General features: G+C 51.8%; 242 protein-coding genes, 8 tRNA genes, 2 rRNA genes, 5 pseudogenes and 1 riboswitch (1 of these 258 cut by a window edge). Of the genes and pseudogenes, 218 read left to right on the forward strand and 39 right to left on the reverse strand.

Annotated elements, in window-relative coordinates:
• Positions 1–584, forward strand: partial view of a deoxyguanosinetriphosphate triphosphohydrolase family protein gene (locus DKB62_RS09675; protein WP_107196182.1) — the 3' end only. Its footprint begins 661 nt before the window's first position; the window shows 584 of its 1245 coding nt (coding positions 662–1245); its start codon lies beyond the left edge, outside the window; its stop codon occupies positions 582–584.
• A 95-nt stretch (positions 585–679) separates the two neighbouring features.
• Complete coding sequence (locus DKB62_RS09680) at positions 680–910, forward strand: DUF1653 domain-containing protein (protein ID WP_087476836.1); 231 nt, start codon at positions 680–682, stop codon at positions 908–910.
• Between the two features lie 100 nt (positions 911–1010).
• Here DKB62_RS09680 and DKB62_RS09685 read toward each other — a convergent pair whose 3' ends face one another.
• A complete protein-coding gene (locus DKB62_RS09685; protein ID WP_087476837.1) occupies positions 1011–1217 on the reverse strand; it encodes a DUF1858 domain-containing protein in 207 nt (68 codons plus the stop codon).
• A gap of 565 nt (positions 1218–1782) precedes the next feature.
• Between DKB62_RS09685 and DKB62_RS09690 the strand changes: the two genes are divergently transcribed.
• Positions 1783–3378, forward strand: coding sequence for an L-lactate permease (locus DKB62_RS09690; protein WP_414467294.1), 1596 nt, complete (start codon positions 1783–1785; stop codon positions 3376–3378).
• 484 nt (positions 3379–3862) lie between these two features.
• Here the strand turns inward: DKB62_RS09690 and DKB62_RS09695 are convergent, their stop codons facing one another.
• Complete coding sequence (locus tag DKB62_RS09695; protein WP_087476839.1) at positions 3863–4798, reverse strand: YitT family protein; 936 nt, start codon at positions 4796–4798, stop codon at positions 3863–3865.
• Positions 4799–4999: 201 nt separating this feature from the next.
• On the opposite strand from DKB62_RS09695, the gene ispE reads away from it, so the two are divergent.
• The 10 genes and pseudogenes from ispE (at position 5000) to DKB62_RS09740 (ending at position 15671) form a co-directional block, all read left to right on the forward strand.
• On the forward strand, positions 5000–5890 hold the full coding sequence (gene ispE, locus DKB62_RS09700) for a 4-(cytidine 5'-diphospho)-2-C-methyl-D-erythritol kinase (RefSeq protein ID WP_107196180.1): 891 nt from the start codon (positions 5000–5002) through the stop codon (positions 5888–5890).
• Entirely contained in the window at positions 5868–6596 is a 729-nt protein-coding gene (locus tag DKB62_RS09705; RefSeq protein WP_087476841.1) for a GntR family transcriptional regulator, read from the forward strand. Before ispE ends, DKB62_RS09705 begins: the two co-directional genes overlap by 23 nt.
• Positions 6597–6837: 241 nt before the next feature.
• Positions 6838–8139, forward strand: a complete 1302-nt coding sequence (gene larAH10 / locus DKB62_RS09710; RefSeq protein WP_198643505.1) for an NPN-dependent 2-hydroxyacid racemase, LarAH10 family — start codon at positions 6838–6840, stop codon at positions 8137–8139.
• A 221-nt stretch (positions 8140–8360) separates the two neighbouring features.
• Entirely contained in the window at positions 8361–9761 is a 1401-nt protein-coding gene (locus tag DKB62_RS09715; RefSeq protein ID WP_107196178.1) for an FAD-binding oxidoreductase, read from the forward strand.
• Positions 9762–9983: 222 nt separating this feature from the next.
• Positions 9984–12029 carry a sigma-54 interaction domain-containing protein gene (locus DKB62_RS09720; RefSeq protein ID WP_115759901.1) on the forward strand — a complete coding sequence of 682 codons (2046 nt, stop codon included), beginning with the start codon at positions 9984–9986 and terminating at the stop codon, positions 12027–12029.
• A gap of 206 nt (positions 12030–12235) precedes the next feature.
• Positions 12236–12967, forward strand: a complete 732-nt coding sequence (locus DKB62_RS09725) for a 3-hydroxyacyl-CoA dehydrogenase family protein (protein ID WP_198643504.1) — start codon at positions 12236–12238, stop codon at positions 12965–12967.
• Positions 12862–13173, forward strand: coding sequence for a 3-hydroxyacyl-CoA dehydrogenase family protein (locus DKB62_RS12710; RefSeq protein WP_232818804.1), 312 nt, complete (start codon positions 12862–12864; stop codon positions 13171–13173). Before DKB62_RS09725 ends, DKB62_RS12710 begins: the two co-directional genes overlap by 106 nt.
• Positions 13174–13200: 27 nt before the next feature.
• A pseudogene (locus DKB62_RS12820) lies at positions 13201–14048 on the forward strand (beta-keto acid cleavage family enzyme).
• 37 nt (positions 14049–14085) lie between these two features.
• A complete protein-coding gene (locus DKB62_RS09735; RefSeq protein ID WP_204967436.1) occupies positions 14086–14253 on the forward strand; it encodes a transcription initiation factor IIE subunit alpha family protein in 168 nt (55 codons plus the stop codon).
• A 38-nt stretch (positions 14254–14291) separates the two neighbouring features.
• Positions 14292–15671, forward strand: coding sequence for a short-chain fatty acid transporter (locus DKB62_RS09740; RefSeq protein ID WP_107196175.1), 1380 nt, complete (start codon positions 14292–14294; stop codon positions 15669–15671).
• Positions 15672–16015: 344 nt separating this feature from the next.
• Here the strand turns inward: DKB62_RS09740 and DKB62_RS12920 are convergent, their stop codons facing one another.
• Positions 16016–16315 (reverse strand): tyrosine-type recombinase/integrase, encoded by a 300-nt coding sequence (locus DKB62_RS12920; protein ID WP_107196174.1) that lies wholly within the window; start codon positions 16313–16315, stop codon positions 16016–16018.
• 43 nt (positions 16316–16358) lie between these two features.
• On the opposite strand from DKB62_RS12920, the pseudogene DKB62_RS09750 reads away from it, so the two are divergent.
• Positions 16359–17347 (forward strand): annotated as a pseudogene (locus DKB62_RS09750) (IS30 family transposase).
• Here the strand turns inward: DKB62_RS09750 and DKB62_RS09755 are convergent.
• The 6 genes and pseudogenes from DKB62_RS09755 to DKB62_RS12840 all read right to left on the reverse strand — a co-directional run.
• Positions 17325–18215, reverse strand: coding sequence for an Arm DNA-binding domain-containing protein (locus tag DKB62_RS09755; protein WP_107196849.1), 891 nt, complete (start codon positions 18213–18215; stop codon positions 17325–17327). The pseudogene DKB62_RS09750 and the gene DKB62_RS09755 overlap by 23 nt on opposite strands.
• Positions 18216–18333: 118 nt before the next feature.
• Entirely contained in the window at positions 18334–19323 is a 990-nt protein-coding gene (locus DKB62_RS09760; protein WP_107196804.1) for an IS30 family transposase, read from the reverse strand.
• Positions 19324–19697: 374 nt separating this feature from the next.
• Entirely contained in the window at positions 19698–20387 is a 690-nt protein-coding gene (locus DKB62_RS09765) for a hypothetical protein (protein WP_107196362.1), read from the reverse strand.
• Between the two features lie 10 nt (positions 20388–20397).
• Positions 20398–20841, reverse strand: coding sequence for an ImmA/IrrE family metallo-endopeptidase (locus DKB62_RS09770; RefSeq protein ID WP_107196361.1), 444 nt, complete (start codon positions 20839–20841; stop codon positions 20398–20400).
• Between the two features lie 13 nt (positions 20842–20854).
• On the reverse strand, positions 20855–20998 hold the full coding sequence (locus DKB62_RS12835) for a hypothetical protein (RefSeq protein ID WP_232818819.1): 144 nt from the start codon (positions 20996–20998) through the stop codon (positions 20855–20857).
• A 63-nt stretch (positions 20999–21061) separates the two neighbouring features.
• Positions 21062–21226, reverse strand: a pseudogene (locus DKB62_RS12840) (helix-turn-helix domain-containing protein); the annotation flags it as partial.
• A 156-nt stretch (positions 21227–21382) separates the two neighbouring features.
• Between DKB62_RS12840 and DKB62_RS09780 the strand changes: the two are divergent.
• The 56 genes and pseudogenes from DKB62_RS09780 to DKB62_RS10040 all read left to right on the forward strand — a co-directional run bounded on the left by DKB62_RS09780 (position 21383) and on the right by DKB62_RS10040 (position 55241).
• Positions 21383–21586 (forward strand): helix-turn-helix transcriptional regulator, encoded by a 204-nt coding sequence (locus DKB62_RS09780; protein WP_107196359.1) that lies wholly within the window; start codon positions 21383–21385, stop codon positions 21584–21586.
• 34 nt (positions 21587–21620) lie between these two features.
• Positions 21621–21878: a hypothetical protein gene (locus DKB62_RS09785; protein ID WP_107196358.1), complete on the forward strand. Its 258-nt coding sequence runs from the start codon at positions 21621–21623 to the stop codon at positions 21876–21878.
• A complete protein-coding gene (locus tag DKB62_RS09790) occupies positions 21875–22135 on the forward strand; it encodes a hypothetical protein (protein WP_107196357.1) in 261 nt (86 codons plus the stop codon). The genes DKB62_RS09785 and DKB62_RS09790 overlap by 4 nt, the downstream gene beginning before the upstream one ends.
• Positions 22136–22144: 9 nt before the next feature.
• Positions 22145–22471 (forward strand): hypothetical protein, encoded by a 327-nt coding sequence (locus DKB62_RS12725; protein ID WP_198643521.1) that lies wholly within the window; start codon positions 22145–22147, stop codon positions 22469–22471.
• Entirely contained in the window at positions 22468–22809 is a 342-nt protein-coding gene (locus tag DKB62_RS09795; RefSeq protein ID WP_198643520.1) for a LysM peptidoglycan-binding domain-containing protein, read from the forward strand. Before DKB62_RS12725 ends, DKB62_RS09795 begins: the two co-directional genes overlap by 4 nt.
• A gap of 47 nt (positions 22810–22856) precedes the next feature.
• Entirely contained in the window at positions 22857–23348 is a 492-nt protein-coding gene (locus DKB62_RS09800; RefSeq protein ID WP_107196355.1) for a helix-turn-helix domain-containing protein, read from the forward strand.
• Positions 23349–23409: 61 nt separating this feature from the next.
• Positions 23410–23739 (forward strand): hypothetical protein, encoded by a 330-nt coding sequence (locus DKB62_RS09805; RefSeq protein ID WP_107196354.1) that lies wholly within the window; start codon positions 23410–23412, stop codon positions 23737–23739.
• A gap of 2 nt (positions 23740–23741) precedes the next feature.
• Complete coding sequence (locus tag DKB62_RS09810) at positions 23742–24680, forward strand: YqaJ viral recombinase family nuclease (RefSeq protein WP_198643519.1); 939 nt, start codon at positions 23742–23744, stop codon at positions 24678–24680.
• Between the two features lie 9 nt (positions 24681–24689).
• The gene (locus DKB62_RS09815; protein ID WP_107196353.1) at positions 24690–24890 is read left to right on the forward strand and encodes a hypothetical protein; all 201 of its coding nucleotides are present in this window, start codon (positions 24690–24692) and stop codon (positions 24888–24890) included.
• 62 nt (positions 24891–24952) lie between these two features.
• Positions 24953–25873, forward strand: coding sequence for a recombinase RecT (locus DKB62_RS09820; RefSeq protein ID WP_107196352.1), 921 nt, complete (start codon positions 24953–24955; stop codon positions 25871–25873).
• A gap of 12 nt (positions 25874–25885) precedes the next feature.
• The gene (locus DKB62_RS09825) at positions 25886–26182 is read left to right on the forward strand and encodes a hypothetical protein (RefSeq protein WP_107196351.1); all 297 of its coding nucleotides are present in this window, start codon (positions 25886–25888) and stop codon (positions 26180–26182) included.
• Between the two features lie 67 nt (positions 26183–26249).
• The gene (locus tag DKB62_RS09830) at positions 26250–26858 is read left to right on the forward strand and encodes a hydrolase (RefSeq protein ID WP_107196350.1); all 609 of its coding nucleotides are present in this window, start codon (positions 26250–26252) and stop codon (positions 26856–26858) included.
• Between the two features lie 3 nt (positions 26859–26861).
• Positions 26862–27467 (forward strand): hypothetical protein, encoded by a 606-nt coding sequence (locus DKB62_RS09835; RefSeq protein WP_107196349.1) that lies wholly within the window; start codon positions 26862–26864, stop codon positions 27465–27467.
• A gap of 47 nt (positions 27468–27514) precedes the next feature.
• A complete protein-coding gene (locus DKB62_RS09840; protein WP_107196348.1) occupies positions 27515–28432 on the forward strand; it encodes a Lin1244/Lin1753 domain-containing protein in 918 nt (305 codons plus the stop codon).
• The gene (locus DKB62_RS09845; RefSeq protein WP_107196347.1) at positions 28410–29009 is read left to right on the forward strand and encodes a replicative helicase loader/inhibitor; all 600 of its coding nucleotides are present in this window, start codon (positions 28410–28412) and stop codon (positions 29007–29009) included. The genes DKB62_RS09840 and DKB62_RS09845 overlap by 23 nt, the downstream gene beginning before the upstream one ends.
• Positions 29006–29209, forward strand: a complete 204-nt coding sequence (locus tag DKB62_RS09850) for a hypothetical protein (RefSeq protein ID WP_107196346.1) — start codon at positions 29006–29008, stop codon at positions 29207–29209. Before DKB62_RS09845 ends, DKB62_RS09850 begins: the two co-directional genes overlap by 4 nt.
• A gap of 2 nt (positions 29210–29211) precedes the next feature.
• A complete protein-coding gene (locus DKB62_RS09855) occupies positions 29212–29592 on the forward strand; it encodes a hypothetical protein (protein WP_107196345.1) in 381 nt (126 codons plus the stop codon).
• A 41-nt stretch (positions 29593–29633) separates the two neighbouring features.
• Positions 29634–30077, forward strand: coding sequence for a hypothetical protein (locus DKB62_RS09860; RefSeq protein ID WP_107196344.1), 444 nt, complete (start codon positions 29634–29636; stop codon positions 30075–30077).
• The gene (locus DKB62_RS09865; RefSeq protein ID WP_107196343.1) at positions 30074–30622 is read left to right on the forward strand and encodes a hypothetical protein; all 549 of its coding nucleotides are present in this window, start codon (positions 30074–30076) and stop codon (positions 30620–30622) included. The genes DKB62_RS09860 and DKB62_RS09865 overlap by 4 nt, the downstream gene beginning before the upstream one ends.
• A 21-nt stretch (positions 30623–30643) precedes the next feature.
• Positions 30644–31099: a RusA family crossover junction endodeoxyribonuclease gene (locus tag DKB62_RS09870; protein ID WP_107196342.1), complete on the forward strand. Its 456-nt coding sequence runs from the start codon at positions 30644–30646 to the stop codon at positions 31097–31099.
• A complete protein-coding gene (locus DKB62_RS09875; RefSeq protein ID WP_107196341.1) occupies positions 31096–31524 on the forward strand; it encodes a hypothetical protein in 429 nt (142 codons plus the stop codon). The genes DKB62_RS09870 and DKB62_RS09875 overlap by 4 nt, the downstream gene beginning before the upstream one ends.
• 1 nt (position 31525) lies before the next feature.
• Positions 31526–31717 (forward strand): hypothetical protein, encoded by a 192-nt coding sequence (locus tag DKB62_RS09880; protein WP_107196340.1) that lies wholly within the window; start codon positions 31526–31528, stop codon positions 31715–31717.
• Between the two features lies 1 nt (position 31718).
• A complete protein-coding gene (locus tag DKB62_RS09885) occupies positions 31719–31988 on the forward strand; it encodes a hypothetical protein (protein ID WP_107196339.1) in 270 nt (89 codons plus the stop codon).
• A 317-nt stretch (positions 31989–32305) separates the two neighbouring features.
• The gene (locus DKB62_RS09890; protein WP_162860307.1) at positions 32306–33220 is read left to right on the forward strand and encodes a radical SAM protein; all 915 of its coding nucleotides are present in this window, start codon (positions 32306–32308) and stop codon (positions 33218–33220) included.
• A gap of 110 nt (positions 33221–33330) precedes the next feature.
• On the forward strand, positions 33331–33837 hold the full coding sequence (locus DKB62_RS09895; protein WP_107196338.1) for an RNA polymerase subunit sigma-70: 507 nt from the start codon (positions 33331–33333) through the stop codon (positions 33835–33837).
• A gap of 194 nt (positions 33838–34031) precedes the next feature.
• Positions 34032–34127: transfer RNA gene (locus DKB62_RS09900), tRNA-Ser, on the forward strand.
• A 3-nt stretch (positions 34128–34130) separates the two neighbouring features.
• Positions 34131–34204, forward strand: a tRNA-Trp gene (locus DKB62_RS09905).
• Positions 34205–34279: 75 nt separating this feature from the next.
• On the forward strand, positions 34280–34681 hold the full coding sequence (locus DKB62_RS09910; RefSeq protein WP_107196337.1) for a helix-turn-helix domain-containing protein: 402 nt from the start codon (positions 34280–34282) through the stop codon (positions 34679–34681).
• A gap of 71 nt (positions 34682–34752) precedes the next feature.
• Positions 34753–35295, forward strand: coding sequence for an NUMOD4 domain-containing protein (locus DKB62_RS09915; RefSeq protein WP_162860308.1), 543 nt, complete (start codon positions 34753–34755; stop codon positions 35293–35295).
• A gap of 100 nt (positions 35296–35395) precedes the next feature.
• Positions 35396–36106, forward strand: a pseudogene (locus DKB62_RS12890) (terminase large subunit domain-containing protein); the annotation flags it as partial.
• A complete protein-coding gene (gene terL / locus DKB62_RS12895; RefSeq protein ID WP_269148075.1) occupies positions 36092–36661 on the forward strand; it encodes a phage terminase large subunit in 570 nt (189 codons plus the stop codon). The pseudogene DKB62_RS12890 and the gene terL, both read left to right, overlap by 15 nt.
• Positions 36662–36678: 17 nt before the next feature.
• The gene (locus tag DKB62_RS09925; RefSeq protein WP_107196335.1) at positions 36679–38043 is read left to right on the forward strand and encodes a phage portal protein; all 1365 of its coding nucleotides are present in this window, start codon (positions 36679–36681) and stop codon (positions 38041–38043) included.
• Entirely contained in the window at positions 38043–39785 is a 1743-nt protein-coding gene (locus DKB62_RS09930; RefSeq protein ID WP_107196334.1) for a minor capsid protein, read from the forward strand. The genes DKB62_RS09925 and DKB62_RS09930 overlap by 1 nt, the downstream gene beginning before the upstream one ends.
• Before the next feature lie 3 nt (positions 39786–39788).
• Positions 39789–39983, forward strand: coding sequence for a hypothetical protein (locus tag DKB62_RS09935; RefSeq protein ID WP_107196333.1), 195 nt, complete (start codon positions 39789–39791; stop codon positions 39981–39983).
• A 101-nt stretch (positions 39984–40084) separates the two neighbouring features.
• The gene (locus DKB62_RS09940) at positions 40085–41176 is read left to right on the forward strand and encodes a DUF2213 domain-containing protein (protein ID WP_107196332.1); all 1092 of its coding nucleotides are present in this window, start codon (positions 40085–40087) and stop codon (positions 41174–41176) included.
• Positions 41177–41199: 23 nt separating this feature from the next.
• Positions 41200–41679: a structural cement protein Gp24 gene (locus tag DKB62_RS09945; protein ID WP_107196331.1), complete on the forward strand. Its 480-nt coding sequence runs from the start codon at positions 41200–41202 to the stop codon at positions 41677–41679.
• 76 nt (positions 41680–41755) lie between these two features.
• A complete protein-coding gene (locus DKB62_RS09950; RefSeq protein WP_107196330.1) occupies positions 41756–42061 on the forward strand; it encodes a collagen-like protein in 306 nt (101 codons plus the stop codon).
• A 23-nt stretch (positions 42062–42084) separates the two neighbouring features.
• A complete protein-coding gene (locus tag DKB62_RS09955; protein ID WP_107196329.1) occupies positions 42085–43056 on the forward strand; it encodes a DUF2184 domain-containing protein in 972 nt (323 codons plus the stop codon).
• 18 nt (positions 43057–43074) lie between these two features.
• Positions 43075–43389: a Rho termination factor N-terminal domain-containing protein gene (locus DKB62_RS09960; RefSeq protein ID WP_107196328.1), complete on the forward strand. Its 315-nt coding sequence runs from the start codon at positions 43075–43077 to the stop codon at positions 43387–43389.
• 2 nt (positions 43390–43391) lie between these two features.
• On the forward strand, positions 43392–43784 hold the full coding sequence (locus DKB62_RS09965) for a DUF4054 domain-containing protein (RefSeq protein ID WP_107196327.1): 393 nt from the start codon (positions 43392–43394) through the stop codon (positions 43782–43784).
• Between the two features lie 6 nt (positions 43785–43790).
• Entirely contained in the window at positions 43791–44318 is a 528-nt protein-coding gene (locus DKB62_RS09970) for a hypothetical protein (protein ID WP_107196326.1), read from the forward strand.
• Between the two features lie 7 nt (positions 44319–44325).
• Positions 44326–44700, forward strand: coding sequence for a hypothetical protein (locus DKB62_RS09975; RefSeq protein ID WP_107196325.1), 375 nt, complete (start codon positions 44326–44328; stop codon positions 44698–44700).
• On the forward strand, positions 44690–45247 hold the full coding sequence (locus tag DKB62_RS09980) for a phage neck terminator protein (RefSeq protein WP_107196324.1): 558 nt from the start codon (positions 44690–44692) through the stop codon (positions 45245–45247). Before DKB62_RS09975 ends, DKB62_RS09980 begins: the two co-directional genes overlap by 11 nt.
• Positions 45240–46628: a DUF3383 family protein gene (locus DKB62_RS09985; RefSeq protein WP_107196323.1), complete on the forward strand. Its 1389-nt coding sequence runs from the start codon at positions 45240–45242 to the stop codon at positions 46626–46628. Before DKB62_RS09980 ends, DKB62_RS09985 begins: the two co-directional genes overlap by 8 nt.
• 19 nt (positions 46629–46647) lie before the next feature.
• The gene (locus tag DKB62_RS09990; RefSeq protein WP_107196322.1) at positions 46648–47076 is read left to right on the forward strand and encodes a phage structural protein; all 429 of its coding nucleotides are present in this window, start codon (positions 46648–46650) and stop codon (positions 47074–47076) included.
• Positions 47076–47627 carry a phage tail assembly chaperone gene (locus DKB62_RS09995; protein ID WP_107196321.1) on the forward strand — a complete coding sequence of 184 codons (552 nt, stop codon included), beginning with the start codon at positions 47076–47078 and terminating at the stop codon, positions 47625–47627. Before DKB62_RS09990 ends, DKB62_RS09995 begins: the two co-directional genes overlap by 1 nt.
• The gene (locus DKB62_RS12630; protein ID WP_162860309.1) at positions 47624–47779 is read left to right on the forward strand and encodes a hypothetical protein; all 156 of its coding nucleotides are present in this window, start codon (positions 47624–47626) and stop codon (positions 47777–47779) included. Before DKB62_RS09995 ends, DKB62_RS12630 begins: the two co-directional genes overlap by 4 nt.
• A complete protein-coding gene (locus DKB62_RS10000) occupies positions 47761–49419 on the forward strand; it encodes a tape measure protein (RefSeq protein WP_107196320.1) in 1659 nt (552 codons plus the stop codon). The genes DKB62_RS12630 and DKB62_RS10000 overlap by 19 nt, the downstream gene beginning before the upstream one ends.
• A 21-nt stretch (positions 49420–49440) precedes the next feature.
• Positions 49441–50187: a phage baseplate protein gene (locus DKB62_RS10005; protein ID WP_107196319.1), complete on the forward strand. Its 747-nt coding sequence runs from the start codon at positions 49441–49443 to the stop codon at positions 50185–50187.
• Entirely contained in the window at positions 50187–50540 is a 354-nt protein-coding gene (locus tag DKB62_RS10010) for a phage baseplate plug family protein (RefSeq protein ID WP_107196318.1), read from the forward strand. Before DKB62_RS10005 ends, DKB62_RS10010 begins: the two co-directional genes overlap by 1 nt.
• Positions 50515–51417, forward strand: a complete 903-nt coding sequence (locus DKB62_RS10015) for a phage protein (protein WP_107196317.1) — start codon at positions 50515–50517, stop codon at positions 51415–51417. The genes DKB62_RS10010 and DKB62_RS10015 overlap by 26 nt, the downstream gene beginning before the upstream one ends.
• Positions 51404–52009: a Gp138 family membrane-puncturing spike protein gene (locus DKB62_RS10020; protein WP_107196316.1), complete on the forward strand. Its 606-nt coding sequence runs from the start codon at positions 51404–51406 to the stop codon at positions 52007–52009. Before DKB62_RS10015 ends, DKB62_RS10020 begins: the two co-directional genes overlap by 14 nt.
• Before the next feature lie 16 nt (positions 52010–52025).
• The gene (locus DKB62_RS10025; RefSeq protein ID WP_107196315.1) at positions 52026–52400 is read left to right on the forward strand and encodes a contractile injection system sheath initiator; all 375 of its coding nucleotides are present in this window, start codon (positions 52026–52028) and stop codon (positions 52398–52400) included.
• A complete protein-coding gene (locus tag DKB62_RS10030; RefSeq protein ID WP_107196314.1) occupies positions 52387–53835 on the forward strand; it encodes a baseplate J/gp47 family protein in 1449 nt (482 codons plus the stop codon). Before DKB62_RS10025 ends, DKB62_RS10030 begins: the two co-directional genes overlap by 14 nt.
• Positions 53828–54490: a baseplate wedge 1 family protein gene (locus tag DKB62_RS10035; protein WP_107196313.1), complete on the forward strand. Its 663-nt coding sequence runs from the start codon at positions 53828–53830 to the stop codon at positions 54488–54490. Before DKB62_RS10030 ends, DKB62_RS10035 begins: the two co-directional genes overlap by 8 nt.
• A 10-nt stretch (positions 54491–54500) precedes the next feature.
• Entirely contained in the window at positions 54501–55241 is a 741-nt protein-coding gene (locus tag DKB62_RS10040; RefSeq protein WP_115759902.1) for a hypothetical protein, read from the forward strand.
• A gap of 209 nt (positions 55242–55450) precedes the next feature.
• On the opposite strand, the pseudogene DKB62_RS12965 reads toward DKB62_RS10040, so the two are convergent.
• Both DKB62_RS12965 and DKB62_RS10045 read right to left on the reverse strand, forming a co-directional pair.
• Positions 55451–55657 (reverse strand): annotated as a pseudogene (locus DKB62_RS12965) (gp53-like domain-containing protein); the annotation flags it as partial.
• An 878-nt stretch (positions 55658–56535) separates the two neighbouring features.
• Complete coding sequence (locus DKB62_RS10045) at positions 56536–57561, reverse strand: tyrosine-type recombinase/integrase (protein WP_107196553.1); 1026 nt, start codon at positions 57559–57561, stop codon at positions 56536–56538.
• Between the two features lie 45 nt (positions 57562–57606).
• Between DKB62_RS10045 and DKB62_RS10050 the strand changes: the two genes are divergently transcribed.
• From DKB62_RS10050 to DKB62_RS10075, 6 genes are all read left to right on the forward strand, one after another.
• Entirely contained in the window at positions 57607–58020 is a 414-nt protein-coding gene (locus DKB62_RS10050; RefSeq protein ID WP_107196554.1) for a hypothetical protein, read from the forward strand.
• Between the two features lie 160 nt (positions 58021–58180).
• Positions 58181–58639: a phage holin family protein gene (locus DKB62_RS10055; protein WP_232818831.1), complete on the forward strand. Its 459-nt coding sequence runs from the start codon at positions 58181–58183 to the stop codon at positions 58637–58639.
• Positions 58636–58959, forward strand: coding sequence for a DUF2829 domain-containing protein (locus DKB62_RS10060; protein WP_198643542.1), 324 nt, complete (start codon positions 58636–58638; stop codon positions 58957–58959). Before DKB62_RS10055 ends, DKB62_RS10060 begins: the two co-directional genes overlap by 4 nt.
• A gap of 37 nt (positions 58960–58996) precedes the next feature.
• On the forward strand, positions 58997–59542 hold the full coding sequence (locus tag DKB62_RS10065) for an N-acetylmuramoyl-L-alanine amidase (RefSeq protein ID WP_232818832.1): 546 nt from the start codon (positions 58997–58999) through the stop codon (positions 59540–59542).
• Positions 59543–59601: 59 nt separating this feature from the next.
• Positions 59602–59808, forward strand: coding sequence for a hypothetical protein (locus DKB62_RS10070; protein ID WP_107196556.1), 207 nt, complete (start codon positions 59602–59604; stop codon positions 59806–59808).
• A complete protein-coding gene (locus DKB62_RS10075) occupies positions 59805–60110 on the forward strand; it encodes a hypothetical protein (RefSeq protein ID WP_107196557.1) in 306 nt (101 codons plus the stop codon). The genes DKB62_RS10070 and DKB62_RS10075 overlap by 4 nt, the downstream gene beginning before the upstream one ends.
• A 124-nt stretch (positions 60111–60234) precedes the next feature.
• Here DKB62_RS10075 and cas7c read toward each other — a convergent pair whose 3' ends face one another.
• From cas7c to rpsD, 4 genes are all read right to left on the reverse strand, one after another.
• Positions 60235–61086 (reverse strand): type I-C CRISPR-associated protein Cas7/Csd2, encoded by an 852-nt coding sequence (gene cas7c / locus DKB62_RS10080; protein ID WP_107196558.1) that lies wholly within the window; start codon positions 61084–61086, stop codon positions 60235–60237.
• The gene (locus DKB62_RS10085; protein ID WP_107196559.1) at positions 61083–61505 is read right to left on the reverse strand and encodes a hypothetical protein; all 423 of its coding nucleotides are present in this window, start codon (positions 61503–61505) and stop codon (positions 61083–61085) included. The genes cas7c and DKB62_RS10085 overlap by 4 nt, the downstream gene beginning before the upstream one ends.
• A gap of 58 nt (positions 61506–61563) precedes the next feature.
• The gene (locus DKB62_RS10090; RefSeq protein WP_107196560.1) at positions 61564–61821 is read right to left on the reverse strand and encodes a hypothetical protein; all 258 of its coding nucleotides are present in this window, start codon (positions 61819–61821) and stop codon (positions 61564–61566) included.
• 451 nt (positions 61822–62272) lie between these two features.
• Positions 62273–62860 (reverse strand): 30S ribosomal protein S4, encoded by a 588-nt coding sequence (gene rpsD / locus DKB62_RS10095; RefSeq protein ID WP_087476848.1) that lies wholly within the window; start codon positions 62858–62860, stop codon positions 62273–62275.
• A gap of 402 nt (positions 62861–63262) precedes the next feature.
• Here rpsD and DKB62_RS10100 point away from each other — a divergent pair, with 402 nt between their 5' ends.
• The 4 genes from DKB62_RS10100 to araA are packed head-to-tail and all read left to right on the forward strand — an operon-like array spanning position 63263 to position 68484.
• Positions 63263–64654: a sugar porter family MFS transporter gene (locus tag DKB62_RS10100; RefSeq protein WP_087476849.1), complete on the forward strand. Its 1392-nt coding sequence runs from the start codon at positions 63263–63265 to the stop codon at positions 64652–64654.
• Positions 64655–64690: 36 nt separating this feature from the next.
• Entirely contained in the window at positions 64691–66295 is a 1605-nt protein-coding gene (locus DKB62_RS10105) for a xylulokinase (RefSeq protein WP_107196561.1), read from the forward strand.
• Positions 66296–66316: 21 nt separating this feature from the next.
• Positions 66317–67015, forward strand: coding sequence for an L-ribulose-5-phosphate 4-epimerase (locus DKB62_RS10110; protein WP_095629212.1), 699 nt, complete (start codon positions 66317–66319; stop codon positions 67013–67015).
• Between the two features lie 44 nt (positions 67016–67059).
• Positions 67060–68484 (forward strand): L-arabinose isomerase, encoded by a 1425-nt coding sequence (gene araA, locus DKB62_RS10115; protein ID WP_107196562.1) that lies wholly within the window; start codon positions 67060–67062, stop codon positions 68482–68484.
• Between the two features lie 66 nt (positions 68485–68550).
• On the opposite strand, the gene DKB62_RS10120 is transcribed toward araA, so the two are convergent.
• Positions 68551–69570, reverse strand: a complete 1020-nt coding sequence (locus DKB62_RS10120) for a LacI family DNA-binding transcriptional regulator (RefSeq protein ID WP_087476853.1) — start codon at positions 69568–69570, stop codon at positions 68551–68553.
• A gap of 125 nt (positions 69571–69695) precedes the next feature.
• Between DKB62_RS10120 and DKB62_RS10125 the strand changes: the two genes are divergently transcribed.
• Complete coding sequence (locus tag DKB62_RS10125; protein WP_107196563.1) at positions 69696–70772, forward strand: aldose epimerase family protein; 1077 nt, start codon at positions 69696–69698, stop codon at positions 70770–70772.
• A 79-nt stretch (positions 70773–70851) separates the two neighbouring features.
• Here DKB62_RS10125 and DKB62_RS10130 read toward each other — a convergent pair whose 3' ends face one another.
• Positions 70852–71814 (reverse strand): exonuclease domain-containing protein, encoded by a 963-nt coding sequence (locus tag DKB62_RS10130; protein ID WP_107196564.1) that lies wholly within the window; start codon positions 71812–71814, stop codon positions 70852–70854.
• Positions 71815–71816: 2 nt separating this feature from the next.
• Entirely contained in the window at positions 71817–72296 is a 480-nt protein-coding gene (locus tag DKB62_RS10135; RefSeq protein ID WP_232818833.1) for a hypothetical protein, read from the reverse strand.
• Positions 72297–72522: 226 nt separating this feature from the next.
• Here DKB62_RS10135 and DKB62_RS10140 point away from each other — a divergent pair, with 226 nt between their 5' ends.
• The 31 genes from DKB62_RS10140 to DKB62_RS10290 all read left to right on the forward strand — a co-directional run bounded on the left by DKB62_RS10140 (position 72523) and on the right by DKB62_RS10290 (position 97375).
• On the forward strand, positions 72523–73011 hold the full coding sequence (locus DKB62_RS10140; RefSeq protein WP_107196565.1) for a MogA/MoaB family molybdenum cofactor biosynthesis protein: 489 nt from the start codon (positions 72523–72525) through the stop codon (positions 73009–73011).
• A 60-nt stretch (positions 73012–73071) separates the two neighbouring features.
• Positions 73072–73650, forward strand: coding sequence for a bifunctional adenosylcobinamide kinase/adenosylcobinamide-phosphate guanylyltransferase (gene cobU, locus DKB62_RS10145; protein ID WP_107196566.1), 579 nt, complete (start codon positions 73072–73074; stop codon positions 73648–73650).
• A complete protein-coding gene (gene cobS, locus DKB62_RS10150) occupies positions 73647–74408 on the forward strand; it encodes an adenosylcobinamide-GDP ribazoletransferase (protein WP_107196567.1) in 762 nt (253 codons plus the stop codon). Before cobU ends, cobS begins: the two co-directional genes overlap by 4 nt.
• 56 nt (positions 74409–74464) lie before the next feature.
• Positions 74465–75118 (forward strand): histidine phosphatase family protein, encoded by a 654-nt coding sequence (locus DKB62_RS10155; RefSeq protein WP_107196568.1) that lies wholly within the window; start codon positions 74465–74467, stop codon positions 75116–75118.
• Positions 75119–75134: 16 nt separating this feature from the next.
• Entirely contained in the window at positions 75135–75851 is a 717-nt protein-coding gene (locus tag DKB62_RS10160; RefSeq protein WP_107196569.1) for a pseudouridine synthase, read from the forward strand.
• Between the two features lie 63 nt (positions 75852–75914).
• Positions 75915–76985 carry a M24 family metallopeptidase gene (locus tag DKB62_RS10165; protein ID WP_107196570.1) on the forward strand — a complete coding sequence of 357 codons (1071 nt, stop codon included), beginning with the start codon at positions 75915–75917 and terminating at the stop codon, positions 76983–76985.
• Between the two features lie 12 nt (positions 76986–76997).
• Positions 76998–77555 carry an elongation factor P gene (gene efp / locus DKB62_RS10170; protein ID WP_087476862.1) on the forward strand — a complete coding sequence of 186 codons (558 nt, stop codon included), beginning with the start codon at positions 76998–77000 and terminating at the stop codon, positions 77553–77555.
• Between the two features lie 68 nt (positions 77556–77623).
• On the forward strand, positions 77624–78022 hold the full coding sequence (locus tag DKB62_RS10175) for an Asp23/Gls24 family envelope stress response protein (RefSeq protein ID WP_095629253.1): 399 nt from the start codon (positions 77624–77626) through the stop codon (positions 78020–78022).
• The gene (locus tag DKB62_RS10180) at positions 78009–78335 is read left to right on the forward strand and encodes an Asp23/Gls24 family envelope stress response protein (protein ID WP_157949735.1); all 327 of its coding nucleotides are present in this window, start codon (positions 78009–78011) and stop codon (positions 78333–78335) included. Before DKB62_RS10175 ends, DKB62_RS10180 begins: the two co-directional genes overlap by 14 nt.
• A gap of 1 nt (position 78336) precedes the next feature.
• A complete protein-coding gene (nusB, locus tag DKB62_RS10185; RefSeq protein WP_087476864.1) occupies positions 78337–78786 on the forward strand; it encodes a transcription antitermination factor NusB in 450 nt (149 codons plus the stop codon).
• Complete coding sequence (locus DKB62_RS10190) at positions 78786–79733, forward strand: tRNA (adenosine(37)-N6)-threonylcarbamoyltransferase complex transferase subunit TsaD (protein ID WP_107196571.1); 948 nt, start codon at positions 78786–78788, stop codon at positions 79731–79733. Before nusB ends, DKB62_RS10190 begins: the two co-directional genes overlap by 1 nt.
• Positions 79730–80941 carry an exodeoxyribonuclease VII large subunit gene (gene xseA, locus DKB62_RS10195; RefSeq protein ID WP_107196572.1) on the forward strand — a complete coding sequence of 404 codons (1212 nt, stop codon included), beginning with the start codon at positions 79730–79732 and terminating at the stop codon, positions 80939–80941. Before DKB62_RS10190 ends, xseA begins: the two co-directional genes overlap by 4 nt.
• Positions 80922–81185: an exodeoxyribonuclease VII small subunit gene (gene xseB / locus DKB62_RS10200; RefSeq protein WP_107196573.1), complete on the forward strand. Its 264-nt coding sequence runs from the start codon at positions 80922–80924 to the stop codon at positions 81183–81185. Before xseA ends, xseB begins: the two co-directional genes overlap by 20 nt.
• Positions 81182–82066: a polyprenyl synthetase family protein gene (locus DKB62_RS10205; protein WP_107196574.1), complete on the forward strand. Its 885-nt coding sequence runs from the start codon at positions 81182–81184 to the stop codon at positions 82064–82066. The genes xseB and DKB62_RS10205 overlap by 4 nt, the downstream gene beginning before the upstream one ends.
• Before the next feature lie 12 nt (positions 82067–82078).
• Positions 82079–82882 (forward strand): TlyA family RNA methyltransferase, encoded by an 804-nt coding sequence (locus DKB62_RS10210; protein ID WP_107196575.1) that lies wholly within the window; start codon positions 82079–82081, stop codon positions 82880–82882.
• Positions 82883–82892: 10 nt separating this feature from the next.
• Complete coding sequence (locus DKB62_RS10215; RefSeq protein ID WP_087476870.1) at positions 82893–83765, forward strand: NAD(+)/NADH kinase; 873 nt, start codon at positions 82893–82895, stop codon at positions 83763–83765.
• Positions 83766–84341, forward strand: coding sequence for a tRNA 5-(aminomethyl)-2-thiouridylate-methyltransferase MnmM (gene mnmM / locus DKB62_RS10220; RefSeq protein WP_107196576.1), 576 nt, complete (start codon positions 83766–83768; stop codon positions 84339–84341).
• Positions 84342–84347: 6 nt separating this feature from the next.
• On the forward strand, positions 84348–84803 hold the full coding sequence (argR, locus tag DKB62_RS10225) for an arginine repressor (RefSeq protein ID WP_087476872.1): 456 nt from the start codon (positions 84348–84350) through the stop codon (positions 84801–84803).
• Between the two features lie 7 nt (positions 84804–84810).
• On the forward strand, positions 84811–86496 hold the full coding sequence (gene recN, locus DKB62_RS10230) for a DNA repair protein RecN (protein WP_107196577.1): 1686 nt from the start codon (positions 84811–84813) through the stop codon (positions 86494–86496).
• Between the two features lie 82 nt (positions 86497–86578).
• Positions 86579–87376 (forward strand): 4-hydroxy-tetrahydrodipicolinate reductase, encoded by a 798-nt coding sequence (dapB, locus tag DKB62_RS10235; RefSeq protein WP_107196578.1) that lies wholly within the window; start codon positions 86579–86581, stop codon positions 87374–87376.
• 28 nt (positions 87377–87404) lie between these two features.
• On the forward strand, positions 87405–88442 hold the full coding sequence (locus DKB62_RS10240; protein ID WP_107196579.1) for an aspartate-semialdehyde dehydrogenase: 1038 nt from the start codon (positions 87405–87407) through the stop codon (positions 88440–88442).
• A gap of 16 nt (positions 88443–88458) precedes the next feature.
• Positions 88459–89343 carry a 4-hydroxy-tetrahydrodipicolinate synthase gene (gene dapA, locus DKB62_RS10245; RefSeq protein WP_107196580.1) on the forward strand — a complete coding sequence of 295 codons (885 nt, stop codon included), beginning with the start codon at positions 88459–88461 and terminating at the stop codon, positions 89341–89343.
• 183 nt (positions 89344–89526) lie between these two features.
• Entirely contained in the window at positions 89527–90603 is a 1077-nt protein-coding gene (locus DKB62_RS10250; RefSeq protein WP_115759886.1) for an IS30 family transposase, read from the forward strand.
• Positions 90604–90696: 93 nt separating this feature from the next.
• Positions 90697–90773: transfer RNA gene (locus DKB62_RS10255), tRNA-Arg, on the forward strand.
• Between the two features lie 184 nt (positions 90774–90957).
• Positions 90958–91671, forward strand: a complete 714-nt coding sequence (locus DKB62_RS10260; protein ID WP_107196364.1) for a class I SAM-dependent methyltransferase — start codon at positions 90958–90960, stop codon at positions 91669–91671.
• A gap of 12 nt (positions 91672–91683) precedes the next feature.
• A complete protein-coding gene (locus DKB62_RS10265; protein WP_107196365.1) occupies positions 91684–92466 on the forward strand; it encodes a class I SAM-dependent methyltransferase in 783 nt (260 codons plus the stop codon).
• A gap of 2 nt (positions 92467–92468) precedes the next feature.
• A complete protein-coding gene (locus DKB62_RS10270; RefSeq protein ID WP_205410342.1) occupies positions 92469–93410 on the forward strand; it encodes an ABC transporter permease in 942 nt (313 codons plus the stop codon).
• Positions 93407–94246: a nickel transporter permease gene (nikC, locus tag DKB62_RS10275; protein WP_107196367.1), complete on the forward strand. Its 840-nt coding sequence runs from the start codon at positions 93407–93409 to the stop codon at positions 94244–94246. Before DKB62_RS10270 ends, nikC begins: the two co-directional genes overlap by 4 nt.
• A gap of 17 nt (positions 94247–94263) precedes the next feature.
• Entirely contained in the window at positions 94264–95817 is a 1554-nt protein-coding gene (locus DKB62_RS10280) for an ABC transporter substrate-binding protein (protein ID WP_107196368.1), read from the forward strand.
• Between the two features lie 5 nt (positions 95818–95822).
• A complete protein-coding gene (locus DKB62_RS10285) occupies positions 95823–96620 on the forward strand; it encodes an ABC transporter ATP-binding protein (RefSeq protein WP_198643523.1) in 798 nt (265 codons plus the stop codon).
• The gene (locus tag DKB62_RS10290; protein WP_107196370.1) at positions 96617–97375 is read left to right on the forward strand and encodes an ABC transporter ATP-binding protein; all 759 of its coding nucleotides are present in this window, start codon (positions 96617–96619) and stop codon (positions 97373–97375) included. Before DKB62_RS10285 ends, DKB62_RS10290 begins: the two co-directional genes overlap by 4 nt.
• 63 nt (positions 97376–97438) lie before the next feature.
• On the opposite strand, the gene DKB62_RS10295 is transcribed toward DKB62_RS10290, so the two are convergent.
• Positions 97439–97969, reverse strand: coding sequence for an LptM family lipoprotein (locus DKB62_RS10295; RefSeq protein WP_107196371.1), 531 nt, complete (start codon positions 97967–97969; stop codon positions 97439–97441).
• 23 nt (positions 97970–97992) lie between these two features.
• Positions 97993–99252 carry a DEAD/DEAH box helicase gene (locus DKB62_RS10300; RefSeq protein ID WP_107196372.1) on the reverse strand — a complete coding sequence of 420 codons (1260 nt, stop codon included), beginning with the start codon at positions 99250–99252 and terminating at the stop codon, positions 97993–97995.
• Positions 99253–99473: 221 nt separating this feature from the next.
• On the opposite strand from DKB62_RS10300, the gene DKB62_RS10305 reads away from it, so the two are divergent.
• Both DKB62_RS10305 and DKB62_RS10310 read left to right on the forward strand, forming a co-directional pair.
• A complete protein-coding gene (locus DKB62_RS10305) occupies positions 99474–99866 on the forward strand; it encodes a hypothetical protein (protein ID WP_233127978.1) in 393 nt (130 codons plus the stop codon).
• Complete coding sequence (locus DKB62_RS10310) at positions 99863–100723, forward strand: hypothetical protein (RefSeq protein ID WP_107196373.1); 861 nt, start codon at positions 99863–99865, stop codon at positions 100721–100723. The genes DKB62_RS10305 and DKB62_RS10310 overlap by 4 nt, the downstream gene beginning before the upstream one ends.
• Before the next feature lie 54 nt (positions 100724–100777).
• Here the strand turns inward: DKB62_RS10310 and potE are convergent, their stop codons facing one another.
• Together potE and DKB62_RS10320 are read right to left on the reverse strand one after the other, a co-directional pair.
• Positions 100778–102106, reverse strand: coding sequence for a putrescine-ornithine antiporter (gene potE, locus DKB62_RS10315; RefSeq protein WP_087476888.1), 1329 nt, complete (start codon positions 102104–102106; stop codon positions 100778–100780).
• 250 nt (positions 102107–102356) lie between these two features.
• Entirely contained in the window at positions 102357–103538 is a 1182-nt protein-coding gene (locus DKB62_RS10320) for an acetyl-CoA C-acetyltransferase (RefSeq protein ID WP_087476889.1), read from the reverse strand.
• Between the two features lie 631 nt (positions 103539–104169).
• Here DKB62_RS10320 and DKB62_RS10325 point away from each other — a divergent pair.
• The 8 genes from DKB62_RS10325 (at position 104170) to DKB62_RS10360 (ending at position 112150) form a co-directional block, all read left to right on the forward strand.
• Entirely contained in the window at positions 104170–104754 is a 585-nt protein-coding gene (locus tag DKB62_RS10325) for a MaoC family dehydratase (RefSeq protein ID WP_107196374.1), read from the forward strand.
• Positions 104732–105280 carry a biotin transporter BioY gene (locus tag DKB62_RS10330; RefSeq protein WP_232818820.1) on the forward strand — a complete coding sequence of 183 codons (549 nt, stop codon included), beginning with the start codon at positions 104732–104734 and terminating at the stop codon, positions 105278–105280. The genes DKB62_RS10325 and DKB62_RS10330 overlap by 23 nt, the downstream gene beginning before the upstream one ends.
• Positions 105277–106413, forward strand: a complete 1137-nt coding sequence (locus tag DKB62_RS10335) for a thiolase family protein (RefSeq protein WP_107196375.1) — start codon at positions 105277–105279, stop codon at positions 106411–106413. The genes DKB62_RS10330 and DKB62_RS10335 overlap by 4 nt, the downstream gene beginning before the upstream one ends.
• Before the next feature lie 3 nt (positions 106414–106416).
• Positions 106417–107661 carry an AMP-binding protein gene (locus DKB62_RS10340; RefSeq protein ID WP_107196376.1) on the forward strand — a complete coding sequence of 415 codons (1245 nt, stop codon included), beginning with the start codon at positions 106417–106419 and terminating at the stop codon, positions 107659–107661.
• 71 nt (positions 107662–107732) lie between these two features.
• The gene (gene deoD / locus DKB62_RS10345; RefSeq protein ID WP_087476894.1) at positions 107733–108440 is read left to right on the forward strand and encodes a purine-nucleoside phosphorylase; all 708 of its coding nucleotides are present in this window, start codon (positions 107733–107735) and stop codon (positions 108438–108440) included.
• Between the two features lie 12 nt (positions 108441–108452).
• Positions 108453–109283, forward strand: a complete 831-nt coding sequence (locus DKB62_RS10350) for an amidohydrolase family protein (protein WP_087476895.1) — start codon at positions 108453–108455, stop codon at positions 109281–109283.
• A 106-nt stretch (positions 109284–109389) separates the two neighbouring features.
• Positions 109390–110748: an MATE family efflux transporter gene (locus DKB62_RS10355; RefSeq protein ID WP_107196377.1), complete on the forward strand. Its 1359-nt coding sequence runs from the start codon at positions 109390–109392 to the stop codon at positions 110746–110748.
• Positions 110749–110800: 52 nt separating this feature from the next.
• Positions 110801–112150, forward strand: a complete 1350-nt coding sequence (locus DKB62_RS10360; protein WP_107196378.1) for an MATE family efflux transporter — start codon at positions 110801–110803, stop codon at positions 112148–112150.
• 85 nt (positions 112151–112235) lie between these two features.
• Here the strand turns inward: DKB62_RS10360 and DKB62_RS10365 are convergent, their stop codons facing one another.
• Positions 112236–113417 carry an MFS transporter gene (locus DKB62_RS10365; RefSeq protein WP_087476898.1) on the reverse strand — a complete coding sequence of 394 codons (1182 nt, stop codon included), beginning with the start codon at positions 113415–113417 and terminating at the stop codon, positions 112236–112238.
• A 210-nt stretch (positions 113418–113627) separates the two neighbouring features.
• On the opposite strand from DKB62_RS10365, the gene DKB62_RS10370 reads away from it, so the two are divergent.
• From DKB62_RS10370 to guaA, 8 genes are all read left to right on the forward strand, one after another.
• Positions 113628–114815 (forward strand): pyridoxal phosphate-dependent aminotransferase, encoded by a 1188-nt coding sequence (locus DKB62_RS10370; RefSeq protein ID WP_107196379.1) that lies wholly within the window; start codon positions 113628–113630, stop codon positions 114813–114815.
• 147 nt (positions 114816–114962) lie between these two features.
• Positions 114963–115039: transfer RNA gene (locus DKB62_RS10375), tRNA-Ile, on the forward strand.
• A gap of 44 nt (positions 115040–115083) precedes the next feature.
• Positions 115084–115160, forward strand: a tRNA-Ile gene (locus tag DKB62_RS10380).
• A gap of 99 nt (positions 115161–115259) precedes the next feature.
• Complete coding sequence (locus DKB62_RS10385) at positions 115260–116189, forward strand: MBL fold metallo-hydrolase (RefSeq protein WP_107196380.1); 930 nt, start codon at positions 115260–115262, stop codon at positions 116187–116189.
• Positions 116186–117298: a S1C family serine protease gene (locus DKB62_RS10390; protein ID WP_107196381.1), complete on the forward strand. Its 1113-nt coding sequence runs from the start codon at positions 116186–116188 to the stop codon at positions 117296–117298. Before DKB62_RS10385 ends, DKB62_RS10390 begins: the two co-directional genes overlap by 4 nt.
• Positions 117298–117777, forward strand: coding sequence for a 23S rRNA (pseudouridine(1915)-N(3))-methyltransferase RlmH (gene rlmH / locus DKB62_RS10395; RefSeq protein WP_107196382.1), 480 nt, complete (start codon positions 117298–117300; stop codon positions 117775–117777). The genes DKB62_RS10390 and rlmH overlap by 1 nt, the downstream gene beginning before the upstream one ends.
• A 149-nt stretch (positions 117778–117926) precedes the next feature.
• Positions 117927–118409: a CBS domain-containing protein gene (locus tag DKB62_RS10400; RefSeq protein WP_095630207.1), complete on the forward strand. Its 483-nt coding sequence runs from the start codon at positions 117927–117929 to the stop codon at positions 118407–118409.
• Between the two features lie 183 nt (positions 118410–118592).
• The gene (gene guaA / locus DKB62_RS10405; RefSeq protein ID WP_087476904.1) at positions 118593–120128 is read left to right on the forward strand and encodes a glutamine-hydrolyzing GMP synthase; all 1536 of its coding nucleotides are present in this window, start codon (positions 118593–118595) and stop codon (positions 120126–120128) included.
• 278 nt (positions 120129–120406) lie between these two features.
• Here the strand turns inward: guaA and DKB62_RS10415 are convergent, their stop codons facing one another.
• The gene (locus tag DKB62_RS10415; protein WP_107196384.1) at positions 120407–121249 is read right to left on the reverse strand and encodes a tyrosine-type recombinase/integrase; all 843 of its coding nucleotides are present in this window, start codon (positions 121247–121249) and stop codon (positions 120407–120409) included.
• 77 nt (positions 121250–121326) lie between these two features.
• Complete coding sequence (locus DKB62_RS10420; RefSeq protein ID WP_107196385.1) at positions 121327–121818, reverse strand: hypothetical protein; 492 nt, start codon at positions 121816–121818, stop codon at positions 121327–121329.
• 76 nt (positions 121819–121894) lie between these two features.
• On the opposite strand from DKB62_RS10420, the gene DKB62_RS10425 reads away from it, so the two are divergent.
• The 9 genes from DKB62_RS10425 (at position 121895) to DKB62_RS10460 (ending at position 138137) form a co-directional block, all read left to right on the forward strand.
• Complete coding sequence (locus tag DKB62_RS10425) at positions 121895–125140, forward strand: ATP-binding protein (RefSeq protein WP_107196386.1); 3246 nt, start codon at positions 121895–121897, stop codon at positions 125138–125140.
• Positions 125141–125150: 10 nt separating this feature from the next.
• Entirely contained in the window at positions 125151–125726 is a 576-nt protein-coding gene (locus tag DKB62_RS10430) for a DUF7680 family protein (RefSeq protein ID WP_107196387.1), read from the forward strand.
• Positions 125727–125736: 10 nt separating this feature from the next.
• Complete coding sequence (locus DKB62_RS10435; protein WP_107196388.1) at positions 125737–128823, forward strand: DUF1156 domain-containing protein; 3087 nt, start codon at positions 125737–125739, stop codon at positions 128821–128823.
• 26 nt (positions 128824–128849) lie between these two features.
• Entirely contained in the window at positions 128850–132683 is a 3834-nt protein-coding gene (locus DKB62_RS10440) for a helicase-related protein (protein ID WP_157949728.1), read from the forward strand.
• Between the two features lie 651 nt (positions 132684–133334).
• A complete protein-coding gene (locus tag DKB62_RS12730) occupies positions 133335–133814 on the forward strand; it encodes an AlbA family DNA-binding domain-containing protein (RefSeq protein ID WP_198643526.1) in 480 nt (159 codons plus the stop codon).
• On the forward strand, positions 133811–134746 hold the full coding sequence (locus tag DKB62_RS12735) for an ATP-binding protein (RefSeq protein ID WP_198643527.1): 936 nt from the start codon (positions 133811–133813) through the stop codon (positions 134744–134746). The genes DKB62_RS12730 and DKB62_RS12735 overlap by 4 nt, the downstream gene beginning before the upstream one ends.
• Before the next feature lie 537 nt (positions 134747–135283).
• Positions 135284–136474, forward strand: a complete 1191-nt coding sequence (locus tag DKB62_RS10450; RefSeq protein WP_115759899.1) for an IS256 family transposase — start codon at positions 135284–135286, stop codon at positions 136472–136474.
• A gap of 156 nt (positions 136475–136630) precedes the next feature.
• Positions 136631–137554 carry a Fic family protein gene (locus DKB62_RS10455; protein ID WP_107195569.1) on the forward strand — a complete coding sequence of 308 codons (924 nt, stop codon included), beginning with the start codon at positions 136631–136633 and terminating at the stop codon, positions 137552–137554.
• A gap of 31 nt (positions 137555–137585) precedes the next feature.
• Positions 137586–138137, forward strand: a complete 552-nt coding sequence (locus DKB62_RS10460) for an RNA 2'-phosphotransferase (RefSeq protein ID WP_107195570.1) — start codon at positions 137586–137588, stop codon at positions 138135–138137.
• Between the two features lie 71 nt (positions 138138–138208).
• On the opposite strand, the gene DKB62_RS10465 is transcribed toward DKB62_RS10460, so the two are convergent.
• From DKB62_RS10465 to DKB62_RS10475, 3 genes are all read right to left on the reverse strand, one after another.
• Complete coding sequence (locus DKB62_RS10465) at positions 138209–138778, reverse strand: NAD(P)H-dependent oxidoreductase (RefSeq protein ID WP_107195571.1); 570 nt, start codon at positions 138776–138778, stop codon at positions 138209–138211.
• A gap of 87 nt (positions 138779–138865) precedes the next feature.
• Positions 138866–139408: a hypothetical protein gene (locus DKB62_RS10470; protein ID WP_107195572.1), complete on the reverse strand. Its 543-nt coding sequence runs from the start codon at positions 139406–139408 to the stop codon at positions 138866–138868.
• A gap of 162 nt (positions 139409–139570) precedes the next feature.
• Positions 139571–140356 carry a basic amino acid ABC transporter substrate-binding protein gene (locus tag DKB62_RS10475; protein ID WP_414467279.1) on the reverse strand — a complete coding sequence of 262 codons (786 nt, stop codon included), beginning with the start codon at positions 140354–140356 and terminating at the stop codon, positions 139571–139573.
• A gap of 664 nt (positions 140357–141020) precedes the next feature.
• Between DKB62_RS10475 and ilvA the strand changes: the two genes are divergently transcribed.
• The 12 genes from ilvA (at position 141021) to DKB62_RS10540 (ending at position 152227) form a co-directional block, all read left to right on the forward strand.
• Entirely contained in the window at positions 141021–142241 is a 1221-nt protein-coding gene (gene ilvA, locus DKB62_RS10480; RefSeq protein ID WP_087476909.1) for a threonine ammonia-lyase, read from the forward strand.
• 22 nt (positions 142242–142263) lie between these two features.
• Entirely contained in the window at positions 142264–143658 is a 1395-nt protein-coding gene (locus DKB62_RS10485; protein ID WP_087476910.1) for an amino acid permease, read from the forward strand.
• Positions 143659–143829: 171 nt separating this feature from the next.
• On the forward strand, positions 143830–144216 hold the full coding sequence (locus DKB62_RS10490; RefSeq protein ID WP_087476911.1) for a RidA family protein: 387 nt from the start codon (positions 143830–143832) through the stop codon (positions 144214–144216).
• A 173-nt stretch (positions 144217–144389) separates the two neighbouring features.
• Positions 144390–144465: transfer RNA gene (locus tag DKB62_RS10495), tRNA-Lys, on the forward strand.
• A gap of 161 nt (positions 144466–144626) precedes the next feature.
• On the forward strand, positions 144627–146078 hold the full coding sequence (locus DKB62_RS10500; protein WP_087476912.1) for a leucyl aminopeptidase family protein: 1452 nt from the start codon (positions 144627–144629) through the stop codon (positions 146076–146078).
• Positions 146075–146881, forward strand: a complete 807-nt coding sequence (locus DKB62_RS10505; RefSeq protein ID WP_107195573.1) for a PHP domain-containing protein — start codon at positions 146075–146077, stop codon at positions 146879–146881. Before DKB62_RS10500 ends, DKB62_RS10505 begins: the two co-directional genes overlap by 4 nt.
• Positions 146882–146890: 9 nt before the next feature.
• A complete protein-coding gene (locus DKB62_RS10510) occupies positions 146891–147715 on the forward strand; it encodes an Asp23/Gls24 family envelope stress response protein (RefSeq protein WP_107195579.1) in 825 nt (274 codons plus the stop codon).
• 13 nt (positions 147716–147728) lie between these two features.
• Complete coding sequence (locus DKB62_RS10515; protein ID WP_198643458.1) at positions 147729–148547, forward strand: MBL fold metallo-hydrolase; 819 nt, start codon at positions 147729–147731, stop codon at positions 148545–148547.
• Between the two features lie 37 nt (positions 148548–148584).
• Positions 148585–148932, forward strand: a complete 348-nt coding sequence (locus DKB62_RS10520; protein ID WP_107195575.1) for a hypothetical protein — start codon at positions 148585–148587, stop codon at positions 148930–148932.
• Between the two features lie 28 nt (positions 148933–148960).
• The gene (locus tag DKB62_RS10525; protein WP_107195576.1) at positions 148961–149584 is read left to right on the forward strand and encodes a DUF1847 domain-containing protein; all 624 of its coding nucleotides are present in this window, start codon (positions 148961–148963) and stop codon (positions 149582–149584) included.
• Positions 149585–149664: 80 nt separating this feature from the next.
• Positions 149665–149742: riboswitch (ZMP/ZTP riboswitch) on the forward strand.
• Positions 149743–149803: 61 nt separating this feature from the next.
• A complete protein-coding gene (locus tag DKB62_RS10535; RefSeq protein WP_107195577.1) occupies positions 149804–150979 on the forward strand; it encodes a phosphoribosylaminoimidazolecarboxamide formyltransferase in 1176 nt (391 codons plus the stop codon).
• Between the two features lie 123 nt (positions 150980–151102).
• A complete protein-coding gene (locus tag DKB62_RS10540) occupies positions 151103–152227 on the forward strand; it encodes a DUF362 domain-containing protein (protein WP_095630373.1) in 1125 nt (374 codons plus the stop codon).
• 71 nt (positions 152228–152298) lie between these two features.
• Here the strand turns inward: DKB62_RS10540 and DKB62_RS10545 are convergent, their stop codons facing one another.
• Complete coding sequence (locus tag DKB62_RS10545) at positions 152299–153288, reverse strand: IS30 family transposase (RefSeq protein ID WP_107196804.1); 990 nt, start codon at positions 153286–153288, stop codon at positions 152299–152301.
• 304 nt (positions 153289–153592) lie between these two features.
• Here DKB62_RS10545 and DKB62_RS10550 point away from each other — a divergent pair, with 304 nt between their 5' ends.
• Positions 153593–154054: a hypothetical protein gene (locus DKB62_RS10550; RefSeq protein ID WP_087476919.1), complete on the forward strand. Its 462-nt coding sequence runs from the start codon at positions 153593–153595 to the stop codon at positions 154052–154054.
• 57 nt (positions 154055–154111) lie between these two features.
• Here the strand turns inward: DKB62_RS10550 and DKB62_RS10555 are convergent, their stop codons facing one another.
• Entirely contained in the window at positions 154112–155557 is a 1446-nt protein-coding gene (locus tag DKB62_RS10555) for an amino acid permease (RefSeq protein WP_087476920.1), read from the reverse strand.
• Between the two features lie 142 nt (positions 155558–155699).
• Positions 155700–156470 carry an IclR family transcriptional regulator gene (locus DKB62_RS10560; protein WP_087476921.1) on the reverse strand — a complete coding sequence of 257 codons (771 nt, stop codon included), beginning with the start codon at positions 156468–156470 and terminating at the stop codon, positions 155700–155702.
• 242 nt (positions 156471–156712) lie between these two features.
• On the opposite strand from DKB62_RS10560, the gene DKB62_RS10565 reads away from it, so the two are divergent.
• The 7 genes from DKB62_RS10565 to DKB62_RS10595 all read left to right on the forward strand — a co-directional run bounded on the left by DKB62_RS10565 (position 156713) and on the right by DKB62_RS10595 (position 162849).
• On the forward strand, positions 156713–157249 hold the full coding sequence (locus tag DKB62_RS10565) for a 2-oxoacid:acceptor oxidoreductase family protein (RefSeq protein WP_157949742.1): 537 nt from the start codon (positions 156713–156715) through the stop codon (positions 157247–157249).
• A gap of 12 nt (positions 157250–157261) precedes the next feature.
• On the forward strand, positions 157262–157528 hold the full coding sequence (locus DKB62_RS10570; protein WP_107196626.1) for a 4Fe-4S binding protein: 267 nt from the start codon (positions 157262–157264) through the stop codon (positions 157526–157528).
• A 3-nt stretch (positions 157529–157531) separates the two neighbouring features.
• Positions 157532–158713 carry a phenylglyoxylate dehydrogenase gene (locus DKB62_RS10575; RefSeq protein ID WP_107196627.1) on the forward strand — a complete coding sequence of 394 codons (1182 nt, stop codon included), beginning with the start codon at positions 157532–157534 and terminating at the stop codon, positions 158711–158713.
• A 13-nt stretch (positions 158714–158726) separates the two neighbouring features.
• A complete protein-coding gene (locus DKB62_RS10580; RefSeq protein WP_107196628.1) occupies positions 158727–159635 on the forward strand; it encodes a thiamine pyrophosphate-dependent enzyme in 909 nt (302 codons plus the stop codon).
• 144 nt (positions 159636–159779) lie between these two features.
• Positions 159780–160049, forward strand: coding sequence for a chorismate mutase (locus tag DKB62_RS10585; protein ID WP_107196629.1), 270 nt, complete (start codon positions 159780–159782; stop codon positions 160047–160049).
• A gap of 2 nt (positions 160050–160051) precedes the next feature.
• On the forward strand, positions 160052–162214 hold the full coding sequence (gene recD2 / locus DKB62_RS10590) for an SF1B family DNA helicase RecD2 (protein WP_107196630.1): 2163 nt from the start codon (positions 160052–160054) through the stop codon (positions 162212–162214).
• Positions 162208–162849, forward strand: a complete 642-nt coding sequence (locus DKB62_RS10595; protein ID WP_107196631.1) for a ComF family protein — start codon at positions 162208–162210, stop codon at positions 162847–162849. Before recD2 ends, DKB62_RS10595 begins: the two co-directional genes overlap by 7 nt.
• Here DKB62_RS10595 and DKB62_RS10600 read toward each other — a convergent pair.
• Complete coding sequence (locus DKB62_RS10600) at positions 162844–163452, reverse strand: HD-GYP domain-containing protein (protein WP_107196632.1); 609 nt, start codon at positions 163450–163452, stop codon at positions 162844–162846. The two genes, DKB62_RS10595 and DKB62_RS10600, sit on opposite strands and share 6 nt — an antisense overlap.
• A gap of 29 nt (positions 163453–163481) precedes the next feature.
• Positions 163482–163988 (reverse strand): S-adenosylmethionine decarboxylase family protein, encoded by a 507-nt coding sequence (locus DKB62_RS10605; RefSeq protein ID WP_107196633.1) that lies wholly within the window; start codon positions 163986–163988, stop codon positions 163482–163484.
• A 309-nt stretch (positions 163989–164297) separates the two neighbouring features.
• Here DKB62_RS10605 and nadA point away from each other — a divergent pair, with 309 nt between their 5' ends.
• Genes nadA through nadC form a run of 3 tightly spaced genes read left to right on the forward strand, consistent with a single transcriptional unit; the run spans position 164298 to position 167400 of the window.
• Entirely contained in the window at positions 164298–165206 is a 909-nt protein-coding gene (gene nadA, locus DKB62_RS10610) for a quinolinate synthase NadA (protein WP_095629934.1), read from the forward strand.
• 26 nt (positions 165207–165232) lie between these two features.
• Positions 165233–166543: an L-aspartate oxidase gene (locus tag DKB62_RS10615; RefSeq protein ID WP_087476932.1), complete on the forward strand. Its 1311-nt coding sequence runs from the start codon at positions 165233–165235 to the stop codon at positions 166541–166543.
• Positions 166540–167400, forward strand: a complete 861-nt coding sequence (gene nadC / locus DKB62_RS10620) for a carboxylating nicotinate-nucleotide diphosphorylase (protein ID WP_232818838.1) — start codon at positions 166540–166542, stop codon at positions 167398–167400. The genes DKB62_RS10615 and nadC overlap by 4 nt, the downstream gene beginning before the upstream one ends.
• A gap of 65 nt (positions 167401–167465) precedes the next feature.
• On the opposite strand, the gene DKB62_RS10625 is transcribed toward nadC, so the two are convergent.
• Positions 167466–168044, reverse strand: coding sequence for a PepSY domain-containing protein (locus DKB62_RS10625; RefSeq protein ID WP_162860310.1), 579 nt, complete (start codon positions 168042–168044; stop codon positions 167466–167468).
• 123 nt (positions 168045–168167) lie between these two features.
• Positions 168168–170759: an ATP-dependent chaperone ClpB gene (clpB, locus tag DKB62_RS10630; protein ID WP_087476934.1), complete on the reverse strand. Its 2592-nt coding sequence runs from the start codon at positions 170757–170759 to the stop codon at positions 168168–168170.
• A 194-nt stretch (positions 170760–170953) separates the two neighbouring features.
• Here clpB and DKB62_RS10635 point away from each other — a divergent pair, with 194 nt between their 5' ends.
• Positions 170954–171760 (forward strand): tetratricopeptide repeat protein, encoded by an 807-nt coding sequence (locus DKB62_RS10635; RefSeq protein WP_107196635.1) that lies wholly within the window; start codon positions 170954–170956, stop codon positions 171758–171760.
• Positions 171761–171905: 145 nt separating this feature from the next.
• On the opposite strand, the gene gltS is transcribed toward DKB62_RS10635, so the two are convergent.
• Both gltS and DKB62_RS10645 read right to left on the reverse strand, forming a co-directional pair.
• Positions 171906–173174 carry a sodium/glutamate symporter gene (gltS, locus tag DKB62_RS10640; RefSeq protein WP_232818839.1) on the reverse strand — a complete coding sequence of 423 codons (1269 nt, stop codon included), beginning with the start codon at positions 173172–173174 and terminating at the stop codon, positions 171906–171908.
• 137 nt (positions 173175–173311) lie between these two features.
• Entirely contained in the window at positions 173312–174529 is a 1218-nt protein-coding gene (locus DKB62_RS10645) for a tRNA(Met) cytidine acetate ligase (RefSeq protein WP_087476936.1), read from the reverse strand.
• A gap of 222 nt (positions 174530–174751) precedes the next feature.
• Between DKB62_RS10645 and DKB62_RS10650 the strand changes: the two genes are divergently transcribed.
• From DKB62_RS10650 to DKB62_RS10745, 20 genes are all read left to right on the forward strand, one after another.
• Positions 174752–175291 (forward strand): hypothetical protein, encoded by a 540-nt coding sequence (locus DKB62_RS10650; protein WP_232818840.1) that lies wholly within the window; start codon positions 174752–174754, stop codon positions 175289–175291.
• A gap of 28 nt (positions 175292–175319) precedes the next feature.
• Positions 175320–176516: an acetate/propionate family kinase gene (locus tag DKB62_RS10655; protein ID WP_087476938.1), complete on the forward strand. Its 1197-nt coding sequence runs from the start codon at positions 175320–175322 to the stop codon at positions 176514–176516.
• Positions 176517–176657: 141 nt separating this feature from the next.
• On the forward strand, positions 176658–177347 hold the full coding sequence (locus DKB62_RS10660; RefSeq protein ID WP_107196636.1) for an HAD family hydrolase: 690 nt from the start codon (positions 176658–176660) through the stop codon (positions 177345–177347).
• Between the two features lie 10 nt (positions 177348–177357).
• Positions 177358–178734: a DNA repair protein RadA gene (radA, locus tag DKB62_RS10665; protein WP_107196637.1), complete on the forward strand. Its 1377-nt coding sequence runs from the start codon at positions 177358–177360 to the stop codon at positions 178732–178734.
• A gap of 172 nt (positions 178735–178906) precedes the next feature.
• A complete protein-coding gene (locus DKB62_RS10670; RefSeq protein ID WP_087476941.1) occupies positions 178907–180100 on the forward strand; it encodes a PIN/TRAM domain-containing protein in 1194 nt (397 codons plus the stop codon).
• Positions 180101–181291, forward strand: coding sequence for a 2-C-methyl-D-erythritol 4-phosphate cytidylyltransferase (gene ispD / locus DKB62_RS10675; RefSeq protein ID WP_232818841.1), 1191 nt, complete (start codon positions 180101–180103; stop codon positions 181289–181291).
• Positions 181292–181313: 22 nt separating this feature from the next.
• Positions 181314–182777 (forward strand): glutamate--tRNA ligase, encoded by a 1464-nt coding sequence (gene gltX, locus DKB62_RS10680; RefSeq protein ID WP_107196638.1) that lies wholly within the window; start codon positions 181314–181316, stop codon positions 182775–182777.
• A 314-nt stretch (positions 182778–183091) separates the two neighbouring features.
• Positions 183092–184537, forward strand: coding sequence for a cysteine--tRNA ligase (cysS, locus tag DKB62_RS10685; protein ID WP_087476943.1), 1446 nt, complete (start codon positions 183092–183094; stop codon positions 184535–184537).
• Positions 184534–185019, forward strand: a complete 486-nt coding sequence (locus tag DKB62_RS10690) for a Mini-ribonuclease 3 (protein WP_107196662.1) — start codon at positions 184534–184536, stop codon at positions 185017–185019. Before cysS ends, DKB62_RS10690 begins: the two co-directional genes overlap by 4 nt.
• 2 nt (positions 185020–185021) lie before the next feature.
• Positions 185022–185771 (forward strand): 23S rRNA (guanosine(2251)-2'-O)-methyltransferase RlmB, encoded by a 750-nt coding sequence (rlmB, locus tag DKB62_RS10695; RefSeq protein ID WP_107196639.1) that lies wholly within the window; start codon positions 185022–185024, stop codon positions 185769–185771.
• A complete protein-coding gene (locus DKB62_RS10700) occupies positions 185768–186295 on the forward strand; it encodes an NYN domain-containing protein (protein WP_107196640.1) in 528 nt (175 codons plus the stop codon). Before rlmB ends, DKB62_RS10700 begins: the two co-directional genes overlap by 4 nt.
• A 12-nt stretch (positions 186296–186307) precedes the next feature.
• Positions 186308–186997, forward strand: coding sequence for an RNA polymerase sporulation sigma factor SigH (sigH, locus tag DKB62_RS10705; RefSeq protein WP_087476946.1), 690 nt, complete (start codon positions 186308–186310; stop codon positions 186995–186997).
• 44 nt (positions 186998–187041) lie between these two features.
• Positions 187042–187278 (forward strand): preprotein translocase subunit SecG, encoded by a 237-nt coding sequence (gene secG / locus DKB62_RS10710; protein ID WP_087476947.1) that lies wholly within the window; start codon positions 187042–187044, stop codon positions 187276–187278.
• Between the two features lie 80 nt (positions 187279–187358).
• The gene (gene rnr / locus DKB62_RS10715) at positions 187359–189683 is read left to right on the forward strand and encodes a ribonuclease R (protein WP_107196663.1); all 2325 of its coding nucleotides are present in this window, start codon (positions 187359–187361) and stop codon (positions 189681–189683) included.
• A gap of 12 nt (positions 189684–189695) precedes the next feature.
• Positions 189696–190163 (forward strand): SsrA-binding protein SmpB, encoded by a 468-nt coding sequence (gene smpB / locus DKB62_RS10720; protein WP_095629929.1) that lies wholly within the window; start codon positions 189696–189698, stop codon positions 190161–190163.
• A gap of 244 nt (positions 190164–190407) precedes the next feature.
• Positions 190408–191334: a phosphate/phosphite/phosphonate ABC transporter substrate-binding protein gene (locus DKB62_RS10725; protein WP_198643548.1), complete on the forward strand. Its 927-nt coding sequence runs from the start codon at positions 190408–190410 to the stop codon at positions 191332–191334.
• Between the two features lie 14 nt (positions 191335–191348).
• Positions 191349–192140, forward strand: coding sequence for a phosphonate ABC transporter ATP-binding protein (phnC, locus tag DKB62_RS10730; protein WP_107196641.1), 792 nt, complete (start codon positions 191349–191351; stop codon positions 192138–192140).
• The gene (locus DKB62_RS10735) at positions 192137–192910 is read left to right on the forward strand and encodes a PhnE/PtxC family ABC transporter permease (protein WP_198643549.1); all 774 of its coding nucleotides are present in this window, start codon (positions 192137–192139) and stop codon (positions 192908–192910) included. Before phnC ends, DKB62_RS10735 begins: the two co-directional genes overlap by 4 nt.
• A complete protein-coding gene (locus tag DKB62_RS10740; protein ID WP_157949743.1) occupies positions 192907–193746 on the forward strand; it encodes a PhnE/PtxC family ABC transporter permease in 840 nt (279 codons plus the stop codon). Before DKB62_RS10735 ends, DKB62_RS10740 begins: the two co-directional genes overlap by 4 nt.
• Before the next feature lie 14 nt (positions 193747–193760).
• On the forward strand, positions 193761–194891 hold the full coding sequence (locus DKB62_RS10745; protein WP_157949744.1) for a phosphonoacetaldehyde reductase: 1131 nt from the start codon (positions 193761–193763) through the stop codon (positions 194889–194891).
• A gap of 75 nt (positions 194892–194966) precedes the next feature.
• Here the strand turns inward: DKB62_RS10745 and DKB62_RS10750 are convergent, their stop codons facing one another.
• The gene (locus DKB62_RS10750) at positions 194967–195428 is read right to left on the reverse strand and encodes a nucleoside deaminase (protein ID WP_198643550.1); all 462 of its coding nucleotides are present in this window, start codon (positions 195426–195428) and stop codon (positions 194967–194969) included.
• Between the two features lie 193 nt (positions 195429–195621).
• Here DKB62_RS10750 and DKB62_RS10755 point away from each other — a divergent pair, with 193 nt between their 5' ends.
• The 19 genes from DKB62_RS10755 (at position 195622) to DKB62_RS10845 (ending at position 212793) form a co-directional block, all read left to right on the forward strand.
• Complete coding sequence (locus tag DKB62_RS10755) at positions 195622–196026, forward strand: signal peptidase complex subunit 2 (protein ID WP_232818842.1); 405 nt, start codon at positions 195622–195624, stop codon at positions 196024–196026.
• A 12-nt stretch (positions 196027–196038) separates the two neighbouring features.
• Positions 196039–198615, forward strand: a complete 2577-nt coding sequence (gene polA / locus DKB62_RS10760) for a DNA polymerase I (RefSeq protein WP_107196643.1) — start codon at positions 196039–196041, stop codon at positions 198613–198615.
• A gap of 10 nt (positions 198616–198625) precedes the next feature.
• Positions 198626–199444 carry a bifunctional DNA-formamidopyrimidine glycosylase/DNA-(apurinic or apyrimidinic site) lyase gene (gene mutM, locus DKB62_RS10765; protein WP_107196644.1) on the forward strand — a complete coding sequence of 273 codons (819 nt, stop codon included), beginning with the start codon at positions 198626–198628 and terminating at the stop codon, positions 199442–199444.
• Between the two features lie 13 nt (positions 199445–199457).
• A complete protein-coding gene (coaE, locus tag DKB62_RS10770) occupies positions 199458–200069 on the forward strand; it encodes a dephospho-CoA kinase (RefSeq protein WP_087476954.1) in 612 nt (203 codons plus the stop codon).
• A 9-nt stretch (positions 200070–200078) separates the two neighbouring features.
• Positions 200079–200654: a lytic transglycosylase domain-containing protein gene (locus DKB62_RS10775; protein ID WP_087476955.1), complete on the forward strand. Its 576-nt coding sequence runs from the start codon at positions 200079–200081 to the stop codon at positions 200652–200654.
• An 8-nt stretch (positions 200655–200662) separates the two neighbouring features.
• A tRNA-Leu gene (locus tag DKB62_RS10780) sits at positions 200663–200748 on the forward strand.
• A 93-nt stretch (positions 200749–200841) separates the two neighbouring features.
• Positions 200842–201441: a hypothetical protein gene (locus tag DKB62_RS10785; protein ID WP_107196645.1), complete on the forward strand. Its 600-nt coding sequence runs from the start codon at positions 200842–200844 to the stop codon at positions 201439–201441.
• A 138-nt stretch (positions 201442–201579) separates the two neighbouring features.
• Positions 201580–202041: a ribosome maturation factor RimP gene (locus tag DKB62_RS10790; protein WP_087476998.1), complete on the forward strand. Its 462-nt coding sequence runs from the start codon at positions 201580–201582 to the stop codon at positions 202039–202041.
• 14 nt (positions 202042–202055) lie between these two features.
• On the forward strand, positions 202056–203195 hold the full coding sequence (gene nusA / locus DKB62_RS10795; protein WP_107196646.1) for a transcription termination factor NusA: 1140 nt from the start codon (positions 202056–202058) through the stop codon (positions 203193–203195).
• A 10-nt stretch (positions 203196–203205) separates the two neighbouring features.
• On the forward strand, positions 203206–203466 hold the full coding sequence (gene rnpM, locus DKB62_RS10800; protein ID WP_087476958.1) for an RNase P modulator RnpM: 261 nt from the start codon (positions 203206–203208) through the stop codon (positions 203464–203466).
• Positions 203463–203792: a L7Ae/L30e/S12e/Gadd45 family ribosomal protein gene (locus DKB62_RS10805; protein ID WP_107196647.1), complete on the forward strand. Its 330-nt coding sequence runs from the start codon at positions 203463–203465 to the stop codon at positions 203790–203792. Before rnpM ends, DKB62_RS10805 begins: the two co-directional genes overlap by 4 nt.
• Positions 203789–206281, forward strand: a complete 2493-nt coding sequence (gene infB, locus DKB62_RS10810; RefSeq protein WP_107196648.1) for a translation initiation factor IF-2 — start codon at positions 203789–203791, stop codon at positions 206279–206281. Before DKB62_RS10805 ends, infB begins: the two co-directional genes overlap by 4 nt.
• A gap of 18 nt (positions 206282–206299) precedes the next feature.
• Complete coding sequence (rbfA, locus tag DKB62_RS10815; RefSeq protein ID WP_087476961.1) at positions 206300–206647, forward strand: 30S ribosome-binding factor RbfA; 348 nt, start codon at positions 206300–206302, stop codon at positions 206645–206647.
• Between the two features lie 5 nt (positions 206648–206652).
• Positions 206653–207597 (forward strand): DHH family phosphoesterase, encoded by a 945-nt coding sequence (locus tag DKB62_RS10820; RefSeq protein ID WP_107196649.1) that lies wholly within the window; start codon positions 206653–206655, stop codon positions 207595–207597.
• The gene (gene truB, locus DKB62_RS10825) at positions 207594–208475 is read left to right on the forward strand and encodes a tRNA pseudouridine(55) synthase TruB (RefSeq protein ID WP_087476963.1); all 882 of its coding nucleotides are present in this window, start codon (positions 207594–207596) and stop codon (positions 208473–208475) included. The genes DKB62_RS10820 and truB overlap by 4 nt, the downstream gene beginning before the upstream one ends.
• A gap of 12 nt (positions 208476–208487) precedes the next feature.
• Entirely contained in the window at positions 208488–209423 is a 936-nt protein-coding gene (locus DKB62_RS10830) for a bifunctional riboflavin kinase/FAD synthetase (protein ID WP_107196650.1), read from the forward strand.
• A gap of 74 nt (positions 209424–209497) precedes the next feature.
• On the forward strand, positions 209498–210685 hold the full coding sequence (locus tag DKB62_RS10835; RefSeq protein ID WP_087476965.1) for an aminotransferase-like domain-containing protein: 1188 nt from the start codon (positions 209498–209500) through the stop codon (positions 210683–210685).
• 354 nt (positions 210686–211039) lie between these two features.
• On the forward strand, positions 211040–211858 hold the full coding sequence (locus tag DKB62_RS10840) for a transketolase (RefSeq protein ID WP_107196651.1): 819 nt from the start codon (positions 211040–211042) through the stop codon (positions 211856–211858).
• Complete coding sequence (locus DKB62_RS10845; protein WP_107196652.1) at positions 211858–212793, forward strand: transketolase family protein; 936 nt, start codon at positions 211858–211860, stop codon at positions 212791–212793. The genes DKB62_RS10840 and DKB62_RS10845 overlap by 1 nt, the downstream gene beginning before the upstream one ends.
• Before the next feature lie 47 nt (positions 212794–212840).
• On the opposite strand, the gene DKB62_RS10850 is transcribed toward DKB62_RS10845, so the two are convergent.
• Positions 212841–213743 carry a DMT family transporter gene (locus DKB62_RS10850; protein WP_107196667.1) on the reverse strand — a complete coding sequence of 301 codons (903 nt, stop codon included), beginning with the start codon at positions 213741–213743 and terminating at the stop codon, positions 212841–212843.
• A 184-nt stretch (positions 213744–213927) separates the two neighbouring features.
• On the opposite strand from DKB62_RS10850, the gene DKB62_RS10855 reads away from it, so the two are divergent.
• From DKB62_RS10855 to DKB62_RS10930, 16 genes are all read left to right on the forward strand, one after another.
• Positions 213928–215379, forward strand: a complete 1452-nt coding sequence (locus tag DKB62_RS10855; RefSeq protein WP_107196653.1) for a nicotinate phosphoribosyltransferase — start codon at positions 213928–213930, stop codon at positions 215377–215379.
• Positions 215380–215515: 136 nt separating this feature from the next.
• The gene (locus tag DKB62_RS10860) at positions 215516–216310 is read left to right on the forward strand and encodes an ADP-ribosylglycohydrolase family protein (protein ID WP_107196654.1); all 795 of its coding nucleotides are present in this window, start codon (positions 215516–215518) and stop codon (positions 216308–216310) included.
• A gap of 11 nt (positions 216311–216321) precedes the next feature.
• Positions 216322–217152 carry an ATP-dependent sacrificial sulfur transferase LarE gene (gene larE, locus DKB62_RS10865; RefSeq protein ID WP_107196655.1) on the forward strand — a complete coding sequence of 277 codons (831 nt, stop codon included), beginning with the start codon at positions 216322–216324 and terminating at the stop codon, positions 217150–217152.
• Complete coding sequence (gene nth / locus DKB62_RS10870; protein WP_087476971.1) at positions 217153–217806, forward strand: endonuclease III; 654 nt, start codon at positions 217153–217155, stop codon at positions 217804–217806.
• A gap of 55 nt (positions 217807–217861) precedes the next feature.
• The gene (locus DKB62_RS10875) at positions 217862–218257 is read left to right on the forward strand and encodes a hypothetical protein (RefSeq protein ID WP_107196656.1); all 396 of its coding nucleotides are present in this window, start codon (positions 217862–217864) and stop codon (positions 218255–218257) included.
• Positions 218258–218321: 64 nt separating this feature from the next.
• Entirely contained in the window at positions 218322–218462 is a 141-nt protein-coding gene (scfA, locus tag DKB62_RS10880) for a six-cysteine ranthipeptide SCIFF (protein WP_087476973.1), read from the forward strand.
• A gap of 66 nt (positions 218463–218528) precedes the next feature.
• A complete protein-coding gene (scfB, locus tag DKB62_RS10885; protein ID WP_107196657.1) occupies positions 218529–219962 on the forward strand; it encodes a thioether cross-link-forming SCIFF peptide maturase in 1434 nt (477 codons plus the stop codon).
• A complete protein-coding gene (locus DKB62_RS10890) occupies positions 219955–220146 on the forward strand; it encodes a hypothetical protein (RefSeq protein ID WP_107196658.1) in 192 nt (63 codons plus the stop codon). Before scfB ends, DKB62_RS10890 begins: the two co-directional genes overlap by 8 nt.
• A gap of 242 nt (positions 220147–220388) precedes the next feature.
• Positions 220389–221123 carry a Fe-S cluster assembly ATPase SufC gene (gene sufC, locus DKB62_RS10895; RefSeq protein WP_087476976.1) on the forward strand — a complete coding sequence of 245 codons (735 nt, stop codon included), beginning with the start codon at positions 220389–220391 and terminating at the stop codon, positions 221121–221123.
• A 31-nt stretch (positions 221124–221154) separates the two neighbouring features.
• The gene (gene sufB, locus DKB62_RS10900) at positions 221155–222591 is read left to right on the forward strand and encodes a Fe-S cluster assembly protein SufB (RefSeq protein WP_107196668.1); all 1437 of its coding nucleotides are present in this window, start codon (positions 221155–221157) and stop codon (positions 222589–222591) included.
• A 15-nt stretch (positions 222592–222606) separates the two neighbouring features.
• Positions 222607–223698: a SufB/SufD family protein gene (locus DKB62_RS10905; protein WP_107196659.1), complete on the forward strand. Its 1092-nt coding sequence runs from the start codon at positions 222607–222609 to the stop codon at positions 223696–223698.
• Positions 223699–223711: 13 nt separating this feature from the next.
• Positions 223712–224932: a SufS family cysteine desulfurase gene (locus DKB62_RS10910; RefSeq protein WP_087476979.1), complete on the forward strand. Its 1221-nt coding sequence runs from the start codon at positions 223712–223714 to the stop codon at positions 224930–224932.
• Between the two features lie 13 nt (positions 224933–224945).
• Positions 224946–225386 (forward strand): Fe-S cluster assembly sulfur transfer protein SufU, encoded by a 441-nt coding sequence (gene sufU / locus DKB62_RS10915; protein ID WP_095630381.1) that lies wholly within the window; start codon positions 224946–224948, stop codon positions 225384–225386.
• A 369-nt stretch (positions 225387–225755) separates the two neighbouring features.
• Positions 225756–227321, forward strand: a 16S ribosomal RNA gene (locus tag DKB62_RS10920).
• A 117-nt stretch (positions 227322–227438) separates the two neighbouring features.
• Positions 227439–227514 (forward strand) — tRNA-Ala (locus tag DKB62_RS10925).
• 124 nt (positions 227515–227638) lie between these two features.
• Positions 227639–230550, forward strand: a 23S ribosomal RNA gene (locus DKB62_RS10930).
• The 16S and 23S rRNA genes sit together here with 1 tRNA gene alongside, the layout of an rRNA operon.
• Positions 230551–230686: the final 136 nt, after the last annotated feature.

Raw genomic sequence — 230686 nt, forward strand, 5'->3', positions numbered from 1 at the left:
AAGACGCCGTGCGCCTGCGCATCCTGACGGAAGACGGCAAGCCCCTGGCCGAGTTGAAGCAGCGGCTGAACGAGCAGCTTCACGCCCATCTCCAGTCCCTGACCAATACGTCGATCATGTATCCCCTGATTACAGATATCTGCCGGGAAAGCACGCCGGAGAAGGGGCTGGTACTTTCAGAGTCCCATCTGAAGCTCATGGACGACGTCATGAAGTTCAACTACGAGTACATTTACCGTAGCAAGCGTCTGGAAGTATACCATGCCTACGCCAGGCTGATTCTGGAATCGATTTACGGCATTTTGAAGGCCTGCTATGCCGGTAGCAATACGCTGCGGGAACTGGAACGGCTGCGCCAGGACTATCCCACCTTAGGAAAACATTTTTTGGAGCGCATGAAGAAGTATTCCGATATTGGCCGGGCCGTAGCCAGCCGGGATAAATTCGGCAACGCCTTCGGAAACGCTGTGATGTACCGCATCGCCGACGATGAAAAAGACTACCGGCTGGCCTGCATCGATTATATCGCCGGCATGACCGATACCTACGCAGAAAAAATTTTCGACGAGCTTACGACATTTTAATGGAAATATGGTATAATGATACGGCAGATTTAGAAAATATGCCGGACATGAGATTCGGCAGGAACATCAGATATGCGCAGGAGGGGTTCAGACTCATGAGAGATTTACCGCAGGCCCATGAAATATGGCGTCATTTTAAAAATAATATGTACGAAATCATTACGATTGCAGAGCATACGGAAACAGGTGAAAAGTTCGTCATCTATAAAGCGCTGCAGGATACGATGAAGACCTACGCCCGCCCGCTGAAGGATTTCATGAGCGAAGTGGATAAGGCGAAGTATCCGAAGGCAGATCAGGATTTTCGCTTTGTCAAAGTAAAATAAAACGGCGTCTATACCGCCGTTCCGCATGAAATAAGCCGCAGGACAACGCTTTGATGCGCTGCCTGCGGCCTATTTTTTACTGTGTATGATGTGAAAGATATTAGCCCTTCGCTGCGATGCATTCGTTGAGATCGGCGATGAGAGCGTCTACGTCGATGCCGTGGGCGCCGGCGCCTTGGCCGATCGTTTCAAAGTGGGCGGCCATGCAGCCGACGCAGCCCAGACCGTATTGCTGGAATACTTCGAGAATCTGGGGATATTTCTGAACCGCTTCGATGATGCCCGTATCTTTTGTAATTTCTGCCATGATACATCCTCCTTGGTATAGTCTTTTCCGTATGTTTTGAAAGAACTTCCGGATTGCATCCTATTATACCATACTTTTTCAGTTTTGTATTGTCTGTTTGCAGGATTTTCTGGGATAGAGAGAAATTGGCCGAAGTGACAAAGAGCATTAGTCAAGGACATATGTAAAAAAAGCATAATTAAAATGATACTGCTAAATAATAACAAATAGAAAAGTGGAATAAATTAGTATGCTTATATCGAATTAGAGATAACTAAAAGAGGAAGAAATAGTTCGCTTTGCGAAAAGATTGAGAAAATAATAAGATATGAAATAAAAAAGTTAAAAATATTAAGATGATATGGATAAATAGATGAGTGAAAGGAATAGTAAATTTTTTTGCTTGCAATAATTAAATAGTATGTTGCATTATTCAATACATGCATTATAATAATAACAAAGGTTATTCTTTAAAATACTAAAAGGAAAGGAGCGAAGAGTAATATTGTATGCTGAATGCTGTTGGAGTATGCGGCATTCGTAATGTTTTCTGTTTTTATGTATGAAAGGGTGAATTTGGATTATGATGGTATTTTTGGCAGTACTGCCGCTGTTATGGCTTATCGTTGCCTTATCCATTTTAAAAGTACCGGCATGGAAAGCCTGTGGGGTTGCAGCAATTATTTCATTCATCGTCGCCGTCGTGCCCTTCGGTAAGGAAGCCGGCATCATGGCAACAGGCGCGTTGGAAGGCGTTGCCTTGGCTATTTGGCCTATCTTGTTAGTTATCACGTCAGCTATTTTTACCTATAACCTCGTCGTTCGCACCGGGGCTATGGAAACGATTAAGACGATGCTGACGTCCGTAAGCTCGGATATGCGTATCCTGTCCCTCCTCTTGGCCTGGGGCTTCGGCGCCTTCATGGAAGGCATGGCTGGTTTCGGTACGGCTGTTGCTATTCCTGCCGCTATGATGGTTGGCCTTGGCTTCCATCCTTTGAAATCTATTTTGGCCTGCTTAGTTGCTAACTCCGTTCCGACGACGTTCGGGTCTATCGCTATTCCGACGACGACGTTGGCAACGTTGACCCACCTTGATTCCGTTGGCTTGGGCCAGTTCATTGCAATTCAGCTCTTTATTCTTAATACGTTAAGCCCGTTCTTCGTAGTTATGATCATGGGCGGCGGCCCGAAAGCCCTGAAAGGCGTATTCCTGCCGACCCTGATTTCCGGCTTGGCCCTGTCCGTTCCGGAATTGCTCATCAACATGGCTATGGGTCCTGAACTGTCCGTTATCGTTCCGTCGGCTATTATCATGGGCTCCATCGTCGTCTGCGCGAAGATCTTCAAGACCGACGATCCGGAATACCGCGTCGAAGCTGAAGTTCGTCAGATTTCTTCCAGCGAAGGTATCAGCGCAACGATGCCTTTCATTTTGATCTTTGTCTTGTTGATCATTACGTCTAAGTTCTTCCCGTTCATCAACGGCCCGCTCAGCGCATTTAAGACGTCTGTTCAGATTTATGCTGGTCCCGGCGCTTCTCCGTATACCTTTGTATGGGTTGCTACGCCTGGCATCATGATCTTCCTTTCGGCATTCCTCGGCGGTGCTTATCAGAAAGCAAGCTTTGGCAAAATGCTCGGCGTTTTGGGCGATACGTTCAAAGGCCTGAAATTTACGTACGTTACGATTATCTGCGTCGTTATGACGGCTAAATTGATGACGTACAGCGGCATGACCGCTGAAATCGCCGGCGCTCTCGTCGCTGCGACGGGTTCCATGTATCCGGCCTTTGCTCCTCTCGTAGGCGCTCTCGGCGCATTCATCACCGGTTCCGGCACGAACGCCAACGTCCTCTTCGGGCCCCTGCAGACGGCGGCTGCCGCGCAGATGGTTCCCGGCGACACGGGCTTGGCTATGTGGCTCGCAGCTACGAACTCCGCAGGCGCAGGCATCGGCAAGATGTTCTCCCCGCAGAGTATCGCTATCGGCATCGGCGCTGTTGCTCCGGCACTGGAAGCTTACATTTCTGAAAAGAAAGTGGAAAGCGGCGAAGCGGACAGCCTGCGTCAGAGCATTCAGGCCAACGTCATCATGCAGAGCATCGCGAAATACTTCGTTATCTACATCGTAGTAGCTGGTATCTGCGCGTATTTCGGCTTGAGCATGTTCGTTCACTAAGCACATACTTGCATAAGCAAAAACAGGAATCTGCTTCGGCAGGTTCCTGTTTTTTTGATATCTGCTCGATATCCGCCGCCTATGTCTCGCTGCCTGATGAAGGTATCCCTTTGCATTGAGATATAGCGCGGCATAAAGATATAGGGAATAGGTACATCTTTGCTTGGCATAGCTCGTCCTGACAGCTTATATACGGCTTATATTATGTTATGTATTGCCGCCGGAGCGGTGGCGAGGGCCTAGGCTGTGCGCTGTGCAGTGCGAGGCTGCGGCAAGACCAGGGCTTCGGACAATACGGGCAGTTTGTCGTCTCTATGATGGTTTGCCGAATGCTTGGGCAGATACAGGGATTGTGTTTTTCCTCCTGTATAAATCGTTCTTACTCTGTTTCGATAAACTTTTGCTGCCTGACCGAAAATAGCTGAGCGGAATAAAAAAATCGCTGCCTGCCGTACGGTGCGGCAGACAGCGCAGGGAACCGGAATTAATATTCCGGCGGCATATTTTTCTTGGTTCGCGGCATTTTCAGAGCGTCGCCCGGCGAATCGTGGTATTTTACGGACGGCCCTGTAAAGCCGCGGCCGACGACTTCCGAGGCGTCGCTGATGATCATGAAGGCTCCAGGGTCGATTTTGTTGACCAGTTCCTTGATCTTGGCGATTTCCGTCAGCTTGATGACGGCGTAGATAATGCGTTTATCCTGCATGGTATAAGCTCCCTGGCCGTACAGGTACGTCGCGCCGTGGCCGATGTAGCGCATGAGCAGGTTGGCGATTTCTTCCGCATGGTTGGAAATGATAAAGACCGATTTCCGCTGCTTCAGGCCGATGACGACCTTGTTGGTAATGAAGGCCGTAATATAGGTGCTGACGAAGGTGAGAACGGCCATTTCCAGGGAAAACATGTAGGCGGCGGCGACGAGGATGAGGGAGTTGATGACCATGACGACGTTGCCCATTTCCAGGGAATAGTATTTCTTTACGATGGCTCCGACGACGTCCAGGCCGCCGCTGTTGCCGTTGTATTTGTATAAAATGCCGAATCCCAGTCCTGATACCAGGCCGCCGGTGATGCTGGAAATCATCGGATCCTTGACGATATCCCACGTCGAAAGGAAGGCCGTTGCGTCGGCCAGTACGGAGAAGATGGCCGTGCCGACGATACTGAGGATAGTATACTGCCGCCCCATGAATTTGTAGCAGGCGATCATAATCGGTATGTTGAGGGCGAAAATACCTACGCCGACAGGCAGGCCTACGGCGAAGTAAAACATGATGGCTACGCCGCCGATGCCGCTGCTGAGCAGGTGATGGGGGATGAAAAATGCATTCATACCGACGGTTACGATGAGACAGCCGATGAAGGAGGCAATGTAGGGAATTGCCAATTGTTTCAGCGATGTGTCCTGTGTTGTTTTCATGCTCTTTGCTCCTGTAAAAATGCGGAAAGAATTGTAAAATAAAGAAAAAAACGGTATAATTAAAAGTAACGCCGCTGCATCAGTATGTACAGTGGCAATGGATAACAAGGGCTGTTTGCCGTTGTTGTCTCACATTATAACATAGGAATTTTTTTATTCAATACGGATTGCAGATTTTTCATTCGAAATGGAGAGCTGGGAATGATAGAAGAGATAGGCTGCGGAAAAATTAATTTGGCCCTGGCGATTACAGGCCGGCGGGACGATGGATACCACGATATCGATACGATATTTCAATCTATCGGCCTGCATGACGTAATCCGCTTGGAAGAGGCAGATGAATTTTTGCTGACCTGTTCGAATTCAGCGCTGGCCTGCGACGAGACGAATTTAGCGTATAAAGCTTATAAAGCGCTGCTTCCGTACCGCCGCGGCCCGAAAGGCGTTCGCATTCATATCGAAAAGAACATTCCCGTCGCGGCAGGGCTGGCCGGCGGCAGCACGGACTGCGCAGCTGTGCTGCGGGGGCTCAATCGCCTGTGGCGGCTGGGCCTGACGACGGAGGAGCTGTGCCGCATCGGCGCGTCTATCGGCGCCGATGTTCCCTTTTGCATCTGCGGCGGGACGATGCGAGGCAGGGGCATCGGCGAGATATTGACGCCGCTGCCGCCTCTGCCGCCGCGGCCTGTCCTCATCGCGCATCCGCCTGTGCCGGTCTACACGGGGAAAGCCTATTCCTTATTCGACACGACGCCCCGTTTGCAGGGCATAGCTGTGGATGAGGCGGCGAAGGCTGTAGAAGCCGCCGATTTTGAAGGGCTGGAAGCCCATATGGGCAACACCTTTGAAGAACTGGTCATTCCCGACGTGCCGATGATAGAATCGTGCCGGGCCATGCTGCGCCGTCAGGGCCTGCGGCCTCTCATGGCCGGCAGCGGGCCCACCGTATTTGCCCTGGTGCCGCCGTCGGCATCGGCTGACGACATATACAGGGCCGTTGCGGCAGAGGCGAAAGACCGGGGAATTGATGTATATATAAGTTCGTTAGTGGAAGGAAATGGCGAGCCATATGAAGAAAACGACGGGATATAAATTAGAGCCCATTCAGTTAGACGTATATAGACCGTTGCGCGATGTCGTCAGCGACGTGCTGCGCCAGGCGATTAAGGACGGCGTGCTGAAGCCTGGCGAGCGGTTGATGGAAATTCGCCTGGCCGAGGAGCTGGGCGTGAGCAGGACGCCGATCCGCGAAGCCATCCGCAAATTGGAGCAGGAAGGGTTTGTCGTCATGGTGCCCCGGCGCGGTACCTATGTGGCCGATATTTCGCTGAAGGATATTTCCCAGGTTTTTGAAATCCGCGGCGCTTTGGAAGAGCTGGCCGCCGGCCTGGCCGCCGAGCGCATTACGCCGGATGAGCTGGAGCGGCTGGAGCGGATATTGGTGGAAATCAACGAATACATGGCTCACGACGACTTTGATAAGATCGTCGACGCTGACGTCCGCTTTCATGACGTCCTGTATCAGGCCAGCCGGAATCAGCGCCTCGTCGACATCCTGCATAATCTGAGAGAGCAGATGCTCCGCTTCCGCTCCATATCCATGCATTATCCGGGCCGCCTGGCGGCTACGTGGGAAGAACACCGGCAGATGGTGGAAAACATTGCCAACCATAACAGCGCCATGGCCCGCAAGGTAGCAAAGAAGCATATGGAAAATTCGGAAAAGACCCTGCTCAAGGGCATCAGTCAGGACGAAGAGTCGGCTCGTCAGATTCATGAATTGTTTCCTCATTCGTAACGGCCGAGGCCGGTAAAGAGGGCGATAGTATGTTGCATTCGTTTGTGCATTTTGTCAGCTTGGTCAGAAATAAAGAGAAAAATATGGACGAGTACGAACATTTTTTGTGCGTGCTGACCATCGTCTTATTCATACTGCTTCTGGTGCGCTCCTTAGTCGCGTTATACATGGGACGATGGAATTTATTTACAGATATATGAGGAAAGCTAGTTAATTATTGTTATATAAGGGGGATATGTGCATGAAAACTTTTTCGCTTCCCTGCGGCAAAGGGACACAAACCGTTTCGTTGGAAGAAAGCCATATGTTATACGACCTGCACGGCAACGACGTAACCGTCGCCGCCGATGAACAGGCCGCAGTACGTCAGGCTCTGCGCCAGCCTGTAGGCAGCGCGCCCCTGCGCGACATCATCCAGGCCGGCGATACCGTGGCCATCATCGTCAGCGATATTACCCGCCTGGTCCATACGGATGTCATGCTGCCAGTTATCGTGGAGGAATTGAACTCCATCGGCGTAAAGGATGAGCAGATCACCGTCATTACAGCCCAGGGTACCCATCGGGCTCATACGCCGGAAGAAGACGCCATCGTCTGCGGCCAGGAGATGGCGAAACGCCTGCGCATCGTCAACCACGACTGCCGCAACGACGAGGCCTTGACCTGCATCGGCACGACGACCTATGGAAACGACGTATATATCAACGCCGAAGCAGTTAAGGCCGATAAGGTTATTTTGACCGGCTCCGTGTCCTTCCATCCCATGGCTGGATTCGGCGGCGGCCGAAAGGCCGTGCTGCCCGGTATTGCCGGATACGACACGATCATGCGCAATCACGCCATGGCCTTGACGGAAGACGTTGGCGGCGGCTGCAACCCGTTGTGCGAAACGAGCCTGCTGGAACACAACCCCCTCCATGACGACATGCGTCAGGCGGCGGAAATGCTGAACCCGGCCTATCTGGTCAATACGGTGTTTACGGCTGACGGAGAGTTATACGAAGTCGTAGGCGGCCATTGGCATGAAGCGTGGAAAAAGGGCTGTGAAGACTTACTGCGCATTGCCAGCGTGCCGATTCAGGAGTTGTCGGACGTCACGATCGGTTCGGCCGGCGGATATCCTAAGGATATGAACCTGTATCAGAGCATGAAGGCCCATATGAACTCCGTCTTTGCGACGAAGCCCGGCGGCATTATGATTTTCACCTTAGATTGCCCGGACATTAAGGAACCGGCTATTTTTACGAATTGGTTTTTCCGCAGCAACATGGAAGAATTTGAACGGGATTTGCGCGCCGATTTTTCGATTCCCGCTTTCGTAGCCTTTAAATCGCGGTGCATCATCAATTCCATGAAGCAGGTATATGTCGTTACCCGGCCGGAAAACTTTGATATCATCCGCCAGAGCGGCCAGATTCCGGCGGCGACGCTGGAAGAAGCCTGGGCTATGGCGCAGGAAGAATTGAAGCGGGAAGGGAAGGACGACTATATGGTGACCGTTATGGGACACGCGTCGGCTACCTTCCCGGTACTGCAGAAATAAGACAGACGGGCTGACCCGAAGCAAGCTGCTTCGGGTTATACGTTTTACTCATAATTTATGCATAAAGCTCATGGTTAGGAATGATAAAACTGTATAATCTTTTTCTGGGCAAGGCAAGACAAATGAAATGGCCTGTATTATAATAAGCGTATTCAACTAATTTGTTGCAGCTGCAGAAACGGAAGTTGCAGTATATCGTAAAAAAGGGGATGCAGTTAGTTATGAAACAATACAATCCAGTTACAGCAGAAGTCGTCAAGGCGCTTCAGGACGTCGTCGGGGAAAAATACGTCAAAACGGCGCCCGACGTATTAGACGTGTATAAATCTGATGAAAGCCTGGCTCCGTCGTATTGGCGCACGCCTGAAGTCGTCGTGCTGCCGGCTAATACGGAAGAAGTGGCCGAAATCGTCAAGATCGCCAACAAGTACAACGTTCCCGTTACGCCGCGAAGCGCCGGCACCAGCGTCAGCTGCGGCGCCGTGCCGGTATACCATGGCATCGTCCTGCTGATGGAACGGATGAACCGCATTTTGGAAGTCAACGAAGAAGGCATGTACATGGTTGTCGAAGCGGGCGTGCGTACGATCGACATTCAAAATTTGGCTAAATCTAAAGGCCTGCTGTACGCCGGCGACCCGTGCAGCTCCGACAGCTGCCTCATCGGCGGCAACCTGGCTACCAACGCCGGCGGCAACAAAGCTGTGCGCTATGGCACGACCCGTCATCAGGTATACGCCATTGAAGTCGTCCTGCCGAACGGCAAGATCGCCAACCTCGGCGCGCCGCTGAAAAAGTGCTCGACAGGCTTCTGCCTCGACCAGCTGGTCATCGGCTCGGAAGGCACGCTGGGCATCATTACGAAGGCGACGCTGAAGCTCGTCCCCCTGTGCCCGTACCGCCTTGACGTATTGGCCGTCTTTACCGACCTGGGCAAAGCCACGGCTCTGGTGCCGAACTTGATCAAAGCCGGCCTCAATCCGACGTCCGTCGAATTTATGGACAACAACTTCGTCCGCAGCGCCAGCGATTACAGCGATCTGCGCCTGCCTCATTATGAAGACGGTTACTACGATATCATTTCGATTGAAACGTTCAATGAAGACGAACTGGACGACAAGATGGAAAAATTGGCGGCCATTTGCGAAGCCTGCGGCGCAACGGACGTCGTAGAAGCCGACGACAGAGTGTGGACAGTTCGCCGCAACTGCCTGGAAAGCACGCGGGTGTTCTCCAAGGTCGCCACGTCGGAAGATTTGGTCGTACCGGTCACGAAGATTGCCGACTGCATACAGTCCTTAGTCGAAGAAAGCAAGAAATACGACTTCCGCGTATTCTGCCTGGCTCACGCCGGCGACGGCAACCTCCATTTCCAAATCCTAAAATGCGATATGAGCGATGAGGAATGGGAAAAACAGCTGGAAGAATTCCGCGACGTCGCCTATAAATACGTATACGGCTTAGGCGGCCGCTTGTCCGGCGAACACGGCATCGGCTTTAAGCGTCTCGACTACATGGAAAAATACACCGACCCGGTAGAGCTGGAACTCATGAAGTCCATTAAACGGGCTATCGACCCCAACTGGATTTTAAACCCCGGTAAAGTCATCAGCGCCGACTAATGTTTTGGAATCAATAAATGCATACGCAGCGCCCCGATAGGAAATCGTGAAGACATGATTTTCTATCGGGGCGTTTTTTGTCATGTGAAAGTTCATTTCATGAAATTGGACTCCTATTTGGCGGTATGAAGGGCAAAAATGCAGTCAATAGCCGAAAGGAATGGTATAATATTGTATATGAGATAACGGTAATTTGTCGGATAGAGGAGCGTGACGATACAGTTGACAAAACTAGATATAAAAAATCTATTTAACCCGCAGCATATTCTCCATGTCGGCAACATGCGGGCGAAATTTTTTGCCAGCGGCAGCTTTGACGGCATTACAGACGTGCGGGAAGAAATTTTACACGGCTGGAAGGTATCCTACGACAGAGGCTACCGCACGCCGGATTTCAAAAAGCCCGTCGTGACGGACTTGTACCTGCGCACGCAGAAGGAGGAAGAGCTGCTGGCTATTGCCGTGCCGTATATGGAGCGGTTGTATACGTTTTTACAGAACGATACCTTTTGGATTACCCTATTGGATCGCGACGGCGTCATCTTAAAGCTGGTCGGCTCGGATACGATGCTGAAGGAACTGGCGGCGACGGGACTTATCGAAGGCTCCAACCGGGGGAGCGACGTTCCCTATGGAGGGTTGTTTCACCTGGTCTTTACCTACAAAAAGCCCTTCATTATCGTGTCGACGGAACACGCCTCGTCTATCGACGACAACCTGGCCGGCGGCGCCTGCCCTATCGTCGACCCAGAGACGAAGGAGATTTTAGGCTTTATCGCCGTATCGGGCCATTGGTGGTATTCCCATCTGCATACGCTGGGATTGGCCGTCATCGCGGCGGAAGCCATTTCCAAGCAGTATGCATTGGAAAAAGCGACGAAGCGCCTGTACGCCATGAGTCAATCCCTGAAAAAAGTAAACTCCCGGCTATATACGACGCTGGACAGCATTAAGACGGGTATCATTTACTGTAATGAAGAGGGAACGGTCAAGGTCATCAATGAAGGCGCTGTGAAATTGCTGGGAATCAAGAAGGACTTGAAGGATGTGCCGGGGACGAACGTCTGCCCGTATTTTGACTCGAAGCTGTCTATGGATAAAATCGCCGCCAATACGAAGAACGGCGAAACGTACTGCTACGAGCTGGTCAGCTCGGGCTGCCCCGATTTTGTCCATAAACGGAACTATTTGCTGTACTGCTACATCCGCCGCATCAATATTGGCGAAAAGGAACAGGAATATATTATTACTCTGTCGAAGCAGACCGAAGCCCATCTGAATGCGACCAAGATGATCTATGCCGAGCCGACGTTCAGCTTCGATGACATTATCGGCTCGTCCGACGCGATCCGGCAGGTGAAAACCATTGCCGAGCTGGGGGCAGCCCATAATCCATCTATCTTGATTACCGGCGAGAGCGGGACGGGGAAGGAATTGTTTGCCCAGTCCATTCATAATGCCAGCAGCCGGCGGAATGGTCCCTTTGTGGCGATTAACTGCGGCGCTATCCCGCGGACCCTCATAGAAAGCGAGCTCTTCGGCTATGAAAAGGGCGCCTTTACCGGCGCCGACAAGAAAGGGCATCCGGGCAAGTTTGAGCTGGCCAACGGCGGCACCTTGTTTTTAGACGAAATCGGCGACATGCCCTACGACGTCCAGGTGACGCTGCTGCGCGTGCTGCAGACGCAGACGGTAACCCGCATCGGCGGCGCGAAGCCCACACAGATCGACGTCCGCATCGTGTCGGCTACGAACAAGGACCTGCGCAAGTGCATTGAAAACCATACCTTCCGCGAAGATTTATACTACCGCCTCAACGTGTTTACCATCCCCTTGCCGCCGCTGCGGGAACGGGGCCGGGACATAGAGGAAATCGCCCGCTATTTCCTGACGGTCTATAATAAGATTTACGACAAGCACGTCGCCGACATATCGGAAGACGTCTTGCGGGCCTTTCACGCCTACCGGTGGCCCGGCAATATACGGGAACTGGAAAACGTGATGGAGCGGGCCGTTATCTTGTGTAAAACGAATGTAGTCGTTCTTAAAGATATTCCCCGTGACATAACCCTTATAGGAGGGGGGGGGGGTATGATTGGTCAGCGAATTATTAATTCGACAACAATTGCGAATCGAGAGCAAATAGAAGAAACGCTCAGGAGACATAAGGGTAACATGTCCCATGCGGCGAAGGAGTTGGGGATGAGCCGTCCAACGTTGTATAAGCGCGTCAAGGAATACGGCATAGACAAACGAAAATTTGAGTGACGAAATGAAAAAGCCAGTACCTGTATCATCTGCCGGTACTGGCTTTTGCTTGCGTGAAAAGTGTAAAGGGCTTTTACAGTGTAAATGGAGTGTAAAGGCATTTTACACTGTAACGATGGAAAAATGGCTGTTTTGCGCCTCTTTATATATGGCATGAAAATTTCGTATATATTTTCAAATCGAAATTCAAGGAGGCAATACGCATTATGGAAGTAAAACAGATTTTAGTGTACGGCGCCGGCTTGATGGGCCGGGGCATCGCCCAGGTATTTTCCCGCAATCCGGAATATTCCATCGTTTTATATGATATCGCCGACAACGATGTTCTCGGCCAGGTCCGCAAGGAAATGATGTCCTTTGTCGATCAGGGCATCGTCGATGCCGACACGGCAGAACAGCAGCTGAGCCGCATCAGCTTTACGACGGATTTGAGCCCTGAATTGTGCCAGAAGACGGATTTAGTCGTCGAAGCCGTATTTGAAAACATGGAATTGAAGCAATCGGTCTTCGAAAAGCTGGAAATCATGTGCCGTCCCGACACGATTTTCTGCACCAATACGTCCGTCATGAGCCCGACGGAAATCAGCGCCCGCGTCAAGCACAAAGAACGCTTCGTCGGCACCCATTTCTGGAATCCGGCAACGCTGATTCCCCTGGTAGAAGTCGTCAAAGCCAACGGCTCGTCTGACGAAGTAGCCCAGCAGGTATACGACATTTTGGAAAAAGTAGGCAAAAAGCCGGTTATCTGCCAGCGCGACGTGCCGGGCTTCATTGCCAACCGCATGCAGCACGCCCTGTGGAGAGAAAAGCGATTTATATCGTCGAACAGGGGATTGCCGACGCCGAAACGGTCGATAAAGCCGTTAAATACAGCTTCGGCCTCCGCCTGCCCCAGCTGCCGCCGTTGGTTAACTCCGATTTGGTCGGCACGGACTTGACCTACAACATTCACGAATACATCTTGAAATATCTGTGCAGTGACACGACGCCGTCGCCCCTGCTGGTCAAGATGAAGGAAGAAAACAAGATGGGCTTCAAGAGCGGCGAAGGCTTCTTCAAATGGGACGACGAATCCATCGCAGCAGAACGCAAGGGGCTGAACGACTATTTAATTCACATGCTTTATAAAAAAGACAAAGAATAAGATCGTATGTTAAGGAGGAAACCTATCATGAGCAATTTGAAAAACAAAGTTATCATCACCGCAGCTGTAACGGGCGCATGGCCCAAGAAAGAAAACAATCCGAACGTTCCCCTGACGCCGCAGGAAATTGCTGACGACGTCTATCAGTGCTGGCAGGCCGGCGCCGCCGTCGCTCACCTTCACATGCGCGACGACGAAGGCAACGGCACTATGAGCGCCGATAAATTCCGCGAAACCGTACAGACCATCAAGACCAAATATCCCGACTGCGACATCGTCCTGAACCTTACGACGTCGGGCGACCTCCACGCGACGGAAGAAACGCGCCAGCTCCATTTGAAGGAATTAAAGCCGGAAATGGCGTCGTACGACTGCGGCTCCATGAACTGGATGAACAGCGGCTTGTTCCTCAATCCGCCGAAATTCCTGGAAGATTTAGGACTGCTCATGCAGGAACTGAACATCAAGCCGGAAATCGAAGCCTTCGACCCGGGTATGATCGCCAACGCCGCCTACTATATCAAAAAAGCGTATTGAAAGCGCCGCTTCATTTTGAATTGTGCATGGGCTGCGCCAACGGCATCCCCGGCTCGGTTAAGAATCTCGTCTTCATGAAGGAAACGATGGATACCCTGTGCCCGGGCTCTACCTGGTCTTCCTTCGGCGTAGGCCACAGCGCCATGGAAATCATGTACGCCACCATCGCCTTGGGCGGCCATCTCCGCGTTGGCATGGAAGACAACGTCATGTATGCTAAGGGCGTGCTGGCTGAAAGCAACCGCCAGTTTGTAGAACGGGCGCGCCGCCTTATTGAAGAATACGGCAAGGAAGTCGCGACGCCGGATGAAGCCCGTGAAATCTTGAGTTTAAAATAATAGGAGCGTGACAGGTATGACGTGGGGACCTTGTTTTATGTATTATCGTTGTCCGCAATGCGGCAAAAAATTTAAATACGCTATCGATTTGATTCCGGAATTCGGCGACGCCTTCGGGACCTGCCCTGACTGCCATGCCGGCGGCGTGCTGGAGGGAGAAGGGGCACGAACGAAAGACGACGGGGCGTATGAAGAAGTAGAATGAGGTTCCCGCCATACCGGATTATATAAAGGAGGCTTATTATGGCGCAAGCAAATTCGCAAAACGCACAGAAGAAGACGATTACCGATAAGTTTATAGAATTCAGCTTAAACTATATTCCGGACTCCATGGTATTCGTATTGGGGCTGACCGTATTCGTCTTCGTACTGGCACTGATTTTTACGGACTCGACGCCGTGGGGATTGGTTGAAGATTATGCAAAAGGATTCTGGGAATTATTAAGCTTTTCCATGCAGATGTGCTTGATGATGATCAGCGGCTTCGTTATTGCTAATGCAAAGCCAATCCGCAAAGGCATCGTCCGCTTGATTGACTGGCCGAAGACGCGCGGCGGCACCATCGCTCTGTTCGCCCTGATTACCGGCGTTATTTCCTGGCTCCACTGGGGCGTCGGCCTCATGGCTACGATTATCATGGGCAAGGAAATCGCTATCCGCAAACGAGGCCAAGGCTTCCATTATGCTTTTATCGTCGCCATGGCCTATACAAGCATGAATATCATGGCTAACGGCATCTCCCAGGCTGCGCCGCTGCTGTCAGCGACGCCGGGCAACTTTATGGAAAAGATCATGGGCGGCATCGTGCCGATCAGCCAGACGTCCCTGTCTCCGTACATGATGACCTTCCTCGTATTGGAATTACTGGCTTTGCCCGTCGTATACTACCTGCTCATGCCTAAGAAGGAAAAGGCCGTAGAAATCAGCGACGAACTGTACAAGGAATTTACGGCAGAACCGGAAAAAGTCGACGCGTCGAAGAAATTGACGCCGGCTGAACGGTGGGAACGGTCCCGCGTGTTGAACACTCTCATTGCTTTGTTGATTCTCATCTGGTTCGGCGACCACGTCATTACAGAAGGCGTCAGCAAGATCAACCTGAACACGATCAACTTCGCCCTTTTTGGCTTAGGCTTATTGTTCCACGATTCGCCGCACAGCTATATCGAATCGGTAAAAGAAGGGGCGACGACTGTATACGGCGTCATCATCCAGTTCCCCTTGTACGCCGGCATTTTCGGTCTGATTACTTTCTCCGGCTTGGCCGACGAAATTACGGAGCTGTTTATCTCCATCGCGACGCCGGGGACCTATCCGTGGATCGTATTCATTTACACCGGCATCATGGACTTCTTCGTCCCGTCGGCAGGGTCTAAATTCGTCATCGAAGCGCCGTACTTGGTTCCGGCGGCTCAGCACCTGGGCGTTCCCGTTTCGCAGGTTATCAACGCCTACGGCACGGGCGCGCAGATGGCCAACCTGATTCAGCCCTTCTGGGCCATCGCCTACCTGGCGGCCTTCCGCCTTCGCTTCCAGGAAATCCTGCCGTTTACGTTCATGCTCTGGCTGTTCGTATTCATTGCCGGCAGCCTGTGGTTCCTCATTTTCCCCTTTGGATGGTAATATAATTTAGCTGCTAACTCAATTTACTATACTCTTATCTCAATATGAAACATGCAAAAGACCTGCCGTGAGGAGATACTCTTGTCTCCGGCAGGTCTTTTGCATTGCAGGCGAAATCATATGGCCGTCAAGGGCGGGGCAAAAATGAGGCAAAAAATTTATTTCATTTGCTTTTAGAAGACTTGATGAGCAATAAAAAAACAAGGAAGCCTGCATATAACAGGGTTCCTTGTTTTGGTTTTGTGCTATTGTGCTCGTTATTATTTGGAGTACAATTCGACGATGAGCCTAGAACCCGCTAAAATAAGCCATTTTATGAGAAAGAGGCAAAAAGCGGGCAAAAATTATTCCAGATCAAAAATATTTTGGATGTTTTGCGCAGCATTTCGGCGCATTTCTTCACTGTAATGGACATACTTTTTGATGACCGTTTCGACGGTATCCCCTAACAATGCGGCGACCGTTTTTATGTCAACGCCCCTCGCCAGCAATGTAGTTGCATACGTATGCCGTAAGACATGAATCGATGTATCCGGAAGGACTTTCTTTATGTGATGGTTTATGATATTTGTCTCGCTGTTTTTTAAAGGCGAATTTACAATACAAGTGCAACACCTATAAAAAATGACACATAGGTTTCTGATATAATAATGCTACCAAACAAAATCTATATCTCGGAGGAAACCTATGTGCCACTATCATCATCTTACTCTATCTGAACGAGAAAATCTACTCTTTTTTCGCGCGCAGTCCTATTCTATCTCTCGAATTGCGGCGGCCCTCGGCCGAGATAAATCCACGATCTCACGGGAACTACGCAGAAATACAGTGAACGGCAAGTATCTGCCCATCACCGCACAACAACAGTATGCCCGCCGCCGTAAGGCATGCAAGCCTCACAAGCGGTTAGAGAATGCCGAGCTATTCGCATTGGTTAAAAATCTCTTCCTGGTGCATCATTGGTCCCAGAAGAAATTGCCGGACGCTTGCAGCTGGAACATCAGAAGGCACTCCTTAGCTATGCAACGATTTACCGCGCCATATATGCCGGTATGTTTGATGAAACGTCGTCCTCCCATGGGTCCCGCGGTGCGGTCCGCCGCTTGCGGCATCATGGAAAATCCCGGCATACCCGGCAATATCAGGAACGACGGGGTTCTATTCCCATCTCTCACGATATTTCGGAACGGCCAGCAGGAGCCGCTAACCGCTCCCGGCGAGGACATTGGGAATGTGATACCATAGCAGGAAAGACAGGAAAAGCCTGTCTGGTTACGTTGGTAGATAGAAAGAGCCGGTATCTGGTAGGAGGCAAAGCAGCCAAAAAGACAGCACAAGCCGTCAATACGGTATTGCTTCAGGTACTGCAAGGGCAACCTGTAAAAAGCCTTACGCCGGACAGAGGAAAAGAGTTCGCCCATCATGCCGCTGTCACGGAGGCCTTGAACGGCGTGCCGTTTTATTTCCCGCCGCCGCATCAGCCCTGGCAGCGGGGAAGCAACGAAAATACCAATGGCCTAGTCCGAGAGTATTTCCCGAAAGGGACGGACATCACACTCGTTCCAGAAGCCTATGTGCAAGCTGTTTTTGCAGAACTAAATCGCCGTCCCCGAAAATGTTTAGGATACAAAACGCCATACGAAGTACATTACTCTAAAAAGTTGCACTTAGCTTGACAATTCGCCAATAAAAGATTCGCCCATCCGGGGCTACTGGGAATTTCGCTTCTTTATATTCTGTCAGGATTCTTTGCAGCGTGATAGGCATAGGAATCGTCCTTTTAGAATTCGACGTCTTTAGTTTCCCTAACTTATATTCGTATGTCTTTTCAGCTGTCCGAAATCTTTTAAATTGGCGGATAACCTTTAATTCCTTTTTGTCTAAGTCAATGGAGGCCCATGTCAGCCCGGCAATTTCGCCATAACGCAGTCCGGCATAATATCCCACCGCAGCCATCACAGAAAGCATGTACTGATTTTCATGCAAGTATGCATATAAGCAATTGAATTCCTTGGTGGAAATCGTCTGGATTTCTTCTTCATTGATTTCTGGGTAAATGATTCCGTCCATAGGAGACTTTCTCAATAATTCGTAAAATGTGATCGCGTGGCGGATCATTACTTTGAATTTGCTCATGTATAGCTCAACAGTGGATGCGGAAAGCTTGGATTCATTTACGCAAGTTTGGATATAAGCCCGTGTAAGGTCTGGTAAAGGAATATTACATAAATCCGAAAAGGCAGATATTGCGTTTTCATAAACATCTATAGATCCATCCGAAAGCTGCTTTTTCTTATCTATTTGGTAAATGGCCCAAAATTGTTTCAATGTGATATTTTGCATAAGAGGGTCGGCGGGTGTCGGGACATAGTTTTCCGCTATTTTTTTTAATAGCTTTTCCCCGGCAGCTTTGGCAAGGCTTTTCTGTGAGAAGCCCTGCTTTGACTTCTGTTTCCATTTTCCGTCAGCCTTATACGACAGGATAACCTGCCAGCCGGTAGATTTTTTCCGATAATGGAAAGCATGGGGAATCATATCATTCATGACATTCACCTCCTTGCAAAACGAATCCTGACTATATATAATAGAAGCATGAACAGCATTTTTATGACGGCCGCCGCATTCTCCCTGTGCGGCGGTAGTTTTTTGCCAGGGCGAATTGTCAAGCTAAGTGCAACTTTTTAGAGTAATGTACTTCGTATGGCGTTTTGTATCCTAAACATTTTCGGGGACGGCGATTTAGTTCTGCAAAAACAGCTTGCACATAGGCTTCTGGAACGAGTGTGATGTCCGTCCCTTTCGGGAAATACTCTCGGACTAGGCCATTGGTATTTTCGTTGCTTCCCCGCTGCCAGGGCTGATGCGGCGGCGGGAAATAAAACGGCACGCCGTTCAAGGCCTCCGTGACAGCGGCATGATGGGCGAACTCTTTTCCTCTGTCCGGCGTAAGGCTTTTTACAGGTTGCCCTTGCAGTACCTGAAGCAATACCGTATTGACGGCTTGTGCTGTCTTTTTGGCTGCTTTGCCTCCTACCAGATACCGGCTCTTTCTATCTACCAACGTAACCAGACAGGCTTTTCCTGTCTTTCCTGCTATGGTATCACATTCCCAATGTCCTCGCCGGGAGCGGTTAGCGGCTCCTGCTGGCCGTTCCGAAATATCGTGAGAGATGGGAATAGAACCCCGTCGTTCCTGATATTGCCGGGTATGCCGGGATTTTCCATGATGCCGCAAGCGGCGGACCGCACCGCGGGACCCATGGGAGGACGACGTTTCATCAAACATACCGGCATATATGGCGCGGTAAATCGTTGCATAGCTAAGGAGTGCCTTCTGATGTTCCAGCTGCAAGCGTCCGGCAATTTCTTCTGGGGACCAATGATGCACCAGGAAGAGATTTTTAACCAATGCGAATAGCTCGGCATTCTCTAACCGCTTGTGAGGCTTGCATGCCTTACGGCGGCGGGCATACTGTTGTTGTGCGGTGATGGGCAGATACTTGCCGTTCACTGTATTTCTGCGTAGTTCCCGTGAGATCGTGGATTTATCTCGGCCGAGGGCCGCCGCAATTCGAGAGATAGAATAGGACTGCGCGCGAAAAAAGAGTAGATTTTCTCGTTCAGATAGAGTAAGATGATGATAGTGGCACATAGGTTTCCTCCGAGATATAGATTTTGTTTGGTAGCATTATTATATCAGAAACCTATGTGTCATTTTTTATAGGTGTTGCACTTGTATTGTAAATTCGCCCAGAAAAATAAAACAAGTGTTCGCCTATTGGCGTCTAAATTTTCCCCTGCCTGCAAAACGGGCAGGGGATTTTTGCGTATTATATGTAAAAAATGCTGATTTTTACATAGTTCCGTGAATGAAATGGTAAAAACGGCCATTTTTACAATCTGAACCGGTAAGAAATCCTGAATTGTTCAAATGCAGACAAATGCAGAATTAAATGCAGAAAATTAGATGATTCTGCATTTACGGCTGCGGTTTCCGGCAGTTGTTGCAGAAAGTGCAACAACTGCTTAAACCCTACCAACGATAATCAGCGGATTAATGTCTCCGCCTAATTGGTTTTTCATTTTGGTTCTACCAGTAACATATCCGTATACGGTTCCCGTGGTTCCTTTTTGAATAGCATCGGTGTTTCCAATAATAATTGCCTGAATAATGATGTTATCGTCTGCATACATATTGATTTGGGATACTTTTTCGCCGCCGAACATTTTTCCTAAATCTGAATCAGGCGGAAATTCGCTGATACTATTGACATGGGCGGAAAGAGCAATCGGTTTGCCGTAGTAATCCCAGGGGGCTTTATACACATCAGCCGGTGAAGCTGCTTGAGTTTTATTTGCAATATCCGGGGTCTTTTTAATAAGGGCGGCCGCAGTTCCAACATTTCCGTTTGTCATGGCATCCTCATCCGAAGTATTCCATGTAACAGGCTTTTCTTTTGGCATTTGCTTTGCAACTTCTTTTTCTGCCTGCTCGTTTGCTCGGTCAGCTTTTTGGCTGGCGGTCATCGTATCTTTTGGCGGATTGAGTAACGGATCGCCTACAGCGAAGATAAACCATACGGCGCTTATCCCGGCAATAGCGTACAACTGCTTTTTTGTGAATTCATGCCGGTGACAATATAATAGAAACCATCCCAGAGGTGCGAAGAATACTAATGCTGCCCACATGAACCACTTCTTTTCATACCATTTCATAAAATCCCTCCTAATCAGGTTCTACGCACCGGCACAACAGCTGATGCGCTTCTTGATACGTGAACAACTCCCGGTTCCGCGGGACGGCCTGCAACAGCCGCTCGTCGATGTCGTAGCTGTGGGATAGCAGATACAGGGCGAATAGGTTCGCCTCGTACTCGTTGGCCGACCGGCAGTAGTTCGCGGTGTCGGCGTGGAAGGCGTAGCCCGTGCCGCAGTGCATGAGAGCATGTCCCAGCTCATGAGCGACGACGATATACTGTTCACGTTCATCTAAATTCTCATTCAAAACGATAATTTTCCGGCGGACCGGCTTAGTCAGAAATCCGCGGATATTCGGCGGCAAGGGTGCATACCTTACAGGGATGCGCAGCGTCTGCGCAATCTGAAAAGGGTTGGCCGTTCCGCAGCGCCGGACAAGATTATTGACCCGTACCCTGATATTTTTCCCCATAGCGGCAGCACTCCTATTTCTTTTTCCGCTTATTCGCTTCTTTCGCGGCCAGAAAGGCCATCTTCAACGCCTGCCGGACCATGTCCCGTCCTTCGTCATCCAGATGGTAGACGTCGCCGTCGAAGATGACCTCGGACTGTTCAAGGTATTTCTTCATGTCCTTAGGCATTTTCTCAGCAGGCGGGGATGCGGTTTGACGGTCATTGCCTAACAAATAGTCAATAGAAACATTAAAATATTCAGACATCTTTTTTAATATTTCCGGGCTAGGCGTAGTCAGCCCTAATTCATACTTGGAAACCGCCGCTTTCTGAACCGATAGGATTTTTCCCAATTCAGTCTGTGTTATTCCTTTATTATTTCTCAATTCTCGTATCCTGTTCATAGACTCACCTCTGTTTATATCTTATAGTATCTATTTAAGATACTCAATAGAGGTATCAAAAGCAGATACTTTTCCTGTTTAGTATCTTGACAAGAAACATGCTGGCGTGTATAATACAAGTATCTTCAAAAGATACATTGAGGGGAGGTGAGAAAATTGTTCGAAAACTTGCGAAGACTTAGAACTGAAGCCGGAATCACTTGCGAACAAATGGCTGAATACATGGGGTTAGAGACGAAATCAGCTTACAGCAAAAAAGAACTGGGGCAGACAAGATTTACTTTAGCCGAGGCTCGAAAAGTATCTGAAATTTTAGGAAAAAGCATTGAAGATATTTTTTATGCCGACGAGGTATCTTGAAAAGATACTGAATTGAGCGGAAGGAGAGAATTACATGAGTTACAAAACCGAAGCTACAAAAGAACGGCTTGCGAAGCTGTTAGAGATTCAAAAACAAATAGAAGAAAATATTTTCGTTCCCAATCCTGAAGGTCGGAGCAACGATGACGATTTGCCGTATTACAAAGATCTGTATCGGCAGTATCAGCAGTTTTTGGATAGCTTAAATTTATTGATTCGTTTCGAAAGTTTTCGCTTGGGAAACAATTTATATGATGACGAAAATAAGAAAAAAGGGGGGCCGATAACATGATAAGCCTTCAGGAATTACAGGAAATGCGAGAGCGGGATAACGCCCACAAACAGGAGGCATTGAATCTTTTGACCGTGGCCCTGACTTTTGATGACAAGTTCTTTAAGTTCCAGCTCATCAATGACGGCAACACGGTCAAGATCACCGAAGCTGGAAACGACGAGGAAAATAATTTCCTTCTGTGCAACGTTGCCGGGGACAACATCCCTGCGATGCTGTGCGACGTGCTCAAGCAGGGCCGGGCGTGGTTATTTTAGGAGGTAGTTATGGAAAAGCTGGCGTACAGCCGGGAAGACCTTATGAAGCTTTTCCAATGCGGGCCGACGTCAATCTGGCGAATGGAGCAAGACGGACGGCTCAAGAAGCTGAACAGCATTCCCGGCTGCATGTACCGGGCCAAAGAGGTTTTTGAACTGTTGGAACTTGGCCCGGACTATGAACAGCGGTCGCCGTTTGCATGGCGGCGGCTGGAAAACGAGAACAAGGAACTCAAGGCCGAGGTCGCCGCCCTCAAGCTGCGGCTTTCGCGAATCTCGGCCATGGCGTTGGGTACGCTGCCAATCGGCAGCGACGAAGGGAGGGAAGGAGCATGAAAACCCATGAACGGCATGATTGGCAAGGCATTACTTGCCACGACGCAGCAAGTTACCAGCAAGTTAAGCCGGTAAGCTGGAAAAAGCGCATGGCTGTCACGCTGGCGGCCACCTTGGCCGTCGGTATGCTGGCCGGTTGGGCGGCAACTCAGCAAGTTACGACGCCGCCCGCGGTCTACACGGTGCAGGCCGGAGACACGCTTTGGAGCATTGCCGAGCGGTTCGCCACGGAAGACGTCGATCTGCGCGAAGCGTACTGGCAGATCATGCAGGACAACGGCCTGAATACCGACGGCGTGATACAGCCGGGGCAGCAGCTCGTCATATACCGCTACTAAAAAACGGCGGCCACAATTTTAGTTTACGGAAAAGGGGGTGAAAGTCTATGAGTTCCGTATTCACACGATTGGCCATTCAGGCCCGGCATAACGCAGGGCTGACGCAGGAGGCCGCGGCCGAACGAATCGGCGTCGCCCTTCGGACGATCGCCCACTATGAAGCGGGCCGCATTCCGGCCGACGACATCGTTGCCCGCATGATGCAGGTGTACCGGGCTCCGTACCTGGGGTATGCGTATTTGTCGCAGGAATCGGAAGTCGGCCGGGCATTATTGCCGCAGATTACGAACGTCAGCGGTATCGCTTCCGGGGTCATGCAGATCCGCGTGGCCATCAAAAAAGCGGTCAAGATGTATGACCGCTTGGAAGAAATATGCTGCGACAACGTCGTCAGCCGCGACGAGCAGCGGGACTATGAACGTTGCTGGTCGGAACTCGACAATCTCATGGCCAGCGTTACGGCCATGAAATTTAGTCCGAGAAAAGGAAAAAGCCCCGCGGGGGCAACCGCAGGGCTTTCAGAGAGAATTAACTTTTGAAAACGTTTTCGTAGTCATTATATCACAACTGCGAAAGCGACGAAAGGAGAGAATTTTTCGAATGATAACGAAGAGTAAGGATTTGAAAGAATTTATTGCTTCATTCAACAAAAGCCGACGGCTCGGCGACGTTACCAGCCGCATGATGTTAATCGCTTTTGACGGTGGATATGGCCGGAGAGCCTTCTACCTTCATCCGCTGCCGCGGCTGACGAAATCTAAATTCCAGTTCTACGTCAGTCAGGACCCGGCGAAGAAGGGCGAAACTCCGACGTGGTCGCTTGCAATGATGAGCGGCGGCAAGGTCGATCTCGAGACAAAAGAGTCCGGGCTCGATGAGGACACGGTATTACGCCGGATTATGGAAATTATCAAGAGAGAGGAGAATTAACGGTGGATGCTAAATTGATCATGATGGTCGAACAGATGAAAGACCGCGACGTCTGGCGTCAGACGAGAAACCTTGGGATCGGCGGCTCCGACGCCGGCGCTATCATGGGCATGAACCCGTGGAAAAGCAAATATCAGCTCTGGCTGGAAAAGACCGGGCAAGCGGAGCCGGAGGACATTTCCGGGAAAGAATCGGTCTACTGGGGCACGGTCTTAGAGGCCCCCGTAGCCGATCGCTTCGCCGAGCTCACCGGGAAGAAGATTCGCCGGGCGGGCATGATGCAGAATATCAAAGACCCGTGGATGTTGGCCAACGTTGACCGGCTGATCGTCGGCGAAAAGGCCGGGCTGGAATGCAAGTGCACGAACGCTTTTTCGGTCAAGGACTGGAAAGAGGATAACTTGCCGGATAGCTATTACTGGCAGTGCCAGCATTACATGATGACGACGGGCCTTCCTGTCTGGTATATCGCCGTCCTGATCGGCGGCAACAGCTTCGACTATAAGGCCGTTCCACGGCACGACGACGACATCAAGGCCTTGTACGAGGCCGAGGCGGAATTCTGGCTGAAGAATGTCAAAGAAGGCGTCATGCCGGATATTGACGGCAGCGAATCGACGGCAAAGGCCATTGAAAAGCAGTTTGCCGGAAACAAATCCGACCCGATCGAATTGCCGAGCGAAGCGGCGGACATCTTGCAGCTCCTTCATAATTTCAAGCAGCAAGAAAAGGACGTCAAGGCTGCCATTCAGGAGCAGGAGAACAAGCTGTGCGCCATGATGGGCGATTATGAAATCGGCTTCATCGGCGACCAGAAAATCACTTGGAAATGGCAGGACGGCCGAATTACCGTTGATAGTAAAAAATTGAAAAAGGATTTCCCGGAAATCTATGCGCAGGTCACAAAACAGGGAAAGCCGTCGCGGAGGCTCCGGGCTTAGGAGGTCACAATGAAGGTCATCATCAACATGTCCGGCGAGCCGGACGAAATCATGGCACTGTTCCGGGAAGTCTCCGGGACAGATATCAAAGAGAATGTTGTTAGTGAAATACCTTCTCAAAAAAAACGGGCGGGACGGCCTAAGAAGACCGTAACGACGGAAGAGAAGGACGACATTGACAAGGAAATAGAATCTAAGATTTTCGGATAAGAAGGCGGGCTGATCATTTTCGCGAGTTGGCGAAAATGATCGGCTTATAAGGAGGAACAGACATGGCAACAACAAAGGGCGGACTGGCCGCCACCCAAAAAAATGCGGCGGTAACGTCGCCGAAGAAACACATGATGGATTTAATAAAATCCATGAAACCGCAAATTGAAGCAGCATTGCCGTCCGTACTTACGGGCGAACGGTTTACTCGAATGGTGTTGTCCGCAATGAGTACGACGCCAAAGCTTATAGAATGTACGCCAAACAGCTTTTTAGGGGCTATGATGCAGGCGGCGCAGCTGGGCGTAGAGCCTAATACTCCGCTAGGACAGGCGTACCTGATTCCTTATAAAAATAAGGGAACAATGGAATGCCAGTTCCAATTAGGCTATAAGGGTCTGATTGATTTAGCCTATCGAAGCGGCCAGGTAAAGGATATTCAAGCTCATGAAGTATATGAAAACGATGAATTTGAATATGAATTAGGGCTTGAAGCAAAATTGCGGCATAAACCGGCTATGAAGGATCGCGGCGCTGTCGTTGCATATTACGCCGTATTCCATACGAAAGACGGCGGATATGGATTCGAAGTTATGAGTGTTGATGATATTCGGAATCACGCTAAGAAATACAGCCAGAGCTTCAACAGTTCCTATAGTCCTTGGTCTCGTAATTTTGATGAAATGGCGAAGAAAACCGTACTTAAAAAATGCCTGAAATACGCGCCGCTTAAAACCGAATTCGTTCGGGCGATGAATTCGGATGGCACGATCAAGTCGACGCTGGCGAAAGATATGGTCGATGTAAAGGACGAAACCGATTATATTGACACTGAAGCGGAAGCCGTTACGGAACAAGCGACGCCAACGAGCCAACCGGAACCTAAAGAAGAACCTGCCGTCGACATGACGACCGGCGAAGTATTACAGGAGCAGCCTATGAGCGAGGACGATCGAATTCTGGAAGACTCGCTGAACATTTAGGAGGACGCCACGATGACCGTAACTAAGTTTGGGTACGAGCTAAATTATAAAACCGAATTCATCGACCTGCGGCCCTATGCTGACCTGGCGATGCGGAGGATGTGGAGAATCCAATTTCCCAATAAGTATGGGGCATCTATTATTGGCGGCGGTCCGGGGGCTTACGGGGACGGCGAGAAGACGTTTGAGGTGATGATCCTTTATGAAGGAGAACCTTGCTACGATACCCCGATTACGAACGACGTTCTCGGCTATCAAACGGAGGACGAAGTTCACGAAATCTTAAAGCAAATCGAAAATTTAACATAACAGCGTCAGCCGCCGGAAGGGAGCCGCCTTCCGGCACTGGCAGTATTGGGAAAGGGAGAGAATTGACATGACAGAAAAAGAATCTTGGGAAAACATTAAGGATGCTTTTGGGCAGATTGTAGATCAGCGCATTGAACGCAAAGGAATTTCAGACTTGCTGTTCTGGCTGGAAAACGAAACGGATTTCTTTACGGCTCCGGCAAGCACGCGCTTTCATGGTGCGTATGCGGGCGGCCTAGCGATGCACAGCATTCACGTATGCCAGCGCCTCATTCAGTTATGCCGGACATACAACATTGGGAACAAGGTATCTATTGCCATCGTGTCGCTGTTCCATGACGTGTGCAAGGCCAATTTTTACGGCGTCGAAATGCGGAACCGAAAGAATGAAGAAACGGGACGTTGGGAAAAGGTACCTTTTTACACGATTCAAGACCAATTCCCGGCAGGCCACGGCGAAAAGTCGGTCATGCTGATCCAGCGGTTCATGCCGTTGACAAACGAGGAAATCATGGCCATCAACTGGCATATGGGATTCTCCGACGCCCGGGCGCAAGGCTACGCCGGCATGAACGCCGTGAGCGCCGCCTTTGAAAAGTATCCGCTGGCCCTGCTCCTGCACTTTGCAGACATGCAGGCAACGTATTGGGATGAAAAGACGCAAGAGGAGGAATAAATCATGAGTGAAGTATTACAAGGAATGAACATCAAATCGGTCAAATACCTGTCTTCGTCGGATAAGGTAGTTGTTAATTTTGAAAATAACGTCAACGGCAGCACGGCCGAAATCAAGGCGACCTATTCCGAGCCGCCCCGGCCGGAGTTTGCCGAAGCCTTCGAAGCATTGAGACCAGATTTTACAGAAATCTTTGAATTTTCGCAGGATGTTGCCGAAAGAGTAATTCCGTATGCTGTATCGGTCAAGACGACCAAGAACGGAGCACTGCAAGCTACTATTTCGGCCAAGATCTACATCGAACAGTACAACAGTTATTCAGCCCTGAATACGCCAATGCTGGTTGAAATGACCGACGAAAATTCTGACACCGTTACCAACGCCTTCCCCGCGGGGACGGCCGATAAGATCCGCAAAGTATTGTCCGAGGCATATATGTACATTACCGGCAAGCGGGCCCAGATGAGCCTGTTTGAGGATGAGGAAGACGATGACCTTTCTGGCGGCGCCGACGAAATGGTTCCCGCTTCCGGCGTGCACACGGAAACAGCACGCAGCGAACGGATCGCGGCGGCTTCAGACGGCCCCGGAAAAGCTTCTTTTAACTAGACGACACCTAATATTTACTATCCCGCCATGGGGCGAAAGGACATCATATGAAAAGAGGACTAGACTTTTTCTCTTTTGATGTCGACTTTTTCGATGACGAGAAGATACAGTATGTATCCGCTCGATTTGGAATTAAAGGCGAAGTATGTGCGATACGTTTGCTGACGCGAATTTATCGTAACGGGTACTTCTTAAAGTGGGATGAAGACGCACCATATCTATTTGCGAAAGTTGCGGGCAACGGATTTACCCCTGACTTAGTGAACGGAATTGTGGATGAATTGGCTAAGCGCGGCTTTTTTGATAAGGCCCTTCTTAACTCGTTCGGCGTTTTGACATCGCACGGCATACAGCAAAGATACTTTAAAGCCTGCGAACGGCGCAAAAAAATAGAGGTTGATGAACGCCTATTATTGGTCGATCCATCGGACTTCAAAAATTTGCAAATTCGCCGGTCTACTTCGTGCTACCATTCCGAGAAAAAATGCCGACATCATGTAGACATTTCGAACCAAAATGCAGACATTTCGAACCAAAATGCAGACATTTCGAAACAAAGTAAAGTAGAAGAAAGTAGAGGAAAGGAAAGGAAAGTAGACGTAGTAAAGGATCCGGCGACAACGCCATATGAGGCCTTCCGAATCTACGCTAATAATATTCATCCCATCAGTTCAGAGATTGAGAAAGATAGGCTTCTGGACTTGATAGACCATTATGGGGACGAGTGGGTATGCAAGGCCATCGAAAGAGCCGTCATGCGGAACAAGCGGAATCTGGGCTACATTATCGGCATTCTGCGGCGTTGGGACAGCGAAGGCTATGACGACGAGAAGACCTTTAAACCTCAGCACTCACACCCCAGCCAGCAAAAAAACGGGAAACAGCAGGCCATTTCTGACGTCATGGATTTGCTCGAAGAATACGAACAGGAGGCGAAGAACAATGGAATCGATGGAAATAGCTAAAGCCGAGACGTTAAAGGCAATATCCTTCCTGCAACTGGCATACAGCCGGGAACTCAGTAAGGATCAACTAAAATTTTACGTCGAAATGCTCGTCGACATTCCCCCCGCTATTCTGGAAACGGCGGTTCGAAAGCTTATCAACGATTCTAAGTTCTTGCCGACCATAGCAGAAATCCGAAGCGCAGCGGCCACACTGGAAGGGCTGGCGTGCGGTACGGCGGAGCTGGACGCTGACGAGGCATGGGGACAGGTGCAGCGGGCCATACATAGCGTCGGTTACTATAACCGGCCGGAGTTTGACAGCGAGGCGCTCATGGAAACGGTCGACAGCCTGGGATGGCAGGAGATTTGCATGACACCCGTCGAAGATACGCCGATCCTGCGGGCCCAGTTCCGCCGGGCCTACGAGCAGAATTTAGCCCGCCGGGCTGAGAAAAAGGAATTTCGCCGGGCCATTATACAGGGCGGGAACCAGAAGAAAATTGCCGGGGCCGTGCGGATGCTGAAAGAAAAAATGAACATGAACCAGCCGGGCGGTACCACGCCGCCCCGGCTGACAGGGGGTAATACTCCATGAACAAGCGAAATCATGAGCACTATAAAGACCCGACGCCGTACGACGCCATCAAGAAGTTGCAGGCCGAGGCCGACGCGGCGGACGCCCGGCGAATGGACGACGCCCTTCGCATTGCCAAAATGGCCTTCGCGGCGGCTGGGTTTGAATTAGTGGAACGCATTGTCCTGAAGAACGTCAGGACGGGGAAAGTGTACAAATAGCTATGACTGAGAGAGAAAAGAAAGAGTTGCTTCAAGATAAAAGAAGCATCATAAAACGGATGACGATTGAATTTGAGCACTGGGAATATATCAAAGATCATGGCTGCAATGACCCGTTTTATGCGGACGGCGTGAACATGAATCTCATAAGGAACCATATCATTTACGATAAATGCCAGTTGCTGGAAATATGCGAAGCGCTGAATGAGCCTGTGCCAGAAGAATACTACATCCAGACCCCGCCGAAAGTGGACAACAACTATATGTGCAAGGACGGGGCAATGTTTGAGATAAGGCGGCAGCGTGTGGAAGCATGGGGGCAAAAAGTAGTAACGAAGCTTTCAAGAAAATTCAGTCTATCAGGGCAAACAGAGCTATTTTGAATATCTTGCGGGCATCCGCAAAATGAAGGGAGAGAATTACAATGGGCAAACTTTGGAAAAAGACCTGTGCAATTTGCGGGAACGACTTCAAGGTCTACGGATCTTCGTACGCTCAAAAATACTGCAATACGTGCAGGGACAAGTATTTCAAATTCTTGGACGAGTGGGCAAAAGCAGGATACCCCATCAAGACGCATTGCGTCATTTGCGGGGCTCCGCTGCCGAAACGAACCCGCGGCGCCGGATTAAAGAAAGCGAGCTGTGACGGCGAGTGTTACAAGCTGCTGACCACCTTATACCAGCAAAATGCCCGAATTAAGAGAGAGGATTTGATTGTTATGCCCCGCAGGCCGAAAAAAGAGCCCGTCAAGCGGCGAAAGCCGGGGCAAATGAGCCGCCTTGGGGAGCTGGAAGCGGCTGCGCGGGCTGCCGGGATGAGTTACGGCGAGTATATAGCAACACAACTGAGAGGGATGAAACAATGAAGTTAACAGAACCGATAAATCCATTCAAAATGATGAGAGTTGATCCATACGAGCAAATGGAAATGCATCTTAAAGCGCTATCGTCATTTTGTCATGCTGGAGCGGATTGTCGCGAATGCCCATTAGGCCAAACAACATACCTAAAAGAGAAGGGGAATCCGCGATATAGCTGCCCAGTGTTTGCGTATCCTTCATCCGAGAAGGCTAAGAAGAAAATAAGAGGATGGCAAATGCTTCCGGGTAAACTTCCGGAAATGAGTATATATGGAATCAGCCGGGAAGTTATTATTATCGTGCGTCATATTGCGGATCCTGAAAAAGACCCATTCCCGACAGATGATAGTAATTTTTGTGGAATATATTTAGCAAGATACTATAGTACTAAGATATGGGCGACAGAAACGATGGAGTTCCCGACGAAAGACGTTGTTGCTTGGATGGATTTGCCGGAGGCTCCATGGTACATAGAGGAGATGCTCAACAGCTATGGGCTAAGCTTAAGGCTGAGTTTAAAGCAGGAGGACGAAACCAATGAAACCGATTGAGCAATGGAGGGGTAAAGAAAAATGAGTGCTACATGGGAGCAGGTCAACGGCAAAACCATCGTCAAAATGACGGTCTTCGGCGAGCCCGTTCCGCAGGGGCGGCCCCGCTTCTCGACCATCAACGGACATGTGCAGGCTATTGACCCGAAGAAATCGAGGAACTACAAGCAGCTGATCCAGCTGGAAGCGCAGCCGTTATTTTATAGAGGATTTACGGCAATAGAGGCGGCCAGCCGGTTAAAGCTTCACATCTTCCGAGGCATCCCCCAGTCATGGAGCCGGAAAAAGAAAGAGGCTGCCCTGGGGAATATCCTTCGACCGACGAGCAGGCCTGATACGGACAACTACGTCAAGGGTGTTCTCGACGCATTAAATGGATTTGTCGTCAAAGATGACAGCTGTATCGTACAGATTGAGGCCGGAAAGTTTTACAGCGACCGGCCGCGGATTGAAATTGAAGTGGAGGAAATCGTATGAAAATCAAGGGATACCAACTTATCGAATTGAGAGAAAGATGGGGACAAACAAATATTATACCGGTTATGCGTACTAACACCTATCTTAGGGCCGTCGCATCCCTTAGACTTTATCAAAAACTCAATCCTGACGCAAAATTTCGTATAGAAGCTGTGCCCGATACTTCAAGGGAAGACACCCCCACGCAATGGATCAAAACCAGAGATAGACTTCCGGAATTAAAGCATGCTGGCGGCCCGCAAGGATATTATCACTATTCGGATTCCGTTCTCGTGTGGTACAGAGGAGTCATGAAAGTGACCACTATTATGAAATGGGATGCTGAAACGAAATATTCTTGGGATTTAGATGACGACACGATTAAAGACGTTTACGATGTGCCATACTGGGCGCCAATATCGGAGCCGATACAGGAGGATGCATAGCGTGAAATGGATTCGACCGCAGGATGAATTGCCTCGAAGATATGAGAGAGTTCTACTATATATCGAAGAGTATGGCATTGTAACCGGATGTTATAACGGCAATGGTGTATGGACACCAGATAATTTAGGAATTGTTGATGAAACCGCATCCTACTGGGCACCCTTGCCACCATTACCGAAGGAGGATGATTAACATGAAGTGGATTCGACCGCAAGATGAGTTGCCAGAGGCGAAATATCCATTTCCGGGCGGAAAGTATTCTGATAATGTGTTGATTTGTCAAGATGGGGCGTTTTATATTGCACATTTAGAATCTTACCAACCCGGCGGATACTCTCTTTTTATTACACATGATTTGGAGCCCCACGGCGTGGAGGTGGATGTTGAAGAAGTAACTTGCTGGGCGCCCATCCCGAAGCCGCCGAAGGAATGGCTAAACGATGAGGAAGAACCGCCGGCGTAGGCCGAAGACATTTCCTTCATGGACGAAGCTGACACAAGAGAATACGAATCAGAGCCAACAAAACCAAAAAAGATCCCGAAGCCGATGCGCGTTTTGCGGTCGGCTTTTGGACGCTTGCGAATGGCACTGGATGTATGACGAGTTTGGCCAACGCGTGAAGAAATGCAATAACGAGCGAATTTGTTCAAGTCAACGGAAGACAGCTGCCGAAGAAGCGTTCCGTGAAGCATTACGAAAAAATCGTAAAGGGAGAGGGCGTTGGAAGACATGACGAGTATCATGCTGTGGTGGGGACGTATTTTATGATAGGATGAGCTATGAAAATTGGGTTATGTGATGTAGATAGCCACCATTTTCCTAATTTGCCACTCATGAAAATATCTGCGTGGCATAAAAAACGTGGTGATTATGTAGAATGGGCTGCGCCGTTAAGTCGGTATGACGTAGTGTATCAAGCAAAAGTATTTGATTTCACGTCTGATTGCATGACATTGTGGCAAGCTGATAATATTGTTAAAGGCGGCACTGGCTACGGGTTAGATAATAAGTTGCCTGAAGACATAGAGCATATGTACCCGGATTATGAATTGTACGGCATTGACAACGCCGCGTATGGATTTTTGACACGCGGATGCCCTCGGGGGTGCAATTTCTGCATCGTTGGAAAAAAGGAAGGCAGGAAAAGTGTTAAAGTTGCGGATCTAAGCGAGTTTTGGAGCGGTCAACGAGAAATTAAGTTGCTTGACCCTAACATCACTGCGTGCGAGCAGTTTGACGAGCTGATGCAGCAGCTTATCGATAGCCGAGCATATGTTGATTTTACGCAAGGAGTAGATATACGGCTTATGACCACCGAAAAAGCTAAATTATTTCAAAAAGTTAAATTTAAAAGAATACACTTCGCCTGGGATAATTATCCCGACTTATTTACATATGAACAACTAAAAAAATATAGACCATATTTTGGAAAAGATCGTCGCAAATTGGGCGTATATGTTTTGACCAACTTCAATACAACAATAAGTCAAGATCTCGATAGGATATATAAATTACGAGAGCTTGACTACGATCCGTATGTCATGGTCTATGATAAGCAGCATGCACCGAAAATCATCAAACATCTTCAAAGATGGGTAAACAATAAAATAATTTTCATGTCAACTAAACGATTTGAAGAATTTAATCCGGTACATAAGACTCGCATTAATAATCAATGTACGTCATTATTTTAATGGTACGCATGGAAAAGTTATGCACTTTAGGCTTATATTGGATTAATGATTGGATTGATAAAAGACGGACCAGCGGAATCTGTTGATTTCAAATTACGGAGGGGATAACAATGCATCACAATGATTATACGGTCGTCGTTCGGCAGTATTTAGCACGATATAACCGATTCAAGACCTACGTCGAAAACGTCAAGGCGGATATTGCCGACTACGAGCAGCAGCTTGCCATGACGGCCGCGCCCAAGGTTCCCGTATTATCCCCTTCCGGCGGAGGAGGCGGCGGGGAAAATATCAGCCAAGAAGAACGGGAATACATGAAGAAGGAAGAAATCGAGGCGAAAATTCAGCGGCTCAAGAAGGACATCGCGAAGATAGAGCCCGTCCTAAATCGATTGAGCCGCTCGCTGGACGCGTTGAACGATACCGACCGGGACATCGTAACCCGGCGCATGATTTATAATGAATCGTGGCGAATGATCGCAAGCGACAACGCCGTGAGTGAAGGCTACTGCCGCCGTCGGCTGCCGAAGATCATAGAAACGCTGGCGAGTATGATGTTTGGCCCTAAGGCCATGCCGGTACAAACGGAGCTCGTCTTCTTGGAGGCGGACATTTAAGCAGTAGTAAAACCGTATTTTAGTACTGAATTTGTGGATAATTTGTGAATAACAATGCTTGAGAGGCGATTTTCGACAGAAATCGGCAGAATATGAGCAGTTTTCGACAGATTTCGGCGTTTTTGTACGATTTTGTATCACTTTTCGGCAGGACATGACGCAAAACTTGTGCTATACTAAGAGCGTGGAAATTTGGATGGTTGGCCGAGAGGTTAAAGGCAGCATTTTGCTAAAATGAAGCACGTGCCAAGCAGCACGCGCCGCAGGTTCGAATCCTGCACCATCCGCCATACAGGGGGGTAGTTCAATGGTAGAACAACGGTCTCCAAAACCGTGAATGCTCGTTCGAATCGGGCCCGTCCTGCCAAGTTTAATAGTTATCAGCTCATCGATGAGATGAGCTTTTTTTATTGCCTGAATTACACAGAAAGGAGGAATCGGCATGGCGGCAAAAACAGGCAGACCGTTGACGGAAATTGATAAGAGCGAATTTGAAAAGCTGTGCGAGCTGCAATGCACGCAGGAAGAAATATGTTCGTTCTTCAACACCACGCCTAAGACGTTGCAACGGTGGTGCAGGCGCACGTACGGAGCCGGTTTCTCCCAAGTTTTCGCCGAAAAGCGGCGGAATGGGAAAATTGCCTTGCGCCGGGCCCAGTTCCGGCTGGCCCAAAAGAATGCGTCCATGGCTATCTTTTTAGGAAAACAATGGCTGGGGCAAAAGGATATGGATCGCGTCGAAGTCGGCGGCATAGTAGGGCAGCCCATCGAAACGGAAGAGCAGGTTCATGTGCAAATCTATTTGCCGGATAACAAGCGGGGCGATAGAGATGACAATACTTAGACCGCAGCCGGGGCCACAAGAAGTATTTTTATCCTGCCCCGCGGATATTGCCATATATGGAGGTGAATAATGTGGTTGAAGAATGGAGAGACATAAAAGGGTATCAGGGAAAATACCAGATAAGTAATACTGGAAAAGTCAGGAGCTTGAATTATCACCGCGAGGGGAGAATAAAAGAGTTAATACCGAAAGATTGCAGGGGGTACCTGCAAATAGGATTGACAAAAAAAGGTAAGAAAAGGTTTTATGCAATACATCGTTTGGTAGCGGACAGCTTCATTGGCAACGGTGATGGAAAACAGGTAAACCATAAAGATTTAAATAAGAAAAACAATAATACAGAAAATTTGGAGTATGTAACAGCGAGGGAAAACACTATACATGCTATACAGAATGGCAGATTTGACAGTTCATCTCAACAGTTACATGAAGCAAATGAAAAGAGAAAAATAGGTGTACTGGCTGTAAAAAATGGCATTGTATCTCGTTTTACGTCTATTCGTGAGGCTTCACGAAAGTTATCTATTGATAGAAAACAAATAAAACAGAGCTTACAAAATAAATATCCGCTTGCAAAGGGTTATCGGTTTTTCTATGTAGCTGGGGGTGATTAACTTGCCAATATTACGACCACAACCAGGGCCGCAAGAATTATTTCTTGCTTGTCCGGCTGACATTGCAATATATGGCGGGTCTTAGTCTGCCGGCGGCGGAAAATCGTACGCTTTGCTGCTTGAATGTCTGCGGCATATCGGAAATCCGAATTTTGGGGCTGTTATTTTCCGGCGTCAGTCCACGCAGATTACAGCCGAAGGCGGTTTATTTGATACGGCGCTGGGGATATATGTCCCACTGGGAGCTCATTTTAAGAGAGTACCTGCGCCAACGGCCATATTCCCGAGCGGGGCAAAAATAAGCTTCCGGCATTTGCAATACGAAAAGGATGTCCACAGCTGGCAGGGCTCGCAGATCCCGTTGATAGCCTTCGATGAGCTGACGCATTTTACGGAAGGGCAATTCTTTTATATGATGTCCCGTAACCGATCGACTTGCGGCGTGCGTCCTTATATCCGGGCGACGTGCAACCCTGACGCCGACAGCTGGGTTGCCGACTTTATTTCATGGTGGATTGACCAGCGTACCGGCTACGCTATTCCGGAACGTTCCGGAAAACTACGGTATTTTGTCCGTATAGGCGGGGAAATCATCTGGTCAAGCAGCCGAGAAGAACTGGAAGCGACATACGGCAAAGACGCCGTGAAGAGCGTTTCCTTCATCTCGTCGTCCATCTATGATAACAAAATCTTATTGAAAGCGAACCCGGAATATCTTGCCAGCTTGAACGCCTTGCCGGAAGTCGAAAAGGAACGGCTTCTGCGTGGGAACTGGAAGATCCGGCCGACCGGCGGCATGTTCTTCAAGGCCTCGCAGGTGCAGATTGTCAAGTCGATACCAGATAAGATTATTTCAATCGCCAGGGCGTGGGATTTGGCCGCAACGGAAATTACGCCGGAGCATAAAGACCCCGACCGCACGGCCGGGGCGCTGTGCGCACGGCTGAGGAGCGGACAATTTATTTTTCTCGATGTCATTCGCCGGGCAGCCAATGCGTCGAGCGTTCGCAAGCTCATCAAGACGACGGCCATTATTGACCGCGGCCTGTACCACAACGACAAGATTTATATACCGCAAGACCCCGGGCAGGCCGGGAAAGAGCAGGCGTTAAGCTACGTTCGCGAGCTGGCGGGCTACTCTATCATTACGCATCCAGTCAGCGGAGACAAGGAAACACGGGCCGAGCCGCTGGCCGCCCAATGGCAGCAGGGAAATGTCTTGCTGCTTGAAGGAGACTGGAATAAAGAGTTTTTGAACGAAATGGAAGGCTTTCCTGTGGCCCTGCACGACGACCAAGTGGATGCGGCCAGCGATGCGTTTAACGCCGTAGCGTCGACGTCTGACTGGTCGGCGCTGACATCGTAAAAGGAGGACAAAAAATAATGGCAGAGCGGTTTGATGGCTTTTTCAATGCCTTTATCGGGCACGGTACGCATGGCCGCGACCCATTTTCAAATTACATATACACGCCTTCGCGGATGATGACAGACTGGGAATGTGCCGATATGTTCACGTATAACGGCATTGCCCAGAAAATCATTACAGCCCCGGCCGACGAAGCCGTAAAGGAAGGGTTCACGCTGAAAGACGGCGAGGCAGAAATGGAAGAGCAGACAAAAGCGGTGTTGTCCGTCATGGAGGACTTAGAATGGGAACAGCGATTTTCGGAAGCCCTTTCCTGGGATCGCCTGTACGGCGGCAGCGCGGTTTTGATGATGGCCGATGACGGAACGGCTGAGCTAAGCGAACCGCTGAACGAATCGGCCTTGCGAAGCATTGAGCGGCTTGTCGTCATCGAGGCGCCGGACATTACGACCAGCGACGCCATGCTGTACAGCGACCCGCGCAGCCAGTTGTACGGGCGGCCGGAATTTTACAATGTGACCGGCTACTACGGCGGACGCTTCACCGTGCACGAAAGCCGCTTGCTCATGTTTCGTGGTGGTGTACTCCCAAGAGAGCAGCGGCGGCAGCGGGCAGACTGGGGCGCGAAGGTCTACGAAAAAATGTTCAATGACCTCATGCGGTATGACAGCGCCTTATCGTTGGCCTTGATGGCTCTGTCGCGCTTGTCGCAGGGCGTCATGAAACTCAATGGGTTGGCTGGGAAGCTGGCGACGGACGACGGCGAACAGCAGGTAATGAAGCGCTTACAGCTCATCGACATGGCCCGGCACATGATGAACACTATCGCGCTGGACAATGAAGACGACTATCGGCTGGAAAATATGGCCATAGGCGGCGTCACGAACATCATAGACCAGTTCCAGACGGCTATTTCCGCCGTTACAGAAATTCCTGTTACCGTATTATTTGGAGTTTCTCCCGGAGGGCTTAATAGTACCGGGAAGGCGGATTTCGAGAACTATTACAATATGGTTCGCCGCATCCAGAAACGAACGCTCAAGCCACAGCTGTCACGCCTCATTGATTTGCTGGGCCAGTGCAGCGACTACGGCCTGAACCTGCCGGATAAGTATACGCTTGAGTTTAACCCGCTCTGGCAGCCGACAGAAAAGGAACAGGCCGACACGGAATATGTGAAGGCCCAGACCAAAGAGCGCGAAGCCGCAACGGCCAAGACCTACTACGACATGAACGCGCTGGATGGCTCGGAAATGCGCGACACGCTGGAAAAGAACGGCGACTATGAGCTCGACCGCAGCCTTGACGATACGATTCAAAATTCCCGGCTGGGCCTTGAACCGGGACAGCCGCAGCCCAACACGGAAGGGAATGACGAATAATGAAAGTCGTAGCGAAACGGAAATGGCGCTATCCCATGAGCTTAGAACGGCAGTACGCAAAGCAGCTTGTCGCCTACGTCAAGCGCAAATTTGCTGTTATTGACGAGCACCGGCAGGAAATCATCGACATTGTGGCCCAGTACGCCGTCAGAACGGACGACGACAGCCTGATGGAAAGCGTCAGCGCGCAGATTTCCGTACTTCTCGACCGTATCGAGCGGGACATGGAGAGCGCCGACGACCTCACGCGGGCCATGAACAACATGTTCGATGCCGTGAACCGCTACAATGCCAGCGAATTCAACGCTCTGACGAAAAGCCTGTTTGGGTTCCCGCTGCGCGTGCCGGTATCGCAAATATCGCACGCTGACAGCGCGGGCCGGTACCGAGCGGACGCTACGCTTGACGATGACATCTCAACTCTAAAAATGGCATGGGTACGCCAAAATTTAGCCCTCATCAAGAGCATTGACGCCGATACCATGCGTCGCATTGAGGACAAGATGATGGAACGCATCATTGCCAACGTCAGCATGGGCGACCTGACAAAGTACCTCATCAAAGATATTCGGGATATTGCCGGCGTAGAAGTAAACCGGGCGACGCTGATCGGCGTTGACCAAGTAGGGAAACTCAACGGCAGACTAACGCAGTACCGGCAAGAACGCGCTGGGATTTCCGAATATCAATGGGAAACGGCCCTAGATTCCCGCGTACGGCCTTCACACCGGCCGCGGCAGGGAAAGATATATAAATGGTCAAACCCGCCGCCAGACGGGCACCCAGGCTATCCTATCCGGTGCCGGTGCGTAGCCCTGCCGGTCATTGATTTGGGAAACATACCGATTCTTCCGAAAAAAGGGAGTTATCAAAACGTCAACACTTCCACAAACAGCTCAACATCAGGTATAATAAATATAAAAGAAAAGCTTCGTAAGAGCACTTCAAAGCTTCAAGCGACGATGCCAGAGGTTGAGTATAATGAATATTTGGACACAGTCGCAAATAATGAGGTAGTACGTTCATTGTATTTAAAATATGCGGATAAGATAGATGGCATTGTTAGAAAGCAATATGGTGGTGTATATAGCCCTAGTTCAAACACATTAGAATATAGTTTCGAACAAGATGAATATATAGAAAGTGGCATAAATAAATATTCTACGCTGGCACATGAGTATAGCCATTTCTTTGATCGCCAAATTTCAAATTCAAAAATTCATTTTACAGAAATAGAAACTATCAAACATGAATTAGCTTCCGACGAGCCTTGGGTTGGCATTTTTTTGAATGGCCGATTTCCGCATAAAGCAAGTTTTAGTGATGAATTTTTAAAAGCGTTAAGGCTGGATAAAGAAGAATTACGCAAAAAATCATATGAAGAAATATGTGACGAGCTTAGGCCCCATGACGCCAGCGCCGGAGTACAAGATGCGTATGATGGATTTTTTATTGACCGGCGTATTGGATGGGGACATGGCGAAAATTATTATAATCGAATATACAAATTAATTAAGCAATACAAATTACATAATAAATTGAAAAAAGTTTATAAGGATATGGGACTTGATGCTAAAAATCTGACGAAAGTGAAAGAACAATGTCGGATTTACGATGCAGCCAGTGAAGCATGGGCTAATATTTTAAGTGCTGTGACAAATGGAGGGCAAGAGTTAGAATATGTAAAAAAATATTTACCTAACGGGTATCAGGCGGCATTAGATATTCTTAAGGAGGAATAAACTGTGGATTGGAAGCAATTGGACAAAGTGCTGCGAGTTTATGATAAGAAATTTGGATCGTTTCCTACTATTCCGTATTTAAAACGCAACGGGGCGGAATGGTGTATGAATGTAGCCCAGAAATGTTTGGAAAGTGGCAAAGATGGCTATGAAATGGGATTTTTTGACCCCGTTCCACTGGAGGATATGATTGACTAAAATTGGGAAGGGTTTCCGATAATTAAATAGGTACTGCTTAGAGCAATGTGAAGAAAATTCATATTGCTCTTTTTTTATGCCATGAAAGGGGGTGAGAACAGGTGCTAAGGTATGACAGATTTGAACTAAAGGCAACGAAGACCGACGAGGGCTTTATCCGTGATACGCCTGTTATTGGCCGTACGGGCCTCATGACGTACTACAACCACGACGGCACGAAGCGGATAGAATACCGGCCGCCGGAAGAGGCGTTTAATGCCGACAGCCTAAATAGCCTGTTGGGTAAGCCGGTCACAGTAGGCCATAAAGCCATGGTGTCCGCAGCCAATGCGGCCGCCGTACAGCCGATCGGTTCCGTGTTGTCGGCCGGTCGGCAGGATGGCAACAACATCGTGGCCGACATGGTCATCTACAACCTGCCGACGAATGCCCGGGAACTGTCCTGCGGCTACAAGCTCGACCTTGACGAGACGCCCGGCACGACGCCCGACGGCCAGCATTACGACGCCGTGCAGCGCAATATCCGCTACAATCACGTCGCCGTCGTAGCCAAGGGCAGGGCCGGAGTTGCCCGGCTTAACATGGACGGCGACCAAATCGACGAAGAAGACGAAGGAGGAGACACCCAGATGAATATGACAAAAGTAAGAACCGACAGCGGTATCGAATACGACGCCGCCCCGGAAGTCAAAGTATATATTGAAAAGCTGTTGCAGGAACGAAATGATTCGAAAACCGCAATGGATAAGCTCCAGGCCAAGTATGACGCGGCCATCAGCGACTTAGATAAGGAAAAGAAAGCCCACAAGGACGCCATGGAGCAGAAAGACAAGGAATTCACCGCCGCCGTAAAGGAACGCGTCGACATGCTGGAGGTTGCCAAGAATCACAACATCGATAAGGCCGACACGATGAGCAACGCCGACATCAAAAAGGCCGTCATCAAGGCCGTTCACGGCGATTCCGTCAACATGGACGGCAAGAGCGACGATTACATCGACGCAATGTTCGACATGGCCAAACAGAGCCAGCAGAAACGGCAGGACGGCATGGCCCGGCAGAGACAGACGGTTCTTCGTGGGGATGGCAGCCAGGGCAAGCAGAAAGAGGACCATGTAGACGAGTACGACGTCAATGCTGCTATGGCCAAGCTCCGCGAAGACGAAGCGAACGCATGGAGCAAACCGGTATAGGAAAGGACAGGAGGTAATTTATCATGGCACAACAGAAACCCTTTACGTGGTATCAGCAGGGCATGGCGCCGGGATTCCCTGGCATGAAGGCCAATACGACGGCCGACGTCGTCGATTCGTTTGCCTGCGAAGGCGGCGTCAATCCCGGCGAGCCCGTAGTCCGCGGCACAGACCCGGAACATCAGGCCAAGAAGGCCGCCGCATCGGGTAAGCCGATTGGCATTGCCCTTCACATCCACAAAGAGCCGCCCGAAAGCGATACGGAAGCGTACTTCCCGGACGGCTATTCCCTGTCGATTTTGACCAGCGGCGACGTATGGGTAACAGCTGGCGGCGATGTGGCCGCAGGCGACCCCGTAGCCTACAACACAACGAAGGGATTTGTCAAAGGTACGGAAACGACGCCGTCGGGCAACATGTTCCTGACGTCCGGCGAAGCAAATGACGTCGTGCGCGTCCGTATTCGCAACGCCGCAGCCATTACCGTGACGGCGGGGGAGTAACGCCGGATACCAATAATATCGTCGGCTCTGCCGTCGTTGGTTCGGCGATAGTAGGTTGAAATGGGGGTGTTAACGCATGGCATACGAACCAAAGAAATGGGAAACTGGCAACACAATCACCGCTGCCGACATGAATCATATTGAGGACGGGATTGCCAATATTGAATTGACGCCGGGGCCGCAGGGAGAAACAGGCCTACAAGGACCGGAAGGCCCGAAGGGGGATACCGGCGCACAAGGCCCGGCGGGTACCGCTGGCAAAGACGCCCCGACGATTACCAAATGTGAAATCAACGTGAGCGGTGCAACGATTTCCGGCACGCTCACATTATCAGACGAATCTACAGCGCCTATTACCGGAACATACACGGCAGGCGCTTAATTTTTTTACAGGAGGATACCAACATGCCTACAGACAACAACATTCGCTACGATGACCGCGATTATAACGCTATCGTGCATACGGGCAACTTCGATGCTGACGGTAGCGTCTTTCTGGCTCGACAGCTTACGCATATTCGTGCGCAGGTCTTGCGCGTCAAGAAGGCCGCGCTGAATTCCTTTGATGTATTTCCCGTTACGACGGATATTCCCGTTGGCGCAGAAACGGCATTGCAGCGCGTCTATGACAGCGTCGGCGTGGCCGAAATCATTAGCAACTGGGCGGACGACCTTCCGCGCGTTGACTTGCTCGCCCAGGAATCAGCCGTTACGGTCAAAATGCTCGGCGACGCCTACGGCTACAATTACCGCGAAGTACAGAATGCGCAGTTTGCCGGTATCAGCTTGTCCGCTGAAAGAGGACGGATTGCCAGATATGCCGTAGATTACAAGCTGAACTCGATCGCATGGCACGGCGACGCCGCCCATAAGATTGTCGGCTTTTTGGATAACCCGAATATTTCGGAATTTACCCTTCCGGCCGACGGCGGCGATAGCAGCTCTACGAAATTAAAGGATAAGACCGAAGAGCAGGTCTTCCGCGACCTGAACGATTTTATCGAATCTATCCCGGAAGCGACGAACGACGTCGAACAGGCGAATACGCTGCTGCTTCCGCCGTCCGTATACTCGTATCTGGCCACAACGCGCCTGAGCTACACCGAAACGACGTACCTTAATTTCTTCCGACAGGCGCATCCGGAAATCACCCGCATCATGCGCGTCGGCGAGCTGAAAGGCGCAGGCGAAAGCGGCAAAGACGTCATGATTGCCGGATACTTTGACCCGACGTACATCAAGTTCGAAATTCCGATTCGCTTCGACCAGTTGCCTGTCGAATACCGCAATTTGGAATATGTCATTAACTGCGTTGCATCCACGGCCGGCGTTACGGTAACGATGCCGTTCGCTTTTGTTAAGGCCGAAGGCTGCTAAGGAAAGGGGGAAACTATCATGATGATTCTTATGAACAAAACGGCCCGCGTCATCTTCGCCGGGGAGTATCGGCTGGTGCCGGAGGTGCCGCAAGAAGTCGAGGCGGATAAAGACGCGTTTCTGAAGCTCTATCCCCGCATCAAGTCCTTGATTGACAAGGGCGACATTCACATCATCAGCGGGGAAGAAGCAAAGAAAGCTGCCGAAGCGTTGGAAGATATGACGGTAGAGCACCTCAAAGAATATGCTGCGCAGAAAGGCATTGAGATTCCCAACGGCTTGAAAAAAGCCGACATTCTCGATCTTATCAAGGCCGCTGAAGCGGATGAGTAGTCATGACGCAGCTTGAGATATTCCGAAAAATCGCCCCGGAATTTCAGCAAATTTCCGACGACGAAGTGCAGGGAATGCTGGATCTTGTCGGCGATATTCTGAGCAAGAAACGGTTTGGCAAGATGTATGATCGGGCCGTCGCCTTGTTGGCGGCCCATCAGTTTACCTTGCAGACCCTGATTGCCAACGACGAAAACGCCGGGGCGGCGACGTCGCTGACATCCGGCGCTCTTGTCTCGGAACGGGAGGGCGATTTGCAGCGCTCTTATGGCGGAATGGCGTCGTCTTCTTCGGGAGACGACATGGATTCCCTGCTCAAAAAGACCGTGTATGGTCTGCAATTTTTAACGCTTCGCAGCATGTGCATCGTGCCGGTCATGACGCGGATGGGGTGATGAAGCATGACAAAAGTCATTGACGTTGACCTGGGGTACAAAGAGATTATCGGCGATCTGGAACAGCTGGACGGGAAGAGCGTAGAAGCCGGCGTATTTGCCAACGCTGGAACCGAAAAGGACGGCAAGACCAAAGTGGCCGATGTGGCCTATTGGAATGAGTACGGCGTCGATATTCCGGTTACGCCGCGGATGCGGGGGTATCTGCACACCATCGGCATTCATCTGAGCCCCAATAAGACGACGATTCATATTCCGGCCCGGCCGTTCATGCATCAGGCGGCCGACGCCAATATGGATAAATGGGGCGACACAGCGGAACGGCTTGTCACGCTCATTCTTAACGGCATGTCCGCTGAGCAGGCACTCGAACTGCTCGGAACTCAGGCCAAGGGGGATATTCAAGCTATCTTCACGCGCGGCGACTTTGCCCCCAACTCACCGGCGACGATCGCCCGGAAAAAATCCAGTCGCCCGCTCATCGACACCGGCCGCCTGCGGAACAGTGTTGATTTTCGCATCAAGAGAGGATGATACCACGATGGGATTCCGCAAACCTGTTAAGATTTTGCGCCGGGCCGTGGGCTCCGTCGGCGACGACGGCTATTATGTCCCGGGAACGGAGCAGGAACTGACGATTTTTGCCTCCGTGCAGCCGCTCAATGCCAACGAATACACGCAAATTGCCGCAGACGGGGCCAGAAACGTCCGTTACATCAAGGCCTATACCAACACCCCTCTACACCCTGCGAAAGAGGCAGGATGGGCAAATACGGAAGATTCCGGGCCATGGGAGGCCGATACGATACTCTGGCAGGGCAGCCGGTTTCAGGTCATCCAGTGCGACCCGTACCAGAGCGGCGTTATCAGCCACTACAAGGCCATCGCGCAGGAGGTGATGCCGGATGATAAATGACCAGAGACGATTTGTTCATGACCTTATCGCCGAACTGCTGAACATTCCCAAGCCGTCCGTCATCTGGGCCAATCAAAACAACATGCCGCGGCCCATGAAAGCGTATGCTATGCTGCGCCTGTACAATGCGCAGCGGGAAGCGGCCGAAGAGCTGCGGCCGACGGATACGCCCGGTATTATGACCATTGTCGTTCCGACCTCGGCGATGCTCGAAGTACAGTTTACCGACAATCAAAAACAAAATCCCCTTGAAACACTGGAAAGAATGGTTCGGGGCCTTGAAAAGCCAACCGTAGCAGACCGATGTCAGGCTGCCCGGGTGGCTTTTTTTAATGCCGGGCCAGTACAGGACGTATCCTTCACGCTCGGCGCCGTCGCCTGGGAACACCGGGCCGCGGTTGACCTGAGCGTCCGGTACATGTCGGAAATGACGGATGACGTCGGTTACATTGAAACCGTGGAAATCGATGGCACACTTACCGAACCAACATCAACCCCAAAAATGAAGATTGATTTAACTGTGAAAGGAGAAAATTCAAATGGCTAATATTGACAGAATTGTCAATGTGCAAATATCGCTGAATACGACCGGCATCTCTACGGAGGGGTTCAGCACTTTATTGTGCGTCGGCCCGCATATGTATGGACTGACGCGCGTCAGCACTTACACAGACCCAAATCAAATGATTGAGGATGGTTTTTCTGCGGAAGACGCCTTGTATCATATGGTGTCCGACGCCTTCGCGCAGACGCCTTCGCCGGCGCAGGTCAAAGTCGGCCGCCAACAGGTAGACGGTTTCACCCTAAGTGTCGCTCAACTGGGCGCAGCTAGCACTTACACGCTTACCGTATCCAATGTGCTTTCGGATGGAACAATCCGAGATAAGGAATACACCTACACCAACAGTTCCGGAAGTGAATCCGATATTTTGAAAGGGATTTTACAGGCGATTACAGGCGATAGTGATTCTGTTCTGATAGATAATGATTCACAAGCCGATGAGCCGTCGTTAACGCAGCTGCATTTGGAAGCAAAGAATCCCGGAACGGCTTTTTCTGTAAAGGTCACAAGCAATTTACAAACGGCTATGGATGACACGACAGAAAGTATCACGTTATCTATGGCCAAAATTGTGACATCTGACAGCGATTTCTACGGCGTCGCCTTGGCGTCTCGCGCTGATGAGGACATTTTGGCCATGGCTGAATGGGCCGAGGCGAATGAAAAGCTGTTCGGGACGGCGACGGCAGCTGATGGAGCTAAAAACAGCGAGGTTACAACGGACATCGGCAGTCAGCTGAAGGCGAAAAACTATTACCGGACATTCTGGTTCTATCACGCATTGGCGGCTACAGAATATCCGGAATGCGCTATTATGGCCCGCTGCTTTGCCATTGACCCGGGCGGGGAAACATGGGCCAATAAGCAGCTTTCCAGCATTACGACGGACGGCCTGAGCGAAACGGAAGCGCTTGCCGTGCAGGGAAAAAACGGGAATACCTTCGAGGCGTTCCGGAACATCTCTATCACCCAGAATGGTAAAGTCGCCGCCGGTGAATGGATTGACGTCATTCGCTTTCGCGACTGGCTGGCCGAGGAAATCAAAGTCAATGTTTTTAATTTACTGATTAACCGCGACAAGGTTCCGTATACCGACGCCGGCATTGCGGCCGTTGAGGCGGCTGTCCGTTCGGCGCTGACGTTGGGACAGACCCGCGGCGGCATTGCGCCGACGGAATATGACGAATCCGAGAATAAAAACCTTGGCTTTACGGTTTCAGTTCCGTTGGCTTCGACGATTTCGCCGAATCAAAAAGCCCTTCGCATTTTGAACGACGTCAAATTTACGGCACGTTTGGCCGGCGCTATTCACGTTGTCAATATTACGGGCAACCTGACCTATGAAAATCTGATTGAAGTTGCATAAGGGAAGGAAGTGAGCAAACATGAGCGTATTAACGTATGACCCAAAGAAATTGCTCGTCATTTTTGGCGGACAGCAAATTACGGGATTTTCTGAAGATGACATGATTACGATCCGCCCGCTGGGCGATGGCATGACAATCTACGTTGGCGCCGACGGCGAAGTCGGGCGCAGCGTTGACCCGAATCACTGTTTTGAGGTGGAATTATCCTTGGCGTCGACGAGTAAGAGCAACGATTACCTTTCGAATGCCTATAATCAGGATCGCGATAACGGCGGCGGCAAGAAGCCGCTTATGATCAAAGACTTGTCCGGCTCAACGTTGTTTTTTGCCGACGAGGCATGGGTTCAAAATTTCCCGGAAGCCGGAAAGGGACGTCAGATTGATTCCCAGAGCTGGACACTAAATACAGGGGCCGTAACAGACCCAATTATCGGAGGTAATGACTAATGTATAGCGGTGGAGAAATCAAAGAGTATAAACAAGGCGAGTATACCTTCAATATCCGGCAATTTGACCCGTTTTATGCCATGAAGGTATCGGGCGATCTGCTGAAAGTGGCCGCTCCTCTGCTGGATGGTGGCTTTGATGCAATAAGAAAATCACCGGCGAACGATAAACATACGTCGGATTTTGCACTATTGGCCAACATTGCGACCGGCGGGGTTACGGCCCTTGCGCGTCAGCTGAACGGGGACGAATTGCTCCGGATAGCAAAACTGCTGCTTGACCCGGAATACGTTTACGTGAAGAAAGGAAACGGCGATTTTGTGAAATTTACGGAATCCGTTGCCAATGAGGTCTTTTCTGGTCGGCCTATCGACATGATGGTGCTGATGTGTCAGGTCGCCGCGGTGAATTACGCGGATTTTTCGAAGCTCTCCAGCATCCCGGTTGGGTTCCTCGAGATTTGGGGCGCGATCCGGTCGATGTTCCGGGACGCGTTGAACGCTATTTCGGTTCAACCCTCTTTATCTGGAGAGCGATCCGAGAAGGAATGACGACATTCCGGGACGTGAAAGAAGGCCGGGTCACACTGGCCGAACTCGTCAGTATGAATGACTATCTGACGATGGTATCCGATATTGAATACTGGAATATGACGAAGAAAATGCCCAAAGGAGGTGGACAGCCATGGCCGCGTCGGCGGTAAGGGAATTACTCATCAGAATTTCATATGAGCTTAACCGGGGCAGCCAGCACCGGGCAGAAGCAGCAATCAATGGGACGAAGGCGAATATGCGGCGAATGGCCCAAAGCGCCACCTTTGCCGGGGATTCTCTGAGCCGGGCTTTCCTGCGGGCGGGCCCTGCCTCACAAATGGCCGCCCGGGCCGTGAACAACGTCAATTATGCCTTGGCCCGGCTGCGCCGGAACAGCAACGTCAATCTAAATCTAAAGGGATTTAGTCAAGGCTTGGGAACGGTCAATAATCAGGCGTCGGCCCTGATCGGAAAATTTAACTTGCTGGCGACGGCCATCGCCGGGGCATTTGCAACCAGTGCCATCATTGATACAGCCGATGAGATGATGAACTTGGATGGCCGCCTTCGCACATTGTACGACGACGAGCGGGAACGGGCTGCCGTTGAAAATCAGCTCTATACGATGAGCCAGAAGAACCGGCAAGGACTGAGCGATATTGGCGACTTGTATTTTAAGGTCGCCAGCTCCGTTGAGCAGTACGGCATGGGAGCCGCAGAAGCGGCCCGGCTGACGGATATTGTCTCGAAGTCTTTGACCGTCGGCGGTGCGTCGGCGGAACAGGCCAGCGCGACGATCTTGCAGTTAGGGCAGGCCCTCGGCTCCGGTCAGCTGCAAGGCGATGAATTGAGCTCATTGCGCGAAAATGCCTTCACGCTGATGCAACAGATGTCCAAATCACTAGGGGTCACAGTCGGCGATTTGAAAGAAATGGGTGCCCAGGGCGAACTTACCAGTGAGGTCGTTATAAATGCAATTCTCGCCAGCGGGGACGCCATTGATGCGCAGTTCAAGAAAATGCCTACCACTATTGGACAGGCAATGAAGAAATCCAGTAATTTATGGCGGCGGTTTGTCTGGTACATCGAAAACCGGTCAAAGGTATTTTCGCAACTAGGCCAGCAAATCAGCGATGTCGTCGATAAGGGCGACGCCTTGCTCACCATCATGAGCGGCCCCATAGAAGGGCGGACACCGGAGGAAACGGCAAGAAATAAAATTGAATACGAGCAGACCGTCGCCGAAAATCCGGCATTGGCGCAGGTAGCGGCCGGGCTGAATAAAATCGTTGAAGCATTGGGCATTGCTGGCCAATACATCAACGATATTTTTACGCCCGCAATCGACGCAATAAAAGAGCATTGGGAACCAATTATGCAAGCATTTGAGCCCGGATTGCAGATGCTTAAGCAAGGCGTTGATGAGTGGAAAGAAGCCTTTGAGACGTTAAAACCTGTATTACAAGGGATTGCTACGATTTTAGGTTATGCTCTGGTGGGCGCTATAACCTCCCTATTTACTATCGGATCCAGAGTATTTCGCGACTTAGGGGATTTGATTAACACTGTGGCAAGTGCTGTTCGCACTTTATACGATTGGCTTTCCGCTGTCGTCAATAAAGTATTGGAATTTATCGGCTTGAAAGCTCAGTTCGACGCGGCAGGAAGTGCAGCAGAATCTTTCTCGCGTCAGATAATAAGCACCAATATTCATCAGGACAATCAATATAATTTGACGGATTCCTCACAACTGGGAGACGCAGTACAGTCTGCATATGATGGTCTTCCGGGATTCATGCCGGGGTTCTGATAACAGAAAGGAGGGTTGTATATGCCGAGTCTTAATAGCTTGCTGGGCGGCAGCGGCTTCGTGTCCAGCACCGCCGGAATCATGCCGAAGCCGACACAACCGGCAAAAATCGGCGACTATCTGACCGTCGACGTTGTCATGTCCCGGGAAACGAATTTCGATAGCGAAGTAACGGAATATCCCGTCGAAGACGGCTTCCCCATCGCTGACCATGTCGTCAGAAAGCCTATGCGGCTGTCTATGGATGTCGTATTTACGCCAACGCCGGTTACTTGGGGCAATAGTTTCTTAGGCGGGCGAACGCTGAATGCCGTTACGAACATGCTGATGCAGATTTACCAGAAAGGCGAGCCGGTAACGATTACGTTAGTGGATGCTATTTATACAGACATGGTCATGACATCTGCTCCGCTTCCCCGTAATGTCGAAAATGGCTATTGCTACCGCTGCCAGCTGGAATTTACGCACGTCCGCCGCGTAGTGCAGCGGACAGAAGACGTGCCGGAAGAGTATGCTGCTAATGATGCGGCCGGAAAAGCCGGAACGACGGAAAAAGACGGCGGGGCCGCGGCCCAGACGGAAATCGGGACGGGCCTGCAAACGGTCGACGCCTCGGCCGGAAGCGCGGGCGGCGGGATTCTGGGAATCAATACGGACAATATAGATTTCGGCCAGCTCGGGGCCATGGCTACCGGATCGGAAGCGACGGCATATATGGCAGCTTATTCTGTGTATCAGTCTATCGGGAAGGCAGGGACATTTTACTAATGATTACGATTTCAATGACCGACGCTAACGATTTTTATGAATCGGTTATTATCGATACAGTCCAATTCAATTTGCATTTTGCTTGGAATGATCATTCACAGTCATGGAGTATGGACGTACGCGATAGTCAAAATACGGATATCGTTCGCGGTATTGCACTTGTACCGAATTTCCCGCTCCTGCATCAATATCGCCGTCATGCCGGACTTCCTGGCGGTGAATTCGTGGCTGTCATTACGTCGCCGGTTACAGGCAACGAGAAAATCGGACGAACCGATTTCATCACCGGCAAGGCGTCTATGGTCTATATACCGGAGGCGGAACTCAATGACATTATGGCATCGACAGTATAAAGTCGTATTCCCGGAAATCAATTTGGAATATGCGAATACGCTTCGCATCCAATTTGCTGTGGAAAAAGACATCACCAAAGAAACCAATAAGAGTGCCTTATCCTTGTACAATCTGTCGGAAGATTCGCGAAACCGAATAGAAGTTGCTGACCGCAAAGTCGAAATTTGGGCGGGCTACAAGGATAATACCGGTCCTGTTCGGCTATTTGTCGGCACGGTTACACAGAGCGAGACGAAAGAAAACGATAAGGATGTGGAAACGAAGCTCACTCTGGCCGACGGCAACGTAGCGATTCGTGACACGGCCTTTTCTCTTTCCTTTGCGCCGGGCACTTCTGGGAACAGAATATTGCAGACAATCGCTAACGCAATGGGGGTGCCGCTGGTGCTGGGCGAAGGCGTGCAGTTCGGTACGTTCATCAACGGGTATTCATTCGTCGGCACGGCACGCGAAGCATTGGACGGCATTTGCTATCATTCCGGCTGCTCGTGGAGTGTTCAAAATGACACATTACAAGTCATTATGAACGGCGGCGTATTTACGAATCGTGGACTAGTCTTTGCATCGGATAGCGGATTAATTGGTTCTCCAGAACGAATCATCAGAGCAAGCCCTAAGCCGGATAAGGAAACACCAAAGCGTCGTCGACGGCAAAAGGCTAAAAAGGAAAAGCCGGAAAAGCAATCAGGATGGAAAATCAAGACGCTTCTGGCCCCGACGGTCACGCCGGGAGATGCGGTTAAGGTCGAAAGCCGCATCATTACGGGCTGGTTCCGCGTCGAATCGGTCAAACATCAGGGCGACACCCACGGCGGCGACTGGATCAGCGAAATGAATCTCATAGAAAGGCTGACGTATACCGATGAACAACAGTAATCAAGGGCCGAATCAAATCAAGGAAATCGTCGAAGGATGGACAGATAACAAGCTGGCCGCCGTACATACGGCGCTTCCCGGCAAGATTGTGTCTTACAGTCCGGGAACAAACCGGGCGCAGGTGCAGCCCTTCGGAAAGTACAAGCTCGACGACGGCCGTTCCTTCGACTATCCCGTCATTCATAACGTGCCGGTACAGTTCCCCATGGGCTGCGGCGGCAGTTCCGGCGTGACCTTCCCCTTGCGGGCGGGCGACGGCTGTCTGCTCATTTTCGCCGAATCGCAGCTGGATGATTACCTGAGCGGCGGCGACAGCGACGACACACGAAAGCACGACATGAATGACGCTATGTGTATTCCTGGGCTGTACAGCGGGGCGGCCCCGTCGAATGTGTCCCATGCGTCCGACGTCTGTCTGTTTAACGGCGGCTCGCTGGTGTTGCTGGGAAGCGGCGGCTTCTCCGGCACGTTGGCCGACGGAACGAATTTTTCGTTTTCCGGCGGCGATTTAGTCGTGAACGGCATTTCGTTGACGGGCCATACGCACGGCGGCGTCGAATCCGGCGGCAGCAAAACGGGCCCGCCGGAGTAGAAAGGGGTGGCAGATCATGGCCTATGATATAGCGATGAACGTCAATACCGGCGACTTAGTCATCCAGAACGGCGACCTCGTGCTCATCGATCACGCCGAACGGGTCGCGCAGCAGATATTGATTACGCTGCGGGAATGGCTCGGGGAATGGTTTTTGGACACGCGGGACGGCGTACCTTATTTAGAGTACATACTCGTCAAAAATCCGAACGAAAACCATATCCGGCAAATCCTCATGGAGAAAATCAGCAGCGTCGAAGGGGTATCGTCCGTAAAATCGATGACGCTTGCCATGAATAACTTTTCCCGGACGTTGGCAGTAGAATATGAGGCAGAAACAATATACGGATTAGTAAAACGAAAGGAGCTGCTCGGCTATGGCCGAAACTAAATACGGACTTACCCCAGAAGGGTTTAAGCGGAAACGGCTGCCAGAGATACTCGACAGCCTGAATAAGCGTGTCGCGGACAAGTTAGGAATGGAAATCCAGACGGGCAGTAATTCTATTTTTGGCCAACTTCACGGCATATATGCCTATGAGTTGGCCGACCTGTGGGAATTGGCCCAGAACGTCTATAACGCAATGTACCCCAACACGGCGGAAGGCGTTTCCTTGTCCAATGCGGCAGCCTTGGCCGGAATTACGCTCATCGATGCGGAGCGAAGTTCGCTCATAGCCACTTGTTACGGCGATAATGGGACGCTTATTCCGTATGGGGCTCAAATTTCGGCCTCAGATGCCAATGCAACGGTTTGGACTTGTGTAGATAATAATATTTACATAGACTCAGGGAAAGCGTCTTATGCGTCCATTCAGATAGCGTCTGACGTGTCTGAAGGAGCGCAGTACACACTGACGATCGACGGAGTGCAAAAATCTTATACGGCAAAAAGCGGCGATGATAAAGCTACGGTATTGGTCGGATTGTCATCGCAGTTTAGTTTTACAGATAAATCCTTTACTATTGCCAACGATACCATGACGCTGGCCATGGCCGACCAGAAAAATACTTTTTCTATAGCCGCAACTGGCATATCTATTATTGAAATCGGATCGCCAGTTCACTTCCAGTGCTCTACAGCCGGCGCTATCGATCCAGCGCTCAACACAATTACTCAAATTCTTACGACCTATGCTGGATGGCATAGTGTGGCAAATAATGTCGCAGCTACCGTCGGGAGGGATGCGGAATCCGACATCAGCCTGCGGCAGCGCTGGAGTTCTTCTTTATATGACCGGGCTTCAGCTATGACGGATTCGATCGCCGCAGCAGTCTATTCCAATGTCGAGGGCGTCACTACCTGCCGAGTCTATGAAAATAACACAGATACAGAAGATGACGACGGGCGACCGCCGCACTCTATAGAAGCTGTAGTGGATGGCGGATTAAATGATGCTATTGCTCAACAGATATGGAATCGAAAGGCTGGCGGAATTGACACGTGGGGAGAGGAAAGCGGTGTTGCCGTTGATTCGCAAGGGATAGCGCACACAATGCACTTTAATCGACCGGAACAGATTAAAGTTTGGATAAAAGTGGTTATCGGAGAAAATCCTGATGAAACCTTCCCGACGGCCGGCATTGATGAAATTGCACAGGCTATTTTGGACAAGGGAAATGAACAAGAAGTGGGGCAAGATGTTATTTTGCAACGCTATTTTTCAGCTATTTTTTCAGCAACAACAGGCGTTGGATATATCAGCTTAACAGCTTGTACTGGCGATGTTGCTGGATCATACACAACAAATAATATCGAAATCAATGAGCGCCAGATTGCGGTGTTTGATGCGTCGCGAATAGAGGTGACGAAGCAAGATGAGTAGAGCTGACAATATGAAAAGTCATCTCATCGGACAGTTTCAAGATAAAGCAGTTATATATGCTTTACTTGAAGCCATTGGAGAGGAACTAGATGAGCTGGAACAGGCTTTCGATGCTCTCCGGAATGATCGCTGGATTGATACCGGGGAAGGTGTTCAGTTGGATGGAATAGGAACTCTTGTTAATCAACCGAGACAAGTTTCGGAAGCCATTCAAATAGCCTTTTTTGGATTTCAAGGACAAGAAAATGCCTTAGGATTTGAGCAAGGCCGCTTCAGAGATAGGGGCGAAACATGGCTTCAAAGCGTTAATTTGAGCGATCCGGAATATCGAAAAATACTTTGGTTAAAAGTTTTCAAGGATGTGGCCAGCGGTACGGCGGAGGATACGATAAATAGTATTCAGCGAATTTTTGAAGCTCCATACGTCACTTTAACGGAAATAGGAAACGCTAAAATTATGCTTGGCATCGGAAAGAAGCTGGATGTAAATGACATCGCCTTAGCTAGAGCTGTTGATCTAGTTGTTCGCGCCGGGGGAGTCGGTCTTGAACGGGCGATTATGTTTGACTACGAAAATTATTTTGGATTCATAGATCAACGCAACGCAAAAGGATTTGAACAAGGAATCTTTGCGGATGAAATTAACTTAGGTTAGGAGTGATAATATGCCAGGAACGCCCGATTTTTCTAAAATATGGGCTCAAAACTCGCCCTTAGACCCGTATGTTATTACGGATGGAAATTATTTAGAAGGATTGAATTTTATCGGAAGTCAACCGCCAGATCGCGGAATATTTGATGCGTGGATGAATAATGCAGACCAGAAGATGAAATATTTATATGATAACTCGGCATCGAGTGAATCACTTACTGAACATAACGATAATCCTTCAGCTCACTCAAAATTGACGCTAACAATGAATGACTTACTCACACCGACAAAAGACACTGATACGCTTGTCAATCTCTTATCGGGGCTCGGGAGAAGATTTCGGGATGTGACTGGGAAAGGGAACTGGTATGATGCCCCGGATATAAGCCTTGCAACACTGGCCACACTGGTTAGTAATCTCGCGAGCGGATCCGATGTGCAATGGAGCGGCAGCAAATTCACGAATGCAAAGCTCGGTATCAGTGGACTAATGGCGCAAAATGGGTATATCCAATTCGGCCCGAACTTCGGCGGCCTAATTGTACAGTGGGGAACGGGAAGCTGTAATACTGTTAGAACCCTGCCACTTGCATTGTCTACTTTTAAAGTAGCTTTCGCGATGCATCAAGGAACAGTCACAAATACAGTGATAATATCATCCCAAGATTATGCATCGTCGTTAACACAAGTTAAGTTTTTGACAAATAACAGCAATGACACTGCTTTTGTGATGTATATTATCATCGGCCGATAACAACATACTCTGCTGCCGGCCCGCCTGTTTCGGATGCCCTAAATAAACAGCTACTTGTTGTTTTATGAGTTCTCAGTATGCCGCGAATATACGCTTGCGAATCATCTTCCAGCACGCCGGTTGCAATTCCGATATAATCTGTATTTGAAAAAGAAATCGGGAATGTTGCCGTAGCGACTAAGCTAGCATATGTGGCCAATTCCCACTGTCTAACGACCAATAGCTAACCAGTTAAAGCCGTATCCCGTTGTACCGCTGTTGTATAATCCAAATCCAGTCAAATCTGCGCCAGCAATAACTGCGGTCTTTTGGTCATCTCTTAAATCGGCACGGTGTGATTCTTGAATGCCATAAAGCACGGTTTGAAATTTAATCGGAAAATCAACATGCACTCCCGTTGCCGTTGAAGTCGAGAATCCCCACTGTAGCGTACAGTGGGGAACTGCGACTCTTGCAAACGTAGTAAGTGTAGTAGTCGCATTACCAGGATTTCATGCAAGTGGTATCTGTATCTGATAGCGGCGAAGGGGCGTTTTCGTTAGGTGGCGAATTAACAGGCGGAAAAACTATTACCGTGTGGCAAAATATGACATACAATTATGCAGTCTCGCCCGGAAACATTGTTTGCCGATGGATAGCTATTTGCAAAGAATAAGCCAAAACCCTTGAGCTCCGGAATAACTGGCTTCGCATACTATTGTTATCCTTCCATTGTTATATCCGAATGTGCTTGCGTATAAATTATTCTGACCAGTATAAAAACATGTTGTCCCGAAAAGTGGAAATGTTGCCACTGTTAATGGTGGTAATATTTCCGTATTAACATAAGCGAATCCCCACTGTCTAATGACTAATAATGATAATACGGACAGAAAATTGAGATGATGCCGGCGCATCAAATTTATCTTGATAGCATCTCCATTCTACATATGTTGATGTAAGCTCGATTAGCTGTGATGTTGCGTAAAAAGTATCTATTGACACGACTGTTTTTGTTGGAGTTACAGAAACAGGAAAATTAAATTTCCTAGTTGTATCGTTATTAAGTAATCCCCACTGTAGAGTGGATAAAAAAGGGGGGACGAGGCCTATAAAAATTGTCATATTGTCAATAAATTTAGAAATAATGAGAATAAGAAAATACAGCTATATGAGCTGATATTATCATGATAAAAAATCGAAAATATCAGCTGATACGGCTGTATTTTTTAGTATCAACAGTAACGGCTGTTAGATATTGAGAATATAAGCTTACATGCGGTATATCTGTAAATCCGCAACGCAAGAGTAACAACTATTTAAGTAATTGTATGGCTTTTCGTAGTTGTCGTAGTCCTTTATGCGTGTACACTCGGTCAGTAATATCGCCGTCTGCATGTCCGAGGATTCGACGCTTTGCGTTTTCGTTGGCACCTGCATTATCTAGCAGGGTTGCGACAGTGTGGCGGCAGTCATGCGTCGTGTGTCCGCTGGCGTGGATCAGTGACATAACATGCCCCCAAACAGTACTGTACCGGCCATAGTTGTACGGCTGCCCGTCTGCGTCGGCGATAAGCGTCTGCCCTGGCAATATCATACGGGCCTGCACAAGCGGCAGTATACGGCTATGGATGGGGATGATACGCAGCCCCGCAGCAGTCTTGCTTTTTGTAATACGTATGTATTGTTGACGCAGGTTGACGTCGGACTTGTCTAAATTAAGCATCTCGCTGCAACGCATGCCGGTGTACATGAGAATAAGCACCGTATCGACGCCGGACGCATCAGCGTGTGTCCATAGTCGGTTTATTTTTTGACGGCTGAAAACTTTATGCGGCCGGACAGGCTTATTTTTTCCGAGAGTAAGCAACTCGGCATAGTTTTTATCTGCGGCTTCAATTTTGGCCGCATATTTTGACACAAGGCTGATCAGCGAGCGAACTTTTTTGACGCTACTGTATGACAAGCCGTGCCGGCGCATGGTATCGATGACACGTTGATAATCCACATACTTGATGTCTGTAAATATCTGGGCATGTAGCGGTTGGCAATGGGCAAAGGCGTTTTTATAGCCGCAGATAGTACTATCTGCGGGCGAAGTATCGTCAATATGAGCCGGCAGCCAGCGGTAATACAATTCAGCGAATGTCATTTTATGACCTGGGAGGGAGTGATTACGATGTATTTTATTGTAGTCGGCGGCGTAGATCTCTGCTTCTATCTGAGTGCAAAAGTATTCAATCGGTCGTTGCCTGCCGTTTTCGGTCACTACAAAAACAAACGGCCGCCGCCGGTTGCCGGATAATTTTTTGATGCTTCCATATCCATTTGGTTTTCTCATACCATTACCACCTTTTTACCCCCATATTACACAGGAGGAGACAACATGGCAAAAGCAGATTATTTAATTAAGTTTGATGCGGACGGCAATAGTGGAGAAACGCACGACGCTGCATTTATGAGTGAGACAGATATTGCCAAATATAAAGAACAGGGATTTATTGAGGTCAGCACGGCGGATTATATGAATTTATTAGGAAATAACGCTGATAATCAGCCGTATATCCGCCAAAATGATGGAACATATATCCCTAAACCGCCATATGTTCCTACGCCGGAAGAGGCGCAAGCGGCAAAGCTATCTGCGTTGGATAATGAATATGCTGCAAAGTTAGATGAAAATAAATCGTCAATTATTGTCGCGGCTACGGTGGATCAAGACGAAGAGTACGCCGATCAGCTACGGCAGGAACGGCAGGCTTTACAAGCTGAATATGTTCAGAAAAGGAGTGAGCTGTAATGGAAACAACCAAAAAATGCTTTTTGTGTGGACGCCCAATGAAACAACAAGAAGGGCTTTTGTATGAGCTCTGCACAAATCCGGAATGTCCTCGTTCCCAGCCGCTTCCGGAGCCCAATAGTGCTACTGAAGGGGATAGAACTGATAATAAGGTTGCGACATGATGACGGCCCTGCTCGGCTGGATGCGGAGCCTGATTCCAGTCCAGACAGAAATAGAATGGGGGGCGGTGGCGTCGGCGGCGGGAGCATTGATTACGCATTTTACGGGATGGAGCGATATTCACGAGGCACTGGTCGTCATCATGGCCATAGACTACATTACCGGCATAGCAGCGGCTTATATTAATCCCAATATGAAGCTCAACAGCAAGAAGGGATTCGCCGGATTTTGCAAAAAGATGGTCATTCTTTGCCTTGTAGCCTTGTCTCACGAGCTGGATATGGCCCTGGGTCAGTCGACATTGACGCAGCCGTTTGTCGTATGGTTCTTCATTGCAAACGAAGGCCTGTCCATACTGGAAAATGCCGGGAAGGCCGGGCTTCCTATCCCGAAAAAATTGAGAGAGACGCTTGAACAGCTCGCCAGCGAAAAGGAAGAGAAGGGAGAGCGGAAATGATGATGTATGAAGGATGCTTAGATTTCAGTGCGGCACTGGAAGTATTAAAATCTGGCGGCAAGGTTAGCCGGATAGGCTGGAATGGAAAAGGAATGTTCATTTATTATGTTCCGTCGGCCTATCATGAGCCAAAAACAGACGCAGGTAAGCACTTGGCCGGAGAAGGTGGAAAGGTGCTGTATGGCGGATTTATCGCCATGAAGACAGCTACCGGCGAAGTGGTGCCATGGCTGGCAAGTCAGACGGATTTGCTGGCCGAAGACTGGTGCGTTTATTTGTTTGGTAGCGAAGAAAAAGCAGTGAAGGGGATTGTGATGTAATATGATGCGCGAGGTAACTTTACAGGAACTAAAAAACATGGCCAGGGCAGCCTACAATGATTTGTGGACGGCAGCGCGAAACATGGGCCGCGATGTCAAACTGTATTGCCATTGGACCGGCGGAGATTACTACACCAAGTTTGCGGATTATCACGTCAATATTGACGGCGACGGCCGCGTCTGGGTCACGACGGACAACTTGGCCATGATAAAGGAAGCAACGTACATGCGGAATACTGGCAGCGTCGCTATCACGTTATGCTGCGCCTTAGATGCCGTCGACGAGTACCGTTTGGGGGCATATCCGCCGACAGAGGCCCAGCTGAACGCCATTGCGCAGGTTGTCTGCGTATTGGCCGACGCGTTGGATTTGACGATTGATTTACAGCGCGTCATGACGCACGCCGAAGCTGCCGACAACAAGGACGGTCTGTGGTGCCATGATCCGTACGGCCCGGATGCGACCGTCGAACGCTGGGACTTGCTCGTCCTGCGTGAAGGTTCGCCCCGCTGGAGCGGCGGCGATGAGCTGCGAGGGAATGCGAATTTCTACCGCGCGCAGGGCCTTTTGAAAGACGTTTAAATGAGGAGGTGATCCCTTTTATCTGCCGCAGACAATGAAAGGGGGTGAGCACCGCGATCATGAGCTTGTTAAAGTCTCTTGTGTCGTCCTTAATCAAGTCAAAACTGGACGACCGAAAGAAGGAATTGCAGGCCCGGCTGATTGCTGAAATCGGCAGCACGGAATCAGCATGGGTCAAGGCCCGGAATCAGGCCTACATCAATTTACTGGACGGCGCCAACAAATCCGTCGTCAATCGCATCGAAAAGGAGCTGGATAAATTATGAACGGGGAAGACTTGAAAGATATCATCAAAGAGGTTGTATTGGATATTCTGGGGGAATTCAAGGGCCAGATTAAAGATGTCGTTGTAAACAGCATCATCCCGGCCGTCGACGACGCCATCGCCGACTTTGCGGCCGAGCAGACCGCCGAAGCCGACGCTTCCGCGTCGACATGGGTCAAAATCAGGAATAAGCTGCTGATCAACGGCGGTATTAAATTGATCTGGTCTTTTGCAAAGAAAGTCATCGTCAAGGTGTTGGATAAGGCGGACGAAGCGGAAACCGCTGCCTTGTCGCAGCAGTAACCGGCGACACCGCTGCCATTCGGCAGCATACGATTATCCTACATAAAACAGTGCAGACAAAAAGAAGGCGCGTACCGGGGAATAGATAGTTCCCGGTACGCGCCTTCTTTTTTTTTTGCGTATTTTACAAGGTATATTTTTCGATTGTCAATTTTGGAATCTTAAAGAGTTCATGATCATCTACTTCGTAATCTTCCCAGCGGCGCGGGGAGTCAATCCCGTCCTTTTTGGCTATCTTGATAGCCTTTTTTATTAATACAGGGTTACAAACTCCTAAGCTGGATTCATGCTTAATCCAGTAGAGAAGGGGAACGCACATGCTTCCGTCCGGGCGGGCGATGGATGCGTCGGTCTGGAACATATCCAGCATGGCCGCTTTTAATTTTTCCGCGTCCTCGTCAGAAAAGCCGGTTTTTTGAGCAATGACTGGCGTAATACCGCCAAAGAACATATACGCACCATAATCTATCTTAGGAAGGGACATGCCGTAGGTTTCCGGGCCGCGGCCTTCTTCGCTCGTGATATTGCCTGACCGCGTAATCTGAATATCACGAATAGTCACAATATCCAAAGAGCGCCCCATGGACATAGTAACAGGGCCTTTAACCCCAGAAATCAAGGTGCTTTTAAAGGGGAGCATGGAAAATACCATGCCGAAGGCTCGGACATCAAAAAACTCACGACAGAGAACGGATATTGCGTCTGTTTCTTTTTTCTTGCTTAGTAATTTACGAACTTCCGGAAGGTTTGCACGTTCCTTTACATTGATACATCCGTCGTCAATACGGTCATGGGTCTGCAATAAAATTCGTTCCCCGGCAAGTTGCAGCCGATTACGGATTTTTCTCTTTATGCAAACGTCCGTAATTTCTCCGTAGCCGTCGTAATCTGTCCGGGGGCGATTACCTAACAGCGGATCGCCGTTCGGGTTGCAGTTCGTAGCGGATATGATTCCAATGAAATTGATTTTATTCATTGTTCTTCCTCCTCGGCAGTAATTTCGCTGTATTCTTTGCTGTTAATTTCGTAGTCAATACTTGTGTCGAGGCCATATAACAATTCATTTACCAGGCGGACACGCTGGACGATATTCAAAGCCTCAATTTTTTTGTATAACTCATTATCTGTAGAGCACCCAAAGTAATCCAACACATCTAAATGCAAGTCCTTGATTTTTGAAGCGGTGACTTTCGAGCCCCAAAGAATATTATATAGGACTTCTTTTTCTCCGTCGGAAAACTCCGGGAGAGGTGAGAGCGTCATCAAAATTTGATAGCTGTTGACGATCAGCCCCAGCGCGCGGCTAAAGCCGCCATTTCGACGGCTGTCGGCCTTTGTTTGCTCAGCAAGCAGTTCTAACGGCTCGTTCATATAAATTTTCTTGACTTTTCCCATATTGATTCCTCCTATAAAAATAACAAAAAAAGCGGCATTTCTGCCGCTTGAATACTTACTAATCGTCGACCAGCTGGTCGACTTCTTCCGGGGGCATTTCTTCGCTATAAACTTCGACAGCAAAGAACTTTTTCCCCTCGGCAGAAACCATATCCTCATCGACAGGGTCAGGGATTTCCTCACAACCTAAGTCATCCATAACCTTGTCAAAACCAAGAATATCCCATCGTACTGGGTGTAAACTTTCATCTACCCAGCCAAGATATACGTCGTCACCATGGCTATTTCTGCCGAAAACCTTATAAAATTTTCTCATTTTAATTCCTCCTTTACAGCCTTCCATTGCCGGTAGCCGTCTTAAGTAGTTTTTCTATATAATTATTATAACACTTTATGGGCATAAAATCAATAGTTTATGCCCATAAGATTAGTAATTTATGGGCATAAACGAAAAATAGGTAAAATAAGAGGCAATTACCCCGAGTGTTTTTCTAAGCTGCCTATGCGGCAGACACTCACAAAGATGCACGCCCCGTATATTTAAAATACGAAATTAAGTAAAGAGTAACGGCCGGGCCGAATGCTAACGGTGATGAAGCTCATACAGCAAAAAGGAAGACGTGTAGGAGTTGGGGAGCAGAGGCAAAAAACAGGCAAAAAAAGTTGAAAAAACGAGAAAAAAGCGGAAATCCCATATTTGGGAAATCCGCTTTTTTGCTGCATTTTTGTGATTTTTGAATCTGTTGAAATGCCCGGAAATCGTAGTCCTACTTGGAGTACAATTCGACGATGAGTGTTTCGTTGATTTCTACAGGAATTTCGGAGCGTTCGGGCATACGTGTCAGCGTGCCTTCGAAGCCGTCGAAGTTCTTTTCGATGTAGGGAACATCGAAGGTTTTCAATTCCTGGAAGGATTTTTTGTACATTTCGTTAGCGCGGGAAGCTTCCTTCAGCGTGATAACGGAACCTACTTTTACGTGTGCCGACGGAATGTCGCAACGTTTGCCGTTTACCAAGATGTGGCCGTGGTTGACCATCTGGCGGGCCTGACGAATGGAGTTTGCAAAACCGATACGGTATACCAGGTTATCCAAACGGCATTCCAACAATTTCAGCATGTTTTCGCCAGTAACGCCTTCCATCTTCTTGGCTTTATCATAATACCGGACAAACTGGCGTTCGAGCAAATTGTAGTATGCGCGAAGCTTCTGTTTTTCCAGTAACTGTGTGCCGTATTCAGACATCTTTTTCTGACGCTGTTCTTTCTTCACACGTTTTAATGCCTTAGGATGTCCGTACACATTGAGTCCGAACCGGCGACATTGCTTAAAACGTGCTTCTCTCCTCGTTGCCATTTTCTACATCACCTCATATAAAAATTTAATAAAATATAACAATAGAAATTCTATCACGGTTGCAGGGCTTTGTCAACGGATAGGCAGGGAAAAGTGCCGGCGTTTTGGGCGCAGAGCCTGAACAATACATTTTTTTGCCGGCGCCGCGTAAAGAATGCGTAAACTGCAAGTCGTGAAAGACGGCGTAAAATAGGGGGATTCCTCCTACTGGTTATGGTTAACAATGCGCTGTCCTGTGCGATTGGCGCCGTCTTATGAGAAAATGTGCTCGTGAACACTATTGACAAAAGGTTTACAAAGGGATAGGATATACATAACAAAACTGTGTTCGAACACAATTTATAAAAAGTAAGAAAAAAACATATTTTAATTGTACGTATTGCTGAGTGGAGGAATGAAGAAATGAACACGAGCACAGCGGAAAAAGATAATAAAAAGATATCCAGCTCTTTTATTTACTTTTTCGGCTCTTTTGGCGGTATTTTGTTTGGGTACGACATCGGCGTTATGACCGGGGCGCTGCCCTTCCTGCAGGACGACTGGGGGCTGCACGGCAATGCCAGCATCATCGGCTGGATTACGTCGGCCGTCATGTTCGGCGCTATTTTCGGCGGCGCGCTGGCAGGTCAGCTGTCCGATAAATTGGGCCGCCGCAAGATGATTTTGATTTCTGCGCTGATTTTCGTCGTCGGCTCTGTCTTGTCGGGGATTGCTCCGGACAACGGCCAATATTACCTGATCGGCGTTCGTATTTTACTTGGCTTGGCCGTTGGCGCCGCGTCGGCTCTCGTGCCGGCTTATATGTCGGAAATGGCTCCGGCTCATCTGCGGGGCCGCTTGTCCGGCATCAACCAGACGATGATCGTATCGGGCATGCTGCTATCGTACATCGTCGACTATTTGCTGAAGGATTTGCCTGAAATGTACGCTTGGCGCTTAATGCTCGGCTTAGCTGCCGTTCCGGCTATTATCCTGTTCTTCGGCGTCCTTCGCCTTCCCGAATCGCCGCGTTTTCTCGTCCGTCATAACTTATTGGATGCAGCCCGCCGTACGCTGAGCTATATCCGTCCCAGCGACGAAGTAGAACCGGAATTGAAACAAATTCAGGAAACCGTCGCCGCCGAAGCCCATGCTGCGCAAAACAGCTCCTGGGGAATGTTGTTCAGCGGCAAATACCAGTACTTGGTCGTCGCCGGTATCGGCGTCGCCGCATTCCAGCAATTCCAGGGGGCCAACGCGATTTTCTATTACATTCCCCTGATCGTCGAAACGGCGACAGGACATGCCGCCAGCTCGCAGCTCATGTGGCCGATTATTCAGGGCGTTCTTCTCGTTTTGGGCTCCCTCGTCTTCCTGGTCATTGCCGATAAGTTCAACCGCCGCACGCTGCTGAAAGTCGGCGGCACGATTATGGGCCTGTCCTTTATCCTGCCGGCTATCATCAACAGCATCATGCCGGACACGAACCCGATGATGATCGTATTCTTCCTGTGCATTTACGTTGCCTTTTATTCCTTCACATGGGCCCCGCTGACCTGGGTTATCGTCGGTGAAATCTTCCCGCTGGCCATCCGCGGCCGGGCGTCCGGCATGGCTTCGTCCTTCAACTGGATCGGCTCCTTCCTGGTCGGCTTGTTGTTCCCCATCATGACGGCTTCGATGCCGCAGGAAATCGTCTTCGCTATCTTCGGCGTCATCTGCATGCTCGGCGTATGCTTCGTGACGAAATGCGTCCCCGAAACGCGCGGCCACACGCTGGAAGAAATCGAAGCGCAGGGAACGAAGAGAAGATAATTAATGTATTCCGTTACGGGAGAAAGGACTTGTCTCATGGATTTATTAAAGGTTGCAGCGAACATTAAAACCGGCGAAACGGCCTTAGGGATTGAACTCGGCTCGACCCGCATTAAAGCGGTTCTCGTCAATTACGACTGCCAGACCATTGCTTCGGGCAGCTACGGCTGGGAAAACGCCCTGCGCGACGGCGTGTGGACCTATTCGCTGGATGAAGTATGGAAGGGGATTCAGGCCTGCTATGCCCAGCTGGCGGCCGACGTGCAGAGCCGCTACCACGTGCCGCTGACGCGCATCGGCTCTATCGGCGTCAGCGCCATGATGCACGGCTACCTGGCCTTCGATGCCCAGGGGGAACTGCTCGTTCCCTTCCGCACGTGGAGAAATAATATTACCGGCCAGGCCGCTAAGGCGCTGACGGAAACCTTCCATTTCAATATTCCCCAGCGCTGGAGCATCGCTCATTTGTATCAGGCTATCCTGAACGGCGAAGACCATGTGCCGCAGATTGCCTTCCTGACGACCTTGGCCGGATACGTCCACTGGAAGCTGTGCGGCGAAAAAGTCCTGGGCATCGGCGACGCGTCGGGAATGTTCCCAGTTGATGAAAGGACTGGCACGTACGACGCGAAGATGCTGTCCCTGTTCGACGAATTGGAAGCGGTAAGGCCCTATTCGTGGAAGCTAGCCGACCTCCTGCCGAGAGTGCTGCGGGCCGGGGAAGGTGCCGGTACTTTGACGGAAGAAGGGGCGCGCCTCCTCGATCCGGCAGGCCGTCTGGAACAGGGCAGCCATATGGCTCCGCCTGAAGGCGACGCCGGTACGGGCATGGTCAGCACGAACAGCGTCCGCAAACGGACCGGCAACATTTCCGTCGGCACGTCGGCCTTTTCCATGAACGTATTGGACCGGCCGCTGCAGGGCGTCCATGAAGATATTGACGTCGTCACGACGCCTGACGGGGCTCCTGTCGCCATGGTACATACGAATAACTGCTCGTCGGACATCAACGCCTGGGTCGACCTGTTCGGACAGTTTGCCGCGGCGACGGGACTGGCGATCGGGCCGGACAAGCTGTATGAAACGCTGTTCAACCTGGCCGGCACGGCCGACAAGGATGCGGGAGGACTGGTCAACTACAGCTATTTGTCGGGCGAAAACGTAACGCGCATCGACAATGGCCGGCCACTGTTCGTCCGTACGCCGCACAGCCGCTTTACCTTGCCGAACTTCATGCTGGCCCAGCTGTACGCAGCCTTTGCGCCGCTGAAAATAGGCATGGATATCCTGGTTCAGGAAGAAGGCATTGAAACGGACGTCATGATTGCCCAGGGCGGCCTGTTCAAGACGCCGGTCATCGGCCAGCAGGTATTGGCCGACGCCCTCAACATGCCGATTACCATTATGGATACGGCTGGCGAAGGCGGCCCGTGGGGCATGGCCGTACTGGCCGTATACATGGAAGTCCGTCAGGACGGCGAAACCTTGGCCGACTTCCTCGATGAACGGGTATTCCGCCATCCGAAGAGCGTCACCTTGACGCCGAACGCCGAAGGCGTAGAAGGCTGCAACGCCTTTATTGAAAACTATAAGCGGGCCCTGGCTGTCGAAGCCGAAGCGGGCCGCACGTTGGCAGAGTAATCCTGCCGGGAGGGATATAGTATGTTAGAAGAATTGAAGCAGCAGGTCTATGAAGCGAATATGCGCCTGCCGAAATTGGAGCTCGTCACCTTTACGTGGGGCAACGTGTCGGGAATCGACCGGGAACAGGGCCTGTTCGTCATCAAGCCGTCGGGCGTAGAATATGAAAAATTATCGCCTGCCGATATGGTCGTCGTAGATTTGGACGGCAAGGTCGTCGAAGGGGACTTAAACCCGTCGAGCGATACGATGACGCACGCCGTATTGTACAAGGCCTTTCCCAATATCGGCGGCATCGTCCACGCCCATTCTCCCTGGGCCGTATCCTTCGCCCAGGCCGGCGTAGACCTCGAAGCTATGGGCACGACTCATGCCGATACGTTTTACGGCGACGTGCCCGTGACCGACGCGCTGACAAAGGAAGAAATCGAAAGCGCCTATGAAGAAAATACGGGCAAGGTCATCGTCCGCACCTTTGCCGAACGGGGCATCGACCCCGACGCCGTTCCGGCCGTACTGGTAAAACAGCATGGGCCCTTTACGTGGGGACCGACGGCGGCGAAGGCCGTAGAGACGGCTAAGATTCTGGAAGTCGTCGCCGAAATGAACTACCACGCGCTCCAGCTCACGCGCGCCGACATTCGCGTGCCCCAGTACCTGCTGGATAAGCATTACTACCGCAAGCACGGGGCCAACGCCTATTACGGGCAGAAAAAATAAGATCATTTAGCATTAGTATTCACATATATAAGGAGGAACCTTCCATGTTACAAGTAAAAGATTATGAATTTTGGTTTGTCGCCGGCAGCCAGTATCTGTACGGCGAAGAACAGCTCCGCAACGTAGACCGCGATACGGAAGATATGGTCAACAAGCTCAACGCCAGCGGCAAGCTGCCCTACAAGGTCGTATACAAAGGCGTCATGACGACGGCCGACGGCATTACGCAGTTCATGAAGGACGTAAACTACAACGACAACGTAGCCGGCGTCATTACCTGGATGCATACGTTCTCGCCGGCGAAAAATTGGATTCGCGGCACCATGCTCCTACAGAAACCGCTTCTCCACCTGGCAACGCAGTATTTGAACAACATCCCCTACGATACGATCGACTTCGATTACATGAACCTCAACCAGAGCGCGCACGGCGACCGCGAATACGGCTACATCAACGCCCGCCTGAATCTGAAGAACAAAGTCGTATACGGCTACTGGGAAGACGAAGACGTACAGGATGAAATCGCCAAATGGCAGGACGTCGCCGTTGCCTACAACGAAAGCTTCAACATCAAGGTATGCCGCTTTGGCGATACGATGCGCGACGTAGCCGTCACGGAAGGCGACAAGGTAGAAGCGCAGATTCGCCTGGGCTGGACCGTCGACTACTGGCCTGTCGGCGACCTCGTGCCGGTTATTAACAGCGTTAGCGACGAAGACGTACAGGCCGTATACGACCAGCTGAAAGAAGAATATACGATGGTCGTAGGCGACAACACGCCGGAAAAATTTGAACACAACGTCCGCGTGCAAATCAAGGAATATCTGGGCATCAAGCGCTTCCTGGATAAAGGCGGCTATACGGCGTTCTGCACGAACTTCCAGGATCTCTGCGGCATGGAACAGCTCCCGGGCCTGGCTGCGCAGCTGCTCATGAAGGAAGGCTACGGCTTCGCCGCTGAAGGCGACTGGAAGACGGCCGCCCTGACGCGCCTGCTGAAGATCATGGCGCACAACGACCGCACCGTATTCATGGAAGACTATACGCTGGACCTGCGCAAAGGCCACGAAGCAATTTTGGGTGCGCACATGCTGGAAGTCGACCCGACCATTGCCAGCGACAAGCCGCGCATCGAAGTGCATCCCCTGGATATCGGCGATAAAGAAGACCCGGCCCGCCTCGTCTTCACCGGTTCGGAAGGCGATGCCGTCAACTTGACGGTAGCCGATTTCCGCGGCGGCTTCCGCCTTATCAGCTACCCCGTAACGTGCCGCAAGCCCGAAGCGGAAACGCCCCACCTTCCTGTGGCAAAACAGCTCTGGACGCCGAAGGTCGGCTTGAAGAAAGGCGCTACGGCTTGGATTCACGCCGGCGGCGGCCACCATACCGTATTGAGCTTCCGCCTGACGGAAGAACAAATCCACGACCTGGCCGTCATGTTCGACCTGGACTTAGTAGAAATCTGCTAATCGTCAGCTTATAGTGTTACATCAATAAAAAAGAGAGGCTCGCGAAAGCCTCTCTTTTTTATAAGATTACATGTTTTCTGCAATGCGTATTTCGTTGTTCATGATATACCTTTCCCGGTCGGGAACGATGCCGTTGACCAGGTAATCGAAGACGAGCTGCATCGCCTTTTGGCCCTGCTGGTGGGGGTGCTGGTAGATGGCGGCCTTGATGTCGCCGGCCTTCATCATTTCCCGCGTCGTCGGGATGGTGTCGAAGACGAGGATGAGCAGGTCGTCCTTGCGGGGGCTGGCCAGGGCTGCCCGGCAGGTGCCGTAGGAGCCGCCGGAGGACAAGATGAGGAGGACATTGATGTCCGGATGCTGGTGCAGCAGGTTTTTCGTCGCGTCGTACGATGAAATATCGTCGTCGTTGTCTTCGATGAGGGCCGTAATTTCATACTGGGGATCGCCGCCCAGTATTTCCTTGAGGCCCTGCAGGCGGTGGCGGTGGCCTAAGATCTTCAGCGAGCCCAGGACGACGCCGATGTGGCAGGGGCCGGGGGAAAACATCTTCAGCAGCGCGCCGATGGTGCGGCCGCCGTTTACGTAGTCGCTGCCTACATAGTAGTGGGTGCTGGCCTGCTCGATGTCGTTATTGATCGTGACGACGAAGATGCCGGCGGCGATGAGCTCGTTCAGCTTGGCCGCTATTTTCGGATCGTTGATGGGATTGATGATGAGGGCGTTGATCTGCCCCTTGATCTGATCGAGGATATGGCACTGTTCTTCTACGTCGTAACCCCGTACGGTGTGCCAGACCGTGCGCATGCCGTAGGACTCGTATTTTCGGGCCGCCTTTTCCAGGGCGTCGATGATGTCGTCAAAGAAGCGGATGCTCTTGGAGGGCAGGACGACGGCGACGACGGGATTGCTCTTCTGCGCCGCCAGGGCCTTGCCGGCAGGGTTGGGCCTGTAGTGGAGCTTCTTGGCCATTTCTAGGATTAATTCGCGCTTTTCCGGCTTGACGTTGCCGCGGTTGTTTAAGACGCGGTCTACGGTGCCGCGGGATACGCCGCAGAGATCGGCGATTTGTTTTATCGTTACCATATATTTCCCTCCTGGGAATTACGAATGATGTAAATATATAATGTACACTAATTTTGTTTTCCCTATTTTAACACAAGGTGTGCGCGTGAACAAGTGCGCAAAAAGTCAAAAGAGGAGTGAATGACATGAGTGTTATTTCTAAAAAAGATTTCGGCTGCCTGGCCGATGGCCGGCCCGTCTTTCTCTATACCTTGACCAACGCCAACGGCACAGCCCTGTCCATCTGCACGTACGGCGGCCATGTCCAGGCTCTGCGGACGAAGGACGCCGACGGGGCTGAGGTCGATGTCGTCCTGGGCTATGACGACGTCGAAACCTATGTGAACGAAGACAAATATATCGGAGCTCTCATCGGCCGCTGCGGCAACCGCATCGCCCGGGGCCGTCTGCACATCGGCGGCAAAGACTATCAGCTGGAGTGCAATAACGGCCGCAATCACCTGCACGGCGGCACCCTGACCGGCTTCAATAAAAAGCTCTGGCAAGCCGAAGAAACGGCAGAAGGGCTGAAACTGACCTATACGAGTCCCGACGGAGAAGGGAATTATCCCGGCGCCCTTCAGGTCGCTGTCTGGTATGATTTGACGGACGACGACGCTGTTACCATCCGCTACGAAGCTGTCAGCGACGCCGATACGGTATGCAACCTGACGAACCATACCTATTTCAACCTGAACGGCTGCGGCAGCGGTTCCGTCCTCGACCAGGAAATCCAGCTGTTCAGCGATTTCTTCACGGAAAGCGATGCCGAATCCCTGCCGAACGGCAACATCGTCGCCGTCGCGGGCACGCCGATGGATTTGCGGGAGCTGACGCCCATTGGCCGCCATATCGACGACGACTACGTCCAGCTCCGCCAGGCCCACGGCTACGACCATAACTGGATTGTCCGCCGCGATGAATCCCAGGCCGTGCCTACGCCCTATGGCACGGTATATCCCATGGCCCATGCCGTAGGCAATCGGACAGGCATTACGCTGACGGCCTATACGAGCCAGCCTGGCGTGCAGTTTTATACGGGCAATTACCTCGACGGCACGCCCTTGGGGAAGGGCGGCGCAGTCTTTGACCGCCGCAGCGGCTTCTGCCTGGAAGCGCAGTATTATCCCAATGCGCTGGAGCATCCGGAATTTCCCCAGCCCATTTTGAGAAAAGGCGATGTGTGGAAGGCCCTGACGATATACAAATTGGGACGAAAATAAAGACATACAAAAAAGATGAGACTGCGCTGCAGGCAGTCTCATCTTTTTTATATGTCAGTATATACGTGTGCGTTGGTTGTCAGGGCAGCGATTCGGAGAAGTCGAGGCCGGCGTCTGTCGCGTAATACGTCCCTTCCTTGTCTCCGTGCTCGATGTATTTTTTATCCAGCAAGGTCTGAATGACGTCCATGTCGGCCGGGTTCGGGGCGAAGATTTCTTCGGCCGTGCATTCTTCCCGTTCGACGGCGGCGACGACGGCGGCGAGCCGTTCGTCCTGCGTCGGCATGCCGTAGGCGAAATGGATGTTCGGCAAATACAGGGGATAGTCCTGCTTGGCCTTGATAAGGAACTGGCCGGCGGCCATGGCGGCGCTGAGGGCGTTTTGTTCGTCCATTTCAATGTTCATTTCCTCGCTGATCGCTGTCAGCTTATTAGACGGGAAATGGTATAATGTCTTGGCTACTTCCATCGTGTCGATAAAGCGCAGGCACGGCGCGTCGATGCCGTATATTTTCAGCGCGTGAGCGATGCAGCCCATGACGAAGGACGCGTTGTGGGCGACGAGGGTGCGGCCGACGAAGTAGTCTTTCATGCCGGCTTCCCAGTATTCGCCGAATTCGTCGGCTTTGCGGAGAACATCCCAAGTCAGTTCAGGATATTTTTTATTGGTAATGTCGTTTTCCGGCGGGCGGACGTAAAAATAGTGGGTGTTTTTCAGCTGGCCCTTTTCAAACTCGGCGAAGCCGATGAGGCAGACTGAGTAGGGCTGCTCGTTGGCCAGGACCAAGGACAGGGCCGTAAACTGCTGGGGATAGCGGCGAAGGGCGTCGGAGGCGTCGATGGGATAGGCGTAGTAGCCCTTCTGCGGCTGGACGTCGTATTGGTGCAGGTTTTCTACCTGTACGTGCTGTTTTGTTTCCAGGTCCTTTTGCCGGGCCGCTTTTTTTCGCTTTTTGCGAAACGACGAAAGCAGGGAGTAGAGGACGGCGGCGATGAAGAGAATCGTGAGCAAGGTGCCGCCGGTGTGAAGCAGTGAATCCATGGCTATTCATTCCTTTTCGTTGAAGATGGGGGCTGTTTAGTAAAGGTGTGATAAAATGTCATGCTGTAGCAGGTAAAGAAGGCGTTGTCGGCAGCCTTGCCGTTTACGGAATAGCGGTCGCAGGCGTTTACGGCCGGGTCGGGCAGTATGATCTGCTTGGTCGGCAGGCCTTTGTCATCGTACAGCAGCGTCGACAGCGTTTGCGCTTTGACGGTCTGAGCTTTAAAGTTGTAGAAAAACTTGTTTTCATATCCTGAAGCGACGTTCGTCGTATAATCGTACGTCACGACGGTGGCCTTGATGATATAATACGGCGGGTCATAGCGGATAGACTGGATGGAGTTCATGTCGACGTAGGATTCCGTCGTGTCGTCATGGCCTACCTGGATATAGCGGGGATTGTCGTCGAAAAACATGGCCGCCGCCAGGGCTGTGCCGGCCATGAGAAAGACGGCCAATAACGCGGTTATTTTCTTTAGCAAACGAAACGCTCCTTTCCATAACAAGGTACCCTTTTATTATACGAAAAAGGAAAAAATTTACAACAGGCGGAGCGGCAGAATAGGCAGGAAGACGTAAATTTTTTAAAAATCCCCGGTAGGAATTTGTCTTCTGAAGGTCGAATTAATACTATAGTAAGAGCATGTCGATTTGTTTTCGTTCGTGATAAGGTCTGATTGGCATGTATAACTGTAAGGAGGGATTACGTTGGGAAAGAAACTTGAAGAACGTCCTTTGCGTGCGGCTATTTTGACTATCAGCAATAGCCGGACTTTTTCGGATGATACAAACGGCCTGATGATTCAGTCGGCTCTGACAAACCGGGGGCATCAGGTCGTCGATTACGCTATCGTAAAAGATAATAAAGAGGATATTACCCGTCATATCCACGAATGGGTGTGCAGCGTCGACGTCGTCATTACGAGCGGCGGCACGGGCATTGCCAAGCGGGACGTGACGCTGGAGGCGATAGAGCCTCTCTTTGAAAAGAAAATTCCCGGATTTTCCGAAATGCTTACGTATTTCGCCTATCGCCGCGTCTGCGGCGTGCAGGCCATGGCCTACCGCTCGACGGCCGGCCTGGTTCATCAGTGCATGGTATTTTGCCTGCCCGGCCTGCCCAGCTTGATTAAAGTAGGCATGGAAAAGATCATCCTGCCGGAACTGTTCCACTTATATACGGAAATTAAAAAGTAAGAGCCTTAGTATGGAAGGGCGTGTCTGCGGCACGCCCGATTTTTATGAGGGGAGGCAGCTATGAAATCGAAGCTGATTGTCGTGACAGGCGGCGCGCGCAGCGGCAAGAGCCTGTTTGCCGAAGAATATCTGGCGTCCTGCTCCGGCCGCAAGGCCTATGTCGCGACGGCCCAGATATTAGATGAAGAAATGAAGGAGCGAGTTGCCGAGCACCGCCGCCGTCGTCCGGAAGACTGGCAGACGCTGGAGATATCCTCCGGCCTGAGTGCGGCGTTTCCTGCCGTATTGGAGCAGGCCGACGCCGTCCTCGTCGACTGCCTGACGCTGTATCTTTCTAATTATCTGTTTGCTCATGAAACGGCCGGGGACGAAGAGATACTGCAGGGGGCGCTGCAGGAGATGGAGAATATCGTCGGGGCCGTCCGGCAGACGGAGGATAAGACGGTGATTTTCGTGACCAACGAGCTGGGATGCGGCATCGTGCCGATGAGCCACATAAGCCGCCTGTACCGGGACGTCGTCGGCAAGGTCAACCAATATGCCGCCGGGCAGGCCGACGAGGTGTACTGGACCGTCTGCGGCATTCCCGTAGAGATCACGCGGCTGAGAGCGTCCATTCCGCCGGGAGGCTGCCGATGAAATCTTTTTTTATTGCCCTGCAGTTTTTATCGCGCATCCACGTCGTGACCCAGACTGTCTGGACGGAGGCGGACTTTGGCCGTTCGGTCATATTTTTCCCCCTCGTAGGGACCGTTATCGGTGCAGTCCTTTGCTTGGCCTATGCCGGCATATCCCTGTGGTTTTCCCAGCCCTATACGGCTGTTCTCCTGGTACTGTGCTGGCTGTTTGTCACGGGAGGCCTTCATGCCGACGGCCTCATGGATACGGCTGACGGGCTGTTTTCCGGGCGGAGCCGCGAGCGCATGCTGGAAATACTCAAGGACAGCTGTGTCGGCTCGAACGGCGTCGTCGTCTTTGTTTCCTGCATGGCCCTGAAGGTCTGCTTTCTGGCGAATCTGCCGCAGCCGTCGGTCTGCGCCGCGCTGCTGGCCGTGCCGACGGCGGCCCGTTTCGGCGTGCTCATCGGGATCTTTCAATTTCCCTATGTCCGCCAGCAGGGATTGGGACAGGCCTTCGTCCAATATGCGCCCCGCCGCGCCCTGGTTAAAGCCTTCCTGTGTGCCTTGCTGCCGCTGGCAGTCGCCGGCTGGGGCTATTTCCTGCTGTTAGGCGCGGCGATGCTGATTTCGCTGGGATTGAATACGTATATCGCCCGGCGGCTGGGCGGCGTGACGGGCGATACGTACGGCGCCGTCATCGAATTAAGCGAAATGCTGCTGCTGGGTCTGGCCTTTCTTGCATCCGGAGCTGTTCAGACGGCGTGTATTTGGATATAATGGAAAGGGACGGCCTCAGGCTGTCGCCAAGGACATGAAACGGTAGGAGGAACATCATGATAAAGTTATATGTAGTGCGCCACGGCGAAACGGACGGCAATGTGCAGCAGTGGTATCAGGGTTCTACGGACGTGCCGCTCAACGCCCGCGGCATCGAGCAGGCGCAGTGCCTGAGCCGTTTTTTGAAGGACGTCCCCTTCAGCGGCATATACAGCAGCACGCTGCAGCGGGCCCGCCGAACGGCGGAAATCGTCGCCGAACCTCACGGCCTGCCTGTGTATTCCTACGACGAACTGAAGGAAATTGATTTCGGCGTATGGGAAGGCCATACGTACAAGGAAATTATCCAGATGTGGCCCGGCGAAATCGAGGCCTTTTACGACTCCAACGGCACGCTGCGGGCGCGGGGCGGCGAATCGTTCTGTGAAGTAGAGCGGCGGATTACGGCTAAGACGAAGGAACTGCTGAGCCGCCATAAGGACGGCGACACGGTGCTCATCGCGTCGCACGGCGCGTCTATCCGCTGCCTGATCTTCGGCCTGCTGGGCTTGGAAATGAGCCGCATCTGGTGTTTCCAGCAGTACAATACGGCCTTTAATATCATTGAATACCACGGCGACAAGAACGTCATGACTCTCATGAACTGCACGCAGCATCTGGAAGGCATGGCGGGCTATCAGGCCCAGTGGGCCAGCATGCCCAGCTTGTGAGCGGAAAGGATGGCATATGGCAAAATCAATGCGTCTTGACAAGCTCCTGGGCCACTGCGGCTGGGGAACGCGCCGCCAGCTGAAAGAGCTGTGCAAGGGCGGGCACGTCTTCGTCAACGGCCAGTGCTGCCGCGACAGTGCGGCGAAGGTCGATCCCGAAGGAGACCAGATTTCCGTAGACGGAACACCCGTCGTATACGAAGCGTTCTATTATCTGATGATGAACAAGCCTGCCGGTGTCTTGTCGGCTACGGAGGACCGCTGCAGCCGCACGGTTCTCGATTTGCTGCCTCAGCAATACCAGGGGGCCGGATTATTTCCCGTCGGACGTCTGGACAAGGATACGACGGGGCTGCTGCTGCTGACGAACGACGGCGTGTGGGCTCACTGCATTACGGCGCCGAAAAAGCATATCGATAAGATATATATCGCCGAAGTCGACGGCTCTATTCCCGACGATATAGACGATGTCTTTCAAGGCGGTATCGTGCTGGCCGACGGGCTGCAGTGCCTGCCGGCGCGGGCGAGAAAAATAGAGGAGCAGACCGTCGAGGTGACGGTTCAGGAAGGGAAATTCCATCAGGTAAAGCGCATGTGCGCCGCCGTCGGCCTCAGCGTCCGCGCGCTGTGCCGCCATACTATCGGCGGGCTGCGCCTCGACGAAACGCTGCGCCCCGGCGAATTTCGTCCCCTGAAGGAAGAGGAAAGAGAATTCCCCTTTATGAATAAATAACCTGTTCAAATGGCCTGTAATATGGTATCATAAAATGTAATCCAAATACGGTGGGGGATGATTGTGATGGAAGAACGGATTTCTCGCCTGCGGCAGTTTCTGCATGAACATACTGCCGACGGTATAATCATATTGCAGCCGGAAAACCTTCGGTACTTCAGCGGCTTTACGGGCGGCGAAGGCGCGCTGGTCGTCAGCTTGTCCGACGCCGTGCTGTGGACCGACTCCCGATACACGGAGCAGGCGGCGCTGCAGTCCGGCCAATGGTATGCCGTGAAAAATCACGAGGGAAAGCTGGCCGGTTCCATCTGCGATTCCCTGAACGGTATGGGCGTACAAGCCGTTCTGTATGAACGGGACTTCTTGACCCATTCGCTTTACGAAGCCATTTCATCGGGCTTGGAAGAATGCTGTTTCTCGGCTCAGGATTTATCACAGCTGCGGGCGGTAAAGGAGCCCTATGAGCTGACGGCGACGCGCCGGGCCAGCGAGATTGCCGATCAGGCCTTTGCCCAGCTGCTGCCCTATATCCGTCCCGGCGTGACGGAACGGGAATTGGCGGCGCGGCTGGAAAGCGCTATGCTTCTTCTCGGCTCGGAAGAACGATCCTTCGCGACCATCGTGGCTTCAGGCCGCCGGTCGGCTATGCCCCACGGCACGGCGAGCGGCAAGGTCGTTGAAGCCGGCGATTTCGTTACCTTTGACTTCGGCGCCGTATGGGAAGGCTATCATTCCGACATGACCCGCACCGTCGTCGTCGGCAAGGCATCGCCGGAGCAGAAAGAGTTTTATCAAACCGTATTGGAAGGCCAATTGTTGGGATTAGGCGCCGTCCGGGTGGGAGCGTCCTGCCGCGACATCGACGCGGCTGTCCGCCAGTATTTTTCCGAACGGGGCGCAGACCAATACTTCACCCATGCCTTGGGCCATGGGACGGGGCTGGAGATCCACGAACAGCCCGTGCTTTCGCCGCGTGCGGCCGGCACGCTGCAGGAGAATATGATAGTCACGGTTGAACCGGGACTGTACATAGAAGGCAAATACGGCGTCCGCATAGAGGATTCCGTTGCCGTTACAGCTGATGGCTGTGAAATACTAACTAAGACATCAAAAGAATTGATGGAGCTGTTATAGGAGGAGTAAATTATGATTACAAGTAATGATTTCAGACCAGGCGTAACGATTGAAATTGACGGCCAGGTATGGCAGGTCGTCGAATTCCAGCATGTAAAACCCGGTAAGGGCGCAGCCTTTGTCCGCGCTAAGATTAAAAACCTCGAAACGGGCGCCGTTATCGAACGTACATGGAACGCCGGCGAAAAAGTCCAGGACGGCCGCGTAGACCGCCGCCAGATGCAGTACCTCTATGAAAACGACGGCATGTACTGCTTCATGGACAACGAAACGTACGAACAGATCGAACTGAACAAGGACAACCTCGGCAACGCCGTAAACTTCCTGAAAGAAGACATGACGGTTACGGTTATGCAGTTTAAAGGCAAGGTAATCGGCATCGACTTGCCGGCAGCCGTCGAACTCAAGGTCGTTGAAACCGATCCGGGCGTCCGCGGCGATACGGCTACGGGCGGCAGCAAACCGGCTAAATTGGAAACAGGATATGTCGTTAAAGTGCCTCTCTTCATCAACGAAGGCGAAGTTCTCCAGATCGATACGAGAACGGGCGACTATATCGGCAGAGCATAAGCATACGGACACTGGAAAAGCGATGAGTTTCTCATCGCTTTTTGTGAATTTTATCAATGGTGGTCATCATGGAAACGACGGAAACGAATGCGTTAGGAAGCGTACATATTTCACAGCGGGCGATTTCCGTACTGGCGTCCCAAACGGCAGCTGCCGTCAGCGGCGTAGCTTCGCTGGGCGCGTCTATTGCGGAAACGGCGGCCCGGAAAATCGGGCGGACCAGCCTGGCCCAGGGCGTAGACGCGGTCATCGACGGCCGGGAGGTCGAGCTGACGGTGCGCCTTGTCGTGCAGTATGGGTATCGGATTCCCGATATTGCCCTGGCAGTGCAGAAGAAGGTCAAGGACGCTGTAGAATCCTCGGCTGGATGCAGCGTGACGGCCGTCCATGTCGTCGTTCAGGATATCGCGTTTTCCGACGGCGAGGGAGACGGGGCGGAAAGGAGCGGCAGTCATGACGGAGCATAGCGATAGTTTTGCCTATACGATCAGCGAAAGCGCGCTGGCTAAGATTGCGGCGACGGCGGCCTTGGGCACCAAAGGCGTGGCCGGAAAAAAAGGCCGCGGCATCGTCGTCAAATATCTGGACGGCATCGTCGCGGCAGACGTGCACATTCAGGCCTATTACGGCGCACAGCTGCGGACGCTGGCCCTGACGGTGCAGCAGAACGTCGCCAAGGCCCTTACGGTGATGGCTGATCCTAAACACTTAGAGGTCCACGTCACGATTGAAGACGTAGTCATGAGTCCCCATGAGGGCCAAAACCATACAGGAGGTTAGCGTGAGCAGACATAAAGCGCGCCAGCAGGCGCTGGAACTTTTGTTTTCCCGCGAATTCCACGGCGAAAACGACATACAATATAAAGAAAAAGAAATTTTTGAAGAAGACGGCGCGGCGCCTGACGATGCAGCCGATAGCGCGGCGGAACTTAGCGACGGCGGCGACGAAGGTGCCTATTGCGACTATCTCGTGCAGACGGTTACGGCTCATAAGGAAGAGCTGGACGGCGTCATTCAGTCTTTTGCCAAAGGCTGGAACGTATCCCGCATGAATCATACTGATAAAAACATCATGCGGCTGGCCTTGTGCGAGCTCGTATACCCCAAGGAGGAAACGGCTCCGTCCATCGTGCTGAACGAGGCGATCTTGCTGGCCAAAGAATACAGCGGCGAAAAAGCGGCTAAATTCATCAACGGCATTTTGGGCGCCTATGTGAGGTCCCGGTCGTAATGGACGCGTTTTTGGGCATCGACACGAGCTGCTATACGACGTCGCTGTGCGTAGTCGACTCGCATTTCGACGTCGTTGCCGACGAACGGATTATTTTGACCGTGCCCCAGGGCGGGCGCGGCTTATCCCAGTCGAACATGGTATATCAGCATATGCGGAACCTGCCCGTGCTGTTCGAACGGCTTGCGCCGCAGCTGGAGTCCTGCGTGATTCGCGCTGTCGGCGTCACGGATAAGCCGCGGCGGCGTGAAGATTCATATATGCCGGCCTTTTTAGCTGGATTGGGCTACGGCCGTTCTCTGGCTGCCGTTCTCCGCGTCCCGCTGTATACTCTCAGCCATCAGGAAAACCACTTGCTGGCGGCGCTGCGCGCGACTGGCTCCATAGGGCAGGAGGCCTTTTACGGCCTTCATCTGTCCGGCGGCACGACGGATTTGCTCAAAGCTGTTCCCGATGCAATGGGACTCGATATCGAACGGGTCGGCGGCACGAGCGACATCAGCGCCGGTCAGTTCATCGACCGCATCGGCGTCGCCCTGGGCCTGCCCTTCCCGGCTGGCGTTCATGTGGATAAAATGGCTCAGACTGCGGCAGTTCCGGCTAAGCCGTCGCACGTGTGGTGCCGGCAGGGAGAAATCAGTTTTTCCGGTCCGGAATCGCAGGGGCAGCGGCGTATTGCCGGGCGCAGCGGCACGGCTGCCGAAATATGCAGCTGGACGCTGGCTACGGTCTGGGACGGCCTGCGCCGCATGCTGGACGACAAGGAGGACATGCAGTCTCTCGTCGCCGTAGGCGGCGTCATGTCGAACGCCTATTTGCAGGGCGAATTGGCGGCTTACTGCCGCCGCCGTCATGTCAGGCTGCTGCTGGCTCCGGCCGGCTTTAGCGCGGACAACGGTTCCGGCGCGGCCTTTTGGGCTGCCTGGCAGGAAAGGAAGAGCAAATGAAGTATGCCTCAGTGACAGACGTCGTCCGGCGTATCAAGGACGATATACAAAAAGACTTTCGCCTCCAAAGCGTAGCGATGGAAGGGAATATCATCGGCCTGAAGCGGGCGTCCAACGGCCATTACTACATGAATCTCCACGACGACGCCTGCTCGATCAGGGCCATCTTATTCCGCAATCGTGCCGGGAGGATGATGGACGGCATCCGCGAAGGCGATCATGTCGTCGTCATCGGCTCGGTCAACGTATACGAAAAAGGCGGCGCGTTGTCGTTTATCATCGAGCGCCTCTTTTCGCAGGGCATAGGCTCGCTGCAGGCCGAATACGAACGGATAAAGAATGAACTGGAGCGGGACGGGTATTTCGACGCCGCCCACAAACAGGCGATTCCCCGCTTTCCCTGGACTGTAGGCGTGCTGACGTCGCGTACGGGCGCCGTGCTTCACGATATCCGCAAGATAGCCGCCGAACGCAATCCCTACGTGGATATCCGCCTGTTTCCCATTCCTGTGCAGGGCGCAGGAGCCGAAGAAAAAATTGCAGCCGCCGTGGCAAAAGCCGGAACGCGCAGGGATTTGGATGTCCTCATTCTGGCGCGCGGCGGCGGTTCCATGGAAGATCTGTGGTGCTTCAACAGTCCCGCCGTCGTCAAGGCTATTTACGGCTCGGCGGTGCCGGTCATTACGGCTATTGGCCATGAGACGGATACGACGCTGGCCGATTACGCGGCGGACATCCGGGCGGCGACGCCGACGCATGCGGCCGAACTGGCTTTTCCCGACGTAGAGGAAATCGAGCTGGACTTGGCGGCCATGAGCCGTCAGGCCTGGGACATGCTGATGGACGCGATTGAAGGGCGGCGCCGCGATACGGCCAACCTGGCCGCCCGCATGCAGCCGAGGCGGTACGGCGCCTTTTTGACGGAAAAACGAGACCGCATCCGCCAGATGGTGCAGACGGGGAGCCGCCGTCTCGACGTGATTTTAGCTGAAAAAGGCGGGCGCATGGCCGGCCTGCAGGCTGCGCTGCAGGCCCTGAACCCGGCGGCTCTCGTGCGCCGCGGATACGGGCAGCTGGAGCAGCAGGGACGCATCGTCGCGGATATCCGCCGGCTGGACAAAGAGTGTCCGCTGCGGATACAGCTGGTAGACGGCGCAATTACGACGGAAATCAAAGAGGTAGACATATATGGCAAGAACGACGGATAAACTAAAGAATTTTGAAGCGAATTATGAAAAGCTGGAAGAAGTGGTCAAGGCCCTGGATTCGCCAGACTTGACGCTTAAGGAATCGCTGGACTTATATGAAAAGGCCATCAAGCTTTCCGAAGCTTGCGAAAGCGCGCTGGAATATGCCAAACAACGGGCTCAGGCCCTGGCAGATATTCACGAACGGGCCGAAGAGGACGATGGGTCAGACAAAACCTTGGAAGAAGGGACGTTAGGCTTATGAATTTTGCAGACTATATGAAGGAACAGAAAGGCCGCATAGACAGCCGGCTGAAAACGCTGCTCCAGACGGACGTGCCGCAGTTTTCCCAGCTGTATAAGGCGATGAATTACAGCCTCCTGGCCGGCGGAAAGCGCATCCGGCCGATATTGCTTCTGGCTACGCTGGAAGCCTTGGGCAAGGATTCGGAACCGTATATAGATCTGGCCTGCGCTTTGGAATGCGTTCATTCCTATTCGCTCATCCACGACGACTTGCCGGCCATGGACGACGACGACCTGCGGCGTGGCAAGCCGACGAATCACGTCGTGTTCGGCGAAGGCACGGCGATTTTGGCCGGCGACGGCCTGCTTACCTATGCCTTCGAGCTCATGGCGGCGCAGACCCATATCGACGCGGCTAAATTGGCGCGGTGCATCGCCATCTTTGCCCATGCGGCCGGACCGGCCGGCATGGTAGGCGGCCAGGCCTTTGATCTGGCGTCGGAAGGCAATACGTCCATCGGCCGCGAAGGCTTAGAGCTTCTCCACTATTCTAAAACCGGCATCATTTTTAAAGCGGCGATTGAATTGGCAGCTGTACTGGGCGATGCCGGCGAAGCGCAGAAAAAAGCTCTGGATACATACGCCTTTTACATGGGCCTGACCTTCCAGATTACCGACGACATTCTCGATGTCGTCGGCGACGAAGCTTCGCTGGGGAAACCTGTCGGCAGCGATGCAAAAAACGACAAGGCTACGTATGTTACGATTTTTTCATTAGACGAAGCGCGGCGCATGGCGGAGGAAGCGGCGGAAAAAGCGACGGCCGCCGTAGAACCGCTGGGACCGAAGGCTTGGTTCCTGCGGGACCTCGTGTCGTATATGCTCGTCCGTACGAAGTAAGGAGAGGAAAGTATGCAGCAAAAAGAACGGCTCGACGTGCTGCTCGTCGAACGAGGGCTGGCGGAAAGCCGGGAAAAGGCAAAGGCTGCTATTATGGCAGGCCTCGTATTCGTTAAAAATCAGCGCGTCGACAAGGCGGGAACGAAGATTTCCGTCGACGCCGAAGTAGCGGTGAAGGGCAATCCCATTCCCTACGTCGGCAGAGGCGGATTGAAGCTGGAAAAAGCGATGGAAACCTTTCCTATCGACCTGACGGGCGTGACGATGATGGATATCGGCGCGTCGACAGGCGGGTTTACGGACTGCGCCCTGCAGAACGGGGCGGCTAAGGTATTCGCCGTCGACGTGGGGTACGGCCAGCTGGCCTGGAAACTGCGCACGGACGAACGGGTCGTCAATATGGAGCGGACTAATATACGCAACGTCACGGTAGAAGACATCGGCGAGCCCGTCGATTTTATTTCCATCGACGTGTCGTTTATTTCCCTGCTCAAGATCATGTCGGCCGTCGCGCCGCTGCTGGCTGACGGAGGCTCCATGGTCACACTGATCAAGCCCCAATTTGAAGCGGGGCGCGAGCATGTCGGCAAGGGCGGCATCGTCCGGGACAGCGGCGTGCACCGCGACGTCATCCGCCGCGTGACCGACGGCATTGCAGCCTGCGGCATATCGCCCCTGGCCCTGACCTTTTCACCGATCAAAGGGGCCGACGGCAATATCGAATATTTGCTGTACAGCAAAAAAGAAGGGGCCGTCCGCAATGAAATAAGCGACGATGTAATCGAAGACATCGTAACCCGTTCTCATGAAATGTAGGTGATAGCGTATGCGCATTGGCATATTTCCCAATCTGGTAAAACGAGAGAGCGCCGATATCGTCCGGCAGATCATCGCGATTTGCGAGGACCAGGGCGTCGAATACTACTTGCCGGCCTATGTCGGCGAAAGCCGGCAGGCGCTGTACCGCCATATCGGCGCGTCTCATTTGCGGCCGCAGAAAAAAATATACGAATCCATCGACGTGGCTATGGTGCTCGGCGGCGACGGCACGATTCTGAAAATGTCGAAGCAGTTTGCCGAGGCCGGCGTGCCGATCTGCGGCGTCAACCTGGGCTCCCTGGGCTTTTTGTACGAAGTGGAGACAAGTACCTTGGAGCAGCGGATTGCAGACCTCATCGCCGGCCGGTATTTCATGGAGGAGCGCATGATGCTTCAGGCTGATTTGTGCTACGAAGACGGCACATGTCAGCATCTGCCGCCGGCGCTGAACGATATTGTCATCGGCCACGGCAACGTAGGCAAGCTGATCCGCGTCGACATGAGCATTAACGGGCAGTTTATCCAGCAGTTTCCCGGCGACGGCCTCGTCGTGTCGACGGCGACGGGCAGCACGGGCTATACCTTTTCCAGCGGCGGCCCCATCGTCTCCCCCCAGGTCAAGTGCATCATGGTGACGCCCATCTGCCCGCACCTGCTGCTGAAAGTGCCGCTGGTGCTAAGCGACAGGGACGAGCTCAGCTTTACCGTCGACAACAGCCGCAACAGCGTCCGCATTTCCGTCGACGGCATGATGGACCAGGAGCTGCTGCGCTCCGCTGTGCTTCACGTCAAAAAATCCGATGACGTGCTGAACATCGTGCGGTTTAACCAAAGCTATTTTTACGGCAATTTGTTTAAAAAGATGATGGGAAATGAGTAAATGAAAGTATATCCGTTTAAAAATGTCGTAGCTATGTCCCACATGCTGCTGCAGCCCTACGTGTCGGAGGCGCAGGTCCTCGTCGATATGACCTGCGGCAACGGGCACGACACGGCTTTTTTGGCCTCTTTGATGAAGGACGACGCCGTCTTGTATGCCTTTGATATCCAGGACTGCGCTGTCGCCAGGACGAAAGAGCGGCTGGACAGCCTGGGCTTGTCCCATAAGACCGTCGTATATCGTCAGGGGTCTCACGACGACTTGGTCGGGCACATTGCCGAGCCCATTGATATCGCCGTGTTTAACCTGGGATATTTGCCTTCGGGGGACCATGGGATTCATACGAAAAGTGAAACGACGATAAAAGCTATAAAAATATGCTTGCATAAAATTGCGATAAATGGGATAATTATGATAGCGGCCTATCCCGGCACCGAGGCCGGGGCTCAGGAGGAAAAGGCTCTTCGCCGTTTTCTCCAATCCGTGCCGCAGCGGGAATTTGACGTGTCCCTGTGGCAGCCAATCAACCAAATACATTGTCCGCCTGTTTTATATATTGTACAGAAAAGAGGGTAAGCTAACATGAAACGATTTCGCTATACGAAGATAAAGGAAATAGTGCAGTCCCGTCCGATTGAAACGCAGGAAGAGCTGGCAAAAGCCCTGCAGGAAGAAGGGATTGAGGTCACGCAGGCGACGGTGTCGCGCGATATTAAAGAACTCATGCTCATCAAGGTTCCGACCAGTGACGGCCATTATCGGTACGCCCTGTCGCCGGAACAGAACATGCTCATGTCCAAAAACCGCATGGCCCGCCTGTTCCAGGATTCTATCGTCCGCGTCGACTCGGCCTTTAACCAAATCGTCGTTCATACGCTGCCGGGCTCGGCCAGCATGGTGGCTTCGGCTATCGACCACGCGAAATGGGAAAGCATTATCGGGACCTTAGCCGGCGACGATACGATTCTCATCATTACGAACAACGCGGAAACGGTGCCGCAGCTGGTAAAATTAATCGTGTCGCTGATGAAAGAATGAGGCGCTTATGCTGCAATCGCTGCACATACATAATTTTGCGTTAATAGAAGATCTGCAGTTTTCTTTCGGCGAGGGCATTACGATTTTTACCGGCGAAACCGGCGCCGGCAAATCTATTCTTCTCGATGCAATCGGCATGTTGGCGGGAAAACGCGCTTCAGCATCGTTCGTGCGGCAGGGCACGGACGCCTTTCGTGTTGAAGGCGCGTTCTTTTTTTCTGTAATAGACGAACATTTGGCCCATCTGCTGGAAGAAAACCACATCGAGTGCGACGATGGCCAGCTTGTCATCTGTCGGCAGTTTTACCGCAGCGGCAGGGGTACGACGCTGGTGAACGGCACGCTGGTGCCGACTGCCGTCGTCAAGCGCATTGGCGAATACCTTCTCGACATACACGGCCAGTTCGACAACCGCCTCATCTTTGACCCGGCCTACCACGTCGGCATACTGGATTCGCTGACGCCGGAGCTGCAGCAGGAGCGGCGCCGGTATGACGAAATGTACGGCGCGTGGCGTTCCCTGTGCCAGCAGGCGCGGAAGCTGCAGCACGACGAAGGCGAAAAGGCGCGCATGACCAGCATTCTCGATTTTCAAATCAAGGAAATTGAAAGCGCCCAGCTGCAAATCGGCGAGGACGACGAGCTGGAAAAGAAGGTGCGCGCCGCGTCTCATGCCGAGCATATTAAAGACAACTTGAAGGAAGCTGTATTTTGCCTGGAAGGGGGCGAACGGCAGAAGGGTATCGTCGAACAGCTGGAGACGATACATCGCTGCCTGGAAAAGGCCTCCGCCTACGATACGGCCTTTGACGACCTGGCGTCTAAGGTGGAAACGCTGTCCTATGAGGTAGAAGACGTGCACGACGGCCTGATGCGGTATGCCGATTCCTTTGAATTTGACGAACGGGCTCTCGACGCTATGCAGTCCCGCTTGGCGGCAATCGACAAGCTCAAGCGGAAATACGGCCTTACGATTGAAGAAATACTGGCCTTTTTGGCCAAAGCCAAGGGCGAATACGAACGGCTCGACCAATCGGAAAGCCTGCTGGCGGAGCTTCAGGCTAAAATCAAGCGGCAGGAACAGGGCCTGCGGCGACAGGCCGAACGGCTGCTTTTGCTGCGGCGGGAAGCGGACGCCTCCTTTCGTCAGGCCATGGAAGAGACCCTTCATCAATTAGGCATGCCGAACAGCCGCATCGCCTTTCACATCGAGCCTATGGAAAAAATTCTTCCTGACGGGGCGGCTTCCATCGAATTATATTTCTCGGCCAATACGGGCGAAGCCATGCAGCCTCTGGCGAAAATCGCCTCGGGCGGCGAAATTTCCCGTATTGCCCTAGCCCTGAAGTCGAGCGCGGCCTCGGCCGGCGGGCAGACGATGATCTTCGATGAAATCGACGTCGGCATCAGCGGGCAGACGGGATTGAAGGTAGCCGAGCACATCCGGCGGCTGGGACGAGACAATCAGGTCTTGTGCATTACCCACCTGCCCCAGACGGCGGCCATAGCCGATCACCATTACTTCATCTATAAAAGGGAAGCCGATGGTCGGACCGTTTCGCAAGTTCGCCCGTTGTCGGCAGAAGACCACGTCTTGGAAATCGCCCGCATGTTTGCCGGCGACGACGCGACGGAGGCCAGCATCGAGGCGGCCAAGCAAATCGTGCGTCAAGTGCGGGACGACAAGATTTAAAGTGATTCTATTGACGAATTTGCATAATAGGTATATATTAATGGTAATCTTTAATTAAGTAAAATTAGGATGGTGAACAAACATGATTCGCGTATTGGTAAACGGCGCGGACGGCCGCATGGGAAGCCAGGTCGTCAAAGCCGTATATGAAGATAAGGATTTAGAATTTGTCGGCGGCGTCAGCGTGACGAATATCGGCAAAGACGCCGGCGAACTGGCTGGCGTCGGCGCGCTGGGAATCGCTATCCGCGAAGGCTTAGGCCAGGCCCTGGACGACATTAAGCCCGACGTCGTCGTAGATTTTACGACACCTAAGGTTATCTTTGAAAACGCCAAGACATGCATTGAACACGGCGTCAATATGGTCGTCGGCACGACGGGCCTGACGGCAGAACAGCGCGGCGAATTGGCCGCCTTGGCAGAACAGCGCAAGACGAGCATTTTCATTGCGCCGAACTTTTCTATCGGCGCCGTTTTGATGATGAAGCTGTCGGAAGAAGTGGCTCCTTATTTGCCGGATGTAGAAATCATCGAACTTCACCATAATAATAAGCTGGACGCTCCATCCGGCACGGCCATCATGACGGCTAATAAAATCGACGCGGCCCGTAAGGCTGCCAATGCCCAGCAGGCTCCGGATAAGACGCATGAAAGCCTGGACGGCGCCCGCGGCGCAAAAGTGGACGACATTCCCATTCACAGCGTCCGCCTTCCCGGTTACGTAGCCCATCAGCAGGTGCTGTTCGGCGGCTACGGCGAGCTGCTGACGATCCGTCACGATTCTATCGACCGCAAATCGTTCATGCCCGGAGTCATTTTGGCTGTAAAGAAAGTAAGCTCTCGGCCGGGCCTGACCTTTGGCTTGGAAAATTATTTATAAGACGTAAGATGTTGGAGGGGTTTTTAGTATGGCAAAAGAACCGGTAGTAGCGATTTTAGGCGCCACAGGTGCAGTTGGACAAGAATTTATCCGCCTGATTGAAGAACGAAACTTTCCGTACAGCAAGCTGAAGCTGCTGGCGTCGGCCCGTTCGGCAGGCAAGACGATGACCGTCAACGGTCAGGAATACACGATAGAAGAAGCGAAGCCCGAATCTTTCGACGGCGTAGATATCGGCTTGTTTGCCGGTGGTTCTATCAGCAAGACCCTAGGGCCTGAAGCTGCTAAACGGGGCTGTATCGTCATCGATAATTCCAGCACGTTCCGCATGGATCCGGACGTGCCCCTCGTCGTTCCTGAAGTCAATCCGGAAGACATTGCTTGGCATAAGGGCATCATAGCCAATCCGAATTGCTCGACGATTATCATGCTCATGGCTTTGAAGCCAATTCACGACTTGTCGCCGATCAAAAAGATTATCGTCAGCACCTATCAGGCCGTGTCCGGCGCCGGCAAAGAAGGCATCGACGAGCTGCAGGAAGAAACGCAGGCCTACCTCAAGGGCGAAGCCATGAACCCGCAGATCCTGCCGAGCAAGAGTTTGCCGAAGCACTATCCCATCGCATTTAACCTGATTCCGCAGATTGATAAATTCATGGAAAACGATTATACGAAGGAAGAAATGAAGATGGTCAATGAAACCCATAAGATGCTTCACGACGATACCATCGCCATTACGGCGACGACCGTCCGCGTTCCCGTTTTCCGCAGCCATGCCGAATCCATTTACGTAGAAACGCAGGATGAATTGACTGTCGACGCGATCCGCAAGGCCATCGACGCCTTCCCGGGCGCGCAGGTACAGGACAATCCGGCCGAAATGGAATATCCCATGCCCATGTATACGTCGGAACAATACGACTGCTACGTAGGCCGCATCCGCAAGGACCTGTACAATCCCAAAGCCGTCAACTTGTGGGTATCGGGCGACCAAATCCGCAAGGGCGCCGCACTGAACGCCCTGCAGATCGCCGAATACATGCTGGCTCATGATATGGTAAAGTAGAGAGGAGCGAATTGGTATGTTAACATTTGGCAACGTTATCACGGCTATGATTACGCCGTTTTATGAAGACGGGTCCGTCAATTACGAAGGCGCCGTCAAATTAGCGCAGTATTACTGCGAAAACGGCTCCGACGGCATTCTCGTAGCCGGTACGACCGGCGAAGGCGCTACGATGACGGAAGAGGAAAAATTAAAGCTCTTTACGGACATCTCTGCCGCCGTAGGCGATAAAGTGATGGTCATGGCCAACGTAGGCACGAACAATACGGCGCAGACGATCGAATTCATGAAAAAAGCGGAAAAGACGGGAGTAGACTGCTTCCTGGCCATCGTTCCCTATTACAACAAGCCGAATCAGGACGGCTGCTACGCCCACTTTGCGGCCCTTGCGAAGGCGACGGATATGCCGATTCTGATCTACAATGTACCGGGCCGTACAGGCGGCAAGATTGAAGCGGCTACGGTCGTCAAGCTGGCCCATGACTTCAAGAATATCGTCGGCATCAAGGAAGCCAGCGGCGATTTGAACGCAGCTACGACGATTGCCCGCGATACAGACGACGATTTCTACGTATACAGCGGCGAAGATAATCTGACCCTGCCAATTTTGTCCGTCGGCGGCTGCGGCGTTATCAGCGTTGCGTCCCATATCATCGGCAAGGAGATGAACGAAATGGTTCAGGCCTATAAAGACGGCGACATCAAAAAGGCCATGGAACTGCATCAGAAATACCTGCCGGTTATGACGGGTATCTTCTGCACCGTAAACCCGACGCCGATCAAGGCCTGCTGCAACATGCTCGGCCTGCCGGCCGGCGCATTCCGCCTGCCTATGGTAGACGCCAGCCCGAAGGTAAAAGAATTCTTAACGCAGATGATGAAGGATGCCGGCGTCATGTAACTGGAAATCATCAATACGATGGAGCAAATGGGGAAGGAGCGCCGCTCTTTCCCCATTTTATATAAAAAACGTATGGTTAATTGTAAAATGAATTTGAACAGGTAATCAAAAAAACAAAAATCCATAGTGAAGCTTCATGTTAAAATGGTTTTGCGAGAAATCATCAACAAAGGAGCAATCACTATGGATCACATCCATTCTAACACAATTGAGGACGTACGTACACCCGGCCGCCATCTTTCTTTGGAGGAACGTGGCATGATTCAGGCCCTGCATCGCCAGGGGCTTTCCCTTCGCAACATCGCTGCTGCAGTAGGATGTGCTCATACGACTGTTTTCTATGAACTTCGGCGTGGAACGCCGGATCGGAAAAGCAAGCACGGTCGTGCCCCTCAGTATATGGCAAAGCGCGGTCAGAAGGCTTATGCAGAGAATCGCAAGAACTCCAGGAAGCCTTGTAAAATCGATCATGACGACTGCGAGCTGTTTATCCAATGGATGGTGGAACGAGTCCGCCAGGAACGCTGGTCACTGGATGCCTGCGTTGGCTATGCTAGGCGAAATAAGCTATTTACTCCGGAACAGATTCCCTGTACCAAGACGCTCTACAACATGCTTTGGGCTAACAAACTTCCACTGTCACTCTTCGAGGTACCGCAGGTCTTGAAGCACAAACGCCGCCGCAAATGGGTGCGTAAGAACAAACGTATGAAGGGCCGCTCCATTGAGGAACGTCCTGCCGTCGTCGATGATGGTACCGAGATGGGCCACTGGGAAGTGGATACGGTCGTTGGTCGGCGCGCAGGTCGTGAAGCAGTAGTCTTCACCGCTGTTGAAAAGGTTACGCGCAACTACATCGCTATCCGAATTCCTGGACGTACCTGCGCCGGCGTTGAAGCTGCTCTTGCACAGTTGCAGGAGCGATATGGCGCAGAGTACTTCAGCCAGATCTTTAAGACGATGACGGCCGATAACGGTCCAGAGTTTGAGAACTTATCGCAGTTCGAGAGCCTCGGTACTAAGATATACTTTACACATCCGTACAGCTCATGGGAGCGGGCTCAGAACGAACGCCACAATGGCCTGCTGAGGGATTTCATCCCAAAGGGCATGTCCATGGAGCGGTTCTCTGATGAGGATATCCTGAACATGGCAGATACGCTGAACCAGCGCCCACGGCGTGTTTTGGGCTACCATACGCCGTCAGAGCTATTTGATGCATTCCTCGATGAAGTTTATGCTAGTGAGTGTGTTTCCTGATTATGGTTGTTCAAATTCAACTTGCAATTTACCATAAAAAACGTATTGACAAATAATAAAAAATTTACTATACTATATAAGTCGTTAAGATATGACTCGGTAGCTCAGCTGGATAGAGTGACTGACTACGAATCAGTAGGTCTAGGGTTCGAATCCCTACCGGGTCACCACAGAACAGCTCATGCATTTTGCATGAGCTGTTTTTTTGTGCGCAGTATAAACGATTAGCATATGGTCATGAAGGATTGGATGGACTGTACGGTAATTTCTATCCCCATAGGGGGCTTAAAAGGCCATATATATTTTTGTATAATAAAATTACTTTAAATTACGATGTATAGAAAGGCTAGGCAGATGGAAGAGATTAAACGTGAAATGATAGCGTATTGGTCGCAGCGGGTCGACGAGTTTTCGGCGCAGCGGTGCCGGGAGTTTCAAAGCCCGAAGCGGCGGCTGTGGATAGAGGAGTTTCAGCGGTATTTTTCAATGGACGCGCCGCTGCGCATCTTAGACGTCGGCACGGGCACAGGATTTTTTGCTAATATCCTGGCCCTGGAAGGGCACGACGTCGTCGGCATCGATCTGACGGAGCACATGATCGCCGAAGCGAAGCGGAAAGCGGCGCTATATCATGTGCCGTCGGCGTTTTACGTCATGGATGCGGAACGGCCCGAGTTTCCCGACGCTTCTTTTGACGTCGTCATTTCGCGCAATCTGACCTGGGCTCTTCCGAATTTGGGCAAGGCCTATAGGGCGTGGCGGCGCGTGCTGAAGGACGGCGGCCTGCTGCTGAATTTTGATGCCGATTATTGCCATGAAAGGGCGGATATGCCGCTGCCGGCTGCCCACGCGCACCAACGGATTGCGCCGTCGCTGCTGGCTGACTATGAACGGATGAAGACGGTCCTGCGCAGGCCGGAGCTGCGTCCGCAGCGGGATTGCGAGTTATTGGCCGAGGCGGGATTCCGCGATGTCCGCGTGGATCTGTCCGTTTGGAAGCGCATATATCATGACGTAGACGAATTTTATAATCCTACGCCCATATTCTGTATTGCGGCGTATGTTTGACGAGGGATGACTATGGCGGCTTATGAAAGCTATGAACAAGAAAATATGGCCTATTGGACAAACCGCGCGCCGGGATATTCGGCAGTCCATCAAAACGAGCTGAGCTCAAGCCAGCGGGACGTCTGGAGACGGACGCTGCTGCAGCACATAGACGCGGCCTGCGGTAAAGAGAGTGCTTCATCAATCCGCGTGCTGGACGTCGGCACGGGGCCGGGATTTTTCGCCATTCTGCTGGCTGAACGGGGCTATGAGGTGACGGCCGTCGACTATACAGCGTCTATGCTGGAAGAAGCGAGATACAATGCCGGACGGCTCGGCCGGTCTATACGGTTTTGCCGCATGAACGCGGAGCAGCTGGCCTTTGCCGACGGGTATTTCGACGTCGTCGTCACGCGGAACCTGACGTGGAACCTTCCGCACCCTGACAAGGCCTATGGCGAGTGGCGGCGCGTCCTGAAACGAGGCGGCCTGCTGCTGAACTTCGACGCCAATTGGTATCGGTATTTATACGATGAGGAAGCGCGGCGGGGATATATGGAAGACAGGGAGCATATCCGCCGGAGCGGCGTTGCCGACGAGACGGACGGGACAGATATACCGGCTATGGAAGCAATCGCCGGCAAAGCGCCCTTGTCGGGATGCGTGCGCCCGCAGTGGGATTTAGATATTCTGCGGCGCTTGGGGATGGACGCCGTCGCCGACGAGGATATATGGAAGACGGTATGGACGCGGGAAGAACGCATCAATAACGGCTCGACGCCCATGTTTATGATAAAGGCTGTGAAGCGGTTATGACGATGTATGTGATAAAACGGCTTCTGCAGCTGATTCCGATTTTGTTGGGAATTACCTTTCTGTCCTTTGCCATGATGCATATTGCCGGCAGCGATGCAGTCGTTCAAAAATATGACCGGGCAGGCATAGCTGTCGCTGCGGAAGTCGTCGCGGCTGAACGGGCGCAGCTGGGCTTGGACCGGCCGTTTCTGACGCAATATATCGTTTGGCTGGGAAATCTGCTGCACGGCAATATGGGTGTCAGCTTCATGACAGGGCGCGACGTTTTTGCTACCTTCATGGATAAATTGCCGGCGACGCTGCTCCTCACGGCGTCGTCCGTCTTGGTGACAATCGCCGTTTCTGTCCCGCTGGGCATTGCGGCAGCAGTCCGGCGCAACTCGCCTGTAGATTACGTCATCCGCTTTTTCAGTTTTTGCGGCAACAGCATGCCTAATTTTTTTCTGGCCTTGGTGCTGCTGTATCTGTTTGCCGTCCAGATTCCCCTGTTCTCAGTCCTTTCCTCGGGGGAAGGCTTGGAGCATCTGGCGCTGCCGACGGCGACGCTGGCTATTGCGATGTCCGCCAAGTATTTGCGGCAAGTGCGGGCGGCCGTGCTGGAAGAAATGGGCAAGGACTATGTGCTGGGTGCGAAATCGAGAGGCATTCCCTTTTCCTGGACGCTGCGGTGCAGTATCCTGCGGGCTTCCTTTGGCACGATCCTGACGCTGCTGGCTCTTTCCATCGGCAGCCTGCTGGGCGGGACGGCCATTGTAGAATCTATTTTCATGTGGGACGGCGTGGGAAAGCTGGCCGTCGACGCGATTCACGGCCGGGATTATCCTATGATTCAGGCCTATGTCGTATGGATGGCCTTCATATACGTCGTCGTCAACTTGCTGACTGATATCGTCTATCGGATAGCGGACCCGCAGATTGGCTGGAAAGAGGGACGTCGTCGATGATATCAGAAGCTCTCGTTTCTCGCAAGGCGCCGAAGCAGCGCCTTGTCTTGTTTTCACTCTGCGCCGCCGCATTGCTGTGCGTCGCGGCCTTCGGCGCGCATCTATGCCCTTACGACCCGTATGCCCAGCAGTATGACGCGGTTCTTCAGGCGCCGAGTTGGGACCACTGGCTGGGGACCGACCGGTACGGCCGCGATATGCTGTCCCGGATTCTCGCCGGCGCGCAGCTCAGCATTTTTTCGGCCTTGGCTCTCGTCGCCATGATTGCTTTTATCGGCACGGGTATCGGACTGCTGTGCGGATATTACAGCGGGAAGGCGGACGCCCTGTGCATGCGCCTGGCCGACGTCTGCCTGGCCTTTCCCAGCTTAATTTTTGCCATGGCTATAGCGGCTGTTTTGAACGGCGGGATCCACAATGCCGTCGTCGCCTTAGGAGCCGTCAGTTGGCCTAAGTACGCCCGCTTGGTCCGAAGCCGGACCTTGGCATTGAAAGAGCAGAAGTTCATTTTAGCGGCTCAGATGGCCGGTTCTCTGCCGCGGCAGATCCTGATCCGCCATATATTGCCGAACTGCCTAGGAACAATCGTCGTGACGGCGGCTTTGGACATCGGTACGATGATGATGGAGCTGGCGGCCCTGTCCTTTTTGGGATTAGGTGCCAAGCCGCCGGCCGCCGAATGGGGCAGCATGATGAGTACGGGACGAAGCATGCTGCAGACCTATCCCTGGGTCGTCCTGTCTCCCGGAGCGGCTATTTTTCTTTCCGTAGCTATATTGAATCTATGGGGCGATGCGCTGCGCGATTATATAGACCCGAAAGAGCGGGGACGGTAATGGGGAGGTTTGCGAGGATGAATAAAAAACGGTTTATAGCGTGGATTGCAGCGGCGCTCCTGCTGCTGACGGCGGCCGGCTGCGGCGGTACGGAAGAGGCGAACCATTCCGCCGCTGGCAAAACCTTTGTCATGGGCGATACGACCTTTAACCCTGAAAACAACGAGCCCGACATCAATCCGCACAACGACAACAGCGGCTGGGCCTGTATCCGCTACGGCGTAGGGGAGACGCTGTTCCGATACTCCGATACGATGGAAATTGAGCCGTGGCTGGCAGAAAGCTATGAGCCTGTCGACGACGTGACGTGGCGGATTGTCCTGCGCAGGAATGTGACCTTTACCAGCGGCCGGCCCGTAGACGCCCAGGCCGTCAAGGAATGTCTGGAGCATTTGGTTGCCGTCCATAAGCGGGCGGCCGGCGATTTGCATATTGCCTCGATGGAAGCGGACGGACAGGTGCTGACGATTCGGACGACGGTTCCCGTGCCGGCCCTGCCCAATTATCTGTCCGACCCATACGGCTGCATCATCGACATGCAGGCCGGCATCACCAGCGACGGCATGGTGACGGCGACGGGGCCGTATAAGGCCGTGTCCCTCGTGTCCGGAGACCACGTCGACCTCGTAAAAAATGATGCCTATTGGAACGGCGAGCCCAAGCTGGATTCGATTACGATACGGACTATTTCCGACGGCGATACGCTGACTATGGCCCTGCAGTCCGGAGAAATCGACGCGGCCTACGGCATGCCCTATGCCAGCTATCCCCTGTTTCAAAACGACGAGTACACGATCAGCAGCGCGGCTACAAGTCGCACCTTCTTTGTCTGGATGAATTTCGACAGCCCTCTGATGCAGGAGGAAGCTGTCCGCAAAGCGATTTCCATGGCCATTGACAAGCAGGGCTTTGTCGACGCCTTGCTCCATGGAAACGGCTACCCTGCCGCCGGCCCCTTTCCCGGTACGTTTGCCTTCGGCGGCGATGCGGCGAAGGCCGAGCCCTATGACTTAGAAGGGGCCCGGCGCGTATTGGACGACGCCGGCTGGAAGGATGAAGACGGCGACAGCGTTCGGGAAAAGGACGGACGCAGATTAGCCTTACGCTGGCTTACCTATCCGAGCCGTCAGGAACTGCCGTTGCTGGCCGAGTCGGCTCAGGCGACGCTGAAGCAGATTGGCGTCGCCGTGGATATACAGTGTACGGCTGACCACAACCGCGTGAAAAAGGACCGCTCTGCCTGGGACGTCTATGCCAGCGCGATGGTGACGGCTCCGTCGGGAGACCCGCAGTATTTCTTCACCTACTGCTGCCTCGACGGGTCGGACAGCAATACAGGCCGGTATCACAGCGACGCCCTGGAAGAATTAGCCCGGAAGATGGAAGGGACCTTTGACCCCGATGAACGGGGCGCGCTGGCCGCGCAGATGGCGCAGACTATTCTGGACGACCACGCCTATGTATTTTGCTCCCATTTGAAGATGAGCATGATCGCCAGGAAGGGCGTCGTCGGCCTTGCGGCTCATCCCTGCGATTTTTATGAAATTACGGCGGATTTAGATAAGACGTGAGGATAATGGACATGAAAGAGGCGGTCATCGCCTATGACAACGTAGACATCTGCTATGACGGGCGGACAGTCGTGCGGCAGGCGACGTTTTCGCTGCAGCCGGGAGAGATATTGGGGATTGTCGGCGAGTCCGGAAGCGGCAAGAGCACCCTCCTGCAAAGCGCTATGAATCTCTTAGGCCCGGGAGGCGCCGTGACGCAGGGACATATTTGGTTTCAAGGACAGGATATACTGGCGTTATCGGACGAAGGGATGCAGCGTCTTTGCGGTGCACAGATGGCCATGGTCTTTCAGGATGCCGCGGCGTCGCTGTGTCCGGTGCGGACCATAGGCAGTCAAATCTGCGAGGCTGCGGCGGCCCATTTGGATATGGGGAAGGAAGAGGTCCGGCGGCAGACTTTGGAGCTTTTCGCGCGCTTGGGATTTTCAGACGGCCGGCGCGTATGGGAAAGCTATCCTTTTGAGCTGTCAGGAGGCATGAATCAGCGCGCGGCCTTAGTCTTGGTCATGCTGCTGAAGCCGGCCCTGCTGCTGGCCGACGAGCCGACGAGCGCTCTCGACGTCTGCGCGCAGAAGCAGGTACTGGATGAGCTGCTGTATTTGCGGGATCAGTACGGTACGGCGATTATGCTGGTCACGCACGACATGGGCGTCGTCTCCCGCGTAGCCGATTACGTGCTGGTCGTAAAGGACGGTCAGATAATAGAATACGGACCGGCGAAAGACGTGCTGGCCTCGCCGGCCCAGGCGTATACGAAGGAGCTGCTGGCTGCCGTGCCGAAGCTGCGGAGGGACAGACGATGACTGTTTTGGAACTGCAAGAAGTGACGAAAGTATTTTCAGGAAGAAAGGGCGCTCAGGTCAGGGCGTTGGATAGGGTTAGTTTTTGCATAGAAGAAGGCGAAAGCGTCGGCCTGATCGGTTCGTCCGGGTCGGGAAAGAGCACCGTCGCCAATGCGGTATGCCGCTTTATCGACGTGACGTCAGGACGTATTTTGCTGAGAGGCTGCGATATTACAGAGGCCAGGGGAAAGGCCCTGCGGCAGGTGTATAAAGAAGTGCAAATGGTATTTCAGTCGCCTCGGTCGTCCTTTGACCCGCGGCGGACACTGGGAGACGGCGTCGGAGAATGTCTTAAGAACGGCGGCGTCGGCAAAGCCGAACGGCGGGAACGGGTAAGAGCGCTGCTGGAACGGTGCGGATTGCCTGCTGCCGCCGCCGATTGGTATCCTCATGAGGTCAGCGGCGGCCAATGCCAGCGGGCGGCCATCGCCCGCGCCTTGGCGGCACAGCCGCGGCTGCTTGTTTGCGACGAAGCGACGAGCGCCTTGGACGTCATGGCCCAGCGGCAGATTCTTGAACTGCTGCTGGAGCTAAAGGCCGAGGGGCGTCTCCAGCTCCTGTTTATTACGCACAATTTGGCCGTAGCGCAGCAGTGCTGCGACCGGCTTATCGTCATGGACAAGGGCCGGATTGTAGAAGAAGGACGGATGGACGACGTCGTTTGCCGTCCTCAAAGCGAATACACGAGGCGCCTTATCGAGGCCGTCCTATACTGACGAAAAAGGGCTCCTCCATAGCCTGCATGGGACTAGGGAGGAGCCTTTTTCGTATGATTGTATTTATTTTTTCAAATTAGGCGTGCAGTCGACGATAATGCTGTCATATTCTTTGCCGTTTTTATTTTTCATGACCGTATAGGTTCCCTTCGTGTCGGGGATCGCTTTTTCCAGCATGTCGCTGTGCCATTTTTCTACGATCATGGTCATGCCGCCCGTTTGCTGGCTGTTTTCCGACTGCTTCTTGCCGTCGCGGGGAAGGAGCGTATCCGTCGCCGGTTCTTTGCCGTCTTTAGCCGGCAAGGTAATGGTAACGGCCCGGTCCTTTTCAAATACGACTTCGTAGAGGCCGCCCTTGTATACTTTCAGCGTATCGCCTTGCGCGTAGGGATGGCCGAATTCGGCTTCCCAATCCTGGGCCGTATCGCCGAGGCCGGCGACTTCGCCGATCGTGGCTTTTTCAGCTTTGCCCTTATCGACCTGCTGTTCCTGCGTGGTCTGGGCCTTATTGGCGTCCTGCGTGTCTGCCGGGGAACAGCCGGCGCTGACGAACAGCGTCAGAATGGCCAGGACGACGGCTAATTGTTTTTTCATATCAAGTACCTCCTTACTGTATGTTACCGCCGGCGGCGGTTGTCTCCGCCCTTATGCAGCGTTTTGTGGCGCTTGCTTTTCGTAGGCTGGTACGTGCTGGCCGGCAGCTTGTCCTTGTATACCTTTTTCTTTTTGGGAGGCTGCGCGCTGGCCTTGACTTTGATTTTGCCGCTCGTCGTATATTTGGTAATCGTGGCGTGAATGCTGTGTTCGATGCGGCGAACCCAGTCTTCGTCAGAGCCGGTGGCGAACATGACGGACAAGCCTTCGTTGCCGGCCCGGCCTGTCCGGCCGATGCGGTGGATATAATAATCTACGTCGCGGGGGACGTCGTAGTTGAATACGTGCGTAATGCCTTCGATGTCGATGCCGCGGGCGGCGATATCCGTCGCGACGAGAATCTGCGTCTTAGCCCGGGCGAAATCGCGCAGCACCTGGGTGCGGCGGCCTTGGGACATGTCGCCGTGGAGTTCGCCGATATTGAAGCCGGCGGCGATGAGCTGACCGGCCAGCTGGGCTGTCCGCTCTTTAGTATTGCAGAATACGACGGCCAGGTAGGGATTCATTTCCTGCAGCATCTGGCACAGCATGCCGAATTTTTTGTCCTCGCTGGTCATGTAGATGCGCTGTTCAATTTGCTCCAGAGCGATGGTTTCGCCTTCTAATACGCGGAGCGACAGGGGATTCTGCATGTGTTTTTTAGCCAGACCCCTGATTTTGTCCGGTATGGTGGCGGAGAAAAACAGGAGCTGACGGCGCTTGGGCGTCATGCTGATGAGGATGTCGACGTCTTCTAAAAATCCCGACTGCAGCATTTGGTCCGCTTCGTCGACGACGACCCGGCCGACGCCGCTTAAATCGAGGGAATTGCGGCGGCAATGGTCCAGGAGGCGGCCCGGCGTGCCGATGATGACATGGGGATGGCGGTGCAGCTTCTGCAGCTGGTTTTCGATCGTCTTGCCGCCGATGAGGCTGAGGACGTCGACGCCGAGAGCCGGGGCTAGGGCGTCGGCTACTTCGGCAATCTGCCGGGCCAGCTCGCGCGTCGGCGCGATGATAAGGACCTGCTCCATATGGACGTTCGGCTTGACCTGCTGCAATGACGGCAGGAGGAAGGCGTAGGTTTTGCCCGTGCCGGTCTGGGCCTGGGCCAGTATGTCGCGCCCTTTAAATACAGGCGGGATCGCCTGTTCCTGTATGGCCGTGGCCTCACGGATGCCCTGCTTGCGCAGCAGTTCGCAAAGCTCCGGCGTAATGCCTAAGGATTGGAATGTTTTGGACATGATCGTGTAAATACCTTTCTATGTAAATATTTGCGTAATTATTATCTATTGTACACAAGAGCCGTCTTTTTCGCAATAGAAGATTGCGCCGGCCGGCCATAACGACTACCCATGTATGCCCTGTATGTGGTATACTTAATTATTAAGCAAGAGAGTTCCTGTAATGGAGGTACAGAAAAGAAATGAGTGGCTGTTGCGATGTAATTCGTCAGTGCGTGTTCATGTGTTTTTTTATTATCCCGATTCCCATCGGGGCGTATACGATACATAACGGCTCCAGCGCCGTCGTGGCCCTGGTGAGCTATACGGTCTTGTCCTTCCTGGTTCCCTGGGCTTATTTAGGCAGCGCCGAAGCGCGGTTCGGCCCGGAACAGCGGAAGATAAGCCGGGCTGCCTTTGTCGTCATGTGGCTGGCTGTCGCCGCGGCCTTTGCCGTTTTCAGCGCCTGTATGGGCGATATCTGGAAATCGTCGTCCTTTTGGGAATGGCCGACTGTTGGACGGGATATCGTATTCATCGTCGGCATGTACGGAAAGGTATGCGTCACGCTGCTGCTGGCCTATGGCCTGGCCTGCCTGACCGGGTCGGATACGGCGAAGGGAGGGAGCCTATGACGGCGTCTGTGACAGATCGCGTGCGGGCTGTTCTGCGGCTGGCTCTTTGGACAGTCCCCATTCCCTTCGGCGCCTTTGCGTCCGATAAGGGCCTGTTCGTATCCCTGTCGGTCCTGGTGTTCATTTTGGCTTCGCTGAGCCTGCCCATTACGGTGCGCCGCCGCCAGATGAAGGGGACGGGAACGTCGCAATATGCGTCCGTAGGTGCAATACTATACGGCGGCATCGTCGCCCTGTGCGTTGCCGTCGCCATTCTCAACGGCCTCATGGCGTATCCGTTTTGGCAGGAATACGCCTTGCGGGTCGCCTCCTTTTTCGCATGGATGGTGGGGACCCTGACGCTGCAGTCTCTGGCTGCCTGGGGCGTGGATTGGTGGCTGAAGCGCCGCCGGGTCTACTGGTTTTCCGAATTTCTGGATACGATTTTATATAGCCTGCCTCTGCCTTGCGCTGTCATGGGCATGCTCCTGTTTCCGTCTGTCGGCGACGGCGAAGTAACGACCAGCCTGGTCGTCGGCGTGATGGGCATCATGGGCTTTGGATTTATCGCTATGGGCATATGCGTCATCGCCGTGTTCGCCTTTTATTTTTTTCCGTCAAAGGGCCTGCCGGGAAAGGAACGGATTATTCAGTGCTTGCGCATCGTCGTGATGACGGCTGTCTGGCTGGGATCGAATTCGATCATCTTCGACAGCCGCCTGCAAATTTTCAGCTCCCTTATTTTCCAATGCATGCCTGTCGTGCAAAATAATTTTCTCGTATTCATTACGCCGTTTGTCGTAGAAAGCTGTTTGGTCGTCGCCTCTGTCGCCGTTGGAAACGTGTTCGTCATGGCTGTGTATAAATTCATAAAGTAATTACGACTGATATAAAAAGAGCCGATCCGCAAGGATCGGCTCTTTTGCACGTGTTTATTTATTTTGCAGCGGCAAGGGCTGTTTCAGGATATTGAAACGGACCATGTAAATCATCCAGCCGATGAAGGCTGCCAGACAGCCGCTGAAGAAGGTTACAGCGTCTGTCGTCGTCAGGGCGTAAATGCAGTAAATAATAGATACGCCGGACAGGAAAATAGACGTATTTCTGTTGCAGACGGCATTGGAAATCTGTTCTTTTTCCAAGATAGATTTCAATGCGAAAGCGCAGAAGATGTAAGGAATAACGTTTGTCACGACGGCCAGGTTTGCCAGGAGCTCGAACTGTTTGGCCAGCGTCGGGCTGATGGTCATCAGGGCCAGGCAGCTTTGCATAGCCAGGATGAGGATCATGCCTTTGACCGGAACGTCGGCGTTGGTGACCTTGGCGAATACCTTCGGGAACAAGCCCCGCTGGGCGCTGGTCTTAAAGACGCGGGCCAGGGTAAACTGCCACGACAGGAGCGAGCCGGCGCAGGAGAAGACCATCAGGCCCATGACGACCTTGCCGGCCGTAGAGCCGAGCATGTACGAAAAGGCCAGGCCGAAGGGGGCGCTGGAGCTCAGGATTTCCGCATTGGGAACGATGCCGGCAATGACGTTCGTCGAGGCGACATAGATAAACGCTACGCCCAAGGTGCTGACGAAGGTTGCGATGGGAACGGAACGCTGCGGATTTTCTACGGCGTCCATGTTGACGGCAGCCGATTCCAGACCCAGGAAAGACCAGAGGGTCAGGGCAATGGAATTGCCGACGGCGTCGATGAACCCAACGTCGTTCGGATTCCACGAAGAAATCCACGTAGACGGTTCAAACCAGTACCAACCGATGAGCGAGATGCCCAGGACGGGAATAATCGCGCCCCAGATCGTTATCGTGCTGAGCTTGCCCGAATAGCGGGAGCCGCTGAAATTTAACGCGGCCGCGATCCAGAGCAAGGCGATTGTATATAAACATGTTTGCAGCGGCGTAAAGGAGGTTCCTAAGAACCCGGCGCCATATCCTACGGCAGAAATGGCGATAGCCACGTTTGCAATGACGATGGAAACTGCATAGGCATAATTTGCCATAAAATGTCCTATTCGCCCGAAGGCGTATTCGGAATAACCGCCCATTCCGCCAGGCTTCGTAGTAAACATGCCGCATCGGGCGAAAGTCATAGCCAGGGCGAGCGAGCCGAGAGCCGTAATTAACCACGAAATAATGGAAATCGTACCGACTTCAGCAAGTTTGGTCGGCAGCATGATGATGCCTGCCCCCAACATATTGGCTGCAGTGACGAAGGTCAGCTGAACCAAAGACATTTTACGACGTGTAGTTTTCATTATCAGTCCTTCTTTCATTGTAAAATTTTAGTATGAACAACTATTTATTTTGGCTAGTTCATTCTATCATTTTTGTGAAGAAAATAAAATAGTTTTTGAAAAATAATTATATGAAAATAGTACGTATAGAGAACGTTATATACCGTAAAGATATAGTAAAAAACTTTCCCATTTTTTACATTGTCAGAAGTGCAAAAAAACGCATGGACAAAGATGCCCATGCGTTTAGTTACGACAATATCAATTGAAATTAGTCGATGTTTTCTACGATGCAAGCCGTGCCCTGGCCGCCGCCGATGCAGAGGGTAGCCAAGCCGTATTTGCCGCCGACTTCTTTCAAGCCGTAGAGCAGCGTAACGAGGATACGAGCGCCGGAAGCTCCGATCGGATGGCCGAGAGCGATAGCGCCGCCGTGGATGTTGACTTTGCTCATGTCGAGGCCGAGTTCGCGAACAACGTATACGGACTGTGCTGCGAACGCTTCGTTAGCTTCTACGAGGGAGAGATCGTCAGCTGTGAGGCCGGCTTTTTCCAAAGCTTTGCGGGAAGAAGGAACAGGTCCGATACCCATGATGGAAGGATCAACGCCTGCGGAAGCGTAGCTTACGACTTTAGCCATCGGTTTGAGGCCGAGTTCAGCAGCTTTTTCAGCAGACATTACGACGAATGCAGCTGCGCCGTCGTTGATGCCGGATGCGTTGCCAGCCGTTACGGTGCCGCCTTTTTTGAAGGCCGGTTTTAATTTAGCGAGGCTTTCAACCGTCGTGCCTTCACGCGGGAATTCGTCTGTATCGAAAACAGTGTCGCCTTTTTTGCCATGGATGACGACAGGAACGATCTGATCCTTGAATGCGCCGCTCTTAATAGCTTCGCAAGCTTTCTGCTGGGAACGAGCGCCCAAAGCGTCCTGATCTTCACGGGAAACGCCGAACTGTTCAGCTACGTTTTCAGCCGTGATGCCCATGTGGTAATCGTTGAAAGCGTCCCACAAGCCGTCTTTGATCATCGTGTCGACCAATACGCCGTTGCCCATACGGTAGCCATAACGAGCTTTAGGAATAGCGTACGGAGCTGCGGACATGTTTTCCATACCGCCTGCTACGATAACGTCGGCGTCGCCGGCTTTAATCATCTGAGCGGCGAGGGATACGCAGCGGAGACCGGAACCGCAGACTTTGTTGATCGTCATAGCCGGCGTTTCAACGGGGAGACCTGCTTTGATCATAGCCTGACGAGCAGGGTTCTGGCCCTGAGCAGCCTGGAGAACGTTGCCCATAACGACTTCGTCAACGATAGCTTTGTCGATGCCTGCGCGTTTGATGGCTTCTTCGATAACGATAGCGCCCAAATCTGCTGCAGGAACGTCTTTCAGGGAACCGCCAAATTTACCAATAGCTGTACGGCAAGCACTTACGATTACTACTTCTTTCACAGAAAATCACTCCTTATGGTTTGAATGTAATAGTATGTCCGGATAAGACATACATGTTGCAAATGTATCATCAGTATGAATGATATATTGTTATTATAATCATAACAAACTTTTCAACATAAATGCAAGAGGGTATACAAAGTTATTACAAAAAATAATACCTTATACATATATTTTTGTTTGCTATGATTCATAATCGAAAAATAATTAATGATGACCTGAAACACTGCTACGGCTGATATGGCGTCACAGCCTATAGCAAATTTTGGAACATCATTGGTATAACGGGAAAGATGAGTTCTAAATTTCACAATCTCGTTATACATATAGTACATTTTTTCACAAATAAATGCAAGAGGAAAAAAGCGTTTGCTTATATTAAATACTCATATTTGAATATGATACAGCTAAAAAACGCATAATACATGAATAAACTGAAGAAATATATTTATTATAATGTTTTAATTATAGATAAGGTAATAAGAGCATATTGCTCAAAGCGTATAGTTTGTTATGTGAAATAAATAACGATAGTTCAATTTATTGTTAACTTAAAATAATTTATATAGTTGACACTGATAAATGAAATTGCTATAATCCCATACATATTGAACAGAAGGAAGGGATGCCGATGATGCAGCTGATTCAGCAGCTGGCTGCCTGTAAACGCTATGATTTTTCCGGCTGGTTTCTGGCAGAAGCCTCGCTGTGCCTGGAAGGAGAGGTTCGTTCGATTTCGCTGGAGGTCTGCCGGAAGACGGAGCGGCGGGCCGTGCTGCAAGTGCTGGGATGGGATGAAGGAGGAAGGTGCCGTCAGTCGCTGACGGTATTGCTGGTCAAGCCGCTCAGCCTTTCCCGGGAGATTGTATCGGCCGAGGCCGATGGTGCTCCTGACGGCGAAGTCCTGTGGCGTCATGTTTTTTCTGATGAGGAAATACAGGATTACCTGGCCGTCAGCGGCGATGCCAACGAAATACACCGAGGAAAGGGGGCCGTCGTCCCCGGATTGTGCTTTCTGGAACGGCTGCTGTCGTCGATGGATGAGGACGACCTTCGCTGGCGCTGCAAATTCCGAAAGCCCGTATATGCCGGCGAAGAGCTCTGCCTCGTGGAGACGGCTGGCGGTATGGAAGGCTATGTCGGCGGCCGCCTGGTCAATACGATAGAACGATTATCCTATAAGGAGCGTGTACATGATGAAATCAACAACATATGATGCCGGAACGCTGACGCGGCTGGCCCTGCTCATCGCCATGAACTGCGTATCAGCGTATATGATTATTCCTCTGCCCTTTTCTATGTCGCCTATATCGCTGCAGACGCTGGTCGTCAATTTGGTGGCCTATCTGCTGCCGCCGAAGCAGGCCTGTGCCGCGATGCTGGCGTACGTCTGCATCGGCCTTATCGGCATCCCCGTGTTTACGGGCGGCGCGTCCGGCCCGGGAAAAATGTTCGGCCCTACAGGCGGCTATATTTGGGGGTATGTCGTCGCCGTGACGCTCATTGCCTGGCTGAAGGGGAAGGAGTACAATTTCAAGCGCTTCGCCCTTGTCGGCGTCTGCATCGGCCTGCCGGTCATCGACGTGCTGGGATGCATCCAGCTGAAGCTCATCACTGGCATGACATGGGAGGCGGCCGTGCTCAGCGGCGTGCTCCCCTTTATCCCCTTGGATATCGTCAAGTGCCTGGGGGCGGCGGCTTTGGTCCGGCCCTTGTATAAGATCCTGGGTGCGATGCGATGAACGACGTGTATATTATCGGCGGCCTGCGCAGCTACATCGGCGTGTATAACGGCATGTACCGCCATGTGCCGGCAGAGAAGCTGGGCGCAGCCGTTTTGCAGGAAGTGATCTGCGCATACGGGCTGGTCCGCATCGACGAAATCATCGGCGGCAACAGCGTAGGCTGCGGCGGCAACATTACCCGGCTGGCCGCGCTGGAAGCGGGATTGGATGTATCCGTACCGGCCGTGACCGTCGACATGCAGTGCTGCAGCGGCCTGGAAAGCATTGCCATCGCGGCGGCAAAGGTGGCTTCGGGACAGGCGGAATGTATTCTGGCCGGCGGCTTTGACAGCGCGTCTACCCAGCCGCGGCGAAGCTGTCATCCCAATCATCCGGCCTACCGCGGCGATGGGGACTGGTACATGACGGCGCAATTCAGCCCGCAGGTATGGAGCGAAGACTCTATGCTCCGCTGCGCCGAATACACGGCGGAACAATTCCATATTACGCGGGAGATGCTGGATGCCTGGGTCCTTCGCAGCCATGCTCTGGCCGGAGAGGCCGTGCGGGAAGGCGTGTTTCAGCCGTGCATTGCCCCTGTATGGGGCGGCGCGCGGGATGAAGGCATTCGCCCAGCCATGCGTCCGCAGCTGCTGCGGCGTTTGAAGCCGGTATTGCCCGATGGAACAGTGATTACAGCGGCCAATGCCTGCCTCACCAACGACGGTGCAGCCTTTGTGATCGTGTGTTCTCCTGCGTACGCCCGCCGGTATGGACTGCAGCCGGCCGTTAAAATACGCGGCGTCGTCTCCTGCGGCACAGACCCGCTGCTGAGTCCCGTCGGAGCGGTGCAGGCCGCAGAAGCCGTGCTGACACGATGCGGTTTGCGCGGCGAAGACATAGATATTTTTGAAATCAATGAGGCTTTCGCCCTGATTGGCGAATTATTTGCCCGCCAGTTTCCACGCTGCGTGGCGGCTTACAATCCCTTCGGCGGAGCCTTGGCATACGGCCATCCTTACGGGGCGACTGGCGCCGTGCTGCTCCTGCACGCTATCGAAGGGCTGCGGGCCCGGGACGGCGCGCTGGGCTGCTGCAGTATTGCCGGCGCCGGCGGCCTGGGCAAGGCTATGATTATAGAAAGAGTGTAGACTATGGATTACTTATCGCTTATTAAAGAACAGGACGCTGAAAAAACGGCCCTCGTTACGGAAACCTGCCGGTATACCTACGGCCAGCTGGCGCGCCGGGCTCAGGCGCTGCGGGATGCCGTCGGCGGAGAACGCGCCTGCCAGTGGATTTATGCCGATACGATTGCCGAACAACTGATTCAGTTTTTGGCTTACGCCGGCACGAACTGGGTACCGGTCATCGCTCCGCAGACAAGATACGGCCGACATGATTGTTCGCAAGTCCCGCCGGAAGCTGCCTGTATGGGTGTGATGACGTCCGGATCGTCAGGCCGGCCGAAGCTGTGGTGGCGGACCTATGACAGCTGGGCATCCTTTTTTCCCGCGCAGAACGGCGTATTCGGCGTCGATAAAAACACGGTCATGTTTTGCCAGGGGAGCTTGGCCTTTACGGGGAACTTAAACATGTATCTCGGCGTATTTTCCGCCGGAGGCACTGTCATAGGAGCCGACGGCTTCCATCCTAAGCAGTGGCTGACGATGATAGAAACGTACCGGGTCAACGCGTTATATATGATTCCGGCGAAGCTGTTTCTCTTGATGAAGCAGATGAAAGCCTCCGGCTGTGATGCCGATACGGTGACGCACATGATCAGCGGTTCCCAGGCCTTGGGAAAACGGCAGGCTGGTCAGCTGAAGCAAGTCTTTCCGATGGCAGAGATTGTCTTGTACTACGGTTCCAGCGAATTGAACTATATCACTTACATCAGGGATGAGGACATGACCGATGACGACACCCTCGTAGGCCGGCCCTTCGCAGGGGTTCATATCGCCATGCAGGAGGACACGCAGGAAATTACCGTCTCCACGGCAGGCCATGTGTTGGGGCTTTCCATGCCCTACGCGACCCATGACCGGGGATATATAGACGACGGCCTGCTCCATTACCTTGGCCGCAGCGACGATATCTGCCGGGTTAACGGCGTCAGTATATCGGCCTATAAAGTGGAAAGGGCGCTGCGGGAATGCATTCCCGACGCAGAGGGGGCCGTCGTCGTCCTGCGCCGGCCTCACAGAGACGAGCTCATCGCTTATATTTCTTCATCCGATGTATGGAAACAGGATAAAACGCGTTGCATAGCGGCGCTGCGGCGACGGCTGCTGCCTCAGGAGGTTCCGGACCGTTTTATTGAAACAGCGAATTTGCCTAAAAATGAAAGCGGAAAAATTGATAAAGGACGTCTATTATCTATGACGAGCTCTTTGTAATTGTGATATAATAGAGACGATATTCGATTATAGACTAACAGCGATAGGGCTGTACAGAGGAGGTCCTTGTTATGAGTTTGCACATTGAAGCCAAGACAGGCGATATTGCCGAGAATATCCTGCTTCCCGGCGACCCGCTGCGGGCTCAGTATATAGCGGAGCATTTTTTAGACGGCGCCGTCTGCTACAACCGGGTCCGCAATATGCTTGGATATACGGGAACCTATAAGGGGCACGCCGTTTCCGTCCAGGGCACGGGGATGGGGATTCCTTCTATTTCCATATACGCGACGGAGCTCATGCGTGATTACGGCGTCAAAAAGCTGATCCGCGTCGGTACCTGCGGCGCGATGCGCGAGGATATCCGGCTGCGCGACGTCGTCATCGCCCAGGGGGCTACGACGGATTCGTCTATTATACGCAACATCTTCGGCCCGTCCATCAATTACGCGCCTCTGGCAGATTTCGAGCTGCTCCGGAAGGCCTACGACGCGGCGGCGCGGCAGAACATCCCCGTCCGCGTCGGCAATATCGTCTCAGTAGACCGGTTTTATGATGATGAAATCGATAATGACAAATTGACGGCGTACGGCATCATGGCTGTGGAAATGGAAACGGCAGGGCTATACGTGCTGGCGGCGAAATACGGCGTTCAGGTCTTGGGCTTGTTTACCGTAAGCGATCATTTGCTGACCAAGGAAGCCTGCACGGCAGAAGAACGGCAGACGTCCTTTGACGACATGATCCGCATTGCTCTGGAAACGATCACAGCCGAGTAGGGAGCGCAGACGATGAAGGGCAATACATTGAAAATTATCGATAGTCATTTCCATTTCCGCGATTTCAAGGGATTTAATGAGCTGGCCCTGGCGGCAGGCCACGTCAACTCAGCCGAGCACCTGCGGCAGGCCTATGCCCAATATCATTACGTTCACGGCGTAGTCATGGGCAACGGGACGCTGGACCCGGAGGGGCACGTCTATCCCGAATTCATGAGCTACTGCATCGGCTTGGACAGCAGCGGCTGCAACGATCATATCGAGGAATCCCTCCCGCTGCTTGAGGAAAACCTGAAGCGGAAGCAGTGCTGCGGCATCAAGCTCTACCCGGGGTATAACCACGTCTATATTTATGATTCCGTATACGACCCCGTATACGAGCTGGCGAAACGATACGACAAGCCCGTAGCCGTTCACACGGGCCTTACGGCGACGGCCAACGCCCTGCTCAAATACAGCCATCCCCTGACGCTCGATGAAGCGGCCGTCAAGCACCCAGACGTGCAGTTCGTCATGTGCCATATCGGCAACCCATTCCTGCAGGACGCCATCGCCGTGCTGGAAAAGAACCGCAACGTCGCCGTCGACTTGTCGGGGCTGCTTGAAGGAAAGATTCATGACATGAACGGCTTTTTGAAGGCCAAGGAAGGATATATTTCGATGCTGCGCGACTGGCTGTGCTATTTGAACCGCTACGACAGCGTTATGTTCGGCACGGACTGGCCGTTGGCCAATTTAGGCGATTACGTCGCCTTTGTCAAAGCCTTTATTCCCGAGCAGTACTGGCAGGCCGTCTTTTTCGACAACGCCAACCGCTTGTACCGCCTGGGGCTGGAAGCGTAAATCATTTATTAACCGCATAAGAACGACCGGCAGACAGAAAATGCAACGTCTGCCGGTCATTTTTGTATTGACGAGAGTATACTTTAATGTGCATAATTAAGTTGATATGGAACAAATCAAACAAGAAAAACGAACAAGAAAAGTGAATATGCTGGAAGGCTCGCTGTGGGATAAAATCCTCATCGTAGCCTTGCCCTTCGCCTTTACGGGTATTATGCAGCAGCTGTTTAACGCCGCCGACATCGCCATGCTCGGCCAGTTTGTCGGAAAGGAGGCTATGGCGGCCGTCGGCAGCAACAGCCCGATTATCGCCATGGTGCTGAGTTTGTTTATCGGCGTGTCCCTGGGGGCAAACGTCGTCATCGCCCGGTTTATCGGCAAGAAAAATATCCACGGCGTCCATGCTGCTGTCCACACGGCCATACTCGTCGCCCTGGGAAGCGGCGTAGTCATGACGATTCTGGGGGAAATCGCGGCGGCTCCCCTGCTGCGGGCCTTGTCGGTGCCCGATGAAATTTTCGACATGTCCGTGCTGTACCTGCGGATTTTTCTCTTAGGCATGCCGGTCATCCTGCTGTATAACTTCGAATCGTCGATTTTCCGCAGCCAGGGAGATACGCGGACGCCCTTGTACTGCCTGATCGTTTCCGGCGTAGTTAAATTCTTTTTGAATCTCTTTTTTATCCTCGTCCTCGACATGTCTGTCGAAGGCGTGGCCATCGGCACAGTCGTTGCCAGTACGATCAGTTCGGGACTGCTCTTTTATTTCCTGTGCCGCAGCACGACGGATATCCGCGTCCATTTGCAGGATTTCCACGTAGATAAGCGGATACTCATGCCCATGCTGCGTATCGGCCTGCCGGCAGGCGTGCAGGGCATGGTCTTCGCCTTGTCGAATCTGTGCATCCAGTCGGCGATCAACGGCTTAGGGCCCGACGTCATGGCCGCCTCAGCGGCGGCGTTCAACGTAGAAATTTTCATCTTTTTCATCGTCAACGCCTTCGGACAGGTCTGTACGACCTTTGTCAGCCAGAATTACGGCGCCCGCAAGCTGGACCGGTGCAAGCAGGTGCTGAAATGGTGCCTTGTGCAGGATATTATCATCGGTGTAGCCTGCGGCGCTTTCGTGTACGCCTTCGGCATACCGATTTTAAGTATTTTCAACAGCGACGCCGCCGTCATTGCTTACGGCATGATACGGGTGACCTACGTCGGCTGCCTGGAGGTCATCGAGTCGCTTATCGACGTATTTTCCGGGGCCATGCGCGGCTACGGCAGCTCGCTCATACCGGCTCTCATCACGCTGTTCGGCATCTGCGGCACCCGCATTGCCTGGGTATACACGGTCTTTTCCTGGGAGCCTGATTTTGAAACGCTGATGATGGTCTTTCCTATCAGCTGGGGCGTCTCGGCAGTCATTCTCATCGCAGCGTATCAATGGTTTGTCAAGCATCTGCGGGCATAGCGGTGTGCTGCGGAGGGCTCTGTTTCATCCGTAAGGTCAGGTGTGCGGCAATATGAATAGAAAGAACAATACGAGAAGCGTCAACATGCTCGAAGGCTCGCTGTGGGATAAGATCCTCGTCGTGGCCTTGCCTTTCGCCTTTACGGGCATCATGCAGCAGCTGTTCAACGCCGCCGACATCGCCATGCTCGGCCAGTTTGTCGGCAAGGAGGCCATGGCGGCCGTCGGCAGCAACAGCCCAATCATCGGCATGGTGCTGAGCCTGTTTATCGGCATATCGCTGGGAGCGAACGTCATCATCGCCCGCTTTATCGGCAAGAAGAATATCCACGGCGTCCACGCCGCCGTCCATACGGCTATCCTCGTCGCCCTGGGATGCGGCGTCGCCATGGCCATCGCAGGCGAGCTCCTGGTCGAGCCGCTGCTGCGCCTCTTATCGGTGCCGGAAGAAATTTTCGATCTGGCCGTCTTGTATCTGCGCGTTTTTTGGCTGGCCATGCCGTTTATCTTGCTGTATAATTTCGAATCGTCGATTTTCCGCAGCCAGGGCGATACGCGCACGCCCCTGTATTGCCTGATTGCGTCGGGCATTACTAAATTTTTCCTGAATTTATTCTTCATCCTCGTTCTGGACATGTCCGTTGAAGGCGTGGCAATCGGCACGATCGTCGCGACGGCCCTGAGTTCGGCCATGCTGTTTTATTTCCTGTGCCGCAGCCAGACGGAAATCCGCGTCCGCCTGACGGAGTTTCATGTGGATAAACGGATTCTCCTTCCTATGCTGCGCATCGGCCTGCCTGCAGGGATGCAGGGCATGGTCTTCGCCTTGTCCAATCTCTGCATCCAGTCGGCTATCAATGAATTGGGCCCCGACGTCATGGCGGCCTCGGCAGCGGCCTTCAACCTGGAAATCTTTACCTTCTTCCTGATCAACGCCTTCGGACAGGTCTGCACGACCTTCGTCAGCCAGAATTACGGGGCCCGGAACATAAGACGGTGCAAACAGGCGATGAAGTGGTGCCTGTTTCAGGACCTGCTGCTGACGGCCTGTATTTGCGCCCTGCTGATCCTGTTCGGCGTGCCCTTGCTGCATATTTTCAGCGACGACAGTACGGTCGTCGCCTTGGGCTTTATCCGCCTGAAATACGTGGCCGGCCTGGAATTTATCAACGCCGTCATCGAAGTGGTGTCCGGAGCGATGCGCGGCTACGGCAGCTCGCTCATACCGGCGCTGATTACCCTCTTCGGCATCTGCGGCACCCGCGTGACCTGGGTGTATACCGTCTTTGCCTGGGAACCTGATTTTGCGACGCTCATGATGGTATTTCCCGTCAGCTGGGCCGTCACGGCAGTGATTCTCTGTGCGGCCTATGCCTGGTTTGTTAAGCAGCTGAAAGCTTGACAGCTTGCCGTCTGCATATTTAAAAGAGCCCCTCGGCGCGTTGGATAGCGTCGAGGGGCTTTGCTGTATCTGGCATCGTTTTTCCTTACTTCATGCCGTTTTGCTTCCATTGCTCCGGCGTGGGAACGAGGAAGGTGAAGATAGCGCCGATGAGAGCGCAGACCCATAATACCTGCAAGGCTGAGGTCAGGCCCCATGTGTCGGCTCCCCAGCCGACGAGGGGAGAGAAGAGGCCGCCCATCGTCGTGCTCAGGCCCAGGGTGACGCCGGAGGCGAAGCCGACATTTTTGCCCAAGAAGGTTTGCCCCAAAATGACGATAGGGCTGTATGGGGCGAAGAGGGAGAAGGCCACGGGTATGAGGAGCAGCGTCGACAGCCATAAATCGGTGCTGTTGACGAAGAAGAACATGGCCGGTACCATGATGAGGAAGGAACCCCGCATGATGCGGATAAAGCCGAAGCGGTCGGCCAAAATGCCGCCGATAAAGGTGATGACTACGCCCATGAAAAACAGTATGGACAAGGCGAAGCTGCCTTGGGACGGCGAAGCCTGCAGGACGTGAATCCAATAGATCGGAATAAAGGTATTGCAGAGAGTAAAGCCGATGGAACGGACGAAGATGACGACGGTAAGCTTGCTGAACGAGCGCCAGTCGTTGTGCTTTTCTTCGTTCGGATGGGCTTTTGTTTCGGCGATGTCGGCGTCGCTTACCTGATGGAGCACCTTCGGCATGAAATGATAAATCAGCGCAGCGATGATGAAGTTGATAAGGCCGAAAATGACCAATCCATAAATGTGGAAGGTATAGGCGCAGAAGCCGGCAACGATGGGGCCGACGGCAAAGCCGGCGTTGCCGCCGACGGAAAAGCTTCCCATAGCCTGGCCTTTTAAGGGGCCGGAAATCTTATTGACCATGCGCGCCGCTTCGGGATGGTAAATAGAAGAGCCGAAGCCGCAGAACATGGAGCAGAGGAAGATGAGCCAGTAATTGTCCGTAATTCCCAGCAGGGTAATGCAGATGCCGCAGAGGACCGGCCCGAGAGGGACGAACCAGGGCTTGGATATCTTATCGGAATAATAGCCGAAAATGGGCTGGGAAATAGAGGATAACAGCATGTTGGCGAAGATGAGCGTCGCCGCGTCCTGATAGCTGAGATTATACGTTGCGATAAAATACGGCAGCAGGGCGGGGATAGCGCCTTGCGACCAGTCTACGGAAAAATGACCCATCGTAAATAAATACACGTAAGGGTTCAATTTCTTCATATAGAGACCTCCTGATGATAATATATGTTGGAACATCTTATTATGCCACAAGACGCAGGCCTTTTCAAATCGCAGAGAAGAAAATTTTTGCGTTTCTTTGAAATAGTTTACGGACTCTCGCCTCGTACGCCTAATTTTTTACGATACGTTGCCGTATACACTCACGAGTTGTGGTATAATAAAACCATTACGAAAAAGGGGTTGATGATTATGCCATCAAAAGAAATGTACGCCTTGGGCTCGCAGGCTTCGGTCATCCGCGATTTGTTTGCCTACGGGCAGGAACAGGCGGCCGTCGTCGGCAGGGAAAACGTCTTTGACTTCAGCATTGGAAATCCGACGGTTCCGGCTCCGGCGTGCGTCAAGGAAGCGATTGAAGAAATCGTCGCGACCCGCCAGTCCGTCGACGTGCACGGCTATACGGCTGCTGCCGGCGATTTGGCGGTACGCCGCGGCCTGGCCGACTACATGAATCAAACCTACGACGCCGGCGTTTCGGCCGATAATTTTTATATGACCTGCGGCGCGGCGGCGTCCCTGACGGTCACGCTGAAAGCCCTCGTCGAAAGTCCGGAAGACGAGGTAATCGTCGTGGCTCCGTTTTTTCCGGAATATACTGTCTTCATTCATAACGCCGGAGCGAAAGAGGTCGTGCTGCCTCCTGATACGGAGCATTTCCAGATTTCATTGGAAGCGATGGAACAGGCCATTACGCCTCATACGCGGGCGATTATTGTCAACTCGCCGAACAATCCGGCCGGCACGGTGTATTCGGCCGATACGTATACGAAGCTGGCAGCCTTGCTGACGAAAAAATCGGCCGATATAGGCCATTCCATTTATTTGATTTCCGACGAACCGTACCGCGAAATCATTTACGACGGCCTGCCGATTCTGTACGTGCCGAAATTCTACGCCAATACGATCATCTGCTATTCCTACAGCAAGTCCTTGTCGCTGCCGGGCGAACGCATCGGATACATCCTCGTGCCGGACTGCGCCGCCGACGCTAAGGCCGTGTATACGGCGGTGTGCGGCGCCGGCCGGGCGATGGGCTTCGTCTGCGCGCCTCATCTGTTTCAGGACGTCGTGCTGAAATGCATGGGCAAGCTGTCGGATATGAATATATACGACGAAAACCGCAAGCTGCTGTACAACGGGCTGAAGGAGATGGGCTACGAATGCGTCTATCCCAGCGGCGCGTTCTACTTGTTTGTCAAATCGCCGGAACCCGACGCCAACGCCTTTTCCGAAAAGGCCAAGAAGCTCAACCTGCTCATCGTACCGGCCGACAGCTTCGGCTGCCCCGGTTACGTCCGCATTTCCTACTGCGTAGACCCCGATATGATCAGGCGCTCCTTCGCGGCCTTCAAGACCTTGATAGAAAGCTATGCCTAAGACGAGACGTTAATTTGTTTTCCCCCTTGCCAGCAAAACGTGCCGGCAAGGGGGAAATCCATAAGGAAACAGAAATTTTAAAAGAATTTGCGGAAAAATCTTGACACTTCGGTGAAATGTGGTATACTAAGCAAGTCACAAAGATATGGGCCTATAGCTCAGCTGGTTAGAGCGCACGCCTGATAAGCGTGAGGTCGGTGGTTCAAGTCCACCTAGGCCCACCATTATCTTGACATTTGACAACTGTATGGTATACTAAATACGTCATGGGCCTATAGCTCAGCTGGTTAGAGCGCACGCCTGATAAGCGTGAGGTCGGTGGTTCAAGTCCACCTAGGCCCACCAAATACGCCATCGTTAAGGAGAAATTCCGATACGATGGTTTTTTTTTGCCAAACCTATGCTATAATAGCACGAAGAGAAGGACTACAAGGGGGGAAATCTATGACGGAAAGCGAGCTTCGCTTGGAACAGCTGGCCGCGTCAATCGGGCGGGCCAGGCAGCGGGCCGGATGCGCCGTCCTGCCGGCGGAAGGGCAGCGGGAGGATATTCCGGTCATGGGCGGTGAAGCGCGCCACAGAGACTGCTTAGTCAGCATGCTGGCCAGCGGGAGCAAGGGAAACGCCGCGTTTATCCGCTGCGGCCATACGAAAATACTTATCGACGCAGGCATCAGCTGCCGCCGCATCGAAAAGGGATTAAAAGCGTATGGATGCTCCCTGTCCGAGCTGGACGCCGTCTTTATTACCCACGAGCATGCCGACCACGTAAACGGCCTGGCGACGCTGCTGAAAAAGACGGATATTCCCGTGTATACGACGCGGGAGACGTGGAGCTGCCTGGGCAGAAAAGCCGGCGAATATGCCGGCCGGTTTGTCCGCCTGCCTCGCCGCGTGGGCTTGAAAGAAATACAAATCGTGCCGTTTTTGATTTCCCACGACGCAGCCCGCCCCGTAGGCTATACGATTTATCACGGCGACAGCAAGATTACCCTGGCTACGGACTTGGGATATATCAGCCATGACGTGGAGCTGGCAGCGGCCTATTCGGATATCTTGATTTTAGAAGCCAATCACGATGAGGAAATGCTGAAAAACGGGCCTTATCCCTACGCCTTGCAGAACCGCATCTTGAGCCGGTGGGGCCATCTGTCCAACCGCGATGCGGCGGAATTTCTGGCCCGTATCCCCTTGAAAGGGCTGATGAAGGTACTGCTGGCGCATCGCAGTGAAAAAAATAATACGCCCGCCCTGTCCCTGCACACGGTACGGACCGTGCTCAGCCGGGGCGGCCGCGTCGTCGGACAGGATATATTGCTGCGCCTGGCCTGTCAAAACGGCCATGTCCGCTTTCAAGAAGGAGGTAATGCCTGATGCAGCGCAAACACATGCTAACCGCCGCCGTAGGGATCATACTGATTGCCGTCGGTGTCGCCGGCGGATTTAAAATTCACGACGTTTTCTTCGCGCCTAACCGCACGTACCAGGGAACGATAGAGCAGCTGGCCGAGCCGGCCCCGTCCGGCGATATTTCCGACGCCCGCAATACGGCCGTCGTACGGGCGGCTAAAAAGGCGTCGCCTGCTGTCGTCGGCATTACGACGAAGGTCTATGACCGCGATATTTTCAACCGCCGCGTCCTGGTCGGCGAAGGCGTCGGCTCCGGCATTATTTTTGATAAAGCCGGCTATATTGCTACGAATCAGCACGTCGTAGGCAACAGCAAGACCGTCATCGTATCGCTGGCCGACGGGCAGAGTACGGAGGGCACAGTCATCGGCCGCGATGAAAAGACCGACTTGGCCGTTGTCAAGATCAATGTGGATAACCTGCCCGTCGCAGAATTCGGCGACAGCGACGCCCTGCAGGTCGGTGAGCCGGCCATCGCCATCGGCAATCCCTTGGGATTGGAATTTCAGGGAACCGTTACGGCCGGCGTCATCAGCTCGATGAACCGGACCCTGGGCGCCGAAGGACAGAGCATGAAGCTGATTCAGACCGACGCGGCCATTAACCCGGGCAATTCAGGCGGAGCGCTGGTCGACGCCGACGGCAAGGTCATCGGCATCAACAGCGCGAAGATTTCCAAGGAAGGCGTAGAGGGCCTGGGCTTTGCCATTCCCATCAATGCGGCCCGGCCGATCCTCGACGCGCTGATTAAAAACGGCAAGGTCGTCCGGCCCTATCTCGGCTTGTATGGGCTGGATCAGCAGATGGCAGCCCGCTTCGGCATGAAAATCGACGTAGAAGGAATTTTCGTCTATAAAGTAGTGGCCGGCGGCCCGCTGGATCAGGCCGACATTGGCCGCGGCGACATCATCCTGTCGATTAACGGCACGAGAGTCAAAGATTTTACAGTACTGCAGAATGTGCTGGACAGCTGCCAGGTCGGCGAGTCTGTTTCCATTACCTACATGCGCGGCCAATCGGAACAGACGGCGACGGTCGTTTTGCAGGCAAGCCCGGAGAATGAAGAAAGCTGATGAAATATCATATTATTACCATTGGAAAAATAAAAGAGAAGTACCTGACGGCGGGCATCGATGAATTTCTCAAGCGGTTGCGGCCGTACGGGCAGGTAGAAATTACGGTGCTGCCGGAAGAAAAGATGCCCGATAATCCCTCGGAAGCCCAAAAGCGGCAGGTATTGGAAAAGGAAGGGGAAAAAATGCTGCGCCACGTCCGCCAGGGATCGTACGTATTCGTGCTGGACGTGCAGGGGACGCTGATTTCGTCGGAAGACATGGCGGCGAAATTCTCCGAAATAGCCCTCCACGGATGCAGCGAGCTGACCTTCATCATCGGCGGCCCCTTCGGCTTGTCCGACGGCGTGCGCCGCCGCGCCGACAGCCGCATATCCTTCGGGCGGATTACGCTGACCCACCAGATGATCCGCATGATCTTGCTGGAGCAAATTTATCGGGCTGTCAAAATTCAGCGCCATGAGCCATATCATTGGTAAAGGCGAGTAAAAAATTTCCTTGTCAAGCAGGAATTTCCCTTGCGTATGTGTAATACTTATTATATACGATATATCATATAGCATTTATACATACTCGATTTGTAAGCTAGGATATGGTTGGCATTACATCGGAAAAAGGGGTTGAGCTTATGGAAGAACGTACTGCGTCTGATATCATGGAAAAGAATTTTGTGACGGCAAGTCCGTCTACGTCCGTCTTCAGTTTGGTTCACATGTTTGTAAAAAATAAGGTGGCGGCGATTCCTATCGTAGACGAAGAAGAGCAGCTTATCGGCATCATTACCGACGCAGATTTGCTGTACAAAAAAATCAAGCCTCACGTTCCTCACTATGTCAACTTACTGGGAGCCAGCATTTATTACAACGGCATCAGCGAGTACGACAAGGGCTTTAAAAAGCTGATGGCCTGCACGGCAAAGGAAATGATGACCAAGAACGTCATCATCGCGGCTCCCGACGCCGATGTAGAACAGCTGGCCGGCGTCATGGTAGCGGAACATTTGAAGGTCATTCCCATCGTAGACGGCCGCCGCGTCGTGGGAATTGTCACGCGGTATAATATTTTGGATGAATTGTACAAGGAATACGGCGCTTCGGAAGAAAATAAGTAAGTAATATCGGAGATACGCAAAAAGCAGTCCGGCAGACAGGAGATGCTCTGCCGGACTGCTTTTTTGACGTATCTTCTCTGATTGCCTCTTTTTCTGCGCGTCCATTCATGATATAATAACAGAATCATAAAACCATGACTGCACTGCAGCTTGGGAGATTTTATCGTAAATGAGGAGGAAGAAATGGATAACAAAGAACTCGTTATTGTTGTCGATTTTGGCGGTCAGTATAATCAGCTTATTGCGCGCCGCGTCCGTGAAAACCACGTGTACTGCGAAGTATACCCGTATCAGAAGGCTCTGGCAAAAATAAAGGAAATGCAGCCTCAAGGCATTATCTTTACAGGCGGCCCGGCCAGCGTGTATGAGGACAATGCGCCGAAGATTGAAGAAGAAGTATTTCACTTGGGAATCCCTGTCCTCGGCCTGTGCTACGGCATGCAGTTTATGGCTCAGACCCTGGGCGGCAAGGTGCAGTCTGCGGAAATGCGCGAATTCGGCAAGACGCCGGTTACCGTCAACACGTCTTCCCCGTTGTTTAAAGGCCTGCAGGAAAAGGAAATCGTATGGATGAGCCATACGGACTATGTATCGGACATTCCCGAAGGCTTTGAAATCGTCGCCTATACGGATAACTGCCCCGTAGCGGCTATGCAGAATCCGGCGAAAAAGCTTTATGCCATGCAGTACCATCCGGAAGTGCTCCATTCGGAACACGGCAAGGAAATGCTTCACAATTTCCTCTTTGAAGTCTGCGGCTGTACCGGCACCTGGACGATGGCTAACTATGCTAAGACGGCCATAGAAACGATCAAGCAGACCGTCGGCGACGGCAAGGTCGTGCTAGCTCTGTCGGGCGGCGTAGACAGCTCCGTTGCGGCGGCTCTTATTTCTAAGGCCGTAGGCAGCCAGCTGACTTGTATCTTTGTCGACCACGGCCTCATGCGCAAAAACGAAGGCGACGAAGTCGAAGCGGCGTTCCAAGGCTCGGGCATGAATTTTATCCGCGTCGACGCGTCGGAACGCTTCCTGTCGAAGCTGGCCGGTGTCAGTGAACCGGAACGGAAGCGCAAGATTATCGGCGAAGAATTTATCCGTGTATTTGAAGACGAAGGCCGTAAAATCGGCGCCGTCGATTTCCTGGCTCAGGGCACGATCTACCCCGACGTCATCGAATCGGGCGCCGGCGACGCCGCTGTCATCAAGAGCCACCACAACGTAGGCGGCCTGCCGGCAGTCGTCGATTTCAAAGGCCTTATCGAACCGCTGCGCAACCTCTTTAAGGACGAAGTCCGCGAACTGGGCGAAGAACTGGGCCTTCCCGATTACCTCGTATGGCGTCAGCCCTTCCCGGGACCGGGCCTGGCTATCCGCGTCATGGGCGAAATCACGAAGGAAAAACTCGCTATCCTCCGCGATGCCGATGCGATCTTCCGCGAAGAAATTGCCAACGCCGGACTGCAGCGCTCCATTAATCAGTACTTTGCTGTCCTCACGAGCAACCGTACCGTCGGCGTTATGGGCGACTTCCGTACCTACGACTATACCTTAGCCCTCCGCGGCGTTACGACGACGGATTTCATGACTGCCGACTGGGCCAGAATCCCCTACGACGTCCTGGATAAAATCTCCAGCCGCATCGTAAACGAAGTAGACCACATCAACCGCATCGTGTACGATATTACGAGTAAACCGCCCGCGACGATTGAGTGGGAATAATAGCATTAAACTCCATAAAACGCTTAAAATAGCGGCTTATGGAGTTTCTTTTTCATATCGGTGTACCAAATTTCCTGTTTTTGCTTTTTTGGAACTGACATTTTACCTAATTTTTCCATCACATCCAGAAGTTTTGTTTGTTGAGATGGATAAAGATGCGAATACGTATTCAAAGTTATTTCAATATTGTCGTGTCCTAGGCGTTTTTTGATGACCAATGGGGAAAAGCCTTGATTGACAAGAAAGGAAGCATGTGAATGGGCGCAGGTCATGAACTCTTATTTTTTGACGCCGGCTTTTTGACTGCCGTTGTGCAAATAACGCAAAATGCTATGTTTAGTAATAGGGAATAGGCGGTCATGTTTGTGTAGTCTATAGATAGAATTCATGTAAGTTTGGACAATCGAACAGAGAAAAGGGGGAATCGTAATCGTACGGATACTTTTTGATGTTTTGGGCTTTTGAATCAAGTCTTGCCCGTTTAGGCGAGAATAACTTTTAGTGGTACTAATTGTTTGGGTGCTGAAATTAAAATCAGCTGCTGTAAGAGCCAGTAATTTGCCTTCGCGCATGCCTGTCCAGAAAAGCATCATAAAAATAGTATAATATAAAATATCATCCTTATAAACCACAATAAAGGCGCGAAATTCATCGAGAGTCCAGAAACTTATTCGATCAGACCGTTTTTTTCCGATAGATCCGCAGAGACACGCTGGATTTTGCGGCAAGTGATAGTATTTTACGGCAAAATTGAAAATTGCAGATACTTGATTGTTAATTGTTTTGAGATAAGTCTGTGTATAGTGTAACTGGCTTTTTTCGCGCGCGTATGTCGTACTAAAAAGCTGATTCTGCCATTTACGGATTGTTGCCGGTGTGATAGAAGCAAGTGGGAGATCCTTGAAGAATGGAAGAACCTTGAGACTGATAATATATTCTTTGTTGCAGTATGTCGTTGGCTTCAGTCGTACTTTAGCATCTTCCATGTACAATTCATAAAGTTCGCCAAACGTCATCATGGTAGAGCCTGAAGCCTTGAACTTGAAGGATTCTTCAAAAGTCAAGGCGTCTCGGCGTGTCTTGAACCCTATCTTTTTTTGCGGTTTCGTTGGCTTGTCCAATCAGTATAGTAGAAGGAGATGCCCCAAGTATTTCGATTTTTGTCCTAAAATGTAGCCATTATATTTTCTCCTTCCTGTTATTGTTCGGCAGTACTTCGATTTCTGACATAAAGTTGGTGATTGGCAGCATCATACCAATACGCAGCATTTCTGCTCAGTGTATCATGTATCATCAGGAGAGCTTGCGTGTGATTTGCCAATTCGTCACGAAGCGAAGTAAAGCAAAAGGCTTGAAGTACTGTCAACATAAGTATACCTATGAGCAAATACCGTTGTATTTTCTTTTTGGCATGTTTTTGTTCTGCTCTCATGTCGTCTACAAACTTAAACGTCCCCCGTATACTATATAACAAGGTGTCCATCGTAGGTGTCATCGTTTTCCCTAGTGCTTCTACTTGTGGCTGTAGCTGCTCTTGTATGGCTTTTATTTGTTGGGTCAGCTCCTCATGTTCTGCTACTTGATTCGGCGTCTGTATGCCATAGTGAATTTCTTCCTTGCATGCAGAGAACGTAAAATGGTTAGCAGAATTTGAAGAATTTGTTTTAGAAGCATATAAAATTACTGACAAATATCCTAAGCATTATAAAAATTAATTGTAAAAGTAAATCTATGGTCTGATATATTAATTGGAATGGGGAATAAAAATGAAGAATGTATTAGAAGCATGTGTGCCAAGAAAAAGTATCAAACAAGGAACATTTAATCCGGAAATATTTACAGCTTCACTAGATCCGGTTATTCAGTACTATCACCATACTGGCAATGATTATATTGATAGTTTGTATACTGATGCTGAAATGTTTTTTCGAGAAGCTACTTATCCTACAGATGGATTGAGGCAAACTGTAGGTAGTGTTTTTAGGCGCATTAGTGGCGATTCGTCAGTGCCTGCTATTTACCGATTGGAAACGTCTTTTGGAGGTGGCAAAACGCATACACTTATTGCTTGTGTACATATTGCATATAAGGGTAAAGAACTAAAAAATGTTACACGGGATATAGTGAATGAAAAATATTTACCTGAACCAGGAAGTGTTATTGTTGTTGGTATTGCAGGAGATAATTTATCTGTTCAGAAAGTTAAGGGTGAACAATTGATTCCCTATACTATATGGGGAGAGATGGCATATCAAATAGGTGGAGAAACATTATATACGGAAGTTCAAGGTGAAGCAGAATCTATGGCTTCTCCTGGAAAGCCCTTTTTTGATAAAGTATTAGGTAACAAAAAAATTATTATTATGTTGGATGAATTAGCTCAATATGCAGCACGTTTAGAAGCTGCGTTGCCTAGTAAAGGTGCTGATCAGCTTAGTGCGTTTTTGATGTCTCTAAATAATTATGCGAAAACACATACGGGTATCTCTGTTATCGTTACGTTGGCAAGCGCTGCTGATGCTTTTTCTAAACAAACAAAAGCACTAACAGAAAAATTAAACGAAATTAGGGAAAAAGAATTGTCCGGAGATGAAGCCGTCGCTTTTGCAGAACGCGCCAATAAAAGTGTAATGAGCGTTGTCAGTCGGGAAGCGACAGTTGTTACGCCTGTGCAAGCGAGTGAAATTTCTCGTGTATTAGGAAAACGTTTATTTGAATCTATTGATAGCGAGGCCGCACATGGCGTTATGCAAGCCTATACAGAGCTTTATCAAAGAAATATGACGTTATTGCCAGAAGAAGCAAATAACGTAAATTTTCAGCAACGAATTTTAGAAAACTATCCGTTCCATCCTAAATTAGTAGACTTTTTAAATCAAAAGTTAGCGCTGGCAGAAAACTTTCAGGGAACTCGTGGTGTTCTTCGCGTATTAGCATTAACTGTGCGTGCGATTTGGGAAAATAAACTTCCTGTATATTTAATTCATGCTAGTGACATTGATTTACGAAAGCCAGCCATTGTTGATGAAATTTTAGGGAAAACGGGAAGTTCTGATTTACGCAATGTCTTGAATACAGATATTGGTAGTATTGAAACGAAAAATCTTGTCGGTGGGAAAAGTCAAGCACAATTAGCAGATGAAAGAAATCCTCATCCCGATGGTATACCGATGTACGAGTTGACTTGGAAAACCGTATTTTTAAATAGTTTAGTAGGAAGAGCCGAAGGAAAACGATCTAAAGTATTTGGAATTAATCAGCGAGATGCTGTTTTTATGACTAGTTCTCCAAGGTTGACGCCTACACAAGTTAAAACTGCATTAGACGCTATTACGCAGGATGCTTTTTATCTTCGATGTGAAGATGGGAAATATTTTGCTCATCAAGACCCAACTATTAATAGCGTATTAGCCAGAATTAGGCAAAATGTTAGTTCTGGAGAAGTTCATAATAAATTAAAAAGTATTGTTAGTCCTATGATACAAGATGACTCGATATTTCATATTGAGCATGACGTACATCTACCACAAGATATTCCAGATAATCAAGAACGGTTAACGGTAGCTGTAGTTAGCTTAGATGTAGAAGAGATTGATCCAATGGTTTTTTATGAAACTAAAGGGCCTAATCTTCCTCGAACATATCAGAATATGATGGTCATGTTGATACCCAAAACCTCTCATGTATTGACAAATGGTAATGAGATGGATTTGTTTGAAAATGGTAATAGTATTAGGGCGAATAAAAATAATGTGGAGGTCATTGCGAGACAAGTGATAGCTATGCAAAAATTGCAGGCTAACCCACAATCATTCGGTATTAATCCGAGCCAACTGAATGATCCCGAGTTTATAGAACGGAAAAGAGATAGAGAATTGGGATTAGTTTCAGAAGTATCTAATTTATATAATAGTGTATATTTTGCCAAAGGAAATAACATCGAACATAGTGAGTTGCGAGGAACATCAACAGAAAGAGGCGCAGCGTTTTTAACGCAAATTGTGAATATTTTGCGAACTGAAGGACAGATTCTTTCGGATACAGAAGAATTTAAGACATCGGAATTACAATCTTTGGCACAACAGTTTTTCTTCCGTACAAAAGACCATATTAAAGTACGGGATGTATTGCAATTTTTACGTACAAACCGCTCGTGGCCTATGCTTCCCCAAAAGAACATATTAGAAAAAATAGTAAGAGAAGGAGTGAAAAAAGGTTGCTGGGTTATTTATAAGATGAGCCAACATGCCGAGGAAACGCAGCCAGAAGAAATATATACACAAGAAAAAACAGTTAGTTTAGACATTAGTCTATTTAATGATGGGTATTCACTTATGCCAGTTGAAAAAGCAAAAATTCGGGGATGGCTAGATAAAGATAAAGTACCTAGTGAAAAAGTCAAAACAGCGCTTGAAGAAATCCTTCAATCTAATGGGGATGCTACTGTTGGGTCATTGATTAGTGCAGTGCAGACAAAGTATAATAACGTTGGAGAAAATCAAGTAAAAGGTTGTCTGCGAGAAATGGTAAATACGTCAGCATATAGCGTGTATAATGGGCAAGCTGGGCAAACCGAACGTCCAGAATTTATTGATTCGTATGACATATCTTTCAATGATTTTGAGTCAACCGATGTCATTATTACAAAAGATGCTGTAAGTGAACGCGGGTGGTCAACCACATTTACTGCGAATACATTGCTGTCTGGGATTAGTGCGAAGGATACAGCAAAAAAAATATACCCTCTGTTAAATAAATTAAGCAGTTGGTATACACGGGGAAAAGCGAAAACCAATATAAAATATTTAAGTTTTGGGGGGCTACAATTGCCAAGTGGAGCTACCTTGCGAGTAGATTTTGGAAATTTAACACCTAGGGATATTAAAGAATTAGATGAATTTTTTGCAATACTTACTCACGTGGCTAAGTTGTCAGATAGCACAGATGCAGAGATTGAGTTAGATGATACTACTGATGATTCAGATGAATTGATTAAACAATTAAAGATGTAAGGAGCATATTATGCCGGAATTAACGCAAAAACAACGTCGTATTGTACACGAGATGAGTCCGTTACTAAAAACAGCGCCGTGGATTATGCGAGTTACGATGCGGAAGGAGTTTACAGGGCCAGTGCTGGAACTTTGCGAACGCTATACGACAGAACGGAATACAGCCAAATTACGTGACTATGGGCGAATTTATAACACAAGTTTACGAGCTTGTAAACAGGCAATTCGCGTGATGCTGACTCAAGTGTATGATACGGCAGGAAGACCACTGGGGCTTCAGGATTTGATTGATGATACGATTATTTTTCGAGGAAATATACCTCTTAATGAGACGATCGGGGCGAAGCTGGCGTTATTGGCAAAGCTTCATCCACAAGTTCGGCGGCAGGATAGATTGGAACTTATGGCTTGGCGAATTGAGCGATTTAGTAGAGAAGAGACGTTGTATTGGCTAACAAAAGTCAGCGTTCCTACCTATGGCAAGCGAAGTATAGAATGGGCTAAGGCCGGATTGCGCCTTATGTTGGCTGGTCGACAAAATGATGAAAAAGAAATACAGACCTTATTAGAAAGACTACGAAAGTGAGGGATTTTGTATGGAATATGAAGAAAAGTTGATTGAGGGAAATTTTCCTTGTCAACAAGTGGGAGCGGAAACAAAAAGAGAACGCGATACGGGAACGGCACCCCCGACTCATCGTCTTCATGTGTGGTGGGCTCGCAGACCGTTGACTCCAAGCCGCGCCGCTATTTTGGGAAGTATTTTACCTGCCAGCACTGATACGGAAATGTTTTTGAAAGAATTGGGAATTAGAAAATATCAATTACATCTTAACGGGACGACAGTAGATATACCAAAAGCATTTATTGAAGAAAATGGAAGTAGTCTTAAATGGTCTAGGGAGTTGGAACGAATTTTTACTAACGACAACAAAATTCGTGGACAATTAAGTGAAGCTTTAGATTCACTTTTTTCTGTTAATCCAGAATTTCGACACGTTGAAGCTATTGAAAAATTGCAAGAAAGAGCTCAATGTATTGATATTTCAGAAATAGATAAATTGCAAACATTTAAAGCAATAGAAGTGGCAGCTGATCCGGCTTGGTTCAATGAAGTACTTAATATTTTTAGTGCTAGTGGTATTCGTTTGCCGAACTTATATGGATATGATAGAGCTTATACGAATTGTGCAATAAAGTATTACCCTAACTATACTGTATTAGATCCGACGGCGGGGGGAGGTTCCATTCCCTTTGAGGCAATGCGATTAGGCTGTAAAGTTATTGCAAATGATTTAAATCCAGTGGCTACAGGTATTGAATATGCTAGTCTAAAATATCCGGTAGTTTTGAAAGCTGATTTAATTAGTGAACTGAAGTCATATAGTGAAAAAATGATTATGCGCGTTTCAGAAAAAATGAAGGAATTTTTTCAAGTAATGCGTGAAGATTCAATTCATGATTTGTCATACTTATATTGTCGCGAAGTAACGTGTCCTCATTGTGGGGAACGGGCACCATTATTAAATTCATTTGCTTTATCGAAGAAAAAAGATGGTTGGATGGTACTCCCCAAAATTGAAGGATTACCTGGTCATAAAACCGTTCGATGGATTCCAGTGCGTTTACAAAATGGAAAAGGCCCTCATGGAGAAAATCCTGAAGAGGGGACTGTAAAGAATGGTGTCGGGCGTTGTATTCATTGTGGACAAGCGATTGAAAGCGAAGAAATTAAACGTCAGGCTCGTGGTGAGTCTGAATACGGTACATGGGCAGATAAATTATACTGTGTTGTTGCTGTTAGAATACAACCTAAAAAAGATAAGCAAGGCAATATTATGCGTTACGCGTCAGGTGCGCATAAAGGCGAAATTCGCACGGAAAAAGTTACTTTTTTCCGTGAACCGACAGCTGATGATTTTGCAGCGCTGAAAAGAGCAGAGCAAGCCCTTAAAGATAACTGGAGTCATTGGGAAGACATGGATTTAATTCCTACTGAAAAGATACCGGAAGGTCATAAAACTGTTGAATTATTAAAAGTAGGGGTTACTCATTGGTGTGACATGTTTACGCCGCGGCAATTAGTAGGCCACGTAACTGCCATGGAAACCTTACATGATATGATGCCCGAGATTTGGAATCATGAAGGTACGGAAAAAGGAAACGCTATTATTCATTATTTGCAATATATGATTGATAAGTGCATAGATTATAATAGCAGACAGACTCGATGGATTACGCAACGAGGAAGTGTATCTGGAACTTTTAGTAGGCATGATTTTTCATTAAAATGGACGTTCGGTGAACTCATTTATACAGGACCTAATTCGGGATTAGCTTGGGGAATGAATCAAGTAATAGATGCCTATGCAGGTATTTGCAAATTGCTGAAGGGAAGTCAGGCAAAACCGGCTACCATATTGCATGGCTCTGCAGCTAATATGGCTGTACAAGATAGAAGTGTAGATATTATTTGTGTCGATCCGCCGTATTATAATAACGTGCAGTATGCTGAGTTATCCGATTATTTTTATGTTTGGGAGAAACGAACATTTAGGGCCATATATCCAGAAGTATTTAATCGACGGCTAACGAATAAGCGCGATGAAGCCGTTGCGAATCCGGTTCGCGATGGCTCGGCTGCCAATGCTAATATGGCTTATGAACAACGAATGAGTGAGATATTCGCTGAATGTCGGCGAGTATTAAAAGATAATGGCATATTAACAATGATGTTTACTCACAAAACACAAGCCGCTTGGGAAACGTTGACGCGGGCGTTAATTGAAAATGGATGGATTATTTCTTCTTCTTTTCCTGTAGATTCTGAATTTGCAGCAGCTTTAAACCAAAAAGATTTAGCGGCAGCTGCTAGTTCTATATTTTTAGCTTGCCGAAAACGGATTATGACGGAACGTGAACCGGCAGTTTGGAATGGCTTTGGCGGGACAGGAGTGCGGCAAGAAATTCGGCAAGCTGTAGCAAAAAGTTTGCAGCAATTTTCTGTATTGCATTTAAATGCTGTTGATGAGATGGTGGCTAGTTATGGCAGTGCTTTAAAAGTATTGTCAGAAAATTGGCCGGTTATCGACGGAGATGATGAAGTTACTCCAATACAAGCCATGCGTGAAGCTAGTGCTGTCGTAGCTCAATATCAAATGACGCATATAACAAATGGTCAATTAACGGTCAATGATTTACATTCAGAAGCTGGAATTACGTTGACTTTATTAGGCATTTATGGTACAGAATATTTCCCATATGATGACGCGTTGAGTTTATCTCGCTCCTTGAATATACGGCTAGAAACTCGAAGTGGCGGATATAGCAATGAAGAGGCTATGATCGGCATTAATGATGAACGCAGTGGCAGAAGACAAAGTGGCGATGATGAAGAAGGGTATTATGCACCATTAGTCAAAAAGGGAAGTAAATTGCGACTTGTATTGCCAGAAGAACGAAATCGGCGGCGGTTGGAAAATCCGCAGCAAGAATGGGATATTATGCAGGGAATGATATGCAAATATAGAGAAGGAGATGCGCCTGTTGCACGGGCATACATGCAAAAATATGCTGCTGGTAAAGAGGCAATTCTCTTAGCGATGTTGAAAGTATGGGCCGAAAATTGTGGCAAAGAAGCGTTGCGCAAAGAGGCACAGCGAATGATATTTGATTTGAAATAACAGTGGCAGATTGTGAGGTTGGTGACGTGGAAACTTTTAAAAACTATCAGTGGGAACTTACCTATAGTACGAGTCAAATAAGAGGTGGAAAGCCTGTTGATATCCTTCATGATTTTTATATTCCTGCGTTGCAGCGGGCAGTACAATATGACCGTATGGCAGGATACTTTCGTTCTACGTCACTAGCCGCAGCATCTGAAGGGTACACGGCCTTTTTACAGCATGGCGGGAAAATGAGGTTAATAGTGGGAGCAGATATGGCTGTTGAAGATGTACAGGCCATTTTAGCAGGAAGTCATGAACGAATGACTGTTTGGCTATTAGCTCAATTGGAACATGTTGAACAATGGCCGGAAGAGGTAGTAAATGGCGTTTCTCTGTTAGCACGAATGGTAGCGGAAGAGCGACTAGAAGTACGAGTTGCATTTCGTAAAAACAGTAAAACCGGAGAAGCTATTTCTGTTGATTCTACAGAAGATGGATATGTACATGAAAAATGGTTTATTATGAAGGATGCAGAAGGGAATCGGCTTCGCGGTTCTGGCTCGTTGAATGAATCTAGGACGGCACTGGTGCTAAATGCGGAAAATATCGACGTTAATTGTGACTGGGAAGGAAATAGGGAACGGCAGCGCGTTGATATGTCTGCCGATGAGTTCGAGTTGCTATGGCATAATCGTAATCCCCATATGGTTGTTATACCTCTTCCACAAGCTGTTAAAAAACGATTGGTAAAATTACGCACGTTACGGAGTAAACCAACAGAAATTGATGGGACTGTCCTTTCTGTATCGCAAGATCGTTTTCAAGATGCCATTCCAGAACCTACCGTAGAAGAACTCCTTCGTTTTGCTGTATTACATAACGCTCCCAAAATGCCGGGAGGAATCTATATTGGCATGTATTCAGCACCGGTCAAACCGTGGCCTCATCAGGAAATGGTAAGCCGGCGTTTAATAGAAAGCTGGCCGTATTCGTATTTACTGTGTGATGAAGTTGGGTTAGGAAAAACAATTGAAGCGGCTTTAGCAATCCGAAGTCTAGTATTATCTGGTAGAGTAAAAAATGTATTAATTGCTGCTCCAGCCAGTTTAACAGAACAATGGCAACGTGAACTTTCTGAAAAAGCCATGTTGCGTTTTGCCCGTAGCTTATCTAAACCCACTGGTGGTATTATGCATCAGTATTTGCAGCCTGAAGAAGAGATACTAGATGATACTTTGTATAGTCCCCAGTTGAATATTGTATCTACTGGATTGCTCAGTAGAAAAGAACGGCAGGAAATGCTTGAGAGAGCGAATGGATGGGACATTACGTTGATTGATGAGGCTCATTATGCACGTCGTTCCAATCCTCAAAAAGGATATACTGAAGAACCTAAATATGGTCATTTATATACATGTATTGATAGTCTCCTCCATAAAAAAACGAAAAGTCTCTGGATGGCAACGGCGACGCCAATGCAAATTGATACTATCGAAGTATATGATTTATTGAAACTTACTGGCCGTGTCGGTCCCTTTCAATATGATCCATATTTAACAGAAACGTATTTTGAGCTTTTAGGGAAACTAATACAGAAGAAATTTGATACATCGAATTTAACTAATGAAGAATGGCGTATATTAGGGCGAAGTTTTGATGAACTGAAAAGTAGCGATCCTTATTTAATGAACATATTAGAAAAAACAGTTATCGATTCACGTAATAAGCGTCCTTTAGAAAGTTTGGCATATAATGGCCTACGTTTATCAAGCGACAGAAACTTTTTAGTAAAGCCATTTTTTTCTGCTTCACCATTATCCCGTGTCATGATGCGTCATACTAGAAAGTTATTAGAAGAATACAAAAAACATGGTCAGTTGACTAGTAATTTAGCAAGGCGACGTATATTACCGTTGGCAAGCATTGAATTTTCCCTTAAAGAACAGGAATTTTACGATGCTTTAGAAAAGTATTGTGCCGGATTGTCGCAACAAATACGTAAAAATAATTCCAAATCAGGACAAATGATGATATTTTTATTAAATTTCTTGCAGTTACGCTTTGCATCGAGTTTATATGCGATTCAAAAAACACTGGAAAGACGGCTAAAGCGTGTAAGAGATTCGTTGCAAGTTGAAGGAAAAACATTTATCTCGCAAGATGAATTGGATGATTATTTAGCAGATATAGAAACGGATGAAGATACAAGTGAAAATGACTTTGCGGATATTACTATCGACATGTTATTAAAAGATCGTTCTAAAGCAGATTTAGAATGGGAAAAAGGATGCTTATGTAATATGTTGACACAGCTACAGTCTATATCTGAAACGCCTTCAAAAATAGAGCGGTTATTGCAAATTTTAGAAGGTCGGCGTATTGTTGGTTCCCATAATCGCATGTTGCAGACTGTAATTTTCACAAGGTTTTTTGATAGTCTTTCCAGCATAAAACAATATTTGGATACTCGTGCTCCTGGTCTTCATGTAGGTGTCTTTTCAGGTATGGAAACATGTTATTTTGATGAAGATAAAAATGCCTATGTAAGAGTAACTCGAGAAGCCATTAAGCATTTATTCTTGAAGGGATACATTGATGTATTATTGTGTACAGATGCTGCGGCTGAAGGATTAAATTTGCAAACAGCAGATTTATTGATTAATTTTGATTTAGGCTGGAATCCCATGAAAATTGAGCAACGGATTGGCCGAATTGATCGTATTGGACAAACACATGATGTAGTAAAAGTGTTAAATATGTGCTACTTGGGAAGTACGGAAGAAATTGTTTATGGCCGGCTAACTGAAAGATTACATGAAGCCAATAGTGTTGTTGGAACACAACAAATATCAATGCTACCAATTGAACCTAATGAATTCAGGCAATTGCAAAATCATTCGCTTACGTTGGAAGAATTGACAAAGCGAGCTAAAAAACGTCTTAAAGAAAAGCAAGAAGCAACTGCTAAGATGGAACTTTCTGCGACACAGCAATATGAAATTTATGAAAAAGAACATCAATTTATGATGCAGAAGCATTTTCCTGCTACACTATCTGATTTATGGGATGCACTTATAAAATCGTGTTATTTAAAAAGTTTAGGTGCCCATGTAGAAGATGAAGAGAAGTATGAGTTTTATATTCCTGCTACAGATCAATGGTGTGAAGTACGAGGTACTATGCAACGAGATCATATGAGTTCTGAATTGCCCTTTCTTACTTGGGGAAATTCGACGATAGATAAACTCTTATGTTTTATGACGAAAAAGCTTCAAAACTATATTAGATATGTGCAAAAAATTGTAATTCCTATTGACACTTGGAGTATAGTAGGATATGTTGTTTCTACGACAAATGGGGCAAGGTTAATCACTTCATATGGTGAGCTTGCTGACATAACAGTAGCTGATGAGCCATTGAGTGAGGAAGATATAAAAAAGGCAACAGAAGAGCTGCAAAAGATAGCTGAAGATGAAACTCGGCTATATCAAAGGTATGAACGCATACAACAGACGAATAAAGAGCTAGCCGTATTGCAAAGAGAATTAGTCAGAAATGTGGCAATAGGAATTCTTCAAAAAAAGAGAAAAGAACATGTAGAGAATTTCCAAGATGCGATAAAAGAATTAGAGGAAAATTATCGTAAGCCATATATTATAGATTTGCCAGATACATTTAACTATAAAGAAGGACAATCCTTATTTCAAATTAACACGCAAAATAAAAAATCTAATATTGTAGCTACGCCGGTGCTAACGAGTTCAGCGATTTGGTTATGCCATCGTATTTCAGCAGCTTTACAGAAACATATCAAAAAAAAGGATCAGACATGTGAAAATATTATTTCGCGATTAGAGAGGTTAGGAAAGGAATAAAAATAAGCTGGATGGCGACAGCAACTTATAGTTAAATAATGATCGGATAAAGAATGGCACACTGGAAACGAAGCTATGGAGATTATTTGATTTATGAGAAATGAAGTTCCCCTTGAAATCATGCGAGATGACGTTGCGTTGCCTCGCATGACTACTTTTTCAGGTAAATAATGGAGAGAGGGGGTATAAACGATAGTTGAACAAGAAATTGGTAAGTAATGGTAAGTTTGAATGTTTTGCATATATAATTTAATCGGCTGAAGTAGCCAAAACTATCTAAAATATCAGAATAATTGTATTGTAATGGAGAGCATAGCAATTGGGAAGCCCATTTTGGGCTGAATTATAAATTGGTAAGCGATGGTAAGTAGTGGTAAGTAAATGGCAAGTTAGAACATTTCAAATTATAGATTTGATAGGTATCATTAATATAGGATTTACATGGAGAATGATATAGTAGTATCCTTATGATAAGGCAAAATTTTAATTTGGCAAATTAATCATTTGCTTTGATAAATTACTAGGTAATACGTCTTTTGGTTTGTAGCATGTAATATGTAAAAATGGCGACAGAGTGTTTCAGAAAATTGTCCATCATTTTGTTAGATCAAAAAAATCCCATAAGGGAAAATTTTTCACGGAGAGTATGGCATGGTAAAATCTAAAATAAACCCTATATTGACACTGGATTATATGGTTCGTGAACCTGAAAATAAATATTTTGATCGAAAATCGGCTAAAATAAAACCGTCAGACTTAGCTCCGTTGATTTCTGCTTTTGCTAATGCGGAAGGTGGAACTATTGTCATTGGCATAAATGATAAGATATTGGAAATTGAAGGCGTTTTAGCGGCAGGGGCGGATCGTTTAAATGATTTTATTAACGCGGCTAAAGATTACTGTAAACCGATGCCTAAAAATGAATATGAATACTTGGACGTAGTGAATGGAAAGGGATTGCAAGATAAATTACTTCTTATCCATATTTTTCCTCCTCAAGAGCAAATTATTCAAACTCGCAAGGATGAAACTTGGTTACGCATTGGAGATCGGACAAAAGAAGTTGAAGGTTTGGATTTACGGAATTTGGAATACAGTAAAACACGCGAAGATTTGAAGATGAATGTATGATGGATGCTACTGTCAATGACTTGGATCAAGGGCTTTTGACACAATATAAGCATATTCTAAATGCTGAGCATTTGCCGATGGAACAAGTATTAAAAGCTCGCGGCTTGATGAAAACAGTTGAAGGACAAGATAAACTGACGAATGCAGCCGTTTTGTTATTTGCGGAAAATATCATGCAGTTTTATCCTAATTGTCGTGTTCGGTTTGTACGCTATGAAGGGAATACGGCTAAAGCAGGGACGCAAATTAACATCGTGAAAGATAAAAGTATGGATCACTGTATTTTGAAGTTGGTTGATATTGCGAAGGAATATATTGCGACGCAGCTACAGGAATTTACAGCCCTTGATACGAAAACAGGAACCTTTAAAATCGTACCTGAATATCCTGAATTTGCCTGGCTTGAAGGCATTGTCAATGCTATCGTTCATCGCGAATATGCCTTAGCTGGCGATTATATTTTAGTATCTATGTATGATGACCGCTTGGAAATCAAGAGTCCGGGAAGGTTGCCAAATATCGTTACAGTAGAAAATATTAGGCATACAAGATATGCTCTAAATCCTAAAATATCACGAGTTTTAACGGAATTTGGCTATGTTCGGGAGCTGAATGAAGGTGTCAAACGTATTTATAGCGATATGGAAGCGTTTTTCTTAGATGACCCGAAATATTCAGAACCGGGACAGCAGGCAGTCAAGCTGACACTAAAAAATAATATTGTAATGCGGAAAATTCGGCAAAAAGAGCAGGCCATAGGAAATATAGGTAATGATATATGGGAACAGTTAGATGATTTAGAGCGAGAAATATTAGTTTATATGGGAAGCAGAAGAGCAGTTAGCCGGAAGGAGCTAGAAGAGCAGACAAAAAAAAAGCCGTGGAACGATTCTAAAAAGGCTGAAGCATTTAAGCGATTTGGGGATCATTAAACAAAATGGCCGGCTCAGAGACCCACAACATTCGTATTCCTTAACGTAGACAAAAATAATAGTGAATTAGTAATGTAAGAAAGAAAACAGGGACAATTTTTATTAGTAATACTTGCGTTATAAATATAATATTGAATAGATATTTATCCATGTACTTGAAAATACTTTTTTAGATTACCTGAAGTGGGTAGGTGTACTAAAAATGTACCATTATATGATGAAACCAGTAGAAAAAGATATATTTTTACGAAAAGAATGTAGGAAAAAAGCGCATGGTCAAGCTATTTGAATTTGACGAAATAAAGAAAAGATAGGGTGGGAATAATGCGATAATAGATATACAGCCAGCAGACCGTGTATTTGCGCGGTTTGCTGTTTTTTTGTTTTTGCATATATCAGTTGGCTCATGTCTATGTATGTATCATGCATCGGCAAGATAAGGTACAATAAGTTTCGCAAAAATAAAAAGAGACATGGCTTGCAGAACTCTGGTAGAATGAAGTCGCGACACACCATTCTGAAAGGAGCAAGCAAACCATGTCTGAAAAGATTGTACAGCTTAACGAGGAAGTAATCAAGGGACAGCTCAAGGATCTTGTGCGTGGCAGCGTAGAAGAAACACTCAACGAACTGCTGGAGGCCGAGGCGGAGAAACTGACTCAGGCGGCCCGATACGAGCGCAATGAGAAGCGTCAGGGCTATCGCAGCGGCCACTACAGGCGCAGCCTCACTACCACTTCCGGGGACGTTACCCTCAAGGTACCCAAGCTCAAAGGGATCTCCTTTGAGACCGCCATTATTGAACGGTATCGCCGCCGTGAAAGCAGCGTAGAAGAAGCCCTCATCGAGATGTATCTGGCCGGTGTATCCGTCCGGCGTGTGGAAGACATTACAGAGGCGCTGTGGGGCAGCAAAGTGTCGCCCTCAACCATCAGTGAACTGAATAAGAAGGCATATGTCCACATTGAGGATTGGCGTAACCGCCCCTTACAGGGAGGGCATTACCCGTATGTCTATGTGGACGGCATCTACTTGCGTCGCAACTGGGGCGGAGAGTTTGAGAATGTGGCCATTCTGGTAGCGATTGCGGTAAATGAAGATGGATACCGTGAGGTTCTTGGGGCTGCCGAGGGCATGAAGGAGGACAAGGCTAGCTGGGTCAGCTTCTTTCAATGGCTGCGAGGCCGGGGCCTGGATGGAGTTAAACTGGTAGTTGGCGACAAGTGCCTGGGTATGCTGGAAGCTGTAGGAGAAGTGTTTCCAGAGGCCAAGTACCAGCGGTGTACTGTACACTTTTACCGCAATATCTTCTCTGTAACGCCTCGTTCCAAGGTGAAGCTGGTGGCCAAAATGCTCAAAGCGATCCATGCGCAGGAGAGCAAGAAAGCTGCCCGTGAGAAAGCCCGGGCCGTGGTAGAAGAACTGCGTTCCATGAAACTGAAAGAGGCTGCCAAGAAGGTGGAGGATGGCATTGAGGAAACGCTGACTTACTGCGATTTTCCCTGTGAACATTGGACCCGTATCCGTACTAATAACGTCATGGAACGGCTTAACCGGGAGATCCGCCGCCGTACCCGTGTGGTGGGCAGCTTCCCGGACGGCAACTCCGCCCTCATGCTGGTCTGTGCCCGGCTGCGCCATGTGGCCGGTACCCAGTGGGGCAACAAGAAGTACATGAACATGAAGCACCTACAGGCGGCTCTGGAGGATACCTCCATTGCTGGGTGACTTCACTCATATCAGGGCCTGCAAACCATTTTGCGAAAAATACTTGACACTACCATCGGCAATTTTACGAATAATTAAATTTATTAGAATTATTGATATATTGCCGATATTGGCATATAATTGTGGTACGTTGCATGTAGTAGGGAGGATTGGGCTATGGAATATATGTCGGTAAAAGAAACGGCAGCACGCTGGGGAATATCAGAGCGGTCTGTTCGAAATTACTGCGCTGCCGGCCGCGTGAGGGGCGCTTTTTTGACGGGGAAAACTTGGAATATTCCCATATCGGCAGAAAAACCGAAACGGAAGAAGCGTGCAGATAGTTATCCGAAATCGCTGCTGCAAATATTGCGGCGTGAGAAGGAAAGCCAGATGCCGGGCGGCATATATCATAAGCTGCAAATTGATATGACCTATAATTCGAACCACATAGAAGGCAGCCGGATGACTCATGAACAGACGAGATATATTTTTGAAACGAAAACTATTGGCCCTGCCGGACAGGCCATACGCGTAGATGACATCGTTGAAACGGTTAACCACTTCCGCTGTATAGATATGGTTATAGACCATGCCTCATTAGGTTTATCCGAGCGGTTTATTAAAGTCTTGCACAGGACGCTGAAGACGGGAACGACTGATGCCAGCAAAGACTGGTTTGCCGTAGGGGAATACAAAAAATTTCCTAATGAAGTCGGCGGAAATCCTACGGCAGCGCCTCAGGAGGTGGAGGGCGAGATTAAGAAGTTGCTGCATACGTATGGCGCGTCAAAAGCCAAAGATTTAGACGATATACTGGAATTTCACGTCCGTTTTGAACGCATCCACCCATTTCAAGACGGCAACGGGCGAGTTGGCCGCCTGCTGATGTTAAGCGAATGCTTGAGGAATCATATTGTGCCGTTTATTATTACAGAAGAATTAAAGTTGTTTTATTATCGAGGGCTGCAGGAATGGGATCATGAGAAAGGCTTTTTGCGGGATACGTGTCTGACGGCGCAGGATTATTTCAAAAAGGTAATGGAATATTTTAAAATACCCTATAGATCTGAGAATCAGCATAGCTTACGAGTATTTTGATTTATGGTATGTATATTGAAACGAGGACGGTATGAAACGTAATACAAGTAAATTCATCGCTTTAATTTTACGGCACAAGCCGGAAGTCATCGGTATTTCTCTGGACGATCATGGATGGGCTGAGGTCGATGCATTGGTTGCCGGTATTGCGAAGCGGCAGCCTTTTACGAGGGAAATGCTGGAAGACATCGTGCGGACTGATAGTAAAGGGAGATATTCTTTTAATGAAGACAAGACGTTGATTCGGGCCAATCAGGGCCATTCTGTTTCCGTCGACGTGGAATTGGAGCAGAAGCGGCCGCCCAGCGTATTATGGCATGGGACCGGCGAGAAATATGCGGCGGCTATCGACGGGCAGGGGTTGATTTCCAAGTCGCGTCTGTACGTGCATTTATCGGCTAATTATGAAACGGCTGTCACCGTAGGCCGCAGGCATGGTCGGCCTGTTGTATATCAAATCGATACGAACGCCATGGCGGCGGACGGCTATATATTTTACCTGTCCGTCAACGGCGTATGGCTGACGAAGGCTGTTCCTGCAAAATACATAAAGCGCGTGCCGGATGGTAAAAAAACTAAATGATGATAGAAAAACTCTCCTCGTGAAGCGGGTTATCAGTTCACGAGGAGAGTTTTGTATTAGGATGCAGCGTATTAAATGGGGCTGTTTTTTATGTTTTCGATAGCTTGTTCCATAATGCCTTGCACATCGGCGCCGACGATATCCAGATTTTCCGCCGTAAAGCAGAGGACTTGCGGAATGCCGTAGTAAAGCGTGGTCAGGGATTTTACGTAGTCGTAGCCTAGGTTGTATGGTCCGATGGGGCCGCCGGCTGTCGTCACGTAGAGAATGCGGCCGGCCCGGCACAGGCCGACGGGAATTCCTTCTGGAGAATACGTGAAAGTGATGCCCAATACGGTAATCTGCTCAAAGTATACGCGCAGGATAGAAGGGAAGGCCAAGTCCCAATAGGGGGCGGCAATGACGATGTCGTCTGCTGCGGCAAACTGATGGGCGTAGTCGAACATTGACGACGACATCGTATGAGAGGCGATAAGGGCGTCTCTTTCTTTCAGCTGTTCCCAGTCAAGGGGGCGAAGGGGTTCTTGATACAGATTGATTTCCGTTACCGTTCCGGATACTTTTTTCAATACTTCCTGAGCCAATGCAAGAGTACGGGATTGAGGGCGGGGGCAGGCATTGATGAATAAAATGTTTTTCATGAGATATCTCTCCTGTTCATAAGATTACCTTTACTATAGGATATGCTGCAGGCTGTGTATATGCCGGGGTATGCAAAACGCAGTGCGTCAGACCGAATCGGGAAACAGGCTGGCAATCAGTTCTTCGATTCGCTGGGCGTCCCTGGCTTTTTCCGCTTTCTTTTGCTGTTTGAGCAGGGCGCGCCGTTTATGGCGGCGCATATGCCGGTCCGGCCTTTCCATGCGGCGCTTCGTGTAGGTCAGGAAATCCTGCATGACCGGCGGCAGCTGCTCGAAGGGGATTTCCTTTCTCGACGTGCACAGCTCGTGCAGATATACGTAACCCAGGGCGTAGCAAATCGATTCGACGTAGAAATCTTGAATATGGTAGCGGGCGTACTGCTCATATACAGCCGCCTTGGGCCGAGCCGGTATATCCTGCGTATTTTTGTGATACAAGAGAATCGTGTCGTCCAGGGCGGATTGATGGAGAACCCACGATTCCGCGGCAGTTTTTATGATGATAAATCCCAGCTTACAGCGGCACGTCACGCCCGTTTGCCGGCAAAAGAGGTCGATGTCGTCTTTTTCATGCTGAAAGAGAGCTGCTAACGATTCGGGATAGGATGCGTAAGTGGATCTGTACTGCATGGCCCTCGTTCCTCCCTATGGCATATTTTGGATTGGATATATTCTGATTTCATCGTACCAGCCAGAGAAGAAAATAGCAAGGCCGGACCGGTTGTTTTTGAAAGCTAAAAGCCCGTACGTCGAGGAAGAAAACTCTTGACGTACGGGCTTCTGCATGTCGGGTTACTGTAATTCTTCGGGCGTCGGTTCTACGCCGAACCATTTTTGATACAGCTTCGTATAGGTGCCGTCTTTTTTCATCGCTTGCAGCGCGGCGTTGATTTCTTTCAGTTCTTTTTCATTGCCTTTGTTGATTGCCATAGCGGAGCCGGCTAATTTCTTCGGTTCGCCGACGACTTTGAGATCGGAGAGGCCGCCTTTGGAAATATAGTACAAGGCTACGGCTTTATCGAGGGCCGCCGCTTCGCTGGCTCCTACCTGCAATTCCTGCAGGCATTGGTAGTTGGCGTCGAACTGCTTCAGCAGGGCTCCCTGCTTTTCAGCGAAGTCCGCCGGCTTGGATCCTGCCTGGACGGCGACGGTTTTGCCGGTAATGTCATCCCAGCCGCGGATGTCGGTGTTGTCCTTACGGACGACGATGACGGAGCCGCCGATATAATAGGGATCTGTAAAGTCTACCTGCTTTTTGCGCTCTTCCGTTGCGGACATGGCCGAGGCGATGAGGTCGATTTGGCCGCTCTTCAGGGCCGGAATCAGGGCGTCGAAGCCCATGGTCTTGATTTCCACTTTGCGGCCGAGTTTTTCGCCGATGGCGTTGGCCAAGTCGATATCAAATCCGACGTAGGTGTCGTTTTCCGTCATTTCGAAAGGCGGAAAGGAAGGCTCCGTGCCGACGATCAGCGGCTTGTCGGAATGCGTTGCCGTTTCGCTGCCTCCGCAGCCGGTAAGGGCTGCTGCCGTTGTCGTGACCAGCAGCGCCGCAGTAATCCACTTTTTGTTTATCAACATAGTTCATACACCCCTTTTTTAGAACATGAAATAATTATACACTTATTTTGAAAAAATACAATAGCCTGCGGCAGCTGTTTTGCCGTACAGCCCTTATTTTTCAACGTAATGGGATGGCGCCCTTAAGAATTTGGTTTTATCGGCTCGCCGTTTCATAAGAAGATATTTCCAGAACGTAATGTATATGAAGATTTTTTGAATATTTTATCTCTGCCATGCGGCTGTATTGAAGAGTCATTCAGCAATATATGCCCCATTAATATGATAATAATTTTCTAAAAACGGCAAAATAGAGGCGCTATGTTGATGAAAATAATGGAATATAATGAAAATACATGGGAGCATAAGTATGTGTACGAATATGACATATATCCCGTAGGCACATTTATGTGTATTTTTGAAAGAGACACAAAACTGAGAGAAAGTGTAAAAACTTTTAAATTTTAAACAGTATATACCTTAAAATAACGAATATAGGCCTTGAAACGTAAGATAATAAAGCAATAACGAGCATATTTTGAGAATGTTAAAAATGGAACAAATCTGTTGACAGTGGACAGAAAAAAAGGTATAGTGAAGATGTAAAAAGCGAATTGCTCATTTCGGATAGATGTAATGAGCCTTATGCATATCTCATGTCTTTATATATTTAGGAGGAATAATTATGAGTGAAGAACGAGTTACCCTTGCGATGGTCAAGGAAGCGCAGGAACGGTTGAAAGGCGTTGCCCAGAAGACTAGCTTGTCCTATGCGACCTCTGTCAGCGAAGTTGCTGGCTGCGACGTATGGCTGAAATTGGAAAACTTACAGCGCACCGGTTCTTTCAAGCTGAGAGGCGCGTATAACAAAGTGGCTTCCTTGACGCCGGAAGAACGTGAAAAAGGCGTTATCGCCGCATCGGCAGGCAACCATGCACAGGGCGTTGCATTAGCTGCCAGCGTATACGGCTGCCAGTCGACGATCTGCATGCCTAAACATGCTCCGTTGATGAAAGTAGCTGCTACGCGCGGTTACGGCGCAAACGTCGTTCTCCACGGCGATTTCTTCGACGAAGCTGCTGCGAAAGCCGTAGAATTGACGGAAAAATACGGCTACACCTTCGTACATCCCTTCAACGATCCTCAGGTTATTGCTGGACAGGGCACGATTTCCCTGGAAATTCTCGACGAAATTCCCGATATCGACGTCATTGTAGCTCCTATCGGCGGCGGCGGATTGATTTCCGGCCTGGCTGTCGCAGCTAAAAACATCAACCCGAAAATCAAGATTATCGGCGTACAGACGGCTAACATGCCTTCCATGAAAGAATCTATTGAAAAAGGTCAGATTTTGACTGTCGACGGCAAAGCAAGCTTAGCTGACGGCATTACGGTAAAAACGCCGGGCGACTTGACCTATGAAATCTGCCAGAAATATGTCGACGACATCGTAACAGTCGACGAAACGGAAATTGCCGCAGCAATCCTCTGGCTCATCGAACGCGTTAAGACCGTTGCAGAAGGCGCCGGCGCCGTACCGGTTGCAGCTCTCATGAACGGCAAGGTTTCCGGCATCCGCAACAAGAAGGTAGCGGCTCTGGTCAGCGGCGGCAACATCGACGTCAACAGAATGTCCCGCGTCATCAACAGCGGCCTGCTCCGTTCGTGGCGCAAAGTCTTCTTCGAAACGGTCATTCCCGACCAGCCGGGCGAATTGGTTAAATTGATTTCCATCATTTCCAATTCCAACGCAAACATCCTCTCCATCACGCATGAACGCAGCCAGCACAACATCGGCATGGGCTACACGGCAGTTTCGTGCGAACTGGAAACGGCTAACGAAAAACATGTAGAAACATTGTTTGAAACGCTGAAAGACAACCACTATCACGTTACGTTGAAATAAGCCCTAAAAGGAGGACTTTATCATGGAAGACAACAGCAAATTAGAGCGTGGGTTAAAACCCCGCCACGTGGAAATGATCGCCCTGGGCGGTACGATTGGCGTCGGCCTGTTCATGGGCTCGGCCAGCACGATTCAGACTGCCGGTCCGTCCGTATTGCTCTGCTATGCATTGGCAGGTTTGGTTATGTTCTTCATCATGCGTATCATGGGCGAAATGCTCTATCTGGAACCGGTAACGGGTTCCTTCGCTACGTATGGTCATAAGTATATCTGTCCCTTTGCCGGTTACTTGACGGCGTGGTGCTACTGGTTCCTGTGGGTTACGGTAGGTCTTTCGGAAGTAACGGCCGTAGGCATTTACGTTCACTTCTGGTTCCCCGACGTTCCCCAGTGGATATCGGCCTTAGGCGGCATGCTCATCGTAACCTTGGCCAACATGGCTGCCGTTAAATACTACGGTGAATTCGAATTCTGGTTTGCTATTATCAAAGTTACGACTATCGTCGTCATGCTCGTCGTCGGCGCGATGATTATCCTGTTCGGCTTCGGCAACAACGGCGTACCCCTCGGTTTCTCCAACCTCTGGTCTCACGGCGGCTTCTTCCCCAACGGCTTCGGCGGCATGATCAGCGCAATGTGCGTCGTCGCGGCAGCCTTCCAGGGCGTCGAACTCGTCGGGATAACGGCCGGGGAAGCGCAGAACCCGAAAGAAACGCTGCGCAAAGCTACGAAAAACATCGTTTGGCGTATTCTTATCTTCTACATCGGCGCTATCTTCGTCGTCATCACCTTGTATCCTTGGGATGAACTGGGCATGCTCGGCAGCCCCTTCGTAACGACCTTCGCTAAAGTAGGCGTTACCTCCGCCGCCGGCATCATCAACTTCGTCGTACTGACGGCTGCATTGTCCGGCTGCAACAGCGGTATTTACAGCTCCGGCCGTATGTTGTACACTTTGGCTGAAAACGGCCAGGCTCCGAAATTCTTCGGCAAATTGTCCTCTCACGGCGTACCGCAGCACGGCATCATGGTCACCTTGGCCTGCCTGCTCTTCGGCGTTGTTTTGAACTACCTCATTCCGGATTCCAAGCTGTTCCTGTACATCTACAGCGCCAGCGTATTCCCCGGCATGGTTGCCTGGTTCGTACTGGCTTACTCGCAGAAGAACTTCCGCAAACGCTGGGGTGAAAAAGCGATGGCTGAACACCCGTTCAAATCGCCGCTCTTCCCGTACGCTAACTATTTCTGCCTTATCTTCCTCGTTCTCGTTACCATCGGCATGTGGGTCAACCCCGATACGCGTATGTCCCTCATCGCCGGCTGGACCTTCATGATCATCGTTACGGCCGGATATTTCCTGGCTGGATATCGTAAGAACGAATATAATGAAGACGGCACCTTAAAAGCAAAACACTAATTCATACTAAAAGGAAGCATGCGTCTGCGTGCTTCCTTCTGTATGATACTTGCTTTAATTGGATTTAAATTATGACAGATATATTTATTTTACTGTCTAGTCAAAACGGACAAAGTAAGATATAATATAGAATACTCACAGTAATAAATCAAAAGGAGATGTTGTATCATCATGGCAGTAGAAGTTATTAGCACGACAAACGCTCCGGGCGCAGTAGGCCCGTACTCCCAGGCTATCAAAGCCGGTGATTTCCTCTTCGCATCCGGTCAGGTTCCCCTCGTTCCGGAAACGGGCAAAATCGTAGCAGGCGGCGTTACGGCTCAGGCTGAACAGAGCATGAAAAACGTCGGCGCTATCTTGGAAGCCGCTGGCCTTTCCTATGACGATGTCGTTAAAACGACGGTATACTTGGCTAACATCAGCTTCTTCGGCGCTGTTAACGAAGTATATGCTAAATATTTCAACAAAACGTTGCCGGCTCGTTCCTGCGTAGAAGTCGCTGAACTCCCGAAGGGCGCTCTCGTAGAAGTCGAAGTTATCGCATACTGCGGCAAATAATCTGACATAGCCTTGAAAAAAAGTCTCCGGCGCGCAGCCGGAGATTTTTTTGGTCAAAAGCGGAGAGGCATTTGGATGTGAGAAAAATTTTTTGACAAATTTTGAAAAAAGGCTTGCATTTTCTTATCAGATGGTGTAATATATAAAACGTCCTTTGGAGAAAGAAATGACATGGACCGTTAGCTCAGCTGGCAGAGCACCTGACTCTTAATCAGGGTGTCCAGGGTTCGATCCCCTGACGGTCCACCACATACTACCTATGCAGAACATCACTGCATAGGTATTTTTTTTGCAGAAAATGCTCTATTCTTGATTTTACAGGCGGCAGGACGGTATAATGAATCTGTATATATAATGTTTATAATAAAATCATACGGACGGCTATATGATGGATTGAGGAGAGATATATCATGATTACTTGCAACAGTAACGGCAGTATGGACGTCGTGGCGATCGGCGTCGATACGCGGATGCTGGCTTTATCCCGCATTCCTAAGGAAGACGGGGAACTGATTCGGGCCTATGTGGAAGCGCATGAAGACGTCATGCATTATACGTCCCTGCGCGTGTTTCACTGCCTGACGGAAGGCCGGAGTAAGACCTATTTCTTGATTGGATTGCATAAGAAACCCATACGGTACGCTACGTATGAAGATTTTCTGACGGCGAAGCGCCTCATGGCCGCGGCGATGGCCGAAGGCGTGTCGGAGCTGGCCGTCATGGTCGACACGCTGGAAATGGATATCGGCGCCTTAATCGACGGCTTATTATATCGGAACTACGAATTTCTGCATTATAAGAGCGATGCGAAGGGGCGGACCGTCCGCAGCATCAACCTGGTTACGTCGAGCTTGGAAATCAAGGCCTTCAATACGATGTGCTATATGTATTCCGCCATATACGAAGGCGTATACATGGCCCGTAATTTGGTCAACATGCCGCCGAATGAGCTGACGCCGCGGCGATTTTCGGAAATCGTATCGGCCGTCGTCAAGGGCGACAATATTACCGTCGAGATGCTCAATAAATGGGCGCTGGAAAAGCGGAAGATGGGCGGTATCGTCGCTGTCGGCAAGGGCAGCATGAACCCGCCGCAGCTCATGACGATAACCTATAAGGGCGACCCGGACAGCAAGGACATGCTGGGTATCGTCGGCAAGGGCGTGACCTACGACAGCGGCGGCTTATCCATCAAGAGCCAGGCCAATCAGGAATTCATGAAGGACGACATGGCCGGCGCGGCTGCTGCTGTCGGTGTCATACGGGCCCTCATGCTGCTGAAATATCCCGTCAACGTCGTCGCTGTGATTCCGCTGGTGGAAAATATCCCGTCGGGTATGGCTTACCACGTCGACGATATATTGACGATGTACGGCGGCAAGACGGTGGAAATCAAAAATACCGATGCTGAAGGCCGCCTGATCCTGGCCGACGCCGTGTCCTATGCTCAGGAGCTGGGAGCGACGAAGCTCATCGATCTGGCTACCCTGACCGGTGCCTGCGTAACGGCCTTGGGAACGGTGCGTTCCGGCATGATCGGCAACCATCAGGAATGGATGAACCGTTTCTTCGACGTAGCCGCGGCGGTTCACGAAAAGGTATGGCAGCTTCCGGCTGACCGGGAATATGAAGACCTCCTCAAAAGCGACGTGGCAGACCTCAAGAATACGGGCGGCCGCGACGGCGGCGCGATTACGGCGGGCTTGTTCATCAAGCAGTTTGTTCATCCCGATATTCCGTGGATTCACCTGGATATTGCCGGTACGGCCTTTTGTGAGAAGAAGGATGAAACGGGCTTCTTCGGCGCGACCGGCGTGGGCGTCAAGTCCATTTTGGAATTATTGAAAGGAGGAGCCAAGTGAAAGTCGATTTGCACATGCATACGACCTGCTCCGACGGCGTGTATACTCCCGAGGAGCTGACGAATCTGGCTGTCCAGGCCGGGCTGGATGTCATGGCTATTTCCGACCACGACACGATTGATGCCTATACGACGGGGTGCCGGCTGAACCCTGGCGTCCGCCTCATTCCGGCGATGGAAATGAGCTCCGATTATGACGGCGAGGACGTCCACGTTCTGGGCTATTACCTCGATACGGAAAATGCTGCCCTGCAGGAGTACTGCGCGCAGTTTAAGCTGCGCCGTCAGATGCGGGCCATGGAAATCGTCGAGCGCTGTGAGTCCTTAGGCTATGTCCTCGACAGGGAGCAAATCGAAGGCGTATTAGCTCGCGGCGGCACTATCGGCCGGCCCCACATCGCGCGTATGCTCGTGGCGAAGGGGTACTTTCCCGACGTGACGGCCGTCTTTGCTGCGATATTATACCGCGGCGGCCCGGCCTACGTGCCCTATCGCCGCAAGTCGATTGACGAATGCATCGAGCTGATCCATCAGGCCGGCGGTTTGGCCGTGCTGGCGCATCCGGGGCTGCTTCACGCGGCGCTGCCCCACGTACTGACGCATTCCTTCGACGGCATCGAGGTATATCATCCGAAGAATCGGGGGCGCTATGAAGAATTTTTAGCCGTCGCCGAGGAAAAGGGCTGGTATGTCGGCGGCGGCTCGGATTTCCACGGCACGACGGGGCGCTATCCGGAGCAGGTCGGCATATTCTCCTTTGATACGGAGCGTGTAGAGCCTTTGCTGCAATATAAGAAGAAATAGGTGAACGCTATGAAAGTCATCGGATTTATCGGAGCCAGCGGTACGGGAAAAAGTCATCACGCCCTGGACGTGGCGTACGACCATCATATTTCCTGTATCATTGACGACGGCCTGCTGATTTATCAAAACCGCATCGTTGCCGGCCGCTCGGCCAAGGAAGAAACGAACCGCATGAAAGCCGTCCGCCGGGCGATCTTTCTGCAGCAGGAGCACGCCCAAAGCGTAAAAGACGCGCTGGACGAGCTGCAGCCGGACCAGCTCCTCATTTTAGGAACGTCGAAGCATATGATACACCGAATCTGCGAAGCCTTGGGGCTGCCCGAAGCGGACTCGTACATTCGCATAGAAGACGTGTCGTGTCCCGTCGAAATTGAAAAGGCCCGGACGATTCGCATCAACGAGGGAAAGCACATCATTCCCGTGCCGACGATGGAGCTCAAGCCGCGCTTCCGCGGGTATTTGCTGGCTCCCATCCATTCCCTGCTGACCCGGCGGAACCAAAAGGCTCCGGATTTCGAGCATTCTGTCGTACGTCCCGTTTTCAGCTATTATGGGAAATTGACCTTTTCCAACGAGATGCTGGAGCATCTGATTATCCACCGCCTGCGGCAGATAGACGGATTGGCAAAGGTCAACCGCCTGCGGATCGATAAGAACCGCGAATCGGAAGGGAACGGACTGGCCGTATTTTTAGTCGTAACGGTATATTACGGAGAAAATCTGAAAAAACTCATGAGCACTATCAAAAAGGGACTGCAGCAGGATATAGAATATACGACGGGCATGTCCTTTGAGATTTTGAAAATTACAGTTCGCGGCGTCGTACCGCGATAGAAGGGGAGATAGCGTGTCAGGTACAGAATTATTGATGTTGGGAACGGGAAATGCGATGGCTGTGCGCCGGTATAACACGTGCTTTGCCGTGCGTACGGCTGAGGGACAATGGTTTTTAACCGACGCCGGCGGCGGAAACGGCATTTTCCGGCGGTTGGAGGACGGTGGCGTTGCCTATGCGGATTTGCATTATATGTTTGTGACCCACGGCCATACGGACCATATCATGGGCGTCCTCTGGGTCATGCGCAAGATCGCATCGCTGATGAGCTCCGGCGCATATGACGGGCAGTTTCATATTTATTGTCACGACGTAGTGAAGCAGATGCTGCTGTCTATGGCAGAAATGATGTTTAAGAAGAAGGATTTTGCCTGCATTGGCAAGGATATCTGCATTCACGAAGTGGCAGACGGCGACACTGTAACGTTTCTCGGCCTGTCCCTTACGGCCTTCGATATCTGCTCGACCAAGGCCAAGCAATTCGGATACCTGTTGACCTTCCCCGATGGCATGAGGCTGACCTGCTTGGGCGACGAGCCGTATAACGAGCGCTGCCGGCAGTACGCCGAAGGAACGGATTGGCTGCTGGCCGAGGCCTTTTGCTTATACGAGCATAGGGAAGCTTTCCGGCCCTATGAGAAGAACCACAGCACCGTCAAGGACGCGGCGGAAACGGCGGCCGCTCTCGGCGCGGCGCGTTTGGTGCTGTACCATACGGAAGAAAAGACCGGCAGCAGCCGGAAGAGGCTGTACACGGAAGAAGCGAAGGCCTATTACGGTGGTTCCGTGTATGTCCCAGAAGATATGGAGCGGATTGCGCTCAGCCGCTGAAGCGCAGACTGATGGATTATATAAAAGGAGTCGTTCGATGATACAGCTTATACTTTGCGGATTGGTAACGGGCTTGTTATATTTTTGGAATTATAAATACTGCAAACTCAGCGCGGACCCGGCCTATGCGCTGCAAAACCCGATTATGCTGCGCATCAGTTCGATAGCGCGCAGCGTCGGTACGCCGGCGGTTCTGGCCTTTCTCTTTTATACCTTGGCGTGGAGCGCCGTCTATTATCTGGTCAGCTTGTTTGTTGGGATTGTTGCGGCCGGCTTGGCCTATAAAGGCGGCAAGGGAAAAGGCTTTATGCATTTTATGGGGATTATCGCCTGGATTCCCTGGGTGTGCCTCAACGGAATGCTGTTATATTTGATTATGAAATAGTATAGTAAACGGAAAGGTTGTGAAGACAATGGCAGAACGAACCCTTTCCTGCGCCGACTGCGGCGTAGTGAACTGCAACGTCATGAACAAGGAATATCCCGATTTCTGCGTGACGACGCATATGAATCAAGAGGTGAAACGGGAAGCTCTGGCTCTGTATGAGGAAGAAGACAATCGTAAGGTCATGCAAACGGCGGCTGGCGTCGAATGCGACGGTTATTTGAAGTGGTGCCGCGTCCAAGAGACGATTGAATTTGCCAAACGCATGAATTTCCATAAAATCGGCATTGCGACCTGCGTCGGCCTGATACAGGAAACGCGGATGCTGGCAGGGATTCTGCGCAAGCACGGCTTTGAAGTCTTCGGAATGGCCTGCAAGGCCGGTGCCGTTCCCAAGGTAGAGCTGGGAATTGATGAAAAATGCAACGCCGTCGGCGTCAACGCCTGCAATCCCATCCTCCAGGCCAAGATGCTCAATGCCAAGCATACGGATATGAATATCGTCATGGGCTTGTGCGTCGGCCACGACAGCTTATTTTACAAATATTCCGAAGCCCTGACGACGACGCTGGTCGTCAAGGACCGCGTGACGGGCCATAATCCCGTAGCGGCATTGTATACCAGCCAGTCCTATTATAAGACGAAATTATAAGTCGAGCGAGCATATCGCTAAAAGGTTCCGCCCTTGTCGGTTTCCCATTGACACAGGGCGGCTGCGCCTTGTATAATGAAACAGAAGCATGTGACTGACGGAAGTGGAGCTACCACGGGGAGCATGGTTCATTACAGCCGACCGTCTGGGCGAAGGTTCCAGAAGTGTCGGTATTTTTATTTTTGCCAGGAAATTTCTTATTTTCAGGAGGTAATACTAATGAAAGAATTGCAATTGAAATACGGCTGCAATCCGAATCAATCATCGGCAAGAGTATACATGAAAGACGGCAGCGAACTGCCCTTTGAAGTCATGAACGGCCGTCCGGGCTATATCAATCTGCTCGACGCCTTCAACAGCTATCAGCTGGTCAAGGAATTGAAGGAAGCGATAGGCCTTCCCGCCGCGGCGTCCTTTAAGCATGTCAGCCCAGCTGGTGCTGCCGTCGCGACCGACATGAGCGATACGCTGAAAAAAATCTATTATGTAGACGATTTGAAATTATCTCCCCTCGCTTCGGCCTATGCCTGCGCCCGCGGCGCAGACCGCATGAGCTCCTATGGCGATTTTGTCGCCTTGTCGGATATTTGCGACGCTGAAACGGCGACGCTGCTGAAACGGGAAGTATCCGACGGCGTCGTGGCTCCGGGATATACGGACGAAGCCCTGGCTATTCTCAAGACGAAGAAAAAGGGCAACTACTGCGTGCTGAAGATCGACCCCGATTACGTTCCCCAGCCTGTCGAATCGAAGGATGTGTACGGCATTACCTTTGAACAGGAACGCAATAACGCCAAGATTACGGCCGACTTGTTCCAGAACCGCCCGACGAAAAATAAAGACATCCCCGAAGCGGCGCAGCGCGATTTGCTCGTAGCGCTGATTACCCTGAAATATACGCAGTCCAACTCGGTCTGCTACGTCAAGGACGGCATGACCATCGGCGTCGGCGCAGGCCAGCAGTCCCGCGTTCACTGCACGCGCCTGGCCGGCAATAAGGCCGATATCTGGTGGCTTCGCCAGAATCCGAAGGTATTGGCCCTGCCGTTCCGCGATGACGTGCGCCGCCCGGATCGCGACAACGCTATCGACGTCTATATTTCCGATGACTACGAAGACGTACTGGCCGACGGTGTATGGCAGAATCTGTTTACTCAGAAGCCGGAACCCCTTACGAGAGAAGAAAAGAAAGCCTGGATCGGTCAGCTCCACGGCGTAGCGCTAGGCAGCGACGCTTTCTTCCCCTTTGGTGATAACGTAGAACGGGCCCACCGCAGCGGCGTCGATTACATCGCTCAGGCCGGCGGCTCTATCCGCGACGACAATGTCATCGAAACATGTGACAAATACAATATTGCTATGGCAATGACCGGCTTGCGGTTGTTCCACCACTAAGATATGAAAAGAGCGTCCCCTTAGGGGACGCTTATTTTATAATTTTCTTCTCCTTGACTTAGAGCGTACTTCATGTGATACAATGAAGATGTTTATGAGAATGAGTTTATCGGGAGGTAGGTTATGGAAAAAGCAAAAGTATATTTTACGGATTTTCGCTGTAAAGTAGGTACAAATAATCTGATGAAGCTGCAGAAGCTGTGCAAGAAAGCCGGCATCGAAACAATTGACTTTGAAGGAAAATTTGTTGCCATCAAAATGCATTTCGGCGAATTGGGCTGTCTGGCGTCGATTCGCCCGCAGTACGTCAAAGCCGTCGCCGATTTGGTTAAAGAATTAGGCGGCAAGCCCTTCCTGACGGACTGCAATACCTTGTATCCCGGCAGCCGTAAGCATGCGTTGGAACATTTGGACTGTGCCAACCTGAACGGCTATAATACGATTACGACGGGCTGTCAGATTATCATCGGCGACGGCCTGCGCGGTACGGATGAAGTGGAAATTCCCGTTAAAAACGGCGAATACGTACAGAACGCCAAGATTGGCCGGGCTATTATGGACGCCGACGTATTTATCAGCCTGGCTCACTTTAAAGGCCATGAAATGACCGGCTTCGGCGGCGCCGTTAAAAACATCGGCATGGGCTGCGGCAGCCGCGCCGGTAAGATGGAACAGCATTCGTCGGGCAAGCCGGCTGTCAAGGCCAAGAAGTGCAAGGGCTGCCGCCGCTGCGCATCCGAATGCGGTTCCGATGCGATTACATACGAAGACAACATCGCCCATATTCACGAAGATTTGTGCAAGGGCTGCGGCCGCTGCATCGGCGCCTGCGCCTTCGACGCCATTCACACGGTGCAGTGGGACGCCAGTGAAAAACTGGATTACAAGATGGCCGAATATGCTCAGGCCGTCTGCCAGGACCGCCCGTGCTTCCATATCAACCTGGTCATGGACATTTCGCCGAACTGCGACTGCCATGGTGAAAACGATGCGCCCGTATTGCCGAATATTGGCATGTTCGCTTCCTTCGACCCGGTTGCCCTCGACCAGGCCTGCGTCGACGCCTGCTTAAAGGCCACGCCGCTGCCGAACAGCCAGCTGTCCGATAATCTGGCGAAACCCGATTGGGAATGCCACCACGACCATTTCCTCGACGTTCATCCGGATATCAACTGGGAAGCTACGCTGCGCCATGCTGAAAAAATCGGCCTTGGCGTAAGAGACTACGAATTAATTACGGTAAAATAAGCCGAAGCCTATGCGGAAGGCCCCGCCTGCATTTGTACAGGCGGGGCTTTTCGTTTATAATGGGCGAATTGTCAAGCTAAGTGCAACTTTTTAGAGTAATGTACTTCGTATGGCGTTTTGTATCCTAAACATTTTCGGGGACGGCGATTTAGTTCTGCAAAAACAGCTTGCACATAGGCTTCTGGAACGAGTGTGATGTCCGTCCCTTTCGGGAAATACTCTCGGACTAGGCCATTGGTATTTTCGTTGCTTCCCCGCTGCCAGGGCTGATGCGGCGGCGGGAAATAAAACGGCACGCCGTTCAAGGCCTCCGTGACAGCGGCATGATGGGCGAACTCTTTTCCTCTGTCCGGCGTAAGGCTTTTTACAGGTTGCCCTTGCAGTACCTGAAGCAATACCGTATTGACGGCTTGTGCTGTCTTTTTGGCTGCTTTGCCTCCTACCAGATACCGGCTCTTTCTATCTACCAACGTAACCAGACAGGCTTTTCCTGTCTTTCCTGCTATGGTATCACATTCCCAATGTCCTCGCCGGGAGCGGTTAGCGGCTCCTGCTGGCCGTTCCGAAATATCGTGAGAGATGGGAATAGAACCCCGTCGTTCCTGATATTGCCGGGTATGCCGGGATTTTCCATGATGCCGCAAGCGGCGGACCGCACCGCGGGACCCATGGGAGGACGACGTTTCATCAAACATACCGGCATATATGGCGCGGTAAATCGTTGCATAGCTAAGGAGTGCCTTCTGATGTTCCAGCTGCAAGCGTCCGGCAATTTCTTCTGGGGACCAATGATGCACCAGGAAGAGATTTTTAACCAATGCGAATAGCTCGGCATTCTCTAACCGCTTGTGAGGCTTGCATGCCTTACGGCGGCGGGCATACTGTTGTTGTGCGGTGATGGGCAGATACTTGCCGTTCACTGTATTTCTGCGTAGTTCCCGTGAGATCGTGGATTTATCTCGGCCGAGGGCCGCCGCAATTCGAGAGATAGAATAGGACTGCGCGCGAAAAAAGAGTAGATTTTCTCGTTCAGATAGAGTAAGATGATGATAGTGGCACATAGGTTTCCTCCGAGATATAGATTTTGTTTGGTAGCATTATTATATCAGAAACCTATGTGTCATTTTTTATAGGTGTTGCACTTGTATTGTAAATTCGCCTGAAAAAAACGGCTTTTGAAGAATTTGTATTTATTTTATCAAAACCAATTGATTTTTCCGGGCACTCTCTATATAATGTAGTTATATATTAAAAAATATTATGAAACCATTAATGTAAATTATAAATATATTAAAACGTACGCTGGTAGTTGACGATGCGGCATGTCGCCGACGGCGTATGACGAGAGAGCGAGGAAGTGAAGCGATGAATTGTGTAATTTGCGGGAAAGAATTTACGCCGCGGCGATCTATTCAGAAATACTGCAGCGCCGAATGCCGGCGGTATGCCAACCGTCATGGCGTCAACGATATCCGGGCCGCCGCTCCGGCTACGGCTCCGGTAATTCGTGAATTCCGCTGTCTGAAATGCGGTACCATCGTCAGAGTACGGGATCATTCGGACGGCAGGATGAAGTTTTGCTCCCAGCATTGCGAAAAGCTGTACTGGAAACATTCGAAGAAAGTAAAGGCCGTCACGGTATACCGCAAGTTTTCCTGTCGGGAATGCGGAAAGCATGTCCTCGTTACGGACCCGCTGGACCGGCGGCGGATTTTCTGCAGCCGCGAATGCCGCATCCACTGGTTCGGCAAGCACAACGCGGAGAAGAGAGCTAAGATGGCTGCAGCTCATGCAGGGGGCGATGTACATGCCGGACAGATGCTGTAGGAAAAAAAGAAGGCACGCGAATCATATATAACGTTCGCGTGCCTTTTTTTGTTTGTCTTATTTATGGCGGGACAAGTCTACTTCGTCCAGCGGAATAATATTCGTATGGTGTTTTACCTTGTGATACAGGTATACGGCGAGGAAGACGGGAATGCCGATGTAGGCGACACTGGCGCCGTACCAGTCAATTTCTGCTCCCGTAAAGGCCGAGTAGTTCTGACCGGCCGTAACGATGATGCACATGAGCAGGGCCAGCAGGGGGCCGAAGGGGAAGAAGGTTGCTCTGTAGGGCAATTCCTTTAAATCCTTGCCTTGGGCCACGTAGGCGCGGCGGAAGCGGTAATGGCAAATAGCGATGCCGATCCAGGTAATAAAGCCGGCCATGCCGCTGATGTTGACGAGCCAGTCGTAGGCCTTGCCTTCGCCGATGAGCGACGTAAGGAAGGCTGCCAGGCCAAAGATAACCGTTGCGAACAGCGCATACGACGGAACGCCGCGCTTATTCAGCTTGAGGAAACATTTTGGTGCCTGGCCGGTCTGGGCCATGGCGTAGAGCATACGCGTCGAGACGTACAGGCCGGAGTTGCCGGCAGATAATACGGCTGTTAAAATAACAGCGTTCATAATCGAGGCGGCGGCAGCCAGGCCGAAGCGTTCAAATACCAGCGTAAAGGGGCTGATAGAAATATTTTCTACGCTCGAATTGAGAAGATTCGGGTCCGTATAGGGAATGAGGAACCCAATGACGACGAAGGCTCCTAAATAGAATAACAAAATACGCCAGAAAATAGAGTGAACGGCACGGGGAACGTTTTTTTCCGGATTTTCACTTTCGCCGGCAGCGATACCGATCATTTCCGTTCCCTGGAAGGAGAAGCCGGCAACCATGAAGATGCTCAGCATGGCGGTAAATCCGCCGACGAAGGGCGCATCGCCGACCGTCCAGTTTACGAATCCCGGCGACGGCTCGGGCCCGAGTCCCAGAATGAGGAAGGCGCCGGCGCAGAGGAAAATTAATACTGTCAGAACTTTGATACCAGCAAAGATAAATTCGCTTTCACCGTACGAGCGGGTCGAAAGATAATTAAGGACAAATAAGATAATCAGGAAAATGCCGCTCCATACAGCTGCCGGGACATCGGGAAACCAGTATTTCATAATCAGGGCGCCGGCAACCAGTTCGGCTGCGACGGTAATAGCCCAGTTGAACCAATAGTTCCAACCCAAGGCAAATCCTAAGGATTTATCGACGTAGCGGTTGGCATACGTTTCAAAGGAGCCGCTGACCGGCAGGTACGCTGCCATTTCCCCTAAGCTGGTCATAAGGAAATATACCATGACGCCGATGAGGGAATAGGCAACGAGGGCACCGCCCGGACCGGCTGTGCTGACGGTCTCGCCGCCGGCGACAAACAGGCCTGTGCCGATAGCGCCGCCGATGGCGATCATATTCAGATGGCGGGCTTTTAAGCTACGGCGCAGCTGTTGTTGTTCTTCTTTCATTCAATCACAACCTTTTTTATAGTATTACTATAGTAAAAAAAAACTTACCTGTATATTATAGCGAATGTTTTTCTTGTTGACAATTAAAGGTTTCATCAGGGTTTATACCAAATTTGAAAATAAAATACGCTGGAGCAGGCATTTAACGCAATGTCCTGGACAATTCGTCAACCGTATGTTTCAACAGGACAATATGCGATTTTTTATGCGTTTTCATGCGCGTCGTCGGGCCGGAAATGCTGATGGAGGCGACAGCTCGTCCTGTTGCGTCGACGATAGGGACGGCAAAACAGGTCAGGCCGAGTTCGCTTTCTTCGTTGTCGCAGGCGTAGCCCTCTCTTTTTACCTGGTCGAGAAGGTGGAGGAGCTCGCCGGCATCGCCGAGAGACGCAGGGGTCAGCTTTTGGAAGCTGACTCTTTTTATATATTCTCGTATGACCTGGTCGGACTGAAATCCTAAAATCGCCTTGCCCGATGCCGTGTGGTGAGCGAGCTGACGATAGCCCAGGGCCGTTTCCATTTTCAGCTGCGACGTGCCTAAGGCGCGGTCGATGAACATGATGTGAATGCCGTCGTCGACAATGCCTAAATGACTCGTTTCTCCCGTCTGCCGGGCGATGTCCTGCAGGTAGGGATGGATGAGTGCAGCCAGCTCCATGCGGTTATAGGCCAGCATGCCTAGGGAAAACATGTTGAGGCCCAGACGATAGGTGGCGTGGTCGGTCTTCGATAAAAAGCCGCGGTTTTCCAAGGTGACCATGAAACGGAACACTGTGCTGCGGCTGAGGCCCAGCAGCTTGGCCGCGTCGTTTACGCTGAGTTCTTCATAGTCGAAGAAGAGATTTAGGAGAGACAGCGTATTGTCTACAGAGGTGAGTATATATTTTTCTTTATTCGAGGCGTCTTCTTTCATATACAGTATCCTTTGCGGGGGTAGTTTTTATGTACAATGTATAAATCATTTTTATTATAGCATACTCACCGTAAGAGACCTATAGATATGACGCGGGCACATCATAAAGAGGCGGAAAATATCGCTTTCTCATATATCATATTTTTCATTGACACATAACTTTAATCATTCTAATATAGAAATATAAAGTTCACATAAAGAAACTAAAGTATCTTTATATGAATAAGCGAGGAGATGAAACTATGAAGGAAATTCGTTTGCAGGGCCGCGGCGGCCAGGGCGTGGTCAAAGCGTCGCAGCTCGTCGTGGAAGCGGCCGTAGCCGAAGGGCTGTACGGACAGGCTATTCCCTTTTTCGGCGTAGAACGGAAGGGATCGCCGGTATTTGGGTATCTGCGCTTGTCTCACAGTCCGATTCGCCGCCGTATGCAGGTCTATGAGCCGGATATCTTGATTATATTTGACGATTCCCTCGTGTCGGCGCCGGAGACCTTCGACGGCTTGAAAGCAGGCGGTATGGTGATTCTCAATACGACTAAAACACGGGAAGAGCTGCCCCTTCCGCCTCAGGCCGGCAGCGTATGGCTCGTCGACGCCGCGGGAATTTCGGAAGGCCTGTTAGGCCGCAACATGCCGAATACGGCCATGCTCGGCGCTTTTGCCAAGGCGACAGGCTTGGTGGATAAGGATACGCTGTTGGATAAGATTGAGCATACCTTTGGCGCAGAGAATAAGGAAGCAGCTGTCCGGGCTTACGACAGCGCTGCGGAATACAAGTAAGGGGGAGAAACTATGAGCGAACGCCAGCATATTACGCCAGTCGGCGATACGGGGATGTACATTTTGGATACGGCGTCGTGGCGCGTATTCCGCCCGGTCATGGATAAGGAACAATGCGTGGAATGCGGCATGTGCCTGACGTACTGTCCGGTGAACGCCATCGTCGGCCGTGAAGATAATACGTACGAAATTACCTATGACTACTGCAAGGGATGCGGCATCTGCGCCCAGGAATGCCCGCGCGGGGCGATTGAGATGGTACCGGAAGGAGGCTGCTAGACGATGAGCAGAAAGGTAGTATTGACGGGGAACGACGCGGCGGCGGAAGCGGCGGCCTTGTGCCGTCCCGATTTGGTAGCGGCCTATCCGATTACGCCGCAGTCGAAGGTAGTCGAACATTTAGCCGCGATGATATACGACGGCAGGCTGGATTCGACGATGATTCAGGTAGAAAGCGAGCACTCGGCCATGAGCGCCGTCCAGGGCGCGTCTGCCGGAGGGGGACGGGTCTTTACGGCTACGAGCGCCCAGGGGCTGGCGCTGATGTTCGAACCCTATATGCGGCAGGCTACGCTGCGCCTGCCCATGGTCATGGCCTTGGCGACGCGGGAAATGACGTCGCCAGAAACGGTGTGGAGCGGCCAGCAGGACGCCATGTCCGTCCGCGAGGCCGGCTGGATGCAGGTATTCTGCGAGAGCAATCAGGAAATCATCGACATGATCATTCAGGGCTACATGCTGGCCGAAGATCCGCGGGTCTTATTGCCTATTAACGTGTGCTACGACGGCTTTTACAGCTCCCATCTGACGGAAGGGGCGGAACTGCCCGCTCAGGAAGACGTCGACGCCTTCTTGCCGCATTACAGCGCCGATTGGAATCCTATTTTAAATCCCGACAAGCCGCTGGCCCTGGACCCGCTGACGGCCGGCCCGCTGCTGATGAAATACAGAAAGAGCCATTTGGATGCGATGGAACGGGCCCTAACCGTGCTGGAAGAGGTAGACGCGAAATTTGCCGCCGCCTTCGGCCGGTCTTACGGCGGCGCGATTGAAGAATACCGACTCGACGACGCCGACGTCGTTTTGATTACCATTGCCGGCATGAGCGGCACGGCGAAGGACGCCGTCGACATGGCCCGCGAAAAGGGCGTCAAAGTCGGCCTCATTCGCCTGCGCTTCACGAGGCCCTTCCCGGGAAAACGCATCGCCAAAGCCCTGCTGGGCAAGAAAGCCTTCTGCGTTCTCGACAGAAGCGTATCCTTCGGCTGGAGCCAGGGGCCGATGCACATGGAAGTCAAGGCGGCCCTTGCCGATCAGGGCGCGTCGTACTGTCATTTCTCGGCTATCGGCGGCTTAGGCGGCGCTGACATTTCTTTAACGGAAATCTCAGGACTTATAGATGAATTAGAAACTCATAAAGAAGAAAATGGCGAACGGCCCGTCAAGTGGCTGCTGAAGGACTAAGGAGGGATCGTTTATGAACTATATATCTTTGCTGAAAGAAGCCCCCGATCAGATTACGCCGGGCATGTCGGCCTGCCAGGGCTGCGGCGGCGAGCTGATTCTGCGGCGGGTCATGCAGATTGCCGGAAAAAATACGATTATAGCGATTCCGCCGGGATGTATGGCCGGCGCCGGCGTCGTCGGCTGGAAGTATGCCAACGGGCAGAAAACGCCGGTTCACATTACTCTTTTGGACAATACGGCGGCCTTTTTAAGCGGCTTATCGCGCATGTACGAGCGGAAGGGGCGGAGCGACGTCAACATCGTCGCCGTCGCGGGAGACGGCGCGACGGCCGACTGCGGGTTCCAGAGCTTGTCGGCGGCGGCGGAACGGGGCGAAAAGATGCTGTACGTCTGCTACGATAACGAAGGCTACATGAATACGGGCTATCAGCGCAGTTCGACGACGACGCTGGGGTCCCGCACGTCGACGACGCCTTTGGGCAGCAAAATCAGCGGCAAGGAACAGCAGCAGAAGTACGTGCCCCTCATCATGGCCATGCATCAGATCGAATACTGCGCTACGGCCTCGCCGTCCCACATGAAGGACATGGTGGAAAAAATCCAGAAGGGGCTGGCGGCCAGCAAGAAGGGCTTCGCCTACCTGCATATTTTCTCTCCCTGCCCGACGGGCTGGGGGTATGGCAGCCACCTGAGTATTACAGTGGCTCGCCGGGCCGTAGAATCCAATCTGTTTCCTCTGTGGGAAATGGCTGACGGTAAGCTGACTGTAAACGTCAAGCCGGCCCATCCCCTGCCCGTAACCGACTTCGTCAAATCCATCGGCAAGTTTAAAGCCCTCAGCGACGAAGCAATCGCGGCGATTCAACGGCGGACGGACCAACGGTTTCAGCTGCTGCTGACGTTGGCTGGAAATGAATAGAGACGCGTCATACGTATTTTATCTGCCTGAGGCAGCGCTGCGCTGCTTCAGGTTTTTTGCTGCCTATTTCCGCCTAGCCAGGGTATGACATATATCGTATAATAAGTACATATGTACCATTTATTTGCGTAGAAGGAGACACTTATGAATTTGGAAGAATGCCGGAAGGAAATCGACAGGCTGGACAAAGAGCTGACGAATTTGCTGGAGCAGCGCATGCAGGTAGTGGCGAAGGTAGCCGCGTATAAAAAGGCAAATCACATGGAAATATTCGACCCGCGGCGGGAGCGGCAGGTCCTCGACAAGATTGCCGCCATGGCGCAGTATAAGGAATTGGCTCCGTACTTGCAGAAGATTTATCAATGCATTATGGATGAAAGCAAAAACTATGAACGGGAGTATATGAAGTTATAAATATGGCAGATATGGAAACGGTGCAGGGGGCGGTAGAACGCGTTTTGTTTGAGGCCCCCGATTCGGATTATATAGTCTTCCGCATTCGGCGCGAAGACGACGAGTCCCTGCTGACGGTTACGGGAAACGGCCCGAAGCCGCTGGTTGGAGACCGCATAGAAATCATGGGCCGGTGGACCCAGCATAAAAAGTATGGCCGCCAAATGGCGGCGTCGGCGTGGAAGCGCCTCATTCCCGATACGGCCGACGGCATCGAGCGGTTTTTGGCGTCGGGCGCCGTCAAGGGCATCGGGCCGTCTCTGGCTCGCCGTATCGTATCGGCCTTCGGCAGCCAGACGATGGCCGTCCTGGAAAAGGAACCAAAACGCCTGCTGGAAATCGAAGGCATCGGCGCGAAAAAGCTGGCCGTCATTACTGAATCGTTTTATGAAGAAAAGCAGGTCAACGACCTGGCCTTGGATTTGGAGACCCACGGCGTGTCGGGGCGCTATGCGGCGCGGCTCGTGCAGAAATACGGCGAAGAAGCCCTGTATGTTCTGACAGAGGAGCCGTACCGCATGATTGCCGAAATAGACGGCATCGGCTTTAAAACGGCCGACCAGATTGCCTTGGCGTACGGCATGGACCCGCAGTCGCCGGAGCGGCTGGCGGCGGGCTTGACGTATGTCCTTCAAGACATGACACAGAACGGCCACGTATGTATTCCCGATAGGGAGCTCGTCTACCGGGCGTCCCTCATCTTGCGGGCGGAACAGCTGATGCTGCGGGATGTGCTGACTGAAGCGCTCGCCATGGGGCAGCTTTGTGCCGATGACTACGGCGGCGAGACCTATGTGTATACGCTGCAGGCCTATGAAGAAGAACGGGGCGTTGCCGAGCGGATACGGGAAATGGCCGCGTATACGCCGCCTAAGCCGCGGCGGCATGTGGAATTGTTTTTAGACCGCTGGCAGGAGTCGTGCCAGTTCCAGCTGGCCGAGGGGCAGCGCGAAGCCGTATCCCAATCCCTGCAGTCGGGAATGCTGGTCATTACCGGCGGCCCGGGGACCGGCAAGACGACGGTCGTGCAGGCAATCATCCGCCTGGCCGAGCAGGAAGGGCTGCGCATCGTCTTGTGCGCGCCTACGGGGCGGGCGGCGAAGCGCCTGGCCGAAACGACGGAGCGCAAGGCTAAGACGATTCACCGCCTTCTCGTGCCGGAAGGCTTTGCCGGCGGCCGACAGGTCTTCGAATACAACGAAACGAAGCAGCTGCCCGCCGATTTGGTCATCGTCGACGAAGTTTCCATGCTGGATATGGAAATGCTGTATCACTTGCTGCAGGCACTGAGCCCGCGCTGCCGGTGCATCCTCGTCGGCGACGCCGATCAGCTGCCGTCGGTCGGAGCCGGCGCCGTCCTTCACGATATTATTCAGTCCGAAATACTCCCCGTCGTGCGGCTGCAGACGATTTTCCGCCAAAAAGAAGGGGGCCGCATCGTGACGAACGCCCATCTCATCAACGGCGGCCGCCTGCCCGTAGTCAATGAAGACGAGGAATTCCGCTTTGTGGAAATTGAACGGGAAGAGCAGGGAGCGGACGTGATCTGCCGGCTGTACGCGGCAGAAACGGCGGAGGCCGGCGACAAGTTCGCCGTACAGGTGCTGTCGCCGATGTATAAAAATCCCTGCGGCGTCGACAACTTAAACGCCGTCATCCAGTCCGCCGTCAACGGGCCCCAAAAAGGAAAAGGCGAGCATAAGGCGGGAAAGGTGACCTTCCGTACAGGCGATAAGGTCATGCAGAAGCAGAACAACTATGACAAGGGCGTATTTAACGGCGACATCGGTGAGATTTTTGCCGTGCAGGACGACATCGTGTACGTGCGCTATCCGGAGCAGGACATCAAGTACGAAGGGCAGGAAATCGATGAAATTACCCTGGCCTATGCCATAACGGTTCATAAGAGCCAGGGGAGCGAGTACCATACGGTTATCATGACGCTCGTCAACAGCCATGGCATCATGCTGCAGCGGAACTTGCTGTATACGGCGGTTACGAGGGCCAAGGGCAAGGTCATCCTTGTCGGTACGAAAGCGGCCCTGCGCACGGCCGTTCAAAACGTGCGGACGAGCCGGCGTTTTACCTTGCTGGCTCAGCGGCTGAGGGAGGAAGAAATATGCTGAAGGAATGGCTGCTGAACCTGTTGTATCCGCCGCGCTGTCCTGGCTGCGGCGCTGCCGTAAGCCGTCATGGCCAATGGTGCTCTTCCTGTTTCGGGGCAGTCTGGCGTCCGCGCCGGCTCGCGCGGAAACGGGAAAGCCGCCTGACCGCCTGTTACTGCCTGTGCGATTACCGCGGGCCTGTCCGGACGATGCTGCAGCGGCTTAAATATGACGGGGCCGTGCGCTACGAACAGGCTGCGGAAGAGCTGCTGACGCAGTTTCCCTGGCCGGAGCGGCTGGGGCATATCGACTGCGTCGTGCCGGTGCCCCTGGTTCCAGAAAAAGAGCGCAAGCGGGGGTTCAACCAGTCGGAAGTATTGTTCCGCTCCTGGGCGGAACGGCGCTGGCCATGGAAAGACGGCCTGCAACGCGTCCGTTCGACTCAGGCCCAGTGGCATCTGGACAAGGCGGACCGTGCTGACAACGTAAAACGAGCCTTTGAAGTCAAAGGCTCGTTTGAGGTACGGGGAAAGCATATTCTGTTGGTCGACGACATTTATACGACGGGGACGACGATGGAAGCCTGCGCCTACGCGCTGCACAAAAAAGGCGCTGCCAGCGTGACGGGGTTCGTCGTTGCCAGCGGCACCTTATAATTGACCTAACGTTTCAATAAATGCCTTGACGACTTCCGGGTCGAAGAGAATGCCTGAAGCGCTGAACATTTCGCGGACGGCCTGCTGCTTCGTCTTGGCCCAGAGCTCTGTCGACGGGTTGATGATGCGGTCGTAATAGTCTGCGACCGCGATGATGCGGGCGCCGAAGGGAATATTGGCCCCGCGCAGGTGCTTGGGAAATCCCGAGCCGTCCCACCGTTCGTGGTGATAGCGGATATACGGCACGATATCCTGACAGCAGGGAATGTTTTCCAGCATGTTGCCGCCCGCCGCGGCGTGGCGCTTGTACTGGGCGTTTTCCCGGCGGTTGAGATAGGGGATTTTTGCCAGCAGCGTATTGGAAACGAAGAGAAGGCCGACGTCGTGCAGAAGGGCTGCGTGCTTGATCTGCTCAATTTCACTTTTGGGAAGAGCCAGCTTGGCGGCGATGCTGACGCTGTAGTTGGCAACCTGAAGGGAGTGCATATACAGCCGTTGGTTCTTCAGTTGTATGAATTTGAGCAGCTCCGCCGTAATCGTGTCGAGGGAATTCATTTCCTCTATCCCGATGCCGGCGGCCTGTTTCAGCGATACCATGTACATGACGGACAAAACCTTTCTTCAATACTATATTACTTCTTTTTTATGCGCCGGGAACGGCGCATTTTTTGCGGATGGCGCAGGATATTAAACATCCTGGCGCTCGTTTTTTTGATGCGAGAGCCCGTATTCTTCATGCGGCGGACCGTCGTAATCTTCGATTTGCGGGCAGGCCGCATGTCGCGGAGCGAGCCGAAGTCGCCGCGGCGGATGCTCGTAGCTTTGATGCGGTCGGAGCCTAAGATGACCTTCAGCGTGCTCATGACGTGGCTGGCGTTGAGGTCGTTGTTGAAGCTGTAAATGTCGACGGCGACGTAAGCCAGCTGGGGATAAATGTGGATGCAGAGATGGGCGTTTTTCGACACGCCGATACAGACGAGCTCCTCCGCGTCGTCATGGTACAGCGTGATGCCCTCAATAGGCATGCCGACAGGCTCGAAGGCCTTTTTTACCAGATTCTGCAGCTCGTCGCTCGTCGTTAGTTCTGCCTTGCAGTTGTAAAAGTCTATCAGTAAATGTTTTCCTAATGTATTAGCCATGAATTTCCACCCGTTAGTTTAGTACAGCTCATTATATACTGTTTTTTCCGCCTTGTAAACGCAGTTTTCCAAATGGAAATAAGGACGGAGATACTATAAGTATTTTCTATTATCGTAAAATATACGTAAAAATGCGACCTCCAGAGCTATCGGGCAAGATATGTCCGCGGTTAACATATCAAAATGTCATAAAACTATGCTGAATATGCCTTCTGTTTTACGGCAAAAGAAATATCGCCCATTGTCTTGTCAGCTGTAAATGCTTGATGCTATAATAGCAGGTAAACGATGAAGAGAAAGGGGATTGCAATGGAATTGATTGAAAAGGAAATTGCCCGGCTGAAAGAGGAGCGACGCGCCGTCATATTGGCTCACTACTACGTGCCCGACGACGTACAGCGCGTCGCCGATTACGTCGGCGATTCTTTTTACTTGAGCAAGAAGGCAAAAGAGACTGACGCCCAGACGATCGTGTTCGCCGGCGTACGTTTCATGGGAGAAAGCGCAAAAATCCTCAATCCGCAGAAACGGGTCCTCATGCCGGACAGCACGGCCGATTGCCCTATGGCGCACATGGTCACGGCGAAGGCCGTAGAAGACATGCGCCGGCAGTACGACGACCTGGCTGTCGTATGCTACGTGAACTCCACGGCGGAGATTAAGACGCACAGCGACGTGTGCGTTACGTCGTCCAATGCGGTGCACATCGTCAAAAAGCTGCCGCAGCGCAATATATTCTTTATTCCCGATAAAAACCTGGGGCATTACGTGAGCACGCAGGTTCCGGAAAAGCATATCCTGTGCAATGACGGCTACTGTCCCCGGCACAACGGCGTCCGCCCGGACGTCGTACGGGCCTGCAAGGAACAGCATCCCAAGGCCCTGTTTTTGGTTCATCCCGAATGCCCGGAAGAAGTTTTGGCCTTAGCTGATTACATCGGCAGTACGGCCGGCATTATCGAGTATGCCGGAAAAGCCGGAGCCGACGAATTCATTATCGGGACCGAGGACGGCGTTATGTACGAATTGACGAAGCGGTATCCGGAAAAGACGTTTTATTCCGTCATGGAAGGCCGGGTCTGCGAAGATATGAAGAAAGTGACGCTGGAAAAGGTACTGCAGTGCCTGCGCGACGGGACGGGAGAAATTACCGTGTCCGACGAAGTGCGGGAAAAAGCGCTTCGTTCGCTGGACCGTATGCTGGAATTAGCTGAATAAGGCGATTTGATAAAGAGGGAATAGGTATGAAGATAATAAATACGGACGTGCTGATCGTAGGGACCGGCGCCAGCGGGCTCTTTGCGGCGCTCCACCTGCCGACGGACAAGCAGGTGCTGATGATTACGAAAGACCAGACAGAAAACAGCGATTCCTATTTGGCTCAGGGCGGCATCTGCGTGCTGCGCGACGAAGACGATTATGACAGCTTCATGGAAGATACGCTGAAAGCCGGCCATTATGAAAACCGGCGCGAGTCTGTCGACATCATGATTCGTTCCTCGCGCAGCGTCATCGACCAGCTTATCCGCTGGGGCGTGGATTTCGCCATGAAGGACGGGCAGCTGGATTACACGCGGGAAGGATGTCATTCCAAAGCGCGGATTCTTTACCATGAAGACGTGACGGGGAAAGAAATTACCAGCAAGCTGCTGGCCGCCGTGCGCGGCCTGCCGAATGTGACGATTCTGGAATATACGACGATGATCGATTTGGTAGCCAAGGATAACCGGTGTCTCGGCATTATCGCCCGGGATGAAGCAGGCGGATACATGGCCATTGAAGCTGCCAAGACGATATTAGCCAGCGGCGGCGTAGGCGGATTGTACGAAAGGTCTACGAATTTTCCCCACCTGACGGGCGACGCCATTGCCATTGCCCGCCGGCACGGCATCGCTCTGGAGCATATCGACTACGTGCAGATTCACCCGACGTCGCTGTATACGACTCATCCCGGCCGAAGCTTTTTGATTTCCGAATCTGTCCGCGGCGAGGGGGCCAGGCTGTACGGCAAGGACGGCCGGCGGTTTGCCAGCGAGGTGCTGCCCCGCGACGTGATGACGGCGGAAATCCGCAAGCAAATGGCCAAAGACGGCATGCCCTACGTATGGCTGGACATGACGGTCCTCGGAAAAGACACGATTTTCCGCCATTTCCCCAATATCTATCAGAAATGCCTGGAAGAGGGCTTCGACGTAACGAAGGACTGGATTCCCGTCGTACCGGCCCAGCATTACTTCATGGGCGGCATCCACGTCGACTCTTTCAGCAAGACGACGATGGACGGATTATACGCCGTTGGTGAAACGAGCTGCAACGGCGTGCATGGTAAAAACCGCCTGGCCAGCAACTCACTGCTGGAAAGCCTGGTCTTTGCCGAACGGGCGGCCGGGCAGGTCAGCCAGCAGATACGGCGTCCGGCGGCGCGTCCAGAGGGAGAATTTGAATGGCTCGGCGAACGGGCTGTTCAGGCGCTGAAAAAGGAAGAACGTACGCTGGCGGCGCAGTATAAGGCCGAAGTATTACAAGAAATGGAACGGGAGCGGAGCGCACAATGAACGAACTGAATTCGATTACGATGAAGCTGCATGTAGATCCGATATTGATGATGGCACTGCAGGAAGATATCAGCAGTGAGGACGTGTCGACGAACGCCGTCATGCCCGAAGCCTGCCTGGGCGAAGTAGAGCTGCTCAGCAAGGCCGACGGCGTCATCGCTGGCTTGCCGGTCTTTGCCAGAGTGTTTACGCTGCTGGATGAAGAGACGGACTTTACCTTTTATGTCAAAGACGGCGATAGGGTGTCCAAGGGGCAGAAGCTGGCCGTCATCCGCGGCGATATCCGGGCGCTGCTGTCGGGCGAACGGGTGGCGCTCAACTACCTGCAGCGCCTGAGCGGCGTGGCTACGTACACAAACCGGGTCGTCAAGCTGCTGGAAGGAAGCGGTATTAAGCTCCTCGACACGCGCAAGACGACGCCGAATATGCGGCTTTTGGAAAAATACGCCGTTACCGTCGGCGGCGGCTGCAACCACCGCTACAATTTGTCCGACGGCATTTTGCTGAAGGACAATCACATCGGCGCGGCCGGTTCGGTGGCGAAAGCCGTCGCCATGGCCAAGGCCTACGCACCCTTCGTCCGCAAGATAGAAGTGGAAACGGAAACCCTCGACATGGTGCGCGAAGCCGTCGAAGCCGGCGCCGATATTATCATGTTCGACAACATGACGCACGATATGATGAAGGAAGCTGTGGCTATCATCAACGGCCGGGCGGAAACGGAATGCTCGGGCAACGTAACAGAAGAAAACATCAGCAAGCTGAAGGATGTAGGCGTAGATTATATTTCCAGCGGAGCCTTGACCCATTCTGCGCCGATTTTGGATTTGTCCTTAAAGCATCTTCATCGCCTGTAATTTCATTTGCATAGTAAAACAGCGTCTCGGCGAAAGGAGCGGAGACGCTGTTTTTGTGTGCCGGCCTATTTTCTCTTATCGGCATTCCAATCCAGTATAATGCCCGTGTCCGGGTCGATTTCAAATTCGTAATACATCGTGCCGGTGAAAAGCCGTCCTTCATAGCGCGGCGCACCGTCGTCGGACTCGCGCCAGATCTGCACGTCCTGCGGCGAAGCGCCGGGAACCTTGGATAAGACGATGTCCTTCGCTTCGTCTATGGAAACGGGATGCCTGTCCTGACGGCGGGCCCATTCGTCCTTGACTTCGTAATCGGAGCCGACGATGTCTCCGCTGCGTATGTCGATTTCAAAATCGTAGTCGCCGTAATCCGTTTCAAATTCCACGTCGTATACGGGAATGGAGGCGTCCCTGTCGCGGTCTATTTTTACGTTGTACGCCTGATTCGCAGAAACACCGGCATGGTCCAAGGCGATGGACAGGGCGTCATCGGTGCTGATGTCGGCGGCGCGCTGTTGCTGCGATGCGGGAGCTGGCTGCTCTGCCGGCTTTGCCGCCGCAGATTCCGCCGTCTGGCCGCAGCCGCTCAGGGAGAGCAGGGCGGCCAAGGCCAGGAGACAGCAGGCAATAGTGCTTCGATTCATGATCATTCCTCCTCGTCAACATATACTTTTATTATAGCCCTATAGGGAAAAAAGACAATGCGTATACAGCAAAAGGCCGCAGCATCGGTTAGGGTGCTGCGGCCTTTCTTGTCCTAGTCTTAGTTAGTTGTCTTCGTGGCGGCGCATAGGCGTGAAGGTAAATTCACTGCCGTCGAAACCGATGGCGACGGTATCGCCTTCGCGTACTGTACCGGCGATAATGTCGTGGCTCAGCGCCGTTTCTACCGTATGGGTAATGAGGCGGCGGAGAGGACGGGCGCCGAACTGCGGGTTGAATCCCTGATCGCCCAGGGCCTGCAGCGCTTCATCGCTCCACGTAAGGTGAATCTTAACCTGCTTTTCCAGCCGTTCGCCCAGGCGTTCCAGAAGGATGGAGGCGATATCTTTGACCTGTTCTTTCTGCAGGGCCTTGAAGACGACGATGTCGTCGACACGGTTGAGAAATTCCGGGCGGAAATACTGTTTCAGCAAGTCGCGGACCTTTTTGTCGGCTTCTTCAAAATTCTGCGATTCGAGGATTTCATGAGAGCCTAAGTTGCTGGTCATGATGATGATGGTGTTCTTGAAGTTGACGACCCGGCCCTTGCCGTCAGTCAGCCGGCCATCGTCGAGAATCTGCAGGAGGACGTTGAAGATGTCTGGATGGGCCTTTTCGATTTCGTCGAGGAGGATGACGCTGTAGGGACGGCGGCGGACGGCTTCGGTCAGCTGGCCGCCTTCATCGTAGCCGACGTATCCCGGAGGCGCCCCGATGAGGCGGGACACGGTGTGTTTTTCCATGTATTCGGACATATCGATGCGGATGATGTTCCGTTCGTCGTCAAAGAGGGCTTCGGCCAGGGTTTTGGCAAGTTCGGTCTTGCCGACGCCTGTCGGGCCGAGGAAGATGAACGAGCCGATGGGGCGGTTCGGATCCTTGATGCCGGCGCGGGCCCGCATGATGGCGTCGCTGACGACCTGGACGGCCGCATCCTGGCCGACGACTCGTTTATGAAGGGTTTCGTCGAGGTGGAGCAGTTTTTCCCGTTCGCCGGTGAGCATCTTGGTGACGGGGATGCCTGTCCAGCGGCTGACGACCTGGGCGATGTCTTCTTCACCAACCTCTTCTTTTAAGAGCTGCGAATCCTGATGTTCTGCCAAATAGGCTTCCTGGTCCTTTAGCTTTTGTTCCAGTTCAGGCAGCTTGCCGTATTTTAATTCCGACGCCTTGGCGTAATCGTAGTTGTGTTCCGCTTGTTCCATCTGGCCTCTGACGGAATCGATTTCCTTTTTGATGGCCTGCGTGCGGAGGATGGACTGTTTTTCTTCATCCCACTGGGCTTTGAGCTGGCTTTCTTTTTCTTTCAGTTCGTCTTTTGTTTCGACGATTTTGGCCAGCCGTTCTTTTGAAGCTTCGTCCGTTTCTTTCGTGAGCGATTGTTCTTCAATTTCCAGCTGCATGATCTTATGGCGCAATTCGTCGATAGGCGTCGGCATCGATTCGATTTCCGTGCGCAGCTTGGCGGCGGCTTCGTCGACTAAGTCGATGGCCTTATCGGGGAGGAAGCGGTCGGAAATGTAGCGGTCCGACAGTACGGCGGCGGCTACGAGGGCCTTGTCGCGGATGCGGACGCCGTGATGGATTTCATACCGTTCTTTCAGGCCGCGGAGGATAGTAATCGTGTCTTCTACGTTCGGCTGGTCGACCATGACGGGCTGGAAGCGCCGTTCCAGGGCGGCGTCCTTTTCGATATACTTCTGGTATTCGTTCAGCGTCGTCGCGCCGATGCAGCGCAGGTCGCCGCGGGCCAGCATCGGTTTCAAGATGTTGCCGGCGTCCATGGAGCCTTCAGACGCGCCGGCTCCTACGACCGTATGGATTTCATCGATGAACAGGAGAATCTGGCCGTCCGATTTGGCGATTTCGTTTAAGACCGATTTGAGCCGTTCTTCGAATTCGCCGCGGTATTTGGCCCCGGCAATCAGAGAACCCATGTCGAGGGAGTAAAGCGTCTTATTTTTCAGCGATTCCGGTACGTCGCCGCTGACGATGCGGCGGGCCAGCCCTTCGACGATAGCCGTTTTGCCGACGCCCGGTTCGCCGATGAGGACAGGGTTGTTTTTGCGGCGGCGCGACAAGATTTCGACAGTACGGCGGATTTCGTCGTCGCGGCCGATGACCGGGTCCAGCTTGTTCTGGCGTGCGGCCGCCGTCAAGTCGCGGCCGTATTTTTCCAGGGCCTTATAGTTGCCTTCGGGGTTGTCCGTATTGACGTTGCTCTTGCGGTTGGCCTTAACGGCGGTCATAATGTTGTTTTTCGTCAGGCCGAATTCGCGGCACAAGGACTGCATATCGTCGCTGCTTTCTTCGACGATGCCCATGAGGAGATGTTCCGTGCTGATATAGTCGTCGTGCATGGATTCCGCCAGCTGCTGGGCTTTGCCTATGACCCGGACCATTTCCGTCGACATGGACATTTGGCTTTGTCCTTTGACGGAGGGAATCTTTTTCAGCATTTGTTCCAAACGGGCCTGTAGCATGGGCAAATCCGTATGGCATTCGGAGAAAATCGTGGAGAGAAGACCTTCCGGTTCCTTTACGAGCCCCATGAGCATGTGGACGGAAGAAATTTCCTGATTATAGTGCAACGCGGCGATTTGCTGGGCTGACTGAAACGCGTCGATTACTTTCTGCGTGTATTTTTCGTTTCCCATAATAAGACCTCCTTATATTACAGGCGATTCATAACGTAATATGGTGTGCGAGTATTTGTATATGCTCAAGTATCATTATACCTATAAAAGTCAAAAAGTCAATAGAACAAAAGATAAAAACGAAGAAGATCTATCTTGACAATAAAAAATCCCTTCCGTACAATGCCAATAGGATGATAAAGAAGGGGTAGTATATGAAAGAAGAAAATCTCTTGACCTTGGAAAAGCAGGCCTTTCAGGGAGACGTGGAAGCGCAGTGCCGCCTTGGCGACGTATATTTTTTCGATGGCGATGAAGACGACTTAGCTCGGTCTGTCTATTGGTACGGCATGGCGGCCCGCCGCGGTTGGGCCGAAGGACAGTATAACCTGGCTTATCAATACGAACAGGGATTAGGCGTGCCGCAGGACTACGAACGGGCCGGCAGCTGGTATAAGAAGGCGGCTCTGCAGGGACATGGGCCGGCGGCTAATAATTTGGGACATTTATATGAAATCGGCTGCGGCGTGCCCCAAGATTATAGGGAGGCCCTGTTTTGGTACGAACAGGCCGGACGGAGCGGCGACGCCGACGGGCAGTGCAACGCCGGCATCATGTATCAATTTGGCTATACCGGCGAGGCCGATTACGAGCAGGCAGCCTATTGGTATGCCCAGGGCGCAGCTCAGGGCAATTTTATTGCCCAAAATAATTTAGGATATTTGTATGAAATGGGAAAGGGCGTCGAAAAGGACGAGGCGAGGGCGGCAGCCCTATATGAGCAGGCGGCCTTTGCCGGCGACGGGCCGGCGCAGAATAATTTAGGCCAGCTGTACCGCGACGGCCGCGGCGTCGCTCAGGATTTGCAGCAGGCGGCGTATTGGTTTGCCTTATCGGCTGCCAGCGGCTATACGGAGGGAATCAAGAATTATATACATGCCTTGGAGCATGGCGAAGGCGTGCGGCAGGATACGCAACAGGCCGCCTATTGGCAGAGTATGCTCCATGATTTAGAAAAATAGTAAGCGGTCTGTGCTGAATTTAAACTATACAATGCCGCTATTAAGAGAATCATGCCTACGGCAGTGTTAAGGAAAATAAATATAAAATAATAACAGGCTGATGCAGAGAATCTATGGATGCTGCATCAGCCTGTTTGTCATTACATTAAATTAAGATGTTGATGAATAGCATGAGAATCGACGCGTTGACCGGGTCGATGATGAGCGAACCGATGAGGGGGATGACGAAGAATGCCGTCGGCGCCGGACCGAAGAGCTCCGTCATAGCCGTCATATTGGCGATGGCGTTCGGCGTTGCGCCGAGGCCAAAGCCGCAGACGCCTGACGACATGACGGCCGCTTCATAGTTCCGGCCCATAGTGCGGTAGACGATGAAGTAGGCGAACAGGGCCATGAAGACGGTCTGCGTCAGCAGGAGGACGATCATCGGAAGGGCCAGCGCGCCGAGCTGCCATAGTTTCAGGCTCATGAGGACGCAGGTCAGGAAAATGGTCAGCCCTAAGTTGCCGAGTACCTCGCTTTCCCGCTGGTATACGGGATAGACGTGGGTGAAGTCGGCAATATTCCGGATGACGGCGGCGACGAGCATAGAGCCGATGTAGGCCGGGAAGACGAGGCCGACGCTGACGAAGAAATTGCTGACTAACGTGCCCAGGCCCATAGCTAAAAAGAGGTGGGCCATGGCGTTCATGAAGCGGTGATTGTTAATCGTCTGGCCTGATTTTTGTTCCTGCTCGATGGCTTCATGGGCTTTTTCTTTATCAGCTGCGGCGGCTTCCAGCTTTTCTACTTCCGGCTGCGCCGCGGCCGGGTCGAGGCGTTCTGCAGCGGCGCTGCTGTGCAGGTCGAATTTATGGACGAGGCGTTCGCCGACTGGGCCGCCGATGATGCCGCCGGCGACGAGACCGAAGGTAGCTGCGGCGACGGAAATAGTCGTGCCGTTTTCAAGGCCTATTTTTTCCAGAACCGGGCCGAAGGCCGCCGACGTAGCGTGGCCGCCGACGAGGGGAATCGAACCTGTCGCAAGCCCCATGAGGGGATTCAAATCGAAGACGCTGGTCAATCCTACGCCGATGATATTTTGGCAGAGAATCAAAACTGTCGTGATTACGGCCATCTTGAATACGAGGACGCCGCCTCGCTTGATCAGGCTTAGGCTGGCCGTGTAGCCGACGCTCGTAAAGAAAAGCATCATGCAGATATTCTGCATCGTCGTGTCCTGCTCATACGTCCAGATTCCGTTCGTGTACAAGACGCAGTTGAGGATTGCAAATAAGATGCCGCCGACTACCGGAGCCGGAATACAATACTTGCGGAGAAAGCCCAGCTTGACGCGCAGAAACACGCCGACGTAATATACGATGATGGCGGCCGCCAAGGTTTGATAAATATTTAGATTTAACGATATCCCCATGCTGCAAAACCCCTTCCAATTCCCTGATTATAAAATTTGATTTTGGGATATGAAATAAAAATAATAACATAGTACATCATAGCAAATTTTTGCAGAATATACAAATATTAATGCGGACTGCATGGGAAGAAAAAAGATTACTGGCGAAATATGGACTTTTTCATGGAAGGCGAGGCGTAATAATCTTTCAGGCCGCCGCGGCCGGACGGCGAGCGGAAGCACAGGGATTGTATATCGGTGCTCCGCATATCGTACTGGATCATTCGCTGCCCGAAGGGCGAAAGGCGGTTCAGGCCTGTCCGCAGCCTCGTAATGATGGGGATTTCTTTTTTCGCTTCCTTTAAGACGGACGCGCCGAGGGGCGACAAGGCCAATACACGGCCGTATTGGGGCCCTTCGAGGTAGGCTTTTTCCATATCGGCGCGGCTTACGGCAAGGGCCGTATAGGCTCCCATGCGGCGCAGGCGGCTGTAGGCGTAGCGCTTCGTCTTCAAGGCGTCGAGCGCTTCCGGCCAGGACGTCGATTGCAGAAGGCAGCGTTGCCAGCGGTTTTCCAGGCCCTCCGAAAAGGCCGGCAAGGCGAGGAGTTCCTGCGGCGAGAGGAGGCGGCTGCGGTACAGGATGCAGTCGCCGTAGCGGCTGTAGTCGGCGTATTGGCCCTGAGAAAGGAGACGGCCTATGTCGGCCAGCTCCTTTGCTGGAAGATACGGCGCGGCATCTTCAAGGCGGCCGGCCTGCAGCTCGCGGCGAATCGCCGAGGCGCTGGCAAAGGGGCCGGTTAAGTCTGCTCCGTCATGTTTTCCTTGCCGGAGAATGGGGACGAATTCGAAAGACGGCGCGTAGCGATGAATCGCCTTGACGTATTCCAGGGCCAGCAGGGCGTTCGGCTCGCCGAGGAGCGCCGCCGTTTCCGGCGTAGTCTGACTGGCCGTGGCCTGGCTGACGTACTGGCCGTAGGTCAGCCCTGTTTGGCCGGGGCGGAAATCGTCGAGGACTGCAAGGGACGCCTGGGCGAGGCGATGAAAATCGTCGGCCGTACCGTCTTCTACGCCGCAGGACAGATGGGTACAGCCGAGGCGGGCCGCCAGCCGGACGGCGCCGGCGGCAAAGCCTTCGGCGCTGGACAAGGCGTAGAGGGCCGGCAGCTCGACAACGCAGTCGGCGCCGCCGTCCAATGCCCAGGACGCCCGGGTCCATTTATCGAATAAGGCCGGCTCGCCGCGCTGGACGAAAGAGCCGCTCATGACGACGACGATCGGCGCGCTGCTGCCGAAACGGCTGCGCAGGGTGCGAAGCATATAGTGATGGCCGTTGTGAAAGGGATTGTATTCTGCAATGACGGCAATGCGGTTCATAATAGTCTCCTTTATCTGACGTTTGAGTTTCTAATGTATTGTTTATTATATACTACGATGAAGGGCGATTGAAATAAAAAATAGAGTAGAATAATATGGCTAATATGCTTGTATAAAAGGCATGACAGGAATTCATGATTGTCCTCATATTTCCCTTTTTATCAAAAGCGGAATATGCTATAATGAACGTAGTCTGGAGAAAGCATAAAATTAGGTGGTTGTATGATGAAACGATGGAAAACCTTATCTGTTGCGGCGATGACGGCGGCGGCAATGCTTCTGGCCGGCTGCGGCGGCGCTACGATGATGGAGGAATACAGCTTTGGATACGCCCAGCTGAAGGCCGGCGATTCGGAAGTATATCTCCTGAGTCCCTTTGATTTAGCCCATGTCAGACGGCAGGGCAGCGGCGCCATGATGTATGTCAACAACGACAAGCACCTGAATCTGATCGTGATGTCGGAGCCTGCCGGTGAAATGACGCCGCAGATGGCAGCCGAGCGCGACGTGGCCATGCTGGAACAGACGCCGGATATTTCGGATCTGCAAACGAAGATCACTCCGACGACAGCCGGCGGAAGACCGGCCGTGAAAGGGGAGTATACGTACCGCGAACCCCTGAACGGCCAAGTATCCGATCTCGTCGTACAGAGTCTCTTCTTTGAAGATAACGGTCAAATTTGGCACGTCATGTACATGTACCGTCAAGGCGACGGCATGGGACAGGAAGTGACCGAGTATATTTTTGGCCAAATAAAATAATTACAGAAAATGAAAGAGGGTAAATTGCATGATCGTATTGGTTGTAAACTGCGGAAGCTCGTCCTTGAAATACCAGTTGGTAAACATGGACAATGAAGAAGTCATGGCAAAAGGGGTTGTCGAAAAAATCGGCTTGTCCGATTCTTTGCTGACCCATAAATGGAATGGCCAGAAAAAAGAAATCCAGCAGTCTATTCCGGATCACCAAGTTGCTGTTAAGCTCGTATTGGATATTTTGACAGACGCAGAATGCGGCGTCATCAAATCGATGGATGAAATTGATGCCGTAGGCCACCGTGTCGTTCACGGCGGCGAAGAATTCGCCTGCTCGACGCTGATTACGGACGAAGTCATGAAAGCCCTGGAAAAATGCTCCGCTATGGCTCCGCTCCACAATCCGCCCAACATCATCGGCATCAACGCCTGCAAAGCTATTATGCCGAACGTTCCTCAGGTCGGCGTATTCGATACGGCCTTCCATCAGACGATGCCGGCGAAAGCTTTCATGTATGGCCTCCCGTATGAATTATACAAAGAAGACGGCATCCGCCGCTATGGCTTCCACGGCACGAGCCATCGCTATGTAGCCGGCCAGGTTGCGAAAGTAATGGGCGTACCTGTCGAAAAACTGCGCATCATCAACTGCCACTTGGGCAACGGCTCTTCCCTGGCAGCTATCAAATACGGCAAATGCGTCGACACGACGATGGGCTTTACTCCCCTGGCAGGCGTACTCATGGGCACGCGCTGCGGCGATATCGACCCGGCTATCGTCCTCAACGTCATGGATAAGCACAACTTGTCCACGAAGGAAATGGACGCTCTCATGAACAAAAAATCCGGCGTTCTCGGCATTTCCGGCGTTTCCAGCGACTTCCGCGATCTCGGCGACGCAGCGTCCCAGGGCAACGAACGGGCTCAGCTGGCGCTCGACATGTTCCACTATCAGGTTCGTAAATTGATCGGCGCGTTGGCTGTTGCCATGGAAGGCGTCGACGTCATTACCTTTACGGCCGGCGTAGGCGAAAACGGCATTGAAGACCGCGCCGCTATCTGCCAGGGCTTGGAATTCCTGGGCGCTAAATTGGATCCCGAACGGAACAATGTCCGCGGCAAAGACACGCTGATCAGCACGGACGATTCTACTGTCAAGATGTACGTCATCCCGACGAACGAAGAAATCATGATTGCCCGCGATACGAAAGACATCGTATCGAACCTCTAATAGGGTATATCTGGCGTCGGCCGGAAGGCGCGTCTGCTGCATGTAGTTTTTAACGCAACGTAAAACAGGGGCTGGGAGCAGGGTAGAGGGAGTTAGATTCCCCTATGTTGCTCCAGCCCCTATTTTTAATGAGGTGACACGATGAAGCTGTTATACTGGGACATAGACGGCACGCTGCTGAATACGGGCAGGGCCGGATTATACGCTATAGAAGAAGTCTTCCATACCATGCAGGGCGAAGACGCGGCGGTGCCGCCTATTTCTGCCGGCGGCCGGACGGACAATTACATCTGCCAGCAGCTGCTGTATAAAGCGACGGGCCGCATGCCGACAGATGAAGAAGTGAGCTGGTTTTGCCGGGAATATGAAAAGAAGCTGATGAAATGGCTTAAAGTCAAGCGGGAAGAAAGCGTGATCTTTGAGCCCGTCCGCGATATTTTGGCTTTTTTTGCCGACCGGCCGCCCTTTAAGCAGCTGCTTCTTACGGGAAACAGCGTCCACGGCGCGCGCATGAAGCTGGATTTTTTCGGCTTGTCGTCCTATTTTGATTTCGACCATTCCGGCTTTGCCTGCAATTTTTACTATCGCGACGATTTAGCGCGCCACGCCTATGGGCTGGCTAAGGACGCCTGGGGCGACGCGGTGGAAGAAATGTATGTCATCGGCGACACGCCCTATGATATCCAGTGCGGCAAGGCCATCGGCGCGAAGACTATATCCGTCGCGACAGGCCATTATTCCTGTGAACAGCTGGCTCATCATGAACCGTGGAAGCTCTTGCAGACGCTTCCAGGGCCGGAAGAGTTTTTAGACCTTCTCGAATCGGAATAGGAGGACGCTGATGGCTAAAACGAAGATCCGATACGTATGCGCTAACTGCGGCAGCGTGTCCAGCCGCTGGCTGGGCCGGTGCCCCCAGTGCGGAGAATGGAATACGATGATGGAAGAACAGGCTGTGCCTGAACCGCCTAAAGGCGTCGGCGCGCGGCAGGGCAAGGGGGCGAAGCCGGCCTTGCTGCAGGATATCGCCATGGAACAGATGAGCCGCGTCCGGACGGGCATCGGCGAATTGGACCGCGTGCTGGGCGGCGGCATCGTGCCGGGAGCGCTGATCTTGCTGAGCGGCGACCCCGGTATCGGCAAATCGACCTTGGTGCTGCAGATTGCCGATGCCGTGTGCCGCCATGCCGGCGCGGTGCTGTACGGCTCCGGCGAAGAATCGGCCGGACAGATTAAGGTGCGGGCGGAACGATTGGGAATTACGGCTTCCAATCTCATCATACAGGCCGATACGTCTCTCGACGCCGTACTGCAGGAAGCAAAGCGACGCCGTCCGGTGCTGCTGATCATCGATTCTATCCAGACGATGTACAGCAGCGACGCCGACGGCATGCCGGGCAGCATGACTCAGATACGGGAAAGCACGCGGCGTCTCATGGAATTTGCCAAGACGGAGTCCATTTCGGTCATCGTCATAGGCCATGTCACGAAGGAAGGGGCGATTGCCGGACCGCGCATGATGGAACATATGGTAGACGTCGTCCTGTATTTTGAAGGCGAGCGGAATTATCAGTTCCGCGTGCTGCGGGGAATCAAAAATCGCTTTGGGTCGACGAACGAAACGGGATTGTTTACGATGGAAGAAACGGGGTTGTCCGAATTGACTAATCCGTCGCAAATGCTCCTGGCCGAGCGGTCGGCAAATCAAGCCGGCTCGGCTGTCGCCGCCGTCATGGACGGCATGCGGCCCCTTTTAGGGGAGATTCAAGCCCTGACAACGCATTCCGTTTTTGCCGTCCCGCGCCGCACGGCGTCGGGCATGGACTATAACCGGCTGATTATTCTGCTGGCCGTGCTGGAAAAGCGCGTCGGCCTGTCTTTGGGCACGCAGGACGTGTATATCAACAGCGTCGGCGGCCTGCGCGTCACGGAAACTGCCGCCGATTTAGCCGTCGTGCTGGCCGTTTTTTCCAGCCTGCGCGACGTGCCGATGGACAGCCGAACCGTCGTCATGGGTGAAGTAGGCCTGACCGGCGACATACGGCGCGTGCCCCATGCCTTGCGGCGCATCAAGGAAGGCGTGAAGATGGGGTTCCAGACCTTTATCATTCCCAAGGGAAATCTGGATGAAATCAAGGAAGGAGCTTTCCCGCAATGCCGGATTATCGGGGCGGCGACGCTGCGCGACGCGATACAGGCGGCGTTTACAGCGACGTAGAAGCCTGCACAACCCATTCGCTGGGCCAAGAGAGGGGCTTCGTCGGGAAAAGTTTATCCTTTTGTAAAAAAATTGTGATGTCCCTGTTATTTTTGTGGTTTATTATTAAAAAGTGTGATATAGTTATGTAGTTATCGTAAATCATACACGGTGAAAAAGGAGGTGCGGCACAATGGATGTGGAACGTACGACTGGTACGAACGAAAAGGGAAAGGAACGGCGTACAAAGAAATTTAACGGCGGCAAGATTACCGATAATATCATGAGAGGCGTTATCATGCTGATCATGGCCGTGGTCTGCGTCATGATTTCCGATCAAATTATCGCGACGCCTTACTTCAGCGCGGAAATTGAAGTGAGATTTTTTCACGGCAGCGTTTTCGGCATTACGCTGCTTACCGTTATCGCTTATATCATAGGCGTCGTCCTGGGGGTAGCGATTGGCTATCTCATTTCTCCCTTTGTCCTTCATTTGATTTGGAAGATCATTCACCGTATCGAATCGGGAATGAGCGATTTCGAAAGCCAGGACCTGATAGTCGGAACGCTGGGTTTGCTTTTTGGACTTATCATTGCTAATTTAATTGGGCTGGCGTTTGCCCGACTGCCTATTATCGGCGCTTACGGTCCTATCGTGTTCAGCATCGTGTTCGGATATGCCGGCATGAGCATTGCTATCCGCAAACGGGCTGATATTTTGGGGCTAGTCGGTTCTATCCGCCTGGGAAAACAGAATAAAGAGCCGAACGTCAAGCGCCAGCACAATGAGTTTTCCGGAAAGCTTCTCGATACCAGCTCGATTATCGACGGCCGCATTGCGGAAATCTGCAGCACCGGATTTCTGGAAGGGCCGCTGCTGGTTCCGGTCTTCGTCCTGGAAGAGCTTCAGCTCATCGCCGATTCGTCGGATTTGCTCAAGCGGAATAAAGGACGCCGGGGCCTCGATATTTTGAAGCAGATGCAGGAAGACAACTACGTCGAAGTCAGGGTTATCAACGATGATTTCAGCGATGTCCAGGGCGTCGACTCCAAGCTCGTGCGGCTGGGCCGTCAGATCAACGCCAAGGTCGTGACGAACGATTACAATCTCAATAAGGTAGCCGCCCTGCAGGGCGTCGTCGTCCTGAATATCAACGATTTGGCCAACGCGCTGAAACCGGCCCGTATTCCCGGAGAGCAGATGGAAGTCTATATCGTAAAGGCCGGGAAGGAAGAAAATCAGGGCGTAGCATACCTGGACGACGGCACGATGATCGTCGTTGAAAATGGCCATAAATATATCGGCAAAAACGTTCCTGTCACAGTGACGTCGGTGCTGCAGACGTCGGCAGGCCGGATGATTTTTGTAAAAATTACGGATGAGTAGGTGAATTTTTTGAAAGTATCTGTTATCGTCGTAGCCGCCGGTTCAGGCCGGCGTTTTGGATATGAGCGGAATAAGCTCTTTTATCCATTATGCGGCAAACCGGTGCTGGCGCATACGCTGATGCACGTTTTTTCGGCTTCGTCCGTCGACGAGGTCGTTATCGTCAATGCCGAACGGGATCATGAGGATATCGTATCCATCGTCGAGTCTCTCCACCCATCCATGCCGGTGCGGTATGCCTTAGGCGGAGCGGAGAGGGAAGATTCCGTGTACAATGGGTTAATGGCGACGAGCCGCGACGCCGATGTCGTCATGGTTCACGACGGCTCGCGTCCTTTTGCCGGGCCGGAATGGTACGACAACGCCGTCGGGGTTATGGCCAAAGCCAAGGCTGCCGTTTACGCCATTCCCGTCAAGGATACGGTAAAGGAACGGGAAATTGCCGGCGGACAGGGGCTGCAGACGGTGCGGACCCTGGACCGGAGCCGGCTTATTGCTGTGCAGACGCCGCAGATATTTCACCGCGACGTATTGATACAGGCTCACGAGTACGCTAAAGAGCACCATATCAGCGGAACAGACGACGCGTCTTTAGTGGAAGCTTTGGGAGAAAAGCTCTTTATTTTGCAGGGCGACGAGCGGAATCACAAGGTTACGACGATGGATGACGTGCCTATTCTGGAATTTTATATGAACGGCCCGACGGAACACCGCGTCGGCAGCGGCTACGACGTCCATCCCCTGGCGGAAGGGCGGAAGCTCGTATTGGGCGGCGTAGAAATCCCTTTTGAACGGGGACTGGCCGGCCATTCCGACGCCGACGTGCTCGTTCATGCCGTGATGGACGCCTTGCTCGGAGCGGCAGGACTGAAGGATATTGGCACGTATTTTCCCGATTCAGACGCAAAGTTTAAGAATATATCCAGCCTGCTGCTGCTGGAAAAAGTGCGGCAAATCCTGATTGAAAACAGCTGCCGGGTTATCAACGTCGACGTGACGCTGATGGCGCAGCGGCCAAAGATCAAAGATTACGTGCCGCGCATGATTGAAAATATTGCCGGAGCTCTTCAGATAGACGAAGCTGCCGTGTCGGTCAAGGCGACGACGACGGAACGGCTCGGCTTTGTCGGCAAGGAAGAGGGCATGGCCGCCCAGGCTGCGGCGATGGTCCTGAAATATAGAAATAAATAGCATTTTATGGGAGGAATTGTTCATGACACAAGAAGTTCGCGTTCGTTTTGCGCCGAGCCCGACAGGCCCGTTCCATATCGGCGGTGCTCGTTCGGCGCTGTTCAACTATTTGATGGCTAAGCATACGAACGGCAAATTCGTAGTACGCATTGAAGATACAGACAGAAAGCGTTCGACCAGCGAGTCGGAAGAAAATATCAAGGAAGCCTTGAAATGGCTGGGCATTACGTGGGATGAAGGCATCGACGTCGGCGGCCCGGACGGACCGTACCGTCAGACGGACCGCCTGCCGATTTATCAGAAATATACGGAAAAACTGCTGGCCGAAGGAAAGGCCTACTATTGCTTCTGCACGCCTGAAGAATTGGAAGCGGAAAAGCAGGAACAGATGAACCGCGGCGAAACGCCTGTATACAGCGGAAAATGCCGCAATCTGCCGAAGGAAACGGTAGAGCAGTATTTAAAAGAAGGCCGTCCCTACGTCATCCGCGTCGTGACGCCGAAGGATGAAACGCTGGAATTCGATGACCTCGTCCGCGGCCATGTGGCCTTTGATTCCAATAAGGTCGGCGATTTCGTCATCGTCAAGTCCGACGGTATTCCCGTCTACAATTACTGCGTCGTCATCGATGACGCCCTCATGCGGATTACCCACGTCATCCGGGCGGAAGAACATTTGTCTAATACGCCGCGCCAGCTCGTCCTGTACCATGCCCTGGGATTCCCCGTGCCGACCTTCGCCCACGTATCGTTGATTTTAGGGGCCGATAAGAAAAAGATGAGCAAACGTCACGGCGCTACGTCGGTGCAGCAGTACCGCGATATGGGCTATCTGCCTGACGCGCTGGTCAATTTCCTGGCCCTTCTCGGCTGGACGCCGGACAGCGATCAGGAAATCTTCAGCCGTGAAGAACTGAATCAGCAGTTCTCCTTAGACCGCGTAGCGAAGAATCCGGCCGTATTCGACATCGAAAAGCTGAATTGGATTAATTTCCATTATATGAAGCAGCTCACCGCCGATCAGCTGCTGGCCCTCTGCCTGCCCCATCTCCAGCAGGCCGGCTATGCCTCGCAGGAACCGGACGCCGCTGAGCTGTCCTGGCTGAAGGACGTCGTTTGGGCGATGCGCGAGCACGTCCAGTACGGCGCGCAGATCGTCGATGCCGTCCAGGTATTCTTTACGGAAGACTATGCTCCGGAAAATGAAGAAACGGCGGCCGTATTGAAGGAAGAAACGGCTCCGGCTGTGCTGACTATGTTCCGCGATGAGCTGGCGGCTCTGGACGAAGTAACGGCCGACACGGTACAGCCCTTGTTCAAGAAGATTCAAAAGGGCCTGAAGGTCAAGGGCAAATTCGTATACATGCCTATCCGCGTCGCCATTACCGGCGTGATGCACGGCCCGGACCTCAACGTCATCGTCGCCCTCATGGGCCGCGATAAAGTGTTGAGCCGGTTGGAGCAGAGCGGTTTGCTGAACCAATAAGGGCTTGACAGATTAGGGAATATTCGCTAATATAAGTAGCACATAGTAATAAATAATGTATATCTAAATGCAATGACCAAAATGATTTGCAGACGAGCGCTACAGAGAGAACGGGCCTGGGCTGAGAACCTGTTTAGATGGCAGAAGCTGCAAAGATGCCTTTGCGAGCAGATCAGGTGAAGCTAGTAATCTGGTCCGGATGCACCCGTTATGTGCTTTGAGATTATGGCGATGCCATAAAAACAGAGTGGAACCACGGGCCACCGTCTCTGTAAAGGGATGGCGGCCTTTTTGTATTATCAAGGAGGTTTACCATGAGAGAATTAAAAGTATATAATACGCTGACTCGTAAAAAAGAAACGTTTACGCCCGTCACGCCGGGACAGGTCAAGATGTACGTCTGCGGCATCACGCCGTACAATCATTCCCATATGGGCAACGCCCGTCCCTTCGTCACCTGGGACGTCATCAAGCGCTACCTGGAACACCTGGGCTATGAAGTAACGCATATTCAGAACTTTACCGACGTAGACGATAAGATCATCAATGCGGCTAACGGCGAAGGCGTAACGTGGGATACGATTTCCAACCGTTATATTGCGTCGTACTTCGACGTCATGGACAAGCTCCATGTCCGCCGGGCCGACAAATACCCCCGCGTATCGGAGCATATGGAAGAAATCATCCACATGATTGAAGTGCTCATTGAAAAGGGTTTCGCATACGTCATCGACAACGACGTATATTACAGCGTGGAAAAATTTGCCGGCTACGGCAAACTGAGCGGCCGCAGCCTCGACGACATGATGGCCGGCGCCCGCATCGAAGTAGACGACCGCAAGCACAATCCTATGGACTTCGCTTTGTGGAAAGGCGCTAAGCCGGGCGAACCGTCTTGGGAAAGCCCCTGGGGACCGGGCCGCCCGGGCTGGCATATCGAATGCTCGGCTATGAGCAATAAATATCTCGGCGATACCTTTGATTTCCACGGCGGCGGCAGCGATTTGATTTTCCCGCACCATGAAAATGAAATCGCCCAGTCCGAAGCGTATACGGGCAAGAAGCCTATGGTCCGTTACTGGCTCCACAACGGCTTCATTACGATCAATTCGGAAAAAATGAGCAAATCCCTGAACAACTTCTTCCTGGTCAAGGATGTATTGGAACATTATAATCCGGACGCCCTGCGGTTCTTCCTCATTTCCAACCATTACCGCAGCCCCCTCGACTTCAGCGACGAACGGCTTGAAGAAATGACTCGCAGCCTGGAACGCCTCGGCACGTCGATTGACAACGTGCTGGAGCTGCTCGACATGCCGGCCGGCGCGAAGTCGGAAGAAGCGGCACAGCTCATGGCTGACGCCAAGGCCAACGAAGAAGCCTTTGAAGAAGCGATGTGCGACGATTTCAACACGGCTCTGGCCAGCGCGGCGATGTTCGATTTGGCGAAGAAGGTCAACATCTATAAAGATGCCGTCGTCAACAACGGCGTGCCCGTCGATTCGTCCGTCGTATCGGAAGTAAAGCGCATCTTCAAGACGATGACCGACATCCTCGGCATTTTGGAAGAACGGTGGAGCGGCCAGAAAGGCAGCGCCAGCAGCAAGGATTACAACGACCTGATGGACGCGATTCTGGAAATCCGCCAGGAATGCCGGGCGCAGAAGCAGTATGCTTTGGCCGACGCCATTCGCGATAAGCTGGCGGCCTTGGGTATTACGATTGAAGATTCTCCTCAGGGAGCGCGTTGGAAAAAGTGAAATTTAAACAGCTTCAAGCCTTAAAAGGACGAGCCTATGCGGCCTTTGCCAAAGGCGAGCGGCTGGAGGTGCCCGAACAGGACGCCTCGCGGCTCGACCCGATTTCCCTGGCCTTTGTCGGCGACGCATATTACGCCCTGTATCTGCGGCGGCGTTTAGTACAGACGGGCATTCCAAACGTGCAGGTCCTGCACCTGCTGGCTTCGGAATTCGTATCGGCTAAGGCCCAGGCTTATGTGTACCGTCATATCAAGGAGACGCTGGATGAGACGGAATCCTCCGTCTGCCAGCGGGCCCGCAACGCCTATTCGCAGGCGCCGAAGAGCGCGTCCGTCGCCGAGTATCACGACAGTACGGCGCTGGAAGCCCTGGTGGGATACTTGATTATGGCGGAGAAAGCCGGCCGCCTCGACGGGCTTATGGATGAAATATACAGGTTTACGAAAGAATATTGTGCAATAAAACATGGAGAAAAGGTGTAACCATGAGCGACGAAAGCATCATTGTCGGACGCAACAGCGTGACGGAAGCGCTGCGTGCCGGCCGGTCCATTACAAAACTATATATAGCTGCCGGAAATGACGCGCCGCCGCTGCTGCGTATCCAGGAGCTGGCCCGCGAGAAGGATATTCTCATAGAACGCGCGCCGGTCAAGATCTTGAATCATCTGGCGCCGGGGAGCCGCCATCAGGGCGTCGTCGCCTTCGCCGCTCCCGTGGCCTATGCCGATTTGACCGACGTGCTTGCCGACGTGGAAGCGTCGGGACGAACGCCGTTTCTGGTGCTGCTGGACGGTATTGAAGACGTGCACAACGTAGGCGCTATTATCCGCACGGCCGAATGCGCCGGCGTCGACGCCGTCCTCCTGCCGAAGCGGCGCAGCGCACCGATTAACGAAACCGTCGGCAAGACGTCTGCCGGCGCCGTCGAGTATATGCCTATCGTGCAGATCGGCAACACGACGCAGACCTTGAAGAAATTGCAGAAGCGGGGCTTTTGGGTTATCGGCGCCGATATGGACGGCAGCGTCGATTATTTTCACAGCTCTCTGACCGAGCCTATCGTCCTGGTCATCGGCGGCGAAGGCCGGGGCATATCCCATCTGGTAAAGGAAACATGCGACGTTCTCGTGCAGATTCCCATGTTCGGCCAGGTTAATTCCCTCAATGCTTCCGTGGCGGCGGCCCTTTTGATGTATGAAGCCGTGCGCCAGCGGCAGGCGGTGGCGAAATGAAGGATTTGCTGATCGTCGACGGGTACAATATCATTTTTGCCTGGGACGAGCTGAAAAAGCTGGCAGCCCAATCGCTGGACCACGCACGGGAGAAGCTGACGGATATCCTTGTGAGCTACGGCAAGGCTAAGGGATATAAATTAGTCCTCGTCTTCGACGCGATGTACACGGACGAGGCGGAAAAAAGCATGAAAATCGGCAGGGACTGCGAAGTCATCTTTACGGATAAAGAGGAAACGGCGGACAGCCGCATCGAACGGCTGGTCTACGAGCACCGCAACGACAAGCGCATCATTTACGTCGCTACGTCCGACAGCTCGGAACAGACGCAGGTGCTGGGCACCGGCGCGTACCGCATGCCGGCGAGAGAGCTTGCCGAGGACGTAGAGCGGACGCGGAAGGAAACGGCGGCCTACGACCACCGCAACGTATTGAAGCACGGCGGCCAGCGCAACGAAGTCGTGTACCGCGTGCAGGACGAAGACGTGCTGAGAAAATTAGAAAAAATTCGCAGATCGAAATAGTAGAGGTATAATATGCAGGCAGAAATGCGAGAGGAATTTCCCCGGTCGGACAGATTTGAAGGGATGAGCGACGAAGAAATCGTTCAACTGGCGCAGCAGGAACAGGACGGCGAGGCGATGGATTACATCGTCAATAAGTACCGTAACTTTGTGAAATCCAAAGCGCGGGCCTATTTTCTCGTCGGCGCCGACCGCGACGACATCATTCAGGAAGGCATGATAGGCCTGTATAAAGCGACGAGGGACTTTCGCGGCGACAAGCTGGCCTCGTTCCGGGCCTTTGCCGAGCTGTGCGTTACGCGGCAGATCATTACGGCTATCAAGACGGCGACGAGGCAGAAGCATATTCCCCTCAACTCGTACGTATCCTTGAATAAGCCGATTTATGAAGATGAATCGGATCGGACGCTGCAGGATATTCTGTCGGGAATCCGCGTCAGCGACCCGGAAGAGCTCGTCATCAGCCGGGAGGAATTTGCCGACATCGAGCTGAAGATGAACGAAATCCTGAGCGACCTAGAATGGCAGGTGCTGACGGCCTATCTGGAAGGGAAGTCCTACAACGAGATGTCCAAAGAACTGCATCGCCACGTAAAATCCATCGACAACGCCCTGCAGCGCGTCAAGCGCAAGCTGGAACGTTATTTGGAAAACCGGGATGGAGAAAATAAATCAGAACCTATTGATAGAAAAGGCAAATGAGTGTACAATAGTATCGTTAAGCATGTGTTGTAAGGAGGATTAGCGTGATTACTGTATTGGAAATCTTAGTTGTCATCTTGTCTCTGATTCTTATCGGCGTTGTCGTAGCCCAAAAAAGCAAGACTCAAGGCATGGGCGCCGGCTTCGGCGGAGGCGCGGAAGACCTGTTTGGCAGCAGAGCCCGCGGTATGGACGCATTGCTGTCTAAAGTAACTATCGTCGTATCTATTGCCTTTGCAATCGTGACATTGATTTTAGGCAGATTGCTGAATACATTTTAATGAACGTTATGGCCTGCGGCGTCGTCGCAGGCTTTTTTCATATGCAGACGAACGACAGAGAAAGGGAATGTATAAAGAGTATGAATTTGAAGTTGTCCCATGATATAATGGATATATGTAATATGGAACCGGACGGCGTTACCGTGGAGGACTGCGCCGAGCGGCTGCGTCTGGCTGGCGGGGAGCTGTCCGAACTGTTTGAAACTTTTGAAGAGATGATAAGGAGGGGGAGTCTCGTGAGAATATCCGAAGAACGCTACGGCGCATCTAAGCGGGCTCAGGAAATCGTAGGCATATACAAGGGATATACGCCTACCTTTGGATTTGTCCTCTGCGAAAATATGCAGGACGATATTTACATTGCCGAGCAGTACCGGCATACGGCCATGAATAACGACAAGGTAGCCGTGCGCATTATTCAGAGCGGCAGCGGCCGCCATAAAACGGAAGGGGAAATTATCCGCATTGTCGAGCGGGCGAATAAGACCCTGGTCGGGACGTTCGAGCGGGAAAAGCAATGTGGCTTCGTCCGTCCTGACGACGAACGGATCCGGGAGGATATCTATATTCCCCTGGATAAAACGGCCGGCGCCCGCAGCAGCGCCCGCGTCCTCGTGACCATTACGAAATGGCCCGAAGAGGGCCGCAAGGCCGAAGGCGAAGTGACGGAAATACTGGGATATGACGGCGACAAGGACTTGGATATTAAAGTCATCATGGCTCGTCATGGATTGCCCTTTGCCTTTCCCGACGACGTATTGAAGGAGGCCGACTCCATCGACCGGACTGTCGTATTGGAAGACGGCCGCCGCGATTACCGCCATCGCCAGCTCATTACGATTGACGGCGAAGACGCCAAGGATTTGGACGACGCCATCGATGTGGAACGCCTGTCCAACGGCAATTACCGCTTAGGCGTATACATTGCCGACGTAAGCTATTACGTGCGGCCCCGCACGCTGCTCGACGCCGAAGCGTACGAACGCGGCACGAGCGTATACCTCGTCGACAGGGTCATTCCGATGCTGCCGACGGTTCTTTCCAACGATATGTGCAGCCTCAATGCCGGCCAGGACCGCTATTCCATGACCTGCGTAATGGAAATCGACAAGGAAGGCAAGGTCGTCAAGGCCGACATCGGACCGGCCGTCATCCGCGTAAAGCGGCGCTGTAACTATAAAGAAGTCAAAAAAGCTTTAGTTGACGATATTATCCCCGACGACTTGCAGCCCTTTATGCCCATGCTGCGGGACCTGCAGGACGTAGCGCAGATTTTGAAGCAGATGCGGCTGCGCCGCGGCGCCATCGATTTCGATTTTCCCGAATACAAGATTATCCTCGACGAAGAAGGCAAGCCCTTGCGGCTGGAAAAGAGAGAGCGGACGATTGCCGAGCAAATCGTAGAAGAATGCATGCTCATCGCCAACGAGACTGTCGCCGCCTATTTGAGAGACAGCGAAAATCCGGCCGTATACCGGGTGCATGAAACGCCCGAGCCGGAACGGCTGGAGATGATGCGCATCGTGCTGGCCAGCTTTGATTTGCCTGTGCCGTCAGGCGACGACGTGAAGCCCGCCGATTTTCAAAAGCTGCTGAAGCAGTCCAAGGGGACGAGCGCCGAACTCGTCGTGCAGACCATTGCCCTGCGCTCCATGCAGCAGGCCCGGTATTCGACGAATAACGCCGGCCACTTCGGCTTGGCTTCGGAGTGCTACACCCATTTTACATCGCCTATCCGCCGCTATCCCGACTTGATGGTGCACCGGCTGATCCGGCAGAATAAAAAAAGAGGCAAGCTGACTCAGGAAGAAGCGCAGCAGTCCTTGGCATACCATACGATTGCTGCCGATCAGGCCAGCTCCCGCGAACGCATTGCCGTCGAGGCCGAACGGGAAACAGACGATTTAAAGAAGGCCCAGTACATGGTTCCCTTTATCGGTCAGCCCTATGAGGCTCATATTACGGGGATTACGTCCTTCGGCCTGTTTGTCGGCCTGGAAAACGGCATTGAAGGATTGGTTCACATTTCCCTGCTGACCGACGATATTTACGAGTTCGACGAAGGGACGTATACGATGCGGGGACAGCATGGCGGGCGCGTATATCATCTGGGCGACATGATGGAAGTGACGCTGGCGAAGGTCAACGTCGAGAAATGTGAAATCGATTTTGTTCCCGGCAAGGTAGAATCGCTGGAGGATTTGCGGCAGCTCATGGCGGCCGGCGCCGAACGGCGGCACAGGAAGAACGGCAGCCGGAGCGGTAAGCAGGAAGTGACGAAGCGAAACTGGTTTGCCGACGCTGCAGATTCCCAGAAAGGGAAGAAAAAGAAGAAGGACAAAAAAGGCAAGAAAAAGGGCAAGAAGGATAAAAAACGCAAGGGCAAGAAGTCCAGGAAAAAATAGGAGGAACTGCCAGTGGCACAATCACCGAGTGGCGTAAAATATATTACGGACAACCGCAAAGCGCGCCACGATTATTTTATTCATGAAACCTACGAAGCGGGAATCGCCTTGACGGGAACGGAAGTGAAATCCCTGCGGCAGGGGAAGGTCAACCTGAAGGACAGCTTTTGCCGCATTGAAAACGGCGAGGTGTTTCTGGTCGGCATGCACATCAGCCCCTACGACCAGGGAAACCGCTTCAACCACGACCCGCTGCGGACGCGGAAGCTCCTGCTTCATAAGTATGAAATACTCAAGCTGTTAGGGCGTATTAAAGAAAAGGGATATACCTTGATTCCCCTGAACTTATATTTCAAAAAGGGCAAGGTCAAAGCGACGATCGCCTTGACGACAGGGAAGAAGCTGTATGACAAACGGCAGGCTCTGGCCGAAAAGGAAGCGAAGCGGGATATTGAACGGCGCATGAAAGAACGCCGCTGATATGAAATCAAACGAAACCTCTGAATGGCAATGGATGCCGTTCAGAGGTTTTTCCATTTCTTCTTAGATTTACGATTTCAGCTATGTGTTTCTAAAACATGCAAATAAATGCTGCTAAATGCAATTATTTACAGAGAATTTGCAATATATTTTCTGGAACTACATATAGATGCCGTAGGATATAGGTATAGCAAGACATTATATGGAAAGCATCATATTGTCGTACACACAGGAGGAAATGGATATGAATATGAAACGGTGGATGAAAGGCATAAGCGTATCTTTAATGCTGGTAGCTGCAGCCGCAAGCTTCGGCGGCTGCGGAAGCGCCGGAGGCGGCAGCGGGCAGCAGCCCTTTACGATCGCCTACGCGCCGAACGAATCGACGGAGCAGAGCGCCGACGCCCGCAGCGCCTTATCGGCAGATTTAGGCAAAGCATTGGGACGGGAAGTAAAGGAAATCAGCGCGTCCGACTACAACGGCATCATTGAAGCCTTGCGGACGAAAAAGGCCGATATGGCTTATTTGGGAGCGGAGGGCATCTCCCTGGCAAATCAGCGCTTAGACGGCAACGTAGACGTCATCGTCATGAAGGCTCCCGACGGCGACAAGGCGAAGGCCCTGTATCATTCCGTCTTCATTACGAGGGCAGACCGCTCGGATATCAATTCTCTTCAGGACGTAAAGGGCAAGAAGATGGCCTTTGTCGATCCGGGCTCCACGTCGGGCAATCTTATTCCGACGAGCATGATTATGAAAGCGTTCCCGAATGAAAATCTGGACAGCGAAACGCTGCACATGAATGAAAAATTCTTCGCTTCGGCAATGTATGCCGGCAAGCATCAGGCCAGCATCCAGGCCGTCGCTAAGGGCGATGTAGATGTAGCTGCTGTATCAGATCAGATTCTGCAGGCTGAAATTAACAGTGGCAACGTTAAGGCCGGCGATATTAAGGTGATTGCGACCTCTGACCCAATTCCTTCGGAAGGCATGATTATCCGCGCCGATATGGATCAAAATCTGCGCAAGACACTGACTGATTTCCTCCTGCAGTACAATAACGAGGACTATTTTACGAAGGTCATTAAGGTGAAGGGCGCGCGCTTTGTCGAAGCTTCCAAGGCTGACTACCAGCCCATCATCGAGCTGAACCTGCTCCTCAACACGTAAGGAGGACGGACAGCATGAATGGGACAGAACAGCCCGTCGTCGTATTTGAGCATGTCTGCAAGCGCTATGGAAACGGCACGCTGGGACTAAACGATGTCACCTTTTCCGTATATCCGGGAGAATTTATCGCCGTCATCGGCCCGTCCGGTGCTGGCAAATCGACGCTCCTTCGCTCTATCAATAAGCTGCACAATGTTACAGAAGGGCGCATACTTATCGGCGGCGAGGATATTTCTAAAGCTAAGGGCAGCCATTTGCGGACGTTGCGGCGGAAAATAGGCATGATTTTCCAGAACTACAACCTGGTATACCGCTTATCGGTGCTGCAGAACGTGCTCCACGGCCGTCTGGGCTACATGGGCTCTTTGCAGGGGATGATAGGACGGTACCGGGAAGAAGATAAGGAAAAGGCCGTAGAATTATTGAAAGAAATCGACATGGGCGATTTCCTCAATACGCGGGCCGCCGACCTGTCGGGCGGCCAGAAGCAGCGCGTCGGCATTGCCCGGGCGTTTATGCAGGAGCCGCAGATTCTTCTCTGCGACGAGCCCATTGCTTCCCTGGATCCGTCGAGCGCTAAAATCATCATGGATATGATTTATTCCATGGCCTCGCGCCGCCGCATCGCCTGTCTGGTCAACCTGCATCAGATCGACGTGGCTAAGGCCTATGCGACCCGCGTCATCGGTCTGCGGAAGGGAAGAATCGTCTTTGACGGCCCGCCGGGCGATATGGGTGACGACGTGATTCAGGCTATTTACGGCGTATCGGCCGACGAACTTGCGATAAAGGAACGAAACCTATGAAACAGAACGAATCTCATGTAATCTATACGATGACCGGGCTCATGGCGGCGGCCTTTATCGCTGCCACGGCCTATACCGGCTTTAACCCGGCAGAAATCATACCGCAGCTGGGCGAGGGGTGGAAGTTCTTTACGGAAGACTTTCTGCCGCCGCAGGTATCGTTCAGCGAAGCCGTCATGGAATGTATTGCCGTGACGATTTCCCTGGCCATATCGTCAGCCTTTGTCGCGGCAGTGCTGGCCGTCGTGGCCGCCGTATTCGGCAGCGAAAAGACGTCGCCGTCCCGGTACGTTGCCGGCGTCATCCGCGGCACGGCTACCTTCCTGCGCAACATTCCGACCCTTGTCTGGGCTTTTATCCTCTTTTCCTCCCTGGGCGTCGGCACGAGCGTAGGGTTTATCGCCCTGGTCATTACCAGCTTCGCCTTTATGACCCGCACATTTATCGAGGTTATTGACGAAATTCCTCAGGACACGTTAGAATGTATGGAAGCCGTAGGTGCTGATTTCTGGCAGCGCATGTTCCAGTGCGTGATTCCCTGCTGCATAGCCGGCTTTATTTCATGGTTTCTCTATTGTCTGGAAGTCAATATCCGCGCCTCGACCATCGTCGGCATGGTAGGAGGCGGCGGCAGCGGCATGGTCCTGCTTTCGTATCTGAAAGCCTTTAAATATCCGCAGGCTGCCGGCATCATCTTGATGATTGCGGCTATTGTCATCTTGGTAGATATCATGACGGGATGCTTGCGAAAGAGAGTGATGAATCCATGAATATAGAAGAAGTTACGGCTGTAGATTCGGCCGTGAGGCCCGAGAAGAATGGGAAGAAAAAGATAGATGTCGGCGTCCGCGGGGGAGATCATTTCATCGCCCTGTTCCTGGCCGGTACGACGGCAGCCGCCGCGGCGTCTCTGTACATGCTGCATATTGACTGGCTGCAGCTGGCGGAACGTTCCTCCGGCATCGTTGAAATTTTTTGGAAAATGGCTCATATGACGACGGACAGCGTCGACTTTACCCTTCTTTCCTTCGCCGACACCTTTTCCATTATGGTGCTGGCTACGGTGTACAGCATATTCCTCGGCCTCGTCTTCGGACTGCTGGCTGCGGAAAACGTCGTCGGCAGCAGAATCGCCGCCGGGGCGGTCAAGGCCTTCTTTACCTTTTTGCGGGCTGTGCCGACGCCCGTATGGGTTCTGCTGATGCTGGTCTGCTTTGGATTCGGCCCCGTAGCAGGCGTTACGGGCTTATCGATTCACACGGTGGCCTTTTTTACGCGGGCCTTTTCCCAGGCCTTTGAAGACGTGCCGCAGGATACGATAGACGGCTTGGCGGCCTTAGGCGCGACGCGCTGGCAGATTATCTGCTGCGGCTTGCTGCCCAGTGCCGTTACGCAGCTCGTCGCCTGGATTGCCCTGCGGTTTGAAATCAATTTTGCCGAATGCGCGATTCTGGGGATGGTGGGAGCCGGCGGCATCGGCTTCGCTATTTCTACGAGCATACAAAACTATCAGTATGGACAAGCGGGACTCGCCGTTTTTCTGGTATTCGCCTTCGCTTTTTGCTTAGAACGTGGCTTTTTGCTCGTCAAGCGGTCCATGCAGTAAAAGGAGTGGTAACGTTGGAATTTTATAATCCTGTACGCATCCTTGCCGGACATGACGGCTTGGAAAAGCTGGCTCTTTACTTGGAGGAAACGAGCCGGGAGAAGAAGATTCTCCTGCTGACCCGCGGCATGGATTTTTCTCAAAGTCCTGCCGGACAGGCTTTGCGGAAGGCCTTAGCGGGGCGCGACGTCCGGGAAGAGGAGCTGACGCTTTCCAATCCCGACGTGGCCGATATGGCCGCGATGCTGGAACGGGTGGGCGGCGAACCGTACGGCCTCATCCTCGCCGTCGGCGGCGGCAGCGTCATGGATACGGCGAAGACGCTGGCCCTGGCGATTCCTGCCGGCATTCGTGGGACCGAAGGGCTGCGGGCCTTTATCGCCGCAGAGGCGTATGAAGCGGTGCAGCCTATTCCCTGGATCGGCGTGCCGACGACGTCCGGCACGGGTTCGGAAGTGACGCCGTGGGCGACCGTATGGGATCGGGAACGGGAATGTAAGATGTCTTGCAGCTATAGTCATAACTTTGCGGCCCTGGCCGTCGTCGACCCCGTATGCACGGCGACATGTCCCGCAGCGCTGACGATATCGTCGGCGCTGGACGCCTTGTGCCACAGTACGGAGTCCTTCTGGGCCTGCCGGACGAATGAAGTATCCCAGACCTTTGCCTTATTATCCATCGGCCTCATTCGCCGCCATTTAGAGGACTTGGCGGCCCATCCGGACGACGCGGAGCTGCGCCTGCTCATCGGCAAGGCCAGCTTATATGCCGGACTGGCTTTCAGCAATACGAAGACGACAGTCTGCCATTCCGTATCGTACCCCATGACGGAAAGATTCGGCGTGCCTCATGGCACGGCGGCGGCTTTGACGCTGGGCGATTTCATGGATTTCAATAAGGCGGCGATTCCTCGCTATGCTGAGCTGCTGGAAGCGTATCAATGCGCTTCGGCGGCAGAGGTCAAAGACTGGGTATTCCATATGCTGTCTCTCGGCGGCTTTGCTCTTCGCCTGCGGGACTACGGCATCGGCAGCGGCGATATTTCTTACATCGTCGTTCACGCTTTCACCAAGGGCCGGGCGGACAACAATCCCGTCGCCGTACAGCCCGAAGATGTGCAGGCTGTACTGGAACGTATTTTTTAATCGCGACGATGAAAAAAGCTTGAAACAAAGGGACTTTTTAGAGTCCCATGTTTCAAGCTTTTTCGTTTGCAGCGATTAATATATGGTCATATTCTTTTCTTTGTACTGTTCAAAGATCTTGATGGCCTCTTCGCGGCCCATCTGCCGCAAGGCCAGCGTATCTTCGTCGGCGCAGCCCCGCTTGATGAAATCGTAAATGAAGTCGTCGCGGAAGCCGATGGCGGCGGCGTCTTTGGCGCTGTTGCCGTAATACACCGTTTTAATATTCGCCCAGATGATGGCCGAAAGGCACATGGGGCAGGGTTCGGCCGACGTGTAGAGCTCGCAGCCCGATAAGTCGTACGTGCCGAGATTGCGGCAGGCGTCGCGGATGGCCTGTATTTCGCCGTGACAGGTCGGGTCGTTGTTTTTCAATACTTCGTTATGGCCGCGTCCGACGATGACGCCGTCCTTGACGACGACGGCGCCGAAAGGTCCGCCGTGGCCTGTTTCTAAGTTTTTTGCCGATTCGCTAATGGCTTCGTCCATGAAATTCATCGTATATCATTCCTCCGTGATTTGCAGATTTCTTTTTACGCCTCGCATATTATACCATAGGCAGGCGGGAAAACGAAATGGTTTGGGCTGCCGGCCTTGTTTTGTATGAATGAATAGATAATCAAAACGATAAATGATATAATAAGAGAGATATTTTGTATTATGTGTGCTACAGAAATTTAGGAGGACTACTATGAAGTGCCGCTATTGCGATAGAGAAGCCGTCTATGACGACGGCATGTGCGAATCGTGCCATCGCTTGTACCAGCAGTACGAGCAGGCCGAAGCCAAGGTTATGTCGGATCACGAACGGGACAGCTTCCGCGGGCAGACGATTGAGGAAGATGGTACGGTACGGGACGAACAGAAAGCCTATGAGGAACAGATGCGCGAACAGCAGCGCCGCCGTTCAGGCGTGCGCATCATCACGTCGGGATTGTCCTGGCGCGTCAAGCTGGCCCTGGGCTTTATCGTATTCTGCATCGTCGCCGTCATCATCAGCGCCCTTGGCTTTATCATCATGGCGATGCCCTATTTGCTGGGTGCGCTGGTCATTTATTTTGTATATAACATCGTCAAGGCGTTTCTGCATCGGTAAGAGGAGGCTGACATGAAGGAAACATTGTTGATTATAGATGGAAGCAGCCTGTTATACCGGGCCTTTTACGCCATCCCTTCCCTGACGGACAGCCAGGGCCGGCCGACGAACGCCGTGTACGGCTTTTTGAACATGCTGCTTAAATTGTACGAGCAGCTGGAGCCCCATTACGTAGCCGTAGCCTTTGACAAGGACAAGCATACCTTCCGAAACGACTTGTACGACGGCTATAAGGCGACGCGCAAGCCGGCGCCCGACGACCTGCGGCCCCAGTTCCCCTTGATACGGGAAGTGCTGGAATGCCTGGGCATTCATGTCCTGGAGCTGGAAGGCTATGAAGGCGACGACATTATCGGCACCGTTGCCCGGCAGATGGAAGCGAAGGATTTTCACATTGACATCGTGACGGGAGACCGCGACGCGCTGCAGCTCGTCGATGAAAACGTCACGGTCCATTTGACGAAAAAGGGCATTACAAATATGCTGGCCGTTACGCCCGACGTCATGGAGGCGGAATACGGCTACGCGCCGTCCCAGGTCGTCGACATGAAGGCCCTCATGGGTGATACGGCCGACAATATTCCCGGCGTTCCCGGCGTCGGAGAAAAGACGGCGGCGAAGCTCATCGCTCAATTTCAGCATGTAGAGACACTGTACGACCGTATCGGCGAAGTGAAAGGCAAGAAATTGCAGGAAAAGCTAGCCGACAACAAGGACAAAGCCTTTTTGTCCAAGGAACTGGCGACGATCTGCTGCAGCGTGCCCGTCGAGTATAGTCTGGACATGTTCCTGCCGCAGCCGCGCAAGGAAGACGTATCCGCCTTGTTCCGCAGCCTGGGCTTTAAAAACATGCTGGCCCGGTTTGCTGCCTTCGACCGCTTTGCATCCTTAGCCGACGAGGAAACGGCACAGGACGTGTCCCTGCAGCTGCTGGAAGACTTACAGCTCCAGGACTTGGCCGGCCAGATCGTCGCCGTAGAAGGCGTGTATGAACCGGCTGCGCCCCTGCCTGTGCTGAAGGCCTTAGCCATTGCGGGAAATCAGGGCGTCTTCGTCGTGCCGGCAGGACGGGAAGGAGAGTATCTCTGTGCTTTGGCAGATGCGGCCTTAGTCGTCACGTCGCAGGGCAAGCAGCTCGTCAAGGCGGCGTCGCCCTATACGGACAAGCGCCTGCCCTTGGCGGATATCATACTGGCAGCGTATTTGCTGGATCCGACGCGGACCGCCTATGGCCTGGCGTATTTATCGGAAAAATTTGCCGTGCCTTTGCAGGAAAGCGGCGACGAAGCCTTGCGCCTGGCCGGCGACGCGCAGTTTTCCTTCGACGTCTGGCCCAAGGCGGCAGAAGCCTTGGAGCAGGCCGGCTTGACGACCTTGTACGATACGATTGAAATTCCCTTGATTCATACGCTGGCCGTCATGGAAATGAACGGCTTTACCGTCGATACGGAACGGCTCATGGATATGGAACGGGAGCTGTCGCTGGAAGCGGACAAGCTGGAAGAGGAAATTTACGACGATGCCGGCGAGACCTTCAACATCAATTCGACGAAGCAGCTCGGCGTCATCTTATTTGAAAAGCTGGGATTGCCGGTTATCAAGAAGACGAAGACAGGCTATTCGACAGATTCGGCCGTACTGGAAGCCCTCATGGACCAGCATCCCATGATCCCGAAAATACTGCAGTTCCGGGCTTTGAAAAAGCTGATTTCCACCTATCTGGACGGCTTGGAACCCTTGATTTCCCGGGAAACGGGCCGCATTTACACGTCCTTTAACCAGATGGTCACAGCGACGGGCCGCCTGAGCAGCTCGGACCCGAACTTGCAGAACATTCCTATCCGAACCGAGCAGGGACGCAAAATCCGCTCCTTATTCGTGCCGGGCGAAGGATACGACTACATCGTATCCGGCGACTACTCGCAGATCGAGCTGCGCCTTCTGGCTCATTTGTCCCAGGACCCGACGATGATCGACGGCTTCAAGAAAAATCAGGACATCCATCGCCGCACGGCGTCGGAAGTCTTCGGCATTCCCTGGGACGAGGTCACGCCGGAGCAGCGCTCCCATGCCAAAGCCGTCAATTTCGGCATTATTTACGGCATCAGCGACTTCGGACTGGCCCGCAATATTTCGATTTCCCGTCAGCAGGCCAAGGAATATATCGATTCCTATTTCGCCCGCTACAGCACGATTCACGCTTACATGGACAAGCTCGTGGCGGAAGCCCGCGAAACGGGGATGGCCAAGACCATGTTCGGACGCATCCGCACGCTGACAGATATTAACAGCAAGAACTTTACGCGCCGTTCCTTTGCCGAGCGGACGGCGATGAACACGCCTATCCAGGGCAGCGCCGCCGATATCATCAAGCTGGCCATGAACGCCGTTCAGGACGAATTGGAACGCCGCAGCTTGCGAAGCCGCCTTCTCGTGCAGGTTCACGACGAGCTCGTCCTGGAAGTGCCGGCTGACGAGCGGGAAGAAGTGGAAACGCTGCTGAAGGATACGATGGAACACATCGTGACCTTGTCGGTGCCCCTGGTCGTCGATATTCACTGCGGCCGGAACTGGGAAGAAGCAAAATAGGAGGAGTTATATGCCTGAATTGCCGGAAGTAGAATCGGTGCGCGCCTATATTGAAGCGCACGCAGTGGGAAAACGGATTGAAGACGTACGGCTCTTGCTGCCGCGCCTGGTGAAAAACACGACGCCTGAAGAATTTTGCCGCCTATTGACGGGACAGACGATATCAGCTGTCAGCCGTAAGGGAAAATATTTGCTCCTTCGCTGCAGCGGCGGTCCGTCTCTGCTCGTGCACTTGCGCATGACCGGCAGCCTCATCTATCAGGAGGAGTACGAAGAAATACGAGGACAGCGCATTATTTTCGCATTAAATGAAGGATATATCCTGTATCGCGACGTCCGCACCCTCGGGTGCCTGTGGCTCGTGCCGCCGGAGGGGCCGACGGGAATTTCCGGCTACGATTCGCTGGGACCTGACGGCAACAGCGACAAATTTACTCTTTCCTATTTGCAGGAGGCCCTCCAGTCGTCGAAGCGTTCCGTCAAATCCTTTTTGCTCGATCAGACCTGCGTAGCCGGCTTGGGCAATATTTACGCCGACGAGGCGCTGTTCCTTGCCGGCGTCAGGCCCCAGCGCCGCTGCTGTGATATAAGTCCCGACGAATGCCGCAGACTCCACGAGGCCATTGGGGTCGTGCTGCGGCAGGGATTGGCCCATGGCGGCACGACGATACGCGACTTTATCAGTGGCAATGGCCAGGAAGGGTCGAACCAGGCCTTTTTGCAGGTATACGGCAAAGAAGGGACGCCGTGCCCGCGCTGCGGCCATACGATTATCTATACGAAGTTTGCCGGCAGGGGAACGCATTATTGCCCTCACTGCCAGGTGTAAGGAGGAACTTGTCATGTATCGCATTGGATTGACCGGCGGGATTGCGTCGGGAAAAAGTACGGTCGTATCGATGCTGCGGGAGCTCGGCGCGTCCGTCGTGGACTGCGACGTCCTGGCGCGCGATGTCGTGCGGCCCGGCACGAAGGGGCTGGCTGCCGTAGCGGCGGCCTTCGGCCCGAAAGCAATAAGAGAAGACGGGACGATGGACCGGGCCTATATCGGCGGCGTCGTGTTCAACGACGCTGAACGCAAGGCGGAACTGGAAGGCATTTTATTTCCCTTGATTTACGAGCGAATCGACGAAGAACTCCGGCGCATAGATGAAGGGGAGAAGAAATCCTTCGTTTTTCTTGACATGCCCTTATTATTTGAGATAGAATATCAAGCGTATGTCGATGAAGTATGGCTCGTATGCGTAGATGGGCCGACGCAGCTGGAACGGCTCATGGCCCGGAATCATTTTTCACGGGAAGAAGCGGAGGCCCGCATTCGTGCGCAGATGCCTGCAGAGAAAAAACGCGCCCTGTCGCAGGTCGTCATCGACAACAACGGCGCCTTAGCTCAAACGGAAGAACAGGTGCGGGCGCAGTGGGCGCTGCTGATGGATAGAATTCAAAGAGGATAGGAGACTGCGTTGAGACGGAAGACCCAGACAAAAGATAAAATTATCATAGCAGTAGTGCTGGCGTGTTTTTCAGCGACCTATTTCTGCTCGTGGAAAGACGACGTGCTGCGGAAATTCGTCTATCCTCTTCAGTACGACTACATGGTGCGCCAATATTCGTATGAAGACGGCGTCAGCCCCGCCTTGGTCGCGGCGGTGATTCTCGTGGAGAGCAAGTTCAACGAAGACGCCTTTTCCCATCGCGGCGCTTCGGGGCTGATGCAGATCATGCCGGAAACGGGCGAATGGATTGCCGGAGAAATGGGAATCGAAAATTTTACGCCGGACCAATTGACAAATGTGCAGACAAATATTAAAATGGGTACGTGGTATCTGGCCTATCTTCTGCATGAGTATGACGGCAATAAGGTATTGGCCCTGGCTGCGTATAACGCCGGCCGCGGACACGTCGACTCCTGGATGGAAGAATATGGTTGGGAAAAAAATTTTTCAGAAATTGAAAAAATACCCTTTACAGAAACGCGAGAATATGTTAAGATAGTTTTGTTGAATGAACAGCAATACAAACATCTTTACAAGTTTTAATTGACTATGCGGTTGTGGCGGAATGGCAGACGCGCTGTCTTCAGGCGGCAGTAATCTTTCGATTGTGTGGGTTCAACTCCCACCAACCGCACCATTTTTTTCTCTTATGGATGAAGCATTGATTGAAACATTCAAACAATGGAATATTGCATCTATTCTCCCACTTCAGGTGGGAGATTTTCAGTTATTGACGGAATATCGCATGGTGCAGGAAAACGGCGGCGATAAAGAGTACCTGCTGTTTGCCTATTGCAACGCCGACAATAACTGGTCTGTACGGGCGATATTCAATCCCGATTCGGAAGAGTTTTCCGTCCGCACGGACATCGGTATGCTGGAGTTTGCCCTGATCGAGTTTATTACCAGCGATTTCGCCATGTTCCGGGCGATGGTGGAAGACCGGCTGGCCCGGATCATCCGCGACTACTATGTAGAGCCGAGCCGTAATTTCAGCGTCATACTGAAGAACAAGGGCCTGCCCGACGTAGACTGGGATGAGTTCCTTCCGGCAGAATACGGCGGATTCCGCTGCCTCATCCGGCCGAATCAGGCCGTGCGGATTATTAACGGCTCTTACATGATTCTTTCCTATTACCAGAAAGAGTCGCGAAGCGGCTTGTCCGTCATGTACAACGTCCTCCGCGACGATTTTTTTGCAGAGCGGCGGATTCATAACTTTCCAAATTTGGTTCATGATTTTGACGGCTCGTCCCTGGAGGGACTGAAACGGGCGCTGCAGCAGCGTCTGCTGCCGGTGCTGGACTCTATTTCGGCCGATATATCCTGATTTGCCCTTGCGGCGTTGTCAGAAGGCGGCTGAAGTGGTATACTAAACGTAATTTAGATTCTTTTATGTGAGAGTGGGTGCGAGCCCACTCTTAACTTTTACCTGTATGAATTTTTAGAAGGATAGCTGGTGAATGGCATGAAGCGTGAACATATTGAAACAATGATTTCTCAGGAAGTAGAACGGATTATCAGCGGCACGGATTTGGAATTGGTCGACGTCGAATATGTCCGCGAAAAAAACTGGTACCTCCGCGTATTTATCGACAAAGAAGGGGGCGTCGATCTGGAGGACTGTCAGGCTGTCAGCGAAAAGCTGAGCAAAGTCCTCGATGAAAAGGACCCTATACAAGAAAATTATCTGCTGGAAGTATCGTCTCCGGGACTGGACCGCATCTTGAAAAAGGATAAGGATTTTGTCCGCTACGCCGGCAGAACCGTGGATATTCACTTTTTCCAGCCCTACAACGGCAAAAAAGACCTGGTAGCCGATTTGGTAGGGAAAGGCGAAGACGGCAAGCTGACCGTCCGGGTCGATGGAAATGAAGAGATATTAGATATGAAAACTATATCGCAGGTTCGTCTGCATATTGATTTTTAATGGAGGGTGTAACCGTGAATAAGGAATTGCTCAATGCTATTGCGTTTTTGTCTAAAGAAAAAGGGGTTTCGACAGACGTCATCTGCGACTCCCTGGAAGCCGTGCTGATTACGGCCTATAAGAAGGAGCCGGAAGCCAACCCCCTGGCCGACGTAGAGCTGAATCGGGAAACGGGCGATTACCGCATCGTAGCGGCGAAAACCGTCGTGGAAGACGTCGTCAACGACCATGGGGAAATCTCCCTGGCAGACGCCCGCAAGCTGAACCCGGAATACGAAGTCGGAGACGTAGTCAACGTCGACGTAACGCCGTCCAACTTCGGCCGCATCGCCGCCCAGGCGGCCAAGCAGGTCATGATCCAGCGCCTCCGCGAAGCGGAACGGAGCATCGTCTACGACGAATTTTACAATCGTACGGACGACATCATTACCGGCTTGATTCAGCGGATTGAAAACAAGAACGTCTATGTCGACTTGGGCAAGGCCGAAGCAATTCTGCCGGCGTCGGAACAGATTCCGACGGAAACCTATACGGTCGGCCAGCGCATCAAATGCTACGTCGTGGAAGTGCGCAAGACGACGAAGGGCGCGCAGATCCTCGTATCGCGTACCCATCCCGGCTTGTTGAAGCGGCTCTTTGAGCTGGAAGTGCCGGAAATCTACGAAGGCGTGGTGGAACTGAAATCTGTAGCCCGCGAACCGGGCCGCCGTTCCAAGATCGCCGTGTATTCCCGCGATGAAAACGTCGATTCCGTCGGCGCCTGCGTCGGCCCGAAAGGGAGCCGCGTGCAGAATATCGTGACGGAACTGCAGAACGAAAAAATCGATATCGTCAAATGGGACGAAGACCCGGCCGTGTACATCGCCAACGCCCTGAGCCCGGCCCAGGTCGTTTCCGTTACCGTCGACGAAGGGGAAAAAGCGTCGAGCGTCGTCGTTCCCGATTATCAGCTGTCCCTGGCTATCGGCAAGGCCGGCCAGAACGCCCGCTTGGCGGCTAAGCTGACAAATTGGAAGATCGATATTAAGAGCGAAAGCCAGGCCGCTGCTCTGGCAAGCGAAGGAGTATCTTCCGCCGATGAAGAAGAGGAACAGGAAGACATCCTGAGCGAATTGGATATGCCGGCGGCTGAAGACGGACAAGGCGAAGCCTGAGGAGGTATAGATGAAAAAGAAAAAAATACCTCTGCGCGTCTGTGCTGGCTGTCAGGAACAGAAGAGCAAGAAGGAAATGATCCGCGTCGTCCGCACGCCGGAAGGCGCCGTGGAAATCGACAAGACCGGCAAAAAATCCGGGCGGGGCGTGTATATCTGTCAGAATTCGGCCTGCCTGGAAAAAGCGTATAAAGAACATCGTCTGGAACGGTCTTTAAAAACGAAGGTGTCCGACGAAATTTATGAAAGCCTGCGGCAGGAATTGTCATGACCGCGCAGGAACGGATCGGCAATCTGCTTGGCCTTGCCTGCCGGGCCCGCAAGACGATTTGCGGCGATTTCGCGGCGGAGAAGCATTTGAAGAACCATACAGTTCCCATGCTGTTTTTGGCAGCAGACGGCGGAGTCGACAACGTGGAAAAGTACCGCCGCCTGGCAGCGCGCAAGGGGATTGCCGTTGTAGATATATTGACGAAGGAAGAGCTGGGCAGGGCCGTCGGAAAGATGCAGAACGTCGTCGTCCTGCTGACGGACGCCGGCTTTGCCAAGGCTGTAGATAAAGTGTTGAGAACGACTGAAAAGGGGGTAACTAGATGACAAAACGTGTATACGAAGTTGCAAAAGAATATGGCGTATCCGCCAAAAACGTCATCAAAGTATTAGGCGATCATAATATCAAGGCTGGTAATTTTACGGGCATCGACGATTCGATGAGAGCCATATTAGATAAATCCTTTAAGGAACCCAAGAAGGCTGAAAAGCCGGCAGAACAAAAAAAAGGAATGGAAGGAACTGGCCGCAAAGTGAACGATAACAACCGCGCTAAGCAAGCGAAACCGCAGGAAGGACAAAAACAAGGAAATTCCCATAAGCAAAATCGTCCTGAACAGGGAAACAACGCCAAAAAGCAGGCTCAGCCGGCGCGGAACGGCAATAAAAATCAGCAGAGCGGTTCATCCGGCCAGAATCATCAGAACAATCGCGGCCAGGACAACAAGAAAAACGCCGGACAACAGAACGCAAAGTCGTCCGGCAATCAGAACAACCGTCAGAATGGGAATCAGCAAAATAAGCAGAACCAGCAGAACAACGGCGGCAAGCGGACGAAGTTCTTCGGCCGTTCTTCGCAAAACGGCGACGAAGGGCAGAATGCCGGCCGCAGCGACAATAAGAAAAATAAGCGCAACCAGAATAACAATAACCCCAACGGCAAAAACAACAGACCTCACACACTTTTATCTAACGTGTTGAACAAAGGCAAAAATAAAAATAACAAGAACAACAAGAAGCAGGGCGGCCATCACGATATGGGCGGCGGCGAACCGGCGAAGAAAAAGAATTACCCCACGTCTATCGAGCTGCCGGAAACGATTATCGTCAAGGATTTCGCGGAAAAGCTGGGCCGCGAAGTCGGCGAAGTCATTAAAAAGCTGCTCATGGGCGGCATTATGGCGACGATCAATCAGGAAATCGACTTTGAAACGGCTTCTTTGATTGCCGACGAATTCGGCGTAACCGTTACGCAGGAAGCGCCTCCGGAAGATCCGACGGAAATCGAAGAAATCGTCGACGCGCCGGAAACGCTGAAGGTCCGTCCGCCTGTCGTTACGATTATGGGCCACGTCGACCACGGCAAGACGAGCCTCCTCGACGCGATTCGCCAGACGAACGTGACGAGCCACGAAGCTGGCGGCATTACGCAGCATATCGGTGCTTACCAGGTACGCTACAACGGCAAGAAGATTACCTTCATGGATACGCCGGGTCACGAAGCCTTTACGGCTATGCGCGCCCGCGGCGCCCAGGTTACGGATATCGCCGTCCTCGTCGTCGCGGCGGACGACGGCGTTATGCCGCAGACGGTCGAATCCATTAACCACGCCAAATCGGCCGGCGTTCCCATCATCGTCGCCATCAACAAAATCGATAAGGAAAGCGCCAATCCGGAACACGTCATGCAGCAGCTGACGGAATACGGCTTGATCAGCGAAGAATGGGGCGGCGACACGATTATGGTTCCCGTGTCGGCTCATAAGAAAATCGGCCTCGACGACTTGCTGGAAAACATCCTCGTCCTGGCAGAAGTTTCCGAATTGAAGGCCAACCCGAACCGTCCGGCCCAGGGCGTCGTCATCGAAGCGAAGCTCGACAAGGGCCGCGGCCCCGTCGCGTCCGTCCTGATCCAGAAGGGCACGCTCCACGTCGGCGACACGATTATCGTCGGTCCCTGCTTCGGCAAGGTCCGCGCCATGAACAACGAACGGGGCGAACGGGTTAAGAAAGCCGAACCGTCTATCCCTGTGGAAATCCTCGGCCTCAACGACGTGCCCGAAGCCGGCGATATCCTCGACGTGACCGATGAAAAGACGGCCCGCAGCGTAGCGGAAAAACGAATGGAAAAGAAACGTTCGTCGGCCCTCCACGTCAATGCGAAGGTAACTCTCGACGATTTGTTCAACCAGATTCAGCAGGGCGAATTGAAAGAACTGCCCCTCATCATTAAGGGGGACGTACAGGGTTCTGTCGAAGCCTTGAGCCAGTCCCTGCTCAACATTAAGAGCGACGAAGTGCGCATCGCCATCGTCCATGCCGGCGTCGGCGCTATTTCCGAATCGGATATCATGCTGGCCTCGGCATCCAACGCCATCATCATCGGCTTCAACGTCCGCCCGGACGCGGCGGCCCGCAAGGCGGCGGAACACGACAACGTCGACATGCGCATGTACCGCGTTATTTACGACGCCATCAACGACGTGGAAGCGGCTATCAAAGGGATGCTGGAAAAGAAATATGAAGAACACATTATCGGCCGCGCCGAAGTCCGCAAGGTCATTACGACGCCGAAGGTCATCGTCGGCGGTTCCTACGTCAAGGAAGGCAAGATTACGAACAACGCTAAGATCCGCCTGATCCGCAACGGCATCGTCATTCATGACGGCGAAATCGACGGACTGCGCCGCTTTAAAGACGACGTCAAGGAAGTGGCTTCCGGATACGAATGCGGCATTACCCTTGAAAAATACCGCGACATCAAGGAAGGCGACGAAATCGAAGCCTATGAAATGGTGGAAGTCGCGCCGGAATAATAAAGTGAGGAAATACATATGGGAGAATTGCGAGTCCGCAAAATACAAGAATTCATCAAGCAGGAAGTTTCCAACATCCTGCTTCGTGAATTAAAAGATCCGCGCCTCGGCTTCGTCACTGTGACGGACGCGCGGATTACCGGCGATTTGCGCGAAGCGACGGTATACGTCAGCCTCTTTGGCAAGGCTGAGGAAAAAGAAAATACCCTGAAAGCGCTGAAAAACGCGACGGGCTATATCCGCACGGAAGTGGGCCGCCGCTTGGGCATACGCTATTCGCCGACTATTGAATTTAAAGAAGATACGTCTCTCGATTACGGCATGAAAATCGATAAAATACTTCGTGATATAGAAAAAAAGGACTGAGTTTCATGAATTGTTCATCTCAGGAAGTACGCCGTATTCTGGAACAGCATGACCGCATCGTGCTGACTGCTCACGTCAGCCCCGATGGCGACGCTATAGGCAGCCTGCTGGCGATGCAGGAATGGCTGGAAGGCCTGGGCAAGGAGGTTGTCGTGGCCGTGGACGACGACATAGACGACAAGTTTTTCTTTCTGCCGCTGGCGGAACAGATACGGCGTCCCGACCAGGTACAGACCGACGCGTCATGGCTGACCGTCGTGCTCGATGCGACCGGCATGGATCGCATCGGCGCGGCTGATGCCTTGGCGAAGGGGAAGGTCCTGAATATTGACCATCATATTTCCAACCTCCATTTTGCCGATTGGGAATACGTGCGGACGGACTGCGCTGCAACGGGCGAGATTTTAACCGAACTGTTGGCAGACTGGCAGGCCGAATTTTCGCCGTCTATGGCAAACGCCTTGTACATGGCCATCGCGACGGACTGCGGGTTCTTTAAATTCAGCAATACGACGGGCCATACCTTGCGGATGGCGGCGCTGCTGGTCGAAGCCGGTGCGCAGCCGAACGTCGTTTCCGAGCATTTGGAAGCCCGGTCTTTGGCAAAGCTTCAGGCCTTGTCGGAGGTGCTGCGCCATATTGAATTGTTCGGTGAGGGACAGGTTGCCTGTCTTTCGTTTACGCCGGAATTGCTGCAGTATACGGGCGAGCATACGGGAAGCTATATCGACTACATCCGCACGATTCAGGGCGTCGACGTGGCTTTTACGGTAAAGTACGTTGGTCCGGAAGAAACGCGGGTCAGCCTGCGGTCTAAGCGAGCCGACGTCAACGCCGTCGCTTCCGTGTTCGGCGGCGGCGGCCACGTGCGGGCAGCAGGCTGCACCGTGGCGGCGCCGCTGGAAGAAGCAAAAAAAATGATAGTGAAGGAACTTTTAAAAGTAAAATGATAAATGGAATCGTCAATGTATTAAAAGCGACAGGAATGTCGAGCCATGACGTAATCGGCCAGATGCGCCGCATATACGGGATGAAGAAGATTGGCCACGCCGGAACGCTGGACCCTTTGGCTGCCGGCGTGCTTCCCGTGTATCTGGGTCAGGCGACGCGGCTGATTGAATATGGAGACAACGGGATAAAGACATATCATGCAGAGTTTGCTTTAGGCTTTGCTACGGATACGGAGGACAGCACCGGCGAAGTCGTCGCCAGCGCTGCTGTCCCCGATTTGTCTGCTGAGGATATATCCTCCGTGCTGGCGTCGTTCTGCGGCGATATCGAGCAGACTCCGTCCCGTTATTCCGCCATCAATGTTAATGGCGTCAAAGCGTATAAGCTGGCCAGACAAAACGCTGATTTTACATTGCCGGGCAGGCGGGTCACGATATATGAGATCCGCCTTTTGTCGTATCAAAACGGACGGGGCGTCATTGCCGTGACATGCTCTAAGGGGACCTATATCCGCTCGCTCATCCGCGATGTCGGCGAAGCGCTGGGGACTTATGCCTGCATGACTTATCTCGTCCGCGTCCGGGCCGGCGTTTTTGATATTGCACAGGCAGCTTCGCTGGAAGAATTGGAAGCCGATCCGCAGGCCTATATCCTGCCTGCCGACATGGCGATTCAAGACCTTCCTAAGGCGGTTTGTACGGCGGAAAAGTGTGCCCGCCTCCTGCAGGGCCGCGCGGTGCCCTTTGCCGGCAAGGGGCTCGCCCATGGCGACGTGCTGCGGGTCTATACGCCGGAACGAAAATTGGCCGGCATTGCTCATTTCGATAAAGAACATCATGTCATACGTCCGCATAAGATGTTTGCCGACGTACTGTGAGGTAATTATACGATGCAACTATTCCATTCCTTTCAGGAAGTAACGAATTGCCAAGGCGCCGTCGTTGCGCTGGGGACCTTTGACGGCGTGCATCTGGGCCATCAGAAGGTCATGCGTACGGCTATCGACAAGGCGGCGGAAACGGGCGGCAAATCTGTTGTCGTCACCTTCGCAGCCCATCCTCTTTCCGTGTTGTGCCCGGAAAAAGAGCCGATACGGCTGGCTACGGTCGAGCAGAAAATCCAATATATTGCCGGCGTCGGCATCGACGCCCTGGTGCTGCTGCCTATGACCCGGCATCTTCTCGACGAAACGCCGGAGGAATTTTGCCGGCAGCTGCTGGAATATCTCTGCCCGGCGGCTATCGTCGTAGGGGAGAACTTTACGTACGGCGCAAAAGCCGCGGGGAATACACAGACGCTGCGCGAATTCATGGCGGGACATCATATTCCCGTCATGGCTTTGACCCTGCTGGAACGGCCGGGCCGGTCCACGCCGATCAGCAGCACGGTCATTCGCCGCCTGGTCACGATGGGCCATATGGAAACGGCTGAAGCCCTGCTGGGGCATCCCTTCGCCCTGCAGGGGAAGGTCGTACAGGGCGACCGCCGGGGGCGGCTGATCGGGTTTCCAACGGCTAATATGCTGATACCGCCGCAGATGGCCGTGCCGCCTGACGGCGTATATATAACGGAAGTAGAATGGCAGGGGCAGCTGCTGCCGGCCATGACGAATATCGGCGCCAATCCGACCTTTGCCCACCAATACCGCCGCATAGAAACGCACATCCTGCAATGGAGCGGCGATATGTACGACGAGGACATCGTCGTTCGCTTCAGGAAGCGGCTGCGCCCGGAAATCCGTTTTGACAGCAAAGAAGAGCTCATAGGGCAGATGGAAGAAGATAAACGTAAAACTTTAATCTATTTCTCATCTAACGATAATTGAAAGAAACTCATATTAATGATATAATAATGACATAGGGAAACAGGGGACATTTAATCATTAAGGAGTGATTGGTAATGAAATTTTCAGACCTCGCTATGGGCTTAAAGGCTTCGGAAATCCGTGAATTGCTTAAGTTGACGACTATGCCGGAAGTAATTTCCTTCGCCGGCGGCTTGCCTGCGCCGGAATTATTCCCGCTGGAAGAATTGAAGAAAGTCGACGTAGAAATTTTGAGCAAAGAAGGCCAGCTGGCTGTACAGTACGGAACGACGGAAGGCTACCTGCCTCTCCGCGAAAAAATTGCCGCTCGCATGAAAAAGGCTTTCCAAGTCGACTGCACGCCCGAAGAAATCGTCATTACTTCAGGTTCTCAGCAGGGCCTGTCCTTATTGGCGCAGATTTTCCTCAATAAAGACGACGTCATTTTAGTAGAAAGCCCGACGTATTTAGGCGCTATCAACGCCTTTAAGCTGTGCGATCCGAAATTCGTCGAAGTTCCGACGGATGAAAAAGGCATCATTCCGGAAGAATTGGAAAAGATTTTGGCCGAATACGGCGACCGCGTCCGCTTGATGTACGTTATTCCTGAATTCCAGAACCCGACGGGCATTACGTGGCCTATGGAACGCCGCAAAGCCTTTATGGATATCGTCAACAAGTACGATTTCCCCGTCATTGAAGACGATCCGTACGGCGAACTCCGTTATGACGGCGACGTCGTACCGTCCTTGAAATCCATGGATACGAAAGGCAATATCATCTTCCTGGGCTCCTTCTCGAAGATCTTTATGCCTGGTCTGCGCGTAGCCTGGATGGTTGCCGATCCCGTTATCATTGACAAGGTTGTCAAATTGAAACAGGCCGTCGATCTCCAGTCTTCGTCCTTTGCACAGCGTCAGGCGTCGTACTTCATCGATATGTTCGATTTGGATGCTCACGTTGAAAAGATCAAAGCTCTCTATGGCAAACGCCGTACCCTCATGTATGATTCCATGAAGGAATATTTCCCCGAAGGCGTTACCTTTACGTATCCTGAAGGCGGCTTATTCACTTGGGTAACCTTGCCTGAAAACATGGATGCAAAAGAAATTATGCCGAAGGTATTGGAAAAGAACGTTGCGTACGTTCCGGGCGGCCCGTTCTATCCGAACGGCGGCAATGCAAACCACTTCCGCCTCAACTATTCCAACATGCCGGAAGACCGCATTGTAGAAGGCATTAAACGCTTAGGCGCAGTATTGAAAGAAGAAATGGGCAAATAAGTTGCGCCCTGAAAGAAACGCGATGCGTCACGAAAGCGTGTAGACTGACAAAAGGCTTATAGGGCCTGCACGTATGCAGGTCTTGTAAGCCTTTTTGATGTTTTGCAGTATGGGACGTGGGTATGTATACGGTATGCGCATATTTTGTTTGACTTGTTTGTATAATCATTGTAAAATGATAATGCACGTATATTGATTTGGCTCAAGCTGAATCTGCATTTTTTTGTTGCAGGCGCATTCGTATCATAGTGAGCTGAATAAGCGATACGATGCGTTTTTTATATGAAAGACGAGTATCGCCTCGTTGCGCTGCAACGGCGACACTACGTGTATAGTTTGGAGGCCTTATTGATAATGGATCAGCTTCAGCAGTTATGCAGACAAGTTCGAAAGGACGTCGTCGAGGCTATTTATTTAGCCGGCTCCGGCCATCCCGGAAGCTCTCTGTCGGCTGTGGAGATTCTGGTAACGCTGTATTTCACCGACTTGCTTCGGTGTATTCCGCAGCAGCCGAAATATGAGGGGAGAGATCGGTTTATCTTATCGAAAGGCCACGCGGCTCCGGCATATTACAGCGTATTGGCCCATAAGGGATTTTTCCCCTTAGACTGGCTGCCGACGCTGCGTTCTTTAGGCAGCCCGCTGCAGGGACATCCGAATATGGTCAAGCTGCCTTGTCTTGATTGCGCCGTCGGGTCCTTGGGACAGGGATTGTCCATTGCCAACGGCATAGCCTGGGCTTTGAAATACCGTCATGAAACGCCTCATGTGTTCTGCCTTATCGGCGACGGCGAACAACAGGAAGGGCAGATTTGGGAAGCGGCGGCCTTTGCAGCCCATCATCATCTGGACAATGTCTGCCTTATCGTAGACTGCAACGGCATGCAGCTTGTCGATTCGCTGAAAACAATCAAGGATTTACAGCCCTTTGACACCAAGTGGAAAAGCTTTGGCTGGAATGTCATGACTGTTGATGGACACGATATAGATAAACTCTATCAAGTATTATCGGAAGCCAAGGCGCATACAGGCTGTCCGACTGTCGTCCTGGCCCAGACCGTAAAGGGAAAAGGCGTGTCATACATGGAAAACCAGGCCGACTGGCACGGCACGGCGCCGAATAAAGAGCAATATGCGGCCGCCATGAAGGAATTATCTCAGGAGGTGCTGTAATGGAGTGTATACCTATGCGCGACGGCTACGGAAAAGCCTTGCTGGAATTATGCCGCCTTCACGATAACGTCATCGTCATGGATGCCGATGTGGCAAAATCGACGCGCACCGACTGGGTGCGTACAGCCTATCCGCAAAAATATTTGAACGTAGGCATTTCGGAACAGGATTTAGTCGGCACGGCTGCCGGCATGTCCCTGACGGGGTTCGTTCCCTTCGTGTCTACGTACGGCGTGTTTCTGACCGGAAGGGCGTGGGAACAAATCCGCAATACAGTCGGGTATAATCGCCTGAACGTCAAGCTGGGAGGCGCTCACGCCGGTATTTCCGTAGGCCCCGACGGCGGCACCCATCAAGCCCTGGAAGACGTGGCCCTCATGCGGACGATTCCCAATATTATGGTCGTCGTTCCTTGCGATTATAAGGAAACGTATAAGGCGACGATGGCCGTGTACGATATGACCGGGCCTTCGTATATCCGTTTCAGCCGTAATCCCGTGCCCGTCGTTACCGACGACGACACGCCTTTTACGATCGGTAAGGCTTCTATCTTCCGTAAAGGAAGGGACGTCACGATTTTTGCCAACGGCATCATGGTGCATCAAAGCCTGGAAGCGGCGAAGACCTTGGCCAGTGAAGGCGTTTCCGTGCAAGTCGTCAACGTTCATACGGTTAAGCCGTTAGATGAAGACTGCATCGTATCCTGCGCCGCTGCGACGGGAGCCGTCGTCGTATGTGAAGAACACCAGCGTATCGGCGGTCTGGGAAGCGCTGTATGCGAATGCCTGGCTCAGCGCTGCTGCGTGCCTGTCGAATTGGTTGGCATTCGCGACCGGTTCGGCGAATCGGGCCGGCCGAATGAATTGCTGGAGGCCTACGGCTTAGGTCCCAGCCACGTGGCAGAGGCTGTCAGGGCCGTATTGAAACGAAAATAGAGAAAAGCTGTCATGACGGATTGGTTTCAAGTCATGACAGCTTTTTATTAATAGGATAGATTTTTTCTGAACTGCAGAATCGCCCGGCTGGGAATTTGCGCGGAGAAGATGCCGATAGTCATGAGGACGCAGCCCATGAACTCGCGCATGCTCATCCATTCGCCGAGCAGGAGCACGCCGGCCAGCGCGCCGAAGATCATTTCGAAACTGCAGAGGAGAGACGCTTCCGTCGGCGGAACTTTGCGCTGGGCGACGATTTGCAAGGTATAGCCGACGCCGCTGGATAAAATGCCGCAATAGATGATGGGCACCGCCGAGGCGACGATCATGGCCAGGGTCAGCGTTTCTCCGTAAAAGGGCATAGCGATAAAGTTGTAGCAGCCGCAGGCGACAAATTGGCCAACGGCCAGCTTGATGCCGGAAAAATACGGTACGAATCGATCGATGAATAAAATATGCAGGGACCAGAAGACGACGCCGATGAGATTCAGCAGGTCGCCGAAGTTGATGGCCTCGCCGCCGCCGTGGAAAGCCAGAAGATACAGTCCCGATACGGCGATAAGGCAGCCGAGGATATGGGCCAGGCGCAGCGTATTTTTCATCAGCAAGCCGATCAGGGGGACGGCTACGATATACAGGGATGTGATGAACCCAGCTTTGCCGGCTGTAGTATAAATGAGTCCAACCTGCTGAAAGGAAGAGCCGGAAAACAGGAAAAATCCCAGAATTGCGCTGGCCGTCACGATGGTCAGCCCCTTAGGCGGAGCTGCGTATGTTTCCTCGTCCTTGTGGCGGTTCATATACAGTACGGGAAAGAGGGACAGCGCGCCCAGCCAGAACCGGAGGCCGTTAAAGGCGAAAGGGCCGATCGTTTCCATACCCGTGCGCTGGGCTACGAAGGCGCAGCCCCAGACGAGGGCTGTGAGTAAAAGCATAAGTCGATATTTCACGTGCTGATGCTCCTTTCGTATAAAAATATGCAGAACGAATTTATTATACCATGAAACCTGCAGCGAATACAGGGGCTGCCGCAGTGCCGGCAGAACTGGCCAGGCAACGAATGGCAAAATTTCATTGCTCCTATTCATTCATATGATGTATAATATACGTAGAATTAATTTGGAGGCGAGCGTATTGTATACTAATGCATTGCTGACGGACCTGTATCAGCTGACGATGATGCAGGGGCTGTTTTTAGAAGGCAAACACGAGCAGTACTGCGTGTTTGACCGGTATTACCGGAGCAATCCGTTCAACGGCGGCTATACTGTCGTCGCCGGATTGGAACACTTGATTGACTATGTTTCCCGCATCCATTTCAGCGATGACGACATAGACTACTTGAAAAAGACGGGAATTTTCTGCGATGAATTTCTTGAATATCTGCGGACCTGGTCCTTTACCGGCGACATCTACGCCATGCCGGAAGGCACCGTGGCTTTTCCGCAGGAAGTGCTCCTGCGCGTTCATGCCAAAAAAGACGAATGCCTGCTCTTAGAAACGTGCATGTCCATGATCATGAACCATGAAAGCCTCATTGCCACGAAGGCCCGCCGCGTCCGTACCGTCGCCGGCAAAGACGCATTGATGGAGTTCGGCCTGCGCCGGGCGCAGGGAGAATCGGCCGGCGTATACGGCGCCCGTTCGGCGATGATCGGCGGCTTCAACGGCACGAGCAACGTGCTGGCCGGCGCATTGTTCCACATCCCTATTCTGGGGACGATGGCCCACAGCTGGGTTATGAGCTTTCCGACGGAGCTGGAAGCGTTCCGCGCCTACGCCCGGCAGTATCCGAACAACCTCATCCTGCTGGTCGATACGTACAATACTCTCAAGCAGGGCGTGCCCGACGCCATTACGGTTTTCCAGGAAATGAAGGAAGCCGGTACGCTGCCTAAGTCTTACGGCATCCGCTTGGACAGCGGCGACTTGGCCTACCTGTCGAAAGAAGCCCGCCGAATGTTTGAAGAAGCCGGCTTCGGCGACGCCGTGATCGCCGCGTCGAACGATTTGGATGAAACTCTTATTTCCGAATTGAAGATTCAGGGCTGCGCCATCAATTCGTGGGGCGTCGGCACCAATCTGATTACGGCGAAGGGCAGCCCGTCTCTGGGCGGCGTATTCAAGCTCGTCGGCCAATACGACGGCGATGTCTTCGTACCGAAAATCAAGATGAGCGATAACGCCGAAAAAATTTCGAACCCGGGGATTAAAAACGTCCTGCGCATTTATGATAAGAAGACGGGTAAGATGAAAGCGGACATCATCGCCTTGGAAGGAGAAACGATTGATCCGACGCAGGACCTGCATTTGACCAGCGACAAAGCGCCGTGGCGGTCGCGGCTGATTCCGGCTAATTCCTTTGAAGTCAAGACGATGCTCCGGCCGATTTTCCTGAAAGGGAAGCTGGTCTACGACCTGCCGTCCTTGTCGGATATCATCGCCTATGCGGACGAACAGATGGACAGCCTGTGGCCTGAATACCAGCGCCTCGTCAACCCGGAAGAAATGTGGGTACAGCGCAGCGCTAAGGTTTCGGCATTGCGGGAAAAGGTTTTGAAAGAAGAATCGCTGCATTTCTTTTAAGCAGCATGAATAGGACACTGCATATTCCGGCCAACGGGATGTGCAGTGTTTTTTTATGGCATAGGCGGACTCTTGCGTACTATGATATAATACATCATATATGCGTTTCTTGTAGTTGAAATAAGAAGGTGGACGAATGAAAGGGACGATTTTGGGCGATATTGTCGGTTCGCCTTATGAATTTTGCGCAAGTCCGGTTAAGACGAAGGATTTCATCTGGTTTGCCGAGGGCTCGCGGTTTACGGACGATACGGTGACGACTGTGGCCGTCGCGGCGGCCTTAGCTGAAGGAAAGGAATCGCGCTGCGGGTATATCAAGCCGCTGCGGCGGCAGCTGAAATACTGGTGCCGCCGATACCCAAACGCCGGATTTGGCCGGCAGTTTGCCTGCTGGTTTTCGTCGGACGACAGCGCGCCGTACGGAAGTTATGGCAACGGCGCGGCCATGCGCGTAGCGCCTGCCGCCTGGGTCGGCCGTTCGTTGGACGAGGCGCAGGCCCTGGCGGAAATTACGGCCCTCGTCACTCACGATCATCCCGAAGCCGTTCAGGGAGCCGTCGCCGTGGCGTCCGCCATATATTTAGCCCGCACCGGAAGCAGTAAAGACGATATCCGCGCCTATATGAGGAAGTATTTTTATCCCTTGACGGCATCTCTCGATGAAATACGGCCTGGATATGCCTTTACCTGCCGGACGGCGGACAGCGTGCCGGAAGCGATTGAAGCGTTTTTGGAAAGCGATAGTCTGCAGGACGCTATTGGCAATGCCGTGTCCCTAGGAGGCGATACGGATACGCAGGCGGCTATTGCCGGGTCCATTGCCGAGGCGTTTTACGGCGTGCCCGACTGGCTGTGGCAGAAGGCTTGTTCCTATTTGCCGAAGGATATGCTGGCTGCTGCAGTGAATTTTGAAAGGCAATATATGAAGTAAGGAGCAATACCATGGCCAACAAAGAACTTTTAACGAAATATGAAAGGCTACGTTCCGTCGTCGCCGATATGGGCAGCGTCGTCGTCGGGTTTTCCGGCGGCGTAGACAGCACCTTTTTGACCTATGTCGCCTGGGACGTATTGGGAGATAGGGCCTTGGCCGTAACGGCCGTGTCGCCGACCTTGCCTGAAGGGGAAGAGCGCGCAGCCTGCCAGCTGGCGGCGCAAATGGGAGTCGCCCATGTTGTCATGCCGTCGCAGGAGTTTGAAAATGAGGAATTTGTCAAAAATCAGCCGGACCGCTGCTATATCTGCAAGAAAATACGCTTTACTGCCCTGGCGGCTTTGGCAAAGGAGAGCCGGTACCGGTGGGTCGCCGACGGCAGCAACGTCGACGACTTAGGCGATTACCGTCCCGGCATGAAGGCTCTGAAAGAAATGGCCGACGTCGTGCGCAGTCCCATGGTGGAAACGGGTATGACGAAAGGGGACATACGGGAGCTTTCGAAACTACTCGGCCTGCCGACGTGGGACAAGCAGAGCGCGGCCTGCCTGGCCAGCCGGATTCCCTACGGCGTGCCCTTGTCGCCCCAGCGTCTGCGCCAGGTCGACCAAGCCGAGGCGTACATCGCTCCCTTTGTGAAGGGGTCATTGCGCGTGCGTCACCACGGCGACGTCGCCCGCATCGAAGTGGGACGAGACGAAATCCCGTCCGTGCTGCAGCATGGAGAGGAAATCGTCCAGGCCCTGCGCGGCTATGGATTTACTTACGTGACTGTCGATTTAGGCGGATACGCCATGGGAAGCTTAAACGAAGGAATCGAGACGAGGGAGGAAACATAAATGGCAATTACGAAGAAAATAAAGCAGGAAATGCTGCAGCGGTTTCAGGATCAGTACGGCATCATGAAGCCGGCCCTGCATTATACGACGCCTTTCGAGCTCATGATAGCCGTCATCTTATCGGCTCAGTGTACGGACGAACGGGTAAACATCGTCACGGCCGGCATGTTTCCGGAATATAACACGCCGGAAAAGATGCTGACCCTGGGCCTGGAAGGGCTGGAAGAAAAAATACGCACCTGCGGCCTGTATCACAGCAAGGCCAAGAACATCTTAGCCAACTGCGCTATCTTGTGCGAACAGTACGGCGGCGAAGTGCCCCAGACCTTTGACGAACTGGTCAAGCTGCCCGGCGTAGGGCGCAAGACGGCAAATGTATTGGTCAGCATCTTATTCGATACGCCGGCCATCGCCGTCGACACGCACGTATTTCGCGTGTCCAACCGCCTGCAGCTGGCCGAGGGAAAGACGCCTCTGGAAGTCGAGAAGGGCTTGCAGAAAGCCATTCCCGAAGAATGGTGGAGCCGTGCCCATCACTGGCTCATCTGGCACGGCCGCCGCGTATGCAAGGCCCGCAAGCCGGCCTGCGACGACTGCTTCCTGGCCGACCTGTGCCCTGCCTCGTCAATTGACAAAAAAGCTAAAACTCGGTAAGATAGAACATGCTTAGGCTACAGCCATTTTAATAATGGGGGAGGGTTCATTCAATATGGATTTAAAATACGTAAAGGGCAGCTATATGGATGAAATCATGTGTGAAGGCAAGCCGGTCTTGTTCATGCTGGAAGGGCTGGAAGAAGGCCGGGACGAAGAAGCTCGCCGCTATGGCGAACACGTATGGGAATGGATTTTGGCGCACCGCTCCCGCGTTATGGCCCACGCGCCCCTCATCGCTAATTTTAAAAATAAGAAATGGCGGGCTGACGGAGAGCCCGAAGTATCGGCAGAGGAAATATGCGGCTACCTGCAGCGCATCAATTCCGTGTACGTGACCTATAACGGCGGTTTTGATATCTTCTTCGATACGAACAACGTATTTGAAGAACGGTCCATCGTCGTTTCTATGGGCAAAAACTTCGTCTTTAAAGGCGTTAAGCTCCTTTAATATATTGTCGAAATACGAGTGATGTGATACAATAAAAACAGTCTTGACAGTGAGGTGAAAGATAATGGCAAAACATATCATTACGATTAATACGGAATCGATTCAGAAAACGACGCAGCATGCTGGCTGCAGCGAATGTCAGACTTCTTGTCAGTCCGCTTGCAAAACGTCCTGCACCGTAGGCAATCAGGTCTGCACGAAATAATCAACATTGTTTATGAGGACGCCCTTTACCGTCAGGTAAAGGGTATTCTTGTTGTATGGAGGAATAATGACTACGATAAAACCGATGATTCACAAGTATTGTCAAAACGGCACGTACATGTTGCTGGACGTCAACAGCGGCATTATCAATGTAATAGATAAGATGACATACGACATTCTCGACGTATACGACGGAACGAATAAGGACGCCGTATACGAGGCTTTCGCCGGCGCGTATGCCAGGGAAGACATAGCGGAGACGCTGGGCGAACTGGACGAGCTCATCGAAAAGGAGTTGCTCTTTGCGCCTATGGCCGAAGACTTCCAGGTCGTCGCCGAAGAAGAGCCTATTGTAAAATCCCTGTGCTTGAATATTGCCCACGACTGCAACCTGCGCTGTAAATATTGCTTCGCGTCGCAGGGCGACTACGACACGCATAAGCGGGAGCTCATGAGCTTCGACGTCGCGAAACGGGCCGTCGACCTGCTTATCCGCAGTACCGAAGGGAAGCGGCAGCACTGTGAAATCGACTTTTTCGGCGGAGAACCGCTCATGAATTTCGACGTCGTCAAGCAGACGATCGAATACATCCGCGAGCAGGAAAAAATCCACGACAAAGTCTTTAAGCTGTCTCTGACGACGAACGGCATGCTGCTGGACCCGGCCAAGGTCAAGTACCTGACGGAAAATCATATCAGCCTGATCCTGAGCCTCGACGGCCATCCGGAAGTGCACAACCGCATGCGCCCCGACGCCGGCGGCCGCGGCTCCTATGATTCGTGCGCTAAAAATCTCGTCTACGCGGCGGAGCACCGCGACGGTGAAGAATACTACGTCCGCGGCACTTATACGAAATACAACCTGGACTTTGCCAAAGACGTGGAACACATGGCCGATTTAGGCTTTGAAGGACTGTCTATGGAACCTGTCGTAGGCGACGATTTGTCCTACGCCATTACGGAAGACGATTTGCCCCGCATTTATGAAGAATACGACCGCCTGACAGATTTATATTTGCAGCGCATGGATGAAGGCCGCCCCTTTATCTACTACCACTTCATCATGGACTTGTACCGCGGGCCCTGTATTGCCAAGCGCCTCCGAGGCTGCGGCGCCGGCCATGAGTACATGTGCGTCGTGCCGAACGGCGATATATATCCCTGCCACCAGTTTGTAGGCCAGGACGAGTACGTCATCGGCAATGTATATGACGGCGTTACGGATACAAAGCTGCCGCCCTTGTTCCGCGATATGCACGTCCTCAACAAGCCGATTTGCTGCGACTGCTGGGCAAAATTCTTCTGCAGCGGCGGCTGCCATGCCAACAATATCAAATACGGCGGAGATATCAAAACGCCGTATGCCCTGAGCTGCAAGATTCAAAAGAAGCGCATTGAATGTGCCATGTACATCCAGGCCGTATTAGCCATGCGCGGCCAAAAGGTTCGCTTATTTGGCGACGACCGGGATGACTGCGAAGGATGCGGCGCCTGTGAATAAGCTGAAACGAGGCTTGGTGCTCGTCGTATTTCTCTATCTCCTGTATGCGATTGCTAAAGAAGGGCCGACGACGGAATTGGTCGGACTGCTCTTGCTGCTGGCTTTTGTCTTTGTCATGCAGTGGTGGATGAAGAGCGACCTTCGCAGGCGAATGAAAGAAAAACAAAAAGATAACATACCATAGGATGTCCGTATGTGACGCGCAGGAAGAACGCCGATTTTTCCTGCGCGTTTTTGTATTCGGAAAGAACGGCGCATTTCTTGAAAGTGGATATAGAAAATAAAATATAAAAAAGTCTACTGATTTTGTTGACTTTATGATAAAACAGGAGTATGCTATGGATGTAAGCAAAAGTGCATCGTAAAGGTGTACTTTTAATTTGGAGTAATTGTATATTATTTATAGACGCGCAGGAGTGAAGCATTATGGCAGAATTATTAAACATAGAAGGGCTGAAAGTAGAAGTTGAAGGAAAGGAAATCTTAAAGGGATTGGATTTAACCGTTCGTGCCGGCGAAGTTCACGTCATCATGGGAACGAACGGCGCAGGGAAATCGACGTTGTTCAACGCCGTCATGGGGCATCCGAAGTATACCGTTACAGGCGGCAGTATTTTCTTCGAAGGAAAGGATATTACGCGCATGCCCGTAGACGAACGGGCTAAGGCGGGAATTTTCATGGCTTTCCAGGCGCCCATTGCCGTGCAGGGAATTTCTGTGGAGAACTTTACCCGCAGCGCTAAGAGCACGATAAGCGGCGAAACGCAGCGCATCATGCCTTTCCGTAAAAAGCTGAAAGCGCAGATGGAAGAACTGAAAATGGACAGCTCTTATGCTTCCCGCTACGTCAACGACGGATTTTCCGGCGGCGAACGAAAGAAGACGGAAATCCTTCAAATGTGCATGCTGGAACCGAAGCTGGCCATGCTGGATGAAATCGACTCGGGTCTTGATGTCGATGCCGTCCGCGTCGTGTCGCAGACCGTGGCGAAATACCACGACGAGGGGAATGCTCTCATGGTTATTACGCATCACAGTGAAATTTTGCAGGGCCTTCAGCCGGACGTGGTTCATGTCCTTATCGACGGAAAAATCGTCAAGTCCGGCGGTCCGGAATTGATCCAAGTCATCGAGGAAAAAGGCTACGACAGCTTTAGATAAAGAGAAAGGCAGGTACCATGTCATGACTACTATGGCTAATGCGGCGGAACAGAAGCGGAAAGACGAACGCAGGACGATCGAAGCGTTTTCTGATTTCAGCAATATATATAACTTTAAAAAGGACTTTACCTATTCCTATAAAACCCAGGCCGGCTTGACGGAAGACATCGTCCGGACTATTTCGGCAGAAAAAAAAGAACCGAAATGGATGCTCGATTTCCGTTTGAAATCGCTGGATATTTTTCACCATCTGGAATATCCTGTTTGGGGTCCCGATATCAGCGAACTCCATATGGACGACATCGTTACCTATGTCCGGCCCAATACGCAGATGAAAGCCAGCTGGGACGACGTGCCCGACGACATCAAGGACACCTTCGACCGACTGGGGATTCCCGAGGCGGAAAAGACGTCCCTGGCCGGCGTAGGAGCCCAGTACGATTCGGAAGTCGTATACCACAGCATTCAGGAAGAGCTGGTGCAGCAGGGCGTCATCTACACGGACTTTGAAACGGCACTGCGGGAATACGGGGATATCATTCAGGCTCATTTCATGAAGCTCGTGCCGCCGACGGATCATAAATTTGCCGCTCTCCACGGCGCCGTCTGGTCTGGCGGCTCCTATGTATACGTGCCGGCCGGTGTAGACGTATCCATTCCGCTGCAGAGCTATTTTCGCTTGAACGCGCCTGGAGCCGGCCAGTTTGAGCATACGCTGATTATTGTGGAAAACGGCGCGAAGGTGCATTTCATTGAAGGCTGTTCCGCGCCGAAATACAACGTAGCCAATCTCCACGCCGGCTGTGTCGAATTGTTTGTCGGCGACGACGCAACGCTGACCTACTCGACTATAGAAAACTGGTCGAAGAATATGTATAACTTAAATACGAAACGGGCGATTGTCGGCCGAAACGGCACGATCAACTGGGTGACAGGGTCCTTTGGTTCCCATACATCCTGCCTGTACCCCATGAGTATCCTGCAGGGAGAAGGGGCGCACTGCGAATTTACAGGCGTTACCTTTGCCGGGAAAGGGCAGTATCTCGATACGGGATCGAAAGTAGTCCATAACGCGCCGAAGACGACGAGCAATATCAATTCCAAATCCATCAGCAAGGACGGTGGTGTCTGCATATACCGCGGCAGCGTCGTCATCAATCCCCGTGCCGAGGGGGCGAAGGCCAACGTCAGCTGCGAATCGCTGATGCTGGATGAAGAATCGCAGTCCGATACGATTCCGGCAATTGTCGTCAAGAATGACAATGTTGACCTTGGACATGAAGCGTCTATCGGCCGCATTTCCGACGAAGCTGTTTTCTATCTCATGAGCCGCGGCCTCAGCGAAGACGAAGCCAGGGCGATGCTGGTCAAGGGCTTCGTAGAACCCGTATCCAAAGCTCTTCCGCTGGAATACGCCGTAGAGATGAATAATCTGATTAACCTCGAATTAAAAGGGTCTTTGACCTAAGGAGGGGAGATATACATGAACGCAAAGACAAAACCTGTGATACAACTATATAATGAGCTTCCCCGGCCTACATTTCGGACAATAAAAGTCAATAACTTGGAGCTTGAACCTCTGCCGGAACGGCCATCGGGCAGATATACGCCGCAGCATCAGTGTGAAGGGGACGTTTCCCTGTATTTTTATCAGGGAAACGGCATGCCCGACCTGGGAGAGTTTCAAGGGGCCAATGCCGAAGCGCTGGAACGGGCCCTGCGCCATGCCGATAAGGGATGCGCCATTGAAGCCGAAGCGGGAGCCAAGGGGACGGCCCGCTTAGTATATGAAGTAAACGACGACCATCCGACGTTGAACCGGCAGCTTCGCATTACGGCCGGAGCTGGCAGCGACGTAACAGTATATTTAGTATTTGAAGGCGGCGCCGCTGGCGGCGAGGTAAACTTCCTGCATTACATCCGTGCAGAGGCAGGCGCTCATGTCAAAATCGTGAAGGTACAGCTTCACGAAGGCAATGTCCGCCACATCGAGCACCGGTATGCCGAAACTGCCGAAGGCAGTTCCGTCGAATACGTCAGCGCCGAGCTGGGGGCAAAGGAAGCCGTCGTATATTACAAAACGGATCTCCTGTACGATGAAAGCTCCTTTGACAGCAAAAGCTTGTATTTAGGCAAAGATAAGCAAATCGTCGATTTTTCCTACTGGATTCCCATGCAGGGCAAAAAGACGAAAGCCGACGTCGCCATAGCGGGGGCTTTGCAGGACGAAGCGAAAAAAGCTTTTCGCGGCACTATCGATTTCCTGCGGGGAAGCAAAAAGGCCGTCGGGTCTGAAGCCGATACGTGCATTCTCCTGAGTCCTAAAGTCCATTCGATTTCCGTGCCCCTACTGCTGTGCAAGGAGGACGACGTCGTCGGCAATCATGCTTCCAGCGCCGGGCAGATTGACGAGGACACGCTGTTTTATCTCATGAGCCGCGGCTTCGACTATCAAGGCGCCCAGGCGATTATCGTCGAGTCCCATATCCGTCCTGTTGTCGACGCCTTAGGCGACGGCGCGCTGGCGGAGCGGGTGCTCCAAACCGTGCGAGAACGGATGAATTCCCAAGGATAGAAAGGTGATAGCTATGCTGAATGTACGCAATGATTTTCCCATTTTAACGAAACGGCACAACGGCCATCAGCTCGTGTATCTCGACAACGCGGCGACGACGCAGAAACCGCGGCAGGTCATTCAGGCCGTCGTCGATTTTTTAGAAAACCATAACGGCAACCCCCATCGCGGCGCTCATATCCTCAGCGTCGAAGCGTCTGAAGCCTATGATCAGGCGCGGGAAGCCGTGCGCCGGTTCATCAACGCCCGCAGCGGCGAAGAAGTCATTTTCGTACGCAATGCGACGGAAGGGATGAATCTCATCGCTCGGAGTTACGGCGAAACGCACTTGCAAAAGGGAGATAAAATTATCATCCCTATTTCAGAGCACCATGCCAACCTCGTGACATGGCAGCGGGTCTGCCGTGCGACCGGCGCGGAGCTGGTATATATGTATCTCGACGAAACAGGTCATTTTACGGAAGACGATTTGGCTAAGATTGATACATCTGCTAAAATCGTAGCCTTCGCCGGCGTCAGCAATGTGTTGGGCATGAAGGTGCCGGCTGAAAAAATCATTGAACGAGCCCACGCTGTTGGAGCCGTCGTCGTGTATGACGGCGCGCAGGCGGTGCCGCATATGAAAGTCGACGTACAGGCGCTGGACTGTGATTTCATGGTTTTTTCCGGACACAAGATGCTCGGCTCTGCCGGTACGGGCGTCGTCTACGGCAAAAAAGAACTTCTTAATGACATGGAACCCTTCCTGCTGGGCGGGGACATGATCGAATATGTACAGGAACAAACGACGACCTTCAACGTATTGCCTTTTAAATTTGAAGCCGGCACGGAAAACGTCGAAGGCGCCGTGGCCCTCCATGCGGCCATTGAGTATCTCGAACGCTTGGGCTGGGAGGCTATTGAAGAACACGAACATGCCTTAGTCGTCCGGGCTTTGGAGGGGATGAAGAAGATTCCGCACATCCGCATTATCGGCAGTACGGACCCGGAAGAAAAGACCGGCGTCATCGCCTTCATGATAGACGGCGTCCATCCCCACGACGCGGCGACAATTCTTGACAGCTACGGCATCGCTATCCGTTCCGGCCATCACTGCGCCCAGCCTTTCGGCGCTCATATCGGCGCGGAAGCGTCGAACCGCATCAGCTTCTACATCTATAATACGATAGAAGAAGTAGAGTATTTCCTGGAAACGCTGCCCTTAGTGCGCAGGCAGATGGGCTACAAGGACTGAGGAGGCGGACGATATGGAAGCAATGAACGAGTTATATTCTGATATTATTTTAGAACATAACCAGCACCAGGAAAACAAGCGCTTGCTGAAGATCTATACGATGGAAGAACGAGGCCATAACCCGAGCTGCGGCGACGACATTACGCTGCAAGCCAATATCCGGGACGGCGTCATCGTCGATGCGGCCTACACCGGCCACGGCTGCGCTATCAGCCAGGCGTCGGCAGATATTATGATAGATATCATCAAGGGGAAATCGGTAAAGGAAGCTCTCCGCCTAGTCGATTTATTCTTGGAAATGATTAAGCGGAATATTACCGATGAAGACCAGCTGGAGGAATTGGAAGACGCCATAGCTCTTAAAAATATTTCTAATATGCCGGCCCGCGTCAAATGCGCCGTCTTAGCATGGCATACGCTGAAAGAAGCCGTCGAACGCGGCGAGATACAATAATTGCCGGCCTTTTAAACTGAGTATACATGCCGCCTTCAATTGCGTTATGAGAAAATGCATTGGAGGCGGCATACTTTTTTTGAAAAACGTATTGACAACAGGACGAAAAGAGGATATACTAAACAAGCTGTTGCGGCAGGGCGCCGCGGCAGGCCGGATAGCCGGTCCGCTTGAAAAGAACTTCAAAAAAAGTGCTTGACAAGCCCGGGCGAGTCTGGTAAGATATACAAGTCGTCGCGAGACGGCATGGCCTTTGAAAACTGAACAATGTGATACGAAACAATACGCCAGAGTGCGAGGTCTTAGCAATAAGATTTCAAAACAGGTAACACCAATAATAAGCAAGAACGAGCAATCAGCTCTTCACATATCATGGAGAGTTTGATCCTGGCTCAGGACGAACGCTGGCGGCGTGCTTAACACATGCAAGTCGAACGGGAGGACATGGGAAGCTTGCTTCCTATGGACTCTAGTGGCAAACGGGTGAGTAACGCGTAAGCAACCTGCCCTCCGGATGGGGACAACAGCTGGAAACGGCTGCTAATACCGAATGCGTTTCCATTGCCGCATGGCAGTGGGAAGAAAGGTGGCCTCTGAATATGCTACCGCCGGGGGAGGGGCTTGCGTCTGATTAGCTGGTTGGAGGGGTAACGGCCCACCAAGGCGACGATCAGTAGCCGGTCTGAGAGGATGAACGGCCACATTGGAACTGAGACACGGTCCAGACTCCTACGGGAGGCAGCAGTGGGGAATCTTCCGCAATGGGCGAAAGCCTGACGGAGCAACGCCGCGTGAGCGAAGACGGCCTTCGGGTTGTAAAGCTCTGTTATACGGGACGAACGGGAGAGTGGTTAATACCCATTTTCAGTGACGGTACCGTAAGAGAAAGCCACGGCTAACTACGTGCCAGCAGCCGCGGTAATACGTAGGTGGCAAGCGTTGTCCGGAATTATTGGGCGTAAAGGGCGCGCAGGCGGTTTCATAAGTCTGTCTTAAAAGTGCGGGGCTTAACCCCGTGAGGGGACGGAAACTGTGAGACTGGAGTGTCGGAGAGGAAAGCGGAATTCCTAGTGTAGCGGTGAAATGCGTAGATATTAGGAGGAACACCAGTGGCGAAAGCGGCTTTCTGGACGACAACTGACGCTGAGGCGCGAAAGCCAGGGGAGCGAACGGGATTAGATACCCCGGTAGTCCTGGCCGTAAACGATGGATACTAGGTGTAGGGGGTATCGACCCCTCCTGTGCCGGAGTTAACGCAATAAGTATCCCGCCTGGGGAGTACGGCCGCAAGGCTGAAACTCAAAGGAATTGACGGGGGCCCGCACAAGCGGTGGAGTATGTGGTTTAATTCGACGCAACGCGAAGAACCTTACCAAGCCTTGACATTGAGTGCTATCCTCAGAGATGAGGAGTTCTTCTTCGGAAGACGCGAAAACAGGTGGTGCACGGCTGTCGTCAGCTCGTGTCGTGAGATGTTGGGTTAAGTCCCGCAACGAGCGCAACCCCTATCTTCTGTTGCCAGCACGTCATGGTGGGGACTCAGGAGAGACTGCCGCAGACAATGCGGAGGAAGGCGGGGATGACGTCAAGTCATCATGCCCCTTATGGCTTGGGCTACACACGTACTACAATGGCTCTTAATAGAGGGACGCGAAGGAGCGATCCGGAGCAAACCCCAAAAACAGAGTCCCAGTTCGGATTGCAGGCTGCAACCCGCCTGCATGAAGCAGGAATCGCTAGTAATCGCAGGTCAGCATACTGCGGTGAATACGTTCCCGGGCCTTGTACACACCGCCCGTCACACCACGAAAGTCATTCACACCCGAAGCCGGTGAGGTAACCTTACGGAGCCAGCCGTCGAAGGTGGGGGCGATGATTGGGGTGAAGTCGTAACAAGGTAGCTGTATCGGAAGGTGCGGCTGGATCACCTCCTTTCTAGGGAAGAAGTAACGGATTCTGAGGAAGACGTTACAAATCTTTAGGTCGGCATTCTGGAGTACGTACACATTGTTCAGTTTTGAGAGGCCATAAACCTCTCAAAGTAATTAAAGTGGGGGTGTAGCTCAGCTGGGAGAGCACCTGCCTTGCAAGCAGGGGGTCAGGAGTTCGATTCTCCTCATCTCCACCACAATTTTATTATGAGAGACCCGTACCTTGACAACTGCATAAAACGAAACGAACAAACCTCTTTTTTGAAGAAAAAGAGAAAGACTTAACGAACCGAAGAAACTCTGAAAACGGTGAAGACATAAAGTCAAGCAAGTAAGGGCGTACGGCGGATGCCTTGGCCATATCAGCCGATGAAGGACGCGATAAGCTGCGAAAAGCTGCGGTGAGGTGCAAGTAACCATTGACCCGCAGGTGTCCGAATGGGGAAACCCGGCAGCAGGAGTGCTGTCATCCGAAGGGAAGGGAACCCGGTGAACTGAAACATCTAAGTAGCCGGAGGAAAAGGAATCAACAGAGATACCCTCAGTAGCGGCGAGCGAACGGGGCAGAGCCCAAACCGGGGCGGGAAACCGCTTCGGGGTTGCGGACTGCTAACAAATGGTTGGACGAAGCAGAACCAGTTGGGAAACTGGGCCAGAGACGGTGAGAGCCCGGTAAGCGTAAGGAAGACCATGGAGCAGGATCCAGAGTACCACGGGGCACGAGGAACCTTGTGGGAAGCAGGGGGGACCACCCTCCAAGGCGAAACACTGATATGGACCGATAGCGAATAGTACCGTGAGGGAACGGTGAAAAGAACCCCGGGAGGGGAATGAAAGAGAACCTGAAACCGTATGTCTACAAACAGTCGGAGCGCTTTACATGCGCGACGGCGTGCCTATTGAAGAATGAACCGGCGAGTTACTGTTGCCAGCGAGGTTAAGCGGGAAACGCGGAGCCGAAGCGAAAGCGAGTCTGAACAGGGCGATAAGTTGGTAGCAGTAGACCCGAAACCACAGTGATCTACCCATGTCCAGGTTGAAGCACAGGTAAAAATGTGTGGAGGACCGAACCAGTGAGCGTTGAAAAGCTTTTGGATGAGATGTGGGTAGGGGTGAAATGCCAATCGAACGTGGAGATAGCTGGTTCTCCCCGAAATAGCTTTAGGGCTAGCCTCATGGTAAGAGTACAGGCGGTAGAGCACTGAACGAGGTAGGGGCCTGTCCGGCTACCGAACTTAATCAAACTGCGAATGGCTGTACTTATACATGGGAGTCAGACTGCGAGTAATAAGGCCCGTAGTCAAGAGGGAAACAGCCCAGACCAACAGCTAAGGTCCCCAATGCCGTACTAAGTGGCGAAGGATGTGGAATTTCGAAAACAACCAGGATGTTGGCTTAGAAGCAGCCACCATTAAAAGAGTGCGTAATAGCTCACTGGTCGAGAGACTCTGCGCCGAAGATGACCGGGGCTAAAGTACGGAACCGAAGCTTTGGCAAGTATCGTAAGATACTTGGGTAGGGGAGCGTTCCTGCATGGGAGAAGCCTGACCGGAAGGACAGGTGGACAGGCAGGAAGAGAGAATGCCGGTATGAGTAGCGAAAAGAAAGGTGAGAATCCTTTCCACCGAAAGCCTAAGGGTTCCTGGGCAACGATCGTCGACCCAGGGTAAGTCGGGACCTAATCCGAGGCGGAGACGCGTAGGAGATGGACAACAGGTTGAAATTCCTGTACCGCAGGAGTCTGTTTGAGCGAAGGAGTGACACAGAAAGGAATGCGCGCGTGCGATTGGAAGAGCACGTCCAAGCTGGTAGGTTGTGTGGCAGGCAAATCCGCCATACTAAAAGCCGAGAAGTGATGGGGAGCCATTGGAGACAATGGCGAAGGGGCAGGAACTAGGCTGTCGAGAAAAGCTTCTAGTGAGGACTCAGGCGCCCGTACCGAAACCGACACAGGTAGGCAGGAAGAGAATTCTAAGGTGCGCGGGAAAACCCTCGTTAAGGAACTCGGCAAAATGTATCCGTAACTTCGGGAAAAGGATAGCCTAAAGTATGTGAGCTGCAGAAACGCAGGGAGCAGGAATAGGCGGCAGAAGAGAGGCCCAAGCGACTGTTTACCACAAACACAGGCGTCTGCTAAAGCGAAAGCTGACGTATAGATGCTGACACCTGCCCGGTGCTGGAAGGTTAAGAGGACGTGTTAGCCGAAAGGCGAAGCAGAGAATTGAAGCCCCAGTAAACGGCGGCCGTAACTATAACGGTCCTAAGGTAGCGAAATTCCTTGTCGGGTAAGTTCCGACCCGCACGAAAGGTGTAACGATTTGGGCACTGTCTCAACGAGGGACCCGGTGAAATTGAAGTACCTGTGAAGATGCAGGTTACCCGCGACTGGACAGAAAGACCCCATGGAGCTTTACTGTAACCTGAGATTGGATTCCGGTAAGAGATGTACAGGATAGTTGGGAGGCTGAGAAACGGGTACGCCAGTATCCGCAGAGCCGCTGGTGGGATACCAACCTTGTTTTATTGGGATTCTAACGAGAGACGTAACGAGTCTTTGGACAGTCTCAGGCGGGCAGTTTGACTGGGGCGGTCGCCTCCGAAAGAGCAACGGAGGCGCCCAAAGGTTCCCTCAGCGCGGACGGAAACCGCGCGAAGAGTGTAAAGGCAGAAGGGAGCTTGACTGCGAGACGGACAGGTCGAGCAGGGACGAAAGTCGGGCTTAGTGATCCGGTGGTAGAGAGTGGAATTGCCATCGCTCAACGGATAAAAGCTACCCTGGGGATAACAGGCTTATCTCTCCCAAGAGTCCATATCGACGGGGAGGTTTGGCACCTCGATGTCGGCTCATCACATCCTGGGGCTGAAGTAGGTCCCAAGGGTTGGGCTGTTCGCCCATTAAAGTGGTACGCGAGCTGGGTTCAGAACGTCGTGAGACAGTTCGGTCCCTATCCATCGCGGGCGGAAGAAACTTGAAAGGGGCTGCTCCTAGTACGAGAGGACCGGAGTGGACGGACCAATGGTGTACCAGTCATGGCGCCAGCCGTGCAGCTGGGTAGCTACGTCCGGGACGGATAAACGCTGAAAGCATCTAAGCGTGAAACCAGCCTAAAGATGAGGTTTCTCATTGTGAAAGCAAGTAAGGTCCCATGAAGACGACATGGTAGATAGGCCGGGAGTGGAAGTGCAGTGATGCACGGAGCGGACCGGTACTAATAGACCGAGGGCTTGACTTAAGCAGGGAGCCCTGTTTGAAGGAGCTGAGAAGCGACGCACAAACAGGAGCGAGTCGCTTACTCCCGAAGGGAGTGGGTGAGGGAATCTGGAAGCAGGTTCTGAGGAAGGAACCGTAAACAGAGCGGAGGCTCGTTA

The organism is Megasphaera stantonii, assembly GCF_003367905.1.
Lineage (GTDB): Bacteria > Bacillota > Negativicutes > Veillonellales > Megasphaeraceae > Megasphaera > Megasphaera stantonii.

Excerpts from the sequence above, each read along its gene's own strand:
- DKB62_RS09680 (WP_087476836.1), top strand. The coding sequence starts at position 680 with ATGAGAGATTTACCGCAGGCCCATGAAATATGGCGTCATTTTAAAAAT.
- DKB62_RS09685 (WP_087476837.1), bottom strand. The coding sequence starts at position 1,217 with ATGGCAGAAATTACAAAAGATACGGGCATCATCGAAGCGGTTCAGAAA.
- DKB62_RS09690 (WP_414467294.1), top strand. The coding sequence starts at position 1,783 with ATGGTATTTTTGGCAGTACTGCCGCTGTTATGGCTTATCGTTGCCTTA.
- DKB62_RS09695 (WP_087476839.1), bottom strand. The coding sequence starts at position 4,798 with ATGAAAACAACACAGGACACATCGCTGAAACAATTGGCAATTCCCTAC.
- ispE (WP_107196180.1), top strand. The coding sequence starts at position 5,000 with ATGATAGAAGAGATAGGCTGCGGAAAAATTAATTTGGCCCTGGCGATT.
- DKB62_RS09705 (WP_087476841.1), top strand. The coding sequence starts at position 5,868 with ATGAAGAAAACGACGGGATATAAATTAGAGCCCATTCAGTTAGACGTA.
- larAH10 (WP_198643505.1), top strand. The coding sequence starts at position 6,838 with ATGAAAACTTTTTCGCTTCCCTGCGGCAAAGGGACACAAACCGTTTCG.
- DKB62_RS09715 (WP_107196178.1), top strand. The coding sequence starts at position 8,361 with ATGAAACAATACAATCCAGTTACAGCAGAAGTCGTCAAGGCGCTTCAG.
- DKB62_RS09725 (WP_198643504.1), top strand. The coding sequence starts at position 12,236 with ATGGAAGTAAAACAGATTTTAGTGTACGGCGCCGGCTTGATGGGCCGG.
- DKB62_RS09735 (WP_204967436.1), top strand. The coding sequence starts at position 14,086 with ATGTATTATCGTTGTCCGCAATGCGGCAAAAAATTTAAATACGCTATC.
- DKB62_RS09740 (WP_107196175.1), top strand. The coding sequence starts at position 14,292 with ATGGCGCAAGCAAATTCGCAAAACGCACAGAAGAAGACGATTACCGAT.
- DKB62_RS09755 (WP_107196849.1), bottom strand. The coding sequence starts at position 18,215 with ATGAATGATATGATTCCCCATGCTTTCCATTATCGGAAAAAATCTACC.
- DKB62_RS09760 (WP_107196804.1), bottom strand. The coding sequence starts at position 19,323 with ATGTGCCACTATCATCATCTTACTCTATCTGAACGAGAAAATCTACTC.
- DKB62_RS09765 (WP_107196362.1), bottom strand. The coding sequence starts at position 20,387 with ATGAAATGGTATGAAAAGAAGTGGTTCATGTGGGCAGCATTAGTATTC.
- DKB62_RS09770 (WP_107196361.1), bottom strand. The coding sequence starts at position 20,841 with ATGGGGAAAAATATCAGGGTACGGGTCAATAATCTTGTCCGGCGCTGC.
- DKB62_RS12835 (WP_232818819.1), bottom strand. The coding sequence starts at position 20,998 with ATGAAGAAATACCTTGAACAGTCCGAGGTCATCTTCGACGGCGACGTC.
- DKB62_RS09785 (WP_107196358.1), top strand. The coding sequence starts at position 21,621 with ATGAGTTACAAAACCGAAGCTACAAAAGAACGGCTTGCGAAGCTGTTA.
- DKB62_RS09790 (WP_107196357.1), top strand. The coding sequence starts at position 21,875 with ATGATAAGCCTTCAGGAATTACAGGAAATGCGAGAGCGGGATAACGCC.
- DKB62_RS12725 (WP_198643521.1), top strand. The coding sequence starts at position 22,145 with ATGGAAAAGCTGGCGTACAGCCGGGAAGACCTTATGAAGCTTTTCCAA.
- DKB62_RS09795 (WP_198643520.1), top strand. The coding sequence starts at position 22,468 with ATGAAAACCCATGAACGGCATGATTGGCAAGGCATTACTTGCCACGAC.
- DKB62_RS09800 (WP_107196355.1), top strand. The coding sequence starts at position 22,857 with ATGAGTTCCGTATTCACACGATTGGCCATTCAGGCCCGGCATAACGCA.
- DKB62_RS09805 (WP_107196354.1), top strand. The coding sequence starts at position 23,410 with ATGATAACGAAGAGTAAGGATTTGAAAGAATTTATTGCTTCATTCAAC.
- DKB62_RS09815 (WP_107196353.1), top strand. The coding sequence starts at position 24,690 with ATGAAGGTCATCATCAACATGTCCGGCGAGCCGGACGAAATCATGGCA.
- DKB62_RS09820 (WP_107196352.1), top strand. The coding sequence starts at position 24,953 with ATGGCAACAACAAAGGGCGGACTGGCCGCCACCCAAAAAAATGCGGCG.
- DKB62_RS09825 (WP_107196351.1), top strand. The coding sequence starts at position 25,886 with ATGACCGTAACTAAGTTTGGGTACGAGCTAAATTATAAAACCGAATTC.
- DKB62_RS09830 (WP_107196350.1), top strand. The coding sequence starts at position 26,250 with ATGACAGAAAAAGAATCTTGGGAAAACATTAAGGATGCTTTTGGGCAG.
- DKB62_RS09835 (WP_107196349.1), top strand. The coding sequence starts at position 26,862 with ATGAGTGAAGTATTACAAGGAATGAACATCAAATCGGTCAAATACCTG.
- DKB62_RS09840 (WP_107196348.1), top strand. The coding sequence starts at position 27,515 with ATGAAAAGAGGACTAGACTTTTTCTCTTTTGATGTCGACTTTTTCGAT.
- DKB62_RS09845 (WP_107196347.1), top strand. The coding sequence starts at position 28,410 with ATGGAATCGATGGAAATAGCTAAAGCCGAGACGTTAAAGGCAATATCC.
- DKB62_RS09850 (WP_107196346.1), top strand. The coding sequence starts at position 29,006 with ATGAACAAGCGAAATCATGAGCACTATAAAGACCCGACGCCGTACGAC.
- DKB62_RS09855 (WP_107196345.1), top strand. The coding sequence starts at position 29,212 with ATGACTGAGAGAGAAAAGAAAGAGTTGCTTCAAGATAAAAGAAGCATC.
- DKB62_RS09860 (WP_107196344.1), top strand. The coding sequence starts at position 29,634 with ATGGGCAAACTTTGGAAAAAGACCTGTGCAATTTGCGGGAACGACTTC.
- DKB62_RS09865 (WP_107196343.1), top strand. The coding sequence starts at position 30,074 with ATGAAGTTAACAGAACCGATAAATCCATTCAAAATGATGAGAGTTGAT.
- DKB62_RS09870 (WP_107196342.1), top strand. The coding sequence starts at position 30,644 with ATGAGTGCTACATGGGAGCAGGTCAACGGCAAAACCATCGTCAAAATG.
- DKB62_RS09875 (WP_107196341.1), top strand. The coding sequence starts at position 31,096 with ATGAAAATCAAGGGATACCAACTTATCGAATTGAGAGAAAGATGGGGA.
- DKB62_RS09885 (WP_107196339.1), top strand. The coding sequence starts at position 31,719 with ATGAAGTGGATTCGACCGCAAGATGAGTTGCCAGAGGCGAAATATCCA.
- DKB62_RS09890 (WP_162860307.1), top strand. The coding sequence starts at position 32,306 with ATGAAAATTGGGTTATGTGATGTAGATAGCCACCATTTTCCTAATTTG.
- DKB62_RS09895 (WP_107196338.1), top strand. The coding sequence starts at position 33,331 with ATGCATCACAATGATTATACGGTCGTCGTTCGGCAGTATTTAGCACGA.
- DKB62_RS09910 (WP_107196337.1), top strand. The coding sequence starts at position 34,280 with ATGGCGGCAAAAACAGGCAGACCGTTGACGGAAATTGATAAGAGCGAA.
- terL (WP_269148075.1), top strand. The coding sequence starts at position 36,092 with ATGTTCTTCAAGGCCTCGCAGGTGCAGATTGTCAAGTCGATACCAGAT.
- DKB62_RS09925 (WP_107196335.1), top strand. The coding sequence starts at position 36,679 with ATGGCAGAGCGGTTTGATGGCTTTTTCAATGCCTTTATCGGGCACGGT.
- DKB62_RS09930 (WP_107196334.1), top strand. The coding sequence starts at position 38,043 with ATGAAAGTCGTAGCGAAACGGAAATGGCGCTATCCCATGAGCTTAGAA.
- DKB62_RS09945 (WP_107196331.1), top strand. The coding sequence starts at position 41,200 with ATGGCACAACAGAAACCCTTTACGTGGTATCAGCAGGGCATGGCGCCG.
- DKB62_RS09950 (WP_107196330.1), top strand. The coding sequence starts at position 41,756 with ATGGCATACGAACCAAAGAAATGGGAAACTGGCAACACAATCACCGCT.
- DKB62_RS09955 (WP_107196329.1), top strand. The coding sequence starts at position 42,085 with ATGCCTACAGACAACAACATTCGCTACGATGACCGCGATTATAACGCT.
- DKB62_RS09960 (WP_107196328.1), top strand. The coding sequence starts at position 43,075 with ATGATGATTCTTATGAACAAAACGGCCCGCGTCATCTTCGCCGGGGAG.
- DKB62_RS09965 (WP_107196327.1), top strand. The coding sequence starts at position 43,392 with ATGACGCAGCTTGAGATATTCCGAAAAATCGCCCCGGAATTTCAGCAA.
- DKB62_RS09970 (WP_107196326.1), top strand. The coding sequence starts at position 43,791 with ATGACAAAAGTCATTGACGTTGACCTGGGGTACAAAGAGATTATCGGC.
- DKB62_RS09975 (WP_107196325.1), top strand. The coding sequence starts at position 44,326 with ATGGGATTCCGCAAACCTGTTAAGATTTTGCGCCGGGCCGTGGGCTCC.
- DKB62_RS09980 (WP_107196324.1), top strand. The coding sequence starts at position 44,690 with ATGATAAATGACCAGAGACGATTTGTTCATGACCTTATCGCCGAACTG.
- DKB62_RS09985 (WP_107196323.1), top strand. The coding sequence starts at position 45,240 with ATGGCTAATATTGACAGAATTGTCAATGTGCAAATATCGCTGAATACG.
- DKB62_RS09990 (WP_107196322.1), top strand. The coding sequence starts at position 46,648 with ATGAGCGTATTAACGTATGACCCAAAGAAATTGCTCGTCATTTTTGGC.
- DKB62_RS09995 (WP_107196321.1), top strand. The coding sequence starts at position 47,076 with ATGTATAGCGGTGGAGAAATCAAAGAGTATAAACAAGGCGAGTATACC.
- DKB62_RS12630 (WP_162860309.1), top strand. The coding sequence starts at position 47,624 with ATGACGACATTCCGGGACGTGAAAGAAGGCCGGGTCACACTGGCCGAA.
- DKB62_RS10000 (WP_107196320.1), top strand. The coding sequence starts at position 47,761 with ATGGCCGCGTCGGCGGTAAGGGAATTACTCATCAGAATTTCATATGAG.
- DKB62_RS10005 (WP_107196319.1), top strand. The coding sequence starts at position 49,441 with ATGCCGAGTCTTAATAGCTTGCTGGGCGGCAGCGGCTTCGTGTCCAGC.
- DKB62_RS10010 (WP_107196318.1), top strand. The coding sequence starts at position 50,187 with ATGATTACGATTTCAATGACCGACGCTAACGATTTTTATGAATCGGTT.
- DKB62_RS10015 (WP_107196317.1), top strand. The coding sequence starts at position 50,515 with ATGACATTATGGCATCGACAGTATAAAGTCGTATTCCCGGAAATCAAT.
- DKB62_RS10020 (WP_107196316.1), top strand. The coding sequence starts at position 51,404 with ATGAACAACAGTAATCAAGGGCCGAATCAAATCAAGGAAATCGTCGAA.
- DKB62_RS10025 (WP_107196315.1), top strand. The coding sequence starts at position 52,026 with ATGGCCTATGATATAGCGATGAACGTCAATACCGGCGACTTAGTCATC.
- DKB62_RS10030 (WP_107196314.1), top strand. The coding sequence starts at position 52,387 with ATGGCCGAAACTAAATACGGACTTACCCCAGAAGGGTTTAAGCGGAAA.
- DKB62_RS10035 (WP_107196313.1), top strand. The coding sequence starts at position 53,828 with ATGAGTAGAGCTGACAATATGAAAAGTCATCTCATCGGACAGTTTCAA.
- DKB62_RS10040 (WP_115759902.1), top strand. The coding sequence starts at position 54,501 with ATGCCAGGAACGCCCGATTTTTCTAAAATATGGGCTCAAAACTCGCCC.
- DKB62_RS10045 (WP_107196553.1), bottom strand. The coding sequence starts at position 57,561 with ATGAGAAAACCAAATGGATATGGAAGCATCAAAAAATTATCCGGCAAC.
- DKB62_RS10050 (WP_107196554.1), top strand. The coding sequence starts at position 57,607 with ATGGCAAAAGCAGATTATTTAATTAAGTTTGATGCGGACGGCAATAGT.
- DKB62_RS10055 (WP_232818831.1), top strand. The coding sequence starts at position 58,181 with ATGATGACGGCCCTGCTCGGCTGGATGCGGAGCCTGATTCCAGTCCAG.
- DKB62_RS10060 (WP_198643542.1), top strand. The coding sequence starts at position 58,636 with ATGATGATGTATGAAGGATGCTTAGATTTCAGTGCGGCACTGGAAGTA.
- DKB62_RS10065 (WP_232818832.1), top strand. The coding sequence starts at position 58,997 with ATGGCCAGGGCAGCCTACAATGATTTGTGGACGGCAGCGCGAAACATG.
- DKB62_RS10070 (WP_107196556.1), top strand. The coding sequence starts at position 59,602 with ATGAGCTTGTTAAAGTCTCTTGTGTCGTCCTTAATCAAGTCAAAACTG.
- DKB62_RS10075 (WP_107196557.1), top strand. The coding sequence starts at position 59,805 with ATGAACGGGGAAGACTTGAAAGATATCATCAAAGAGGTTGTATTGGAT.
- cas7c (WP_107196558.1), bottom strand. The coding sequence starts at position 61,086 with ATGAATAAAATCAATTTCATTGGAATCATATCCGCTACGAACTGCAAC.
- DKB62_RS10085 (WP_107196559.1), bottom strand. The coding sequence starts at position 61,505 with ATGGGAAAAGTCAAGAAAATTTATATGAACGAGCCGTTAGAACTGCTT.
- DKB62_RS10090 (WP_107196560.1), bottom strand. The coding sequence starts at position 61,821 with ATGAGAAAATTTTATAAGGTTTTCGGCAGAAATAGCCATGGTGACGAC.
- rpsD (WP_087476848.1), bottom strand. The coding sequence starts at position 62,860 with ATGGCAACGAGGAGAGAAGCACGTTTTAAGCAATGTCGCCGGTTCGGA.
- DKB62_RS10100 (WP_087476849.1), top strand. The coding sequence starts at position 63,263 with ATGAACACGAGCACAGCGGAAAAAGATAATAAAAAGATATCCAGCTCT.
- DKB62_RS10105 (WP_107196561.1), top strand. The coding sequence starts at position 64,691 with ATGGATTTATTAAAGGTTGCAGCGAACATTAAAACCGGCGAAACGGCC.
- DKB62_RS10110 (WP_095629212.1), top strand. The coding sequence starts at position 66,317 with ATGTTAGAAGAATTGAAGCAGCAGGTCTATGAAGCGAATATGCGCCTG.
- araA (WP_107196562.1), top strand. The coding sequence starts at position 67,060 with ATGTTACAAGTAAAAGATTATGAATTTTGGTTTGTCGCCGGCAGCCAG.
- DKB62_RS10120 (WP_087476853.1), bottom strand. The coding sequence starts at position 69,570 with ATGGTAACGATAAAACAAATCGCCGATCTCTGCGGCGTATCCCGCGGC.
- DKB62_RS10125 (WP_107196563.1), top strand. The coding sequence starts at position 69,696 with ATGAGTGTTATTTCTAAAAAAGATTTCGGCTGCCTGGCCGATGGCCGG.
- DKB62_RS10130 (WP_107196564.1), bottom strand. The coding sequence starts at position 71,814 with ATGGATTCACTGCTTCACACCGGCGGCACCTTGCTCACGATTCTCTTC.
- cobU (WP_107196566.1), top strand. The coding sequence starts at position 73,072 with ATGAAATCGAAGCTGATTGTCGTGACAGGCGGCGCGCGCAGCGGCAAG.
- cobS (WP_107196567.1), top strand. The coding sequence starts at position 73,647 with ATGAAATCTTTTTTTATTGCCCTGCAGTTTTTATCGCGCATCCACGTC.
- DKB62_RS10155 (WP_107196568.1), top strand. The coding sequence starts at position 74,465 with ATGATAAAGTTATATGTAGTGCGCCACGGCGAAACGGACGGCAATGTG.
- DKB62_RS10160 (WP_107196569.1), top strand. The coding sequence starts at position 75,135 with ATGGCAAAATCAATGCGTCTTGACAAGCTCCTGGGCCACTGCGGCTGG.
- efp (WP_087476862.1), top strand. The coding sequence starts at position 76,998 with ATGATTACAAGTAATGATTTCAGACCAGGCGTAACGATTGAAATTGAC.
- DKB62_RS10175 (WP_095629253.1), top strand. The coding sequence starts at position 77,624 with ATGGAAACGACGGAAACGAATGCGTTAGGAAGCGTACATATTTCACAG.
- DKB62_RS10180 (WP_157949735.1), top strand. The coding sequence starts at position 78,009 with ATGACGGAGCATAGCGATAGTTTTGCCTATACGATCAGCGAAAGCGCG.
- DKB62_RS10190 (WP_107196571.1), top strand. The coding sequence starts at position 78,786 with ATGGACGCGTTTTTGGGCATCGACACGAGCTGCTATACGACGTCGCTG.
- xseA (WP_107196572.1), top strand. The coding sequence starts at position 79,730 with ATGAAGTATGCCTCAGTGACAGACGTCGTCCGGCGTATCAAGGACGAT.
- xseB (WP_107196573.1), top strand. The coding sequence starts at position 80,922 with ATGGCAAGAACGACGGATAAACTAAAGAATTTTGAAGCGAATTATGAA.
- DKB62_RS10205 (WP_107196574.1), top strand. The coding sequence starts at position 81,182 with ATGAATTTTGCAGACTATATGAAGGAACAGAAAGGCCGCATAGACAGC.
- DKB62_RS10210 (WP_107196575.1), top strand. The coding sequence starts at position 82,079 with ATGCAGCAAAAAGAACGGCTCGACGTGCTGCTCGTCGAACGAGGGCTG.
- DKB62_RS10215 (WP_087476870.1), top strand. The coding sequence starts at position 82,893 with ATGCGCATTGGCATATTTCCCAATCTGGTAAAACGAGAGAGCGCCGAT.
- mnmM (WP_107196576.1), top strand. The coding sequence starts at position 83,766 with ATGAAAGTATATCCGTTTAAAAATGTCGTAGCTATGTCCCACATGCTG.
- argR (WP_087476872.1), top strand. The coding sequence starts at position 84,348 with ATGAAACGATTTCGCTATACGAAGATAAAGGAAATAGTGCAGTCCCGT.
- recN (WP_107196577.1), top strand. The coding sequence starts at position 84,811 with ATGCTGCAATCGCTGCACATACATAATTTTGCGTTAATAGAAGATCTG.
- dapB (WP_107196578.1), top strand. The coding sequence starts at position 86,579 with ATGATTCGCGTATTGGTAAACGGCGCGGACGGCCGCATGGGAAGCCAG.
- DKB62_RS10240 (WP_107196579.1), top strand. The coding sequence starts at position 87,405 with ATGGCAAAAGAACCGGTAGTAGCGATTTTAGGCGCCACAGGTGCAGTT.
- dapA (WP_107196580.1), top strand. The coding sequence starts at position 88,459 with ATGTTAACATTTGGCAACGTTATCACGGCTATGATTACGCCGTTTTAT.
- DKB62_RS10250 (WP_115759886.1), top strand. The coding sequence starts at position 89,527 with ATGGATCACATCCATTCTAACACAATTGAGGACGTACGTACACCCGGC.
- DKB62_RS10260 (WP_107196364.1), top strand. The coding sequence starts at position 90,958 with ATGGAAGAGATTAAACGTGAAATGATAGCGTATTGGTCGCAGCGGGTC.
- DKB62_RS10265 (WP_107196365.1), top strand. The coding sequence starts at position 91,684 with ATGGCGGCTTATGAAAGCTATGAACAAGAAAATATGGCCTATTGGACA.
- DKB62_RS10270 (WP_205410342.1), top strand. The coding sequence starts at position 92,469 with ATGTATGTGATAAAACGGCTTCTGCAGCTGATTCCGATTTTGTTGGGA.
- nikC (WP_107196367.1), top strand. The coding sequence starts at position 93,407 with ATGATATCAGAAGCTCTCGTTTCTCGCAAGGCGCCGAAGCAGCGCCTT.
- DKB62_RS10280 (WP_107196368.1), top strand. The coding sequence starts at position 94,264 with ATGAATAAAAAACGGTTTATAGCGTGGATTGCAGCGGCGCTCCTGCTG.
- DKB62_RS10285 (WP_198643523.1), top strand. The coding sequence starts at position 95,823 with ATGGACATGAAAGAGGCGGTCATCGCCTATGACAACGTAGACATCTGC.
- DKB62_RS10290 (WP_107196370.1), top strand. The coding sequence starts at position 96,617 with ATGACTGTTTTGGAACTGCAAGAAGTGACGAAAGTATTTTCAGGAAGA.
- DKB62_RS10295 (WP_107196371.1), bottom strand. The coding sequence starts at position 97,969 with ATGAAAAAACAATTAGCCGTCGTCCTGGCCATTCTGACGCTGTTCGTC.
- DKB62_RS10300 (WP_107196372.1), bottom strand. The coding sequence starts at position 99,252 with ATGTCCAAAACATTCCAATCCTTAGGCATTACGCCGGAGCTTTGCGAA.
- DKB62_RS10305 (WP_233127978.1), top strand. The coding sequence starts at position 99,474 with ATGTGTTTTTTTATTATCCCGATTCCCATCGGGGCGTATACGATACAT.
- DKB62_RS10310 (WP_107196373.1), top strand. The coding sequence starts at position 99,863 with ATGACGGCGTCTGTGACAGATCGCGTGCGGGCTGTTCTGCGGCTGGCT.
- potE (WP_087476888.1), bottom strand. The coding sequence starts at position 102,106 with ATGAAAACTACACGTCGTAAAATGTCTTTGGTTCAGCTGACCTTCGTC.
- DKB62_RS10325 (WP_107196374.1), top strand. The coding sequence starts at position 104,170 with ATGATGCAGCTGATTCAGCAGCTGGCTGCCTGTAAACGCTATGATTTT.
- DKB62_RS10330 (WP_232818820.1), top strand. The coding sequence starts at position 104,732 with ATGATGAAATCAACAACATATGATGCCGGAACGCTGACGCGGCTGGCC.
- DKB62_RS10335 (WP_107196375.1), top strand. The coding sequence starts at position 105,277 with ATGAACGACGTGTATATTATCGGCGGCCTGCGCAGCTACATCGGCGTG.
- DKB62_RS10340 (WP_107196376.1), top strand. The coding sequence starts at position 106,417 with ATGGATTACTTATCGCTTATTAAAGAACAGGACGCTGAAAAAACGGCC.
- deoD (WP_087476894.1), top strand. The coding sequence starts at position 107,733 with ATGAGTTTGCACATTGAAGCCAAGACAGGCGATATTGCCGAGAATATC.
- DKB62_RS10350 (WP_087476895.1), top strand. The coding sequence starts at position 108,453 with ATGAAGGGCAATACATTGAAAATTATCGATAGTCATTTCCATTTCCGC.
- DKB62_RS10355 (WP_107196377.1), top strand. The coding sequence starts at position 109,390 with ATGGAACAAATCAAACAAGAAAAACGAACAAGAAAAGTGAATATGCTG.
- DKB62_RS10360 (WP_107196378.1), top strand. The coding sequence starts at position 110,801 with ATGAATAGAAAGAACAATACGAGAAGCGTCAACATGCTCGAAGGCTCG.
- DKB62_RS10365 (WP_087476898.1), bottom strand. The coding sequence starts at position 113,417 with ATGAAGAAATTGAACCCTTACGTGTATTTATTTACGATGGGTCATTTT.
- DKB62_RS10370 (WP_107196379.1), top strand. The coding sequence starts at position 113,628 with ATGCCATCAAAAGAAATGTACGCCTTGGGCTCGCAGGCTTCGGTCATC.
- DKB62_RS10385 (WP_107196380.1), top strand. The coding sequence starts at position 115,260 with ATGACGGAAAGCGAGCTTCGCTTGGAACAGCTGGCCGCGTCAATCGGG.
- rlmH (WP_107196382.1), top strand. The coding sequence starts at position 117,298 with ATGAAATATCATATTATTACCATTGGAAAAATAAAAGAGAAGTACCTG.
- DKB62_RS10400 (WP_095630207.1), top strand. The coding sequence starts at position 117,927 with ATGGAAGAACGTACTGCGTCTGATATCATGGAAAAGAATTTTGTGACG.
- guaA (WP_087476904.1), top strand. The coding sequence starts at position 118,593 with ATGGATAACAAAGAACTCGTTATTGTTGTCGATTTTGGCGGTCAGTAT.
- DKB62_RS10425 (WP_107196386.1), top strand. The coding sequence starts at position 121,895 with ATGAAGAATGTATTAGAAGCATGTGTGCCAAGAAAAAGTATCAAACAA.
- DKB62_RS10430 (WP_107196387.1), top strand. The coding sequence starts at position 125,151 with ATGCCGGAATTAACGCAAAAACAACGTCGTATTGTACACGAGATGAGT.
- DKB62_RS10435 (WP_107196388.1), top strand. The coding sequence starts at position 125,737 with ATGGAATATGAAGAAAAGTTGATTGAGGGAAATTTTCCTTGTCAACAA.
- DKB62_RS12730 (WP_198643526.1), top strand. The coding sequence starts at position 133,335 with ATGGTAAAATCTAAAATAAACCCTATATTGACACTGGATTATATGGTT.
- DKB62_RS12735 (WP_198643527.1), top strand. The coding sequence starts at position 133,811 with ATGATGGATGCTACTGTCAATGACTTGGATCAAGGGCTTTTGACACAA.
- DKB62_RS10450 (WP_115759899.1), top strand. The coding sequence starts at position 135,284 with ATGTCTGAAAAGATTGTACAGCTTAACGAGGAAGTAATCAAGGGACAG.
- DKB62_RS10455 (WP_107195569.1), top strand. The coding sequence starts at position 136,631 with ATGGAATATATGTCGGTAAAAGAAACGGCAGCACGCTGGGGAATATCA.
- DKB62_RS10460 (WP_107195570.1), top strand. The coding sequence starts at position 137,586 with ATGAAACGTAATACAAGTAAATTCATCGCTTTAATTTTACGGCACAAG.
- DKB62_RS10465 (WP_107195571.1), bottom strand. The coding sequence starts at position 138,778 with ATGAAAAACATTTTATTCATCAATGCCTGCCCCCGCCCTCAATCCCGT.
- DKB62_RS10470 (WP_107195572.1), bottom strand. The coding sequence starts at position 139,408 with ATGCAGTACAGATCCACTTACGCATCCTATCCCGAATCGTTAGCAGCT.
- DKB62_RS10475 (WP_414467279.1), bottom strand. The coding sequence starts at position 140,356 with ATGTTGATAAACAAAAAGTGGATTACTGCGGCGCTGCTGGTCACGACA.
- ilvA (WP_087476909.1), top strand. The coding sequence starts at position 141,021 with ATGAGTGAAGAACGAGTTACCCTTGCGATGGTCAAGGAAGCGCAGGAA.
- DKB62_RS10485 (WP_087476910.1), top strand. The coding sequence starts at position 142,264 with ATGGAAGACAACAGCAAATTAGAGCGTGGGTTAAAACCCCGCCACGTG.
- DKB62_RS10490 (WP_087476911.1), top strand. The coding sequence starts at position 143,830 with ATGGCAGTAGAAGTTATTAGCACGACAAACGCTCCGGGCGCAGTAGGC.
- DKB62_RS10500 (WP_087476912.1), top strand. The coding sequence starts at position 144,627 with ATGATTACTTGCAACAGTAACGGCAGTATGGACGTCGTGGCGATCGGC.
- DKB62_RS10510 (WP_107195579.1), top strand. The coding sequence starts at position 146,891 with ATGAAAGTCATCGGATTTATCGGAGCCAGCGGTACGGGAAAAAGTCAT.
- DKB62_RS10520 (WP_107195575.1), top strand. The coding sequence starts at position 148,585 with ATGATACAGCTTATACTTTGCGGATTGGTAACGGGCTTGTTATATTTT.
- DKB62_RS10525 (WP_107195576.1), top strand. The coding sequence starts at position 148,961 with ATGGCAGAACGAACCCTTTCCTGCGCCGACTGCGGCGTAGTGAACTGC.
- DKB62_RS10535 (WP_107195577.1), top strand. The coding sequence starts at position 149,804 with ATGAAAGAATTGCAATTGAAATACGGCTGCAATCCGAATCAATCATCG.
- DKB62_RS10540 (WP_095630373.1), top strand. The coding sequence starts at position 151,103 with ATGGAAAAAGCAAAAGTATATTTTACGGATTTTCGCTGTAAAGTAGGT.
- DKB62_RS10545 (WP_107196804.1), bottom strand. The coding sequence starts at position 153,288 with ATGTGCCACTATCATCATCTTACTCTATCTGAACGAGAAAATCTACTC.
- DKB62_RS10550 (WP_087476919.1), top strand. The coding sequence starts at position 153,593 with ATGAATTGTGTAATTTGCGGGAAAGAATTTACGCCGCGGCGATCTATT.
- DKB62_RS10555 (WP_087476920.1), bottom strand. The coding sequence starts at position 155,557 with ATGAAAGAAGAACAACAACAGCTGCGCCGTAGCTTAAAAGCCCGCCAT.
- DKB62_RS10560 (WP_087476921.1), bottom strand. The coding sequence starts at position 156,470 with ATGAAAGAAGACGCCTCGAATAAAGAAAAATATATACTCACCTCTGTA.
- DKB62_RS10565 (WP_157949742.1), top strand. The coding sequence starts at position 156,713 with ATGAAGGAAATTCGTTTGCAGGGCCGCGGCGGCCAGGGCGTGGTCAAA.
- DKB62_RS10570 (WP_107196626.1), top strand. The coding sequence starts at position 157,262 with ATGAGCGAACGCCAGCATATTACGCCAGTCGGCGATACGGGGATGTAC.
- DKB62_RS10575 (WP_107196627.1), top strand. The coding sequence starts at position 157,532 with ATGAGCAGAAAGGTAGTATTGACGGGGAACGACGCGGCGGCGGAAGCG.
- DKB62_RS10580 (WP_107196628.1), top strand. The coding sequence starts at position 158,727 with ATGAACTATATATCTTTGCTGAAAGAAGCCCCCGATCAGATTACGCCG.
- DKB62_RS10585 (WP_107196629.1), top strand. The coding sequence starts at position 159,780 with ATGAATTTGGAAGAATGCCGGAAGGAAATCGACAGGCTGGACAAAGAG.
- recD2 (WP_107196630.1), top strand. The coding sequence starts at position 160,052 with ATGGCAGATATGGAAACGGTGCAGGGGGCGGTAGAACGCGTTTTGTTT.
- DKB62_RS10595 (WP_107196631.1), top strand. The coding sequence starts at position 162,208 with ATGCTGAAGGAATGGCTGCTGAACCTGTTGTATCCGCCGCGCTGTCCT.
- DKB62_RS10600 (WP_107196632.1), bottom strand. The coding sequence starts at position 163,452 with ATGTACATGGTATCGCTGAAACAGGCCGCCGGCATCGGGATAGAGGAA.
- DKB62_RS10605 (WP_107196633.1), bottom strand. The coding sequence starts at position 163,988 with ATGGCTAATACATTAGGAAAACATTTACTGATAGACTTTTACAACTGC.
- nadA (WP_095629934.1), top strand. The coding sequence starts at position 164,298 with ATGGAATTGATTGAAAAGGAAATTGCCCGGCTGAAAGAGGAGCGACGC.
- DKB62_RS10615 (WP_087476932.1), top strand. The coding sequence starts at position 165,233 with ATGAAGATAATAAATACGGACGTGCTGATCGTAGGGACCGGCGCCAGC.
- nadC (WP_232818838.1), top strand. The coding sequence starts at position 166,540 with ATGAACGAACTGAATTCGATTACGATGAAGCTGCATGTAGATCCGATA.
- DKB62_RS10625 (WP_162860310.1), bottom strand. The coding sequence starts at position 168,044 with ATGAATCGAAGCACTATTGCCTGCTGTCTCCTGGCCTTGGCCGCCCTG.
- clpB (WP_087476934.1), bottom strand. The coding sequence starts at position 170,759 with ATGGGAAACGAAAAATACACGCAGAAAGTAATCGACGCGTTTCAGTCA.
- DKB62_RS10635 (WP_107196635.1), top strand. The coding sequence starts at position 170,954 with ATGAAAGAAGAAAATCTCTTGACCTTGGAAAAGCAGGCCTTTCAGGGA.
- gltS (WP_232818839.1), bottom strand. The coding sequence starts at position 173,174 with ATGGGGATATCGTTAAATCTAAATATTTATCAAACCTTGGCGGCCGCC.
- DKB62_RS10645 (WP_087476936.1), bottom strand. The coding sequence starts at position 174,529 with ATGAACCGCATTGCCGTCATTGCAGAATACAATCCCTTTCACAACGGC.
- DKB62_RS10650 (WP_232818840.1), top strand. The coding sequence starts at position 174,752 with ATGATGAAACGATGGAAAACCTTATCTGTTGCGGCGATGACGGCGGCG.
- DKB62_RS10655 (WP_087476938.1), top strand. The coding sequence starts at position 175,320 with ATGATCGTATTGGTTGTAAACTGCGGAAGCTCGTCCTTGAAATACCAG.
- DKB62_RS10660 (WP_107196636.1), top strand. The coding sequence starts at position 176,658 with ATGAAGCTGTTATACTGGGACATAGACGGCACGCTGCTGAATACGGGC.
- radA (WP_107196637.1), top strand. The coding sequence starts at position 177,358 with ATGGCTAAAACGAAGATCCGATACGTATGCGCTAACTGCGGCAGCGTG.
- DKB62_RS10670 (WP_087476941.1), top strand. The coding sequence starts at position 178,907 with ATGGATGTGGAACGTACGACTGGTACGAACGAAAAGGGAAAGGAACGG.
- gltX (WP_107196638.1), top strand. The coding sequence starts at position 181,314 with ATGACACAAGAAGTTCGCGTTCGTTTTGCGCCGAGCCCGACAGGCCCG.
- cysS (WP_087476943.1), top strand. The coding sequence starts at position 183,092 with ATGAGAGAATTAAAAGTATATAATACGCTGACTCGTAAAAAAGAAACG.
- rlmB (WP_107196639.1), top strand. The coding sequence starts at position 185,022 with ATGAGCGACGAAAGCATCATTGTCGGACGCAACAGCGTGACGGAAGCG.
- DKB62_RS10700 (WP_107196640.1), top strand. The coding sequence starts at position 185,768 with ATGAAGGATTTGCTGATCGTCGACGGGTACAATATCATTTTTGCCTGG.
- sigH (WP_087476946.1), top strand. The coding sequence starts at position 186,308 with ATGCAGGCAGAAATGCGAGAGGAATTTCCCCGGTCGGACAGATTTGAA.
- rnr (WP_107196663.1), top strand. The coding sequence starts at position 187,359 with ATGAATTTGAAGTTGTCCCATGATATAATGGATATATGTAATATGGAA.
- DKB62_RS10725 (WP_198643548.1), top strand. The coding sequence starts at position 190,408 with ATGAATATGAAACGGTGGATGAAAGGCATAAGCGTATCTTTAATGCTG.
- phnC (WP_107196641.1), top strand. The coding sequence starts at position 191,349 with ATGAATGGGACAGAACAGCCCGTCGTCGTATTTGAGCATGTCTGCAAG.
- DKB62_RS10735 (WP_198643549.1), top strand. The coding sequence starts at position 192,137 with ATGAAACAGAACGAATCTCATGTAATCTATACGATGACCGGGCTCATG.
- DKB62_RS10740 (WP_157949743.1), top strand. The coding sequence starts at position 192,907 with ATGAATATAGAAGAAGTTACGGCTGTAGATTCGGCCGTGAGGCCCGAG.
- DKB62_RS10750 (WP_198643550.1), bottom strand. The coding sequence starts at position 195,428 with ATGAATTTCATGGACGAAGCCATTAGCGAATCGGCAAAAAACTTAGAA.
- DKB62_RS10755 (WP_232818842.1), top strand. The coding sequence starts at position 195,622 with ATGAAGTGCCGCTATTGCGATAGAGAAGCCGTCTATGACGACGGCATG.
- polA (WP_107196643.1), top strand. The coding sequence starts at position 196,039 with ATGAAGGAAACATTGTTGATTATAGATGGAAGCAGCCTGTTATACCGG.
- mutM (WP_107196644.1), top strand. The coding sequence starts at position 198,626 with ATGCCTGAATTGCCGGAAGTAGAATCGGTGCGCGCCTATATTGAAGCG.
- coaE (WP_087476954.1), top strand. The coding sequence starts at position 199,458 with ATGTATCGCATTGGATTGACCGGCGGGATTGCGTCGGGAAAAAGTACG.
- DKB62_RS10790 (WP_087476998.1), top strand. The coding sequence starts at position 201,580 with ATGAAGCGTGAACATATTGAAACAATGATTTCTCAGGAAGTAGAACGG.
- rnpM (WP_087476958.1), top strand. The coding sequence starts at position 203,206 with ATGAAAAAGAAAAAAATACCTCTGCGCGTCTGTGCTGGCTGTCAGGAA.
- DKB62_RS10805 (WP_107196647.1), top strand. The coding sequence starts at position 203,463 with ATGACCGCGCAGGAACGGATCGGCAATCTGCTTGGCCTTGCCTGCCGG.
- infB (WP_107196648.1), top strand. The coding sequence starts at position 203,789 with ATGACAAAACGTGTATACGAAGTTGCAAAAGAATATGGCGTATCCGCC.
- rbfA (WP_087476961.1), top strand. The coding sequence starts at position 206,300 with ATGGGAGAATTGCGAGTCCGCAAAATACAAGAATTCATCAAGCAGGAA.
- DKB62_RS10820 (WP_107196649.1), top strand. The coding sequence starts at position 206,653 with ATGAATTGTTCATCTCAGGAAGTACGCCGTATTCTGGAACAGCATGAC.
- truB (WP_087476963.1), top strand. The coding sequence starts at position 207,594 with ATGATAAATGGAATCGTCAATGTATTAAAAGCGACAGGAATGTCGAGC.
- DKB62_RS10830 (WP_107196650.1), top strand. The coding sequence starts at position 208,488 with ATGCAACTATTCCATTCCTTTCAGGAAGTAACGAATTGCCAAGGCGCC.
- DKB62_RS10835 (WP_087476965.1), top strand. The coding sequence starts at position 209,498 with ATGAAATTTTCAGACCTCGCTATGGGCTTAAAGGCTTCGGAAATCCGT.
- DKB62_RS10840 (WP_107196651.1), top strand. The coding sequence starts at position 211,040 with ATGGATCAGCTTCAGCAGTTATGCAGACAAGTTCGAAAGGACGTCGTC.
- DKB62_RS10845 (WP_107196652.1), top strand. The coding sequence starts at position 211,858 with ATGGAGTGTATACCTATGCGCGACGGCTACGGAAAAGCCTTGCTGGAA.
- DKB62_RS10860 (WP_107196654.1), top strand. The coding sequence starts at position 215,516 with ATGAAAGGGACGATTTTGGGCGATATTGTCGGTTCGCCTTATGAATTT.
- larE (WP_107196655.1), top strand. The coding sequence starts at position 216,322 with ATGGCCAACAAAGAACTTTTAACGAAATATGAAAGGCTACGTTCCGTC.
- nth (WP_087476971.1), top strand. The coding sequence starts at position 217,153 with ATGGCAATTACGAAGAAAATAAAGCAGGAAATGCTGCAGCGGTTTCAG.
- DKB62_RS10875 (WP_107196656.1), top strand. The coding sequence starts at position 217,862 with ATGGATTTAAAATACGTAAAGGGCAGCTATATGGATGAAATCATGTGT.
- scfA (WP_087476973.1), top strand. The coding sequence starts at position 218,322 with ATGGCAAAACATATCATTACGATTAATACGGAATCGATTCAGAAAACG.
- scfB (WP_107196657.1), top strand. The coding sequence starts at position 218,529 with ATGACTACGATAAAACCGATGATTCACAAGTATTGTCAAAACGGCACG.
- sufC (WP_087476976.1), top strand. The coding sequence starts at position 220,389 with ATGGCAGAATTATTAAACATAGAAGGGCTGAAAGTAGAAGTTGAAGGA.
- sufB (WP_107196668.1), top strand. The coding sequence starts at position 221,155 with ATGGCTAATGCGGCGGAACAGAAGCGGAAAGACGAACGCAGGACGATC.
- DKB62_RS10905 (WP_107196659.1), top strand. The coding sequence starts at position 222,607 with ATGAACGCAAAGACAAAACCTGTGATACAACTATATAATGAGCTTCCC.
- DKB62_RS10910 (WP_087476979.1), top strand. The coding sequence starts at position 223,712 with ATGCTGAATGTACGCAATGATTTTCCCATTTTAACGAAACGGCACAAC.
- sufU (WP_095630381.1), top strand. The coding sequence starts at position 224,946 with ATGGAAGCAATGAACGAGTTATATTCTGATATTATTTTAGAACATAAC.